Origin of the sequence: Treponema ruminis, assembly GCF_014201975.1 — a bacterium.
In the GTDB taxonomy this organism is placed as follows: domain Bacteria; phylum Spirochaetota; class Spirochaetia; order Treponematales; family Treponemataceae; genus Treponema_D; species Treponema_D ruminis.
Genome location: NZ_JACHFQ010000006.1, coordinates 1 through 223635, shown reverse-complemented (window position 1 = coordinate 223635; position 223635 = coordinate 1). Strand labels below are relative to the sequence as shown.

Sequence of the window (223635 nt, the reverse complement as noted above, 5' to 3'; positions counted from 1 at the left end):
AGTGGCTTAATATCAATGTCGATGTAATCCTGAATCCATTTCAAGCCAGCCTTATATTCAGAATGAGTAAAATGACGGGTGCTTATGTGAGGTGCCGAAATTGAAAAATCTCCCGTTTCCCGTTCAATGCCGATATAAATCGGATACGGAATCAACGAGACATAAAAATGCTCTTTGTGAGAAAATGCGGTGCATTTAAGTTTGTTTTCTTTTGCAAGAAGTTTGAGCTCTTTCCTCAACTCACAAACAGCTTGATGAGCAGGAATATCTGGTTCAGGCTCGTATGTCTTCTGTTTTACCAGAAGACAATAGTAAGCCTGCTTCCAAAATTCCCCGGTTATGTGATAAATAATTTCATTCAGTTCCAGACATGGTTCATCAATCTCATTCATAGCTACAATATAACCATGTGAAAATATCATTTAGTGATAGTTGGATTATTTTTCTATCATTTTTGATATTTTTAACTGTTATTGCTCAAATAGAACCGATGCCAGTTTTTCATCAGACTTCGGATATTATCTTTACCAACCACATTTGAGCTCTGAATATCATACTGAGGAATATCAAGATTATGCTGCTGACAATAATTTACCAGATAACGAGCGCAATCAAGCCCTGACTTTTCAGTTCCCAAGTCATGGTCAAAGCAGACAATATCCGGTAAACCATTGTTTTCAAGATGAGAACAAAAATCCTCGTATGATTTTACCCAGATGACCTCATACTCTTCCGTCAGATAATCTTTCGGATTTCTAAAATCATCCAGCCACAACAACTTCTTCATAGTTACTCCGCAGCCTTAAAATTGAAAATCGGTTTGATGATGTTTTCAATCTCTGCACTTGGTTCAATATTTGCAACAATCTCGCTCATATCCTTATAAGCCATAGGAGCTTCATCAATCGTATCTTTGCAGACAGTTGAAGACCATACCCCCTTCATGGAATCTTCGAAGTCTTCCATCTTTAGCTTATAGCGTGCTTCCTTACGGCCCATAACACGTCCGGCATCTGCATGAACGTCAGGCATCATACGAATTTTACTGTCGGCTGCATAAGGCTGGTCGCAAAGACGTTCAATCTGAGCACGTCCGCTTTCTTCAAGGTTGTCAGTAAAAACCTTTGCAGTGTTGTACTTTCCCTTTACTTCTAACATATAATATTTTTCCTTTCCCCGTCGTGTAACAGCTTCAATCTAATCATAATGAACTATCATTTTATGATACTGTTCCATTTTTTCTTTCGTCTGGACTCGGACCAAAACTAAAAGCACCAAAAGCTTCTGTGCTACCAATTACACTACGAAAGATGGGTAAATGTGGACTTGAACCACAGACCTTTCGGATATGAGCCGAATGCTCTAACCAGCTAAGCTATTTACCCGAGATTGCGCGGAAGGATGGACTCGAACCATCTAAACTGGATTTTCATTCCAGTGCTTTACCTGTTAGGCTACTTCCACATTTTAAGTAGTGAACGGGACTTGAACCCGCACCAACCATCTTCGGCTTATAAGACCGCTGCTCTTACTAACTGAGCTAAAGGGCAATAATTACTTTTTAATTCAGGCTGATTTAACCTCTTGAATATCGCATTCAACTTCAATAACATCACGGACAATGAAATCATCCACAGTGACACCGTATACATCAGCAATAACAATCATGTTATCGATAGTTGGGAGATACTTACCTTTCTCCCAAGCGTATACAGCTTCTGGACTTGAGAAATTGAAAATATTTTGGATTTCACGAACCGAATAACCTGCACGGATTCGGTATTCTTTGATTCTTGCAGCCGTAGCTGCTACGTTGATTACTGGCTTATTAATTTTACACATCCGTTTCTCCTTAGTTCTGGGAGCCAACGCATGTGTAAAAAAGTTTTAAGCGTTGGTCTTCCCTTCAAAATCTTCAAAAGTAGCCTGGCACATAAAGCCAAACCCGTTAAACATTTCCTGTATCTGTCCCTGAAGCATAAAGAGCCCCTGAGGGAGTCCGAGCGGAAGCTGAGGCAGTTGTAATGTTTGCAATTTGAATGTATTAGAAACTGCTTTCATCTCAGTTCCTCCTTCTTAAAATACGTCTGGTCAAGGCACGCTACGCTCAAGGCCTTGACTCAGCCGTTTCTCAGGGTGATAAAAATTATCACCCATTCGATACAAGGTGCTCAACGAGCACTACTTCTAAGTTTTACGTAAAAGAAACGCTTTGCTTGAAGTGATAATTAAAATATACAGCTAAAAAATAGCTTTGTCATTCAAGTATTTCTTGAATTTGATTCATACCTGAATGACTGTAGTCTATCAAAGTCAAATGCAATAATCACGGAAATTTTAGTGCGAAAATTATTCACTGTCATTAAAGCGCTGGTTGAATTAAACTATGGTCCTTCGAAAGTAATGAAATCCCAATCTGGTTGTCGTTTAATCATTAAAAGAAGACGATCGGCTTCCACAGATAAATAAATTCATTTGTTCCTCCATACTTTATGATAGACTTTGATATATTAGTATAATCAACATCCGCAAAACCCAATCGCTTTTTTATTTTCCCAGCTTCGTTTTTTACCTTTCACAAGTTTTATCAGCTCGTTACAGATAAGCTCTGGATTGACTTCATCCGGATCCGTGAAACGCATGCGCCCGAAAAGCGAACCGAAATCTCCGGGCGTAACATCTCCTGCATCGTAAATTTTATTTATTTGCCGCTCAGTAAATTCAAACTTCTCAAAATAGCTTTTGCATAAGAGAGAAATGCCTTCCTTATCCAAAGGCTCAAAACCAATCTTCATATGGAATCTACGGTCTGTTGCAGAATCAAGATTGTCAGGAAGATTTGTATTGCAGAATAAAATTCCCGGGAAACGTTCCATCTGCACAAGAAATTCATTCACCTTTGAATCATTATGCCGGTTTATATTATCGCCCCTTGAATGTAGGAAAGAATCGGCTTCATCAATTAAAAGAATTGAGTTGCTTTCTGCAGCTTCTTCAAATGCCTGCTTTATATTCTTTTCTGTTTCACCGACATACATTCCCAAAATATCAGAAGCCCGAACAATCTTTAACGGTTTATCCAGTAGTTTTGCGGTGTTTTCTACAAAGGCAGTTTTTCCAGTTCCTGAGGCGCCGTAATTTAATATGCGGATGCCGGATTCACTGTTATACTCATCAGACTGCCATTTTTCTGCATTCTGCAGGGCCTTTACGATATTTTCTACAGGTTCCGTTGTTTTTAGTGCATCAAGGGAATAATGAGAATTCTTCCGGATATTCTTTTTGTTATCTGAAGACTGAAATTTCGCTTCAATCAATTGCTTTACTTCATACTCAGAAGAATCCTTGAGAATGGAAACAAGGTTAGCGATATCATTCCATTTTTCTGGTGAGATCTGCAGGTGCTTACATTCCTTCGCTGTTGATTCAATGAGGTTTTGATCAAATTTTTTGCTGGTTAGGAATTGTTTTAACTGTTCTTCATATTCTTTTTGAGACGGATTTTTCAAATCCCAGTTGTAGACGATTTTCAATTCTTTATTTAGAGATTTTGACTCATCAGAATCTAAAGAATCAGTAAGTAAGAATACCGGTGTATGAATATATTGGAATAACTCATATGGAATTTTACCGGCGGACTCTTTTTCCTTTTTAGAAGACGATGTATATATTTTTATTGTATTGTGATTGTCTGTGTTTTCCTGAAGAAAGTTCGAAAGAATGCTTTTTCCCAATAACAAGACTCCATTATTATCCTGAAGTTGACTTGAAACTGCAATCAGAAAGAAAACCAGATCATTTTTATCGAAACCTGTCGTTTCACTGAATATTTCGAGGGTAAAGATATTGTTACAGTGATTACTGTAACTTAGAAAATTTTTTGAACGGAATTCATCAGCATTTGAAACGGTAATATAACATCCTTTTTTAGTTCTTTTGCATTTTGAAATGATTTTATCAGTTATATGAATGTGCTCAAAGTTTTCCGTAGCAATCGAATCCATTGAGTAACAGTCAGAATACTCTTGTGAGTAAAGAAAACTTAATTTGAACGGATATGCATTCCCTGAAAAATAAGAATAAACATAATCGGACACATCCCAGTCATCTGAAAAAAGACCGAGATTTATAAGGCGCTTGTTCATTTGATTGACAATGGATTCGCTTAGAGTTTCTATATCTGGAAAGAATCTGGAGCAGATTTTAATTTTGTTTTCGACAGGCAAAGGCTCCGGCAAAAACCAGATATTCTTATGACCAAAAAGATTAAGAAGCAAAAATGTGGTCTCATACTCATTTAAATTGAAGGTATTTGTAAAGTTTACCATAAAGGAAGAGTTTTTTATGGTAATAAGAGGATTTTCATGATTAAAGATGTTTTCCAGCTTCTTGTTACAAGCATAATATAAAAGCCCAAAGTAAAGAGCCGGTCTGTTTTTCTGGCTGCTGCAAAAAGAGCGAACAATTTCCTCAAACTCATAACTGTTATCTCTCCTGGTAAATTTTTCAAATTTTCTTGGTTCTTTCTCTTTTACAACATCAATATACAGTGAACCAACTCTTTTGAATTCTTCTTCGGTAAAAACCTGTTTCATAAGCCTTTCATCATATTCATGCCCGCCAAGATTCAACTGCTGACAAACCATACAATACATATAGGAAACTAATGAGTTATCTGCAAAATCAAATTCAGGTACAATCTTCCCGGTAACGGAATCTGAATTGTTTGTAGTTATGTTTTTCAGGATATTCATATCAGCTCCTTGTAAAAAAACAAGTGTGATTACAAAAAGAACGCAATCACACTGTTTTCGTCAGAAATTATGCTTATTTTTCAGTGATAATTAGTTCTGAAACCTTATAGTCGTTACCAAAATCAGAGAACTTCACAGAACGTATGGTTCCGACTACTTCAACTTTGGTATCTTCTTTTAACTCGATGTAAGAATCATTATTGCTCAGAACAGAGAAGAAATGTGCATTAAGGTTGTTATCAAAGAAAGAAAATTTAAGCTCATAGGCAAAACCTGGAACCTTGCTTTCATCTATGCCCCAGAAATTATAACTTCCTGAAATTGGGAGACCTTCGATAGAATGCTCGTTATACCATTTTTTTGCCTTTAATTTATTTCCAGCTGTTTTGGATACATCATAGTAACAAGGCAGTAGCGTAAGCAATTCAGCATCAGCTTTTGAAAAGTCTTCATCAGAAGTTTTTTTACAAAGAGATATGATCTCATCGGTATACCATTTTGCAATTTCATCAAAATATTTTGCGCTCATGTCATGGATCTCGCCAGTTGCCGAACCATTAACATCACTACCATAGGAAGTCAGTTCTTCGACTTTTGAAATAAATCCATTATCAGTTTTTGCAATTGTGACAGTCGAATCCTGACAAGAGAATCCAATCGCGATTTTAGAAATGGCTTTCATTCTAAGAGAATAGGAATCATTAAGCAGATCAATTGACTTTATTTCTACAATGACGTTCTTAACTTTTTTATCAAGATCTTCCGGCTGTACTTGGGTAAGCAGATAAAATCCGCCGCGAAGAGTTTTCCCTTCCGGGATTGTCCCCTCTACTCCGTTGACTGCAGATTTATCCATTTTTTTAGAAACTTTATTAATGCCACTAAACAAGCTGGATGAAGGATTTGATTTTGCAAAAAGACTGCTTGCAAATACAGCCAAACTAAGGGAAATGAGAACGATTTTTTTCATATTTTTCTCCTGAAAAGAAATGTGTACAGCCGTTGCTGTGATAAGTACCAATTTAAGGTGAAAAATGAAAATTGTAATTAAAGTGATAGTTGAATAAATAAAAGCATGGTACAATAAGAATATGAGTTTTGCAGATAAAGCAGTTAAAGTAGTATTAGAGCAGCTGAAAAAAGAAGGAAAAGAATATGTATTCAATGTAAGTGCCTGCAATACAGGAAAATATAAAAGTACTGTTGCAGACTATGAAATGATGGAGAAAAACAGTGCTTTTCCTATTCCAGAAGAGATATTAGATCTGAATACAGTTCCTGGTATAATTGGTGCATTAAAAAATTATTATATTGAACACTATTATAGCTTAGATAACACTTTTAATCTTTTAGTTGCAGAAAACGACCGACACTACGGGTATAGAGATGATTTAGAAGAAGAAGATGCATACCAGGACGAAGATGAAGAAGAGGAAGATGAAAGTGATCCCTTCTTGCTTTATGGTATGTGTGCAGATTTACCAGGTTCATTTCTCACTGAAAAAAAATCAAAAGAAGAGATAATAAAAACATTTGATGAAGATTTGCAGAATTATTTAAAAGCCCCCGAAAAAACAGTAAGTGATTTTGTAATAAAAAAGAAAAATGAGTTGAAGCTAAAAGCGGCAGAGATTTATAAGCCAGCTTTGATGACCAGGCAAAACTATTCTAAAATAGTAACAAATTTTACAAAACATCCAAAATTTGAGGCTTGTATTCAATTAGCATTTGGCTTGAAGCTAGACTTGGCCGATACTACAGAATTATTACGTCGTGCAGGAAAGGCTTTCTCAGATAAATCATATGATAGAATTATTATGTATTTTATAGAAAACGGACGATATGATATGTTCGAACTAAATAAGGCTCTTGATAAAATGGGAGAAGAACCTATCGGAAGTTTCTAAATACATAAAATGTCTCCACAGAAGATACCTTTAAACTCACACTAGATTCTACACTTACCTCATAAACTAAGAAAACGGAGGTAAGTACTATGAACCGCTACATTGAAGAAAACAAGATTGTTATTCACCCCATTATTAATCTGGTTAAAACAGGCCAAAACATTAAAAACATGCGGGAAGAAAAAGGCATGTCTGTACAAAAACTGGCAAACTTTATGGAGCTTGAAGCAGTTCAGGCTGTTTATAACTGGCAAACCGGCAAAACCCTACCTTCAATTGAAAATCTCAAAATTCTAAGTGAACTGTTCAACAAACCAATGGATGAGATTTTGATTTTCGAATAAGAATCGGTTAGTGGAGGAAAATAATAATGGAACATTCATCAAAGAAATCAAAAAAAATTGCAGAAAACGAAAAAAGCCTTATTACTGGTGTAAGTGAAACAGAATCCAACGAAGACAGCTTGCTTGATGAGAGCTTAATTGAGTCATACTTGGATATGTATAATGATGATTTACGAAAACAAATACAAAAAGTATTCACTAAACTGACAGGCTCACCTAAATATATACTTGCTGATCAAGAAAAAATTGAAAAGATTAAAGCGCTTGAAAAGATTTATCCAAACATGAAGGATGTAATCGACTATATAGTGTTAAACTGTAAAGCTTCAGCGCTAAGATGCAATCAGGATATTTCCTTTCGGCCAATTATTCTTGTAGGTGGTCCAGGCTGTGGTAAAACCGCTTTCTGCTCTGATTTAAGCCAGATAGTAATGGGAAAACCTCCGATTAAAATTGACCTTGGAAACAATGTTGCAAATTTCTCGCTTTCAGGAAGCGCACCTGAATTTAAACAGGCCAGACACGGATTAATTATCGAATCAATGTTTTCAAATGGGGACCACCATCCTTTGAAAAATCCTATCATTCAATTTGATGAGCTGGATAAAATCAAGAAAGAAGACACATTCAGTATAGAAAGCATTTTTTATTCCATTTTGGAAAAATGCAATTCCAAAAGATTCTTTGATAATTACATAGGAATGAACATTGATGCTTCTGGTATCAACTATATCTTTACTGCAAATTCTCTTGATAATATTTCAGGTCCGATAATAAACAGACTTAAAATTTTCAAAATTGCTGATTATACACATGAACAATTAAAAGACTGTGTCATCAACAATTTTTACGAAAACTGGCTTGAAAATAACAAAATGAAAAGAGAATATCTACCGGCTTCTCTTTCTGATGAAATCAAGGAAAGGATTCTACGTTACAGTAACGATGACCCGCGAAGCATTGAAGACTCGATCATTAGAGTCCTTAATGAAACGCTTTCTTTCGAGACAGATTCAGATCATCCTGTAGCACTCTTTTCTCCGGAAGAACTAGAAATGGGATGGGAAAAATTTTGCGGTAAAAGGAAAGAGCTCCCTAAGAAAAAACAAGAATTCTATGACCCTGTGGTTTTTCTAGAACAATATGAAGCATCCTAGTCGTTTTTTTCTGGAGCAGATTTTCACTCATCTTGATTAATCTTCATCCTCAAAGTTTCGGTAATCCAGCTTTTTTCGGTCAGTACGTTTTTTTACCGGCTTGCCACCAGAACTTTTTCCGCGTAAATCACCGTTAGTCAGAACAGAAATAGATTTCTCGCTGGACTGACGGCGCTTTTTGGCATCACTTTCCAGAAGTTTCCATGATTCTTCCCTCTTTATGAGGATATCATTTGCGCTGTTAAGATGAAGTGCGAATTTGAGCTGATTATTTTCTGCTAAATATTCAATGCAGACTTCCAGGTCTTTGAGGCAGATTCCGGCCTTGTTCTTTCCCTGGATTTTTGCATTTTCACGAACTTTCTTTGCGAGTAAAGCTTCTGTTATCAGAGACTTTTCTTTGAGCTGCTCAAGAGCTGTAGCTATTTCTTTCTGTATTGGTGTTAGAACATTCATCTAAAAGAGTTCTCCATAAAAAATCTACGTTATTTGCTAGTTATGGGGGTATATTTTTACATTTTGACAAATTTAACCCCGTTAAATAACTTTTAACACTTCTTTTCAGATATTACACTTTGTCAATTTTCTTTATTTTTGGCTAGTGGCTAAAATTTTCTAACCACTTGACAAATCGCCTTGTTCTGGTATATTTAAAGAGCCTTGAATGGTCATTTGATTCGGCAAGAAGAGCCGTCTAGTATTTGCCCATTCAAGGCTTTTTCTTTTATTCTGGTAAACGATATTGTATAAATCCCCGGTTTTGTAGCAGACAAGAAGCTTTGCTTTCATAGTTAAAAAACATTAAATTTTTACTTTAATGAAATTGATTTAATACCATGATACAGTTTTTATATTGGGCGTAGAGATGGCACGAGTTGTATCCTGCCCATTTGGGGCTAAGAAGGCAGCTCCCACCTGAGCGTATATTTCGAGAAACTCAGGCGTGTAGCCATAAAGGGCGTTCACCGCCTTTATGGTTTCTGTTTTCTTCCCCTTTTTTTCGAGGTAAAAATGATTAAACAAATCACAAAGGAAGATTTCTTTTCAGGTTATTCTCTTGAGCAGACATTTCTGACAAGCGATTTGCATCTTTATCATACGAACATAATTAAATACTGCAGCCGTCCTTTTGAGTTTTCGCCCAAAGGCTGCGCTGAAATGAACGAGTTTTTTCTCAAGAAGTTTGATGAGCTTCCGGAAGACTGTCTGATTTGGAATTTCGGGGATGTATTCTTGAATTTACATCTTGAGAACTCAAGGATAATGAATGATATAATGCGCATGAAAAAGAACAGAAAGATGTGCCTGATTCTCGGAAACCATGATTTTATGGCGCGTAAGAAGCCGTTTCCGAATTATATCGAATACTTCAGGTTCCTCGGTTTTGATGAAGTCTACAAAGGTCCGCTTCAGTTTGGAAATTACATTCTCTCGCACGAGCCAGTGTTTATCAAAAAGGAAAGCAGTTTGATTAACATTCACGGCCATACTCATGAAAAAACTGTGACCGAAGATTATTTTCTGAGCGAATACAACAAATCTTATCCAAAGAAGAAAGTAAATTCTGCCCGGTACATCAATATTTGCATGGACGCAAATAACTTTCAGCTTCTTGAAGCAAAAAAAGTTTTTAATCAGGAAGGATAGCGGTTATGACACTTTACCTGACAAGCGACCTGCATGTTGATCACTACGCAGAAAACAGAACGGAAATCTCTTATTTTATCGAACGCTACCTTCCCTCTTCCGACGTGCTTTGCGTGGCCGGAGACACCGCCGATAATCCCAAGATTTTTGTTGATTTTTATAGGCTTGCCTCGCAAAAATACAGGCAGATATTCGTCACATTCGGAAATCATGATTTGACCGTCAGGCACGATGATTATTTTATGCAGAATCCTTTTACCGAAACAGACAAAAAACTTTCCTGGATAAAGGAAAAACTGTCTGAGCTTCCGAATGTCACCCTGCTTGACGGCACGACGGCAAAAATCGGAAAGCTCACAATCGGCGGCTGCATGGGATTCAATGATTTTTCAGTCGGTTCAAGAACATGGCCGCATCCAAAGGAATGGCTTCTGAATCAATGGCAGCACTGGTACGACAATGTTCACTGGCGGTATATGGACAATAATCCCGGAGCAATCCTGAAAGATGAGTTGCGTAAACTTCGGAATGTGATTTCTCAAAAGCCTGACATCGTTATGACCCATTTTATTCCGACGGCATTTGGAATTCCACGAAAATACGAGGATGAGTATTCAAACGCGTTTTTCTATTTCAATGCTGATGAATATCTGGCAAAAATGAAGAACAAATCAGTCTGGCTTGCAGGTCATACTCATGACACAGGGAAAAAAGTTCTTTCTGCCGGAAGAAATAAAATCACCCTGCTGCTGAATCCTGTCGGTTACCCCATGGAAACAAAAGGCAGGTATTCCCTGAAAGACAGGGCGACAGCTGCAATGATAAAACTGTAAATTGAACTTGATACGCAAAAAGGAGGTATTGATATGATAATTGGATTAATTTGTCTGCTTTTAGTAATCGCAGCGAAGGTTCTTTTTCTGGCAATATTATTCGCCCTTTTCGGGAAAATTATAATTATAGCACTTGGCGTATTATTTACGGCAGTAATCGTTGTCACACTTATCTATGACAGCCAGCTTACTAAACAATGGGAAAATGGAGACCATAAATGAAGTGTGGAAGCAAAAATGTAAACTAACCGAATCATATTATTAAGAAGGAAATAACCATGGCAAAAATTCTTTCCGTACCTGATATCCATGGAACCCACTTCTGGGAATCCGTAAAGTCTCATTCTTCCGAAGAATACGATTACATCGTCTTTCACGGTGACTATTTTGATGCCGAGGAAAACGAATGGCCTGACCAGGGCGACAATTTCAAGTCAATCTGCGATTTCGTCCGCGAGGACACTGAACACAGGAAGCTGCTGATTGGAAACCACGACTGGTCGTATCTTTCACAGTCACGGGAAGGTCAGAACTGCTCCGGTCATCAGACCGGCAGAATCGGCAGAGAAGGAAAAATCACCACGATAAGGGAACTGCTGCTCGGAGCAAAGGACATTCTTCAGCTTGCTTTTGAATGTGACGGCTGGGTGTTCAGTCACGCGGGATTTTCCGAGACGGCCGTTCGTTACATGAAAAGTGTCATGCGTGATATTTATGGAAGCGATGACTACTCCATTGATTTACTGAACTCAACTTTCAGTAAGCGGATGGAAGAATATGACATTCCTGACAATACAAAGTGGATTCCATTTGACGAAAAGCTCGACTGGGACGGCTGCTTCAGCGGAAGCGGCAACGAACCATCTCAGTTCTGCCTGTGGATTCGCCCGGAAGCCCTGCTTGATGATTTGTATTACGAAAAGCAGGTTGTCGGTCACAGCGAAATCTGCCTCTATGACAAAATATACCTGCGCCAGAAGGATAAGAAAGTCATTTTCATAGATTCTCCCCAGCACGAGCTTTACGGAATCTTTGACACAAGAAAGGAAAATCCGTTTATGACATTGCAGGAATACTTCAAGGCACGGAAGAAGACGATGAAAATCATCAACGACATCAGCAGCCAGCTGATTTACCACAGGGACATGGAAGGATTCATCAGAAAGTCACTTAGCGAGCATTTTCCTGAGGATGTCGCCGCCAAGATTCTGAGAATCAGATTCAAGGAATATTTAAATCCAGATTACATTTCAGCAATGAACAACTTATGGGAAATGCAGAAAGCAGCGCACCAAAGCGGAGCTGACAAAATGACTCTGGAAGAAATCAACGCCGAGATTGCTGCATACAGGCGCGGAGTATAAAGGCCAGAACAACATTTCCTATATCTAATTTATATTGCGAAATATTATGTTCCGTTGTCGTAGATGCCCTCAAAGCAGTAGAAGAGGCTCTTGTTCTAAGGGGCCTTTTTGTACGCTAAATGCTGTCCTCTAATTTTGCGGTCTTTTGCTCTTGTCTTTTTTCTGCTTCGAGTCTTGCCTTTTCTATCAGCTCTTCATAGCCTCTGAGTGCGGCAAACGGCATGAAAATTTTGGCACGACTTGACAATGGCATTTTTGCTCTGGTCGTTGAACCTTTGTATTCGTAGTCAATTATGTCATCATAATTCTTTTTTATCGTCATGCCCTGTGCCCTCCAATCTGTTCATTCCGCTGTCGCAGGGTAGCACCTTCCTCATAATCACTGGCTTTTAAAATCGCATTCTTTCCAAACTTGCTCTGGATTTTGAGCATCGTATCTTGAAGAGACATTTCTCGTTTCTGTGCATTTACATCCGTGAACAAATCAATCTGTTCTTCTTTTTGTGAAATTACATTATCAGCACTTATGTTAATCCGTCGTATAAAAAGATTTTTGTCGGTCACACGGTCAAAAACTGAAAGCATGCCTTCGCTTATTTTCTGCAAAGATGCGGTCGCTGGGGTAATTCTAATTGAACCGTGAGTGGCTTTTGGTGCAGGGCGTCCGTAAAAATCCATCTCAACTGCACCATGATAATCATCAGTTATTGAAATACGGTCGTATGAAATGTAAAGTCCAAAAAGGTCAGAAGCCAGTTGTTCTGATTTTAAGTTTTGAGCCAAGACCTCAGCCATTTCACGCACGACAATCCGAGCTTTTTCATTGGTGTACGGTTCTTGCAGGACTTGTCCTTCGCTTATGCTTTTATTAGAAGTCTTGTAGTCCTTTATATGTTTTATGGTGCAAGGCTCTAATCCCCATGCGTGGTCAATTAAAATCTCCGCATCAATGCCGAACATTTTATAGAGAACGTCTTCATTCCGTAAAGATTGACGGACAATATCCCCCATTGTGTAAAGTCCGAGCTTTGAAAGTCGGTTCGCAGTTCCGTTTCCTATTCTCCAGAAGTCTGTTATCGGAGTATGATTCCAGAGCTGCTGTCTGTACTCTTTTACAGAGAGACTTGCAATTCGAACTCCATCCTCGTCAGCTTCAACGTGCTTTGCAACAATGTCCATAGCAATTTTACATAAAAAAAGATTTGGTGCGATTCCAGCTGTAGCAGTTATTCCAGTCTGGCTCAAAATGTCTTTTATTACTTTCCGGACTAAGGATTGTGCATCAATACTATAAAGTGTGAGGTATGAAGTCGCATCAATAAAAACCTCATCAATGCTGTATACATGAATGTCGTCTGGACTGAAGTATTTGAGGTAAATGCCGTAAATGCGGGCTGAGTATTCAAGATACAGAGCCATGCGGGGCTTAGCAATAATGTAATCAAGCTCTTTTCCTGTGCGAGCTTTTACTTCCTTTGCTTTCTGGACGACTTCAAACAGTCGGCTTCTACCAGAAAGTCCGTAAGCCTTCAAAGCAGGTGTTACGGCCAGACAAATTGTCTTTTCTGTTCTGGACTCATCAGCAACGACAAGTTTTGTGGTCAAAGGGTCGAGTCCTCGCTCAACGCACTCAACGGAGGCGTAGAAAGATTTGAGGTCGATTGCGAGGTATGTCTTCTCCATTTATTTTATTTTAGCATAAAAGCAGTAATTTGACGACACGGTTCCAGCCAGGACAAAGAGTTTTCAAGCCAATGTTTAGGCTTTTACATAATCACACTGGCAGCCTTTTGTATCAAGCTTGCAGGTAAAGAGACAGCCGTCATGTTCGCCGGTCTGTCCCTGGCCGGAAGTCGTGATAAAAAGAGTGTCCAGATTGTCGCCCATAAAGCAGCAGGATGTAACGTTCTGTGCATCTACATTGACTCTTGCCAGCAGGCTTCCGTCCTTTGAGCTCCTGCATTCAATTCTTCTTCCGCCCCAGATTGCAACCCAGAGATTATCTTCGGAGTCGATGCACATTCCGTCAGAAACGCCGTTTTCCACCTTGAATAAAACTTTTCGGTTTGAAATTTCACCGGTGGCCAGGTCGTAATCATATGAGAAAACTGCGTATTGCAGGGAATCTGAAAAATAAAACTTTTTGCGGTCGCTGCTCCAGGCCATTCCGTTAGAGATTTTTGTATCAGCCTGCTTGCAGCTTACTTTTCCCTTGTCCAGACAGAAAAGATTTCCGCTTGCCTGATGATTATCGTCATTTACAGAAGAACCGAACCAGAGCCGGCCAGCAGGATCTGCCTTTGCATCATTTGAACGCTGGTAGGCCTCATAATATTCAGAAAGATTTTTTATGAGCGAAGCTTTTTCGCCGTCAAGAAGATAAATGCCGTCACTTCCTGCAACAAGATAGCTTCCTTCTTTTTCAGAAGGAACTGCTGCCCCAATCGGCTTGTCAAAAGTAAAAGACTTCTTTACACCATCAGGCCCCTGTGTAAAAAGTCTGCCTTTTGAAATATCAACCCAGGAAAGAGTCTTCGTGCGTGAATCATAAAAGGGCGACTCTCCAAGCTGGTATTTTTCTGTGGAATAAACTTCTGCAGTGTAGGTTTTCATAAATCCTCCTAAATTGTTACACTTTCATTTTCCATTTTGCAATGCTCCCCTGCTCCAATTTTCCTTTATTCTTTTACCTCTATTCCCATATTTTGCAGGTATCTTCTGGTTGTATTAAGAGTCGTATGTTTTAAAAGCTTTTGAATTTTTTTCAAATCATGAGTTTTTTCATATATTTTTCGAATGGCGAGCCAGCGGAAATTTTTTAAAGCATAGTGGGCTGAAATTTTCTTTTCATTGTAGAGGGCCTTTATTTTTTTTACGATGGCATTATCGATTGAATGTAAATTTATCTCGTGGTTTGAATAATACAATTCTCCATAGCCAGGACCGTCGGCAGCATTCTCCGGGGCTTCTGATATAATATCATTCAGCCAGAAGTCAAATAATAAATCGTTATACCAGGCCGGATGGGTTAAATATTCATAATACCCGGCTCGTCCATAATGAGATGTGTCAGGAATTTCAGAATCAGAAACTATTACCCTTGAGTCTTCGTGTTCAGGTACATTAGACCATAAATCTTCCTTTGTATAACAGAAAGCGGCTGTAATCGGATTTGCAGAATTCTCGTTTTCAATTACATATTCCGTGTAGCCAAAACTTAAATCATAAAGATCGGTCAGGTTATAGCCTTTTTCGACTGTAATTGCAAAAACTACGGCCTGGTTTCGGGGTAATGCGGAAAGAATTGTCTGGATGTCTTCTTCACTTGGAAGTATGTCCTCTGACTTAGAATTATAATCGATTTTTCCAAGTTCTATTTTTTCAAAGGGGTTCTTAACAACTTTCAGCTGATTTTCTTGCTTGAGGAATTTATAAAACTGATTGATTCTTGATAATTCAACCCTGACAGAACTGAAGGATTTTCCGGCTCCATATTCGGCACTGATGAAATCTCTTATGTCTTTTTGTGTAATTGAAAAAAAGTCGAAATTTTTCTCCCTGCCGTATTCAATGAACTGTCGGATTGCCGTCTCCGTAACCTTTTTATAAGTGTCTTTTACTGAATCTAAAAAGAGCAGGACAAGTTGGTCTGTTGAAAGAGACTTTTTCTCAACCGAAAGGGTGTTTTTCAGGATAAGCCAAAAATCATCTTTTTCACTATCTGACAATTCGAGCAGGGCCGGAAAGTTTTTACGGATTTCCTGTGAGATTTGAAAAAAATCAATCATGCCTAAAGAATATATTAATTATAAAACAAAATCAATATACCACGTTAATTTAAAAAGCCTTGACAAATGAAAAATGTGCCCCTATACTAAATCAAAATAACGCTGAATATCGTATCACAAAATAAAGAAGGAGGCCTTTTATGCTTGATACTGTTGAGGTTAAGGAATTTCAGGATGATTACTGTTTGATAACAATTAAATATAATACCGGAGCTTATATTGATTATAAAATTGACATTGAGACTTTAAAAAATGAAGATGAAGATGCTCCAGGCCGCGCTATTCATGCAGCAATATCTCTGGGAAAGCAAGTTTTTGATTTTCACAGAGAGGATGGATTTACTGAAGAACTGGATTATCGCTCTCTTATTATGACACTTGCAAAAGTCCTGGATAATTACAGTGAATTATATATGCAGGAAGAAGCAGAAGAAGAGGAAGCGTCATCTGATTTGGACGAGTCTGATGAATTTGACAATTTGGAATACCTGAATCACCTGGGAGAACTTACAAAAGAGCAGAATAAAGAGCCTCCTTTGTTTGATGAAGAAAAGTTCAGGCGTTTATATCCCTCTCTGGATGAGAAAAAAGAAAATGATTTAAAAATACAGAAAATTCATGATGCACTTTCCGGCTCCCCTGAATATAAGGAATATACTGAGGAATATATTGACGGGATGCAGAAAATCTTTGACATGTACCCGAATTTTAAGGAATATTCAGACATCTTCATTCCGCCAAAAGAACTTCTAGGCATCAGGACTGACAGGGTAATACGAATGGATAATATCCTTATCGTCGGAAAACCTTCCTGCGGAAAATCGTCCTTTGTTAACAGAATTTGCGAAATATATAAAAATTTCTACCGGATAAGTCTTGGAAATGGATCCGTAAATTTTACTTTGATGGGCGATGATAAAGGTTATGATAAAAGTGATTGCGGTGATATCTTGCGCTCAATGTTTAAAAAGGATGATGCTCCGATTGCAAATCCTCTGGTTATTCTGGATGAAATTGACAAGGTCAGCTATTCGAGCGGACTGGCTTCTGATTTTTCAGGAACATTTTCGATCTTGCTTGAAAAGAATAATGCCAAATACTTTTCTGACAATTTTTTTAAGGTCGAGGTAGATGCTTCCAACATAAATTATATTGCCATTGCCAATGATATTTCCGGGATTCCAGAGCATGTATTGAGCCGCTTCCCGATAAAGATTTTTGTCCGTGATTATACAGAGGAAGAAATAGAAACTATAGTATTGGACAATCAATACAGGGAATGGATTGATAAAAATAAGATTTGCGTCAATGCCGTGCCCCCTGTGATACCTAAGAAAACCAGAAAACTGATTTTCGAGTGCAGTCATGGGCATCCCAGGGAAGTTCCTGCCGTGTTAACAAGAATCGCAGTAAAATCCATAAAAAATTCCTTTGCTTCTTTCAGACTGCCGGAAAAAGCAGCGAATGAAATGCGCCGTTTGTTTGATTCCGGAAATCAGTCTAAAAGCAGGAAAATCGGATTTTAATATGCGGCTATGAGGATTGTAATCGTCTCGCCCCTTACTTCCAGCCTTCCCAGGTTTTCTGGGCGAGACCGACTGTTGCCGCATTCTTTCCGTTCCGGCAGACCGGCTGCTTCATCAGTTTGAGCTGATTTTCAAAGAGTTTATCGGCTTTTTCGCTGTCATCAAGATAAGCAATGCTCGCGTAATCCTTTGATTTTTTGTCAGTCATTTCTTCGATGGCGTCGGCCCTGCTTCCGAGCGTGCGGGCAAGCGAATCCAAAACGCTGTCGAACTCACCCCGGCTCATTTCCTTTTCTTTTAAGTCCACAAACTGAACCGGAATCCGGCGCTCTGCAAACCATCTCTGAGCTGTCTTTACATCAAAGCTTTTCAAAGTTCCAAAAATCTGAATCATCATTCTGCCCTATCAATAAAAATTTTACTTTCTTCTATTTTAACATGATACCCGCTTCAAATAAACTCCCCCGTTCTCTTTCAGCCACTTGTCGCATCTTTTGTAATCAGGAAAGACACGTTCGATTTCAGCGTAAAATTCTTTCGAGTGATTCATGTGACGGCGGTGACAGAGTTCATGAACGACGACACTGTCCAGAATTTCTTCCGGCATAATGACAAGCAGGCAGTTAAAATTCAGATTTCCCTTTGACGAGCAGCTTCCCCAGCGGGAACTTTGCAGCCTTATGGCAATTTTTCCGTAAGTGACTCCAATCTTTTTCGCCCAGAAGTCTACCCTCTCAGGAATTATCTTCCGTGCCTTTTTTCTAATTTCCTTTATTTCATCAGCAGAAAGAAGACCTAGAGAGGCCGCTTTTTCCTCTTCCTGATTCTGTTTTTCCAGATGCTTTTTAATCCAGTCCTTTTTTGAAAGAAGAAATTCCTGCACCTTGCCTTCACTGATTCCATATGGAGCCTTAACGAGAACCCGGTTTTCACCAAGAAGACTGACTGAAATTGACCGCCGCCTGGATTTTTGAATGATGTAAGTAATTTCCATGCTTGCCCCTAAAACAAATCCAGCATTGAATCCAGATAAATCGCCTCGCGGACTTCAAGCTGATGATCCGGCTTCGTCATATAATATAGAAGAAACTCTAACACTATGGCAGAACCAAGCCCGCGACCTTCAATCTTGAAGTTGGAAAATCCCATCGGAAGATATGTCTTTTGAATATCCTGAATGCCGATAAAGCCCGGATTTTTCATGGCAAGGGAAAATCGGTAGCCTCCGGCCGCATCCGCTGAAGCGCACTTGTGGTCCGCAACATCCTGACCGAGATTTTTTCGGCTGACATTTTCATAGCAGGCCTTTCGTTCCTTGCAGCCGAAATTACAGCACTCGTTACAGAGGAATTCTACCTTATCTTTTTGACTCTGGTTGAGAGCAGAAAGCCTTTCAAAAGATTTATTGAGGCGGAAATCAGGCACTACATATTCGAATTCCGGCCGATTCAGTTCCCTTTCAAAGTCGTCGAAATTTGTAAGCACCTTAGTCGTAGAAGAAACAAGATAAAATTCCGGGAATTTCGCTTTTAAATAAGTGAGCAGCAAATCTGAATGAAGGATTACCCCGCTCTTTTCCTTGGCTCCCGAAAAAAGCCGGCAAAGTTCATTGCACTTTTTGTCTGCCAGATGCTCTTCCTGCAAAAGAGAATTGCTGAAGGTCAGCCGGGCGGAAATTCCGTATTCATTCATAAGAGAAAGGACGTTCTTTGCATCAGCTTCTCCAAATCCTGCCCTGCCCCCGCCCCACAGACAGTCCATGGGCGCTCCATAAATCGAGGCGATGTCACACCATTCGTAAAACCAGTCGCGGTGATTGCGCCACAAAGGAAGAAAGACCTTGTAGAGTTCGTAAAATTCAAAGAGACCGGGAAGATGATAGCGTGCGCCAGGAACCTGAGTCGGACTTTTACTTTTCATTGCTGCCATGCCCGCCTAACGACAGAATTTCAAGAATTCTTCATCGCTGATTTTTGAGTTTACAATGGCATTTTCTATTGCCTGAGCCATTACTTCTGCCGCAAGACTTCCGACGGCATTTATATCAGCCTTGATCGTACCTGTGCTTGCCGCGTAAATCGTGTCACCGTCCGCCATTGTTGCGACCGGACGGATGCAGCGTGAATAGGCAGTTCGCGTCATCGAAGCAATTTTTGTCAGCTCAGCCTTTGAAAATTCAGCATTTGTGATTACGGCTCCGATTGTCGTGTTTCCAGTAAACATGTCGCGCGGAGTCAGATTTTCACAGAGGGCTTCAAGGCAGTCCTCATAATTTTTCCGGTCAAGCGAATGTAAGCCGGCGATTTTCTTTCCCTGTGGCGAATAAATATCTCCCAAAGCATTTACGCAGACCGCCACCGCAATAAAAAGCCCGCCAGTCTTTATCGCATGAATTCCAAATCCTGATTTGTCGCCCCTGGCCGTTCCCCGGATTTTTCCTACCGTAGCCCCGATTCCACAGCCGACATTCCCCTGCAAGTCGCTCGTTTCCTTAAGCGCTGAAAGGCAGGCCTCATAGCCCATTTTTGCATCCGGCCGGACATCAGGTTTTCCGTAATTCAAGTCAAAAATATCAGACTGGCAGACAAGAGGCACAAGAGAAAATCCTGTATCATAGCCGATTTTCTTTTCTTCAAGGCATTTCATTACACCATCGGAAGCCGCAAGTCCATACGCAGAACCGCCGCCCAGCACAATAGCATTGATTCGATTTTCCGCCGTCAAAGGAAGGGTAAGCGGAGTTTCCCGGGAAGCAGGTCCTCCCCCGCTGATGTCACAGCCGGCAAGAGCTCCCTTTGGAAAATAAATCACAGTAAGACCAGTTTTAGCGTCAAAGTCACTCTGGTGGCCAATATTGAAGTCAGAGATTTCTTTTATCGAGCAAGAATTTTTATTAACAAAACTTTCCATATTATATGCCCCATTATCACTCGAATCATGACAAAATACAAGGTTTATCCGGTACATGGTCTTCCGGCTCGGAAAGGAAAGGGGCGTATTAGTTAGCAGCCTATTGACATATACCCCCAGAGGGTATATACTCCTGTCAATTGATACCCCCAAGGGGTATGCTACGGAGGAATTATGGCTCACGATTGCTGCAACACAGAAATAAATGAAGAATCAACCGGCGAATGCCCGTACTGTTCAGGCAAACATAAAGACCGCGAAGACAGCGAAAAAAAGGACCTGATGAACCGGCTCAAGCGGATTGAAGGTCAGGTGCGCGGTGTTGAAGGAATGCTCGAAAGCGGCGCTTACTGCACTGACATTCTCATGCAGGTTTCGGCAATTTCATGCGCCCTCAACAGCTTCAACAAGGTTCTTCTCGGAAACCACGTCAAAACCTGCGTTGCCGAAAACATCCGCTCAGGAAACGATGAAGTTATCGATGAACTCGTAACGACTCTGCAAAAACTGATGAAGTAAGGAGCTGGAATGGAACAATTTAATGTAACTGGAATGAGCTGTGCCGCCTGCCAGACCCGCGTTGAAAAGGCCGTGAGCGCAGTTGAAGGCGTAAAAAGCTGTGCTGTAAGCCTTCTCACAAATTCAATGGGAGTGGAAGGCTCTGCATCTTCCGAAGAAATTATAAAGGCAGTCGAGGCGGCGGGCTACGGTGCAAGCCTTAAGCAGAACGGCAAAAAATCTGCACAGCCCGACTATTCTGATTCGCTCAAAGACACCGAAACTCCCAAGATGAAAAGGCGGCTCATTGCATCGGTGATTCTTTTAGTTCCGCTCATGTATGTTTCGATGGGGCACATGCTGTGGAACTGGCCTCTCCCGCCTTTCCTGGACGGAAATCATGTTGCGATGGGATTGTATGAGCTTTTGATTTCAGCCCTCGTCATGGTTATAAATCAGAAATTCTTCGTCAGCGGATTTAAGGGACTTGTTCACCGCTCTCCCAACATGGACAGCCTCATTGCCCTTGGAGCCACGGCGGCTTTCGGATACAGCGTCTTTGCCCTTTTTGCAATGACAGGAGCAGTCGTCCGTTCTGATGAAAAGCAGATCATGTACTACATGAATCAGTTCTATTTTGAGTCCGCCGCAACGATTCTCACTTTGATTACCGTGGGAAAGATGCTTGAGGCAAAGTCCAAGGGAAAAACGACAAACGCCCTTAAAGCCCTGATGAAGCTTGCACCAGAAACTGCGGTTATTCTTGTCGACGGCAAAGAAAAGACAGTTTCCATTGAAGAAGTCAAAGCCGGCGATTTGTTCGTCGTGCGCCCAGGCGATAAGATTCCTGTAGACGGAATTGTAAGCGAAGGTCAGAGCGCGGTAAACGAAGCTGCCCTCACAGGCGAAAGTATTCCTGTTGAAAAGGTCCCCGGAGACAAGGTGACTTCTGCTACAATCAACACATCAGGCTACATGGTCTGCCGTGCGACCCGTGTTGGTGAAGACACTACCCTTTCTGAAATCATCCGCATGGTAAGCGATGCGGCCGCAACCAAGGCTCCGATTGCAAAAATAGCCGACAAAGTTTCGGGCGTATTCGTCCCGGTGGTGATTGCGATTGCCGTCGTGACTTTTGCGGCATGGCTTTTGGCAGGACAGTCTTTCGGCTATGCAATTGCCCGCGCGGTTTCAGTTCTTGTAATCAGCTGCCCGTGCGCGCTCGGTCTTGCAACCCCGGTCGCAATCATGGTCGGAAACGGAATCGGCGCCAAGTCAGGAATCCTTTTCAAAACCTCGGCTTCACTTGAAGAAGCTGGCCGAATCCAGATTGTTGCCCTCGATAAAACAGGAACAATCACAAGCGGCGCCATGAAAGTAACGGACATTCTTCCGGCTAAAGGCGTTGAAGAAGCGGAATTGATTTCCCTTGCATCTTCCCTCGAAGCAAAAAGCGAGCATCCGATTTCAAAGGCGATTGTTGAGTACGGAAAAGAAAAATCTGCAAGCCTTTCTGACACAAGTGATTTTGAAATAGTTTCCGGTCGTGGACTGAAAGCCCGAATCAATGGCGAAGAAATTTACGGTGGAAATGCCATATATATAGAAGAAAATGCACAAGCCGACATTTCTTCTATGAAAAAGAATCTTGACGAACTTTCCTCACAGGGAAAAACGCCGGTTCTTTTTGCAAAAGAAAACAAGTTTCTCGGAATCATCGCGGTGGCAGACACAATCAAGGAAGATTCCCCGACTGCCATCGCCCAGCTTAAAAAAATGGGGCTCCATGTCGTAATGCTCACTGGCGACAACGAAACGACCGCCCGCACAATCGGAAGGCAGGCAGGAGTAGATGAAGTAATCGCTTCGGTAAAGCCTGACGGAAAGGAAGAAGTAATCCGCCGCCTCAAAAAGAGCGGAAAAGTAATGATGGTCGGAGACGGAATCAACGACGCCCCTGCCCTCACATCCGCAGATTTAGGAATTGCAATCGGAGCCGGAACAGACGTTGCAATCGACGCGGCAGATGTAGTCCTAATGAAAAACAGCCTGCTCGATGTAGCCGCCGCAATCAGAATCAGCCGGGCAACACTGCGCAACATCCACGAAAACCTCTTCTGGGCATTCTTCTACAATGTAATCGGAATCCCTCTGGCGGCAGGATGTTATGTTGCGGCATTCGGCTGGAGCTTAAACCCCATGTTCGGAGCGGCCGCAATGGGACTTTCAAGCTTCTGCGTTGTGACAAACGCATTGAGGCTCAACTTCGTAAAGCCATTCGAAGCCAAGAAAGATAAATCAGTGAAAAATCCCGTAAAGGGAAATCTTATAAAAAACGAGGCGGTTGCGGAACTTGCAGAAGAGTCCGAAAACACACTCGAGGAGAACAAATCTATGAAAATTTCTGTAAAAGGCATGATGTGCGGTCATTGCGAAATGCACGTTAAAAAGGCTCTTGAAGCAATCGACGGAATTACAGGCGCAACAGCTTCACACGAAAGCAGCACCGTAATAATCGAAACTTCAAAAGAAGTCAGCGAAGAGGCAATCAAGGCCGCCGTAACTGAAGCCGGCTACGAATACTGCGGAAAGTGCTAAATAAAACAGAAGAAAGACGCATGAACAAGACTTACTATGCAAAGATTGAAGGAATTTACTGCGACCACTGCAGAAGGACAATTTCTTCTTTCATAAAAAAGGCAGACTCAGACGCCGCCGTAAAAATTTCGGGCAATATTGCAAAAATAAAATCTTCGGTGCTGAATGAATCTGCCATAGTTCAGGCTGTTGAAAAAGCCGGCTACCAAACAAAGGAAGCATGGATTTTTCAAAACTTCAACAAGTGGAAGGCTTTTCAAATTCTTGAAATCCTGTCCATCGCATTTGTAATTCTTGCACTTCGCTTTCTTCTCAAAAAACTCATAGGCTACGACATTCTGAACGTAATTCCTGTGATAGACAGTAAAGCATCGCTCCCGGCACTTTTTATTGCAGGGTTTCTGACAAGCTTTCACTGCATTGGAATGTGCGGAGCAATAAACATCGCCGTGTCAAAAAGCGGAAGGACTTCCCTTTTATACAACACAGGCCGTTTGCTCTGCTACACTCTTGTCGGAGGAATTGCAGGTGCCCTGGGAAAAACTCTTGCCGTAAACCAGACCGTTTTGGGCTTTCTGGTGCTTTTACTCAGCTTCTTCATGCTTGCATTCGGTCTTTCAATGGCAGGAATATTTTCTATACCGCTCAAGCACTTGCCGCACGGATTCCAAAAACTCAGGACATCAAGCGCATTTGCTGCGGGATTTCTGAACGGCTTTATGCCTTGCACTCCGCTTGTCACAATGCAGCTCTATGCGGTCTCTACGGCAAGCTTTGTGCAGGGGGCGCTTTCAATGCTGATGTTCGGTTTTGGAACTCTTCCCATGATGGCAGGTCTTGCAATGTTCCAGAATCTTTTTGCAAGAAAACGGATTTTCTTTCAAAAGATTCTTGCCGCATTCGTAATTCTTTTGGGCTTTGCAATGACTTTGAGGGGGCTTACCGGACTTGGCTTTGTGTCTCAAAGTTCAGCTCACCAGCTTAAAAACTGGAAAGTCGCAGAGATAAGCGAAGACGGCAAATCGCAGAAAATAGAGATTCAGCTTTCCTATGACGGATATGAAAACTTTGCCGTAAAAAAGGGCATTCCTGTTGAGTTTGTGATAAACGCGGAAGAAGACTATATCACAGGCTGCAACAACCGCGTCATCAGCAGGGATTTCAATTTTGACACGACATTAACCGCGGGAAGAAATAATATCAATTTCCTTCCGCAAAAAAAGGGCACCTACATTTACAGCTGCTGGATGTATATGCTCAAAAATAAAATCTATGTTTACGAGGATTAATAATTAATATGAAAAGATTTTTTTCAACTGTATTTGCAGTATTTGTTCTCTCGACCGCTTTGGCAAGTGCAAAAACACCTCTCTTCCTGAATCCACAAGCCGAAAACGGAATGATTTCAATTAAAAAATCAGACCTTTCAAAAGATGCCGCTTTTGTAAATTACAAGGCTGGCGGCATCACCGTTCAGCTGATTGCTGTAATTGCCGATGACGGAAACTACCGTCTTTCTTTCAACACATGCCAGAGCTGCAATCCTTCTCCAAAGGCATTTTTCGTACAGCAGGGAAGAAAACTCGTCTGCCAGAACTGCGGGAATCAGTTTACCATGAACGATGTTGGCAAAAGTTCTTACGGCTGCAACCCGGCACAAATTCCTTTTACGCAAACAGACAATGAATTTTTGGTTTCAACTGCGGTATTGGAAAAAGCAGCTCCGGCATTCAAACGCTGGCAGGGCAGAACCAATTAATGCTTTGGGCGTGCCGGCTACGAATACTGCGGAAAGTGCTAAACTGTATACATTTAAAATGCAAGGAGTAAAATATGAACGAAATCATTAAAGCAATGAAGGAAAGAAGAAGTATCCGCAAATTCAAGAGCGAACTTCCATCAAAAGCAGACCTCGAGCAGATTGTTGAGGCCGGAATCTATGCTGCAAGCGGCATGGGGAAACAGGCTGCAAAAATCCTCGTCGTAACAAACAAGGAACTTCGCGACAAACTCAGCGAAATGAACCGAAAAATTGGCGGCTGGAACGAAGGCTTTGATCCCTTCTACGGAGCTCCGGCCGTTCTTATCGTACTCGCCGAAAAAGATTGCCGTACATATGTCTATGACGGCTCTCTCGTAATGGGAAACCTCATGCTGGCTGCTCACTCACTCGGACTCGGAAGCATCTGGATTCACCGCGCAAAAGAAGAATTCGAAAGCGATGAAGGAAAAGAAATCCTGAAATCACTTGGAATCGAAGGCGAACTGGAAGGAATCGCCAACATGGCAATCGGCTACATTGACGGCGAGCTTCCAAAACCAGCCCCACGCAAAGACGGACGCGTAATCTGGGCTGAATAGACTCTATTCCTTAAACAAATCCGTCACATGGAACTGAGTAAGGTCTTTTACAACCTCTGCCGCAATAATCATTCCTGCAGCAGAAGGAACAAAGGCATTGCTGCCGGGAACCTGATTTCTGACAGTACAGGTGCGTTTTGTTCCCGGTGGACAAATACAGTTCACCTTACAACTTACATCAAGATCTTCATCATGTGGCGGAATAACTTTTTCAGTTGAGAACACAACCTTCAGTCTTTTGATACGTCGTTTCTTCAATTCATTGCGCATAACGCGGGCAAGAGGACAAACAGAAGTGCGCGTGATGTCAGCAACCTTGAGCTTAGTCGGGTCAACCTTATTTCCCGCCCCCATGCAGCTGATAACCGGCTTTTTAAGTGCCTTTGCACGAGTGATGATTTCAAGCTTACCGGTCACAGTATCAATGCAATCGACAATATAATCGTACTGAGAAAAATCAAAGAGGTCGGCCGTGTCGGGCATGAAAAAAGTCTTCCATTTAGTGACCTTGCAGTCCGGATTGATGTCGTGAATGCGCTCCTCGGCAACATCAACCTTGTCCTTTCCGATTGTCGAGCGCAACGCATAAAGCTGGCGGTTAAGATTCGTCAGACAGATTTTATCGTCATCAACAATATCAATCGCGCCAATCCCAGAACGCACCAGAGCCTCAACAACATAGCTGCCCACTCCGCCAATGCCAAAAACGATGACCCGCGCATTGTAGAGTTTTTCCATATTCTCTTTTCCAAAAGTAAGCCGGGTCCGTGCAAACTGATATTTGTTCATAACACTTCCTGTTCTAAAAGTCTGCCTATTGTGCAAGTATGTTATTATAAAGAGATGTGGGGATGTTTACAAGGCAGAGGGAAGTTTTCCCATCCTTAAAAAACTATCGGCAAAATATAATACAGTTTTCACGGACAGTTTTCCTTTATATTTTGCCGATAATGTGATATAATCTTTCCAATGAGTAAGATTATGTATATCTCTGTAGAAGATGCTGCTCAAAACTGGCAAATTAGCGAACGCAGTGTCCGAAACTATTGTTCTCAAGGCAGGGTTGAAGGAGCTCTTCTGGAAGGTAAAACCTGGAAGATTCCAGCTACTGCACAAAAACCTAAACGAAAGCCCCGTCATTCTACAGTAGAAGAAACACTATTGGATTGCCTCCGCCGTGAAAAAGATTCCGCATTAAAAGGAGGAATTTATCACAAAATTCAAATTGACCTTACATATAATTCCAATCATATTGAAGGCTCCAAACTTACTCATGATCAGACCCGCTATATTTTCGAAACAAAAACTCTTGGTGTTACAGACAAAGCCGTAAAGGTTGATGACATTATTGAAACTGTAAATCACTTCCGCTGCATTGACCTTATAATTGAAGGTGCTCACACAAAACTTTCTGAAAGCTTTATCAAGCAGCTGCATTTTATCTTGAAGTCCGGAACAAGCGACAGTCAGAAATCCTGGTTTAAGGTCGGGGAATATAAACAACTTGAAAATGAAGTAGGTGGAAGTGAAACTACAAAACCTGCAGAAGTTGCCGCCGCAATTAAAGCTCTTCTGAAAGAATACAATTCAAAATCAAATATTACCTTTGATGATATTCTTGATTTTCATGTACGCTTTGAATCCATTCATCCCTTTCAGGACGGCAATGGACGTGTTGGTCGCCTAATCATGTTTAAGGAATGTCTAAAGCATAATATTGTTCCATTCATAATTACAGAAGAACTCAAAATATATTATTATCGCGGCATTAAGAACTGGAAAGACGAACGGGGCTATTTGCGGGATACCTGTCTTACCGATCAGGATGCAATGAAAGCCAATTTGAACTATTTTGGGATTAAGTATAAATAGAACCACAGAACGCAAGGAAGATAAAGAGTTTCACCTGCAGCTCCCAATTTCATAGCTCAGAAGTAAATTTTATTGTACAAATTTTGCTAATTTTTTCTACTTCACAGGTAAATCGATACCATAGTACGGAGTATCTTCATGAAGTTCTAAGATGCCTGTTAATGGCTTATCAGAATACTTTATTATCTTTTCTCGATACTCAAAGCGTATTTTTATATTATTTATTTCTTCCCTACGTTTTCTTGATAATTCCAAAAATGCTTCTTCCTGATCTAAACCCAAGAAACGACGGTTTAACAAACTTGCAGCAATTCCTGTTGTACTGCTACCAGTGAATGGATCTAAAATCCAATCGTTTTCTTTTGTAGAGGCAAGAATAATTCGGGCAAGTAATGGAAGTGGTTTTTGAGTCGGGTGTTTTCCACAAGATTTTTCCCATTTAGCGATTGCCGGAAGCGACCATAAATCGCGCATTTGAGTTCCACCATTAATTTCTTTCATTAACTGATAGTTATAATAATGAGTAACTTTTTTATTCTTTCTTGCCCATAAGATAAACTCAGTAGAGTGAGTAAAAAACTTACAAGAAAGATTTGGCGGTGGATTTGTTTTCGCCCAAGTTATACAATTTAAAATACGAAATCCTAATTCATTGAGCTTTTGAGCAATTGAGAAAATATTGTGATATGTTCCAGAAATCCAAATAGTACCATTTTCAGTGAGCTTTTCTCGACAAAGACTTAGCCAGTGACGATTGAATTCGTTATCTTTTTCAAAGCCTTGAGATTTATCCCAATCGCCTTTATTTACGCTGACCTGTTTACCGCTCTGAACAGAGATTCCTCCATTTGAAAGAAAATACGGTGGATCTGCAAAAATCATATTAAACTGATGATTTACGTTTGGAAGAAGTTCCAGACAATTTCCTTTTGCTAGAGTAAAATCTTTATTTTCAGAACGATAGTAAGCTAATATAGAAATTTTTAAGACCTCAAGGAAAGTAATTCGTGTTTAATTATATCTTCCAAACCATTATGAAGCAGCATAGAATAGTTAATAATATTGTTAATTTCGGAAAAACCTCTTTCAATTTGTGGCTTTGCATTATTCCAGCAAGAAGCGCCATCTGTTATTAATGTAAAAGCATTTCCTGAATTTCTAAATGAATTAGCCCGGTGAATATATGCATCTATAATCTCTTCTGGTTTTGATCCTGTTCCATTATAGAAATTTACTTCAATATTCATAGCCTTAGATATAGACTCATTAATTACAATGAAATCTGCTTTCTTTCTTCCGTATCCTTCAGGAACAATGCATCCATATTTTTTAATAATGCTAATACTTTTTTGTTTAACGAAACGCAAACCATATTTGTTACATATCTCTATAATTGGTCCCTCACATAATTGTTCAAAAAAAGTTCCGCCACGATTCTTTCTTCCATTTGAATCCAGTCCAACAAGAACTCCAATTATATAATCATGTGTACTATTCTTTATGCTTTTTTGAAATAGTGTTTTTAATCCCATTTGACAGAAGAATGCATAATATTTTTCTTTAGATTTTTTAACATCCTCATAGTGTTTTTCATCAAAATAAAAAGAATCTGTTTCTTCAATCTTTTTTTTATCTTTTATTATTTCTAATGGTTCCCCTTTCTTTAATAAACCATCACGTTCATTTTTCGAAAGTGCAATTAAATAAGGGAAAACTGATATAACGCTCGGGGTTTTATCAAGTAATTTATCAAATGTATTTCTGAAAAGAGCATCGTCTTTTATATTTATTAGTGAATTTATTGAGCATAGTTCAATATCAAATTCTTGGAGAAAAACATTATTCCAACAAACAAAATAATCATAGGTTCGATTTGTTGGTAATAAACTATCTAAGAATACATTAACTTTATCTTGAATATCCATATTGAAAAAGAAGAAAAACATTACTTAAATATTTCTCCCATAACTCCATTTTGCATATCATTAATGCTGTAAATATCATCAAGTACATCGAATGTTTCTTCCAGGTTTCTTGCGGCTGATTTCCAGCCAGCTCCATCTGTAAACCATACAAACTTTGCACCTTTTACGTTTTTCATTTCTGTAGCAATTGTTTTATAGCTGCGGGCTGTTTCATTAAGTTTTGAACCACCGCTTCCGTAAAAATTAGTTTCAATGAGATAAATGCAATTGTCAGTTTTTACAACGAAATCCCATCGTTTTTCCATCTTTCCCTGATTTGAAACTGCTGATAAATCGATATTCCATTTTTTAGAAACTTCAGAAACATACATTTCTTTGAAGTAATTTACATCTCGCTTAAATCCTGCTTTTTGAATATAGCTTTCAACTAAATCTTCCATCTGATGACCGCCACGATTCTTGCGACCATTTGAATCAAGACCTGTTTCAACTCCAGTTACATAGTCATATAAATTGTTGATTATGTGATTTGAAAGAAGGTCAAAAAGTCCTGTTTTTTTCATAAAAAGTTTGTAATCTTCAATAGTGTTTATCTGCTTGTTGAAGGTATAAAGTTTTACATCACCATTTTCACCTGCAAAAATTTCATATTCGCGTACAGCAAGCAAAATTGGGATACATTTCAAAATCTCTGGATATTTAGAAATCAAGTTTTCAAAATCTCTTTCAATATTCTTTGAACCAATTAACGAATTCAAAATATTCAATTCGATCTTTATCGAGTCAACGTTATTATAGACTTTATTGAAATCAATGTAATAATTAAAGTCAGCTATACTATATCTAAAATTTGATAGCCAGGTATGGAACTCTCTTTTTGACATAAAGACCTCTAGAAAATGCTTGCAATATTTGAAATTAAAAGTTCTTTAATTGCGCCACGCTTCTTAGCATTAGAATTAATCATTCGAGCAGCTGAGACACGTTCAATTTTGAACTTTGAATAAAGATTATCAAAGAACTCATCATTTATATCTGAGTTCTTTGGATCTGAATTGCTAGCTACTACAAAAGCACCTTTATTTGATATTTCTGTAATAAAGTTACCAAGTTCAATCTGTTCCTTGTCTGTAAAGCCATTTTCTGAATAAGATGTAAAATCAGCTGTTCGAGTTAGAGGACGATATGGAGGATCAATATATACGAATGTTGTAGAATCTATAAAATCTTTACATTCTTTATAATCTCCAACCCTCATTTCTACATTTTGGAGAAGTTCAGAACATATTTTAAGATTTCTCTCATCGCATAAAAGAGGATTCTTTGCATTATTAAAAGGAACATTAAACAAACCTTTTGAATTAACACGGTAAAGACCATTAAAGCATGTTTTATTTAAGAAAATAAAAAGAACTGCCTTTTCAAGATTGTCTGCATCATTTCCATTTACTTTGAGTTCATTATAACGCTGGCGTTTTTCATAAAAGAAGGTTTTATTTTCTTCAGGTGAATGCAATTTATAAATTGCTTGTATTTCTGATAATTGAGAAATCATGCCATCACAACTGTTCTTTATCTGTGAGTATGTATTAATCAATTCTTTATTAATGTCATTTATTAGGATTGTTTTTGGCTGCTTAGTACTTAGAATATCAAAAAGTACAGCACCACCGCCAACAAAGGGTTCACAATATTTTTCAATTTTATGAGGATATTTTTCTCTAATTTCTTCAAGTAATTGGCTTTTCCCACCAACCCATTTAATAAAAGGTTTTGCCAACATAGTATCTATATTCTACTATTTTTTAACAAAATTTTCTATATTTTTCCTCACCATTTAAACTTTGACCATAATATAATCTCCTACCCCACTTTATCATTTTCAGGAAATTCATTCTATAATCACACTCCCGCGTTAGGGATTGTAACCCCTGCGAAGCAGTTCTGGAATGAGCGCAGCGAATGGAAGAATGGAGCGCGGTTAGCGCGGAAGGGTGAAAAGCCCGACCGACCGCGTAAGCGGGCGGGAACGCCGGTATTCTGCTATTGGCAGGGGGCAGTTTGTTACGCGGGAATAAAAATCCCAGAATTACATTGATTTATTTTAAAGTTAGATTTATAGTAATTTTAAGAATATCTGTTTGTTCAACGACCGTCAATTCTTCGTGGGCGGGAAATTAAAATCACTGTATAGGGAATATTTTTATGGAGAAACGAAAACTCAGCACAAGCCTTATTTTTGCGATTGTTATTTTTACTATCGCGCTTTCCTTTTGTCTTGGTCTTATTGGATATAAGACTTTCTATGGCGGAATGATTAAAAAATACAAGACTTATGAGGAAACTGTCCTTAACCTTGTAATCTCTGATTTTGACTGGGATGCAGTTGCCGTAAGCATTCAAAATCAGGAAGAAGATGAAGCAATACAGGCTTTGAGGGCCCGGCTAAACTATATTAAGTCAAATTCTGAAATTTCATATCTTTATATGCTCGAACCGCTTAATACGAACGAAACTGACAACATGCGCTATATTTGTGAGGGCTATACTCCTGCTGAAGTTGAAAGGGGTGAAGATGTTGTCAAGTTTGGAAAAATGAGCGGAAGCGAATACCCTGTTGAGGTCGCCGCAGACTATCTTAATTTCTTTAACAACAGCAAAAAAGATGAATTCTGGTACTATCCCAACAAAACTGAATGGGGCTATGTTTTCACGACTTCAAGGGTTGTGCGCTCTTCGTCAGGCAAGCCGCTCGGAGTTCTCAGCGTAGACATCTATATGAGTGACATCGGACGAACTCTCCGTATCTTTCCCCTCGTGATTTTTACGGCCAGTTTGATTTTTTCTGTGATTTTTATTTTGATTCTCACTCTCTGGCTGGAAAAGCGTGTCGTTATCCCTCTTTCAAAACTGCAAAAATCTGCTGAGCAATTCCTTAAAAGCAGCCATGACAAAAGTGACCCGGCATCCCTTACTTTTACTGCTCCTGATATTAAGACAAAAGATGAAATTGAGGCTCTTTCTACTGCCCTTCTGACAATGGCTTCCGATTTAAAATCTTACATGAAGAATTTAATGCACGAAACCGCAGAAAAAGAGCGCATCGGGGCCGAACTTAATGTTGCGACCCATATTCAGTCGAGCATGCTCCCGATTATTTTCCCTCCTTTCCCAAGCAAAGAGGAAGTCGATATTTTTGCCTCAATGACTCCTGCAAAAGAAGTCGGCGGTGATTTTTATGATTTTTTCATGGTTGATGACAGGCATATTGCAATTGTTGTTGCCGATGTTTCCGGAAAGGGTGTTCCTGCCGCATTATTCATGGTCATCGGAAAAACGCTCATAAAAGATCATACAACTCCTGGCATGGATCCTGCCGAAGTCTTCATGAAAGTAAATAATCTTCTTTGCGAATCAAATGGCGCAGAACTTTTCATAACCGCCTTTGAAGGAGTCCTGGACATTGTAACGGGTGAATTCAGATTCGTAGATGCAGGTCATGAGCCTCCATATATTTGGCACGACGGAAAATTCACAGCCCACCGGGTAAAGCCTGATTTCGTTCTTGCCGGTTTTGAAGGCACGAAATATGCTTCCGGAAGCATTTTCCTTGAGCCTGGAGATAAAATTCTCGAATATACCGACGGTGTTAATGAAGCTACAAACGCCAATAACGAACTTTACGGAGATGAAAGACTCAATGCCGTTCTAAACAGGGATAATTGTGGTGCAAAAAGCTGCAAAGACATTATTTCTACCGTAAAAGCCGATATTGACAGATTTGTTGCCGACGCTCCTCAGTTTGATGATATCACAATGCTCTGCCTTGAATTTAAAAAGCGGCTGGAAATCTAATAGTAGTATAAAACAAGATTTGTCTCAGGCAATCGCCTCTTTTAACAAATGAGCATACTTGCGGCTTACAAGGACTTCTTCTCCGTTCAGCATTTTGACATAGAGGCGGCTGTTGAGGGCCGGGCGGACGACTTCAATCTTCCTCAAATTTATCAGATGGGACTTTGAAACCCTGATAATGCCAGCCGAGTGAGCAATTTCCTCAACCTGATACAAACGAAGCTTTACATTGTAAATTTCGTCTTTCGTGTAGGCAAAAACCTGTTCCGCATCAGCTTCAAAATACAATATTTCAGAAAGAGGAAGTTTTATTCGTGTATCACAATCACCAAAAGCTTCGATTTTTGGCCTTACAGTCTGATTTTCAGGATCAGGCTGGGCATCTTTTTCACTTTCGACGGCTGCTTCATTAAAGACAACCGCTTCGGTCATGTTCTTTGTATCAAGAATATCAAAACAGAAAATTCCGATATAAAAGACCGCCGCTCCGACCGTAAATCCAAAAGCAGTCGTATCATAACCTGGAACCAGGCGCAAAACATTGATAATCCAGAAAGCAACTATCGCAGTAATCGCAATCGAAGTGATGATAAACTGACGGCGCTTGCAGGAGTCCTTTTCCTTAATCGCGCTGCTAATCATCAGTTTTAAGACAATGACGGCATAGCAGAAACACATGACATCGTAAACAAAATGCACAGGTCCCCGCTCAAGTACAAGATGAGGGAAAAGCCCGTCTTCTACAAACTGATACGATCTGTAGTAAAAGGGATTAAAGGGCATTGTCAAAACCATCAGATATATGATCACGTGAACATGAGACAAAAAGGTCGTGACTTTGGGATAGCGCTTGCCAGTGCACAAAAAGAGAGCGAATTTCAAAAGTGTAAATGGAATCCAGGCGCGGCAGATATAAGTGAACTGCCAGATAAGAAAGGCCTCGCGTTCAGTCTGGGCGTTCATCAAGGCAAGGTAGCCGGCATTATTTACAAGAGTCGTAATACAATAGAAGAAAAACCATCCGTGGGCCGGTTTTGACCATTTTTTGATGATATAGGCACACAGAAAAATCATGAGAATAATGCTGAAATATTGTATACAAAGAAGAACAGAAAAGATTGACATATATTTACTTTTTTCTTTTATTATCCATTTAATCGATTTTTTTGTCTATTAGTTCTATATAATACTTCCTCCCAGCTGGATTGTGATATAATAAATCATGGACTTCAGCTACATTTTTCGTTCTGCAAAAATCAAAAGGGATTCTCTGAAAGAGGCAGGATTTACAAAAATTGACGGCGGCAATTATAAAATGTGCCTTCCGATTTCAAACGGCAGCTTCAAGGCTGAAATTTCGCTGTCACTTTCGGACGAAAGCCTGACGGTTCACCTCTTTGATTCTGCTACCAGCGAAAAATATGCCCTTTTTGACAGGACTTCTTCTAACGGAGCCTTTGTCACATCCCTCAGAGAAGAAGTCCAGAAGATTATCGATGACATTAAAACGCGCTGTTTTGCCACCAATGATTTGAAAGATGATTTCATCGCCTGGATTAACACAAAATTTGGAGCTGTCCCAGACTATCCCTGGCCGGATGACGCCCCCTACTCTTTTGTTTTCCGCTGTCCGAACGGAAAATGGTTCGCCCTGGTTATGAAAATCAAATACCGCCAGCTGGGACTCACAGGCGACGAGGAACTTTGGGTAGTAAACATGAAAGCCGAACAGGAGTCCATCCCTGCCCTGGTTGACCGAAAATCAATCTTCCCCGCCTGGCACATGAACAAAAAACACTGGATTACAGTCCTTCTCACCGCCACAACCGATTTTGGGAAGCTGTGTGAGCTGACGGAAAAAAGCTATGAGCTGGTGGGTGGGAAACGAGGATGAGGGGGATCCCATGCAAGAACTGTAGCTTATTTAGTCCTGCATGTTATATAATTAACAATTAACCGCCATCAGTCACACAGGAGTTTACGATGTTCAGACCAATGAGAAGGTTCAAGCAGCAGATTACGGATGCTGAATGCAAAGAGATTTTGAAAAACGAAAAGCACGGAGTCCTTTCGCTGCTCGGAGATGACGGCTATCCATACGGTCTGCCGCTTTCGCACCTTTACAGCGAGGAAGACAATAAGATTTACTTCCACGGCGCAAAAGAAGGCCACAAAATCGACGCAATCAAGAACTACGACAAGGCAAGTTTCTGCGTAATGGATAAAGGCTTTTGCAAAGAGGGCGAATGGGCACTGAACATCAACAGCGTAATCGTCTTCGGAAAAATCCGCCTTGTGACCGACCAGGAGCTCACCCGCAGAATCTGCACAAAACTCGTACAAAAGTTCACGGACGACCAGGAATATCTTGAAAAAGAGCTGACAAACGCCCTGCCTCGAGTTCAGTGCCTTGAGCTGGAGATTGAGCACATGACAGGCAAGCTGGTGAACGAGGCGTAAAAACAAATTACAGTGCAATGTATCAGGTCATTATTCTAACTAAACTCTACAAATCTTTGATCAGAAGAAACTTTTTATTTCCATCAGGAATGTCATTCAGCTCCCCAATGATTTTGTAGCCGTGCTTTTTGTAAAAGTCTGGTGCCTGCCAGGACATTGTATCAACATGAACAGAATGGCAGCCCCGCTTTTTTGCTTCTGATTCTGCCGCTTCAAGCAGTTTGGAACCAAGTCCATGCTTACGATATTTTTCATCAACCCAAAGAATATCGATATGCATCCAGCCCCAGTATGTACCGCCTAAGATTCCGGCAATAACTTTTTTGTTCTCATCATATTCAACAATATTCAAAAGAACATGATTATCAGGTCCGACCTTTTCATCATTGAACTTTCTCAGCGCATCATTTACGAAATTGATTTCGTTTTCTCTTGGATTAAAATTCATTTCCAATTCCATTTCCCTTATTATATCAGACATTTCTGCTCAAAACACTGAAACAACTCTCGTTTTGTGATAAAATATTAAAAATTGATTTTTTCAGCCAGGCAAAGGTCTGTTTGTAAGCAAAAATTACCGGCGTAACAAAAGCCGAAGTCAAAATAAAACGAGGTTTATATGTTCTGGGATAAAATATCTGGCTTATATGATTTATTTGAAAATATTTACAACAGGAAGGTCTACACCGGCACTGGGCGCAAAGTTGCTGAATACATCGAATCCGGTGACGAAGTTTTGGAATGTGCCTGCGGAACCGGCGCTATCAGCATTTATATCGCTCCGAAGTGCAATAAGCTGATTGCCACAGACTTTTCTGACGGAATGCTCAAACAAGCCTCTAAAAAATGCCGTCATTTCAATACAGTCACTGTCCAGAAAGCTGATATCACACATCTTGATTTTGCAGATGCCAGCTTTGACAAGGTCGTGGCAGGAAATGTAATTCACCTTCTTCCAGAACCGGAAAAGGCACTTGCTGAACTTCAGCGCGTCACAAAACCGGGCGGAACCATCATCATTCCGACATACATCAACAAGTCAAAACGGAGCGGCACTTTGGCGGTAAAATTCATCGAACTGCTGGGCGCAAGCTTCAAGCGTCAGTTCGATTTTGAGTCATACAAACTCTTTTTTGCCGACATGGGCTATTCCAACATCGATTACGCAGTTGTTGACGGAAGGATGCCGTGCGCACTTGCGATTATTAAAAACTGATTATGCCCATCCCTTCCCCACCGAACTCAAGCCTAACTTTGCCGCATTGAATTATTGATTACACGCTTTTATTGCACCGGCGGCGTGAATCCTTACAACCCGTTCTGTGTCTTTTTCTGTAAGCTCCTGAAGTTTTGAAAGATATGGTTTTACATATTCAGGCTTACGTTTTCCAAGAACTCTTAAAATTTCGGGAGCTTCAATTCTTACCCGGTTTGATTCATCATCTAAAAGTGAACGAAAAATATTCATCTTAGATTCAAATGCTCCCGGAAAATTTGTTGCAATATTTTCACATGCCCAGATAAATGCAATTCTTACTTTTTCCGAACTGTCTGCTGCATAAAGAAAGAGATTCTCAAAATGAGGCTTAATTAATTCAATATCATTTCTCCCAATTCTTCCAATTGCATTGATAGCTCTTTCTCTTAGAAGTGCATTTTCTGATTCCAAAAAAGCAGCAATGGTCGGTATATACGGCTCAACGGCCGATCCATGTATAAGACCTGTTTCACCTAAAATCCAGATAGCTTTTGCCTGAACTTTTTCGTTTTCATTTTTAAGACAGAGTGCAACAAAGTCTAACTGTTCCAACCATGCTGATTTATTTTTATAAATTTCTGAAAGTTGTTTGTATGTCTCGTTTGTCATAGTTTGCTCAAAGTTTCCTTTTCCATTTCAACAATTCGAATCATGCGTTCTATCGCACAGATAGCTGAATAAGGAACTTTATGCTGGAGCATAATATCACGATTTTGTTTTGTTCCTTTTTCATATTCATCAAGCAGGGCTGCTCTCTTTTGTTTTGCAGTATTTAATTCTTCTTTATTCAAAATATCTGAATACATTACTGCAAGACAGAACCAGACTGTATCGTAATCAACCTGATTAAACAGTGCGATTACCGTATTCTTCAGTTCCTGTTTACCTTTATCTGTAATGCGATAAATAGCTTTTGCTTGAGATTCTCCGGAATCTTCGATGAAGGCTTTTTTTTGAAGACGAAGGCAAGTTTCATATAAGGTTGTTGCACCAATCGGAAGCCAGTATTTCATATTCATACTGTCTATCATCTTTAGCATATCATATGCATTTTTTTTGCCTTTACATAAAAGACCTAAAATGACAATTGAAGTTTTCGACAACATCAACGGCTCCTTCTTATTTTTCTAAAAACAATCCATAAGATTGAGAAGGTCAACACTATTAAAGCAAATATGAATGACTGGATATTTTTAATTCCTTCACCAGCTTCTGAAGAAACAATTACATCCCATAAAGCACCAACTCCCCAGAAGAAAGGAAAGACAATTAAAAGATTCTGAGTAATGTAATAAACAGAACAATACATTACACCAACAAAAAAGAGATGCAAAAATTCCGGCTGAAAACCAGCATGGTGAAATGAATAAAATACCGAGGTCAAAAGAATTGCAGGAATAATACCGAATGCTTTTTCAAAACTCATCCGAAGAAAGCCGTAAATAAAGGTCATTTCAAAAATACCTGCAACCAGGATATAAACGGCAGCATATAAATTTGAAAGAGTTAATATATTTTGAGGAATCTGCTCTTTAAGAAAGATGCCGGCAAGACATGCGGCAAAAACAAGATTCAGAATGATACTGAGTTTTATTTTTCGATTTGTAAATCCTATTGCCTGTCTGACATCATTGTTTTTTTCGATGTATAAAGAAACGAACACAACTCCTAACCCGAAAATCATTAAGACATCACGCAATATAAATGAAATGATTGTATCAAAAGTTGAATTACTTCCAAACGGAAGCATCAAAAGACTAAGGGCAATCATCATAAAACCTGCAAATAAAGCTATTACAGTTTGTTTTGTAAAATTGAATCTGAATAATTTATGCATTTGAATCTCCTGTCTTCTCTTATACTACGTATACGTAGTAGTGTCAAGCAGAGAGTTTACATCAGAAGAAATAATTCAACCTTACCCTTCAACAACCCGCTTCATCTCTTCCAAAAATACATCTGCAGCCTTGGTAAACTGCCGACCTTTTCGCCATACAACATACATTGCTGTTGTAAGCTCCGGCATTAGAGGTTTAAAACAGAGAGGACTTTCTGCTAATAGGTTTAAGCCTGTATGCAAAAGCTTAAGCAAGTGTACACCAACTGACAAAAATCCATTTTTCGTATATACTCCACTTATCTGCCACCGGGTAGGAATGTGCCGGGATTTTTATATCCCTATAATATTCAGCCACATCAGTAGGTCCGCCAATAAGTTGGCATGAAAATGGGCAATCTTTCTCTAAGGAGAAGTTGGCAGTGGTAAAGCTAAAAATTGCTTTCGCAATAATGCACATAGTGTCCGCAATTCAGATTGATAAGTTTCGCGTTACATTGCTCTGTAAATTCCCGCTCGTGTTCAAGCCAGCTCATTATCTTTATAGCGTTCAACTGTGTTTTTTTTTGTTATATTTAAATAAAAGGGGTTATATGACAGTCAGAAAATACGAAGAAAAAGATCTTACAGCAATGATTCAAATCTGGAATGAAGTTGTAGAAGATGGAATTGCGTTTCCGCAGGAAGAGCTGCTGACTCCAGAAAGCGGCAAGGCTTTTTTTGCAGGACAAACCTTATCTTGTGTTGCAGAAGAAGAAGGCAAAATCTATGGACTTTACATCCTTCATCCAAACAATGTTGGACGCTGCGGTCACATCTGTAATGCAAGCTATGCCGTCGCTTCCTATGCCCGCGGAAAACATATTGGTGAACAGCTTGTAAAAGACTGCCTGCTTCAGGCAAAAAAATGCGGCTATGGAGTTCTTCAGTTCAATGCTGTTGTAGAAAGCAATGTTCACGCCCGCCATTTGTATGAGCGACTGGGCTTTGTCCAGCTGGGCACAATTCCAAAGGGATTTAGAATGAAGGACGGACATTTTGAAAACATCTGTCCTTATTATCATGAATTGTAAACGACGTTCCGCCCTAAAATAAAAGCCCCTGATAAATCTCCAGATCCTTATTTCCAAATACATTGAAGACAACCTTCTTCACGCTGGAATCTGGATTTTCTGTCAGCCACTTTTCTACTGTCTCCACTGCAATCTGAGCAGCAAGGTCAGCAGGGAATCTGAATACTCCGGTTGAAATACAGCAGAAAGCGACCGATTCAAGCTGATTTTGTGACGCAGTTTCAAGGCAGTTTTTATTGCGAGAGGAACATCCTTTTTATTTTCCAAGCAGTTACTAACAAATCTTTCTCCCATGAGCATTTTTACTGTAAGATTTTTGCTGGCTTTTTTAGTTCTAGCTTTAATCTTTAACAAGAAAATCAGTAACTTTTAGATGTATTCAATTGGCAGGGCAACTACATCATCTCTTAAATATAAAGATTTATCACACTGACATATAATACATCCCTGTCCTACGGAAAGGCCGGCAATTTTCGATAGAACTGAAAAATGCTTTGCCATTTCGATTCCTGGTCGAGCCGATTTCTTTATCTCAATAGGGTAAAGAATATTATCTTTTTCAATGATTAAATCTATTTCTCTTTTGTCTTTGTCGCGGTAAAAATATATTTTTTCAGTTTCATGTCCGGCATTGTAATATGATTTGATTATCTCGCTGACAACGAAGTTTTCAAAAAGTCCACCTGCCATAGCTCCATTCATTGCGACTTGTGCTGAAGTCCATCCAACAAGGAAGCAAACCAAGCCTGTATCCATGAAGTATATTTTTGGAGTTTTTACGGCTCTATTTGAAACATTCTTTTCATAAGGCTGTAAAAGTCTTATTACACCGGAAGATTCCAATATGCTTGTCCATTCAGCGATAGTTTTACTTGTAACACCTACATCTCGCGCAAGGCTTTCTGCATTAAATAATTCCCCAACACGAGCTGCTATGCATTGCATGAAATTATGGAATTTAACAAGATTTTTTGCGGTAATAATGTCAGCTACATCCCGGTCAAGATAAGTTCTGATATATGACCTGTAAAATGGTTCCCATTCAATTGAATCATCAGCTAATTCAGGCATACTACCTCGCCAAATATGATTCCACAAGTTATCGTATGTTATTAATGATTTCTTTCGCCTTTCAATATAATCTACAGTAGGAAGGAATTCTGTATTAAAATCTATACTGAATTTTTCCCGAAGGGAAAGAGCGGCCATATTGATAATGCAGACACGCCCAGCCAGCGTATCAGCAGCTTTGCTCAGTAACCTGTAACTTTGCGAGCCTGTAAGAATAATTTGCCCTCTTTCTTTTGAATTGTCGGCAAGAAGTTTTATTTGAAGAAATAAATCAGGAGCTCGTTGAACTTCATCAATTATGACAGGGAGAGGATGATTCTTAAAAAATAGAGCAGGGTCATTTTGAGCTAAGGAAAGCTCTGTAAAATCATCGAGGGTCACATATTCATACTCTGGAAGAAGTTTTTCTTTTATGAATGTTGATTTTCCGACCTGACGAGAACCGGTAATTAGAAGTACTCGGAATTGATTCTTCATTCTGCTCACATATGGCAATATATGACGATTGATATACATATGGTCCCCCTAAATATGTTCGACTAATTTGGAGTATAACTCCAAATTAGTCGAAAGTCAACAATTCTAAAACCCAAATGGTAATTAGATTTTAGAATGACTGCCTATTTCAGGCAAAAAACAGACTGCACCAATCTCTTCCCGCTTTCAGATTTCATAATTCTTTTAATAAAATTTTTAATATTTTCCTTGCTGTACCCGTTTTCAGTTGCATTAGCAATGTAATCCGCTTCTATAAGAATCTGCCAATCTAAACCGTCTATTCCTAAAAAAGTATGATGGTGCCCCACCAGAAAAGCTACTCGATTAATCTGTGCCTGTGTCATTCCTGAATCCGAGAGAAAGTCTTTTACCAGCAGAAAACCTTCCTCCTCCTGGTGCTTTCCGTTTGTGTTTCCATATTTTTCACGGCAAAGAGGACATGCAATGTCGTGAGTAATTGCTGCCACTTCTAGAATATATTGAGTATCAGGATTAATACCTTCCAGTTCGGCGATTGTTTTTGCATAATTCCAAACCCGGACAAAATGATCAATATCATGAATATTGCCCTCAGAGAAAGCAATCATTTTTTCCATAATCTGAGAAATTGACAACATCTTCATTTTACCAACACCTCTTTATAAATCTCCAGATCCTTATTTCCAAAGACATTGAAGACAACCTTCTTCACGCTGGAATCTGGATTTTCTGCCAGCCACATTTCAACCGTCTCAACTGCAATCTGAGCAGCAAGATCAGCAGGAAATCTGAATACTCCGGTTGAAATACAGCAGAAAGCAACCGATTCAAGCTGATTTTGAGACGCAGTTTCAAGGCAGTTTTTGTAGCAGTTTGCAAGAAGGAGCTTTTCGCGGGGACCCACACTTGTGTAAATAATGGGGCCGACAGTGTGCAAAACATAGCGGCTTGGAAGATTAAAGGCCGGAGTGATTTTGCAAAGTCCGGTTCCTTCTTCGTGCCCCTGCTTCTGCATGAGCTCGTTACAGGCAAGCCTGAGTTGAATGCCCGCAAAGGTGTGGATACAGTTATCGATGCAGATGTGAAGCGGCGCAAAGCATCCAAGCAAAGCAGAGTTTGCAGCATTAACAATTGCATCAACTTTTAGCGTAGTGATATCGCCCTGCCAGAGGTAAAGTTTTGGGTTTCGTTCGGTCGAACTTAAATCCGCAATATCCGTAATCCCCCGCTCTTTATTAACCTGCTGCAGGTACTCATCCTGTATTCTCAAAAAGTCTTCGCTAATGGAATATGGACCACGAATATTCATCAAAGCCCTCAGTATATCTCGCTGGCTCTTTTCATCATCAGGAATCACAAAACCGCCTTCATTTCCGGGCACAAGACCCAGCTTAAAGCCTGCACTACCCTTATCTTCTTTGAGGAGTTCTGTTATCAAATATAATCTGCGTTCTTTTTGTGTCATTTCCTTTTCCTCTTCATTTGGGCGTTCGTCGTTCGCTGCGCTCACTTCACGAGTTTTCTTTTGCTCACCAAAGGGTGAGTAAAAGAAAACTCGCGCCGCCGGGCTTTCCGCACTTCCGCGCTAACCGCGCTCCATACCGCAGGCGGTACTGCTTCGCAGGTGCTCCAATCCCTAACGCAAATCTGCCAAGGTCTCATAAATATCATTATTCACACAAATACTCTGATTTTCAATCTCGCCGGGAACCTCTGCCTCACCCTTGTTTATGCAGACATAAACAGCTTTTGGATTTGCATAAGTCATTTTCCAGAAAGGATACTTGATGATTCCCGGAGTATTACCACCAACACCAAGCTCCAGAAAAACAATACGGTCATCTTTATTCTTATTCAGAAAATCTTCATAACGGCCAGCTGCCTTATTCCAGCCTTCATCTTCCACAAAAGTATCATCCGCCCTTAGGTTCATGCTCATAGGCTTTCCGCAAGCCTTACAGCGGGGAACCAGTTCAGAAGGAACAGTCATTTTGATTCCTCCAAATCCATTTTCCGGAAGTTCCAGACCACCATCATCATGAATTACAAAGCCCTGTTCCCTGACCATTTTTTCAACAAAAAGCTGATTATCGTAAGTTTTCTTGTGACAAGGCTCCGAGCACTGCCAGAGACCGTAATCCCCCTGAGTATAAAACAGTCGTGACTTATCAAAACCCGCTTTCTGAAAGCAGTGGTCAACATTAGTCGTAAGAACAAAATAATTTTTATTCTTCACAAGTTCAAAAAGTTTTTCATAGACAGGCAAAGGGGCTTTTACAAAACGATTCAAATAAATCTGCCGGCTCCAGTAAGCCCAGTTTTCTTCCAGAGTTTTGTAAGGATAAAAGCCACCGGAATACATATCATGAAAGCCGTACTTCTTTTCAAAATCAGCAAAATATTTTTGGAAGCGAGACCCGCTGTAGGTAAAGCCTGCAGAAGTCGAAAGCCCGGCTCCTGCACCGATGAGAACTGAGTCTGCATTTTGTAAGAGTGATTTGATGTTTTCCATTCTCCACCTCTATAGATTAAAAACAACAGGCTTAGAAAAAGCTTTATTCTCTTCAAGTCCCTTAACATGACCAAGATTGTTCAGACTGCCGGAAATCTCAGAAAGATAGAAAACCTTGAACAAGGAATGATTTGCATCATTTTTGTACAGCTGGCGAACTATGGAAGATTTTTCCATAATCATTTTCTTAACTGTAAGATTTTCTTCGAAGACAACCCTTGCACTCATGCGAATCCAGGCTGTATCAATTTCATTCTCCATAAGACGGGAGCCACAAAGGTCAATATAAGGATTCACAGAAAGCTCCTTGAACATATCCTTCTGGCTGTTTGTGCAGAACCACAGCTTTTCATCATGGACTACCATGTACTGAACAGGCCTCACCTTTGGCTTCCCATCCAAGCCGATTGTTGCCAGATACTGTAAGCCTACTTTATCAAGATATTCTGCAATTTCTGTAACTGTCATTCGTGGCTCCTTTTAAATTATTTTCCAGGGAAAAACATTCCAGCCGACATATCAAGATAGTTCAGACCTGAATATTTTGGATATGCTGACTGCACTGCCGCCTTAAAGCCAGCAGCATCAACATTTTTGATTGCGATGTTTTTAAGCCCTTTAAGGTATTCTATCTTCATTTTAACATCATCCAGATTTTCCACAACATAATGACTTGTCAAAACGAGGCCGATTTTTTTCTGAATATAAGATTCCAGTACGGAAATGAGTGCGTCGGCATGAGCTTTTCCTGCGACGATTGAATGAACATCGTGTCCCAGCATGTGAGTATAAACCACATTGATTTCAGGAATGAAGATGTCGAAGGCTTCCTGAGTGCGGGTGATTTTCATTTCTACACCGCAAAGGGTCAGGCTGTCACCTTCAATAAAATCCGTAGTCGTATAAATTGATTTATCGAAAGCTTCCCCAAATGCTCCCGCGAAGTTTGAAACAAGCCCTGCCCCGCCACCATTGTGATTGTAGTCATCGGCATTTTTTGTCGAATAGACCTTGCTTCCCTTCATAAAAGAAGCACCCGCTCCGTGATAGGCGATTACAGCACCTTCATATTTCAAGCCTGTGTCGGAAATGTATTTTTCCAGCTCCTTGATGTTGTCAAAAAAGCATGGGGATTCAATCATAAAGCAACGGCCGTCTTTTTCAACAAGAAAACATTCGTCCGAAATCAAGTCATTAGTCTTGAATGCGTGAAGCTTGATTGAACCAAAATCATAGATTTCCATTAACCCCTTTGAAAGCTGAACCGATGTGAACTGTGTCTTTTCCATAAAATTACCTCGTTAAGTATTTATCTTAAAAGCAGGTGATCAGGCTGATTAAAAGATTTTTATCTAGTTGTAATTTATCTTTTACAACTATGAATAATATAGCGTTGTAATTTATAAATGTCAAGTGATGTTATTTATTTTTTACAACAAATCTGATATACTGAAACAAGGACAGGATTATGAAACTAAACACAAACCTTACCGTTGCCATTCACACTATTCTCTGCATCTCTTATTTTGAAAAAGACTACAAAGTCACTTCCGACTTCATTGCGGGAAGTACCGGAATGAACCCTGTAATTATCAGAAAGATTTTAGGAAAACTCCAGGCAGCTGGAATGGTAGAAACAAAAGCCGGGGTCGGAGGCTCTACCCTTTCAAAGAAAGCCGAAGAAATTACCCTTTTGGATGTTTACAAAGCCGTAAGCGAAGAAAAGGAGGGCGAACGGTCCGTTTTTAATTATCACGCAAATCCAAATCCCAAATGTCCCGTTGGCAGCAAAATCCATGCAGTTCTAGACCAGCCATTAGATAATGCCCAAAAGGCTTTGGAAGAGGAACTGAAAAAAACTACAATTAAGGATTTGATGGGAAAGCTATAATCTAGTGCCCTATCATCGTATTTGCCCGGTATTCTGCATTCAGCTGGGCAATTTCTTTCTTACCGTCTATGTACTGCTGATAGTCAATTTCCATGCCGCCACAGGCACAGCACATGGAGCAATCGCTTCCGCAGCCAAGAGCATCGGCAACGATTTTTTCTCGTTCTTCCTTTGTTGTGTCTTTTATCAAAATACTTTTCATTGACTGCCTGTACTCTTATTTGTATTATATCCCTATCTGATTAATAGGTAAACAAGGAATATTTAGATATATGATAAATGAAAAAGTTTTAGACTTCCTCAAAGCTAAGGGATATGCAGACAGACTCACCGAACACAAAGAAACAATCGACACCGTAGAACACGCAGCACAGCAGATTGGCTGTTCGGAGGCAGAGATTGCAAAGACGCTCTCATTTATTGTGGATGAAAAACCTGTTATCGTGGTAATGGCAGGAGACGGACGGGTAAACTACTCAAAGTTCAAGGCACAGTTTCACGTAAAGCCCAGCATGATTCAGCGCGACCAGGTTGAAGCAATTATCGGCTTTGCTCCCGGCGGAGTCTGCCCTTTCAATGTTCCAAAAGAAATCCCCGTATGGCTCGATGTTTCAATGAAAAGATTTGAATACGTTCACCCAGCAGGGGGAAACTCATTTACTTCGGTAAAACTAACTCCCTCTGAACTGGAAGAAGTATCAGGCGCCACCGGCTGGTGTGATGTCTGTAAGGGCTGGGAAGAAAAAAAACAGTCAGATTTTACAACTCCGCAATCTTTCGCAATGTATTTGCAGTACGGATTGTAATCATTTCCCCGATTCCAGAAGCCGCAGTCTTTTTCCACCAGTTGGCTTTTGCATAGAGTTTGCGGTCAAATGACCAGAAGGCCGCATTTCCGCAAATTTGGACTTTTTCTATTTTCTCGGTCGGCTCCCCGATTTTTTCGGCTACAGTTTCAATACTGTGTGGAGCAATGGCAAAAATCAGATTGTCATAAATATCTTTGCTGTCACCTCCCCACCAGGACGGTGCTTTTGAAAGAAGACATTTCAATTCATCCTGGGAAATCACAAAAACGGGAATCTCAAGGTTGAAAGTCTCAAAGATGATTGCATGAATTCTTTCTGCAAGTTTTACAGCATCTGTCTCATCATCAGAAAAAATCACATTCCCGCTGTTCAGATATGTTTTTACATCTGCAAAACCTTTTTCGCTAAGGGCTGTTTTCAGTTCAGGCATGGAGATTTTATTTTTCCCACTGATATTTATTCCGCGAAGTAAAGCAATGTATCTGGCCATTTTAATATCCTACTTCCTTTTCTTCAGCTCTCGTCTCACCATTTCCAAATCACTACTTGTCAGAATTGGAATCAGCTTATTGATTTCCTCAATTGACTTATCCCACCAGCAGAACTTTTCAAGAAGTTCTATCATTTTGTCATCAAAACGTTTTTTTATTGTGCGGCAAGGATTTCCGACATTGATTGTGTATGGCGCAATGTTACTTGCCACTACGGCATTCGCTCCGATTATGACACCGTCGCCAATATGAACGCCCGGCATGATTACGGCATTCTGCCCAATCCAAACATCGTTACCGATGACAGTATCTCCCTTGAGCGGCAAATCTTTTTTCAACGGGGCATCCATGTCCCAGCCCTCCAGCGTGTAGAAAGGAAAAGTTGAAACTGCATTCATCTGATGATTCGCTCCATTCATAACGAATTCCACACCCGCTGCAATCTGACAAAACTTCCCGATAATCAGCTTGTCACCGTTCCATTCATAAAGATGAATCACATGACTTTCAAAATCGGAATCTGCAATATAAGTAAAATCACCAACGATAATGTTTGGATTCTTAAGAGTGGGTTTTACATAAATCTCTTTGTCATAACCAGCTATAGGATGAATTGTCATTGGATTTGGAATCTTGCCGTCTTTCATTCTGAAACCTCAATTCAATTATAGAAGAAAAGCCTACTCAAAGCACTGAATAAATCTCAGATTAGTGCTAAAATGCTCACATAGGAACTTTTATGGAAATCAGCAAAAAAGATATGAATGTCCTGCTCAAAGCCCAGCAGGGAGAACTGGATGCCGTACTCATGTACAACGCTCTGGCCAAAGTTGCAAAGGACCAAAAGGATAAAGACACCTTCCGTCAACTTGCAAAGGAAGAAGGCCACCACGCCTCAGTTTTTCATAAATTGACTCAAACAGAACTTACTCCAAAGCACACAAAAGAACTCCTCCTTCCAATTCTTTATAAGATTTTTCCAAGATGGATTTTATATTCTGCAATCGCACAAGGCGAATATGATGCCGTAAAAACTTATGCTCCAGTAGCCGAAAAGTTCCCGGAAGTTGAAAGCGTAAAGAATGACGAAAAACGTCACGGAGATACGGTAAAAGGATTATTAGACAAAGAACAGGACTAGAACATGGTAGAACTTCGCCCTCTTGAAGCCTCTGACAAAGAGCAGTTTATAAAAGATAATCAGGAAGCCTTTAACTACGGCGCGCTAGAAGAATTCGGAATGCGCGATAATCATTTTGAAGAAGACGAGCAGATTATCTCCAGAGAAACAATAGAAAACTCAATTGCAGAGGGCGAAGCCTACCGCATAGTTGTTGACGGTAAAAATGCAGGCGGCCTTGTTCTCAGAGCAGAAGGAACAAAGGGTGATTTAGACCTACTCTTTGTTTCTCCAAAAGCCCACAGTAAAGGCATCGGCTACGCTGCCTGGTGCGAAGTTGAAAAGCTTCACCCGGAAGTAACTCTCTGGGAAACCGTCACTCCGTATTTTGAAAAACGCAACATCCACTTCTACGTAAACCGCTGCGGCTTTCACATCGTGGAGTTTTTTAACAGCCATCACCCGGACCCAAACGACCCGGACAGCAGTGCAACTTTAGACGAGCAGGACGGACAGTTCCCAGAAGGCATGTTCAGATTTGAGAAGCGAATCGAAAATCAGTAACAGTTAAATCTTCTCAAATGCAAGGCGGGGATAATTATCCTCTTCAACATAAATTGTTCCGCAGTGATTGAATCTAAGCTTCTTCAAAAGATTCTGCATGACTATATTGTCGCCATGGGTGTCTATGCGAAGATTGCCGCATTTTTCAAATGCCCAGTTAATGCAGAAGGCGCCTATACCTTTTTCTGAACCATCACCTGCAACCCGATGGACAACGCCATAAGTATCACTGCCAGTCCATGCACCTTCGGAAATATTTCTGTAAGTTGGTTCAATATTCTTTCCCTGGATGAAATAAAAAACTCCGATAACTTTTTCAAAATCATTAAGGCAGACATACGAATTGCCCTCTTTTATATCATTGTGAATCAGTTCCTCTGGAGGCCAGTTTGTCGGCCCCCACTGATTCGGGTTTCCATGTGTTTCTTATTATATCAGATATTTCCGCTCAAAACTTTGCATATTAGCAGATTTTTTTGTATATTTAATTAAATAAGATTAGCGAGGTATCATATGAAAATTGCAGTAACTTACGAAAAAGAAACAGGAAATGTTTTCCAGCATTTTGGAAAAACTCAGTATTTTAAGATTTATCAGATTGAAAATGGAAAGATTCTTTCATCAGAAGTAATTGATAACGGCGGAAACGGACATCACGCTCTTCCTCCATATCTTAAGAGTCTTGGAGTAGAAACTTTGATTCTTGGAAACCGCGGACAGGGTGCAATTGATGCTATTGCAGCTGCCGGCTTAAAAGAACTTCCTGGAATCACTGGCTCTGCCGATGAAGCCGCAGCTCTTTTTGCAAAGGGTGAACTTAAGCCTAACTTTGCAGCTAAGTGTGACCATCACGGAGAGCATCACCACCACGACTGACATAAATCTTTTCTGCTACTAATCGTAGCATTATGGAAGAACTATATCCAATACAGCGAATAATTATTCAACAAGCATTCAACCTCACCCGTTGATTCTGTATCCTATTCCGCGCACGGTTTCAATCAGCTTTTGATTATTCAATTTCTGCCGCAAAAGCCTGATGTGAACATCCAGCGTTCTTGTCTCGATTTCCTTTTCATAATTCCATACGGATTCAAGCAGTTTTTCCCTGGGAACAATTTCCCCTTTCTTTTCCATAAGGAGCAGGAGCAAATCATATTCTTTTGCCGCCAGCTGAACTTCATTTCCAGAGACAAAGACTTTTCTGGTTTTTGTATTGATTATTAAATTCTGCGCGCTAATCAGGTTGCTTTCAGAGCCGTCAGTTAAAACTGGGTCAATCAAACTCGGCTGGATTGCCCGGATTACACCAAACACACAGTCGCCGGCTTTTTCAATTTTTCGGACAAGATCCATGTAGTTAAGCTCTGCCTTAACGTTGCTGCCGTTTTCAATCCTCTTCCGGCTAATCTTTTTGAGTTCTTTTTTAGTTTTATCAATCTGATCTTCAACATCAGAAAGCAAAACTTTGTCAATTTCAGAAAGTCCAAAAACAATGTATGTGCAGGCCTGCTCATAAAAAATATGAACCTGTTCAAAATAGGCTGCCAGTTCCCTGCCCTGATTGTCATAGAATGAAGGTGTTTCTTCATTTTTAACCTTGCAGACAGTGTGCATCATGGAACAGCATTCATCACTTAAGTCTTCAAGATTCTGAACGATAGAAATCATACGGGCAAAGTTATTGCGGTCGTTATGATTGGCAGTCGGGAGCCGCGAGCATTTTTGCAGAAATCTTGTGATTTCATGATTCATTTCATCGATATATTCTTCCTGCGCGTTTATTTTTTCAACAAGTTCCGTAAGATTATCGTTTTTCTGACCAAGACTCTCGCCAAGACAATCAAGCATTTCCATTACGCGGGCAGACATCTTCGATATTTCTTTTTGAATCTGAATTGTATACAAATCCGCACTGACATGATTGAGTGGCAGGATAACAGTCATTTTGTAATGTGCATCAAGTTCCTTCTGACTTTCCGGCACAAGCTTCTTTGCAAGCTTAGCAATCTGGTTTACAAAAGGCAGGAAAATCAAGGTAGCAGATATATTGAAAACTGTATGAAGCATTGCAATGTGATTCGTGATGTTTTCGACAGGAGCTTTCGGAACGATATAATCTATAAGTTCCAGAAAAGGATGGAAAAAGAGCAGCGCAAGAAGTGTTCCGAAAACATTAAATCCAACATGCACGGCTGCGGTCCGCTTTGCATTTACGCTTGCTCCAAATGCGGACATAACCGCATCAACCGTAGAACCGATATTGCTTCCCAAAACCATGGCGGCTCCTGTCTCCCACGGAAGGCTGCCGTTTGCCGACATGGTTAAAACAATTGCGGTCGTAGCAGATGAAGAATGAATCAAGGCAGTAAAGGCAATGCCGATTATTACGCCGATGAAAATTCCCATCGCCCCGAGATTCTTAAAATTCTGCAAAAACGCAACGGATTCAGGCTGTAAATTAATGGAAGATTTTAGAAGCCCCAGTCCCATAAAAAGCAGGGCAAAACCCATGAAGCAGTCAGAAAAATTATGAATCTTGAACTTCTTAAAGTATTTGAGGATAAAACCAAAGCCGAAAAGCGGAATGGCAGCCGCTTCAATACTGAATGAAAATCCAAACAGCGAAACAATCCAGGCAGTAACAGTAGTTCCAATATTGGCACCGAAAATAATTCCGATTGCCTGTGTCAGCGTGATGATTTCGGCATTTACAAAGCAGACGGTCATTACGGTTGTCGCTCCGGAAGACTGAATGATTGCCGTAACAGCAATTCCCGTTAAAACCGCCGTAAACCTGTTTCCTGAAATCTTGTGCAGCAAAGACTGAAGGCTGTTCCCCGCTCCTTTCTGGATTCCGTTTGAAAGCATTTCCATTCCAAAAAGCAGCAGACAGAGAGACCCGACAAACCCAAATAACTGACCGATTACATTTAACATATGCTTAACTATAACCTTGAAGAAAAGAAAAAAGAAGTTTATTTATGTTAATTATTTGTAAATTTGGCAGCCTTAGGAATTGCAGAGATTGCTTCACAGATGCAAAAATCTTTTCATTGACTATAGCTCTCCGGCTTGCTATCATATTCCTACTCTATATATAGGTAAAAAAGGAGCTCATATGAAAACTATCGAAACAAAATCAGCACCGGCTGCAATCGGACCATATTCTCAGGGCATTCTTGCAAACGGTTTTCTTTATACTTCCGGACAAATTCCGCTCAATCCTGAAAGCGGGGCAATCGAAGGATCTGGCATCGAGGCTCAGGCTGAACAGGCAATTAAAAACCTCGGCGAAATCCTTAAAGCTGCTGGTAGTGACTTTTCTAAAGTCGTAAAGACCACTTGCTTCCTCGCCCACATTTCTGATTTTGCTGCTTTCAATGCGGTTTACGAAAAATACTTCGTTTCAAAGCCTGCCCGCAGCTGTTTTGAGGTTGCAGCCCTGCCAAAAGGTGCGCTTGTTGAAATCGAAGCCGTAGCCCTTGTAGAATAAGTCATCTTTTCAAAAAGCGGCGATTTATAAGGAGACTCTATGAAAAATCTGCTTTCTCTCACTCTTTTAATGGGGGCATTAATCATGACAGGCTGTTCGTCGGCGGATTTCAGGGAAGAGTATAAATCGCGCGCAGGAAATTTTGACGGAAAGAAATTTCACAACGAAAATGACTTCAAGATGATGGTGAAAGTTCCCAAAGATGCGGAAAACGGCGTGCTTTCCAAAAAAGAAACCAGACCAAAGGGAAAAATTCCTGTCGCCAGCCCGGATTTCGCGCAAGTCTCGAACGATGCTTTTTTTACCTGGTTCGGCCATTCAAGCCTCTTAATGCAGATTAATGGGAAAAACATCCTTTTCGACCCGGTTTTTTCAAAAAGAACTTCGCCCGTAAGTTTTGCCGGCCCCAAGCGCTTCAGCGACATTCCCTGCAAGCCGGAAGATTTGCCTGAAATCGACATTCTGATTGTCTCGCACGACCATTACGACCATCTCGACAAGGCAAGCATCAAAAAGCTGGATTCAAAGGTCAAAAAATATGTCGTTCCGCTCGGAGTTGAACGGCGGCTTGTAAAATTCGGTGTCAAAAAAGAAAAAATCACTGACATGGCATGGTGGGAAGAAATCAACTTGGACGGATTTACAATCGCCTGTCTTCCTTCACGACATTTTTCCGGCCGCAAGCTGATTGACAACTTTACGACCCTCTGGGCTTCATGGGCGATTATCAGCGACAACCTCAAGATTTTTGAATGTGCGGACTCAGGCTGGGACTCTCATTTTGAAAGAATTCACGAAAAATACGGAAATTTTGACCTTGCCTTCATGGAGTGCGGTCAATACGACCTTCGCTGGCCTTCAGTCCACATGACGCCGGAACAGTCAGTTGACGCGGCGAAAACTTTGGGCACAAAAAGAGCCTTCCCGATTCACTGGGGCGCATTTGTTCTGGCAAGACATCCCTGGGACGACAGCGTAAGCCGCTTTGTAGGCAAGGCAGAAAGTCTGGGAGAAGATTTTAAAGTCATCACGCCGCTCATCGGGCAGACGGTTTCGCTTTCAAATATCACGGATTTCCAGAACCGCTGGTACGAGGGCGTAGAATAAGCCAGAAGGGCAAGTTAGAGCACCACGACATCAAAGCCCTATTCCCAATCTTATATATTGACTGTGTACTGTATTTTTTCTTTATGTTCCTGACAATGCTGACATGGATGCGTTCTATCGTTGCATATCTGGACGCAAAAGGCCGGCGAAATGAAGGAAAAAGAGATTTATGATCACATCGCAACAAGTCTTGCGGAAGATTATGAGGCAATATATTACATCAATCTGGAAAACAGAAAATCATTTTCATATAAATACAGGATAATGGTTAACGGAGAGCCAAGGCACTTTCAATTCTCAATGCTGAAAGCCTCTGACAACAAGCACATTATTCTTTGTGAAAAGGATATAGAAGATGAAATCACCGCCGAGAACCTGCAAAGAAATGTATAAAAACAAGCGGAACATTAAAAAAGAAAAAAATCAGCTTGGGTGAAAAGAAGACTGACCAAACTGCTGATTTAAATTTCGTTTCGTGATAAGATAAATTCACAAATTATTTTAAGGAGGCTGGATGCTTACATCTGGCAAAACTTGGTTCATTGTTTAAACGCCTTGAAAGATTTGATAAAACATTTAAAAACTTCAGTTTTTAAATGTTTCTCTGAAAATGCGATGTTTTAACTCTTGCAATTTCAAGAGTTAAAACTCGTCAGGAACTTCTTGAAGTTCCTAAAATCTTTTGGGCGGTCTTTCAAGGTGTTGTTTTAGCTCATAAAACATATTCTTGGAGATAAACATGAACTCAAATTTTACAATCCGCGTGGAAGAGCCGCGCGACTACAGAACAGTTGAAAATCTTACCAGAGATTCTTTCTGGAACGTTTACAGACCTGGCTGCACAGAGCATTATGTTCTGCACTGCTACCGAAGCAACCCCGATTTTATTCCCGAACTTTCACTAGTAATGGAAAAGGACGGACAGATTATCGGTCATGTGATGTTTTCAAAAGCAGAGTTGAGCATTGAGGAAAGCGGAAAGCCGACTGGCGAAAAGCTTCCAATCTGGACATTCGGCCCAATCAGCATTCATCCCGATTTCAAGCGGCAGGGCTACGGCCTCAAGCTTTTGAACTTCGCGCTTGAAAAAGCTAAAGCCTTGGGTTTTGGTTTTATCTGCATGGAAGGCAACATCAATTTTTACCGCCATGCCGGATTCGACCTTGCAAGTAAGCTGCACATCCATTATCACGCAGAGCCAAAGAATTCAGAAGTCCCCTATTTTCTGGCACAAGAACTGATTCCTGGCTACCTGAATGGAATTGAAGCGACCTACACACCCCCAAAAGGCTATTTCGTCGCCGAAGAAAATCCGGATGCCTTTGCTCAGTACGAATCAGCCTTCCCGTTTAAGGAAAAACTGGTTCTCCCTGGTCAGTTAGGTTAACCTTTCTTTCATAAGGGCGTCCCCAGCCGCCTTTCAGGCGGCTGGTCGGGCTTTCCGCACTTCCGTGCCTACGCACTCCATTCCTCCGCTTCGCTCCGGAACTGCTTCATCGCAGGTGCTACAATCCCTAACGCGGAGACAGTTCTTTTTTTCTTATTGAAGAAGCTCCAAAATATGATAAAATATATAAACACTTATTAAGTATTAGGAGCGCTATATGGGCTTTTATATTAGAAAAAGTATGAAAGTTGGTCCTTTTAGATTTAATCTATCAAAATCAGGAGTAGGTGTTTCTGCTGGTGTAAAAGGTTTTAGGCTTGGAAAAGGTCCTAGAGGTAATTATATTCATGCTGGAATGAAAGGTTTCTATTATCAAAAAACAATCAATAATAGCAAAAATAAACTACCTGATAATAACAATAATACAAATGACAAACCTGTTGTTGAAAATCCTATCACCGAGTATGATTTTAAAGAGATTGAAAGTGGTAATGTTGCTTTCATGGTTGATAATGATTTTAATGATATATTAACTGAATTAAATAAAAAATCTAAAATAATTTCATTCGTTCCTATTGCTATCATTATTTCAGTGGCATTAGCCTATTTCATTGATTCAATTCTCATATATAGCGCAGCTATTTTAATTCCAATCGCTGTATTAATTAATAAACGATTAAAAACAACTTATATTATTTATGATATTGATGATGACAAAGAAACAGAACTTCAAGGATTTTATGATGTATTGAATAATTTGAATAACTCAAAAAAACTTTGGCACATTACATCTGCGGCAAAATTAACATCCATGCATGATAGAAAAAGAAATTCTGGTGCTAGTAATTTAATAAAAAGAGAACCTATATCTATAAAATATAAAATACCTAAGTATGTGAAAACAAATATAAAAGTACCTAGTATACCTGTCGGCAAACAAATTTTATATTTCTTCCCAGAACGTCTGCTCATAAAGGATGGAAAAAAATTCGGAACTGTTAATTATTCTGATTTAAAAATAGACTATGATAATTCAAATTTTATTGAAACAGAAAAAATTCCAAAAGATGCTGAAATTATAGGTTATAGATGGTTATATGTTAATAAAAATGGGATGCCGGATAAAAGATTTAAGGATAACAAGCAAATACCGCTTTTGAATTATTCAGAGATTCTTTTTAAAAGCGATACAGGATTAAATGAAATGATTATGGCTTCTAAACCAAATATTGGAAAAGAAATATCAGATGTAATAAAAATGTTGGCGGAACAAAAATGACATTAAAACAAAGAATTTTCGATATAATTCAAGTTGCAGAACCAGATGATAAAATTAGTAAAATTTTTGATATTGCTCTTATCAGTCTTATACTACTAAATGTTTGCGTTGTAATCGCTGATACTTTTGATGTAAGTGAAAAGACAAAAATAGTTTTCAATTTCATAGAGTATGTTTCTGTTATTATTTTTACTTTTGAATATATATTAAGGGTATGGACTGCGGATTTATTATATCCAAATAAGAGGAAAGTGATAGCAAAAATCAAATATATTTTTTCTTTTTTAGCGATTATCGATTTACTTGCCATCATGCCGTTTTATTTGCCATTTATCATATCAATCGACTTGCGCATTTTAAGGATGCTAAGAATTATTCGGTTATTTAGAATTTTTAAGATTAATAGGTATACAGATGCATTAACAAAGATTTTCACTGTTTTTAAAATAAAAAAACATGAATTATTATCTTCTATTTTTGTCGTTCTTTTACTTATGATTGTTGCTGCTGTATTAATGTTTAATATTGAAAATTCAGCGCAGCCTCAAGTATTTAAAAATGCATTTGATGCATTATGGTGGGCGTTAGCTACTTTAACAACTGTCGGTTATGGTGATATTTATCCAATCACAACTCTTGGAAAAATTCTAAGTGCTATAATCGCACTTTTAGGAATTGGACTTGTAGCAGTACCGACCGGTATTATTTCTGCAGGTTTTGTAGAATCAATCACAAATGAAAAAGAGGAAAAACATTTTAAATATTGCCCCTATTGTGGTGAAAAATTAGATTAAGATATATATACTTCTGTTTTGCAAATATCAGAACTTAAATAAAAAATCAATCTGCATCCTACATACAATAAATTTGACAGAATGTTCGCATATATGCTAACATTTGATTATGTACAGGAAAGTTACATTCTATAAAACTCTTGATGGAAAATGCCCCGTTGCAGAGTTTATAGATTCCCAACCAGCAAAAGTTGCACAGAAAATTGCATGGGTTCTTAAAGCAGTTCAGGAGCTTGAAAAGATTCCAAAAACTTATTTTAAGAAGATAACAGATACGGATATCTACGAAGTCAGAATCGAGATTAGTGGAAACATCTATCGACTTTTGGGATTTTTCCATAACGGAAACCTCGTAATTCTTACAAATGGTTTTCAAAAGAAAACTCAGAAAACACCTACGAATGAAATCGAAATCTGTAAGGAACGCATGAAGGAATACTTAACTAGAGGTAACAAAAATGAGAAATGAAACTTTTGATTTAGATGACTATATTACTCAGCGAAAAGAAAAAGATTCCGACTTTGCAGCTGGATTTGACACTGGATATGAAGAATTCAAAATCGGAACGATGATAAAAGAACTGCGTCTTGAAAATGGCATGACACAGGAACAACTTGCTGAAAAACTTGATACAAAGAAAAGTGTAATTTCCAGAATGGAAAATCATTCAGAAGATATAAGACTTTCAACATTGCAAAAAGTCGCCGCTGTATTCGGAAAACAACTTAGACTTGCAATGTTATAATCCCCCCTCTTAAACGGCAGACAGGCTTACCCGCCCACCGTTTAAGAGCTTGGTTATCCTCTCTCACCCTTTGCTTTCATCATCGCCCCAAAAATACCCCGCACAACCGGACCTGCGACAAGCAGCTGCCAGAAAGCGGCCATCGGATAATTGAAAACTGTTGTCTGAAGCCAGATGGAAATCATTTCTTTCTGAAAACCGCCCTTGAAAAGAATTGTTGCGGCAAGACTCATAAGCGGGCACATCAGCCAAACAGAGCAGATTGAGATTGAAAGGATGATAAACACCGGATTCGCCTCTCCCAGATTGAACTTTGAAAAAGTGATTTTCTTGGCAATCGGTCCGACAATCAAAAAATCAAGCACAAAAGCTACCGGCATCATAATTGGAAGTTCATGGAAGGCAAGCAGAAAAACAGAATTAGAAAGTCCTCCCATCGCAAGTGCAATGTTGTAGCAAATCATTGCACAAACCATAACAAATACCATCAGAATGGTAAAAAGAATTTCCTGTCCCAAAGATTTTGGCATGTGAAACTCCAGAATGTAAATGTGATTGCATTAAGACTACGCGAAGACCTCGCGCATGAGCATAGAAAGGTGCGGAACTGCAAGGAGCGGTTCGCTCTTAATAAGATTAGGCAATCTTTGAAAAGTGTATGATTATTCAGAAGTGAATAACCTGAATGTTTCGTATCATATCAGATATAAAAATTTTGTGTAATACCCTGTGCTAATGTTCTTTATCGAAAATTCGTGCTAAAATATTAAAAATCAGGAGCACAAATGGTAAAGCACATAATCTTATGGACATTGAAAGAAATGAGCGATTCTGAAAAAGAATCGGTAAAAGCCGGAATCAAGGAAGGACTCGAGGGCCTCAAGGGCAAAATTCCGGGTCTTGTAGAAATCAAGGTAATCACAAGCGGCCGCCTCGCCTCTTCAAACGCTGACTTGATGCTGGACTCAACTTTCGAATCCGAAGAAGCACTCAAAGGCTATGCAAAACACCCGGATCATGTGGCTGTAGCAGACGGAAAAGTCCGCCCCTTCACAGTAAGCCGCTCATGCCTTGACTTCGAAATATAATTTTTTTCAGTTTAAATCAATATTTTTCTCGCCAACTCGTCTAAGTCGATATATAATAGTCGTATGGATGATTTATTTGAACGAACGATTCTTATTGTAGACGACGAAGCTGTAAACCGCGAGATTCTCGGCAACATAATTCTGTCTGAGTATAAGGTCATATACGCAGAAAACGGAAAAGATGCCCTGGAAAAAATTCATTCAAATGCCTCTTCAATTTCTCTTGTCCTGCTGGATTTGCTCATGCCGGTTATGGACGGAAATGAAGTTCTAAAGTCAATGAACGAAGAAGGGATTATTAGCGACATTCCTGTAATCGTTTTGACTGCTGATAAATCCAGCGAAATCCAAAGCCTTAGGTTAGGTGCCGCAGACTTTCTTACCAAGCCTTACGATTCTCCGGAAGTAATTCTTGCCCGAGTCCGCCATTCAATTCAGCTGTTTGAAAATTCAAAAATCATTCATGCGACTGAATTTGATAAGCTGACCCGCCTTTACAGTCCAGACTTTTTCTTTGAATACGCTTCCCAGTTCGACCAGCGTTTCCCGGACAAGGTCATGGATGCTCTCGCCTTGAATTTTACCCGCTTCCATCTTTTGAATCAGCTTAAGGGGCGTTCTTTTGGAGACGAGATTTTAAAGCAAATAGCCGACGGAATCCGAAAAGCCCTTCTTAAAACCGGTGGAATCGCAGGCCAAAACGAAGCCGACTCTTTTTATCTTTATGTTCCACATCAGGACGACTACGGAATTATCCTTCAGAAAATAAATGAATCACTTTCTTCTATTTTAAAACCTTCGGAAATAAGATTGCGGCTTGGCGTTTATTCTGATTCTGACCGCAGGTTCCCTATGATTCAGCGCTTTGACCACGCGGTTCAGGCATGTAATTCCCTTCGAGGCAAAACTTCCGCCACCAGCGATATCTGTGTTTATGACGACAAAATGGCGGAAAAAGAAGTTTTTGATGCACATCTTTTACAGGATTTTGAGGCCGCCATCGAACAGAAGCAGTTCAAGGTAAACTATCAGCCAAAATTCAACATCAAAGGGGACAAGCCTGTTTTGTGCAGTGCCGAAGCCCTTGTAAGCTGGATTCACCCGGAGCTTGGCCGTGTACGCCCGGATCTTTTCATTCCGCTGTTTGAAGAGAACGGACTTGTAACAAAGCTCGACCGCTATGTCTGGGAAGAAAGCGCAAGGCAAATCCGCCGCTGGAAAGACGAGCTTGGAGTTACGATTCCGGTTTCCGTAAACGTTTCGCGCGTAGACATTGCCGCTCCTGACATGACTGATTTCATCACAAAAATCGTAAAGGAAAACGGTCTTGCTACATCAGAATACATGCTGGAAATTACTGAATCAGCCTACACTTCTGATCAAAAGCACATCATCGAAGTCGTGGAAAATCTCCGCTCGCTGGGTCATAAAGTCGAAATGGACGACTTTGGTTCGGGCTATTCTTCCCTCAACATGCTCACTTCCATGCCGATTGACGTCCTCAAAATGGACAAGGCCTTTATCCGAAACATTCAGCCGGGCAATAAAGAAATGAAGCTGGTTGAGCTGGTTCTTGATATTGCAAAAAATCTTGGAGTGCCGGTCGTTGCGGAGGGCGTTGAAACAGACGAAGAGTACAAAATGCTCAAAGCTGCCGGCTGCGACATAATTCAGGGCTATTATTTTTCAAAGCCGATTCCGCCGTCAGAATTTTCGAGGTTTGTATGATTACAATAGAAGAATTAAAGAAAAATGGCGCGGACCTTGAAACAGGACTTTCCCGCTGTCTTGGAAAAGAAGATTTATATCTCAAACTCGTAAAGATGGGTCTTGGGGATGCGAAATTTGAAGAGCTAGGAGATGCCCTGAGTGCCAATGACTTACAGAAAGCCTTCGAGCTTTGTCACGCCCTCAAAGGTGTAATCGGGAATCTTGCCCTCACGCCTTTATTTGAAGCCCTCTCGTCGCTGACGGAAAAACTTCGCAACAAGGAAGAAGCTGATTATCCTGCCATGTATTCAGAAATTCTTGAAATCCGCTCAAAACTTTCGGGTAGTTAGCCTATGAAAAAAGGTCTGATAATCATCACCAACTTCCTGATTGTAATTTTTTCGATTTTCTTTGTAGTGCTCTACGCCAGAAAACAGAGTGCCTCAATGAAAGCCTACAACACCGAGAACTTTATGACCATGTCGATTGGTATGGAGCAGGTGACAACAAATTATATGGAAGGAGAACAGAGACTTTGCGATTCATGGGCAGCCTGTATAAACAGCCGCAAAATGAACATGACCGAAGCCATGTCCTACCTCAAAGTCGCCCAGCGAATTCAGAATGTTTCCGCCCACATCATCAGGCTCGATTCTTTTACCGGCTATTCCAACAAGCCCAAAATCGACAATCCCAATGAATTCACGGTCTCTTATCAGGAAATAGACATTTTTTCTTCACTGAATGAACTTCTCGGCCAGCAGGATCAGGTTCGCGTTACCCGCTCCTACACAAATCCCATGAACGGCATTCAGTCCATCGCCTTTTGTGACCTTCTGGAACTGCGGGTTGATGAATCAGAAAGCGGCAATAGAAACACGGCCGCAAGCGAAACAAGCACAAGCAAAAGCAAGTCCTCAAAATTTGAAAAAGCCGTCCTCATGCGAGTAATTCCAGTTGAAATGCTTGCAAGCAAATGGGTCTTTCCTTCCGAAAAATACAGCGACGCCCAGATTTCAATGATTGATTCCGAGGGAAACTATATACTGAAGGGAAAATCATTTAAAAACTCGAACTTCTTTGAATTCTATAAGTCCTATAATCAGATTAATAAGGAAGCCTTTGAAAATCTCAGGTCGAAAATCCATGAAACCGGAATGTTTACGATGCAGAACTCAAAAAAGATAAACTGTCTCATAGTTCATATCCCGGTAAACACTTCTTTTGACTGGACCCTTCTCACCTACATTCCGATGGAAGACATCACGAAGAATAATATTGACTGGCCTCTGGTTATCGTGGTTTCCGTCTCCCTCATAATTCTTCTTATCTTCGATATTCTTGTCATCATGCGGTTCAACCTGAATCTTGCCGCCGCCGCAAAGGAAGCAGACCTTGCAAACAAGGCAAAAACCGTTTTCCTTTCAACAATGTCTCACGATATCCGCACCCCGATGAATGCGATAATCGGACTTACAACGATTGCAGAAAAAAAAGTCAGCGATGCAGAAGCCGTTTCGGATTATCTTCACAAAATCAAACTCGCAAGCAATCACCTTCTCACGCTCATAAATGACATTCTGGACATCTCAAAAGTTGAGCACGGAAACATTTCTCTTTCACCAGTGCGATTTTCGATTCTTGACCTGGCAGAAAATCTTGAAAACATGGCCCTTCCTATGGTTCGGCAGAAAAACATTGTTTTCATCTTCCAGAAAAACAACATCACCCAAAAATATCTATTTGCGGACCAGCTTCGTATAAATCAGATTTTTATAAACATCCTTTCCAATGCAATCAAATACACTCCAGACAACAAAGAGGTCTTCGTTGAACTGAGCGAAGAACCCTGCGACAAAGAAAAGTTCATAAAGCTTGTCTATAAGGTTTCGGATAAGGGAATCGGAATGCCGGAAAGTTTTATGGAAATTATGTATGAGCCTTTCATGCGCCAGACGGACAGCCGGATTAATACGATTCAGGGAACAGGACTTGGACTTGCCATCACAAAAAAGATGGTTGACATGATGGGCGGTAAAATTGAATGCCAGAGCAAGGAAGGAGAAGGAACGACCTTTACGGTAACGCTTGAACTTGAAGTTTCTGAAAGTGAAAGGAACGCCGCGACTCAGGAAGAAAACGATGCTGATTTAACTGATGTGAAGGTTCTTGTCGTCGAGGACATGGATGTAAACTGGGAAATTATTTCTACCCTTCTTGAAATGTACGGAATTAAATGCTCTCGTGCTGAAAACGGAAAGGTCGCCGTCGATACCCTTCGTGACATGAAGCCCGGTCAATTTGATGTCGTTTTTATGGATATTCAGATGCCGGTCATGAACGGACTTGAAGCAAGCCGCCAAATCAGAAAGCTGGAAAATCCCCATGCGGCAGGGATTCCGATTATTGCAATGACAGCCGATGCCTTTTCTGAAAATGTAGCGGAATGTTTTGCAGCCGGAATGAACGGACACATCGCAAAGCCGATTGACATCAACAATGTCGTCCGGGAACTGAGAAAAATCCGCCAGTCATAAAGAATTTTTAGAGGGAGAGAATTATGAAAAAGAAGATGAGATTGATAAAAAAGTGCGCCATATTGATTTTATGCGCGCTTGTGATTCTTGAACTTGCTTCCTGCAATAAACAGAAAAAAGAAAAAGCCTTTGTTCCCCGGCTCGATACTCAGACAAAGTGCAAAATTGAAATTGCCGGCCGCTACCAGAATTTTGAAGCCCTTGAAGCCGAGTTTGACCGCTTTAATGAATTTTACCCCAATGTCGAGCTCGCCTACACCTATCTGGATAATTACAAAAAGTCAATTTCCACGGCACTGGCAAGTCAGAACGCCCCTGATATATTCACGACTTTTCCCTGGATGCTGGACAAGACAAATTACAATCCCCTTCTTGAAAATGCCGAAAACTTAGCCGACTCAAAAAGCACAGGATTTGAACTGTCAGCGGTAAATCAAAAGCTTCTCTTTCCCATGGCAGACGGCTCGATTCCAATGGTGCCGGTCTTGTGCGCCGCAAACGGAATGCTTGTAAACGAAGACCTTTTCAAAAAAGAAAAAATCCAGATTCCGCAAACCTGGTCTCAGCTGATTGAAGCCTGCCAGAAATTTAAGGACGCAGGCTACAAAAGCCCGATTCTTTCAGAAAATTCCGCAGTTTCAATCATGTCTTCACTGATTTATCCATACTTCACAAAAGAAGTCATGAACAAGCCCGAGGCAATTTCAAAGCTGAACAAACTTGAACCCGAAGCCGGGGGGTACATGCGGACAACCCTGGAATGGGTCCAAGAGTTTAAGAAATACGACTTTATGGATTTGGAAGAGTGCAGCAAGATTAAAGACAATTATTCAGCAGTAATCATGCGATTTTTTGAAGGTGACATCCCTATGATGCTTGCCTCCGCCGATGTAGTTTCCGGCACAAAAAAACGCGAGTCCCTGTCAGAAGCCTTTACCAAAAATCCCTTCAAATACAGTTTTTACTCCGTGCCCGTTATGGAAAAAGGCGGTGCCGTCCTTCAGGTACCGTCCGTAGAATTTTCCGTAAACAAAAACGGCAAGAACCTTGAAATGACAAATGAGTTCATGCGCTTCCTGCTCCGAACAGAAGAACTGAACAATCTTGCTAAAATCAAACGCCTCATAACCTGCTCAACAGTCTATTCCTTCGACGATGTATACGCCCCCCTCGAAAACGCCGAACACCTTTATCAGATGGAAATCGGCATATTGGACAACACTTATTCCCAGCTCAGAAAGGCCGCCTATCAGGTGCTTTTGGGAAAGCAGAGTGTAGACGAAGCAATCGCCTGGTACGGGAAGTATTAATTTTTCATTGACGATTGGACAGTCAGCGGAATAAAATAAATTCCAGGGCAGTAAAAGTATAAAAAAGGAGGCTGACCATGCTGAAGACGGATTACGCTAAGGTTTCAAAAGTGTATGACAAAAACAAGGGCAGGATAGACTTTCCCAGGGATGAAGAAATTGAGAAACTTTTGGAAACAAAGGAAAGTATTACTGTTTTGGACCTGGCATGTGGAACCGGAAATTATTTATTGGGTCAGCAGCAGCATTATGAAGGCAAAAATATAAGATGGATTGGAATCGATTTGTCCCCGGAAATGCTGGATATTGCAAAAAGTAAAAATCTTTCAGCCGAATTCATAAACGCAAATGCAGAATCTTTCAATCTGGAAGAAGAATCCGTAGATTTAATCGTCTGTAATTTTGCATTTCACCATTTTGAAAACAAGCAGAAGTGTCTGGAAAAGATTTATGCGACTCTAAAAAAGGGCGGAGTCTTAAGATTCAGAAATGTTGAGCCGGAATGCATGAAGGAATGGTGGGTTTATAAATACTGCCCGGAAACGTTTTTTGAAGATAAGTTTCGTTTCTGGCCAAAGGATTTGATGATATACGAACTGAAGAAAAATCATTTTGCAAATATATCTGCCAAACTGGAATATTATGAAAAATACAAACCGATAAATGAGCTTGTAGAAAATTACAAAAGAAGGGATTCGTCACAGCTGGCAATGATAGACGACGAATCCTACAACAAAGGTCTGCAGCGGGTAATACAGGAAGTCAGTCAAGGCGAGACCGAATACAAGGATGTTGTCGCCTTGCTGGAAATACGCTGTGAGAAGAGGTAGCAGTCCTTTCTAATCATCAAGCTCGAAATAATCCATCTTCTTCCTGTCCGTGCGCTTTTTCGCTGGCTTGCCTCCGGAGTTTTTTTGCCGTAAATCGCCGCTGGTCATAACCGTGATGGATTTTTCGCTGGACTGGCGGCGCTTTCTTGCATCACCTTCCAGAATTTTACAAGCATCTTCCTTTTTTATGAGGATATCATTTGCACTGTTAAGGTGAAGCGCGAACGTCAGCGAGGAATTTTCCGCAAGATATTCAATGCATGGCTCCAAATCCTTCAGGCAGATTCCGGCCTTGTTCTTTCCCTGGATTTTTGCGTTTTCACGAATCTTTTTGGCAAGAACAGCTTCCGTAATCAGGGATTTTTCTTTCATCTGCTCAAGCGCTTTGACTATTTCTTTTTGAATCGGTGTTAAATCGCTCATTCTTATAATCCTTTTATTTTACTTTCCTACAATCATCTGCCTTGCAAACAATTCAGCATAGCAAAATCCTCAAGTTACTACACTTTGCCGATTTTTCGTACTTTTGCCAATATGTAGAACAATCAATTCAAATCATCTAAAATCAAAATATGAGTTTCACCCCCACCCTAACCACATACGCCATTTCTCTTCATTTTCCGCCGGAGGTGAATGAAATCATCACTTCGGCCGTAAAATCAATTTCTGAGCTGACTGGCAACACGTTCATTCTCGAAAAGAAGATTCCTCCACATGTGACAATTGGTGCTTTTCATGCGGCTAAGAAAGATGAGGCAAAACTGATTCAGATGGTTGAGGATTTTTCAAAAAATCAGGCGGCGGGGCTTGTTCAATTCTCAGGAATCGGGGACTTCAACAAAAAGGTTCTGTTCTTGAAGCCCGAAAAAAACGAATTCCTCTCAAAGATTAATTCCGAGCTTCACGCGATTCTTCTTCCGCAATTTGAAAAAGCTGAAAACGGCTACTATCTGCCGGAAATATGGTTCCCCCACACTACCCTTGCCACAAGACTGAATCAGAGCCACTTTTCCAAGGCTCAGGAAATTGCTAAGCAAATCCCGCTGCCACTAGAAGCGGTCGTCAGTGAAATTGCAGTCTATCAGTGTTCGCCGTTTGCAGAGTTAAAAAGATTTCATTTCTCCCAGTAAATCAGAATTACTTATACGAAGCGGCAAATTCTGCGGCGGCGCGGAGATCTTCGTTGTCCGGCTTGCCAACCTTATCTTTTGAAAGAGAAGCTATGAATGTGCGGACTTCCGGGTCGATGGTAAATGCATAGTATGAGTTTCCGAGGAAGAGGATGTCCACCGGCTCTGTTATCGGAGATGTGAGCGGCAGGGCCTCTACTCCAAGTTCCTTTGCCATGGCTTCTGCAAGGCGCTTTGTGTTTCCTGTACTATGTTTTAAACGCAAAAAAGGGAGGGTTTCCCCTCCCCCATAATTTGGAAGCTGACTTATGCTACTGTGAAGACGTCGATTTTTTCGCCGATTGCAAGGATTGAATCGTTAACGCTGATTGATGTTGTGCGGAGTGATTCTCCGGCTTCCTGGATTCGGTCTGTTCCGATTGAAACTTCTTCCATGTTTGAACTGATGTTGTGTGTACTCTGCTGCAGGGTCTTGATTTCGTTGAGGATCAAAGTATTTCCTTCAGTCATTTCCTTTGAAGCGTTTCTTACTTCGCTTGTGCTGTCGTTCATGTATTTGAGGGCTTCGCTGATCTGTTTTGAGCCTTCGTTCTGCTCGTTCATAGCGATCTTAATCTGATATACGAGTGAGTCTGTGTCCTTGATTCTGTTGCTTACAGACATAAGGGCTGCGCTTGTATCGCCAGATGCCGCAACAACTTCCTTGATTGATTCCTGGATTTTTGCCAGCTGTTCGCCGATTGTTCGTGACTGGGCAGAAGATGTCTCTGAGAGTTTTCGGATTTCACCAGATACAACTGCAAAACCTTTTCCTGCTTCACCTGCGTGAGCGGCTTCGATTGCAGCGTTCATTGCAAGAAGGTTTGTTTCTTCTGCGATGTTTGAAATGATTTTGTTTGCTTCCTGGAGCATCTGTGACTGAATTTCGATTACGCGGATTCGCTCGTTAACGTCCTTCTGTTTTGAAGTACCGCGCTCTGCGTCAAGCTGAAGGTCTTTGAAAGAAAGTGCGAGCATGTCCATAGATTTGTTGACGGCTGCGATGTTTCCGATCATCTCTTCTACTGCTGCTGAAGCTTCTGCAACGCCTGATGACTGGTTTTCGATCATAGATTCAAGTGTTGTGATGCTTGTAGAAATCTGCTGAACTGCACCTACAGTCTGTGAAACGCTTGATGTCTGGTTGAAAATCTGCTGTTTGATTGAGTCGATGCTTGATGCAATCTGTGTAATTGCGCTTGCTGTGTTTTCTGTGCTGCCGTTCATGATGTCGCCGGAACTTCTGAGGTTGTCCCTTGCGCGCTTAACGTCAGAAATAGTCTTGTTGATTTCATTTGAGAATGAATTGAATTCCCTTACGAGAAGACCAAGTTCGTCTTTAGAGTCTGATTCGATTCGGTCAGTCAAGTCACCCTTTGCCATTTTTCCGAAAGAAAGCTGGAGCGCATACATCGGACGAAGAATTTTTCTGATAAAGATTGTTGCCAGAACAAATACAATCATTACGATTACGGCAAGAATCGGAATAAGAATTGAAAGGGCTTTTTTCTGAATTGCAGTGATGATTGAAATATCGTCTGCAACGAAAATCATACCCTTAAACTCGCCGTGCAAGCCCTTCAATGGAGCGTAAGCTGCGAGATATTTTTTCTGATAAATTGTTGTGTCGCCATAGTAATTTTTCTTAAGATCGATAACCTGCTTGCGGATTGCCGGATTCTGAAGGTGGGTTCCAGTCAAAGCTCTTCCGCTTGTATCTGAAAGTGTTGTGTTTACGCGGAGGTCATTTTCAAAAATAGTACATTCTGAGCCATAGCGGTGTTTAATGGAATTTGCCATTGATCTTGCAACAAGGTCGTAACCTGCGACAAGAGCACCGATTACGCGTCCATATTCAGGTTCAGTAACAGGACAAGCTGCCATGATAGAGAAGTTTTTTGTGTTTGCAGGAGTTTCGTAGTTAACTGATGTGTTTCCATTGAGTGCGCTGCTGATAATTGAAAGAGAACCGAGGTTGCTGTCTGCATGATTTGTATTTCCGCCTACAATAACATTGCCGCGCATGTCTACCAAAGAAAGATAGTCAAAATCGAAGTTTTTGATTTCAAATTTAAGGACGCTTGCGATTTCTGAATAATCGTCTAATTCTGCGCTCTGTCTTAAAGTTCCGTTATTTGCAACAGTGTGAGCTGCGGCCTTCAAAAACGTTTCCATCTGAGCAATTTCTGAATTCCATCCGGCGATTGTGTTTTTCAAGCCATTTTGTGTAGAAGTTCTGATGGCCTTTGAGAAAAGAAACATTGCAACTGAAAGTGTCGTGACTGAACAAAGAAGAATTGAAAGGGCCAGTGCAATCCTGATTTTGCGTCTTAATGGGAATTTCACATTCGACTTCATAATGATAAAAGCTCCTATTGAATCATGGATTTTTGTAAGTTGTTGGAGTATAATGAATTACAATCGAAGAAATCTTAATTTCAACTGACATTAATCTTTATGATTTGGAGAAAAAAAAGAGTTTTTAAAATTACCAAATGTCGGAAATAGTGAGAAAAATGGAGATTTTGGAGATATTTGACTTTTTTTTAGAGAAAGATTCTAATACTTTTTACATTTTCTTCTATTATATTGAAGTCATCTCAGTATTTCAAGCCGATTTCTCAGGCAGGACAAAACTTAGCACTATGAGTGGATCAACTTAACTAAAAAAAGCACATGGTGAGATTCTCGGCGACAGGGAAATCACGATTCCACTGATAAAATTTTAAAAATATGGTAAACTATCCTGAAGAAAAAAAGGCTGAGGTAAAAATGAAACTTACAATCGTTGTTGACAATATTTCGGATTCAGGAATCAAGGGTGAATGGGGATTTTCCGGACTAGTAGAATTTAACGGCAAGAAAGTCCTTATTGATGCAGGCTCGTCAAGGCTTTTTCTGCGGAACATGAAGCGCCTCAATCTCGATGTTGGCGAAATCGACTATGCCGTCCTCAGCCACGCTCATTACGACCACGCCAACGGACTTCCCGCCTTTTTAAAGAAAAATCAGAAGGCAAAGCTTTACCTGCGTGAAGGATGCAAGGCTGACTGCTACCACAAAAAACACGGAATCCGCTTTTACATCGGAATTCCAAAATCTCTTCCAAAAAAATATTCAGAGCGGATTGAAAACATTTCAGGCGACTACATGCTGACCGAGGGAGTCTACGTCATTCCCCACAAGACAGAAGGCCTTTCCAGCATCGGCCGGCGCGAAAACATGTACCGCCGCACACCGCTCGGCTGGATTCCCGACGATTTTTCTCATGAACAGTGCGTTGTCTTTGACACGGAAAAAGGCCTCGTAATCATAAGCCCCTGCTCCCACGGCGGAGTTCCGAACATCATCAACGAAGTCAAATCAAGCTTCCCGGGCAAAAAAGTCTACGGAATCATCGGCGGCTTCCATCTCTTCAACAAGCCGGACGAAGAAATCCGCGCGCTCGCAGGTCAGATTCAGGAAACAGGAATCGAATATGTCCTGACCGGTCACTGCACGAAAGACAGGGCATATCACATTTTAAAAGAAGAACTCGGCGATAAAATTCAGCAGATGAAAGCCGGATTCTGCGTTGAGTTTTAATTTTCTGTAAAAAGCTTGCATTTCATCTTGAAAAAATGCATCTTGTCTGAAAAACAATCCCTTTCTCCCCTTCCCGCACTATAATTGAGTCAAAAAGAAAGGGGTACTATTATGAAAAAACTTATTGCTTACTGCGGCTTAGACTGCGAAAAATGCGACGCTTACATCGCCACACAAAACAACGACCAGGCTTTGCGTGAAAAAACTGCGAAATACTGGAGCGAACTGAACGGCGTTGAAATCACACCGGAAATGATAAACTGCGACGGCTGCCGCATGGACGGACGTAAAACGCCATATTGTGACTGCATGTGCCAGATAAAAATCTGCGCCCAGTCAAAAAAGATAGAAACATGTTCTTCCTGCCCTCAGGTCAAAAACTGCAAGACCGTCGGAATGGTCACCATAAACAATGACGAAGCAAGAAAAAACCTCGGGATATAAAGAAAATGCTGGATAAAACCATAGAATTTCATTCAATCATCATGAAAAATCCGAACGACAGGCTGCGCGAGACCGTGGCCGTGCCGGAAGGTTTTTCAGTCAGGCTCTATCAGAAAGGTGATGAAAAATCATGGGCTCAAATCCAGACCGCCGTTCTTGAGTTTAATTCGGCAGACGATGCGCTCGCCTGCTTCAATCACTATCTTGAACACGAGGACGAACTGAAAAAACGCCAGCTCTATGTAATTGAAGAAAAAAGCGGGAAAGCTGTTGCAACGGCGACTGCCTGGTATTCTGACTTAAACGGAAAGCCAATTGGCGTCGTTCATGCCCTGAGCTGCCTCCAGGACTATCAGTCGCTTGGGCTGGGAAAAGTTGCCGCCTCTTATATGATGAAATGCTTTTATCAGGTCATGCCGGGAAAGGAAGTCTGGCTCGACACACAGACCTGGAGCTACAAGGCGCTTGGGCTTTATCTGGATCTGGGCTTCATTCCAATGAAAAAAGCCGTATACAACGAAGTTCCGAACGAGTTTGACGCTGCCCTTTCCGTCTTGAAAGGCAAAATGCGCGAAGACAAGTATCAGCTTTTCATCGAAAGGGCAGAATAAAGGAAGGCTTGCGTGAAAAATATGATTCGTCTGGCTATCTGCATTCTTTCGGCAATCATACTGCTTTTTATTTGCTTTATGATTCTGCTTCCTCCGGGTGGCGGGAAAGTGCCTGCCTCAAAAAATCCGCGCTCTATTTCCGAACGGACAAGTCTTGAAGTGGACGGAGCAAGGCTTGGACTGATTCTTTTATCAGAAGATACTGACAATCCCCTGCTTCTGGTTTGCGGCGGCGGGCCTGGAATTCCCCAGTATCTTCTGGAGTCTTTTTATCCGTCTGCACTTTCTAAAGAATTTACAGTCTGCTATTTCGATTACCGGGGCACGGGAACTTCTTTCGATAAAAATACTGTAGCGCAGGATATGACCGGGGAACGCTATGTAAGAGACATTCTTGCCGTTACTGATTACCTTTGCGAGCGATTTTCACAGGAAAAGATTTTCATAATGGGGCACTCCTTTGGAACTTACGTCGCCTTGAATGCAGCCTTTCAGCATCCCCAGAAATTCAAGGCTTACATCGCCATGTCTCAGATTACAAATCAGCGTGAGTCAGAATACCTTGCCTTTGACTACATGAAATCCCTTTATGAAAAATCCGGCGACAAGAAGATGATTAAGGCCTTTAGCAAATACAATATCCGCGAATCAGGCAAAGACTACAATGAATACTTCTTTTCGGGGTTGCGCGACAAGGCCATGCACGAACTGGGACTTGGAACGGCAAGGAAGATGCATTCCGTAATCACGCAGATTTTCTTTCCCAGCCTGCGCTGCCTAGCATACACGCAAAAAGAGCGGATTAATATCTGGCGCGGGAAAATCGCCTCTCAGAACTTTCCGGTTGCTCAGGATGCGATTTCAAGATTCAACGCGTTCGAGCAGGTGAAGGCACTGGAAATCCCGGTTTATTTTGTTGCAGGAAAATATGATTACACCTGCTGCACGGAACTTCAGAAAAAATACTATGATTCTTTGAAAGCACCGGAAAAAGCCTTCTATCTCTTTGAAAATTCAGCCCACAGTCCGCTTTACGAGGAATACGAAAGGGCGGAAGAGGTGTTGAGGGAAATAAAGATGAATAAGGAATGGTCAGAAAAAAACAAAAAATGCAAACGCTGGAAGAGAACAGGTAGATTTGTGCGCGACGAGATTCCCCACAGCTGGGACGCAAGGCTCACCGTGGTCTCAAAAAAGGCAAGCGACGGCTAGGAAGCCGCTTTACGCCTATGAAGTACTCAGAATAGTTACAAAATCTTTTGTCAGGGGGTAAAAAATGAAGAGATGTGAAACTTCTTCTCCATGCAGGGCTTGAGGAATCTGTATGGAGGAAGATTAAAATTCAATTCCTCAGGCTTTGCTTCTTCACGAATCACAAACTTATTAAAAGAGGCAAGGAAAATGAAAAATAAATTACGCGACTATTATATTCTCTGGAGCACACAAGGGCTTTCACAACTTGGAAGCAGCATCACGGCTTTTGCACTTACACTCTGGTTGTACGAAAAAACTGGTTCCGCTTTAAGCACAGCGGCCCTTACAATCTGTTCCTATGTGCCTTATGTTCTCATGAGCATTTTTGCCGGAGCATTGACCGACCGATGGAAAAAAAAGCCGACCATGCTTGTCTGTGACACTTTGGCGGCTCTTTCGACTCTGGTAGTTTTTCTTCTATATAAAACTAATACTCTTGCAGTATGGCATCTTTATGTAATCAATGCTGTTTCAGGTCTCATGAATACCGTCCAGCAGCCGGCTTCAGAAGTGACCATGACGCTGATTGTTCCAAAGGAATGTTACCAGAAAACAAGCGGTCTCAATTCACTTTTGCGCTCCGTCAATTCAATTTTGAATCCTCTGCTTGCAACGGCTTTGTATGCAGCGTTCGGACTTGATATTGTCATTGCAGTGGATCTTCTTACTTTTGTTGTGGCATTTACCGCACTGGCAGGATTTATCAAAATTCCAGAAACTCAATCAGTAAAAAAGGAAGGAACGCTGAAACTGGCAGGGGAAGGCCTTTCTTTCCTCAAAAAATCACCAATAATTCTGACTCTGCTTCTTTTCATGTCTGGAATAAATCTGATTGCCTTTGCTTCCAGCGCAACTCTTCCGGCCTATGTAATTCCGAATCCAAGAGGAGGCAGCAATGTCCTTGGATTAGTGACATCTTGTGCAGGGGCAGCGATGGTCGTGGGAAGTTTTTTGGTTTCTTACATGCCAAAGCCAAAAGACCGCGTGAAAGTCGTATTCATCACAATGCTTATTTCTATGGGAAGCGAGAATTTTATTCTTGCTTTTTCACGGGAACCGATTCTCTGGTGCATAAGTCAGGTCATCGGGTGGATTCTGGTTCCTGTAATGGGTGCAAATCTGGAAGTTATCCTGAGGAGCTCAATTCCAGTGGAACTTCAGGGACGCGTTTACGCATGCAGGAATACACTCCAGTTTTTTACAAGACCAATAGGACTTTTCCTCGGCGGCTTTATAGTTGACAGCCTGTGCGAGCCTTTTATGGAAGCTCATTCAAATTCTGCCATGCTGACTTCTCTCTTCGGAAGCGGTAAAGGCTCAGGAGCTGCCATGATGATGCTCATTCTTGGCCTTGCCGGAAGTGCCTGGTGCCTTTTGAACGCAAGGTTCATGAAAAAATATCATTTCAGCGAGAAATAAAATCGTAATTTCAAGATGCATTTCATCGGCAATGGAGTGCATCTTGTCTAAAAAACAATGCTTTTTATTTTTCTTCTATATATCTTTGCTTCTTTCTGAAACAAAAGGCGCTCTTAAATCATAATCTGAAATCTCAGAAATGGGGACTGGCAGTTTAAGACCGATTCTTGAATCCTTATAATTTATTTGTTTTGAATGAGCGTCATTGCCGCTTCTGTCCACAGAATATAACTGTATCGTATCATTTTGCAATGAAATAAAGGCGTGACCAAAACCTGCGGGAATCAGCACCGCCAAGGCATTTTCTTCTGACAGTTCAAATGACTCCCATTGTAGATAGGTCGGCGATTTTTTTCTTAGATCAATAACGTAATCCAACCCTCTGCCTTTTATGACTGTCACAAACTTCGTCATCGGGCTGCTCTCATCTCTGTAGTGTATTCCAAAGAAAGTTCCTTCTTTGGGCATGCTGTAAACTCTTGTCTCCATGGCCTTGAAATCATCAATCTTTTCATCAAAAACATATGCCAGAGAGCCACGGTTATCAAGGCGCGTATGGAGCTGATATAATTTAACCCTTCCAAATAATTCTTTTATAACCATATATCCACCCTTGATTCAATCGCAACAAGAATCTCTCGAAAGATGTATTAATAGTTTTTACTCTTATAAAGTAGCTGATGAATATGAAAAAAACAAGAAAATGGGACTGCATTTCATCGGCTTAAGTCTGCATCTTGTCTGAAAAGCATTGTTTGTCCTTATATCTTCATATATCATTGAAAAGCAGGAGCAAAAAATGAAAAAAGAAATCATCGAATTTTACAAAAAAACAAGTCCTTTTACAGAACTGGGACTTTACCGGGATTTTGCCAGAAATCTTCCTGATGACATCAATGAGCTTTGCATTTTACAGAGAAAGCAGACAATTCATCCTGTAGGACTTTTGAATTCTGCGACAAGGATGGAAAAAGATGGTTTCTGGGGAGATTTGAGCCAGGTTCCTTTGACCCGCCTTAATTTTGAGGAAGACTGGTTTCCAAATGCCCTGAGCATGTTTGCTGAACTTTTGCGCCTGAACCCTGAATATTCGGTAAATCGAAGCGCAAAGGACAAGATTCATATCACATGCCGCTGTCAGGCAATCATGCTGGCTGCAACTTTAAAAGCAAAAGGAATTCCAGCCCGTGTTCGAAGCGGATTTGCGCCTTACATCAAGGAAGATGGTGAAAATCGTGACCACTGGATTACGGAATGGTACGATCAAAAATCTGATTGCTGGATTTTGACCGATGCAGACATTCACCTTGATCCCAACATCAATTTTGATCCAAACAATATTCCTCGAGAACGATATCTCACAGGCGGACAGGCATATTTAAATCTCCGCCGGGGAGAACTTTCTGAAAAACAGGTGTCCTTTGCCTCCTGGCCGGTTACTTACGGACTTGCGGCTGCAATCCGTGCTCTTTTTTATGACTTTCACTGCCTTATGAACGAGGAAATAATTTTTCTTCATCAGCCGGAATATGTTGTCTTTAAGGATTTTAAATTGGGCGAAGAAGAACTCGATGAGCTGGACAAACTTGCAGAACTAATGCTGGATCCGGACAAAAATTTTTCTGCGCTCTGTCAAATCTGGGAAAATCAGACAAAGTTCAGGATTTTGCGCGGTGGTTTAAATTAAATTTTCATTGAAACTGGGGAGATGAGAAAAGTCATGGAAGCTTATTTGTTCGGACAAGTGCTTGGAACTCATTCATTCTTGCTGAAAGACGGCTTTTTGCAGCCTGACGAATATTCTGAAATCAAAGAGCAGTATTTTCTTCCGGGCGGTGAGACTGGAACTGCTGCAATAGTGCTTGATTCTCTTGGCGTTTCGGTTCGCATGGACGGTACATGGATTGGTACAGAAGTCGCGCCCATGCTCAAAGCTTTTTATGAAAAAAAGAACGTTGACCTGTCGCTTCTCAATTTTGTAGAGGATGACAAGGGCGTTATGGATTATGTTGTGATCGCAGGGCTTGTTCGCTCACCGATGGGAAGATTCCAGACACTTTTTTCGAGCGGGAAAAGATGGTGGAGCGTTCCCAAAAAAGAAGACATCGCCGGCTGTAAGGTCGCTGCAATCGACCCCTTCTTTGGTTCTGAAACATTGCTAGCGGCAGAACTCTGCCAAAAACTTGGCGTGCCTTATGTCACAATCGACAGCCCTCATGATTCGCCTTTGCACAAGAATTCGGCAATCAACGTCGTTTCCAAAGAATGCGCTTCCCAGCACTACAAGGGAATGTCTGCCGAAGAAATCATGAAACTCATGCAGGCAGAGAGCGAAGGTCTCACGATTATCACTCAGGGTGACGGTGAAATGCTTTATGGGCGAAAAGGCGGCAAAATCCACCGTATGAAGCCTTTTTCTGTTGAAGTCAGAAGCACTTTGGGAGCCGGAGATACATTTAAGGCTGGATGTGTGTACGGCTTGCTTCACAAAATGAGCGATGAGAAACTTGTTCGGTTTGCAAGCGCATGTTCTGGCATTGCAATTTCAAGGTTCCCGCTTCCGCTCAATCCGCCTAAGCTTGAAGAAGTACAAAATCTGATTAAAACTCTTGAAGTTAGAAACTGAAAACATTCTTGAAGTTCGCGCGGAATGGTGAAACGACATTGAATAGGATGAGGTAATAAAAATGATTTCACTTCAATTTTTAATTACAGCATTGATTATCACGCTGATTCCTGGAACCGGCGTTGTATACACGATGAGCACGGGACTTACCCAAAAGTCGCGGGCGAGCATTTTTGATGAAGAAAATTGAGCGGAGCTTTGCGCTTGTCTTTGCGGGACTTGCGGTAAAGCTTGCGATTCCGGAAAAATAAAGGCTCTTGGCAACAGTAACAAAGGAGTAGATTATGAAAATTGCAGTGTTTACAGATATTCACGGAAACCTTAAAGCATTGAAGTCCGTTCTTGAACAAATCAATAATAAAAAGGTGGACAAAGTTATCTTTGTGGGAGACATTTTTCAGCGCGGCAATGAAGAAATTGAATGTCTTGAACTCCTTAAAAACAGCGGCGCAATTTGCCTTAAGGGAAATTGCGAGCTTTACCTTGAGCATGGAGTTGACATCGACCCGGACGTTGAATATCTGAGAGAATATTATGACGGAATGAGAAAGAAGATTTCTGATGGTCAAATGGAATTCATCAGGCAAATGCCGCTCTTTTACGAAGAAGAAGCTTTTGGCCACAAAATGCGTTTCTCACATTTTTTATTTTCAGACGTTGATGCGCCGTATCCATTCTTGCAATTATCAAGCTTAAAAAACGGAATCTTTGACACCGCATGCAAAAGCAAGGAAGTGACCAAATATGACCTTGTTGTAGTCGGCCATTCGCATCAGAATTTTGAAAACGGAAACGTAGTATCGGTTTCAGCGGCAGGCTTGGAAGGCGCGTCATTTCTTTTGATTGAAGCGACAGAAGGCGGGCTTAACTTTGAACGCGTTTTCATCAATTAAAATTCACGGAGAAAAAAATGAAACAATTCATTGTTGATAATATGCTGATAAAAAAATGTTCGCTTTCGGACGTTGAAGAATTGGCTCAGTTAAACAAGCTGCTCATCAAAGATGAAAAAAGCGACAATACGATGAATATTGAAGAATTGAAAGCTCGGATGCATGGTTTTCTTGAAAATGATTACGCTGCCTATTTCTTTATGGAAGAAAACAAAATAATAGGCTATGCGCTTGTGCGACACACTTCAAATCCAATGTATCTTAGGCAGTTTTACATCGACAGAAATTTCAGAAGGCAGGGCAAAGGTCGCGCAGCCCTAAAAGTTTTGCTAAAAGAGCTAAAAACAGATAAGATTGACATCGAAGTTCTGTCATGGAACGAGGCTGCAATTAAATTTTGGGAAAGCTGCGGTTTTATCGAACGAAGCCGCTATATGAGACTGGAAAAATAAGAAAAAATTATGGTGAGTGCATGTCTCTTGGGGCAAAAATGCAAATACAATGGCGGTGACAATTACAGTGAAAAAGTCATCGACTATGTGAAAGGCCATGAAGTAATTCCTGTCTGCCCGGAACTTGGCTTAATGGAAGACCCGGTTACAGGAAGCAGCCACTGCATGAAGGAAATATTCTGGAATAGATGGGAGGAATGATAAAAATGACAATCAATTTTCTTTTCTTTGAGAATTATGAGACTCTTGATATTTTTGGACCGATTGAGATTCTTGCCAGGATTGACGGCGTAAAAACCAATTACGTTTCTATGCAGGGCGGGCTTGTAAAAAGCAGGCAGGGCTTCGCAATTCAGACTTCGGCAATTTCAGACGCTGAAGAAAATGCGGTTCTTGTGATTCCGGGCGGTCAGGGCACTAGAGTTTTTGTAAACGACGAGCATTTTATTTCCGAGCTTAAAAATTATTGTGAGAGCGCGGAATATGTGCTTTCAATCTGCACCGGTTCGGCACTTCTTGCAAAAACAGGCCTTTTGTACGGACGCAAAGCCACTTCCAACAAAAAAGCCTTTGATTGGGTAAAAACAACGTCGCAAAACGTAAGCTGGCAGAAAGAACCACGCTGGGTAAAAGACGGAAAGTTTTATACCTCGTCAGGCGTTTCTGCAGGAATGGACATGGCACTAGGCTTTGTAAAGGATTTGTTCGGCGAACATAAAGCTGCACAAATTGCAGACGACATTGAATATTTTATATAGAAAAAAGTTGGAATAAAAATATGTTTGAAAGTGATTTTGCAAAAATCGAATACATCGAAAAGAATTTCCGCGTGATTCGCTCAACATCTTATGAAGAAGTTCTGTCACAAGTATAGCGGAGTGCTGAAGGCTCTGCATCAGCGCAAAGAAATGTTCTGCTTTGCCAAAAGCGGCTTGCATTTCATCGGGGAAATCCTGCATCTTGTCTGAAAGTCATTTCATATAAATCCTCTTTGAAGTATGCTTTAATCACTCGTAAAACGGAGGAGTAAAACACAATTGGAAAGATTTATCATAAAAGATTTTGAGCCTGCTTTTATTTCGGATGCAGAAAAAATTCTTAAAGAAGAATATTCTGCAGAAAAGAAAAAAGTTCCTTCGCTGCCGGAGGAATCCCCTGCCGGATTGTTGAACTGGCTTTCGACAAAAAAATATAAAAAAGCTGCCTTTTGTGCAGGGCGCCTTGTGGGCTACATGATGTTCGCAGATGTCTGGGACGGATTCTTTGGACTTTGCAAAGGAAGCTTTAGCCCTTTGGGAGGAAGCGCGGTTTCTTTTGAACTGGGGGCCGAAAGAGAAAAGGTTATGTCACTTTTGTTTGAAGGAATTTCAAATGAAATGGTTCGTGACGGTATTTATTCTTTAGCCCTGGCACGATTTGCACACGACACGGAAGCCAACAATTCTTTGATTCTGAACGGCTTTGGAATCCGCTGCAGCGATGCAATGACAAAAATAAAGTCAATCCTGGAATTCAGCATGCCGGCAAAATTTGAATTCAAGGAAGTTCCTTTTGGATCTTTCGGGATTTTCAAAAATCTGAAAATGAAGCTTGTGCATCACCTGGAAAACGGGCCAGTTTTTTTTCCGTCAGATTTGAGTGATTTTGACCAGTGGTTTGAAGACGACAGTAAGAGATGGTTCGGCGCATTTTGCAAAGAAGAGCCTGTCGGATTCATTTCCTGCAAAAAAGGCGACGGAGAAAACTACCTTTGTGGCAATATACACAACATCTGCGGCATGTATGTAAATGAAGAATACAGAAAAGACGGCGTAGGAAGAGCACTGGTGTCCTGCCTTTCAAAAATCTTGGAAAAAGAGGGTGCGGAATTCCTTGGGGTGGATTATGAAACACTAAATCCAACAGCCCTGCGCTTCTGGACAAAATTCTTCTCGCCATACACCTACAGCTTCCACAGAAGAATAGATGAAAGAATCGTTCATTTTTTGAAATAGCAAATCTTTATAAGAGAAAAAAAGGGAAAAGTTTTATGCGGAACAAAATAATTTTACTTATTTTTTTACTTTCATCTGCCTTTTTTGATGGATGCACAACGACAGCCTGGCGTGCCTTTGTTCGGCGTGACGCAAGCGTAAAGGATTATTTGTATTTTCCGGACCGGGAGATTGCGGCCAGTGAGAGTCCCAAGCCTTTTACGCGAGAAATTGATATCAATATAGAAGAAATGCTCAAAAAAGAGTTTGGAACTGATGATTTAGATAAGTTTATTGCTAAAACTAAAACTCAGGCTATCCTGGTTATCAAAGGAAATTCGATTCTTTTTGAAAAATACGGCAAGGGCTATGACGAGTTTTCAACCGTAACATCTTTTTCGGTGGCAAAAAGCTTTGACTCTGCGATGATTGGCACTTTGATTGACTCGGGGAAAATCTCTGGAGTTGACGAGCCAATCACCACTTATCTCCCTGAGCTTCTGGAGCGTGATGAGAGGTTTTCAAAAATCACAATCAGACACCTTATCACAATGTCATCAGGCATTTTGTATTCCGAAGGTTTCTTCCGCCACGATGATACAAAAACTTATTTCAATCCGGACTTGCGAAAGCTTGCTCTTACAGGTACTTTGATTGATGAAGAGCCGGCCCTTCATTTTCTTTACAACAATTACAACCCGATTCTTCTTGGACTGATTATCGAGCGGGCCAGCGGCCAGTCTGTAAGCTCTTATCTGAGCCGGTCAATCTGGTCAAAAATCGGAACGGAGTCAGACGCAAGCTGGAGCCTTGACAGCGACGAGGATGCCTTTGAGAAAATGGAAAGTGGAATCAACGCGCGGGCTCTAGACTTTGCCAAATTCGGCTGTCTTTACCGTGACGGAGGTCTTTTTGACGGCAAGGTCGTTATCAGTAAAAAATGGATTGAAGAATCTCTTTCGCCTGGCAACGGCAAAAATGACAGCGAATATTACAAGGATCCTTTTGGACAGAAAATCTTTGGCGGAGCCTGCAATAAGGGCGGTTTCTACGGCTTTCACTGGTATGTGATGAAGCGGCCGGACGCAGAAAGCGACTTTTTTGCCTACGGAAACAAAGGTCAGTTTATCTATATTTCGCCGCTGGCAAACACTGTTATCGTGCGCTTTGGTGAAAAGTATGGCATAGAGGGCTGGAATTATATAGAAGCATTTTACAATTTGAACACAAATATTGGAGCTGAAAAATGAAAAAAATACCAAGTCTTGCATTTTTGATTCTTGCAGCAATGGTAAATCTTCTTAGCGGTCAGGAAGCCAGAAAAGAGAAGACTTCACCACTTTCAGTTTATTTGACGACAGACCTTCTTTATTATCCAGAGTCCAAAACTCAGCCTGGAAGCAGCGACACGCATTTTGCCGGGCTTACAGGGGCATACAGCGGATTTGAGTGCCGTTCCCAGCTTTTTGTGGATTATATGATTAAAACACCATTGGGAGACCACTGGCTTTTAAAAGATGCAAACGTGGTTTTGACTGGAGCTTTTGAACTTACGCCGCTCTCTGTCCGTCCTCAGCTTGCACTTGGTTTTCAGCCTTTCCCATTCCTTGTGCTTAAGGGTGGCGGATCTTTTGGCTTCGGCTGGAATATGTTGGGATTTGAAGGACTCTGCGCCCTTGACGAAAAATCAAAAAGATACGAGGCGCTTTCAACATTTTCTCATCCTTTTTATGAAGTCTGGGCACAGGGAACTTTAATGTTTGACACGGGCGCTTTAATTCCCGGCGACTGGAATCACCTTATTATGCTTGCTTCTTACAAGACCTTCTATTCCGGGCTTGCAGGCTTAGAGAAGCACCGGCCTTTTGAATGGCAGGGCGACAAAAACAGGGTAGAAGGACTTCAGTACGAGTTCTGCGGAATCCTGGCATATCAGATGCCTCTTGTGCTTTACCGGGCGGGCTTTATGTACACGGCCTATGGTCATTATGACGGCGGTGATTACGGGGATTTTGATGCTTCTTATGACGGAGCCTTTACACAGCATTCACTTGCGGGACTTTGTCAGTTTAAGTTTGCCGAAAAAGATGAGCTTACCTGTATAGCGCAGTTTACGACACGCCGATCTTTTGATAAAGAGCTTGATGAGGCAGAAGACGCGCTTTTTGCACAGAAAATCGGAACTGAATGGTTCTTCCAGAGAATGATTTTCAGCTGGACTCATAAATTTTAAATAAAAAAGGAGCAATCACTCTGATTGCTCCCGTGTAAATCTAAATTATCATAGAAGCTTCCTATTTACAGAAAATATTTCAAACCCTCAAAAAAGCTGCTTCTCTTTTTTGAAGCAGCCCTCTTTTTTAATAATCCTTGAGCTTCATGATGAATGCTTTTTTGGCATCACCGTCAAAGCCCAGGTTTCTGTAGAACTGATGGGCTTCTTTCCTGAAGCTTGCGCTTTCCAGAATTACTTTGTAGCAGTCTCGCTCGCGGGCAAAGGCAATCGCCCTTTCCATAACTTTTCTGCCCAGTCCCTGGCCCCTGTAATCCTTGTCGGTGACGACGTTCTCAACAAAGCAGGCCGAACTTCCAATCCGCGTAAGATTTGGAATTATTATGCAGAAACAGGTCGAAATGACTTTTCCGCCTTCGACCACGCCAAAGTATTTTATGTTTTTGTTGCCTTCAATTTCGCTTTTCCAAAGCGCGCGCGCCTTTTCCACCGTAAAGTCGCCGTTTGCTCCGTCAAGCTGCTCGTACAGTTTTATCAGCGAATCCAAATCGTTTTCGTTTAATTCTCGAATTTCCATGGGTTCCTCCTTATAACGTTATTTCAGATTTCAAAAGTTGAACAGCCTGTTCAACGGTAATTATCTTTGCGTAACGCTTTGGCCACATAAATTCATTGTAATATTTGTAGGCTGTTTCCTTATCAAAATAGGGATTGTCATAAGTTGAATTTGCGTATGCCGGAACAATCATGTTGAAGCCTTTTTCGAATCCGCTCTTAACAGTTGCGTCCATGCAATAGTCTGTTGACACTCCGACAGTTACAATATCTTTTTCGCCCTTGGATTGAAGGTATTCTGTCAGACCCGTCATAGGATGAAAAGCGCTGTTCACGTTCTTTTCAAACCGCCTTTCATTGTTTTTCGGCGCAAACTCATCATATATTTCATACCTGTCCGTAGCCTTATCCAGATCTTTGCCAGGCCCGTCATCATGCTGAACATACATGACTTCAATATTGTTTTCTCTTGCTGCGGCAATCAGATCTTTTATATTCTTTTTTACCGTTTCAAACGAATATAAATTTTCGTTAAAGCAGCCCTTTTGCGTATCTACAACTAATAAAACCACTTATTTTACCTCCTTTGCCTTAAGCTCCAATGCCCTTTCTAATGCCCAATTCTGCATTTCAAGATACATCTTGCCGCTAAGCTCGTCATAGTCAATCCACATAAATTTGTGGTCGCTTTCCGTCGGCTCTGAAATTTTCTCAGCCAGACTTCCCGCATAATATGTTTGAATCGGATGGAAATAGCCGATTGTCTCATGCAGGAAATAGGTCTCGGCAGAACAGATTTTTTCTCCGACCGCCGCTTCAAAACCAGCTTCTTCCAGACACTCGCGTTTTATGCATTCGTTGTGGCTTTCTCCTTTTTCGATTCCGCCTCCAAGAAAGAAAAATCCCTTGGGAGTTTTTACTATTCCCACCTTGCCGTCTTTTACAGGAATCAAATAGGCACCTTTCCTGTCAACATATTCCGCATTTTCCTTTGCGCCGAACACTTTATGCAAAGACATGTTTTTAAAATCTAGGCTCATGTGCTTTTCGTAGTCGTCAAGTTTTATTTCTTCCCACGGATTCGCCATTTTTATTCCACCTTCACTTTATGCATTATCCTCAGCCTTTGCGCCTCGTTCGCCGCAAAGCCGAACTTTTCATAGAAAGGAATCTTGTCAGGCATTGCGCAAAGTTCGACGGCAATTTCCGTTCCCTCCGCGCCGTTGGCGTTAATGTATTCAAGAATTTCGCCAATCAAAATTCTTCCCAAACCCCTTCCCTGATAGCCGGGATGGACAACGACATCTTTAATGTAATAGCACAAACCTTTGTCGCCAATCGCCCTTGCCATCGCCACAATTTTTTCGCCGTCGAAAATCGACACCTTGAAGAGCGTGTTTTTCATCGCAAGCTCCGTCTGCTCCAACGAAGGCGGCTCGCCCCACACGGATTCCCACAGAAAAATGAATTCCTTTGCGTTAAGCTCGTTGTATTTTATTGTAAAGCCATTCTCTGTTTTCTTGGTTGTCATTTTTCACCTCACTTCAATTTTTTTTCATACACGCGGGCGCTTTCGCCGTAAATGCTTTGCGCCTCTTCGCGGAAGGCAAAGTCGCATTTTTGGATTTGCGAAAGCCAATGTTCCTTTTTGTCGCTTTCAAAATAATTTATCACTTGCATATTTTTTCTTTCGCGTTCCTCTTTTTATCATTTACAAAAACAGATTTTTTCCTTTTTCGTATGCCGCGGCCAGATTCTTTTCAAAATTCTGCTCGCGGGAATCAAGCTCTCTACTCATGCCGGGGAAGACCACAAAGTCAGATTCCTTTGCGCGGCCAAAAAACCTGTCGCCAATCATGACTTTTTTCATGCTGTCCAAAAGTCCAAAGTTTACAAGCCGCTCCATTGTGTTCCCGGCCGTCACAAGGAACAAAGCCTTGTCCAGAACTTTCATAGTCCTATTCTCGCCGTAAGCAAAACCGTGCGACCATACGCGGTCAAACCAGCCGACTAATTTTGCAGGGGCCTCAGTCCAGAACACAGGATAGATAAAGACAATCGCATCGCATGAATTGATTTTTTTGTGCTCGGCAAGGACATCCTCCGCCAAATCCGGCGTGTTCTTATAAAAGGCATCGCGCAGATATTCTTTTTCTGACAAATCAGTTTTAAAATTCATCTTGTACAAATCAGAAATCTCATATTCGTTGCCCGAATCAACAATTCCCTTGATAAAGGAATCGCGGACGTTCCGCGTAAATGAATCATCCGACGGATGACAGTAAACGACAAACGCTTTCATTTTTTATTCCACCCTATTCCTATTGAACCAGCGCATAATTGCATGAGCGAATCTTAGGTTTATCATCATCACAGCAATGCCAACAGCAATGCACAGTACGCTTACAAAATCAAACTTAACAAAAGCGGCGCATTTTATCAATATGAGAATGCTTATGGGAAGGCATATAACGCTTGTGGCAAATGACGGAATGTATTTTCTGATGAACACGCTCTGTCCAATATGAATGACAAAATGCAAGGTCAAAGCCAGCATCAAAGAAAACCAGAGCGCGCAAAGAATTTTTCCCGGAAAAAAATAGGCTAAAAGGCTTATCCCAAAGAAGGGAATAAACTCCTCGTATACCGCAAGCGCGAATCCGTCAGTTTTAAAATCTCTGTAGACAGCCGTTATTTTAGGAAAACGCTCAAACAGCTCCTGATTGTTTTTAAAGAACCGTTCAAAGCCTATTATCTCTTCCATGTCATGAAAAATAAAAATAATCGGCAAAAACAAAATATAATCTTTCAAATTTTATTCTCCGTCGGCTTTCCGCCTATCGCAATACGCATTCCAACTCATTGCGAAATTCAATTAACGAATGGTTTTCATCGTGCCCATCCGAATTGCTCTTGAACAAATCATGTATATAAACTTTTGCCGCTTCAATTATTTCTTCATTCATATTTTCTCTATTCTTTTTCCAAAACAAATCTAAACACTTTTACATCGCCATCCATCTCAGAGCCCTGAATTTTAAAGCCGCATTTTTCTGTGTAAAACTTTACATTCTGACTTTTATCAGCAGGCGTGACCAGGGTGAATTTCTTCCAATCCTTGTAATATGATTTTGCAAATTCCATGGCAGCAGTCCCAATTCCTCTGCCCTGAAACTCTGGAATCACACATAAACATCCAACTTCAAAATTTCCCTTCTCAATCTCTTTGCAGGAAATGCAGCCGACCGCTTTGCCGTCATTCATAATCAGAAATTTAGGATAATCAATTATCGACTTCTCCATCATCTCTTTGCTTCTTCCATACGCAGGACACTCGCCGTATTTAATGAAGTCCGCGTAAAACGAGGAATTGTAAATTTTTACGAGCCGTTCAGCGTCTGAAATCTCTGCTTTTCGAAAATCTATATTCATATTTTATTCTCCGTAGGCTTTCCGTGACCGTAATAGATTGTCCGCTGCCCCAAGTCTTTGATTTTTTGCGCGCTGTCTTTAATCGCGTCAAAATCATAATACAAGTGACCGAGAGCCGGTCTTACCCAGTTGTCAAGCTCATCTCCGACAAAAAGATGCTTCTGTTCAACGTCAACGCCGATTGAACCGAGCGTGTGACCCGGAAGCCCGATGATTTTTGCCTTGATTCCGTAGGAAGACAGGTCATCGCCTTCCTTAACGAAAATCAGATTCTCCGGCTTCTCGACTTTTGTGTTCCGCAAAACCTTAAGCGAAAGTCCGAGGACAAGCTTTCCGACAAGGCCGTAAGAACTCAGAGGCTGTCTGTCAAAGTCTTCAAAAAGTTCTTCGTCCGTCTTGCTTACAGCCACCGGAATATTGTACCGCTTTGAAAGCTCCGCCGCGTTTTCGGCGTGGTCAAAGTGAACGTGGGTCAGAACGATAAGCTTCATTTCGTACTTGTCGCATTCGGCGATTACCTTGTCCAGATGCGGCCTGCTTGCCGTGTCTATCAAAATCGCCTTTCCGTCGTCAGCGACAATATAGCAGTTGTCGGTTCCGCCTTTAATTTGTGTAATTGTTGTCATATTAAATCGCTCCTACCATTATGCGCTGTTTCTTTCAATCGCGTAACAGACTTCACCGTCCGGCGTTTCTCCTGCACGAATGAAGCGTTCGACAGTCTCCGTCCGGTGCATGACAGATTTTTCCAGTACCCGCCCCGATTTCGGATTCGTGGCGCGGTGATAAGCTTCCAGCCTCTGAAACCCCGTTTGCGCAAAAGTCCAGTCGATGACGGCGGCAAGCGCCTCTCCGGCATAGCCATGCCCCCAGAAATCTGCGCCGATACAGTATTCGATCTCTGCCGTTTCGCAGTCTTCCCAGACCTTGCAGAACGCAATCATGCCGATATTCTGCCCGCTTTCACGCTCTATGACCGCCCAGCGGTAAAAATCCGGCTGTGCATAGCCCGCGAGATATTTCTGCAATAAGAGCTCAGCGGCTTCGGGCGTTTCATAGGTCGGCTCGCCGTACTCATGCTGTACATTCGGAGCGGATGCCCAGTTTTTCAGCATATCTGCGCCGTCTTCCGGCAAAAAGCGCCGCAAAGTCAGCCGCGCTGTTTCGATTTTCTGTGTCCCTGCGTGCTTCATTCCGGTATCCACTTGTCACATTCGGCAATAACTTTGTCCAGATGCGGTCCGCTTGCGGTGTCTATCAAAATCGCCTTTCCGTCGTCAGCGACAATATAGCAGTTGTCGGTTCCGCCTTTAATTTGTGTAATTGTTGTCATATTAGATTAACCATTCCACCTATTTTTTCATCACAAAAGACTAGAAAGAAGAGACGGAAGTTCCCTTATGTCGTTCAGAACGGCGTCAGGAGAGGTGGCCTTTCCGAATCCGTATTTTGCCCAGACGAAAGGAATGCCTGCAAATCTTGTCGCTTTTTCGTCGCCTTCAGTGTCGCCGATATAAACCGCGTCCGCTTTTGATATTCCGTTTCTTTCCATAATCAGGCAGATGTTTCTTCCTTTATCCATGCCTGTGCGGCCCGACATTTCGATGTCCTTAAAAAACGCTTCCATTTTGTGAGCCGTCATGAATGCGGGAACATAGCCGTCTTGGCAATTGCTTACGATATACAAATCGTAATCATTGGAAAGTTTTTGAATCGTTTCCTTCATGCCGTCAAACAAAACCGCGCCCTTTTCCTTAAGGTATGCAACTTCTTCATCTCCGAACTCATCAACTATTTGACGGCGTTTTTCTTGAGAAAGGTCAGGGAACAATGCGTCACCGATTTCTTCCATTGTCTTTCCCATCAAAGATGCGGCCAGCTCCTGTGTCATGCGAAAATTCACTTCGCTATGTTTGTCAAAAATCCGGTTCCAGATAGCGGGCGCGCAACCTGTAGCATCCCACAAAGTTCCGTCCAGATCAAAAATAAGCGATTTTCTACTTGATTTCATTTTTTTCTCCCTCAATTTTAATTTTTTTCATAAAAGACTATGTCCATACGGTCGTTGATTTTTTCGATTCTTCCGGTCTGACGGTAGCCTAGCTTTTCATACAGGTGAAGGTTGCCCTTTTCCTGCAAGATTGTGTCCAGACACCATGAGCCGCCGCCGTGAATCCGCTCCGCCTCTTTGATTGCTTCCTGCGCATAGCCTTTGTTTCGGAATTCTGCCATTATCCAGACAGGAGAAATCCGCTTCGGGCTTCCGTCCTTTTTGTCAATCACGCGGATGACACCGACTTTTTTTCCTCCGGCAAGGATGAAATAATACGTCGTCCAGCTCTCGTTGAACCTGCGGATGATTTTTTCGAGAGTTTCTGCTGCGGGACTTGTCTCAAAATCCTGGTATTTTTCCAGCAGGGGCGAAAAGGCTTCGACCTGCATTTTCCAGATTTCTTCCAAATCTTCCTTCCGTGCAGTTTTTAAAGTCACATTCATCTTTACACACCCAAGTTTTTTTCCATCAGGATGAATTTTCCCTTGCGCCAGTCAGCAGTTCCGGTCTTGCGGTAGCCTGTTTTTTCGTACAGTCGGAGCGCAAAAGGATTCTGGGTAAACACGTCCAGCCGGATTGATTCAATTCCTTCGCCGGACAATTTTTCTTCTATATAATTCAGCGTTTTCTTTGCTATTCCCTGATTTTGAAATTCCGGGTTTACGCAAAGTCGGTGAATCACGCAGAAATTTTCGCCGCGGTAAGTCCAGTCAGCGGCAAAATAAGCCTCGTCCTGGCATTTGTTCAGGGCAAAGATGACCGCAATTTTTCCGTCAATAATTCCCGCATAGAGACTTTCGGCCTTTATGTCGTTAAAAAAATCTTCCCTTGCAGGATAAACTTCATCCCACTGAGGAATGCCGTTCTTTTCCATCACGTCGATTGCGCCCTTTACCAGCCGGCAGATTTCTTCGATGTCATTTTCGCTTGCTTTTCTAAATTCCATATTTACACCTAAAATCACGGCAGGCACCACACGGAGCTGCGCCTTCAATAAGTCCGTCAGAGTTACCCTTGAATATTTCCTGGATATATTGCTTTGTCGCTTCGATTATTTGTTTGTCCATAATATCATTTCTTTGCAACGATTGCAGGCGTCTTCAAAACCGAGTTTTTTATACAACGGATATCCCATAGGTGCTGCCTTGAGTTCGATAAAATCAAGATTCTGTGTTTTGCCAAAATCCATGATCTGTTTGATGATATTGCCCGCAATTCCTTGACGTCGTTTTTCCGGAACAGTATAGACGTTCATAATATTACCGACACGGCCATGAGGAAATCCCGAATTCGCAGGTTTTTCCTGAATCAGCAAAAAAGCAACTGAAATGATACGACCATCTTCCACCGCTGCAAAAACATAGCAATCGCGATTCAGATGATTAGTCAGATATTCCTGAAGCTGGGCTTGGATTGTTGCTTCCATTTCCGAAGTTTGAGGCCCCATATCTTCACGGATAAATTCCATGCGGCATCTTATAATTTCATCAATTTCATTCAAATCAGTTTTTTTGTAATTAATCATATTTGCCTCCTGTTATTTGATGATACTATTTATGCTTACTCCCCGAAAGACTCAATTGCCTTTTCCGTCGTGACCTTGCGTTTTGCCAGTGTCTTTTCAAAAATTTCTGCTGCGACAGGCGGGAATTTTTCCTCAATTACCTTTGTTCCTTCCTGAGTGATTCCGCCTTTCGTTGCCACGCGCTCAATTACGTCCGCAAAAGACATGTTCTTTTCTGCAATCAGGCGGCCTGTTCCGACCATCGTGTTTGCAAGCATTTCGATTATTTTTTCTTCGCTGATTTTTGTGTGCGGCCGGGCAGCTTTTTTAAGCTCGTTGAAAAGGGCGGCGATAAATCCCGGCATGCAGCTTACAAGCTCAGAGCCCATTCCCATTTCATTTTCCGGCAGCTCAATCACGTTTCCAAGCGTGTGAAGGATTCTTTCGAGCACGATTTTGTCCTTTTCGCTCACGCATTCGTTATGGCAGACAAGGGTCTGAGACTCATTGACTTCGGCAGTAACGCTTGGAATAACTTTTGAGATTTTTATCTGTCCGAGGACTTTTTCAAGCTGGCTGAACTGTATGCTTCCGTTCAGGGAAATAATGTGGCTGTCTGCTGAGACCGGCTGAATTTCTTCAAGGACGGCTTTTATGTCACCGGGTCGCAGGCAGACAAAAATGATGTCAGCATTTGAGGCGGCTTCCTTATTCGTTTTGCAGACATTGACGCCGCACTCTTCCTTGAGGGCAGTGATTTTTTCAAAGGTACGGTTGGCAAGGTAAATGTTTTCCGGCTCAACAAGACTTGAAGCAAGAAGCTTTTCAAAAATCATCCTTCCCATGCTTCCGTAACCGATTATCGCGATTTTTGCATCCATAAAAATTCTCCCATATTTTTTAAACTTGCGGCTAAATCACGCTGATTTAGATTATAGAATAAAAAATGAAAATAGAGTTGAACTTTCACACAAGATGCATATTTTTGCCGATGAAATGCAGTGAATTTTGCTTAAAGATCTATGTATTCCTTTGGCTTGAAATTGTCAGTCATGGACCAGGTGCAGGCTTTTCCGTTTTTCATTTTGAAAATCTTCAAGAAGCCCTTAACTTCTTCCTTTGATTTTCCCCACTGCTTTATGAACGCGCGCGACGGATGATTGTAGATTTCCTCAAAAAGCTCGTCGCTTTCATCAAGTTCAAATTTTCCGGAAACACGAACCTGAGTTCCCTTGCACTGGAAGCAAAGTTCTGCATTCGGATTTGCCATAAGCTGCTTGTAAAGGTCCTTAAAGGTTCCGGTGTGAAAAATAATTCCTTCGTCACAGGCTTTGAACATAAGGATTCCGCGGACATGAGGGAAGCCCTTTTCATCAACCGTAGCAAGGTGCATTACGGGACTTCCATTCATCATCTGAAATAATTCTTCTTTTGTCATAATCAACTCCTATAAAACTCCGCGTTAGCGGTGATATAGCTTGTTAAAAATGATAGTCAAATTCAGAATCAATGCTTTTAAAAATCGCTTAAAAGTTTGTAAAATTTATTTATCAGACCTGATATTTTTCCCTGTATTCGGTCGGGCTTATTTCATACGCTTTTTTAAAAACGGCGGAAAAATGTGAAAGTGAATAAAAACCGCATTGTTCGGCTATTTCAGATACGGAAAGGTCGTTTCTCCGCAAAAGCTTTACGGACTTATTCAGGCGGACATCAGTAAGGTAATTTTTTGGAGACATGCCGACTTCTTTTGTAAAAAGCCTGTTGAAATTGGAAACGGACATATTGGCGCTTTTGGCAAAGTCTGAAACGGAAAGGTTCTCGCCGCAATGAAGTTCAATGTAGGTCTGGATTCTGCCTATCCTTTCATTTGTGGAAATAGAGCGCGTGTCATAATTTTCTCCAAGAAGACTGCGGATAATCCAGTGGGTTAAAAGCTTTGTCTGGCACTCAAGGGTAATTTCTCCGTTCTTCATGTTCTTTGAGGATTCAAAAGCGTACAGATGAAGCATTTTTAAAAAATCGTGGCAAATCAAAAACTGCTGTCCTGCATATCTTGGAATTTCATTTTGATACAGCAAAAACTGGCTTTCAAAATATTCCTTATCAATCATGATTGTGTAATAATTCGGGAACTCAACAGCCTTGTCTTCGTGGGGGATGTTGGGAGAGACAATAGAGGCAAGATAATAATTTTTCTTCAGTTCGATTCTTGGGGGAATCAAAAAACCGTCGCTTCCAAATTCAATTATTATCATATAGGACGGATGAACATGCTGTTCTTTTACGGCAAATTCGCAAAAGCCCATCGACTGAATGAAGAGGGCAAAATTTTCATAGACATAGCAGTCAACATTCTTTAAGTTTGACTCTGTAATGGAATCTCCGACTAATTTTTTAATGACTTCCATGTTTTTCATTTCGCTTTTTTCCGTCCGTCGTCAGATTTTTCTCTTGTTTTTCTTAGCTTTCTTTTCCGGAAGTTCGGCATACATAACAATTGATGCACAGATTATTCATCTTTATTTCTATAGGCTATGGCATCAATCTGAAATTTGATTCCACTCCTTATGAAATCAGAAGTATAGGCCTTTCTTGTAGGATATTTGCCGGCAAATCTGTCTTTTAAAATCTTTGGCAAATAATTCAAGTCCTCTATATCCTTAAAGAGACAATCCATTTTCACAACAGATTCCAATGTTAATCCCACCATTTTTAGGCGATTCTCCAGTACATCAATGGCTCCATGAATCTGCTCTTCAATAGACTTACCTTCATTTCCCATGCAGTATCCCACAAAGACAAAATCGCCTGCCTCAATAATTGTGGAATCTGCCCAAAACTCATCTACTTCAATTCTATTTATCTCTTTCATTTTCATAATAACTTATTCCTCCAGAACTATTAACAATTTATATCAGTACGAAAGATTTGAGAAACTTTTTCAAACCATGCCCTGTGTGACAGTATTAAAAAAAGAGAGGACACCGTAAGGCATACCCTCCTTCTCTACCATCTTCTTTTCATCATCAGATAGCAGTTAGTCCCCTTTTTATAAAAATCAGTTAGTTCTCCAACACACTTATAGCCCAGATTTTCATATAATTTCTTTGCTCTCGGGTTAAAATCATCTACAGTTAAAAAATATTTTGCTGAAGGAGAATCGGAAGCATTATCCTCAAAAAACTTCATTAGCTGCCTGCCGATACCATAATTTCTGTATTCTTCCTTTACTGCAATAATATGAAGATAAGGGTAGCTTCCAAAAACACCATTTGTCATGTAGTAAATAAAACCCAGACATTTCTCATTTTCATCCAATGCAACATATACGTTTTCTTGACCCACTGCATATGTAAGCATATTCGCTGCCTTTTCATGATCACTGAAATAGGCTTTTCCTAGGTCAGAATTTTGCAGGATTTCTTTGCAGCTATCAATATATCTCATATCTGCAAGTTGAATATGTATATCCATTAATCTTTACCTCCAGCTCTTTCGTCTCTTTATAAGTTATATCCATATTAAAAGCCTCCTTGTAGATATTCATAAGTTTATTCTCCTTCCATTTCCATGTCGATACAGGTCCATGTTCCTATGGGCATCTCAAATTCCCTGCGGTTGCATTCCTTGAAGCCTACTGATTCATAACATTTCCTTGCGGACTCATTATTCTCAAATACACCAAGGTCAATTTTTTTAACAGTAAAATTATCTTTTACATACTTTATTCCGAGCCGGAGCATCTCTTTTCCGTAGCCCTTTCCTCTGAGTCTGGGATCTACAATAACAAAGCCAAAACGAAGCGTACTGTTGTCATCATCTCTAGGATATCTGATAATGAAATGTCCGATAACAATCCCATTATCATCAATCGCCGTAATGGGGAAGAATCTTCCGCCTTCAAGCTGAGGCAGATAATTATTTTCGATATCTTTTTCGGAAAGCGGAAATTTATTATATCTGTCAGCAGACCATCTGTATAATTCTTCTTCTGTCCTTATCCATCTGCATATAAGGGCCGCATCTTCTTTTTTATACGCTCTCAATTTCATGCTATGCCTCCAGATTTATTCTCTTTATTATAGAATAAAAAAATCCGATGAGGATAACTTTTCCGACAAGATGCATTTTTTGGCGATGAAATGCAGGTCGGGCTAGACCTTCTTCCTTGAAAAATACACCGTAATTCCCAGCGTCAAAAGTTCCGTCGGTCAGAGTAATAAAAGTTGAAAGCACCATTCCGATTGTGCTTGGGATTGCGAACTTCAGCAGGTTCGCGATTTTCTGATTCCGTATACGCGGCCGAGTCTTTCGATTCTCTTTTTTAGCTCTTCACGGACATGCGGCGGTTCCATGCATTCACATTTGTCACCGAAACTCAAAAGCATGTCGTAGTAATAATCACGCTCAATGAAAGGATATTCGGCAAGATAGTATTCTGCGCCGTCAGCTTTTATGCAGTCAAAGTCACAGAATTCAAGCAGGCGGTCGAGGATTGATTTATGAACCCGGAGTTTTATGAAGGTCTGCAATTTTTTGGCGGTCTCTTCAAAATCCAGGACAGGCTTCTGGTATTTTCGCGGAAGGAATTTTTCATCAAGAAGAGTGAGCTCTGCCATACGGGAAAGCCTGAAGAGGCGGAAATCATTTTTGGTGAGGCAAAAAGTCTGAACATACCAGTCACGGCCTTTTAGGACAAGCTGGTAAACTTCCGCTTTTCTTTCTGATTTTGTGCTGTGGCCGTCGATATATGTGAATGAAATCAGCCTGCTTTCCTCAAGAGCCGCCTTTATGATTTCCAGATTGTGATTTACGTTTCTTTCACCAAACCAGGGACTTAAATCAATTAAAACATGACTGGTTCTTATTTCAATATCTTCGGCCTGATCTTCAGGAACGAGGCTCTTTAATTTTGCAAGTGTGTGTTCAACTTCACTGCTGCGGAGCGTTTTCGGCAGGCTGTTCAATCCAAGCAAAAGGGCAGAAAGGTCATCCCTGGAAAAAACTTTTTTATCAATCTTGTACTGACTCATAATCTCAATTCCGCCGCTGGGGCCCGGAGTTGCAGAAACCGGAATCCCTGCCATGCTGATTGCCTCAAGGTCGCGGTAAATCGTCCGCCTTGAAACTTCAAACATGTCAGCAAGTTTCTGCGCGCTTATCCGCTTTTTTTCGAGAAGAATCATGATTATGCTTACAAGCCTGTCGATTTTCATTTTTTTCTGAATAATTTTAAATTGTTGACATAATGCTGTCAACTTTGAGGAAGTAAAATAGCAGCAAGATTACCGCAGACGCGGATATTATTTGGAGGAAATCATGATAACAGTTTACATTTATTTACTTGCCACTCTTGCTGACTGGGAAATCGGGCCTGTTTCGGCGGAACTCAATTCAAGACGCTTTTTCAAAAACAATGCACCGGAACTTATCGTTAAAACCGTCGCCCGTTCAAAAGAGCCTGTAAAAACAATGGGCGGACTCACGCTCATTCCCGACTGCACGATTGATGAAATCAAAGTGAGCGAAAAAACAGTCCTCATTCTACCGGGTGCAAATACATGGAGTGAAGCAGAAAATGCTCAGATAATTCAGAAGGCATCAGACTTGCTTTCAAGAGGCGGAACTGTATGCGCAATCTGCGGAGCTACAGTTGCTCTGGCAAACGCCGGCCTTTTAAATGACCGTCCTCACACGAGCAACGGAAAGGGCTTTCTTGAAATGTTCTGCCCGGATTATAAAGGTCAGAAGTTTTATGTCAATCAGCCTGCTGTAAAAGACGGAAACCTGATAACCGGCAGCGCGACAGGCTCCCTCTTGTGGGCAAAACTGATTATAGAAAAACTCGATGTTTTTAAGCCGGAAACTCTCGAAGCCTGGTACGCATATTTTTCAACAGGAAAGCAGGAGCACTTTTTTGCAATGATGCGGAGCGTGAATTAAATGGCACGACTTCAGATGTCTTTTCCTCACACAATCGGGATGCAGATGTCAAGTTCCATGTAGAACGTGTCCTTGTCGATGCGGCGGTAGATGTCAAAGCCCATGCGGCTGTCTACGTGGTTGCCGGTTTCTGCAAGCCAGTTGCAGAAAAAACTCTGGTAGGCGCTGTAAATCTGCTGGGGGTAGCCTTCGTAGCGGTAAATCGCAAACTTTCCGCCATTGATTGTCATGGTGTTTGGCACTGTCGGTATTCCTGCCCGGCTTGTAATTCCGGCTGCGGCAGTTTTCTGAACCGCATTTTTTAGCCGTGGGTCTTCCGGGTCTACCGTCATGCAGATGTCATAAATGCAATCGTCCGGATTTGTGATTGAAGGATCATTTTTTGTGCATTCAATAAAAAGACTTTTTTCGGTGTAAAAACCTTCATAGCGCTTCATAAAATTGCACCAGTCATCTTCCAGCGTTTTGTAGTTTCCCTTGTGGCGTTCGTAAAGCACAAAATAGTCCGGCAGGGTTTCAATGCGTATCTTCTTGCAACATTCTTCATAAGTTTCAATCTCGTTATCTTTTATATGAAAAAAGGGATGGTAAAAAGAAGTTTCATCGATGTCTTTTCTGAACTGAGCAGGTGTTTTGTTAAAATGATTTCGGAAGAGCACCGCGTAATTTGAAGGCGAATATCCGTAATCGCCGCCAATTTCCGTGATGCTCCTGTCTTTTTCCACCTTAAGCCTGAAAGCGCTCAGTTCAACCTTGCAGCGTTTTATAAAGCCATAGATGCTTTCTCCAGTCTCCGCCTTAAAAAGCCGCTCCAGGTAAAACTTTGAGTATCCGCAAAAATCCGAAATCTTTTCAACAGACAGCTCTTCGCCCGCATGAGAGAAAATATAATCAATTGCCTTGTTTATAATCTGATTTTCAAGCATAAGCTGATTTTAAACACATTCTCCACAACTTACGATTTCACCCGCGATTCTTAGAATAATAAATGAATTCGTTATCCCGTTTTACTTCCACATACCCAAGCTTAAGATAAAAAGCATTTGTCCTTACATTCCAAATGGGCGTATCCAACGCAATTTCCTTTACATCTGAAAAGGCCGCTTCAATTTCCCGCATAATGCAGCTTCCATAGCCTTTGCGATGGAACTCCGGGCTTACAAAAATCCTTCCGACGTATAGCTTGTCTTTATCCAAAAACAGCACCGCCCCGCCAACAATCAGCCCATCATCTGTTAACTTATACAAATGATTTTCTCTTGCCATCTGGGTATGAAAAGGAAGTGACATATAGTCTGGAGGCCCGCCCGCAGAAGGCGCTCCTACCTGAACGTCACTGTCAAAAGCTTTCTTAGATATTTCAGTTAGTGTCAAAGCGTCTAAAGCGCTTGCTTTTACAAATTGCATGCTCATAGTTTTACCTCACGATTTCAAAAAAATAATCAATCGGGAATCCCGTAATTTTTTAAATTACAATATAGATAAAAAAGGCTATAAACAATATTTTTCCGACAAGATGCAGAATTCGGCCGATGAAATGCAATCAGTTTAAGGGCGCCGATTCCGCAAAGCTCGTCTTCCGACATCTTTCCTCAAACGGCAAGGTAATTTTTGCGCTGATAAATTCTTGAAAGTCCTTTATAATAAAAGAATGTTTTTACCAATAACCGCAACGCCGTTTTCTCATTCAGGTTACAGCGAACTTTTGCCGTGCAAAAATCTTGCTCCGTTTGTACGCTGCTTCTGGACAACATGGAATGACGGTTCAAATGTAAATGATTTTTCCTCTGTGATTATTCCAGACGCGTGCGCAGATATAATCATTTCCGTAGATGAAAATGAAAGCAATTCAGACGAGCGGGAAATTTCTGGCATGGGATTTTGCGGTACTACAGACAAAATGTTTCGCTCAAAAAACTCTGACATTGTTCACAGGAGGCTTTTTGGAATCAGATTTTACGCGTGGCAGGCTTTCAATTTTTGCGACGAACCGCTGGCAGAAACTGCAAACAGATTTTTTGATCTGGAAGAACATTTTGCGACAGCCAAAAAAATGCTTTGCAGAAAAATTCATGAGGACATGACTCTTTCAGAATTCAAAAACATAAGCGAAGAAGTTTTGCTTGATTTACTCAATATGCCTTCAAGAAAAATTACAAAACAGGATTCACTTGTACTTGATGCCGTAGTTCAGATGATCCGCACGCGGGGTTCACTTCCGCTTTCGTCGTTATTAAAAGACATTCATGCAGGCGAGCGGCAGCTGGAAAGGCTTTTTAAAAACACCGTTTCGCTTTCTCCTAAAAAGTTTTCTTCGCTTGTCCGTTATCAAAGCTTGTGGCAGGATGTATGCCGTTCAGAAAATTTTGATATTCAGGATGCAGTTTTTAAATATGGATATTTTGACCAGCCGCACCTTCTTAATGATTTCAAGAAATTTCACGGCATGAGTTTTTCTTATGCAGTAAATGCAGCCCTGTCGGATTTTTACAATACAAAAAAGCAAAGCGGCGTTATGCTTTTCTAAAGCAACATTATTGGAGGTTTAAGATGAAACTTGATGGATTTGGAATTTTTGTAAAAGATATGGCTCAGATGATTCGTTTTTATCGTGATGTACTTGGATTTGAAATAAAAGAAGATGAAAATACATCAAACGTTTTTCTCGAAAAAGACGGAACCCTCTTTCTTTTTTACGGCAGAAACGATTTTGAAAAGATGACGAATTCCCGCTTTAATTATGCTGACAAAATTCACGGACATTTTGAAACGGCACTGAGCGTTGAAAACTATGCCGCCGTAGACAAGACTTTTGCAGAAGTAACTTCCAAAGGAGCCGGTGCCGTAATGCCGCCAACAACAGAACCCTGGGGCCAGCGCACCTGCTACATTGCAGACCCGGAAGGCAATCTTATTGAAATCGGTTCTTTTGTAAAAGAGTAAGTGGATAATGGATTTCGACAGTATTTTCAAAGATTTAGGTAAAGAGTGCTTTGCCTTTAGCATAATAGATTCTGCTTATATTCCGATGATTTTGGCGAATTTATAAATGGCACGAATTCAGAAGTCTTTTCTGCCGGCATCTGCCACAATCACGGCATGAATGACAAAATAATTATCAAGGGATTAAGACAGAACAACCTCAAGAACATCAGTCTTGAAATTCCGAAAAACAAGATTGTTGTATTTACAGGAGTTTCAGGCAGCGGAAAATCAAGCATCGTCTTTGACACGATTGCAGCGGAAAGCCAGCGACAGATGAACGAAACTTATCCGGCATATGTGCGCACGCGGCTTCCAAAGCACGAAAAGCCTCACGCGGATTTTATAGATAACCTTACGGCAAGCGTTGTAATAGATCAGGCTCGGCTTGGCGGAAACATGCGCTCAACAGTCGGAACAATCACCGACATGTATTCTGCCCTCCGCCTGCTTTTCAGCAGAATCGGCCTGCCTAAAGTCGGGGCGGCTTCGTGCTTTTCTTTCAACGGAAAAGGCAAGTGCCCTGCCTGCAAGGGACGCGGCGTAATCGTAACCGAGCTTGTCTTTATGGATCCGGTTGTAACAGTCTGTGAGGAATGTGAGGGAAAACGCTACAGCAAAAAATCGCTGGACAAACTCTACAAGGGAAAAAACATCGTGCAGATTCTTGATATGAGCGTGGAAGATGCTCTGGAATTTTTTGAATCCGCCCTGGAAAAAGACCGCGAAAACAAATCCATCAAAAAAATCATCGAACACCTGCTTGCTTTAATGGAAACAGGTCTCCCATATCTTTCGCTCGGTCAGCCACTTTCAACTTTGAGCGGCGGCGAACGACAGCGGGTAAAGCTTGCAAAAGACCTTCATAAAAAGGGAAGCATCTTCATTCTTGACGAACCGACCACAGGACTTCACGCAAGCGACATCAAGCCGATAATGGAGCTCCTGGAAAACTTCGTAGTACGCGGAAACACCGTAATCGTAATCGAGCACAACACCGACGTAATGAAAATGTCAGACTACATAATCGACGTAGGCCCGGACGGAGGAAAAGCAGGCGGTGAAATTGTCTTTACCGGCACGCCAGCGCAGATGCTTGATAGTGGCAAAACGATAACAGCGGAGTATTTGAGGAAATAAAACAAGGAGGGGGAAGCGAGTTTTGCAAACTTTCGATATCAATCGAATGCAAAACTCGTTAGCGGAGCGTCGCTCCCCCTGCGCCCGCACTTCGTTGCGTGCTACCCTTTCTGCGGGGTACCCCCGCAACGCCTTGTTCACACAATCGGGATGCAGATGTCAAGTTCCATGTAGAGCGTGTCGTTGTCGATGCGGTGGTAAATGTCGGTCTTTATGCAAATGGCTGACTATTCCCAGCTTCACTACGAGTTCGACCGCTTTCCCTTCCACAAACTTTTCTATTTCAGAAACAATCTCTTTTTCAAATTTGCCCTCTTCAAAGGGAACCTCTGCATAAAGAATTATCTGTATCCTGCTACCGGAACGATTGAATGTAGTTTCTTCAGCCATTTTCACTGAATAAGGAAGCCTGTTAAGGTATTGCTCAAGCTCTCTGCGCATGTTGCTTTCAGTCTGCCGATCAACAGGAACCATCGGCTGAATCGTGGCAATATATCCGAATTCACGGAAAATGCCGCTTCTTAAACCCGTTATATCATCAAGTACCTCTTCATCCGTTCTGCCCTGCTTCGGAACAACATTAACCAAAGCTCCGAATCGCTCATATCCGTAATCCATAATCTGAACGTCAACGCATTTTTCTATCACGCCCTCGTTATATGACAGGATATACTTCTTCAGTCTGTTTATGGCATCTTCATCTGGCTCCTCTCCCATTATGCGTTTCGATGTATCTGCAAAAGACTTGAATCCGTTATAAATAATGAACAGTGACACAAGAAGTCCACAGTATCCGTCCAAATGAAGTCCTGTAATTGTCTGCATGATGAAAGAAAAGAGAACTACTGACGTGGATACAGCATCAGAAATACAATCAAGTGCCGCAGCCTTATAGACTTGTGAATTGTGTTCTTTCGATTTTGATATATTGAAAAAATAGAGGAAGATTTTTGTGGCTACGGAAATCACAAGTATTATCAGAGCCACTATACTGAATGAAGCTTCGGAAGGATTTCTTATTCCTTCCACAGACTGCATTAACAGCTCCCATCCCACCACTACGATTGAGCAGGACACGGCAATAGCCACCAGCCATTCGATTCTGCCATGGCCGTTCTTATGCTTTCTTCCTCCCGGTATAGCGGAGAACTTCGCACCAAGTTCAGTGATTGCAGAAGTAACGGCATCCATGAGATTATTGGTGGCGTCTGTCATTACGGATGTCAATCCGCAGATGCTTCCAGCAAAAAACTTGAGTCCTGCAAGGCATAAATTAATCAATATCGGTATCATAAGGCACGCTCCAATCCATTTTCATACCTTTAATTTTTCAATTTCATTCTGCAAGTTCGCAAGGAATTTTCCTGCGTGGGCTCCGTCCATCTGCGTGTGGTGGAACTGGAAGGAAAGCGAAAGCTTATAACGGAACCAGAGCTTTTTGTATTTTCCCCAGATGATGAAAGGGTTGTTGAAGATTCCAGAGTTCATTCCGACAGCTCCGTCAATTTCGGTGTCGATAATCGCCGAAGTTCCAATCACCATGCAGCTGTCTGACAAATCCCTGTCCGTACATTTTTCTGCCAAGTTTGCCGTGTGCTTTAAATAGTAGCGGTTGAAGACTTTGAGATTATCCGAAAAAAGCAGGTCGCAGGAATTTACTTCGCCGTCCTTGTTTTTTACAATCGTATTGACCGCAAGATTTTTGTACTGAAGCAGCCTGTCGCCCACAGGAAGCGTGTAAAATTCCTTTATGGAACTTGCTGCTTTTCCAATGCACCAGTCAAGCAGCATGTTGAATTTCAAATGCTTTTTGCGGCTGATTTTAACAAGGTTCGTTACATCCAAAGTCTTGAAAAAAGTCACCATCGGGTTGGGAGCTTTCATCCAAAGTTTGTATGCCATCGCGCGGGTTGTATCCTCAGGATTAACTTCCACAGGCTTGTTTTCTGAAACATCTTTTTCAAGATTCATGCCAGTTACAATCCTAATTCATACAAATAAAAATCAGTCCAGCCGGTGTTGTCAGCAAACAAACGCTGCTTTCCGCAATAAACAAATCCAAGTCCTTCATAGAGTTTCTGAGCAGGAAGATTTGAATAAAGCGCATCAAATCGGCAGACTTTCATTTTATTTGACCGTCCAAGTTCAAGAGCGGCATGAATCATTTTCTTTCCGATTCCTTTTCCCTGAAAATCCGGCATGATTCCAAGAATGTGAAGCACCATCACCTCGTCATCATTTACCTCAAACTGCCATTTTACAGGATAATATTCTTTGTCCTGAGAGAATGTGATTGCAGTTACACCGGCAAGATTTTCACCTTCCATAAACAGATACATGTTCCCGCTGTCGATGTATTTTTGAATCATTTCATCGCTCGGATGCTTTCCGTATTCCCAGCGGACATATTCCTTCATGCCCGGAGTTCGCCTGATTATTTCGATATAGGCTGACCTTACTTTTTCAAAATCAGCGGCGGTCGCTTTTACAAGATTATTCATGCGCTCCCCCGACAGCCCAGTTTTTTCATTTTTGTTTTCTCTCCATACCGCATGGAAACACAGATTTCAGCAAAACCCATACTTTTCCAAAAGGCCATGCCACTTTTATTCCAAGGCAGAACATCGATGTCGATTGTGTCCGCTTTTAAGTAATCCAACAAAAGCTTAAAAGCTTCACTGCCCAAATGTTTCCGGCGGTATTCCTTTTTTATATAGAACTGCCTTAAATATAACGGAGACGCTGTATTCCTTACAAGCGCATAACCGACTATTTTATCTGATGCTTCGAGGGTATCATCTGCAAAGAAATACGCATCATATTCGCCTGAAAGAAAGACTGACATTCTCTTTTCAAGTTCCTTAAGATTCATCGTGTTTGAGCTTTGTTCGTCTTCAATAAGACATTTGTTCATACCCGCCAAAAGCGTAATATCTTTTGTGGAACATTTTACTATTTGCATTTTTAATCCTCCAATTCTTCGGATTTTTTTACAGGAATCCAGATTGCTGTGATTGTCGCGGTAATCCTTTTCACCGAAGTCTGACCGTGCGGGAAAGGCAAGGAATTCTTTTTCGAGGCTGAACTGAGCGTTTACCCCGGCCTTGTTTCCGCGTGCGTCAAGGCGAATCCATTTTTTGAGCGGGCTGATGTAAACCGTGCTCATCGTGTATACAACGCCGGTTCCTGGAATCAGCGTGACAATCAATGCCGTAATTAAAAATTGAAGTGAAATCATTTTTACCTCATTCTATTCAAAATAAACTCATACGAAAATTCAATTCCGCGGCAAGTAAGGCTCTCGCACAATTCAAATCTTCATTCCAATACAATTCGTGTACACGTTTTTTGATATAAGTAAGTTCTGCTTCTCTTATCATAGTAAAAACATCCGCCTTATCAGTCCCAATTAAAATTTTTTTTCATGCAAAGCGAGTCGTCCATGGAAACATAAGGCCCGTAATTCTTTATGATTTCAAATCCGAGCTTTTTATACACATGGCAGGATTCTTGCAGCAATTCGCCGGTCTCAAGGATTATATTCTTAAAACCAAGCTCCTTTGCCCAGTTAATCAACTCCTGAACGAGCCTTGTTCCGATTCCATGCCCCTGAAATTTTTCTCGCACAAAGATTCTTTTGAGTTCTACGGCATTTTCTATATCATCGTAAGTATATTCTCGCAAAGCTCCCGCCCCCGCAACTTCATCGCCCGAATAAACGACAACAGCTTCTTTTATATCATCAAGCAGATTGTATTGGTGATATTGCTTACGCTCGACAACCCTTCCAAGCCGCCTGTCTAAATCCAAATCCAAAAGGTAGCAATTTTCTATAAAATCACTATCGTTGCCGGAACATCTTTTCATTCGACAGTTCATTTTTATTTCTCGCTGCCAAGAGTTTTTAGAGTATCGCCTGCGATGCGGTACACTGTCCAGTCCTTCATTGGCTCTGCTCCGAGCGAAAGATAAAAATCAATGCTTGGCTTGTTCCAGTCCAGGCACCACCATTCAAGGCGGCCACATCCTCGCTCAACGGCAATTTTTGCAAGCGTCTGAATCAAAGCCTTTCCGTATCCCTTTCCGCGGTATTCCGGTTTTACGTACAAATCTTCAAGATAAATGCCGGCACGCCCCAAAAACGTAGAGAAATTATGAAAGAACAAGGCAAAGCCCACTTCTTTTCCATCTTCAAGCGCAAAAATCACTTCGGCCTTCTGCTTTTCAAAAATCCATTCCTTCAAAGTCGCCTCGTCAGCCACAACTTCGGAAAGCATTTTTTCATACGATGCAAGTTCTTTTATAAACTGAAGGATAAGAGCCGTGTCCTTTTCTGTCACAAATCTGTATTCCATAGAATTTATCTCCTTATTTCCTGGCCTTGCCGCCGATTCCCCAGTTTATGTCAGGCTGCTCAATAATCTGAATGAAAATATCCGCAGGAGCAACGCCGAGTTTTCCGACATTTTGGCAAATTTCGCGGTAAACGGCTTCTTTCTGCTCGTCCGTACGGCCGGGGAAAAGATGAAGCTCGATTATCATGAAATTTTCGCTCTTAAAATCAGGAAAGACAAAATCTTCTTTGGAAAACTTGTAAACCCGATGAAAGAAATCCCTGTCCTCGATTTTGAGCGCGCTAACAAGACCTTCGTGCACGACCTTGTTCAATTCTTTGATTCTCTCGCTTGTCCAACTGTCACGAACGCTGATCTTTACTAATGGCATAGGTTACTCCTTTGATTGAGGAATATACTTCATAGGCGTAAAGCGGATTCCGTCGATTGTTTTTTCTTCATCCGTTGCCACAAAGCCAACAGCCTTGTAAAAAGGCAATCCATACGGAGAAGAATTGAGCGTGACCGACTCGCCCTTGTATTCGTTCAGTACATGGCGAATCAAGCGGCTTCCTAGCCCCCGCCTGTGATAGCTTCCGTCCACAAACATAAAGCAGATGTGGCGTTTTTCTACCCTTATGGTGCAGAGTGCGACAAGTTTGCTTCCATCAAAAGTTCCGTAATAGTCAAGGCCGCTTAAATATACAGGGTCGTTAAGGCTTTTTCGGAATGACTCGGTTCCTTCGGCAGAATAATCCGGCGATTCGTATTCGCAAAAAACCTTCCAAGCAAGAGAATGTGCTTCTGGAATCTCTGTTTTAGTAAGTTTTCGTATGCAAAATGATGATTCTGAATTGTCACCTTTCATTTTATTACCCTCTATTCGTAAAAATAAGTATAAAAATCATACTCACCTGTTTTCCAGCTATTTTTTTCGTAAAAGGCTTTTGCCCTACTGTTGCTTTTTTCCGTAACTAGAATAAAGCCTTTAGCCTTATCAGCAAAATAATTTTTAACAAAGGCCATAAGCTCTTGTCCAATTCCCAGATTTCTGTAATTCTCATCAACGAAGAAATCATTCAGAATCCACTGAGCTTTTAACGAGACAGTTGAATAAGACGGATACAATTGAATAAAGCCGGCAATTTTTTTATTCCGATTCTCGTAGATGAAAATTTTTGACTGATTATTCGTCATCCGCATTTCTATAAAATCATGAACTTCTTTTTCAGTTTGATTTTCAACTTCATAAAATGCCCTGTAATTCATCACGACTTTCACAATTCTGTTTATATCCGAAAATTCAGCTTCTCTTACCATAACACACCCCATTATATATTTCTTCCGTACCCAATACTTTTATTCCATTATCGGATCTCTTTTTTACATTTTTCCTCATATAAACAAAGGAAAGACCTGACTTGCCCTGTTCTTCTTTGAAGATTCTGTAGCCAGCCTTTTGATAAAGCTGAATGTTCGGAAGACTTTTTGTGCAGGTAAAAAGCTCGTAAACTTCGTTAGAAAACAATTTTTCTACTTCAAGAAGAAGTTTAGTTCCCAGCCCACGCTTACGGTATGACTGCAAGACCATAAGCCTTCCGATCTCAACACATTCCAAAGTTTTTTTGCAGCGAACGGACGCGATGATTTTATTGCCATCTGTGATTTTAAGAACTTTCCAGTTTGGAAAGTCACCTTCCGCATCTGAAAGGGTTTCGAGCAAAGGCGGAATATCGTGGGTTCCAACCAGCTCGGCTTCTGATTCAAAAGCCACACGCTGAAGTTCAAATAGTTCTTTTATGTCTGATTCTGTTGCAAAGGTACATTCCATTTTTATTACCTCATCCTATTCAATGTCGTTTCACCATTCCGCGCGAACTTCAAGAATGTTGCCGCTCGTATTTAGAATTTCTTTAAGCCGCGCGTCCAAATCAGTGTGGTTGTCGCGGTAATCCTTTTCGCCAAAGTCTGACCGTGCTGGAAAGGCAAGGAATTCTTTTTCGAGGCTGAACTGAGCGTTTACCCCGGCCTTGTTTCCGCGTGCGTCAAGGCGAATCCATTTTTTGAGCGGGCTGATGTAAACCGTGTTCATCGCGTGGATTATGTAGCCGTCGCTTGCGTCATCGGCGCGTGTCAGATACTGGTAGCTTATTCCGCTAGGTATTTTATTTGCGCGAAGCAGGGCTGCGAGCAGGCAGGATTTTGTCCAGCAGATGCCGGTTCCGTTTTTGAGCACGTCGCTTGCCTTTTTTGAGACCACGGTGAGCCTTGCGTCCCAGCTGTGGGGAATCTCGTCGCGCACAAATCTGTATGCCCTTTGGATGTAGTCCACCTCATCAGAAGAAGCGGCTTTCAGTTCGTCCGCTTTCTGCACAATCAGCGGATTTGAAAAATCAATGCAGTCCGTTTCCCTTAAGAATTCAGATAAATCTTCCATTAAGCTTTTTCTCCCTACCTGATCTCTTCAAGAATCCTCAGGCCGTCTTCGATTTCCTCGCCAAGGACTTCCTGAATTTTCTGGAAATCCTTTTTCTTGTGGAGAGTTTCGAGGACTTTCAGCAATTCCTTTTTGCCGTGTTTTTGTATGAAAAGAGCCATCGCCCTTATGGCGTTTGTATCTTTGCCCAATGAGTAAAAGCCTTTTTTGCAATCATAAAGCTCGTCGCATTCATAGCAGCCGTCAAGGCCTTTTTCTTTGCAGCAGGCTGTGTTGGGGCATACACCGTCTGGGGAACAGGTCGCGAACGAACAGGTGTTGTAAATTGTCCTGCAAGAACCGCACCAGGCCGTAAGAAAACAGTGATTGCAGGAAAGCCCGCAGCAGGCAATCTGGTCTACGCCTTTTTTTGCCTCCTGACACAACTTGTTTTTGATTCGCCGCATTGCTTCCACGTGCATAATCCAGTGGCGGGAAAATGGCATCTGTATCAAGCCTTTTACATTTTTACCGCACCAGAAATCAATCAGCCAGGAAGCAGAATCGCTGTCACTGACGCACTTGCCTGCAATAAGTCTTTCTTTGTCCGCGCACGAAAACTTCCGCTTTAAGTCTGAAAATCGCAGGCTCTTCAAAAGCTCATTTGTGGAATCCATCACCGCCTTGCAATAGTCATAAAGGGCTTTTACGTTGAGCTTTTTTGAAAACTCAACCATCACCTCACCATAAAGCTCATTTCCTGTCGTGATAAGCGGGCTCTTTATTTTCTCCTGCCAGTCCTCTTCAAAAATCTGACTGTCATGCAAAATCAGCGTATGACAAACAATATCTTCAATACGAAAAAGATGCCAGAGCGACCATGCAAGAGTGGCGTTATGATTTGACTCACCGTCTCCAAAAGGCAGCTGATAAAAAGCCACTGGAGGAAAAGTCTTTATAATAGAAGAAATCTGCTCAAACAAGTTGCCGCGTAATTCAAGAAGAAGATTTATGCCTTCAGAGAAGGTCGATTCCTTAGAAATGAGAGTTTGCATTTTTTTATTTTTTTCTGACCATTCTTTATCCATCTTTATTTTCCTCCGCTTTTATGCGACATCCTCAGGATTGCACAGGAATCCGGCGTAGTCAAATTTGTAGAAAGTGACGTTGTTTCCGAAGATGCTTACCTTCGTTGCGCGGGCAAGGGCTTTCCCATCCTTGATTTCCTGCGCTCCTTCAATCAGCTTTGAAATCAAATCCTTCTGTACCGGGAAGGAACCGTGCATGGGATAAATCTGGTCGTATAAACTGTCGAACTGAGCAAGATGCCTGAGACTTTTGATATACTGGTCCAGATTCCGCCTTTCTCCGTACATAAAAATATGGCTGTTCTGGACTGAATCCCCGCTTATTAAAACCCGGTATTTTTTGTCGAGGATTGCGATGCTTCCAGGAGTGTGACCCGGCATGTCGATAATCATAAGCTCCCTTTCGCCCAGATCGATGACATCACCTTCATGAACCGGGAGGATTTTGCCCGTTCCCTTGTGCGCGCGATAGTTTTTTTCTTCTTTCGGACTCATATAAAATTCTTTGAAGGCTCCGTTCCCCGAAATATGGTCAGGATCTGCATGAGTATTTATCAGAATGAGCGGAAGGGATGTAATGCTTTCCGCAAGATTTTTTGCCTCCGGATAGTTCATTCCCGTATCAATCAAAGCCGCCTTCTGGCTTCCGCAAAGCAAATAGAACCTGACAGAACCGTCCTCAATGCGCCATGTGTTTTCATCAATCTTAATACAATTTTTCATATCATTGTAATACGCTAAAACTCACACAATTGGAATACATTTCCGACAAGATGCATGGTTTTGCCGATGAAATGCAGTCCTTCCCATATTGCCCTGCTCTATTATTTGGAATAATGTTTTAAAAGCGATGAAAATTATTACAAACGAAGATGCAAGAAACTTTCTCATCAATTATCAGAATCTGAACGGTGATGAAAAACTACAGGGCTATGACGGCGCGAAAGAATACTTAAACAAAGTGCGCTGTGTGCAGTTTGACCCTCTGAATGTTGTCGGAAGAAATCCTGATTTGGTGCTGCAGTCGCGTGTTACAAATTACAAGCCGGAAATTCTTGCTGATCTGCTTTACAAAGAGCGCTGCCTGATTGATGAAATAAAGGCCTTCATTCGTGAAAACGGTCCTCTTCCTGCAAACAAAATTAATATCGGCGGAAATGCCAGACCCGGCAGATGGGGGCACAAAAAGCTTTCAAGTGCAGCGCTTGATTATCTTTACAACAATGGCGAACTTGGAATCAGCTGCAAGCGGAAGACTCACAAAATCTATGATTTAAGCGAAAGGCTCTTTCCAAAAGAGATTCTTACGGCAGGAGATTCTTTTTCAAGCGAACATGATTTTTATAAGTGGTACATAAAACGCAGGATTGCAGCCATCGGTCTTTTATGGAATAAGAACGGCGGTGCCTGACTCGGTCATTTTCTCGCAGACCAGAAGCTTAGGACTGAAATTATCGGGGAACTGGTTGATGAAGGAGAGCTGCTTTCCGTTCAGGTTGAAGGCTCAGTTGAATCTTAAAATCGCATCCTGAGCAACCGGAAAGTTTTGAGAGGCGATTTTCCCGCGCCAGATATTAATCCGCTCTTTTTGCGTGTATGCCCGGCAGCGCAGGCTAGGAAAGAAAATCTGCGTGATTACGGAATGCATCTTCCTTTTTCAGATAAGATGCATATTTGTACAGATGAAATACAGTCGGCAAAAAGTAAAAAACTATAACCCGTCTGCCTTATGACAGACGGGAACTTTCATTACTCTATCGGAAGCTGAATTTCTGTAAGCCAGTCGTCAACAGAATCCTTATTCCAGATTCCGTCGATGTAACATTCGCGGCTGAAACCTGCGATTTTATAACCGTTTTCTTCGGCATATTTCATAATGAAAGCGTATGCTTCGCCAATTTGGTCGTAAGCTCCTTTATGGAAAATGCTTAAGACTTTTACGGCAGGAAGTTTTTTGAACTTGATATTCTCGCTCTCCTGTCCAAAGTCGGTAACGGCTTCCACATGGCGGATAAGAACGTTGTTTTCCCGATATTCGCCATCCGGGTATTCACAGAATTCGTAAGGCGGTTCCGCACATTTAAGGTTTGGATTGAGCTTTTTGAATTCTTCGCCAATTGCAGGAATTACATGCATCATATCTGAATATTTTGCGAGTCTTTTTTCCGCAATGTAGACAATCTGCTCCGGGATATTTTTTACTGTAACCTGATACTTCATAGTAGTTTTCTCCAAAATATGTTTGATGATTGAAAGACGGACGTCAATTTCTTTCTGCTGAACTTGGAGTTGCAGGGCTTTTTCTTCAAGGATTTTGCGCGCATTATTTCCTTTAAAAATTGCCTTGATTTCTTCAATCGACAAGTCAAGCTGGCGGTAAGATTTGATTTTTGCCGCCCGCCTCAGCTGGTCTGTCGTGTAAAAGCGGTATCCCGTCCATTCGTCAACGGAAGCAGGAATCAGAAGGCCTTCCTTTTCGTAGAATCTGAGTGCCTTTACAGTCATCTGACACAGCTTTGAAAACTCACCGATTTTCAGCATAAGATTTCGTCCTCCAACTAATATGAAGTCTAAGTTATCCCCTAAGGGGAGAGTCAAGAAAGATTCTAAACTATTTTGAGAATTTTTTTGTGCATTTCATCGCTCAATCCATGCATCTTGTCTGAAATGGATTTTTTTTCATAGAGAAATGTCATAAAATGACTTCATCTAACTAATGAGGAAAAAAATGATAATTCGAGACTTTGAACCAAAACATGCAGAGGAAGCGACAGAAATTGCCCTTGGAGCATACAATCATGAGAGGGCTTTTACACAGGAGCTTCCAGAAATATCAAGCATTCCAATGATGAAATATTTATCTGAAAATGGTTTTGGTGTTGCAGCATTTGAAGGCGAAAAAATGGTCGGCTTTCTTTGCAGTGTGGAACCATTTGAAAATGCCTTTCGTTCCACTGATGCGAGAGGTGTTTTTTCCCCAATGGGCGCGAATGGCACAGTTAAGGAAAACCACGGCAAGATTTATGCGGCAATGTATCAGGCGGCTGCAAAAAAGTGGGTAAAAGCCGGAGCTGTATCACATGCCATTTGTTTGTATGAACACGACGAGGAAGCAAAACAGCAGCTTTTTCGCTATGGATTTGGCATGAGGTGCTTAGATGCCATTCGTCCGATGGAAGCAATCGATTGCGCCACATGCAACGGATATGAGTTTTTGGAATTGCCCAAGGAAGATTATGCATCTGTTTATCCGTTGAATCTGGCACTTAATGAGCATTACTGCTCCACCCCATTTTTTGTGAATCGAAAAGCTAATACACAGGAAGAGTTTTTGGATTTTACGAGAAGAGAAAATGTACGTTACTTTGCAGCGAAGACAGGCGGAGAATTATGCGCCTATATGGAAGTGTCAGAAGAGGGTGAAACCTTAGCTGCATCAGGAGAAATTTATCGTCATATCACAGGTGCATATTGTATTCCAGAACACAGGGGCAAGGGTGTATACCAAAACCTGCTGAATTATGTTATCAATACCCTGAAAACAGAGGGATATACCAGACTCGGCGTAGATTTTGAAAGCATCAATCCAGCAGGAAGCGGCTTTTGGCTTAAGTATTTCCATGCCTATACCAACAGCCTTGTTCGCAGGATAGATGAGCGGATTATACAGAGAATTTCTCTGATATAATCTCATAGAATTTAAGACAGTTGGGAGAAGCGGGATGCATATTGTCAAAGCGGAAGAAAATCAGGTAGAAAAAAAGGAGTAAGAACGAATTGAAGAAAGCGTAAAGATAATTGAAAAACAGCTGGTTGAACTGACAAAAGACGATGAGATGGTAAATCGGCTTCTGACAATCCGTGGATGTGGAAAAATCACAGCATGGACAATCAGGGCCTACACAGAAGACATTTCTAGATTTGCGACAGCAAAGAAATATGCTGCTTTCTGTGGACTTGTTCCCTGGGTACAGGATTCGAATGAGACCATTCATCATGGAAAGATTACAAAACGCGGACCTCAGGAACTGAGAACTTGTTTTGTGCAGTTAGTGTTGGGAATTCGTCGCTGCAAAGATACTTCAGACTGGAGAATGATGCAGCGTTATGAATATATGAAAACAAATAAAGGCAGTGGTAAATCAATTGTCGCTGCTGCAAGAAAGATGGCAGAAATCGTTTGGGCAATGCTCAGCGACAAAAAAGATTTTGATGCACAAAAGATGATTGGAAAATACAAACCAATGTCTCTTGCAGAAGAAACTTTAACTGCCATGAATTAAGTATTTTAAAAAGTCGACTTGTTCGTTGACTTTTTATGGGAGACAAAAATGAAAATTGCTTTTTTTGACACTCGTTCTTACGACAAGGCTTCATTCACAAAGGCAAATGTGGATGGTGGATTCAATTACGAAATAGATTTTCGTGACTATAAGTTGAATGAAAATACAGCAACCACAGCCGCAGGTTTTGATGTAGTTTGTGTTTTTGTAAATGATGTCGTGAATGCAGATGTTATTGCTGAACTTAAACGTGTAGGCGTAAAGCTGATTGCCCTGCGATGTGCCGGTTTTAATAATGTTGATTTGAAGGCGGCCGCAGCAGCTGGAATTAAAGTTGTGCGTGTTCCGGCTTATTCCCCGTATGCGGTTGCGGAACATGGAGCGGCCCTGCTCATGTCGCTTACCCGTCATATTCCGCAGGCTTATCTTAGAACAAAAACTGCGAACTTTAATATAGAAGGACTTACGGGCCGCGACCTTCACGGCCTTACAGCAGGTATTCTTGGTACCGGAAAAATCGGCCAGATAATGGCAGGTATCTTGAAAGGCTTTGGAATGAAGATTATCGCCTACGATCCGTACCCGAACGAAAAGTGGGCAAGCGAGACTGGCGCACAGTACGTGAGCAAGGAAGAAATCTTCCGCCAGAGCGATGTTTTGAGTCTGCATTGTCCGCTTACCGAAGAAACAAAGCACATTGTAAATCACGACACAATGAAAATGATGAAGCAGGATGCAGTGATTATCAACACAGGCCGCGGTGCTCTTATAGATTCAAAGGCCCTTGTTCACGCCCTCAAGCACGGTCACATCGGCGGAATCGGCATGGACGTTTACGAAGAGGAAAGCAAATACTTCTTCAGCGACTGGTCTACAGATATTATGACTGATGATACCCTGGCCCGTCTGCTTACCTTCCCGAATGTTATTATCACCGGTCACCAGGCCTTCCTTACAACAAATGCACTTAAGAATCTGGCAGATACAACGCTGGAAAATGTTAAGGCTTTTGCCAGCGGGGAAGAGCTGGTGAATGAGGTGAAATAAAACTTATCAGGCCATTTTGCCATCGTCGGCAAAATGGTTGAAATTCATAGCGATTGAATTATAATAATCTTAATGGATACTGCGATTTTAAGTAGTTTTGATAAATATACAACCTTCTCATTTGGCGGAAAGACCCTGACCTTTCGTACTTGTAACGGATTAGAAAGATATACAAAAATCCTGTTATGGGATTCTGGTTATATAGAGGTTATGGCAAAATATAAACATAAAGATGAAGAAATCGAAGAATATATAGACCTTATTCCAGTGTTAGAAGTTTTATATATGGATAAAGAAAAATTCCTTGCACCTATCAAAGAGGTAAAAATCGAATATGCCTGAAAAAGAACTTCAAAAAACAATAAAGGTGTTCGCAAATTCCAAAAGGACTTCACAGTCTCGAGCACCTCTATTTCATTTATACACCGAAGCTTACTGACATCACTGATTCAAAGTCCATTCGTCAAGGAACTTCATCTGTTCTTCTGTATGAAACCAGTGTTCACCGTTTTCCATAACGGTAAGCCGGGCATTATGCTTTTTTGCAAAATTGCTCATAGATTCAAATGAAGTAAGATTGTCGTTACTGCCGTAAAGAATTTTTGTAGGAACATTCCAGCTAAGAGGATGCTCGCGGACGTAGCACAGATAATCCCATGACAAATCCTCGCCAAAGCTGGTTGGAATTCTACATGCGTTGCATTTCCAAACGGAATACCTCATGGATTTATAACAGGACTTACACATGCAATGAAAGAATGTAACAACGGAATCGGATTTGAGCCGGACGAGAATTATGAAAAATGGTTCGGCACCCAAACTAAATAATATGCAGATTAGACTAAACGACCTTCCGTTTTCGGAAGGTGATACAACATAAATCAACATACCACCTCCGTGAGCATCGTTAGATGCGAACAAATCCGCTTGTAAACAACATCTTACAGCTTAATCTCATATCCCATATCTTTGAACACGGCGAGAAGTTCTTTTTTGCTTTTGCCAATTTTCAATTCCTTACAGTCCATTATACCACGACTTCCACAGAATTTGCACTCACCTACACCACATGTCAAATCCCTGCTTAGTTTCACATGCAAAACCTGTAAAGAATCGCCCCTGTAATACTGTAAGGTTTCGCTCATGAAAGCTGTAAGGATTCATACCTGCGATACTGTAAGGATTCGCACACGAAACCTGTAAAGATTCATAGTGTAAACCTCGCAAGAAACATGGCTCAATTTTTTAAAGGATTGCGACAAAATGCTTTACGGAATACCGGATAAAACCTGTAAGGAATCATGGCAAAATGTTGTAAGCAGGCATAACCAAAAGCTTTAAGTAACTGCGGGTAAAAGCTACAAGCTTCCGGCGGCAAAAGCATACAGAAGTTGACTGTCAAAAATATAAAATAAATGACTTTCTATATATCCTGTGCTATACTTAACTAAACGACCTTCCGTTTTCGGAAGGTGATACAACCCCAAAGCAAGCGATGAATTTCTATAACAAACACATGGGGAAAAAATGATATGACTTGTATAGACGACTGCACTTTTTGTAAAAATAGCACTCCTGATAAAATGATTGACGGCTGGATTCCAACATGCAAAGCATTCCCAAATGGAAAATCTCACGGTTTTGCAACAGGACTTGCCCATGAAATGAAAGAATGTAACAACGGAATCGGATTTGAGCCGGACGAGAATTATGAAAAATGGTTCGGCACCCAAACTAAATAATATGCAGATTAGAAATACAGCCCCGTAAATCGCGGGGCTTTTTACTAAACGACCTTCCGTTTTCGGAAGGTGATACAACCAATATTTCTTGCCCCTCAGACTAATACGGTGTATTCTGAAAGTGTGTTTGATGATGTTCGCAAAACTTACACAAAGTATTTCAAAACTGATAATCTTGATTTTAATGATAACATCATAGATTGCTGTCTGAACCGAAAGGAGGCTAGAAAATGACAAAAGAAGAAGCTCTTGAACTTGCAAAAATAGATGTCTCCAAAATTATCCATGATGAAAAAGAAGAATGCAATGATTGCGTTGTATTCGGCACATACAATAACGAACAAATTGATATGTATGATAACGGTGATAGTTTTGTTGTAGGGCTGGGGAGCGGCCGAAAAAACTATAGAATTGATAAAGGCACTCGTAAGATTGAGCAAAAAATCAGAAAGTAAAACAAAATAACAACTCGTTATTAACGAGTATTTCATCGCTCAATCCATGCATCTTGTCTGAAATGGATTTTTCTTCGTGTAGAAATGGCATAAACAAATGGCCAGTGAAGATACCCCAACCTGGAATGGGCGGACAAATGCTTTTTACAAAAAATTAGGCTATCAGCTCATAAAGGTTGAGGATGGCTTTAACTTTTATCGGAAAAGAAAAGATGGCTGACGGCTGCATGCGGGAGACGCCCGCATTAACAGCGCGAGGGATTGTACCGTTGCCGGATTACACCTGTGGCATGATGGATTCAACTCGTTCTTGATTCCTGCTGGTTTCACTGCATTTCATCTGCAAAAATATGTATCTTGTCAAAAATACATTCTCAATCCGATTTTTCTTTTGTAAAATTGCCATACTTTGTTATGAAAAACCAGATAAACATGACTGAGGGCGCAATTTTCCCAAAGCTGGTGAAATTTTCCGTTCCTCTGATTCTCAGTTCTATTCTCCAGCTTCTGTTTACTGCAGCGGATATTGTCGTCTTGGGGCGTTACGCTGGCGATAATTCTTTGGCTGCTGTCGGGTCCACAAGCTCCATGGTTAATTTGCTGGTCAATTTCTTTATTAGGGCAAGTGTGGGGTGTAGTGTTGTGGCTGCAAATTCTTTGGGGGCGGGCAATAAAGAGGAACTTAACCGCTCGATTCATACAACGATGGTTCTGAGCGTGATTGCAGGACTCATTCTCACTGTGGTTGGAATCAGCCTTTCTCGTCGGATTTTGATTTTGATGGACTCCCCTGAGGATGTGCTTCCGCTCTCGGCTCTTTATCTCAAAATTTATTTCAGCGGAATCACGGCGACTATTATCTATAATTTCGGTGCGGCTATGCTCAAGGCGAAGGGTGATGCCAAGCGGCCTTTGTACATCTTGCTCGTAGCGGGTATAATCAATGTGATTCTCAATTTGATTTTCGTAGTTTTCTTTAAGATGGATGTTGCAGGCGTCGCCTTTGCAACTGTTCTGGGGCAGACTTTTGCGGCTTTTTGCATTGTCTGGATCTTGCTGCACGAAGATGAAGAATTTCGTCTTGATTTGCGCAAATTCCGGCTCGACCTGCCGATTCTCAAGCGGATCATAAAGATTGGAATCCCTGCGGGCTTACAAAGTATGCTTTTCAACTTCTCGAATGTAATGATTCAGTCAGCGGTAAATTCTTTTGGTTCGGTAATGGTAGCTGGAACTTCTGCGGCTCAGAGCATTGAGGAATTTGTTGGCATTTCAATGGGAAGTTTGGGCTATGCAACCCTCACTTTTGCAGGGCAGAATATGGGCGCTCAAAAATTCCAGAGAATCAAGAGACTTGTCGTAATTAGTGAGGCGAGCGTTGTTGTCGTGGGACTCGTGCTTGGATTGGGGGCTTTGGCTTTTGGTAGAACACTTTTGGGAATCTATTCTGAGAATCCGGCGGTCATCGATGCGGGAATGTTAAGCCTCTCGGTGATTCTTGTTACTTGCTTCATGTCCGGCATGATGGACACGATGACAGCTGCGATGCGCGGTATCGGGCATTCTGTCCTTCCTATGGTCATTACGTTGATTGGAGCTTGCGTTTTTCGCGTCGTCTACCTCACGACATTCTTCCAGATTCCCCGCTTTCACACGTATCAGTGCATTTTCTATTCTTATCCGCTGAGCTGGGGGCTTACGTTCGCATTTTTGACCGTGAGCTTCGTGCTGATTATGCGAAAGATAGAAAGAAGGTAGGTTCCAGGCTCACTGCCAAAAGAAATGAGTTTGAGAATGTACATTCTTAAAGATGAGATCTTTCTGAATTCCATTATTAATTCTCTTTTTGTCGTTTTTAATTCAGAGTCTGACATTCAATAGTCTTCATCATTTCGCAAAATCCGTTGCGCTCGTAAAAACGCATGCCGTCTACATTGCCCGGAAAAACCTGAGTGCGGATAAAATCTGCGCCGTGGGCTTTGCCGTATGCCTTGGCTTCTTTTACAAGCCGGGTGCCGATTCCGCCGTTTCGTTTGTTGGGACTAACACATAAATCCTGCATATAAACTGTAGTCTGAGGCTTGAGGCAGCTGACTTTTTTCTGAGGGATAATCATTACATGAACAAAGCCTGTGACCTGGCCGTTGTCGTCGGCAACAAGAATATCCTGGGTTGGGCTGTCAAAAATGTTTTGGAAAAAATCATCCGTTCTGCTACCGATTACAAAATGCTCCGGCTGGTAACGTACGCCGTCTTTTTCGAGTTCAAGATAAAGCTCGCGCAGGGCAGGTATGTCTTTTGGCCTTGCGGTTCTGATTATAATTTTTAAAGCCTGCTTTTCGATGAAGTCTTTATTTAAACCATCGCATCTTTGATATTTGATTTCGCTCATTTTTCCCATCTATCCTTCTCTTCCAATTATTAAAACCACATTTCTGGTTTGCTCAGTAAATATTGAAAATGGTAAGAATTTCCGTTCACCACATTATTCATTATTTTTGAAAGCAAAAAAAGATAACAGGCAGAAAACTTCACACCTTTAATTTTTGCAAGATCGTAAGTTTTAGTAATATCTAAATCAAGGCAAGTATTAAAGCCCGTCGGCATTACTTTTGTATAAAAATTAAAGTTCCCGGCATACTTCCAGGAATCCATATCATATTCAGTAAAAAAAGAGTTCATTTGTTACCTCACGTAAAAATACAACATACTGCTTCAAAAAATAGTTTTATGAACGTTCACAATATAACAATAACGCAGTCTTCTACTCAAAGCTACCTACTCTTCGTAGATTACAAATTCTACACAGGAAAGTGCAGACATAGTCTGGAACTGAAAGGACATCTGCGCTTTCCTCTACATGTGCCTTATCCTGTTCACACTCTCTACAATTATTTCGGGTTCCGTTAAATGAATATAATGAGAACCCTTTTTGGCATGAATCCATAGTGATCTTTTCGAATACCCCAGATAATCTTTCATGATTTCCTTCCATAATTCTTCAATTTTTACTTTTATCTGCTCCGGATCCCTCAAGCCTTTTTGCTGCATCCGAAAGGATTCTTGCGTTTCCGTCCCAGTAGCCATCAGACCAAAGTTATTTTAAAGACATCACATAGATCTGACAGGGATTTGCTTCATCCCAAAGGAGCGGAAATACCTCTAACTCTTTGAAACCACAGCTAATGTAAAAGAGATTCGTTCTGTCATAATCCTCATATATTCCCATCTTCACAGTCTTGACCTGCATGAACTCATATCCTTGTAATCTGGCAGTTTCTATTGCCTTTTCTACCAGCCGCCTGCCAACACCGCTCCTGTGATGCTCCATTAAAACACCCATAACAGCCAGTTCAACTGTAGACTTCCCTGTTTCTTTTAAACAGAGGAATCCTATAGGTCCCTCCGTTCCCTTAGCTGCAAAGAATGTCCAACCGGCACTTCCGGAAATGTATTCTTCCCTGCTCTCTTCTATACCAAACCAATCAGTAAGAGCCTCAAGTATTTCTCTTGCAATAGCCTGCTTTTCATTAGAATCCGTAATCTCAACAATCAACATTCTCTCTCCTATTCACCACTTTGTATCTGTGTTTCGTCTGGATAATCCCAGAAACCGCCTGTATGGAAGTTTTCATTACCCAAAGGTTTTGCAGTCAGTAGGTACATTTATATACATCACCGATTTCTTCACCATTACGACAATACCTTTCTGTATGATCTCCATGCAAAAAGCCCGTTACTTCTACGGTAAATTCATATTCTTCGTCATACCACTTTTTCATATTCCCCCCTATTATTGGTCAGTTATATTAAAAGATTATGATCTCTACAAACTTGAATTTTCATGATAGCTGTTATGGCATCACTAATTTTTCTCGTAGAAAACAATATCCATACGTTCGTTAATATGCTCTACCTCACCAGTGCGCTTGTATCCCATTTTCTCATACAGATAAAGATTACCTTTTTCCTGCAAAATAGTATCCAGGCACCAATGATCTGCTCCGTAGATTCGTTCCAGCTCCGCTATCGCCTTTTGCGCATATAGTCTGCATATCATCTCTATTTGCTTTTATCAATGAAACTTCTGACATGTTTCCCCCATGCACCGGCTAGATATAAAAAAAATAGCCTTTTTCCGACTCATTAGCTCTTCCTAGCTCTCACTTCTACTTATTATTTATCACTGACTTTGCAAACCTGATGACCTGCTTATCCGCATCGATAGTCGCATCAACACCGAAAGGAATGATACATCTTGGTGTGGCATGACCGATGTTTACATTAAACAGGATTGGTAGATTCGGGTTATCTATAACGCTCACCAGGAGCTCCTTGTATTCTTTTGCATAGCATTCATCCATAGGCTTTCCTACCAGCACACCGGATACTGCATCAAATACGCCACGAGCCTTAATGAACTCAAGAGCTTGTCTGTATTTCTCCGGAGTCGGTTTCTCTTCACTCGTCTCCAGAAGAATGATACGGCCTTCCCAATCCTTTGCATCAGGAAAAAGATGATACTTTTCGCAGAGCACAGGCATATCTTCATAGCGCTCACCATCGAAGAAATCATACATAGAATCGACACAGCCACCTAGAATCTTTCCGGAAAATACAGAAGGTCCCTGTAAAAGCTCAAAGCCCTGGTTGGGATGTGAGGCTGTCATAGTTCCAACCTTTTCAGGCGCAAACTCTGTTCTTTCCTCGTACCACACATCACTTGGAGTAATCTCCCTGATGGTTCCAGTGGTTATTAGCTCCTCAAAATATTTCTTTGTATAGGGCAGCATATCCGGACCAATCTCACATAGATCGCATAAAAATGCCTGCCCGTAGAATGTGGGAAGTCCCACTTTATGAAGCATAAAATGATTTATTGTAGTATCTGAGAACCCAAGAAAAACCTTGTTAGTAACAGCTTTCTTAAGCTCGTTATTTTCAAAAAGATATGGAAGCAGACGATAGGTATCATCTCCACCAATGGCGCAAAGGATCATATCGATTTCAGGATCGCGAAAAGCCTCAAGAAGATCCTGCGCCCTTTTTTCCGGATGTTTTTCCACATAGTCAAGTCCTGAAAGAGCATGGGGCATGAATTTCACATTAAGCCCAAACTCCTTAAGTCTTTTAATGCCAATATCTGTCTCAAACTTTACGAATGATTCTCCGATAATTCCTCGGGATAAACTCACAATAGCAACGTTTTTTATCATAATAGCCTCACAAAATTCAAATTGACCGAGCTCTTTAGAGCGAGGGATGCTTCTTGACCGCCAGGTCAAGAAGATGTACTCAGCTCCATAAACCTCGATTTGTCATACTCATTTATATTAAAAGTTATTTCTTTTTCTTCGGTGCCGGTAGTTCATCATACATAGCCTCAAGCAAAGTCCTAAGGAACTCCCTGTTGTCGATATCATCTATCAACAACATTTCCTTTGCCCCCTCATACGGGAGTTCCAAGTCTGCTTCTGGCATTAAAGTTTTTGCTGACTGTGTATGCTTGACAAGGAAACGATCATCATAGATTCCACCAACAATTTTGTCGCGATAGTAGATGATGTATTCTCCCATCATCGCCTTATATGTTATATCATCCAGCCCTGAAAGCTGTTCTAAAACAAAAGCAAGATATTCTTTGCTTGACGCCATTATCTTCACCGCCTTTAGTACGTTATGTTCAAAGAGAAATCTTTTATACGGTTACGCTGGTTTCTTCGTCAGATACAGCACATATGTATCCCAAAACTCGACTTTATCTCCACCCGCAATCGCCGCACTCCGAAGTTCATCGAAAAATTTCGTTTTATAAGGCTCCGGAATTAAAATGTGATCGCTGTGCGTCCCACAATACATCACATATTCATCCGCAGAAAAAACGCGTTTCCCATAGAAATCATGGCGAGTCAGATCTACATAGCCATAGTCGGTCGCATGAAGATAGTCAAATGGCTCCTTCATGTTCTTGTATTCCGTCACTGGCTTATAATATAAGTCGTAAACCTTCTGGATATTGCTGTACAGCTCCTCATTTGGTGTCTTATAATCCCCGATCAGAAACATCATCGCCAACGTTCCACCTAACTTTAACAGTTCAAACGTCTTGGAAAAAGCGACTTTCTCCGGAATCCACTGGATCGTCGCAGCAGAATATATCACATCAAACCGCTGTCCCCCGAAATCGTGCGTAATAAAGTCATCGTTCACGATATGGAAATTCGGTCTTGTGCCGTATTTTTCTTTCATCTTCTCATAGAGATGCTCTCCGAGCTCGATAGCATTATAATCGCAGCCTGTACCCAGAATGGGATCCGTCGCCTGGCCGGTTCCCGGGCCTATTTCCAGCACCTTCGTTTGAGCTACGATGCCGGCTTCCTTGATGAAATATTCAAAAAGTTCTGGGCTATAACGAGGTCTGAACTTATCAAACTGCTCCGGAATTGTGTCAAACACCTTACGATATTCCATTGGCTTCTTCCTCATATCGCTATATTTTTCATTCTGTCCCAAAATCGAATCTCCGTAGTCATTTATCTTAAAATATAAAAAGCTTAAAGTTCCTTTTTCATATAACCGCATGTAAATGGAAAAAAGTCAAATTTATGCGTTCCTACATGAACCGCTCCGTTATCTTCATACCACTTTTTAAGCTTTACGTTTTCTTCTACGATTCCGATATTCATAAGCTTACAGCCATTCTCCCGGGCTGTAGAATATGCGTGTTCCAACAGTTGTTTCCCAATTCCTTTATGACGATATTCCGGCAAAACTGCCAGGTTATTCAATTCGCACTCCTTATTATCCTGAATGAGCAAAGAATAATATCCATACAAAACACCGGCATCTTCATATACATACATGAGTCGGTGTTCACCATCCATCTGCCAAAGAAGCCTCTCCTCATTGGTTGCAAATGCAGTAAATCTCGGTGCATTCTCTTCCGTAAATCCAAATTCATCTGCCACGGTCAAAAATGCCTTCTTTATAAGGCTTACACAGTCCGGCATTTCTTCCCTTTTTACTTCTCTGATCATTTGTTTCCTACTCCACTATTTACAGAAAATATTTCAAACCCTCGGTTGAAGTTCTTTTAGGTAATTGATGTTCTTCCTGATTATTTTTATTAACCATTGCTCTTCATTAGGAACATTGTCAGCTAAGCGTGAGGCGGCAATGATTGAATACCATTTCCTAAGTTCTTTTTTCTTCAGTTTGGTAAGTTTCAAATACTCTTTCATATAAATATGACCAAGTATATTTTTATAAATCCTGAACAATATTCTTATGATTCTTCCGGCGGGAAAAGGAATATATGGCGAAACTAGCATCAAATAACTTCGTATCAAATCGCCCTCTTTATTTCCTGCATAACAATTCATCCAGTCTATCGCTATATAACCTGAGCTGTTTACTATTATGTTTCCCGCATGTAAATCACCATGACAAATACAATTATCCTGTTTTATTGATTTTAAGCCCTCAATCAGGACATCTTTGTATGATTCTATGCCAGTTGATTTATTAATCAGATAGGAAAAACGGTCAATTTGGCTTGTAATATTGTTATTTCTTTTTTGATTAATGCTGATTTGGGTTTGTGCTAGTTTTTTTATCAGCTTTATGCCTTGCGGCAAGGAAGATTTTAACAGCAGGGAAAACAGTAATTCACCTTCAACAAATTCATAGACTATACCATTTTGCCCGTTGATTATAATTGTCTGATAAAATTTCGGCGCAGTGATGCATGAGTCATTAATCTCTTGTGCGATTTTAGCTTCATAATTGACGGTGTCAATGTCATAATCATTGTTGAATAATTTAATGATCTTGTTATTGTCATATAAATAGACATTTGCCGTTGCACCGGAGCCTATAAGCTGTAAATCATCTATCTTAATCATATTTTCTTGTATAATTATAAAGTAAAATCGGATAAAAAAAACTGCATTTCATCGGCAAAAACATGCATCTTATGTGAAAATCCAAGTTTATTATTATTATTTATTTTATAATCTGAATCAGGAGAATAAAAAGTGAACATTGATTTTATCGACAAAGGCAAATCTTTTGACTGGGGAAAGACTTCCGAAGATTATGCCAAGAAACATGTACAAGTACGGTGCCAAGTGGACGGGCACTGACATTTCCCCGGAGCAGATTGAACAGGCAAAAAAACTTGCCCTTGAGGCCGGAATGAAGATTGACTTTCTTGCAAGGCGAGCGGAAGATATTGATTTTGCTGACGGCACTTTTGATGTGATTACTGCCTGCCAGTGCATCTGGTATTTTGCACACGAAAAGACAGCTCCTCTTTTTGCCCGGCTTTTGAAAACTGGCGGAAAGTTTTACAATCAAGCATTACGTTTCAATTGCGGAGCTGAGGAAGAAATAAAAATGATAAAATCTGTAGATGAAAAGAATATCGATATAGCCTCGCGCATTCACAGCGAGTCCTGGCAGGAATCTCACAAATCATTCTGTAATCCTGACTTCGTGGCAAAACATACGCCGGAACATCAGAAAGAATATCTGGTGGAGAAAATCAGGAAGGGTACTGCCTTGTATATGCTGTTCGACGAAACTTCAAGAAAAGATGTGGGAATTGTTTCAATAACAGAAAATCTGATTGAAGATTTATATATCCTTCCATCAGAGCAAAACAAAGGCTACGGTACGGTGCTCTTGCGGTTTGCCTGTAGTAAATGTAAAGATACGCCTACACTCTGGATTTTGGAAAATAATTTAAATGCGGCCCGCTTGTATCGAAGGGAAGGTTTTTCTGAAACAGGAAGACGCAATCAAATCGATAAAGGACTGGATGAAATTGAATTCATAAAGACCGCGGGGTAAAAAATCGGGGGAGTGAGGAAGTTTTTATCGTAAAATTGAGGATGCAAAAATATCAGAAACATGAAAAAAATACAGCTGAAAAATGATGACTTTCTTGGCTATGTGAAACATTTGCGCCATGCGTGTCGCGGAATCGTTGTGAAGGACGGAAAAGTTCTTTTGGGCTACGAGAGTAAAAATGACAAATATATAATTTCTGGCGGCGGTGTTGAAGAAGGTGAAACTCTCGCTCACTGCTGCGAGCGTGAACTGCTTGAAGAAACCGGAATGCAGGTTCGGGTAAAAGAAGAATATCTGGAAATTGAAGAGCTTTTCTGCGACTGGCGGCATGTGAATCATTATTTTGTCTGCGAGCTTGTAAAAGATACTGGAAACGTAAATCTTACGGAAGCAGAAGCCCGTGCTGGCTGCACTTTCAAGTGGTTGCCGATGGCACAGGCTCTGGACATTTTTGGAAGCTACGAAGAATATCACAAAACAAATATTGCGGATTATGGTTTGTATCGGCGCGAATTTACGGCGTTGAAAGAGTTTTGTGATTTGCAGTAAAAATTGAAATGAGGTAATTATGAAATGCAAAAATCAGGGAGAAATAGAAAATGAAACAGTACATTGTAGACGCTTTTACGGACAAAATTTTTTGCGGAAACCAGGCGGCTGTCTGCGTTATGGACAGCTGGATTTCAGACCCGCTCATGCAGAACATCGCAAAGGAAAATAATTTTTCTGAAACTGCATTTGCGGTAAAGGAAGCAGACCTTTACCACCTGCGCTGGTTCACTCCTGCGGCAGAGATTGATTTTTGCGGACATGCAACGCTTGGAACATCTTTCGTCCTCTTCAATTTTTACGAAAAGGACGCGGACAAAATCACTTTTAAGACTCAGGTCGGAACCCTTACTGTTGAAAAGCAGGGCGACTTGTACAGGATGGACTTTCCTGCCTACCGCTTGAAGAAAATTGAAGTGACGGACAAGATGGAAGAAGCCCTCGGAGTGCGGCCTTTGGAAGCCTATATTGACAGGGACCTTCTGCTTGTTTTGAAAAGTGCGGACGAGGTAAGAAATCTTTCTCCGAGCCAGAACAAACTGAAGGAGCTTGAAGGCCTTTGCATCGTCGTAACAGCTCCGTCCGACAGCCCGGAATATGACAGCGTAAGCCGCGTTTTCTGTCCGGAGCTTGGATTGATGGAAGACCCGGTCACAGGAAGCAGCCACTGCATGATTGCCCCCTACTGGTGCGACCGGCTTGGAAAGGAAAAGCTGGTCTGCTATCAGGCATCCGAAAGAAGCGGCGTCCTCTACGCGGAACAAAAGGGCGGGCGAATAATTATTTCAGGAAAAGCAGTCCTCTTTTCCGAAGCAGAGATTTTTATAGGAAAATAAAAATGAAAGCGTTTATAGTTTACTGCCATTCCTCAGAAGATTCATTGCTATCTGCCGTGTCGTTCTGAGAGAACTTTTCAATGCCTTGTGAAATCTGCTGCAGGGTGTTGAAAATTTTTCCGCCGGAAGAAGCCACCTGCCCTACTTTATCCTTGATTTCTTGCGAAGCGCTGTTGTCACCTGATGAAGCCATGATGTTTCCGAAGCCCTTTTCAAGCGACTTGGCGTTCTCCCAGCTGGAGTTTATCTGCTTTGTTCCGTTCTCGCTGGCTGAAATGAGTTTTTCTGATGCCCGCTGTATATCCCCGATAATAGTCTTGATTTCCTTGATGCTGTCAAGGATTGTATCGGAAAGGCGGCGGATTTCAGTTGCAACTATATGGAAGTTTTTGCCTGCCTCGCCGGAACTTGCAGCTTCAAGCTCAGCGTTAAAGGCAATGATTTTAGTCTGGTCTGCAACATTATTGATGATGCCCACGATGTCCCAAATGCCGTTCATTTTTGTGTTCAGCTCTTTGATTCCATCGGTTGTGAGCATGTTCATACTCTTGATTTCCTGCAAATCCCGAACATTGCTTTGAAGTGCCTCAGTGCCGGAACTTACGGCTTCCGTAATTCTGTTTAAAGCCTCACGAATTTCCTTTTCATGATCTTGATTTGCAAGCTTCATGACGTAGTGATGGCAGTTTTCCCTGCGGTTGAGTCCGTTGAAAATCGCAACGGCCATCTGTTCACAGCTGTTATAGCCGCAGGCCCCGCAGTTGTAGATGTCGGATTTGCTGTGCTTGCCCATACTGATGTAAATTTCTTCCAATTCTTCAGGTGAAGGAACTCTGATGAACTTTCTCATAGCCGCACTTCTATCCTGATAGTGACGGTCATAAATGCCGGGCTTCCAGTATGCATTTACCGTTCTTTCAAGTTTTTTAAGGGCGAATTTGCTTGGTTTACGTCCATTTGTCTTCCATTTTTCCTGTCTTGCCAAGGCCCTGCTTTCAACCAGATTTTCCAATTCATCAAGAGGCAGTTTGCTGCTTATAGTTCCGCCTCCCCTATTGCAGCCCTTTTCGCAGTTCAAACAGTCAACCAGCTGATAAAAAGGTTTTTTGCCGGATTCAAGACTGTGGTCCAAACCTGAAAGATATTCAAATACCATCGGCTGACCTTCAATCTTTCTTGTCTTTGAGGAAATGCCTGGAACAAAACGCTCGGCCGTACGCATAAGTCCGCCCGGTGTCGAATACAATACGGCGCGTTCTGCAAGAGGATTGTCGTAATCGGTCTTCGGGAAATTTGTCAGATCCACACCATGATTTTTGAACCAGATGTCAAGATTCTTCATCGTGACGTTGTAATCACCCCGTCCGTTTTCATCGAATTCCCTTCGTTTTGCAAAGCACGGAGAAATTACGGCAATCTTGCAGTCCCGGTAGGCAGGATAGAAATTGCGGATGCATTCAACGGTGTGAGCCATGGGACTGTCAGGTTTTGCAAGATAGGGAATCAGGTTCGGCTTGTAGACTTCGATATAACTTACCAGCGCAGGACAAGGTTGTGAAATTACAATATCCGGCTTTTCGTTTTTTATCTGCTCGACGTAACTTTTTGTCGTCAATTCTGCACCAAAAGCAACATCAAAGACAGCCTTAACTCCGATCGATTTAAGCCAGCCGTTCAGATGCAGGTCTTTGTCCACGAAATTTACGGCAACAGCAGGAGCAACGATGGCAACAATAGAAACTCCATTCTTGAGGTCGCTGAAAAATTCTTCTGTATCGTCTATGCCGGTCCTTGCTCCGTGTACGCAGGCTTCAATGCAGGTACCGCAGCCAATACAAAGATCGTGATTAATAGACACGTGGTCACCTGAACCGTTGTTGCACATCTTAACAGGGCAAACGCTTATGCAACGGTGGCAGTTACAGCATTTTTCTGGATCCACTTTTATCACGGGGCGAAGATGCTCCGAACTTAAAAATTCATTCATAAGCTAACCTGAAACAAAAAAATTGAAGGGAAAACTTAAAAAAACGAAAACCCTTATTACAACTATAGCATAGTTTTACAAAAAAGCAAAAAATATTAAAAAAAACTTAAAATTTAATACATCAATTTTTGCATTTCATCGGCAAAAACATGCATCTTGTCTGAAAAAGATTGTTTATTCCCTATCTTCATGTATCATGAAAAATATGGAAAACATTATTTTTAGTGCAATGAGGTCATTCGTAAAAGGAGAAAAATATGAATCAGAAAGAAAGAATGTTAGCAAACCTTCCCTACCGCTCATGGCTGGACGGTCTTGAAGAAGAACGTTTTGAAAACAAAAAGAAGATTTTCAAATACAACAACCTTCCGCCTGAGGCAAAGGAAGAAAAAGACCGCCTCATCAGGGAAATCCTGGGAAAAACAGGCGACTGGATTAACATTGAGGCTCCCTTCCACTGCGATTACGGCTACAACATTGAAGTCGGACAGTGGTTCTTTGCAAATTACAACTTCATTGTTCTGGACGTAGGCAAAGTTAAAATCGGCGACCGCGTTCAGATTGCACCGAACGTTGCCATTTACACAGCCGGTCACCCGGTTCACCCGGATTCTCGCAACTCTGGCTATGAATATGGAATTGACGTCACAATCGGAAACAACGTCTGGATTGGCGGAAGCTCATGCATCATGCCGGGCGTTACAATCGGCGACAATGTAGTAATCGGAGCTGGCAGCGTAGTCACAAAGGACATTCCTGCAAACGTGATTGCCGTTGGAAATCCATGCCGGGTTCTCCGCGAAATCACCGAAGCCGACCGAGACTATTATTTCCGCGACAGGAAATTCGACGTTGATGATTACAAATAATTGAGGAATTTGCGGAAATGAATATTTACGTTGATTATGATGACTGTCTTTGCGAGACCGCACGTTATTTTTCTGAGCTTATAAAGGAACTTTTCAGTCTGGATATTCCCTACGAGAAAATAAGATATTTCAACCTTCAGAAATCTTTCTCACTTTCCGACGAAGACTACGAAAAAATGATGATTCAGGCTCACAAAGCAGAATCCCTTCTGTCCTACAAGGAAACGCCGGGCGCAGTCCAGACAATCAACGGCTGGATTGACAAAGGCCACGACGTAAAAATAATCACAGGCCGCCCATTCAGTGCATACGAGGCTTCCCGGGAATGGCTCAACCAGCACGGACTTGAGCGCGTCGAGATGTTCTGCCTCAACAAATACGGCCGAGACAACTTCATAAAGGGCAGCACCTTCAGCCTTGAGCTTGAAGACTATTACAAAATGCACTTTGACTACGCCGTAGAAGATTCACCCCACGCCTTCAAATTTTTTGAGCATCTCCCGGATTTAAAGGTTCTTGTCTTTGACCGCCCCTGGAATCAGGAATGCAACTTCCCGACCCAGAATTATAAACGCTGCGCAGGGTGGGAAGCAATCAGCTCTCTTGTAAAGTAAATTCAAAAGGGGGAGCCCCTCCTCCACTCCCCCACCCTGCATTTCATCGACTAAAGACTGCATCTCATCTAAAAAATCTTCTCTCTTGCTTCAACATGCCTTATAATTTAATCCATGACACAAAGGAAAAAGCATGTACTGTATCTGATATATTCTCTTTCAATTTATTTGACACTTTCTAGAGGTAAAAAATGACTATTGAGACAGAACGTTTGATTTTACGAAATTACACTATGGATGATTTTGATGCATTGTTTGAAATCATGTCGGATGCAGAAACCATGAAGCATTATCCGGCTCCATTTGACGAGGAACGTACCCGGGGCTGGATTCAGTGGAATCTGGAAAACTACGAAAAATACGGCTGGGGACTCTGGGCTGTCGTGCTCAAGGAAACAGGCGAGTTCATCGGTGACTGCGGAATCACCTTGCAGAACATCGACGGAGAGCAGCTTCCGGAAATCGGCTATCACATCCACAAAAAATACTGGAGGCGGGGTTTTGCAAAAGAAGCTGCCCGAGCCGTCCGGGACTGGGTTTTCCAGAACACAAAATACGACGCGATTTACTCCTACATGAAATACACAAACGTCGCTTCATATTCAACGGCCCTTGCAAACGGCATGAAGAAGGTCAAGGAATATCCAGATCCGAAAAACGAAGTCTCCTACGCCTACGCAATCACGCGAAAGGAATGGGAAGAGCTTAAAAAATAATTTTGCAAAAATCGACAAACTATAGGAAAATAAAAAAAAATGATAACAAAAGAAGAATTAAAAAAATCACTTACTGACCTTGGAATCACAAAAGGAATGACTCTTGAAGTTCACAGCTCGCTTTCATCATTCGGAGAACTTGAGGGCGGCGCAATGACTGTCATCGATACACTGAAGGAACTTGTTACTGAAGAAGGAAGCATCTTCATGCCAGCCCTTCGCCTGAGCAAGGAACTTCCGCTTACAGACGAAGACAAAAAGATGGGAATTACGGTCAAAATCAAAGTCCTTCCGCGAGATGAAGAGCGAACCGCAATGGGACTTGTTGCCGACACATTCCGAAAACTGCCTGACACCTACACGGGAACTGACGTCATAAGCACATCGGGCTGGGGGAAGCACGGAAAGGAAGCTTTGACAGGCGGTCTTGATTACGCGATTCACAACGGCGGAAAGGCGTTGCTACTTGGAGTTGATATTTACAAACTGACTGCCATGCACTATATGGAAGGCGCCACTCCCAAAGACATAAACGACCGCTTTGCTCCAACCGAAGAAATCAACAAACTTTATCCGCCTGACCAGTGGTTCATGGAAGCCGGACATCCGCCTGTAAAGGCATGGTACACAATCCAGAAAATGGCTTACGAAAGGGGTCTCATCAAGGAAGTCCAGATCGGCAGCTGCAAGGCGATGTTCCTCGATATCTGGAGCGTAGTTTCAATCTATGAAAACGAATTAAAAACAAATCCTTATAAATTGTGGGGATTAGAATAATAGGGGTCTTATGAAAACAATCATCGTTTATTATTCACTCGAAGGAAACACTGATTTCGTGGCTCAGAAAATTGCTTCAGAGCTGAACGCTGACATTCTGCGCCTTTCTCCAAAAAAACTTTATCCGAGCAAGGGATTTTCAAAATTCTTCTGGGGCGGAAAGAGTGCCGTCATGGGCGAGGCTCCTGAACTTGAGCCGTATTCTTTCAGCGCCCGGGACTACGACCTGATAATTTTCGGAACTCCTGTCTGGGCAGGAACTTTTGCCCCGCCGCTCCGAACATTTATCAATGAAAATGATATGACCGGCAAAAAATTTGCAGCCTTTGCCTGTCAGGGCGGTGAAGGAAATCAGAAGAAATTCAAAAAACTCAAGGATGCTCTGAGCATTGAAAATTTCGAAGCAGAACTCGCCCTTCTTGACCCGAAAAAACGTCAGTCCGAGTCAAATGAGCAGAAAATCAAAGAATTCTGCCAGAAACTTAGGAGAAACGAATAAATGCCTTCAAAAGTGACCACCGTTTGAAGAAGTTTTCCATATCCACAAGGAATTTAAAGGCTGAAAAAACTGACCTTAAACTCTACAAAGCGTAGGTTGCTTTACCATGCGTCAGAATGTATTGTGTTAATGTAGCTACGAAAAACACGGGCTTTACGGCCCGCTTACACAAGAGGCAATTATTATGATTAACCAGTACATTACCGGCGCAATGATTAAGCGCCTTCGTGAAGAAAAAGGGCTGACTCAGACTGAGCTGGCAGAAAAGATTTTTGTGACCGACAAGGCTGTTTCCAAGTGGGAGACCGGCCGCGGTTATCCTGACATTTCGCTTGTTGAAAGTCTTGCAAAGGCTCTAGGAGTCTCTGTGATTGAGCTTCTTTCAGGCGAAAACATCACGAATAAAAACAAAGCCGCAAACATGAGCAAGGCAGAGTTTTATGTCTGCCCGGTCTGCGGTAACGTGATTCAAAGTTCAGGGGAAGCTGTCGTAAGCTGCTGTGGCATTACCCTGCCCCCTCTGGAAGCCGAAGATGCTGACGAAAATCATGCTGTAAAAATCGAGCGCGTCGAAGACGAATATTTTGTCTTCATTGACCACGAAATGACCAAGCAGCATTACATTTCCTTTATTGCGGCAATCCGTTCCGATGGTATTGAAATCAAAAAGCTTTACCCCGAGCAGAATGCGCAAGTCAGGTTTAAAATCAGTGGTACAAAACAGATTTATTTTTACTGTAACCGCCACGGTCTCTTCAAAAAAAGGTAACAACTTTGTTGTATTTTTGAAATAAAGACCTTTCCAAGGTAACACTCTTGTTGAATCAGGGAAAAAGCTCTCCCCCTGCTCTTTTCATCAAGATTGTTACCTGTTTTCTTTTTATCAGCCCTTTTTTTGTATTTTATTCCTCGAAAGCAAAAAAATTTTCACTTTAAAGGTAACAGTTTTGTTGAATCTCATGATTTCTACCCTCTAAAAGGTAACAAGATTGTTGAATTATGCGATTTTTCCGGCAGCTCTTTCTCAAAAAGTCAAATTTTTGAATTAAAAGGTAACAGTTCTGATGAAAATCTATAGAAATCAGGTAACAGAATTGATGTATTTCCAGATCATTTCGTAAAATTCTATTTTCTTATATGACAAAAATTTATTTATAGATTACAATGAATTTGGTAAAGCAAAATAAAAAGGTAACAGGATTGTTGAATTAAAAGGTACCAACTTTGTTGACTTTATCCACAAATTCGCGTGGAAAAGGCTTTTTGAAGGTAACAATCTTGCTGAAATTTGCCGAATTCCATTCTTCATGCATCATATAGAAGAAAGTTGCACAAAAATGAAGCAAGGTAACACTATTGATGAAAAAGGTAACAACTTTGTAGTTTCTTCTATTATATCTAATAAATTCTAATATAAATTTAGACTAATAATAGAAACTGTGGAAATGTTAATAACCACAGTATTCTTCAACAAAACTGTTACCTCTCTTTTTTACAACAATCTTGTTACCTTAGATATTTGATGTAATCAAAGCATATCTTGTATCATCTTTAAGAATTGGTGTTGGACTTTTATACAAAGTTATTCCTGCAGAAGATGTGATATCAACTTTTAATTCTGGATAATACTTTTCTTTAATGTTTTTAATTTCATCAATAATTCGGCTGTAATAAACGCTGAGAAGCTTTCTGTCGTTCTCATCGCTTAACGGCATAAACTGCTCGACAAGCTTATCTCTTGGAATGAAAACCTTATCTTTCAAACCGTTGTTTCGATAAACCAGCCAGGCATAAATATCTTTTCCGGCAGCACTGGAAATCTCTTTGTAAACAGTATAATTAATTGGTACTGCGTGTTCCTGGCAAAAAGCCGCAAATTCACCAGACAGTAAAATCTTGAAATTTCCAACCCAGGAACCGTTCTTTTCGCTGGTATCCGTTACCTTTTGATATTGAACACCAGTTGTAAATCGAATGTTGCCTGTGGTTACTGTTTCTACCCTTACGTCGCCTTTTGGATAAGGTTTTTCCATTATGTCTTCAAAAAGATAGCCTGCCTGAAGTGTTTCAATTCGCTGCTCAAAGCAGAAAGCCGCATTCTTAAAACATTCAAGCTGTTCCTTTACTTCCTTGCCCCTCTGCTTTGGAAGCTGCAATTCTTTCAGCAAATCTGCTAGTGACTTGTATTCAATCATCACCGGCGCGTTTTTTTCTTTTGAAAGAACCGCATGAGTCGTAAGAACACTGAGAAGAAGCCGTCCAAACTTTCCGAAGGGAACATTTGTAGGCGATGTAAGAGTCAGCGTAACGCCCTGGCTTCCCTTTCTTGTAAAAGTTGTTTTATTTACGTTTTTGAAAGGTAACGAAGCTGTTGTAAAAAAACTCGGAATATAGCTCATGTAAAGAGCTGGTGCTGGCTTAAAGGACTTAAACAATTCTGTTGTTGAATTGTCCAAAGGGATTAAGCTTGTTGTCTCACTTTCTATTCTTTTTCGTCCCATTTTTAAGCCTCTTTCTTAATGGTTCGAATACCGCTCTTAGAAACCGTACACTTGCCTTCTTCTACTTCATCAATCAGATGTTCGATTGCAAAAAGAATGAATGTGTTGATTGGAACTTCATGAGCCGCACAGAAAGTCTTTAAGCGGGCCTTATCGCCTGTTCCCATGTGAACATTGAATATATTTTTGTAATTGGGCTTTTTAGCAGCTTTTTTGGGTTCTTCTGTTGATTCAGCTGGAACTTCATTTTCTACAACACTTGTTGAAGCAAAATTATTCTGAAACTGACTCATGAGTTCTGGTGAAAGTGATGATTTAGTTGTTTCAGTTTCGACCGGTGCAGACTTTTTTAATGCCATAATTTCCTCCCTTTATTATTGGCTTATTCAGCTTCAACAATCTTTGCAAGTTCTGAGATTGCATCAAGAGTTGCTTTCTTTTCACGGTTTGTCTTCTGTGAATAGAACTGCTGTATTGTCTTTTTTTCCATCTGTGCTTTTCTGAAATTCTGATCAGTTGGGACCGTAACGATTTTGTAGGCGTTCTGTGTACCCAGGAGCTTAAGCAAGTCGTTGGTCATTTTGTGAGAGCGGTTTACGTCGTTCATTACAACGGTGTTGAGGACCGGCTTTATCTGCTTTTTCATCTTGCGGCGATAAAAACTGTTCAGGTTGTTTTTGAAGGTTTCCAGTCCGTCCTGTGAATACTGATCCGGTTTTATTACGGCAATGATTTCATCGGTTGCCTGATAGATGTTTTCTTCAAATGCGGCGAAGGCCGGGCTTGTATCGAAAATGCAGTAATCAAAGCCCATGTTTTTGAACTCTTCGCAAAGTTCTTCAAAGACGTTTGGTTCGCGGGCTGCATTCCTGTCCCTGTAATCGCGCAAGCCTGATTCAACATCCGTAAGGCCTGCTGTCGGAAGAATAAAAAGATTTTCTACGGAAGTCTGTAATATTGCTTCTTTTGGATAGCATTTGCCTGTGAGGACGTCTGCGAGCTCGTACTGAAGGGTACTGATAAGAGTTGATGAAGAGTTACCCTGAGGGTCGGCATCAACTAAAATGACTTTGTATTTCTTTGCAAGTTCTGCGGCCAATGACATAGAAATTGTTGTTTTGCCATTTCCGCCTTTTTCGATAGAGACTGCAATTGTTTTCATTTTTCCCACCTTTTACAACTTTTATTGTACTTCCAATATAATCTACAATAATAAATATTGCAAGTATTGTTTTTTTTATTGTGGATATTGTAAAAAGTACAATATAAAAGATTGTGGAAAATATTGTTAATAATACTATAGAATATACAATATATACAATTAAAAATATTGTAAATATTGTAATTACAACTAAAAAATTGCTCAAAATCGATTTGTTTTTGAAATTTGATAAATTACATGTCCGCGTCTTTTTGAAGCGATTCTGGGGCTTTTTTTAAAATTTAAAAACCAGGCGATTTTGATGAAAAACCGCCTGGTTTTACGGGGGTTGAAGTAGGGGAGGGGAGCCTCATGAAAGCGGAAGGGGAGTGTGAGGCTCTTCTGCCATGTTTCCAATCTGCTTGACATACCAGACGATTCCACGCCATGCACCGAGCTTGAAGCCAGCATTTTCAAAGTGACCGACTTCCTTAAATCCAAGTGCCTTGTGGAGGGCGATGCTCGCTTCGTTTGTATCGACCAGAACGCCGTAAATGTAGCGGTAGCCCTGATCGGTAAGAATCCGGGCAAACTCATTGTAAAGGGCTGTCGCGATTCCGGCTCTTTTTGGAGCTTCAGGGGAAAGAACGATTGTCCATTCAACATTCCACTGATATGCGTCGTGCGGGCGGAGCGGAGAACCGCAGGCATAGCCCAAGATTTTTCCGTCAGAATCCTCTGCGATCAGGAAAGGATATTTTTCCAGCGTGTGAATGATTTTCTGGCGGTAAGATTCGACATCCGGGTTTTCAACGGTGAAAGTCACATAATCAAGCGGAACATAAGCTCCGTAAATGTCGTGAACTGCCTTTGCGTCCTTTTCATTTGCCATTCGGATATTGTATTTCATAATTAAACCTCACTTATTCGCACTGGATTCTTGCCGCTTCTGCTGCGTGAATCAAAGTTGTGTCGTAAACCGGCAGAACGCTGTCTTTCTGGCTGATGAGCATTCCGATTTCCGTGCAGCCGAGGATTACGCCTTCTGCCCCCTGCTCCTTCATTTTTTTGATTATGCTCTTGTATTTTTCGCGTGATGAATCGAGTACGTTTCCAAGGCAAAGCTCGTTGAAGATGATTTCGTTTACAGTTTTGATGTCTTCTTCATCAGAAATGATGACTTCAAGACCTGAGTCGATGAGGCGCTGCTTTATAAAGTCCTGAGTCATTGTGAATTTTGTTCCGAGAAGGGCGATTTTTTTGTGACCGTCTTTTTTGATTGCCCTTGCGGTTGCATCTGCAATATGAAGAATCGGAATATTGATTTCCTTTTCAATCTGAGGAACAAGCTTATGCATCGTGTTTGTTGCGATTACGATGAAATCGGCACCAGCTTTTTCAAGTCTTTTGGAAGCTTCCGCAAGAATTTTTGCGTTGCCGTCCCAGTTTCCTTCGGACATGTTTTTTTCGAGTTCCGCAAAATCAACGCTGTACATCATGATTTTTGAAGAATGAAATCCGCCGAGGGTATTTTTGACACTTTCGTTGATGACCTGATAGTAAGTGACTGTGCTTTCCCAGCTCATTCCGCCGATTAATCCGATTGTTTTCATTTTTTTAACTCCTTAAAGAAGCTGACGTGATCCGTCAGTTCCTCAAATCCACGTTTTTTGTAAAACTCGTATGCCGGCACATTCCGCTCGGTCTGAAGGAAAATCTGCTTAAGTCCTCTCGCCTTCACATAATCTTCAATCATAGTCATAAATTTTGAGCCAAGACCTTTGCCCTGCATGTCAGTTTTGATGCAAAGTTCCTGTATGTAATATTCAGTTCCGCCCCACCAGTGGTGAATTTCGCCAATTGAAATTCCGACAAGCTCGCCGTTCTCATAAAGTCCGAGCCGGATTGGATTGCGAACCTTTGTTAAATCCAGAAGGTATTCGGTAAGCTGATTGTCATCGCTCCAGTCGTCATTCCACGGCGGCCCCATAAAAACCGACTTGAACAAAGCCTTCATCTCGTCAAAGTTTGAATCATCAAGTTCCCGTAATTCTGTCATTTTTTCCCCTATTATATTGTCTTCCTTAAATAAACCATGTCGACAAGCTGAACCCCAGCCTCAAAAATCAGATGGTCGTAGTTCTTTGTAAAAAAATCTTTCTCCACATGATGCCTTGTAAATCCGCACTTTTCATAGAAGGGAACCGTCAAAGGGCTGTCTCCCGTTCCAACCTGCAAAACGGAAAATTTACAGGAAAAAGCATTTTCCACATATTGAATCAAGGCTTTTCCGTAGCCCTTACCGTGAACTTCCGGGGATGTCGCAATGTTTTTGATTTCAAGTACGCCGTCCCCTTCATCAGTCACGACGCACTCACCGAAAACTTTTCCGCTTTCGTCTTCAAGAACGAACATTCTGCCGTGCTCAAGATAGCGGTCAATCATATCTTCCTGCTCGTCAGCAAGCAAAAGCAAATCGAGAAAGGCTTTTTTATTTTCCGTTACTTCCCGGATTTTTGTTTTGGTATTCATAGCCTAATTATAAAGATTAAATACAATTTTGTGCGGGCTTTTCATACAAGATGCATATTTTTTCAGATGAAATGCAGGGCGCACCGGCTGCCTTTCGGCAGCCGGCCGGGCTTTTCGCCCTTCGCTCACGCTCATTGCCAGCAAGCTGGCAACTTCGGGGCTACAATCCCTTGCGCGTTTTCAGTTAAAAGACGGATTTTATCCACTCATCCAAAAACTTCATCTGCTCCGGGGTGTGGAACCAGTGCTCGCCTTCTTCCATGACGGTGAGTTTTGCTCCAGTCTTTCTGGCAAAGTCGGTCATCGTTTCAAGCGAAGTGATGTTGTCCTTTGCGCCGTAAAGAATCTCGGTCGGAACTTTCCAGCTTACAGGATGATTCCTTACATAGCAGAGGTAATCCCAGGACAGGTCTTCGCCGAAATCAGTCGGAATGATTTTCTTTTCTTCGAGTTCGGCTTCCGTTACCTTTGCCCAGCCCATCATGTCACAAATCAGCTTTTCCATATTCACGACAGGTGAAATGAAACAGGCTTTTTGAATCAGGCCTTCAAGATTTGCGTTCATGCTGAAAAATGCCCCTATGCTGTTTGCAATCAGAATTATATTTTCATATTCCGATTTTAAGCTTGCGACAGCCTCATGGATTTCTTTTCCAGTTTCCCATGGCGTAAAAGTCTTGTAATCCAGTCCGATTACCTTGCAGTCCGGGAAGAGTTTTTCGTAGTGACTGCTTTCAGACGCGCTTCCGCCTTTTCCGTGAATGTATAATACCAAGTTCATAATTAGCTCCTGATGTTCCGTGTTAACGGCGTTCTTTTTTCTTCTTTTGTTTTGAAAGATATTTTTCCTTTTCTTCAAGCTTTTTCTGCTTACGGTTTTGCTTTTTGCGTTCTTCGGCGTATTCTTTTTGTGCTTCTGAAAATGCCTTCAGGGACTTTGGAATTCCGCTGGAGTTTTTTTCTGCCTTTGCAAGTTTCTTGAAGCGGATTTTTGTTCGTCCTTCCACCGGCAAGAGAGGAACTTTTGCAAAGTGATAAATCATCCAGTTTAAGATTTCAGGATTTGAAGGCTCTGCTCCAAAGACAAAACGACCGGCAAAGTTTTTTCCGTTTCGGCACTGTTCGATTAAAGCACACCAGAACTGACCGTCAAAATAGATTGTCGTAACCGTAAAATTGTTTTCCGTGATTTTCATACATCTTCCATGTGCCCGATTCCGAAAGTTCCGCAGGCATTGGATTCCGCACGAACTCACGCAGGCTTAAAGAGAGGATTAAGAAAAAAATTACATCCTTGTAATTTTTTTCTTAGCAGTTTCCGACTTCGGCATAAACTGCAATTTCGCACATCCTGTGCGCCCACTACCGTGGAGGTTTAGAGGAAAAAAGTTGTGAAGCCAGAAAATTATGCGCCACATCACCGGCAACCTCTGACTTCGGAAAGTAAGACCCAATCAGTCCTGACAAGACCGGCTGAATCTCTCGAAAGATGTATATAAAGTTTTTACGTTTTTATCCTAGCCAAAATGAGGAAGGAATGCAAGAACTTTCAGACAAGATGCAGATTTTAGCGATGAAATGCAGTCATTATAAAGTCAAGCAAAGTGCTTCTGAACAAATCTTCCCGCCTTTTATAGTCTTCCAGACTGGTAACATTCTGATTTTTCAGCTCGGTTATGACCGATTCGTAATTCTCAGGTAGATTTTCAAGCGTCAAAGAATAGTAGAGCTGACGGTCTTCTGCCGGGGCATAAGAATTATTCTTGTAATAAAGAGCGCAGACTCCGATTCTGATTGCCGTATTAAGGTTTTCATTCAGCTGGAGCAGGGCAGCCCGCCTTTCCCATCGGTCTTTTTTGTAGTCAGAAAGCAAATAGTGAATATAACCGATGTTGTCCGAAAGCTTTTTCTCGCATTCTTCAGTCTTTATTTGATTAATCTTTTTGAGTTCAGCCTCATACATTTTGGTTTTGTCATAAAGAATTTCGGCTTCGAGGATGGAAAATTTTCTTGCTTCTTCAAAATGCACAAAATCATCTGCAGAAATAAAATCCGTAAACCAGATTGCAAACCACAAATCGCCAGACTTAATGCAGTGATATGGAATTGCCGGCTCCTGATTCGGACCAAAAATCTTTTCCGCAGTTGCAGAACTTCCTTTTTTCTTCATGACAATCAAATCTATCATGCCGACATAGCCGCCCTTTTCATCCTGTCGTGGAAAATAATCCCCGCGGGCAACGCTGCCGGAAAGAAGAATCGTTTCAATTTCTGATTTATCTGTTGAAGCGATAAAGTTTTGTGCAGCGGCTTTCATTTTGCTGATAAAATCTTTCTGCTGGGCAATAATCACGTTTTTGTTTTTCATAGTCACTTGAGATTAAGTATAACCCATAAATGAAGAATTTTGTCACTCCGTCGTGACATTTTTGCCGTCAAAAAGCGGTGTGAATAAATCTTCGTCTGTGTTAGATTATAGTCAGTGAGGACAATATGATTTTAGGTGAAAAACTTGCACTGCTCAGAAAACAGAACGGATATTCTCAGGAAGAACTTGCGGAAAAACTCAAGCTTGCCCGTCAGACTGTAAGTAAGTGGGAAAACGGACTTGCCGTGCCGGAACTGGACGGGCTGATCGCACTGAGCAATCTTTATCATATTCCGATTGACCGCATCGTAAAAAATGACGACGACTGCAACATTCCTTTGACGGAAGCAGCCGATAAAAGCGACCGTGCAGAATTAATCACATTTTTGCAAAAGGCAAAACAAAAGACTTACGCAGGCCACGGAGCAGAAACAGCCCCATGCCGCCCGGCATCGCACGACTTGCGTTACGAAGAAAAAACGGAAGCCGGTGTGCTCCTTTACATCGACACCTATCTAGGCGGAAAGAATTTTTCCGGCGAAGAAGCCTTGTGGCGCGACGGCGTGCCACTGTGGTCAATGAACTATTACGGCCGCGTTACAGCCGAACCTTTTTCCGGCGATTTTTTGAAGGCAGCCCTCTACGAAGTCCCGGCAGACAAACCCTTTCGTGGCCCGGACATTTTCCGCCAGGGAGACTACACCTACCATTGCCAGACCAGCGGCGACTTTGAATGGTTCCAGGGCTACGAAGACATTTTCTATCTGGACAAGAAGATTTACGAGTTGCACTTCCACGGGGGCGTGATTGTGTAGGGAAGGGGGATATTTATCTTAATGGACTTATTTTTTCAAAATGCTCGCCACTTACCGCAAGATTCCAGGCAGCGTAAGCTTCTTCTTCATGAAGTGCCAGCCATCCTGTAACCATTTTTAACTGACGTGCTGGCAATTTTCCTGCCAACAATTCTCCGTCAATTCCGATAGCAGCTTTATATTCTCCATAATATACATGTACATGAGGCTTGTTATGTTCTTTGTTATCACGGAACAATAAATAAATTACCATTCCTTCGAAACGGCTTAGCTCTGGCATTATTCTCTCCTATGCGTAAACTTCTTTTGAATACTTATAACTTTCTGCATACAAAGTTTCTGGCGCAATATCAATATCTCCATCAAGCCATGAAACAAAACCATGAGTTACTTTTGCCGTGCGCTGATTTTTTTCATCTGCAAGAGGTGCAAAAGCGCTACCTTTATCAAGCAACGACGTAACATCAAACAATCTGGTTTCACCCGTTGAAAAATCAACAAGCATCATACCGCTATCAAGAAGCTTTATAGACGAAACTTCAATGTTAGGAACAAGTTCGCCTGCGTAGCAGACACCATCTTTGATATACATTTTGTCACCTCTCATAAGAATTATAGCAGAGGACATGCAAAGTTTGAAGAGATATTTTACGGACGTTCCCGCCAGCCAACACCGCGTCACGCTGACTGCCAAGTCTGCGGACTTTGGTGTTGTTACACAATAAAATTCACAATCACCACGTAGCTGATTGTTCCGGTGAGGATGCTCAGGATTGTGTTTTTTTTCCACCAGTGAATTAGGACGATTAGAAGAATTGAAATGATTTCCGGGAGTCCGTGAACGCCCCCCTTAAAGTCTACGGATTTCAGGCAGAAAACTACAAGCATTCCAATTATGGCAAAGGGCAGGGCTTTTCCGAGGTATGAAATGAAATCGGGAGTCTTTTTGCTGCCGCGGAAAATCATGAAGGGGAGAAAACGGAGCAGGGCAGTGACAGTCGCCATCACGATGATTGAAATAATTGTGTCAGTCATTTGAAACCTCATGAGTTGAATCTTTTGCCAGGATGGAATTTTTTCCTTTGACTAATCTTGCAATTGAAAGAAGTGCAAGAATCAGAATCATCGTTGGAATCAAAAAGCGGTCTGCGCCAAAAACAAAAAGGCATAAAACAGAAACAAGCACGCCGGAAACTGCCGCAAAATGGGAGTCAGAATGAAGCCACTGGTCACAGAAAACCGTAACAAAGAGGGCAGTGAGGGCAAAATCAATTCCGACGATTTTAAATGGAAGAAGTTCGCCCAAAACCGAACCGATTGCGCTTCCTGTAACCCACCAGCAATGATTCAAAAGGGAGACAAAAAAATAATAGTCATGCTCGCGGCCTGAATCGTCCCGGACACCGTTACAGACAAGAGAGTAGGTCTCATCAGTAAGGGCAAAAATCAGATAGGGCTTTTTCTTTCCGGCACCTTTATATCGCTCAAGCATGGAAATTCCGTAGAAAATATGTCTCGCATTCACCATGACGGTCGTAAGAGCCACGGTTAGAAGAGATGTGGGCACTCCGCTGATTAAATCAACGGCGACAAACTGCATGGAACCGGCGTAAATAAAAATGCTCATGGCAAGAACCAGGGGAAGACCGAATCCATGCGAATTCATCAGAAGGCCGAAGGCAATTCCAAGAAAAATGTAGCCCGCAAGAACAGGAATCGTAGCAACAAAAGCTTTTTTCAGTGTGGGCATCATTTTACCTCCAGAAAAATTATGCTACCTATGATAACAGATAAATTTGAAAAACTGTTGAAAAAAAATTTAAAATAAGTCATATTTGTTTATGGAAAACATATCTTTAATCCTTTCAGATTTAGACGGAACTTTATTCCACGACGACAAATCAATTTCTGACTTCACCAAAGAGACAATTGCAAAAGCACAGAAAAAGGGAATCCTTTTCGGGATTTCAACTTCCCGGGCCCTTGTAAACGCAGAAAAATTCCTTGAAGGAATTGCACCCGATGTCATGATTACAAACGGCGGCGGAATGGCGTTTTACAAGGGAAAAAAAATCTACAACTGCGAATTTTCACCGGCTGAAACCCAGGCTCTCATAAAAGCCGCATTCGACCTGCTTGGAAAAGATGCCGTAATTTCAATCGATAACGAAAAGGGACTCTATTCAAATTCAAAAGAAGAGCTCGGTGACAAATTCTGGACATTCAATGATTTTTCTGATTTCAGGGAGCCTGCCATGAAGCTTTGCATCAAGACGCTCGATAAGGAAGCCGTCACAAAAATCGCTTCAAGCATCGGAATTGAAAAAGTTGACATGCTTCCATTTTCAGATATTCCCTGGTACAAGCTCAGCAGCCACAAGGCAACAAAGGAAAATGCAATCAAGGCTCTGTGCGCTCACCTGAATCTTCCGGCTCAAAAAATCGCCGCATTCGGAGACGACTTTAACGACATCGGCATGCTTAAGCTCTGCGGAAAGGGAATTGCCATGCAGAACGCCATCGCCGAAGTAAAGGCCGCGGCCGACGAAACCTGCCTTTCAAATCAGGAAGACGGCGTTGCAAAATGGATTGAAGGGCTGCTTTAGCTTCTCCTGCGCCTTGCCAGACATATTCCCGCGATGACTGCAAGGTAAACTGCGGACAATATTATATAGAAGAAAATGTCAACCTCCAAAAAACAGTAGAGGAAGTTAAAGCAGAAGTGAATGACAATTCCGTAAAGAAGGTTGTCGTGCTTTTCCATAAAGAAGTTCATGATGAAGCAGAGTCCGGTCATGACAATCACGTTGGAAAGAACGTAGTGAATCATCTGTAAGCCCATAAAATCTGAATCGACGAACCAGAGGATTGTGTGCCAGAAAGCCCAGATCAGCCCCTGAATGACGGATGCCGCAAAAAATCCGTGGCGGGAATTGAGGTAAGGACGTACATATCCGCGCCAGCCGGATTCTTCACCGGTCGGGCCGGTCGTTACGGAAAAGAGGAAGGAAGCCCAGAAAGGATAAGACCCGAGATTCCAGTAAGAGGCGAAAGGCCTTCCCTGCACGGCTGACAAAAGAGCCACGGTCACAAGGGTTGCGCCCAAAGTGAGCAGGGCTGCGGTCAGGATGGAAGGAAATGTGACCTTCCCGGCAAAGGCATTCCTGTAAAATTCCCTTATGCTTTTCCCCGGTACAAAATATCTGAAGCCTACAAGAAGTACGATTGTCGGAGCCCACGCGCACACATTTGAAAGGATGCGCATCACGAGCGGCGGACAGTGAAAGACCATGCTTGCACTTCCGCAGATTCCCATAACCATCGCCCAGAAAACAAGATACGAGGCGACCACAAATTTGAGCATTATTTTCTTTTCCATAAGCAAATCCTGACTTCAGTATAAAAGATAAAATCAGCTCTGGAAATGAATTTCAGACAAGATGCAGGTTTTGCAGATGAAATGCAGGAGTTTTTCATGACTTTGTGCTAGTATATGGCAGGAGATTTAAAAATGAATGTGTTTTTTGATTTGGACAGGACGCTGATGAATTTTGAGGGCGGCGAGGACATGGGAATCAAGGCCGTGTATGACACCTACAGGAATCAGATGAAGATGGATTATCAGGAATTCCGCTCGACCTGGAAAGTTGTTGCGCAAAAGATTTTTGACGAATATTCGGCAGGGCTTCACACTTTTGACGAGCAGCGGCACATCCGTGTAAAGAAAATGTTTGAGTTGAACGGCACAGAACTTGATGACAAGGGCGTGGAAGAACGATTCCAGCTTTACTGGTCAAATTATGAAAACGGAGTCAGCCTCTTCCCTGATGCCCGCCCCATTTTGGAAAACCTGAAAAGCCGCAAAATCCCCATGGGACTTATTTCAAACGGCGACACATCAAACCAGCGGTGGAAACTAGACAAGGAAAACCTGAATCAATATTTTGACCCGGTCATAATTTCCGGCGAAGTCGGAGTAAGCAAGCCGGACTTGCGCATCTTTGAGATTGCCTTGGAAAAAGCGGGCGCCAAAAAGGAAACTTCCTGGTACATAGGCGACAGCCCTGTTCACGACATTGAGCCTGCACTGAAATTCGGACTAAACGTAATCTTCCTGAACCGAAAGCTCGAAGCCGGAACAGTAATTTGTCATCAGCAAAAGCCCGCCTACGTTGAGGTCGCCTCACTGACTCAGGCATGGGACTGGCTGGAAAGCCTTTGACATGCGTTTCTCCCGCCCGCTTACTGCTGCACATTGCTCCTTTTTTGACATGCCTTACATTTTATATTATATTCAATAATTGAATATTATGAAAAGTGATGTAGCAACCTTACAAAACATTGCAGATACCCTCAAAGAAGAACCAATGGCAAGCCAGCGGGTACTTGCGGAAAATGCCGGAATCTCAATCGGCCTCATGAATGCAATCCTTAAGCGCTTTGTAGAACGCGGATGGATTATGCTTACAAATGTGAACCTTCGTAAGCTCTCGTATGCAATCACCCCGGCCGGAATCGCGGAACTTTCTGCCCGCAGCCAGAAATTCGCAAAGCGCACATTCGAAATTGCAAACAAGTACAACGAAACCCTCTGTAAAGTCGTTTCTGATGCAAATAAAGAAGGTAAAAACACGCTGGTTCTTTACGGCAAGAGCTACATCAAATTCCTGTTAATTTATGCCTGCCAGACTTATAACGTCACTTTTCTTGAAAAGACGGTGGATGAGCCGATAGAAGAAGACGCTTTCTGTGTGGTTGGCGAGCAGTGTGAAGAAAAGGACATTGCCCGGCTGACGGAACAGGGCGGAGTGAGCCTGCTGGATTTGATGGAAGAGTAGGGGCGGTTTGTCGTGACGGAAAATCAATCATCAAAAAAGAATTTTATTGTCTCTATATAAAGACAGGCTGTGAATGGGATTATGTAAAGGAAATCCAGCCTCTTTTGGATTCTCCGGAAACTCCATGTACAGGAAAGCTCTATTGCCTGGGCAAGCAGATGCGGCTCAAAAACGGCATGGAATACATAGACACACTTTTTCAGAGCTATGTTTTTTGGGAAACTGATTCCTTGGACGGAGTTTCCATTTTGCAGAAAGGAAAGGGTTTTGTAAGGCTTCTTCCACAGAGCAGCGAGCCCCAGCAGCTTAATGACAAAGATATTGAACTCATACAGTCATTACTGAAATATGGCAGCGTAATGCCGATTGTCCACGTAACCTTTGACGTGAATGACAAAATCCAGATACTCGACGGCTTGTTCAAAGGACGGGAAGCCCTTGTAAAAGCCGTGAACCGCCGCAACAAGCGTGTGAACTTTGAAGTAGAGCTTATGAACGGCACCAGGCTTATCGGCCTGACTTACGAAGTTGCGAAGAAGGTAGGGGATTAACACTTGACTTCAGGCTGTTTATGCCATATATTATAAGTAATTGGGAGCGTTCCTGCCCTTAAAGTGGAAGATATAATTCTAGGTGCACTTCTACCTTTAAAATGAAGGATATAATCCTAGGCGCACTTCCGCCTTTAAAGTGAAGGATATAACGGGCGGCTGTATCAGCCGCCTTAATTTTTTAAGGACAGCCTTGCTAGAGTTCTTATGCAGAGTGGATATTTTTTTATCAATTCTAATAAAGAGAGACTTGAAAAATGTGTGATGAATACGGCAATAACAAATGAAAATTCGAAGTCCTTATACGGAAATTCTTACACAATGGAAAAATCAGCAGATTGTCAAAACTTTCCAAATTTTAAAGACTACTCCTTGTAAAAATTATATTAGTATTTATGTAACTATTCAGCACCTAAAATCCAAAGCAAAGAGCCGGAGTCCCTGAGAAGGCTAGCTTTACTGCTTCAAACGCATTGACACCGTGCTTTCTTGCAGAATCAATGTAAGAGTGGATTTTAAGATACCATCTGGCTCCGTCATCCGAGCGGAAATTGCCTGCGACTTTTGATTTTGACTTCAGGTTGCGGATGTTCTGCTCGGCAGAATTGTTCGTAAAAGGAACTGCGAAATTCCTTGCGAAGAGAAGCATCGAGTCTTTCAGGCTTGAAAGCCGTTCAATCAGGGAGAGAACCTTTCCTTTTTTCTTTTTGCCGCGTTTTACTACGGTGGAAACCGGCGGCGGATTTTCCTTTCTCGCTATCCCGATTATTTCGTCATATTTCAGGTCATAATAATCAAGATAGCACTCATCCAGCTTTGTTCGCCCGAATCCGGCATAGGATTTTTTGAGACTATGAGCAATTATTACTGTATTTGGGTAAAAACCGGTTTTGAGAATAAATTTATAGAAAAAATACAACCTCTCTTTGATTCCGCCCCAGACGAGCACAACGGCAAGCTTCATTGTATTGAAAAGCAGATGCGCTTAAAAGCGGCAAAGAGTATATTGATCCGTTGATTCCCGGTTATATTTTCTGGGAGACGGACAACCTTTCAAGAATCCAGAATATAAAAGATGAAGAGGGCTTTATAGGTTTTCTTCCCAATGATAAAGACATAAAACCTTTGTCCGCAAGGGATACCGAGCTTGTGACCTCGTTCCTGAGATACGGAAGCGTTATTCCTATCCTGAATGTCCGGTTTGATGTAAACGACAGGATTGTGATTGTTGACGGCTTGTTTAAGGGGATGGAAGGATTTATTTCGGATGTGAACAGATCGAATAAGCGTATAAATTTTGAAGTTACGCTTGTCGATGGAAAGCGGATTTTGAGCTTGTCGTACCAGGAACTGCAAAAAAAAGAAGAAAAATAAGAGTATCTCCAAAGGCTAAGGATTAATTTAATTTTGAGAAAGTAACAACGAGAACCCGATTAAAAATCAGGAATAACGCATAGGGCGTTGTCCTTACGTTACTTCAACCAAAATATAAAAACTTGACAGCTATAGGATTTTGTCTTATATTAATTAATGTAGGTAGCAGGTCTTACCTATGAAGCCGAAAAAGCCGAAAGAAATCTGATAGTCGTGGGTTTCCTGGGCAATGTGGCTTAGTCTAAGGGTTTATAGTTATATCCAAAAGACTATCTAAGGCATGGTGCATATCAGAATTAGGTCTGGTAGTTCTATGTTGAAAGAAAAAACTATTTCTTGAGGAAGCTCTTGCCAGTCGCAAGGGCTTTTTGTTTTTATGACAAATAAGATAAAAGTAATAAAAAATTCAGACAAACTTAGTGCTGCTTTCTCCGCCTATAATAGCTTACTTAATATTGAATATGAGATAATTATAAAAAATGGGGGCTGTATTGAATCTTTTGCAGAAAAGAAATTTTCTGCACCTACGGCCTGCAATCTTGAAAAAGAAATTCTGATAAGCTTTTTCAAAGAGAATTTTTATCATCTTACAGGTTTGCATCATTCAAATCTTACGAAACTTACACAGTATAATCGTAACGGAAAAACACAAGCTAATTTTTATGATGATGTGAAAAATGGAAAAGTTACTGATGAAGATTTGCAAAATTCAGAGCGAAAAGATTACATTTTGCAAAGGCTTGAGATTCTTTCAAGCCTTGAGACAATAATTGATAGGGCTTCAAATTTAAGAGATTATGATGGCTTTCTTTATGTTGAGAATAAGAAAAATGGTGTGGTGAAGGGAAAAGAAAAAATAGGAGCGGCTAACTGTTTTATATACAACAATGAAAATGATTTAATTTTTCCAGAAGCTGATAATATTTTTATTTTCTTTTCTCTGAACGGAGTAAAAACATATCCGACCAAGCAACCGAGGTACCTCAGTTACTGTACAAATCCATGTTCGATTGTTTTTAAGGAGAATGTTGAGGAAGAGGATTACAATCGCGGTCATAACAGGCTAACAGTTCTTGTTCGTAAGAAAGATTATGCAAATAATAAAAGAGAAACGCTTTATATTGCCCCTGGCTATGTTGTAAACAGAATGAACATCATAAAAAAGGAACTGGAATATTATAAGGCTGATAAAAACAGGTTTGAGGCAGTTCTTAGACATCCTAAAGCAACGGAAGAGTTTAAAAAAGAACTATTGTCTTTTATGGAAAGTTTATGAAAACACCTGTAAAACTCAAGTGCATTACCTGCGCCCGGTAAAAACTCCAGATGTCCGCTGAAACTTCGTAAAAGATTTTCCTGCCAGGCGGCGAAAGCGATTTATTAACAAAATGGGTATTGTATGATACAGTGTATTTAAATCATGGAAAAGAAATATCAATTCTTCATTTCTTCCACCTATGAAGATTTAAAAGAAGAAAGGGCTAAATCAATACAGACAATTCTTTCAATGGAACAGTTTCCCATTGGAATGGAATTGTTTTCAGCGGCAGATGAAGACCAGTGGACTATAATTAGTCAAACGATTGATACTTCTGACTATTATGTGCTTATTATTGGCAGGCGTTATGGCTCGATAATACCAGAAGGTAATGTTGATGCTGGAATAAGTTATACGGAAAAAGAATTTAACTATGCCTTGAGTAAAAATATCCCGATTCTTGCTTTTATTCTTTCGGATGAAGCGGAAAAATCGAATCTCACAAATGAGACACCTGATAAAATTGCAAAATTAGATGCTTTTAAAGAAAAAGTAAAAACATCACGCTATGTAAAATTTTTTAAGAATCCAGATGAATTAGCTTCCTTGCTTTCTCAATCAATATACAAAGCTCTGCAGCGGAAAAATAGACCTGGTTGGATTAGAACAACAGAATTTAGCATTGAAGAAAGTCATGCAAGGATTCTGCAGCTTACTGAACGAATTCATACGCTTGAAGCCTTAAATGCTGATTTGAGACTTGAAAATGATAGAAAACCGAATCTAATTTTGAGTTGTCATAGAGACCCAGAAAACGAAGATGAAGACGGAAACCCGATTGGAAATGAACCTGATATAAAAGACGGTGTTGTTCATTATTTGGTAAAGCCTGTATATATGGATGACGTGGCAGAAAAAATAACTTATTCTGATTCCTTTAATCGTGAGAAAAGTTTTAGTAAAGCAGATGTTTTGCTATTAAGGACATTTTTCCAAAATGGTTTCTCATTATTATTCAGAATTGTTAATAAAGGTACTTTAAGGGCAACTGGCGTGCGTTGTAAAATGAAAATTCCAAAAGGTTTGATAGTTGTGTCAAATGCGGATATTGAAGAGTATGTGACATATGGAATGATTGGCTTGTCAGATAAAGATATCGAAGAAAGACAAAGAACTATGTTTGCTCCAGAAGGCTGTAAAGCTTCTGATGAAAAAGTTTCCTTTTTGAGCGTTACTGAGCTAGAATCAAATGTTGAGTTTGCAAATTTATTAGATCCCGTGGATGTCAATATTTCATCACAAGAAATTTATTTTGAATTTGCAGAAATAAGACACAAAGATTTTCAGTTTTACAGAGGTGCATATTTTTATCCAACAGCTGTCGGAACTTTTGAAATAAAATGCAGTATTTTATGCAACGAGATTGTTGAACCTGTAGAACAGATAATCAAAATTGTTGTGGAGTGATATCTTTTCCGATTTTGAGGAGAGAATCTTGTAAGGGGTAATAATGAGTATACTATTTTTAATTGGAAATGGATTTGATCTTAGTTGTGGAATGAAAACTCGCTACGAGAATGTTTATGATTCTTACTGTAAGATTGGTGAATCGGATTCTGAAATAATAAGGAAATTTAAGAAAGAAATCTCTTCAGATTACAAAAACTGGAGTGATTTTGAAGAAGGCATGGCAAGATATGCTGCAGATTTGGATTCAGAAGTTGATTTTATTAAATGTATAAAAGACTTCCGAAATTACTTACAAAAATATTTAAAACAAGAAGAGAATAAATTTATCGAATATGTATCTAATAATGAAGATATTAAACCTTTATTAATTGAAGAAATGCGAAAATCAGTCTTGGATTATTATTCGAAAATGACACCGCGAATTTCAAATATTATAAAAGATATACATACACGAAGTTCAAATAATATTAATTTTATCTCGTTTAATTATACAAATACTTTTGATTATTTAATAAATCTGGTATTTGGCACAGAAAAGGTTTTTCATATTCATGGAAAATTAGATAAATACCTGATTATGGGTATGGATAATGAAAAGCAAGTTAATTCAAGTTATACATTGACAGCACGTGGAAAACAAGCTTTTGTAAAAACATATTTTAATAATGAATTTGATCCGAATAAAATGAGAATTGCTAAAGACAGAATAGAAAGGGCAGATGTAATATGTGCATTTGGATTATCTCTAGGAGAGTCAGATTTAACATGGAGAAATGCGATATTAAATTCCTTGAATAATTTTGGAAATCATCATCTTTTTTTATTTGATTATCAATTAGCATGTGAGCAAGTTTTATTGGAAAATGATAAACTTGATTCTGAATTGTTAAAGCGTGATTCTATTCTAAAATCCTGGGGAATACAAAACACGGAAGCTTATATAAATAAAATACATATTCCTTGTGGACAGAAATTCTTTAATATTGAAGAAATTATTAAAGAAAGCAAGAGACAGAAGGGAACGACTGTCTGATGATAATTGAAAATATTGTTACCGGGAAAAGTGATTTGGTTTTTGACAGAATTGCAGATTTGCTAAGGGGAGAGGAAATTGCCAGCCTTCTAAGGCGGTATTGGATAAAAGACGTTTCTGCAGAATATGTTTTGGAAAAAATCAAATGGGGGAGCCAAAATGACCAGTGATGTTTCAAAACTTCTAAAGCTCTTTCTGTTTTGAGGCTGAAGTCTGTTTTGCATTCGTATATAGGCTAATGCACCAGATATTCTTTTTGATCAGCCTACGGCTAATTTTAAGGAACTGGTAATAGAATTAGAAAACAATAATGTAAAGCATATTAATTTTTCTAAAAATACTAATAAGCGACTTATAAATGCGTATAAAAAATTGTGCGAAAGCTGCTCTTTTTTATTCTGTTCCGGTGACATTTCCTGCTGCTGATGAAAACACTAAGAAAAATCAGCAGGCACTTCTAGTTAAGGGGAAAAATACAATAAATCATACTTTAGTGGAAAATGGAAGCGTTATTCCTATCCTGAATGTTCGGTTTGATGTAAACGACAGGATTGTGATTGTTGACGGCTTGTTTAAGGGAATGGAGGGCTTTATTTCGGATGTGAACAGGTCAAATAGGCGTATAAATTTTGAAGTTACGCTTATGGACGGAAAGCGGATTTTAAGCCTGTCGTACCAGGAACTGCAAAAGAAAGAAGAAAAGTGAAGTTACGTCAGATGACATGGACTACTACTGTATAATGTTTTTTTACAGTCGAGGCGAAAATCTCAATATATACGATTAAAATACCACAAAAATTACGATTAAAATACAGCAAAAACTACGATTGATATTGCGCAAAAACTACGAACGATTATAATAGAAATCGGAGTTCGACATGGAATATAGACAGAGATTGCAGGATGAGGAACTTGCTTTTCGTTTGGAATGTAGTGGAGCTGTTTTGATAGAAGGCCCAAAATGGTGCGGAAAAACTACGCTTGCAGAACATCATTCAAAAAGTGTCATAAAAATGCAGGATCCTGATAAACGGCAGGGGTATCTTCAGACGGCTGCGACAAAACCTTCTCTGTTGCTTTCTGGTGAGAATCCAAGATTGATTGACGAATGGCAGGATGCTCCTGTTCTTTGGGATGCGGTGAGACTTTCTGTTGATGCCAGGAATGAAACAGGCTTATATATTTTAACAGGTTCGAATTCCGTTGATAAATCAAAGATAAATCATTCTGGGACTGGACGCATCGCAAGGATGCGCCTTGAGACAATGAGCCTTTTTGAGACAGGGGAGTCAAACGGAACTGTTTCACTTTCTGCTTTATTTGTAAATCCGCAGATGGAGATAGAAGCAAAGTCAGATTTGGAAATAGAACAGATAATTTTCGCTGCCTGTCGTGGTGGGTGGCCTGGATTTCTTGCAAGAAAATCTGACCGTGCACAACTGCAGATTGCGCGCGATTACATAGACAGTGTGTGTGAGACAGATATTTCTACCGTTGATGGTGTAAAACGAAATTCAGTATGGGCTGCGCAGATTTTAAGGTCTTATGCCCGGAACATTTCTACACTGGCAAAAGAAAGCAATATTTTAAAGGATGTTGTATCGGCATCTGAATCAATTTCTCATGATACTTTGTCATCTTATATTCAGGCTTTTGAAAAACTCTTTATCATTCAGGATATAGATGCCTGGTGTCCTTCTATCCGGTCTGCTTCTGCTATTCGTTCCGGTAAAAAGAGAGGATTTTGCGACCCTTCGATAGCCGTTGCAGCTTCAGGCTTGAATCCCGAATATTACATGACGGATTTGCAGTCATTCGGATTTATATTTGAAAGCCTGTGCATGAGGGATTTGCGTGCGTACAGTGCCAAATCTGACGGAAAGATTTCGTATTACCACGACAGATACAATCTGGAAGCTGATTGTGTTCTTCATCTTCGTGACGGGAAATATGCTCTCATTGAATTCAAATTGGGAAGTAATGAGATTGAAGAGGCAAGTTCGCATCTTCTGGAAATAAAACGTCTTGTATGCGAATATAACGAAAAAGGAAGTGCACCACTTCTTCGGGAACCTGATTTGCTTATTATAATTACGGGTACAGAATATGCATACCGAAGACCAGATGGAGTTTATGTGATTCCGATTGGATGTTTACGGGATTAAAATTTTTCCTTCATTCGTAATCAGGGCACGGCAAGCACTTATCTTGCACAGATTCACTGACTTAATCATAAAAATGTGTTAGTATTTCAAATCGTATTGAGTAAGCGAAGAGTTAGACTATGAGCAATTATTACTGTATTTGGGTAAAAACCGGTTTTGAGAATAAATTTATAGAAAAAATACAACCTCTCTTTGATTCCGTTCCAGATGAGCATAACGGAAAGCTTCATTGCATCGGAAAGCAGATGCGGTTAAAAAGCGGCAAAGAATATATAGATCCGTTGATTCCGGGCTATGTTTTCTGGGAGACGGACAACCTTTCAAGAATCCAGGATATAAAAGATGAAGAGGGCTTTATAGGTTTTCTTCCCAATGATAAAGACATAAAACCTTTGTCCGCAAGAGATACCGAACTTGTGACCTCGTTCCTGAGATACGGAAGCGTTATTCCTATCCTGAATGTCCGGTTTGATGTAAACGACAGGATTGTGATTGTTGACGGCTTGTTTAAGGGGATGGAAGGCTTTATTTCGGATGTGAACAGATCGAATAAGCGTATAAATTTTGAAGTTACGCTTATGGACGGGAAGCGAATTTTAAGCCTGTCGTACCAGGAACTCCAGAAAAAAGAAGAAAAATAAGATTGTTCATAATTTGAATATATTGACAACCTAAAATAAAAAATCGTACTATAGTAGAATTAAAGGCAACCATTATTTGACGCGGAGTTTGGTTGAAGCACGTATGTCAAATGGTGAACAGATCCATTGTTGGTGACGGCTGAAATAACGACCGCTTGCCAATGGAGAAGGTGTCTTTAAAACTTTTTATCCTTGACGGAATGGTAACCTTATTATAAATTTATTTATATGAATACAGACAAACTGATGCAAGTTGTTGCTTTTATATTAAAGCGCAATAACGGTTCAATGGATTATTACAATCTCATAAAAGAATGTTATATTGCAGACAGGCGTTCTATTGATGCTATAGGAAATGCGATAACAGGAGATTCGTATGTATCCATGAACAGAGGTCCTGTATTAAAAGGTTTGTATACATTCATAAAAGACAAGAATGAAAATGTGAATGATCAAAAAAAATGGAATTCTTGTTTTTCTGTCAAAGATCATAAGATTTCACTTTTAGATACTGCTATTTCAGATGCCTACCTTTCTGATTTTGAAGAAAATATTTTGGGATCTGTATCAGACCAGTTCTATGGATATTCTTATGAGGATATGAAAAAGTATGCTCATGCAGATAGCCGCTTTCCAGAGTGGACTCCTGTTGAAAAAGGTGAGGAAATACCGCTTCCTTTAGAGAATGTCATGAAAGCCGTCGGTATCTCTGATAAAGAGATTGAGCTTCTTATTGCAGAAAAGAAAGTATTTGAAGAAGAGGCCTCTCTATTTCATACACATTAGAAGAAGGTCTTGCCTTCAGGGGAATCTCTGATATTGCCCCTGATGGTAAGTTGCATAAGCATTTAAGAATTGTTATTTCTCATGTTTCTGAAGATGATAGGGCGCTCGTGATTCCGATTTCGACAGTGCATGAAGGAATGACAAGGTATGATAGAACTTGCGTTCTTGCACAAGGTGAGCACTCTTTCCTGACAGAGCCATTTTCGTATGCGTATTATGCAAAAGCCGAAGCATTGACTCAAAAAGATTTAGACGAGTTAGATTCTCGTGGATTACTAATAAGATATGAGAATGCTACACCTGAGCTCATTACAAAACTTCAGGAAGGTGCGAAAAAGACACCACAGTTACAGAAAGTTTTTAAGAAATATTTCGAAGATTTTTAGTAACAATAAACATAATGAGTTTGTGTTTTCTGAAGGCTGTACAAAATTTTTCGTGAAAAATACAACTCAATAAAAATCAGTAAAAAAAGAGCTATGGGTGACGTCTGAAATAACGCTTGCCTGCCAATGAAGAAGATGCTTCTAATTTTTTTAATAAATAATTAATGAGGGATAAATTATGATAAATTTTAATGTACCACCATTTTCTGGAAAAGAAAATGAATATATTGCCGAGGCTATCTCAAATCATAAGATTTGTGGAGATGGTTCATTTACAAAAAAATGTAATGAATGGCTTGAAAAACGCTTCAATGCTAAAAAGGTGTTATTAACTACAAGTGGTACTTCTGCATTGGAAATGGCGGCATTGCTTTGCGATGTAAAGCCTGGTGATGAAGTAATCATGCCAAGTTATACATTCTGTTCTACTGCAGATGCCTTTGTACAGCGTGGCTGCAAAATTGTATTTGTAGATGTAAGACCAGATACAATGAATATTGATGAAGAGCTTATTGAGCAAGCCATCACAGATAAAACAAAGGTAATTTGTGTTGTTCATTATGCAGGTGTTGCCTGTGAAATGGATACAATTATGGACATTGCTCATCGACATAATCTTAAAGTGGTAGAAGATGCTGCACAGGCTGTTATGTCTTCATATAAAGGAAAAGCTCTTGGTACTATAGGTGACTATGGTTGTTATTCATTCCACGAAACAAAGAATTACAGTATGGGAGAAGGCGGTGCAATCGTAATCAATACAAATATAGAAGATATTGAAAAAGCAGAGATTATTCGTGAAAAAGGTACAAACCGTTCAAAATTTTGGCGCGGACAGATTGATAAGTATACTTGGGTAGACTACGGTTCAAGTTATCTTCCAAGTGAATTGAATGCAGCATACCTATGGGCACAGCTTGAAGTTGCAGATAAAATAAATGATTCACGACTTTCAGTATGGAACAAATATTATGAATCATTCAAATCGCTTTCAGATTCTGGCAAAATTGAATTACCTGTAATTCCAGAAGGTTGTGTTCATAACGCACATATGTTCTATATAAAATGTAATGATCTGGAAGAAAGAACAAGATTTATTAGTTTTATGAAAGAGCATGAAATTGGTTGTGTATTCCATTACATTCCACTTCATTCTGCTCCTGCAGGCATACAGTTTGGACGTTTTGACGGTGAAGATAAATTTACCACATCTGAAAGTGATAAACTTGTACGACTTCCTCTTTGGTATGGTATGAAAGATAATGAAGTTGAATCTGTTATTAAGACTGTAAAACAGTTTTTTGGAATGTAAAAATGGAAGTATCAAAGAGATTTCATTCGCTTGATTTCTTAAAATTTATTCTTGCTGTAATAATTATTTTCCATCATTTTCAGCAAATTACTGGTGTTCAGTTTTCTGGAATTAACTTTTATGGTGGACTAATCTCTTTTGGGTATGTAGTAGAATGTTTTTTTATTATTTCAGGATTTGTTACAGCGTTAGGAGTAGAATCAAAGTTATTTGTAAATTTTAGAAAATGGATTACAGGAAAATGTATAAGACTTTATCCTATGGCGATCTTGAGCGTACTTGTTACAGCTATAGTCTACTTATTGTATCGAATCTGTCTTGGAAAATTTCCTGAAGGTATTACAATTGGTTTATGGCAATTGTTGAATAGTGTTACCCTTACATTTGTGGGGGGGGGTATAGGTAATATAAGTTTAGGAATAAATAATCCTCTTTGGTATTTATGTGTTCTACTTATCTGTTATATCATTGTATATACATTAAACTGGATAAGTTTAAGGCTGACTATTAATGTAAAATATTTGTACTTTACAATGATGGTAGCAGGTGTAAGTGCGGTAACTTATAAATTGAATATACCTTTCTTAAATCTTGCTACAGGACGTGGATATTCAGCATTCTTTTTAGGGATGGTGTTTCACTATATTTATAAGAATGTACCAAAAAAAATTTTAGTTGCATATTCGATTTTATGTCTGGCACTTTGTGGAGTATGTTCTGTTTTGAAAAATGGAATTGATGATCAGTGGGGAATCTTTACTTTTATGATTTGGCCATCTGTTCTGATAATATTATTATCATGTGAAAAGCTTTTTAGTTGGAATGTTTTTTTTATGCTTGGGGCTATTTCATTTGAGATGTATTTATGGCATGTACCTGGACTTTATTTATTTATAATTTTCAAAAATATGCTTAAATTAAATACTACAAGTTTCTTAGAGATGGTTCTTTATACAATTTTAATGATAATTATATCTTTTGGAATGTTACAAATAGAAAAGAAACTTACGACTTTATTGAAGACAAAAATAGTTATTAGATAGAATAGATTAAGGATTTTATATAATGAAAAAAATAGCAATTATAGGAGCAAATGATTTCCAGCGACAACTCATTCTTAAAGCAAAAGAAATGGGTTTAGAAACTCATGTTTTCGCATGGGAGGATGGAGCTGTAGGAAAGGCTGATGCAGATTATTTTTACCCTATTAGCATTATTGAAAAAGAGCTAATTTTAGAAAAATGTAAGGAAATAGGAATTGATGGTATCTGTTCTATTGCTTCTGATTTAGCAGTTCTTACAGTTGATTATGTTGCTGAAAAAATGGGGCTTAATGCAAACTCTATTGAATGTTCAGAAATTGCAACTAATAAATTTTTAATGCGAAAAGCATTTAAGAAAAATGGTGATCCAATTCCAAAGTTTATTGAAGTTGGAGAAAATGAAAAGTTTGATATTTCTGATTTTTCTTATCCTCTTATTGTAAAACCAACAGATAGAAGTGGAAGTCGCGGTATTACAAAAATCACTGATAAATCGCAATTATCGGCAGCTATAAAATCTGCGTGCAATGAATCTTTTGAACACAAGGCAATGATTGAAGAGTTTGCAGAAGGAAAAGAATACAGTGTAGAATGTGTTTCATTTCATGGTAAGCCAACTCTTCTTGCAGTAACAGAAAAGATAACAACCGGAGCCCCTCATTTTATTGAAACTGGACATAATGAACCTGCCCCTATTAGTGCAGAAATGGTAGAGAAAATTAAATCTGTTGTTTACCACGCATTAAACAGTCTTAAGATAACAGAAGGTGCAAGTCATTCTGAAATTAAAATCGATGATGATGGAAATATAAAGATTATTGAAATTGGTTCACGAATGGGTGGAGACTGTATTGGTTCTGATCTTGTTAGGATTTCAACAGGTTATGATTTTACTAAAATGGTAATTGATGTTGCACTTGGAAATGAACCTGATTTCAAAAAAGTTGTAGAACCAAGAAACGCCGCTGTTCGATTTATTTTTACTGAAAAAGATATGGCTGATTGTGAAGAAATGCTCAATGATGGATGGCAGCTTGAACGAAAATTTATTGAACATGAGTTTGATGGGCATACGATTACTGATAGTTCTAATCGTTATGGATATTATATTATGAAGGGTAATATGCTATGCTCATAAAATATGGATGTGTAACGCTTCGAGCTATAGAGGCAAAGGATTGCGACTTGCTTCTTGAAATGATGAATAACCCTGATATTGATAGATGGGTTGGGAATTTACATCTTCCAGTCAGTAAATCAATGCAGGATAATTGGATAAATAATTATACTAATACTAATTCAACTATTCGACTTATGATTGAATTAGAAAATGGCCATACCTTAGGTATGGTTATGTTGCAAAATATTGATTATAAGAATTCAAATGCAGAAATTGGTATAAAAATTAATATTTCCGATAAAAGTAAAAGGATGAAAAATGATACAGATGATGCTTATAAAGCTTTACTAACTTTTGCTTTTAAAGAGTTAAATTTAAATTGTATTTATGCATATGTAATAAAAGGAAATGAACATTCATATAATTTTAATTTAAGGAATGGTTTTAAAGAATCTGGTCTATTACCTTCAAAAATTTATACGGAAGGTGAATATAAAGATATGATTGTTTTTTCAATATTAAGAAATGACTTTTATTCATATATAAGTGATTAAAAATTCAAATAATTTTATACAATAAAACTAACAAAGATGCAAACTAAAAGTATAAAAATAAATGCAGTTTTAAATGTTATAAGAACATGCTCAACTATTTTTTTTCCGTTAATAACTTATCCTTATGTTCTTCGGATTTTAATGCCTGAAAATATTGGAAAGGTAAATTTTGCTAATTCATTTATAAGTTATTTTTCTTTAATTGCTGGTTTAGGTATCGGGACTTATGCGATAAGAGAATGTGCAAAAGTAAGGGATAATAAAGAGATGTTAGATAATATTTCTTCTCAAATTTTTTCTATGAATCTTTTGACAACATTTATTGCTTATATACTTCTTTTTTTGTCTTTATTTTTTTTTCGAAAGTTAGATAATTATCGCGTATTAATCATTGTTTATGGAAGTAGTATTATATTTACAACACTAGGGGCTGATTGGATTAATACTGCTATGGAAGATTTTTTTTATATAGCGATTAGAACGATTCTTTTTCAGATACTTCATGTTATTTTGATATTTGTTTTTGTTAGAACTTCAAATGATTATTATAAATATGCAGTAATATCTATAATGTCTGCGAGTGGAGCAAATATTGCAAATATTTTTTACAGACGAAAGTATTGTAAAATGAAGTTGATATTTAAAATTGAATGGAAGAAACATTTAGCACCAATTATTTATTTATTTGTTATGATTCTTTCTCAGACCATTTTTAATACGGCTGATGTAACAATGTTGGGGCTAATGAAAGATGATTATGCAGTTGGAATTTATTCTACAGCTGTAAAAATCAATAATTTGATAAGTCAGTTAATTGCTTCTGTTTTATTTGTACTTTTGCCAAAGTTATCAAATATTTTTGCGAATGAAGATTATGAACGTATTAATTCAGTTTTACGTAAAATTTTAGGATATATTCTTTTGTTGGGCATTCCTTGTTATGCAGGTGCCACTGTTCTTTCAGATGAAATTATATTATTGATAGGTGGAAGTCAATATATTGAATCGCCTTTAGTTTTAAAAATTTTACTTATTGCTTTTTTATTCAGTCTTGTTGGAGGCAGTTTTTTGGGAAATATAGTTCTTTTGCCTTCAGGTAATGAAAAGAAGTTTATGTTTATTTGTTGTATAACAGCTGCTTTTAATGTAATTACTAATTATTTTTTTATTCCTTTTTTTGGAGTTTATGCTGCAGCTATGACAACAGCAGTCAGTTCTTTATTAATTTTAATACTTTTGATAATTACAGTTGATAAAAGAATTAAGATAAATAAAAAATCAAAGATTTTTTTAGAACCAGTATTTGGTAGTATAATAATTACAATTATATGTTTATTACTAAAGAAATGTGTTGGAAATCTTATAATAAGAACTGTTGTGTGTATGATTTTTAGTGCATTTGTATACACTGTTATTTTATTGCTTTTTAGAAATGAATTTTTACTTGAGATTATTAATTCTATAAAACAAAAAGTTATGGGACTTAAAAATGGACTGTAATAAAAATATTTTAATAGTTTCTTCTGCCAACCCATTTATAGCATCTGGGGTTTTAGCCGTTGATTTTTATAATGCACTTAAAAAATCTGGTGCAGATGTTGATTTTCTTACTAAGGAAAAGTCTTTAGAGTATCCAGATTTTTTATATATAAAAGATAATATAATAGAAAAAGAATTAATAAGGCTAAAAAGAATTATTCATCGTATCGATTTTAAACTTTTCAGAATTATTACACGACGTAATTATGAAAAATATTTTCAACGATGTTTCTTTTATAAATATGAATGTAAACCTCCTGTTTCAAATAGAAAATTACTAAAATCGCTTCCTAATAATAAAAGATATGATTTTGTTTTAATTCTTTTTTGGCAAGAAATGCTCAGTGCTGTATCATTAGAAACGCTGTATGATAAATATAAATGCCCTATTTTTATTGTGTGTGTGGATTATTCACCAATGACTGGTGGTTGTCATTTTATTTCAGATTGTTCTACATTTGAAAATGGTTGTGGTGCATGTGAAATATGGTATTCTAAAAATAAAAAAGATTTTACTTATAAGAATGCTCTTGAAAAAAAAAGAATTTATGAAAAAATACATCCTGTAATGTTGGTTAACAAATACATGGATGAAAATTATGCATCAAAAAGTCCAATATTAGAGAATATTAGGAAAGAATATATTTTTCCAGTAATTAATGAAGATAAGTTTTGTCCTGTTGATAAAAGTCTTGCAAAAAAAGAATTAAATATAGATGAGAATAAAAAAGTAATTTTCTTTGCTTGTCAAAATTTGAATGATAAAAAAAAAGGTGGAAAATATGTTCTGGATGCAATGAATATTTTCTATAATAATCTTTCAAATAATGAGAGAGAGAATATATTAGTAATTCTTGCTGGTCATGCGGGGAAAGAGATTGGTTCAATTGTAAAATTTAATTGTAAGACATACGGTTATGTTGATTCAAAAATGTTAATAAAACTTTATCAGGCTTCAGATGTGTATCTATCCGGTTCAGTTATAGATGCAGGACCAATGATGGTTAATCAAGCTATATCTTGCGGTGTTCCTGTTGTCGCATTTAATATAGGAACGGCTATTGATGTCATTAATGGAAAAAACACAGGTTTTGTTGCAAAAGAGATTTCTTCACAGGCGTTTGCAGATGGAATTAAATGGTGGTATTTATTATCCCCTGGAGAATATAAAATAGTTGTAGATAATTGTAGAAATATGGCATTATCAACAACTTCATATAAAGCTTGTGCTGATTTTTTTTCACAACTATATGACAATTATTTAATAAAATAAGATTGAAATTATAAATTGGAAATAATAGTAATATGATAGTTAGTTATTATATAAACTTATATTTATTTAGAAAAAAATACAGAAAGCAAAATAAACATAATGAAACAACAATTATGAATTTTTGTGACTTAAAAAAAGTTGTAGTTGGTAAAAAGTCCTATGGCATTATTGATGTATTTGATGGTAGTCCGTCAAATAATAAGTTAGTTATAGGAAATTATTGCTCGATTGCGAATGGAGTAAAGTTTTTATTAGGTGGGGAACACAAGATAAATTGTATTTCTACATTTCCGTTTAAAGTAAAATGTTTTGGATATGAAAAAGAAGCTGATTCAAAAGGAAATATAATAATTTCAGATGATGTATGGATTTGTACTAATGCTATTATCTGCAGTGGGGTTAGTATAGGACAGGGGGCTGTAATAGCGGCCGGTGCAGTTGTTACACGAGATGTTGAACCATATTCAATCGTTGGAGGTAATCCTGCTCATTTTATACGCTGGAGATTTGATGAAAATTTAAGAAAAAGATTGTTATCAATTGATATAGTAAAATTATTTGATTCTTTTACTGAAAAAAAGACTTTAATATATGAGCCCCTCTCAGAAGATATTCTTGATAAAATTCTTATACAAAATTAAAAGGATATAAATACTAATGGATGTTTCTATCATTATAGTAAATTATAATAACTTTGCAGAAACTATTGAATGTGTCAAAAGTTTACAAAAATTAAAGAATAATGTTTTGTATAATATTGTTATTGTAGATAATTGTTCTCCCAATACTGACTTTAATAACTTGCTTGAACTATATAATTCAAATGAAAATATATATGTAATTAAAACAGACATTAATAAAGGTTATTGTGCCGGAAACAATTATGGAATTAAATATGCTCTAGAACAATTTAATTCACGTTTTATTTGGATATTGAATCCTGATACTCTTATTGAAGAGAATTGTTTAACTGAATTGTTTAGTTTTGCCAATTCACATTTGGATTGTGGTATTCTTGGTGCAAAATTAGTTCACTATCCAGATACTGATACTTTGCAGGCTTTAGGAGGATGTTTGTTTAAGCCGAATAAAATTGGCAGACTAACTCCTGGAAAATGTTTTTATGCCGGTGAGCCTTCGGATTGTGAGCTTCCTGAATTTGTTACTTGTGATTGTATCATAGGTGCATCTATGTTTATACGAAAAGAAGTTTTTAAGGACTGCGGATTTATGAACGAAAGCTTCTTCTTATATAGTGATGAAACTGAATTTTGTTTACGAGTAAGAAACTCCACCTGGAAAATTTATGCAATCTCAAAAGCGGTAGTTTATCATGCAGAATGTGCAAGAGTAAATCCTCAAAGAAAACTTATATATTATTACTATAATACTCGAAATGAATTATTAATGATAAAAGAATTATTTCCAAAACACGTGTATTTTCAGATTTTAACTTATTTTATATATATTTTATTTTATTTGACTAAAGGTAAATTGAAATATGCAAAATATATGTTTTTAGGTATGACAGCTTTCTTTAAAGGTGAAACTGGAAAAACAACTCGAGTAATAAAATAAAAAGGTGGTTATATAATGCTAGAAGAAAGTATTACATTTTGTTTATTAGCACGTAATTGTTATAATAATTTAAGCAAAAATTTAGAGAAAATAGAATATATTAGAAATTATTTCTTAAACTCCTATGTTATAGTTATTGAGAATGATAGTAAAGATGGAACTAAAGATTTACTTATTGATTGGCAGAAAAATCATAAAAATTATTTTATAGATTGTAAAGATTATAATCAATCTACATTTCCTGTTGGACAAACAAAAAAATCAAATGCTGGTGCTTCCAAATACAGAATTGAGAAAATGGCTTTTTTCAGAAATAAATATTTAGAAATAATAAGGAAAAAAAACATTCATACTGATTACATAACTATTTTTGATTCTGATTTAGATGATTTTGCTTATAAAAATTTTGTTTCAGTAATAAAAAATGCGCCTAAAGACTGGTCTTGTATTTTTGCTAATGGATGTTTTTATTCATCTTTTCTCAAATATAGAAAACTTCTGAAACCATATGATATATTTGCATATATTCCATATAATGCAGAGCATGATGAGTTAACCTATAAGGAAATGTTTATAAATATAGATGAGCTGGAGAGACAACTAAAAAAGGAATCCTATGTAAGATGTACCTCTGCATTTGGTGGAATTGGAATTTATCATTATGATAATATAATAAATACTTTATACACTACCAAAAATAATGAAAGAAGCAGTACTTTAGAAGTAATTTGTGAACATATTTCTGTTAATGAATATTGCAAAAAATTTGGAGTTAATTATATAGCGAAAGATTTATATGCACTTTATCAGAGGAGACGTTTTTTATCTCCTTTTATGCTTTTTACAAATAAACAAATCGTAAAACTATATGAAATGATAAAAAGAAAATCTTATCCGGAGTAATAGCAAAAAATGATTCAATTTCCTTATTTAGCTATTTTTTTTATCTTATTTTTATTATCATTTCCAAGCACAATTTCAGCCGGAAAGATAAAATTAAGAAATAATATTAATGCATTTAACTTTCAAAATAGTTATTATGCATTTTTAATGATTTATATAATAATTTTCTTTATTGGTGGACGCTGGTATGTTGGATCTGATTGTATAAATTATGAGAATGCTTTTTTAAATGCACCCAAAATATTTGGTTTAACCACAAAAGAATTGGAATTATTTTTCAAGAAATGTGGAATGGAAAAAGGTTTTTGCGTTTTTATGATTTTATTTAAATCATTCTTTAATAATTATTGGGTGTTTTCTTTTTTTAATTCTGCTTTTGATTATATTATATTCTATTTATGTTTACGAGATTATCTTCCAAAATATAAAGGTATTGCTATTTTAATTTTTTATGTGTTTATAGCCGATTCACATTTAGGAATAAACATGGTAAGAAATTTAAAATCAGTAATGATTTTCTTGTATAGTATCCGATATATCGTTAATAAGAAGTTCTATAAGTATGTTTTATTAAATTTATTTGGATGTTTATTTCATTTAAGTTCACTTTTTTATTTGCCACTCTATTTCTTGTTAAACAAAAAGATACGAAAGTATATATTTGTAATTATATATGGTATAGGATTGCTGTTTTTTTTCTTAAAGATAAAATGGGTTGGGGTTGTTTTAACACCTTTTGCTAATACAAATTTTGGAAGAATATCGCATTTAGTTTTGGCATATACTGATAAAGTGAATCCATTATCAGTTTCTGGGAGAATTACAATTGGATTTCTGGAACGTTTCTTTTCCTTTATTTTACTCTTGAAATATAAAAAAATAATAGAAGAAAAATTCAAATTTGGTGTTGTCTTTGTTAATATGGCTTTTATCTATTTTATTATTTTCTTCTTCTTTAATGAAATCTATATTTTTGTTCAACGGTTGCCACCGTTATTTTTGATTTCTTATTGTTTTATTTTTCCAATGATATATTCCTTGCTGACAAAAGAGCAGAAATGTTACTTTTACATAATTATTTTCCTTTATGGATTCTTACGAGTTTATAAAGGTAATTCGAATGCACATTATATTTACAATAATATCTTTAATCCTTTTAAGCCAGATAGCTTTTATCGTATTAAGGAAATAATATCTACGGAATCCAAAGTCATATGAAAAAAATATTATTTACTATAGGTTTACAGTTTAATGACCAAAATCGAACGGGTGTAGGAGAAGTTTATTATAATCTCCTTTCTGCAATTGATTTTGATGTTTGGGTAATCTCAAACAAAAAGACATTCGAAAATAAGATAAATATCCATTGTATTTATATGTCGGATTTTAAGTATCGACTTTTCAGATATTTAAGATATTTTTTGCCTATCACTTTTTTTGTTAAACAAAAATTTGATGTATATGTTTCAGATGGGTTTATTCCCATTGTTCCCAAAAAGGCAAAACAATATGCATTTGTGCACGATTTGATGCATGCTATATATCCGGAAAATTACAAGAAATCAGTCCTATGGAATTATACAAAGTTTTATAAAGATGTTGTAAAAAGAAGTGTTTTTCTGATTTCTGTTTCTGAAACGACAAAAAATGATTTAATTAAGTATAAACATATTTCAGCAGAGAAAATCTCCGTACTACCATTGACTACAACTTTAAGCATAGATAAAAAAGCTTCAGAACCATTTTTTATATGTATTGGGGCAATGAGAAAAAACAAGAATTTGTTAAATACAATAAAAGGGTTTGAGGATTTTAAAAAGAATAACAGAAACTCTGTTCATACATTGTTTATTGCAGGTTCAAAATCCGGAGAATATGAAACTTTGAAAGCATATGTTGAATCTCATTCCCTTTCGGATTGTATTCAGTTTCTTGGTTATATAACTGATGAACAAAAGATAGATTTATTAAGTAAATGTACTGCACTTGTAATGCTTTCTTCTTATGAGGGGTTTGGAATTCCTATTCTGGAGGCTGGATTAAATAAGATTCCTGTTATTGCAAGTCGTATTCCTGCATTTGAAGAATTCACGAAAAATAATGTAATTTTTGCAGAATCAGACAATATTCAAAGTATTTCTTCTGCCTTTGTAACAGCAATGGATGAAGAAGTTTTACAAAATAACAGTTTAAATTTTTACGAAGAAATACACCGTTATACTCCAAAGCAATTTAAACAGAATGTTTATAGTTTGTTATATCTATAAACAAAATCATAAAAATCAATTATATTTGGAAAAACAATAATGAATATTTTATATGTTTCAGATGAGAATTATGCGATGTTGACAGGTATTTCAATGTTATCATTGCTTGATAATAATAGGGAAGAATCTGTTTCTATTTATATTTTTTCTTTGGGAATAACAAAAGATAATAAACAAAAATTACAAAGTATTTGTGATTCATATGAAAAGAAGATTTTTTTTATTGATGCAGATTCATATATTGAAAAACTTCGTAACTCAAATCTAAATACATACCGAGGTTCATACTCAGCGGCAGTCCGATTTGGTATTTCAGAGCTTTTACCAGAAAGCTTAGATAAAGTGCTTTATTTAGATTGTGATACTCTTGTTGTTGGAAATATAAGCACTTTATACAATTATAACTTAGAAGAAAAGACTATTGGTATGTGTTATGATTGTATTAGAAACGAAAGAAAAAAACGATTGCAGTTTTCATTTAATGAACCATACTTTAATTCTGGTATTCTGCTAATTGATATAAATAAATGGAAATCAAATCAGTATGAGAAAATTTTTCTTACTAAATTTGATTCTATAAAAGATATCTGTTATTTACCGGACCAAGATGGAATAAACATTCTCTTTAAAGATGGTATATATCCACTGCCTTTTGCTGCGAATATTCTTTCACAGACTCTATTTTATAACTACGATGGCAATTGTTTAGTTTATAAACAAAAAACAGATTATTGGTATTCTAAAGTCGAGTTTGAGCAAGGTTTGGAAAATCCTATGATATATCATTTTTGTGGGCATAGTTTTATTCGTCCTTGGTATAAAAATTCTAAACATCCAATGAAAGAAAAATATGATTATTACTACTATACTTCTCCGTGGAAAGATAGTGTGCAAAAAAAGTTTAAATGGAATATAACTCGCTATTTGCAGTACATCACAAGGGGAAATTTTTTACCATTTTTGTATCTAAATGCTTTTATGCAAAGAATGTTTATTTTGGGAAAATATCATGTTTAATATTTCTGCTAGTCCTAGAAAGGCAAGAACAAGCAATTTTGAATTATTAAGAATTATTAGTATGGCTTTTATTGTCATAGGTCATTTTATAACTCAAACGGATGCCTTAACCGTATTATCTGGACGTAATCTTTTATTTGCACAATTTTCTGGATTGTTTTTAAGATGTGCCACTAGTTTATTTCTTATGATAGGCACTTGGTTTTTAATCCCGGTGGATAATAAAATAAATTGTTTACTATACAAACAAGGGGGGGTATTAAAGCTTTATAGTCAGTATTGGTTTTATTCTGTTTTTATATTTTTATCTGTCTTTATATTCAATGTTCCATATTCTAAGACAAGTGTTATTCAATCATTTTTTCCGTTTCTTACTAGGAATTGTTGGTTTGTAAGTCAATGGATTTGCTTACTTCTAGTTGCTCCTTATATAAATTCATTGTTTTGTCTTAGTCAAAAGTATATAAAATCCATTATTTTGATTTTATTTATCATATTTAGTTTTTATTCGACTGTTTACCCAAAGAGTATGGATACTGCAATGTGTAATTTCTCATGGTTTCTTTTTATTTATCTTTTTATGGGGTATTATAAATTATATGTACATGAGAATTTTTACTTTAATAAATATCTAGCTCTGCTAATAGGAATTACTTTATATGTAGGATTAGTCACTGTTTATGCATTTACACAAGGTTTTTTGCAGAAGCAAGCTCTTCGTTTTCTATTTGATTTTAAAACAATTCCTAATTTTCTAATTTGCCTTTGTGTTTTTTATTTCTTTTCACATATAGATATTGGTTCATTATCTTGGTTAAATTCAATTGCTAAAGGAACTCTTGCTGTTTATTTGATACATCAACATTGTGCATTTAAGGATTATTTGTGGCATAATATTTTTCATTGCGATTTGTGGATAAAATCAGATAATGAATTTTTCCCATTACAGACTTTATTATTAGTCATAAGTTTGTTTTTTATAGCCTGTATTATTGATTTTATAAGAAGATTTTTCATAGAACCAAATTGGATAAAATCGAAATTATTCACTTTTTTAGAAATGCAAATAGAAAAGTTATATAAATAAGATATTACTTATTACTGAAATATATATTTTAGGGGAAAAAATGAAAATTTTACAAATTGCGACTTATTATCTTCCTAATTTTGGTGGAATTGAGCAAGTTGCTTATGACTTTAGTCGTATTCTTATAGAACAAGGAAATGAGGTAAAAGTTATATGTTTCAATCATTCCCAAGAGACGGTTACAGATTTTTATGATGGAGTTGAAATAACGCGTGTAGGATATAAACACAAAATCGCTTCTCAAGCATTAAGCCTTAATTATTTCTTTGTGTTAAAACGAATGATAAGAGATTTCTCTCCAGATGTTATACACATACATTTACCGAATCCTTTAATTGCGACTTATCTACTATATGCAAAACCAAAATGTAAAATAACTTTGCACTGGCATTCTGATATAGTCAAACAAAAGAGATTAAAACAATTATATGCCCCTTTTGAAAAGGCTTTGTTAAAACGTGCTGATAAAATTATTGCAACTAGCCAAATTTATGCTGAGAAATCAGATACAATTAGTAAGTTTCTAAATAAGGTTACAATAATTCCAAATATTGTTGAAACAAAGGCTTTAGATAATCTAACAGATGAAGATAAAAAGCAGATACAAGGAATAAAAGAGAAATATTCTGGCAAAAAAATTATATTTTCTATTGGTGTACATCGCGAATATAAAGGATTAAAATATTTAGTTGAGGCTGCACAGTATTTATCAAATGAATATGAAGTTGTAATAGCTGGTAGTGGTCCACTTACAGATACATTAAAACAGCATGCCTCTGAGCTAAATCTTGCTAATATTCACTTTATCGGAAGAATCAGTGACGAAGAAAAAAAATTATATTTATGGGCATCTGATATTTATGCATTCCCTTCGATTACAAAGAATGAAGCATTTGGCATAGCTTTGGCTGAAGCCTTATATTGCGGACTTCCGGCTGTCACCTTCACAATTGATGGCTCTGGGGTAAATTGGGTAAATCAAAATGGTAATACAGGAATTGAAGTTTTTGAATTAGATGCAAAAAAATATGCAAATGCTCTGATGTCAATTTCAAAAGAGAAATATGGAGCAAATGCTCGAAAATGGGTAGAAGATAACTTTACGGATAAGGCAATTTATAATAGCGTTATGAGTTTTTTTAAGATGTGAGGATCTATTATGACAATTATTCCAATTATTTTAAGTGGCGGTGCCGGAACACGACTCTGGCCTCTTTCCTGGGGCGACCATCCAAAACAGTTCTTATCATTAATCAGTGATAAAACAATGATTCAGGAAACTCTGCTTCGTCTTGATGGGCTTGAAACAGGGAATCCTATTATTTCTTGCGGTGAAGGCCACAGATTCCTTGTTGCTCAGCAGATTGGAGAAATCACAAACAAAAAGCCTGTAATTCTTCTTGAGCCAATGGCAAAAAATACAGCTCCTGCAATTGCTGCTGCCTGCTGTGCCGCTATGAAACAGGATAAAGATGCAGTAGTGGTTGTCCTTCCAAGTGATCATGTTATTGCAGATGTAAAGGTTTTTCAGAATGCCGTAATGACAGCCGCAAAAGAAGCAGAGAAGGGGAGCCTTGTAACATTCGGTATTGTTCCGACATTCCCTTCTACTGGTTATGGATATGTAAAAGCTTCTGGAGACGAAGTTGATGGAGCTTATATTCTCGAAAAATTCGTAGAAAAACCTTGCCTCGAAAAAGCAGAAGAATATCTTGCAAGCGGCGAATACTCATGGAACAGCGGAATGTTTGTATTCAAGGCTTCTACTTTTATTGATGAATTAAAGAAATATAAGCCGGAAATGGCTGCTCTTTCTATTGAAGCTTTTGAAAAAGCAAGTGATGATAATGATTTTATCCGCCTGAACAAAGATGCTTTTGCAAAGATTGAAGGTGATTCTATTGACTATGCCATAATGGAAAAAACTTCAAAAGGAAAGATTGTAAAACTCAATGCCGGCTGGAATGATGTCGGTTCATGGACAGCCCTTTGGGAAATCCAGAACAAAGACAGCAACAAGAATGTAATCAAAGGTGATGTAATTGCCCTTGATACAACTTCAAGCTATATCCGGGGCGGTCAGCGTACAATTGCGACAATCGGCCTTGATAATATTGTAGTTGTCGATAGCGATGATTCACTTTTGATTGCTTCAAAAGATAAAATCCAAGATGTAAAGAAAATCGCAGAAGAAATGAAAAAAAGAGAAGCAAGATGAATGGAACCGATATTATTAAATCCGACAGTAAAGACTCTTATCTGGGGTTCGGAACAGTGGGGAATCAGCGGTCATCCAAATGGTGATGACGAAATCTTAAACGAAGAATTCAAGGGAAATACTTTGTCTTCTTTGTTTAAGACTCGGCCAGATTTGTTTGGAAATGCATCTCTTTCTCAGTTTCCTTTGCTCACAAAGATTATTACTGCAAATACAGACCTGAGCATTCAGGTGCACCCGGATGATGAATACGCCGCAAAAAATGAGAACGGCTCACTGGGTAAAACCGAGTGCTGGTACATCATGGACGCAAAGCCTGGAGCAACAATTGTCATTGGCCACAATGCTAAAAACAAAGAAGAAGTTAAGTCGATGATAGAAAAAGGGGAGTGGGACGATTTCATTCGTGTCATTCCTGTTCACAAAGGAGACTTCTTCTTTATTGAACCAGGCACTGTGCATGCTATTAAAGGTGGTACTGTTATTCTGGAAACTCAGCAGTCCAGTGACATCACCTACCGGGTTTACGACTACGGCAGATTGCAGGACGGAAAGCCTCGTCCATTGCATGTGAAGCAGAGTATAGATGTGATAACGGCTCCGTTTGTTCAGGAAGAGCCGCCATTGAACAGCGATAAAGCAATCGGCGATGTAAAGCAGCTTGTAAGCTGTAATTTATTTACAGTCTGGCATGGAGTTGTGGACGGTAGTCTTGAAATCAATCAGAACCGGCCTTTCCTGCTTTGTTCCGTAATCGAAGGCGAGTGCAAGCTTGAAGAAAAGTCATTCAGTAAAGGCGAGCATTTTATTCTGCCGCACGGATTCGGCAAAGCGAACTTTACTGGAAAAGCCGAGATGATTTTTTCGAGTATATAAGTATTTCACTAAGAAGTAAATATGCTAAAACGCTCCATCAATTCTGGTGGAGCGTTTTTTTATGCCCTAGGCTAATGAAATTACATACATTAAAAACTGAAGAAATTATATTTGCAAGAGGTAATCGTTACATAGCCATTCTTAGAACATGATATACATATAATTCTAGACTTTCATAATGGTATAGTGTACTATAAATTAAATAAAATAATAGGTGATATATGTTCTTTTTTTTTGAAAACGAATCTGAGTTAGATAAAGATGAAACTGAGTATGAAACTGATCAAGAACCTCAGATAAATGAACCTTACGATCCATTAAAAGTTGATATTATATCGCAAACACTTTCTATGCAATCAATTCTTGATAGACTTGAAAATCGTGAAATAGATTTAACTCCAGAATTTCAAAGGAAAGAAAATCTTTGGAAACCTAGAGAACAGAGTAGGCTTATTGAATCAATTTTAATTAGAGTTCCGCTTCCTGCTTTTTATTTTGATTGTCGAAATGATGATTGTTGGACTATTGTTGATGGATTGCAGCGTATTTCTACTCTGAATAATTTTGTAACTCGAAAAACTGGTGACGAATTAAAACTGAGGCTTACAGATTTGGAATATTTGCGAGAATATAATGGGTTATCTTATGAGGAATTACCTCGGCAAATGCAACGGCGGATTCGCGAATGTCAGATTTTTGCATATTGTATACGACCGGGAACTCCAGATGATATAACAATAAGCATTTTTAAAAGAATTAATACAGGGGGAATGCCTCTTACTTTACCTGAAATTAGAAATGCGGTTTATCATGGAAAAGCTTCGGATTTGGTAAAAGAAATGGCATATTCTGATGATTTCAAACTAGCAACTAGAGGCAAAATCTCTCCTGTTAGAATGCAGGATAGAGATCTTGTAACTAGATTTTTATCTTTTTTTATTTTAGGTTATAATTCTTATAATGGTGATTTAAATGGATTTCTTGATAAAGGGTTGGAAACAGTAAAAACAAAATTTAGTATAGAGAAATGCCAGATTTTATTAAATATTTTTATTAATTCAATGAAAGTTTGCAGGGAACTGTTTGGTGATTTTGCATTTAGAAAATTAATTAAAAATAATAATACCTTTGGTCCGCTTAATAAATCATTGTTTGAGTGTACTTCTGTTTGTGTTGCTAATTTGGATGAAAATGAGCAAAAAATATTAATAGAACATAAAGAGCAGGTTTTTCTAGATTATAAGCAATTATTTTCGACATCTTTTTTTGATGCCATCAATAGTGCAACAGGAACTGTTGAGCATGTTGTTGAAAGATACACAAAATTAATAGCTTTCTTTGAAAAGCAGGTGAGGAAGTTTTCATGATAAAAAAGCTAGGGATAAAGAATTTTAAATCGCTAAGAAATGTATCTTTAAGAACATCAAATTTAAATTTATTAATTGGCTTGAACAGTATGGGTAAGTCTTCAATTATTCAGTCATTGCTGATGTTGAGACAAAGTTATTCAAATTTTTCATTACTTAATAAATTATATATTAATGATTATTTGATTTCTTTAGGAAACAGCAATGATGTTTTTTTTCAAAATGCAGGTGAGCAAGAATTGCTTTCATTTTCTCTTGTTGAAGAACATGATTCTATAAAAGCTGATTACAAATACAGTTTGACTCCGGTAGATGCTCTTGAGGCAGATAATATACAGTTATCAAAAGATAATGTGCTAAATAAATTATCTTTATTCACAGAACATTTTCATTATTTGGATGCAAATCATATTTCACCATCAAAAACTTATAAGTATCTTGGATCAGAAAAATCACGATTGAATATTTTAGGTAATTCAGGAGAAAATGCACCATATTACTTGGCAAAATTTGGCGCAAAGGAGTTAAAGAATAAGTCTCTTCATCATCCTAATGCAAAATCTTATTCATTAGCAAATGAACTAGATGCATGGATGGGGGAAATTTCACCTGGAACGAGAATTATAAGTAAAGAATTAGCAGATGTTGATTTAGTAAAAATGGGAATTCAGTTTGAATCTACAGTTTCAGAAAATGAGAATATAAGACATGAAATGTCAAATGAGTTTTCTCCTATCAATGTCGGTTTTGGAATAACCTATGTATTGCCTCTTATTCTAACAATACTTATTTCAGAGCCGGGAGATTTAGTACTTATTGAAAATCCTGAATCTCACTTGCATCCTAGAGGTCAATCTGAATTGGGAAAATTGGTTGCTTTGGCTGCCGAATCTGGTGTTCAAATATTCTGTGAAACTCACAGTGATCACGTAATTAATGGAACTAGGGTTGCGGTTAAAAATAAAATAATAGAAGAGAATAAAGTTAAACTCTTTTATTTCGAAAAAGAACAAAATTCTTCTTTGGAAACTAAAATAATATCAATTTCAGTAGATTCAAATGGAGAACTAGACAAATATCCTCAAGGGCTCTTAGATGAATGGGGTAATTTGATGGCGCAATTGTTTTAAGGGATTTATGAATCAAGACTTATTTTTTAATGAACTTTCTATCGAAAATAAAACTTATTCGTTCTCTGTTGTTCAAAATTTAAAAGAGTGTTATTTAAAACTGAAAGAAAATAATTTTTCAGTATGCCGTGTTTCTCACGAATTGAAACAAGAGATAATGGATTACTTGATTAATATTCCCGGTATTCCAAAACGGACTATAACAAGTTTTCTTTATTCTTTTTTAGCAAGTCCATTTGAAAAAGATTCAATTTCTGAAGAAGATTTTGGTAAATTCATAAATCATGATTTGTATTTTGAGAATAAAAAAGCTATAGGACTTTTATGGGCATATACTTATGAAACAGCTGTTTTAAGCCTTTTCACTGATGAAAAATGGAATATTGATAGTTTAATTGCGTTTGATAAAACTTCCGATTCAAATGTTCAAGTACATAATGTATGTACAATTCAGAATATCACTTCGCAAAAACAGTGGATTGATTCATTAAAGGAATTGGAATTAATAAAAACAACTGTATTGCCAGAAAATAAATTATTTCATCCTCGTGAAGATCATGGAAAAGATATCTTGCTTAATTTCTGGAATAAACTTAAAAAGAATGACTATATAATATCTGGTATTAATTCTTTACCGTTTAATCCAAAATGCAGGACTTTTATTAAAGAAATTAATAACGATGGAAAAATAGAAATTGTTTTACATTGGACAGATCAAGGATTAGGACTTGTAATACAAACGACAGGAAGAAATTACAGAGAAACAAAGGCTATAGCAGAATTATTAGAGCAAGAATATGACTGTTGATTTTAAGTTCTCGCCTTCTAGTTTTTTATGAGAAGTGAAAGAATTATACAGAGCAGGGTAGATAAAACGGGGCGTTGCGGGGTGTCCCCGCTGGAAGGGGTAGCGAGCAACGTAGTGCGAGCGAGGGGGAGACTTCCCCCCTTCTAAATCAGTAGAATTATATTGAAAGTTTTTATTCTGCTTCGATATTCTGGATGCAAATAAATTCCTTACCTGGGGCCAATTCAACCAGTCCGATTTTATCAGTCCAGATGTGATTTGTATTTTCTGCGTCTGGTAAACCGTGCCATGGTTCAATACAAACGAACTGGGGACTTCCGCTTTTGTTTTGCCAGATCATGCAATATGGGAAGCCTTTTGTCTGAATCTTAACAATTGAATTGTCTTTGAGGTTTCTTAATCCTACCCAATCTGATGTTATATTTGTAAAAAGGTGTCCGTTTCCAAATCCGGAACTTGTTACAGGTATGATGCCGGATTCCTTTTCACCATAAGCCTGAGTTATAAGCTTTCCTTCATTATCTGTTTTGAGATAACCTTCCGGGCTGCATGATACGGCTGTAAGGGCGTCTTTCTTTTCAAACTCAATTAAAAAATCTTCTGCTTTATTTCCATTCAGACTGAATGCGGCGTGTGTTCCTGTACTGAATTTGAATGCTTTATTGTCTGTGTTTTTTACAGTAATTTTCCAGTTTATTCCTTTTTCTGTTAACTGATATTCCGTTTTTAAGCTGAATGAGTAAGGAAATCTGTATATGGTTTCTTCGCTTTGTGTAAGCTCAAAGTCGGCAGATTCTTTTTCCTGCCTTATGCAATTCCATTCCAAATCTCGTCCAAAGCCATGATTTCGACTGTATTCACATTTTTTTCCTTCTATTATAAAGTAACCGCTTAAGCAGCGTGCAATAAAAGGAAATAGAATCGGGGCGTGATTTCCCCAAACGGACTTATCACCGCGCCAGATGATATCTTTCCCCCTTTTCTTGTCTATGAGATTCTGAAGTTCTCCGCCTTTTGTTGATATGTCGGCCTTAAAAAAATCATTTTCAATTGTAATAATCATGTTTTATCTTCCTTATTCTTGTATTATAGCATATTTTTTGTGCTATAATGAATAAAAAGGAGAAAAATCTATGCCAATGATTGAAGCAAAGGTCAGTGTTCAGCTGTCTGTAGAAAAAAGAGATGTTTTGAAGGCTGAGTTTGGAAAGGCTATCAGTATAATTGGAAAACCGGAATCTTATCTGATGATTAATCTGGTTGACGGTCAGGATTTGTATTTTGGCGGAAAGAAGCTGGAGAAGGGTGGCTACGTTGAAGTAAAAGTCCTTGGAAGCGTTGATGCTGGTGCAAGTGACAAGATGACGGCCCGGCTGTGCGAGATTCTGGAAAGAGAGCTTGGAATCCCAGGGAACGCGGTTTATGTTTCCTACTGGGGCACGGGCAACTGGGGCTGGAACGGCGGAAATTTCTAAAGTGGTATAATAAAATTATGGCAGAAAGAGAAGATAGGTTCAGGACACACCGTATTATTCAGATTGATGAAGACATCCGTTCCGGGATTTATCCGGGCATTCAGTTTTTAATGGACAAGCATGGCGTAAGCCGTCGTACTATTCTCCGAGACATTGAGTTTTTGCGCGACAGATACCAGGCTCCAATTGAATGTGACAGAACACGCAAAGGTTACTATTATACAGACCCGACTTTTGCGATTAAAAACGTTTTGCTTACAGAAGGCGATCTTTTTACCGTAAGCACGGTAATGCACTTAATGGAGCAGTATAAAAATACTCCGCTTGAAAATCAGTTCCGTCATATGATGGGCAAAATCAGCGAACTTTTGCCTAATCAGGTAAGCGTGGATTCAGGCTTTCTGAATAAGGACATAAGTTTTATTAGTGATCCGCTTCCTTCTATTGAAGAAGGGGTTTTTGATAACATCTTTGAGGCAATCAAGACCCGCCGTGTTTTGAACTTCGATTACCGTTCTGTAGGAAGTCAGGAATACAAGGCCCGTACATTCGATCCGTATCATGTTTTGTGCCAGAAAGGAAACTGGTACGTATTCGGCTACGACCATGGGGCAGGGGAGAACCGAATTTTCGCACTTTCCCGCTTTACTCATACAAAGATTACAGCAGAAAAATACACAGTACCGGAAGGCTTTGATATCAGCAAAGAAGTTGATTTGAGCTTTGGAATCTGGCACAACAACGAAGCACCGGAAGATTACGAACTTCTTTTTGATTCAAATCTTGCCAACTACATTCTTGAACGCGAATGGCACAAGAATCAGATAATGGAACAGAAGGAAGACGGCTCTGTATATCTGAAGTTTTCTTCTAACCAGAGACAGCAGATTTTGAGCTGGGTACTGGGCTTTGGTCCGTCGGTTATTGTGCTTGCACCGGAGGGATTGAGGCAGGATGTTTTGAAGAGTGTACAGTCAGTGATGGAGAAATATAAATAAATGTCCTTTCGAATTGAACGCAATGACATTACTAAGGTTCGCGCAGATGCAATTGTGAATACAGCAAATCCCATTCCTGTAATTGGACGTGGGACGGATTCTACAATTTATGAGGCTGCAGGACGTGAACAGTTGCTGGCTGAAAGGCAAAAGATTGGTGCTATAGAACGCGGACAGTCTGCATGGACACCGGCGTTTAACCTTAAAAAGCATGGCGTAAAATATGTCATTCATACTGTGGGCATTTTTTACAGGGACGGAAATCACGGTGAAAAAGAAATACTCCGAAGCTGCTATCAGTCTGCGCTTAAAACTGCGGCAGAACTGAACTGTAAATCTGTTGCCATTCCACTTTTAGCTACTGGAAACTATAGATTCCCAAAAGACTTAGCTCTTCAAATTGCGGTAGATGAAATCAGCCGTTTTCTTTTGGAACATGAAGTTAATGTTCTTCTTGTTGTTTATGACAAAGAATCTTATAAAATCTCGGAAAAACTCTTTGATGATGTAGAAGACTTCCTTTTTGATAACCTGGACGGATATGAAGGCGAGGAAGACAGGGATTTTGGATTATTTACTTCTACAGCAATAACTGGTGCTCCGCCGGAGAGGTTATTTGAGGGAACTAAACTTAACAGACCTCTGAAAGCAGCACGAGTTGTAAACCTGGAACCAAGTTTTGATGAAGAAAAACTGATAACTCCAATTGATGTAGACGCCTTCATCAAGATTTCAAATGAAAAACTCAATTTTCAGAATACACTTATGCAGCTGATAGCAGACCGTAAGGTTGATAATTCAGTTATTTACAAGAAAGCCTGTATCGACAAAAAGTTCTTTTCGAAGATTATCAGTAACAAAGACTATGTTCCAAAAAAACATACTGTAATGGCACTCGGACTTGCACTTGAGCTTCCTTTAGTTGAATATGAAGCTTTTCTTGCCAGTGCGGGCTACGCTTTTATGCCTTCTAGCAAGTTTGATCAGATAGTAAAATACTGTGTAATCAATCATATCTATAATCTTATTAATGTAGACGTAATTCTGGATGACCACGGTGAAGAGTGTTTTGCGCCATCCTAAAAAATAAAACTTTCGCCAAAAAGGCGACCTGCTGCCACCTGATTTTCCTTATCATAAAGCCATAAACCAAGAACAGGAGGAAATGGCTTATGAAGAAGGGATTAACAGAAATCGTATTTATTCTGGACAAAAGCGGTTCAATGTCAGGACTGGAGAAGGACACAATCGGTGGATACAATTCGTTTTTGAAACGTCAGAAAGAAGTTGAAGGTGAGGCATATGTTTCTACAGTGCTTTTCAGTCATTACAGTCAGGTAATCCACGACAGAGTTCCGCTTGAAAAGATTGAACCGCTGACAGAAGCTCAGTATCAGACAGACGGCAGCACGGCGCTTTTGGATGCAATCGGCGGTGCAATTCATCATATTGGAAATGTTCACAAATATGCCCGCGATGAAGCCCGCCCTGAAAAGACAATCATAGTAATAACAACAGACGGCGAAGAAAATTCCAGCAATAAATACACCTATCCAAAAATTAAAAAGATGATTGAACGACAGCAGGAAAAATACGGCTGGGAGTTTGTATTCCTTGGGGCCAATATTGATGCCATTGGAGAAGCAAGCAAGATTGGAATCAGAGCAGACAGAGCAGTGCGCTATGAATGCGACGGGGTAGGTACAGTTCTCAATTTTGAATGTATGAGCCGTTCTATTTCCGATGTTCGTATGGGTAAGGCCATGGCAGCAAATTGGAAAGATGACATTGAAGAACATTACAAATCAAAGAATAAATAAGGGGGAATTATGTACGGAGCAATTATAGGAGATATAATCGGGCAGCCATATGAGTTTGACAGGAGCCCAAAGACAAAGAAGTTTCCGTTGTTCAGCAAAAAACCGCGTTTTACAGATGACAGTGTAATGACAATTGCGGTATGTGGCGGAATTTTAAAAGCCGGTCTTGAGGCTGATGAAAACATAATGAAAACCGCAATCATAACCAGTATGCAGCTTTGGGGGCATAAGTATCCTCATGCGGGATATGGGCGAAAGTTTTATATGTGGCTTGCCCGTGAAGACACAAAACCTTACAACAGCTGGGGAAACGGTTCAGCAATGCGTGTAAGTTCTGTGGGCTGGCTGTTTGATAGCTTGGAGCGTACCCGTGAGGTTGCAAGATGGAGTGCAGAGGTAACTCATAACCATCCGGAAGGAGTGAAGGGAGCGGAATCTATTGCATCGGTTATCTGGATGGCAAGGAATGGTAAAACAAAGGATGAAATAAAAGACTATGTTGTAAAAGAGTTTGGTTATGATTTAAGTCGTACTTGCGATGAAATCCGCCCGAATTATCGTCATATAGAAAGCTGCCAGGAAACCTGCCCGGAAGCAATTACAGCCTTTTTGGAAGCTGAAGATTTTGAAGATGTAATCAGGACAGCGGTAAGTCTTGGCGGCGACTGTGATACTCTAACAGACATTGCAACTGCTATGGCAGAAGGATTCTATGGGCTGCCGGAAGAATTAAAAACAAAATGCATCGAATATACAAAGCCTGATATGCATGAAGTGATGAAGGAGTTTGATAAGTATCAGATTACGGCAAAAAGACTGGAGGCGTAATGGCAATTTTGATGTATTTGAGTCAAAATTTGCGGAAAAAAGGTAAAAATCTGCAAATTTTCGCACAAAAAAAATTACGGTGTCTCTCTATGACATCTTGCCCTTTTATAATGGAGTTATAAAGCTGAAAAAGGGGGCTGTTTATGAAAAGAGTTGATGATGTTATGGATACTTCAAATGTTTATTCTTATGGAATTGATTTGAGTAAAATTAAACTGGATTTTTCAAAAGAACCGAAGAAGCACAAGGCTCCGGCTAAACGATATGTGTGCATTGACCTTGAAATGACGGAGTTTACTGCTTCCCAGAGAGGCTTTGTTCCTGGAGCAAACGGCGAAGTAATTCAGTTTGGTGCCGTAATGCTGGACGAAAACTACAACATGCTCAGTGAATTCAGTTCTTATGTAAAGCCTGTGTACAGTTCAGTTACCCCTATAATCAATCAGCTTACAGGAATTGAAAATAAGAACCTGGAAAAGGCAGATGACTTTCTGACAGTGTTTGATAAGTTCTGTTACTGGCGTGGAGAAGGTGATATTACAACTTTCTGCTGGAGTAAGGCAGACTTTAATCAGCTTTGGGCAGAACTTGAAGCAAAAGGAAAGCACCGTTACGACCTTTTTGGTATTTTGCATGATTTTGTAGATTTGCAGAATATCTTTGGAAAACTTGTTTCATCTAAAACTTCTGTAGGACTTGAATCTGCAATGAGACTCCTTCAGATGGATTACAAGGGTCAGGTTCATACAGCCTTGAGCGATTCCTACAATACAGCACGCATCCTTCATAAGCTTTTCTGCACAGAAAGTTTGGAACTTGATTTTGAATACATCAATCCATCGAAAGAAATACCGGTAAACAAGAAGAAGGAAGATGCAGAATATAACTGCTCTTTTGCAAGCTTTCTTTCTCCGAAACTTCTTGCTCAGTTTGGTTATTCAAATACCATAGAAGAGACAGAATCTGATGATTATTCATTTGAAAATGCAGCAGAAGACTTACAGGCTCTGGAAGAATCTCCCTTATATGGAATGGTCGATAACGAAGAAATCGCAGGACTTTGTTCAAAGTACAAGATTGAGGTTCAGAGCTGGCTGAAACTGGCAACTGAAGTCATGGATACACAGGAAATGCAGGTAGCATAAGGGGGTATCATGATTACTCTTGGAATTCTTCTTTATATTATAGGATGTCTTATATCGTCCTATGAAGACGACGTTTACGAAACACAGCGAAGAGAAGAAAAAAGACATAAAGAACTTATGCGCACGTTAAGTGAAACACGTAATTCAGCTACACCTGCATCAAGGAGGATAAAACGAGTTCGCCGCCGTTTTGTAAAAGACAAAGACGGTAAGATACTGGGTGAAGAAATTATTGAAGAATGGGAAGAGTGATATGGGATTTTTTGTTTTACTTCTTTTAATAATCGGTGTAATTGTAATTATCAGTGCAAGCAGCGGAAAGGGTAGTGCTGGTAGTTATCATGGAGCTTATGTCCGTGATTATGATGAAGATTACGAGACCAGAGCTGCAATGGGAGAGCGGGATTATTTTACAGATGATCCTGCCCGGGATTATGACTCATATTATGCTCAGGTTGCAGACGATGCAATGATGGGAGATGAGAGCGTCATGGAAGAGATGCGCGGTGAGTTTGGAGATAGCGTTTGGTGATGAAAGAAAAGATTAGAAATACATTATATGGAGCGATTGTAGCCGATGCGCTAGGAGTTCCGGTTGAATTTAAAGACAGGGGTTATCTCAAAAAGAATCCTATAACAGATATGATTGGTTACGAAACCTATAATCTTCCAAAAGGCAGTTGGTCAGATGATTCAAGCATGACGCTTTGTCTTGCAGAGAGTATTGGACGGTTGAAAGGGATAGATTACGAAGACGTGATGAAGAACTTTGTTTCATGGTTTGATAAAGGAAAATTTACTCCAGATGGGAAACTGTTCGATATAGGAATGGCCTGTAGAAAATCAATTGTAAATTTCATGGATAAAACTCCAGCATTAGAATGTGGTCAGAAATCCGAATGGGATAACGGTAATGGTTCCCTTATGCGAATTTCTCCTCTTCCATTGTATCTGTATCAGAAGTTCGGTTCCGATGCTATGAGCAAGGAAGAAGCTTTTGAACTGATTCATAATGTTTCACGTCTTACTCATGGTCATAAAATCTCTCTTATTGGTTGTGATATCTACTGTGCGGTGATGATTGAAATACTTAATGGAGCAAAAAAAGAAGAATTGTTACAAAAAGCGCTTCCTAAAATTGGAGACTATGTTCGACATAATCCTCTTTATACGCCTGCTCTTGCTAAATACGACAGAATTACACATATGAGCTTTGCCAGATTAAGCGAAGATAAAATCAAAAGTTCCGGTTATGTAGTTGATACTCTGGAAGCAGCACTCTGGTGCTTTTTGACTACCGAGAATTATCGTGATTGTGTTCTGAAAGCTGTAAATCTTGGAAGTGATACTGATACAGTTGCTTGTGTGGCAGGTAGTATTTCGGGATTGTATTACGGAGGGATTCCAACAGATTGGATTGAGGCAATTCGCAATAGGAAACTTGTGAATAAGGTGATTGATAAGTTCACAAATGTGATTTTTGAAGAAAAATAGTAAATTTTACCCCCTGTGCTATTATTTGCGACAGGGGGTGGAGTAAGAATTTTTTAATGGGACAAAACGCTAAAGAGTTGCATGATGGAAAGAAACTTTAAAAAATCTGCCAATGAAATGTATCAAGAATACATAAAGAATAATGAATGGGCTATAAAAGGAATCAATACAAGAAAAATATGTGCAGAAGATATTGCCTACATAAAATATTCCGAGAGTGTTGGTTCGTCTATAAGGATAATGAAAGGTTTATCATCCACTATTAATGAGAGGAAAACTTTTTTTATCCAGATGGAAGATGTATTAGATATCAATTAGTAGAAAACACTGAGAATGTAAATAGAAAAACAGAAAAACAATGTGACGCTTTTGAAATAAAAAAAATGTTTGAGGATATAGCTTCATTTCTTTCTGAAAGACATCTTGAGTTACGTATATTTATTGATGATGCTGTCGGGACTTTGACTATTTATTTCAAAGATGGCCATAAAGAAGAATATGACAGGGGAATGGGATATGAAGGAGACTATTTATCCAGATATATCAAGGATTTGTTTTGAACAAGGTAAAGCTGTAAACATAAACAAATTTAATACATGGAGAAGAGAAGTATGACAATAGATGAAGCAAAGCAATACATCAAAACTGTCCGATGGCAATATGCTAAAACTTATGTACCAGCTCCTCATGAATATACAGTTCTGGATTGGAAACCAGAAACCAAGCAGCAGATGATTGAATTTGCAGATTTCATCTTAGCTAATGGCTATAAAGAGCAGTTCTATAGCAAGACTTTTACAGTTCTTCGAATCGATGAGTATAAATATTGGTCTATGAATTTTCTGACAGAGAATACTAATTTAATAAATCGAACATTCATTGATGATGAACGAAAGTCAAAAATAGTGAGATTTGTTCAATCAACAGCATTTAAGCATGTGTATAAGATGTCGCTGAAAGATGTGGAAGAACAAATGTTGATTAAAGACTATGATTTAGAAATGACACATAAAGTTTCTTTTTAGTGGGGAAGCAATGATAGATTTTTCAAAAAACATTAGCTGGTTTAAAGAGTTCGGTTTAGATATTGATACAGGTAGTATCCAAGACTGTCTTGTAAATAAAGTTTCATACTCCAAAGAAAAAGTTATCTCTTATCTTAAAAAAGGCAAACGTATCGCAAGTTGTCCCAGAGAACTCTATGACCCAATAACCAAAGAATTTCTAGAAAATAGTTTCAGTGTTTATACAGATGGTGAATATTACTGGATTGATGTTCTTCCAAAGATTATTGAAAAGTATAATATTCAATTAACAAATGTATTTGTAAAGAAAATAGAGGAATTAAAGTGAGTAAAATTTGGGATAGTGTGCAATAAAGTTAGTGAAGTAATTGGAACTTTGCCAGAAGATTATTCTAAGTCATCAAAAGAAGAACTGGATTGTTTTCGCGCATATATTTCACATTTTCAATGGACAAAAGCAAAGTTTTTTGAAGATTTTGCACTACATAAGTACATTCTGAACGTTTCTTGTTGGAAAATGAAGAAAGATGGAAAGTGTAAAGGAGAATGTGAACCTTGCAAGCAGAGAGAAATAGGCTCTTTTTATTCGTAAATATGGTAAACGATGTAAAATGCTGAAAACTACTTATACAGTTCTATGTGTAGATGACAGGCAGTATTGGACAATGGTAGACCCAATGAATACAACCTGGGTTCTGACCTGTTCATTGATAGATGAGCCAAGAAGGGTGCCTTTATTGGAATGGTTAGACCGAATTAAGTCCACGAATAATTAAAGTCGTGTTATAATAATAGAGAGTAGGTATTAAAAATGAAATGGTTATATGAAGATTTTGATTCAGGATTGACTCAAGAGCAATGGAATACTCTTGTACAAGATAAAGCAATTTTTACAGAAGACTGTTTGGAAGCTTTTTACAGAATGTTGGATTTTGGAGAAAGTGCAACTTGTACACAGCTTGCCTATGAATATGGAAATAATGCGCAACATTATTCGGGAATAATGACCAAGCTCGGTGAACGAATCTTAAAAAAAACGAATTGTAAAGAGCCACCAGCGATAAAAGATAGAGAAAACAGTTTTTGGCCAATTATTTTTGTTGGAAAAGATGTTGATCCAAGTTTGGTGACAATAGAGGGAAAATTTTCTTGGAAAATCAGAGATGAATTAAAGCAAGCTTTGAAGAGTATTGATTTTTCAAAATATAAATTGAGAGAAAAAGAGATATTAGCTAATGAATGGGTTTTCTCATGTAATCCAAAGAAATATGATGTATTCTCTGCATTCAAAGAACAACCTACAGTAAAATGGAAACAATATGAATCAAAAGTGAAAGTTGGAGATATTGTTTATATCTATATTAGTAAAAAAGATGCCAAGATTCCTGCTGGATTAAAATATAAATGCGAAGTCATTGCTACTGGCATAAAAAGCGATCCTGAAGATTTAAAATACTATGCAAAAACTGATGATAAACATTCAGATGCTATAAGAATGGAATTAAAGCTTCTTGAAACATTTGAATCGGTAAAATATTCCTATGACAATTTAACAACGAAAGGTTTTATTGCTCCACAAGGTTATTGTCATTTAAAACCTGAAGTAAAAGAATTTATTGAAAATGGAAGAATTCTGATAACTGAGAATGAAATTCGCGAAACCTATAAGACTGAACTTCAAAAAAAGAATCCTGGCTGGAGCCGACAAACATTAGCAACTCATATGTCAGATTCTTTCTTTATGAAAAATAATAATCTTGTATCGGATTTCTGGGGATTATTTGACTCTGATAATAATTTAGAAAAAGCGAAAACAATTCTCAAGACTTATTTGGAATCAATCAAACCTTCAACAGCTCTAAAGAGAACAACCGGATATTACAATGAAATAAAAACCCTTAAATCATTTATTGATAAATATTATGGCGGAATAAAGAATCTTTCAATTACAGATGAATCAAAGCTCATAAAAGAAAAATTATTACACATAATAAACTGGTATAAAGATTTCTTGAAAGATAACCGGGAAGTAGCTTTTGATAACGAGAAATATAAATGGAAAGAGCTGACTGAGTGCCAAAATTTAACTGGAATCGAGATTGCAAAATATTTAGTAAAAGATAAAACCAATTTATTGGAAAATCTTTCAAGAGTAGTTTTAGGGGAATTATGTGAAAGCAATCCAGATGATATTTCAGTGATATTAGATAAATTATTTGATAGCAACGAAGACTTACATAAACGTGTAAATAATTTCGAAGTAGATATAGAACGATTGAAAACAGCAAGTCGAATACCTAATGATGAAAGGTCGGCTTCTGTTCTTCTCGCTTGTTATCGACCTGATGAATATCCAATTTTTAAGGCAACTTTTTATGAAGAATTGTGCAAATATATTGGAATAAAAATGTGTGCAAAAGGTGATAAATATATTCATTACATTGAAATCATGAAGATTTTTGTGGACTTAATAAAACAAGATAAAATCTTAATTGAAAAAATGAATGAATTAACAATAGGTTTTATTAATCCAGTGAATCTTATAGCACAAAATATTTTATACGTGCGTTTTGAGAGCTCAGGGGTAAATGGAGATGAAATTATGGAAACAAATGCAGAATATGAAAAATATAAAAAACTTTTAGAGTCGTCAAAGAATCTCGTCCTTACTGGAGCACCAGGAACAGGTAAATCTTTTATGGCTACAAAAATTGCAAAAGAAATGCAAGCTGAATACGAGTTTGTTCAATTTCATCCTTCTTATGATTATACAGATTTTGTTGAAGGATTACGGCCAACGGCTCCTGACCAAAATGGAAATATAGGATTTAAGAAAGTAAATGGAGTTTTTAAGGATTTTTGTATTAGAGCTTTACAGAACTTGATTGAAAGCAGCAAATCAGAGGAACAGCTTGCAAAGGATAAAAGTATAAAAGAAAGTGCTGCTGATTTTATTAATACAGCACTTACAACAGAACAGAATAAATTTACAACTAAAACAGGAAATGAGTTTTCAATTGTAAATTTAAATGAAGATACAAATGAAGTTGAAATATCTATCCCGTCAAATGCAAAAACTCCAGAGTTGACTTTGAAATTGGATGTTATTTATGAACTTCTGGAAAAAGACCTTTGTAAAGAAAATGTCTCTGAAATAAAGAATTATTATGGAAGAATACATAATAGGCAGGAAGATTCATATTATTTTGCAATCTGTAGTGAAATAGGTAAGAAACTTAAGAAAGTTAATGCACCTGTTACTAAAGTTGAACAAAAGAAATATGTATTCATTATAGATGAAATAAACAGAGGTGAAGCTTCAAAAATCTTTGGAGAACTTTTTTATTCAATTGATCCGGGATATAGAGGCCGAAAAGGAAAAGTATTTACACAATATGCAAATATGGAAACTATGCCAAATCTTTTTGATACATATTTGGGGGAGAAACAAAAGTTTGGGCATTTCTTTGTTCCAGAAAATGTTTATATTATTGGAACTATGAATGATATAGACAGAAGTGTAGAAAGTATGGATTTTGCTTTTAGACGTCGTTTCAGATGGGAAGAGATTTCAGCTACGCAAAATATTAAGATGCTTAAAGAATTGGAAGATCCAACACTTCAAGCTGAAGCAGAACGAAGGATGACAAACCTAAATAATGAAATTTCAAATACACCAGAATTATCATCAGCATACAATATTGGTCCTGCATACTTCTTGAAACTAAAAGAAACGCAAGGAGATTTGAACGAACGTTTTAAAGCACTTTGGGACGGACACCTTGTATCATTGCTCCGAGAATATCTTCGTGGTAGAAGTGATATACAATCACGACTAGAAACTTTAGAAGCTGCTTATTACAAGGAAGACTCAGTAGATTAATATGCGTATAGAAACTACTGATAATAATTTAGGCAAGTTAACAATTACAGAAGACTCATATAAAGACTTAAAAGATTTCGCAGACATTCCCTTGGAAGTGATAATTAAGAAACAACCGTCATTATTAGTGTTTCCTCTTGATCTGGCAAATTCAAGCGATAGGATTGGTGAAGAATCGATATTTAATATCGAACCTAATAAAGATGAAGATACGGCTTCAGTAGCACCGTATAGGCTTAAGACAGGAAATCTTATGGGTTTCATTGGTGTTGGAGAAACTCAAGTAAATATTACTTCTAGGTTTACTGAGATTGGTAAAGAAGATTTCTTTTTACATTATATGCTTGGAAAAGTCTTAAGCGTGGACTTTAATGTTTTAAATCTAAGTGCTACGGGAACAAATAATGATGTACTTAATTTACTAATGTTCATGTTTCCAAATCTCTTGAAGCAAGCTGTTGCACAAGGAATATTTCGAGCCTATAGAACTTATGAAAGGAATAATTCTTCTGTAAAAGGGTCTATAGATATCAATCGACATATTAGAAAAAATATACCTTTTTTGGGAAAAGTCGCATATCGATCTAGAGAGTTTAGTTATGATAACTATTTACTAGAATTGATACGACATACAATAGAATATATAAAAGAAAGCGGATTAAGTTCTCTTCTCTCAAAGGATGAAGATATAAGAGCTGCAGTTCATCAAGTATATGATGCAACTAGCGAATATCGGAAATCTGATAGAAGTAGAATAATAGGACTGAATGTAAGACCTGTAGCTCATCCTTTATACACCAAGTATACAGAATTGCAAAAACTTTGCATGTTAATCCTCAGACATGAAAATATGAAATATCTTAAGAATGAGGATAAAGTTTATGGAATCCTGTTTGATGGTGCATGGCTATGGGAAGAATATTTAGCAACTATTTTGAAAAAAGAAGGATTTGAACATCCAGAGAACAAGAACCATTCAGGTGGTATCCAAATGTTCAGGAATAAGGATTTGGATGAAAACATAGATAAGAATTTTAGACGTATTTATCCAGATTTCTATAAGAAAGGACAATGTATTCTTGATGCTAAATATAAGCAACTTGATAAAGGTTTAGTAAGGGAAGATTTGTATCAGGTAGTAACTTATATGCATACAATGTCCGTAAGACAAGGTGGATTTATTTTTCCTTCAAAAAATTTAGATGATAATGATAAAAATGTATTTTGCTATGAATTAGCAGGAGATGGTGGTTTCATACGTTCTATAAAAGTAAAAATTCCACAAAACATTAATTCTCAAACAGACTTTAATAATAATATGAAATCAGAAGAATTAAAATTGCAGGGTTTAATAAATTTTATTTGAACTCATTCTCCAAGGTCATTCAGTGACACCACAGCATGTTATAATATCCAAAAATGGGAGTTATAGATATGAAATTGTTTTATAGTCCTTCATATTCAGGTTTTGTTTATACGGATAAGTCGCAGCTTCTGTTTAATCAGAAGATTGTTGATACTGCGGCTCTGGTGGAAGAGATAAAGCTCTATGCTGGGTTAAGTACTGAGCGTAAAGAAGATATTGAACGTACTGTTGATTATTACAAGGCTATGAAAACTTACATGGAAAAGCATCCTGGTAATGTTCTGAAGGCTTCTTTTGATGTTGATGGCCTGAGTGTAGCTAAGGAGTGCCTCACCTGGCGTGATACACTTACATTTGCGGGCTGGAATAAAACGACAAAGGCTCCAAGTAAAAGAATGGAAGTTCTTTCTGGAGTAGAAGCCTATTTTGAAGATATCTCTTTAGGAGAAGACTTAGAGGCAATTACTGAAGCTGTCAAAAATGGCTGTCTTCTTCCTGAAAATCTTGAAATTGAAACTCTCATTGACTGGAAACTATTTTCACCGCTTGAATCAGAACTTATAGAAGCACTCAAAACTCGAGGTGTTACTGTCTATATCAGAGAACTTCCTTCTAAAGCAGATACGTCGCTTTCTTCTATAATAAATGTATTAGAATCTGCTTCGGACAAAGAAGAGAAAATTAAAAAGGATGACACATTTAATATTCTGCATTTTGAAGAACAGGATGAGGCCCTTAAGTATTTAAGCCTTCAGAAACCTGATTCTTATGATGTATGGATTAATTCTGATAATAAGGCTTTTGATGACTGGCTTTATTTGGAAGGAAAGGCTACTAGTGGTTCCAGAATAAAAGTTGGTCTTCCACAGATTACACAGCTTCTACCTATTGGTCTTGGTACACTTGCAAGCCCGATGAGTCTTAAGAACATGGTTGAATGGCTGAATGTTCCACTAAGTCCGCTCAATTCGGCTTTGAGAAATAAACTTGAAGCAAGAATCGCCCGTGAAGGCGGCTACTACAATGATGAGGTAAAGAAAATCATTGAGTCCTTCATTAACTGTGATAATGACTTTACCGAGCTTTCTGAAGAAGAACGTGCAACAAAGGTAAAAGAAGAATCAAAGAAAAGGGCAGAAAAGATAGAAAAGTTCTTGCCAGATATCAATAACGCAGAAAGCAATACTGACGGTTCAGTCAGCAGAAATAAGGCTTACAGTTTTACAAAGGCTCTATATGACTGGTGTGGAACTGAACTGGCATTATTAAGCGACGATATGCAGAAAGCTCAGCTTGCACTTGTAAAAAATGAATGTGCCGCTGTTCTTAATATGCTTGAAACAGAGACAGAAGAAAGGATGCCATTTACAAAACTCATGGCATTTGTTTCTGACTTAAAAGCCGGTGTAGATATGCTCCAGTATGAAGCAGAAGAAGGCTGCAGAACAGTAATTTCAAATCCTGGACAGCTTGCAGCAAGGGCAAAATCACTTATCTGGTGTGATTTTTATAATGATGCAAAAGAGACTCTAAAATATGATTTTCTTCTTCCTGGTGAGAAGGCTGAATTCCGTAAGTCACTTTCCTTGTGGGATGAAGATACAGAACGTGAATATAATCATCAGATAAAAATGCTGCCATTCTATCTGGCAGATAAAGTGACTCTTGTTGTAATTGATAAGAAGGTGACAGAAGATGTTGAAACTCATCCTCTTTATATACAAATTAAGCAGAGAATAAAGAACCTGAATGATTTCGTTCTGTCACCAGATGTAAATTCGGACTTCAAGACAGTTTTGCAGAATCCTGTAAGCATTGATAATGAAATAGAAGGGGATGCAGAAGGCATAACAATAAAGAACGCAAATCTTATTCAATGGCCGGATCACGAAACATATTCTTCCTTTGAACAGATTGTTTATAATCCGTTTGATTATGCTTTTGGCTATCTTGCTGGAATCAGTGCCCTTGGAAACTCTTCATTGCCTAAAGTTTACCAGGCTTATGGAACTTGTGCCCATGCTGTAATAGAAAGACTTTTCAATAAAAAAGAAGGTATTGAAGGCAGCGGAACCGTTCCATACATCAAAGAAAACATCAAAAACAACTTTGATAAAGTCTTTACTGATATGGTAAATGGATGCGGAGCAGTACTTTTGCTCAAGGAAAATCTTCTGAATCTTCCAAATTATAAGGCAAAAGTCTTTGACTGTGTTAATGCACTGGTAAAAGTGCTGGAAGATAATAAGCTCCATGTTCTTGCCTGTGAACCAAAACTTATTAGAAGTGATATGAATTTTGGGAATGAAATACGAATTGAAGGTTATGCAGATATGATTCTTGCTGATGAAAAGAATAATCCTGTTGTATTTGATTTTAAGTGGTATCTGGGAAAAGTTGATAAGTTTAAGAAGACGATTGAAGAGAATAAATCAATTCAGCTTGAACTCTATAAATATCTTACGAAAAAACTTGCTGGAAGCGAGGCAAAAGCTGTTGCCTATGTTGTTATTCCGGAAGTAACTCTCGTTTCTGCACAATCCTTTGCCGGAAACAATACGGTAAAAGTGACTATAAAAGATGCAGATGAACAGCTGCTTCCGAAACTGAAAAACTCTTATAAATACCGCCGTGCTCAGATAGAAAAAGGATTCATTGAAGAAGCGACAGGTTTTGCACCTGACCAGATTACCTATCAGAATGATTGCGAAGATAAAAATCTTATCCCTCTTGAGTTTGATGGAATAAGGGAACCTAAAAAACAGCCTAAGCCATATCCACAGTATGAGTTTTTTAAGGGAAGAAAGTAGGAGAAGAGCAGAATGAAAAATATTACATATATCAGCGCCAGTGCCGGAAGCGGAAAAACATACGAATTAACAGAACGTCTCAAAGGTGCAATTCTGGAAGGAAAATGTAAACCTGAAGAAGTAATTCTTACCACATTTACAAAGGCTGCTGCATCAGAATTCAAAGAGAAAGCAAAAGCAAAATTCTATGAAGCAGGAAAAACAAAAGAATCCAATCGTCTGGATCAGGCACTAATTGGAACTGTAGATAGTGTTGCAAATGTATTTGTACAACGTTACTGGTATCTTTTGGGAATCAGTCCTAAGCTTAATATAATCAGTGAAGAAGATGAAAGCGTTTATGTTTCAGAAAGCCTTTCCAGCCTGCCAACTGAAGAGCAGAATAAGTTCTTTCATAAGTTCGCGGAAGTATTTAAGATTCGCGAATCAATGTCTTATTCTATAAATTATGATTTCTGGAAGAACGATTTAAAAGCGATTTTTAATGCCAGCAGAAGCTATTCAATAAAAGACTTTTCAGAAAGTCTGGAAGCAAGCAAAAAACTAATTCAAAGCCTTTCTTTAAGCTGCTCAAAACTCAATTTTGACAGAGAAGAGCTTTTAGGAAAACTTGAAGCTCTGGACATGATTTCAAAAGCAGATAAACCGTCTGGAGCACGTGATAATAGAATCGATGAAACTGAAAGATTCCGACGTATTATTCAGAATCCAAAAGCAACACAGTTAGAAATCGGATTTGGTCTTGCGGAAATGATTTCTAAGGGAAAGTTTACCACAAAAGCATATCAGGCAAGTGATGATTATCTTTCTTTAGAAGCTGAATCTGACAAAATCTGGACCTGTGAAGAAGTTCGTGATTTACAGATTACTTATGTAGAACATCTTTTTGAAATTGCAGGACGCTGGCAGGAAAAATACATCGAATATAAGAAAGAGCAGCATATTCTTGATTACACAGATATGGAAGAATATCTGCTTGAACTGATTACTAAGGAAGAATATAAATCCGTTCAGGAAGATATAAAAGCAAGCTACAAATATCTTTTTGTAGATGAATTCCAGGACTGTTCTCCAACTCAGATCAAGATTTTTGACAAATTGTCTGACCTTGTAGAACAGACAATCTGGGTAGGTGACTATAAACAGGCAATTTACGGTTTCCGTGGATCAGATACGGCACTTGTAAAGGCTGTTACAGACAGAATTGAAAAAATCAATGGTCATTCTAACGAAACACTTGGTACCAGCCACCGTTCATGGCCTCCAATAGTCGATGTAACAAACGCAGTCTTTGTACCGGCTTTCAGTGATATTCTTAAAGAAGATGAAGTAAAACTTGATCCATGGGATAGACTTGAAAAAGAATACAACGCAAGCAAACGTACGGATTTACTAAAATGCTGGGTATTAACAGAGAAGGTAAAAGCAAAGAAAGCAGCCCAGATTGCCGGAAACATTGCAAAAATGATTCAGGCCGGCGAAAAGCCAAAGGATATTGCAGTTCTTGCCCGTACTAATTCAGAATTAACAGCAGTAGCTACAGCATTAAAAGATTACAATATTCCGGCTCTTGTAGGAGACAGCGAGTTCCAGACCAGCCGCGAAATCACACTTCTTAATGCGCTTTTGAGTCTTGTAGTTAATTCAAATGATACTATGGCTCGTGCAACTATTGCATATCTTACAGAAGATGGATATACAGCTGCTGCAATCCTTGATAAACGTTTTGAAGACAAGTCAAATAAAGTGTCTGATGGTAAATACCTTGAAGATGTATCTCTCATAAAGATGCTTATGGCAAAACGGGAAGCATACAAATCAATGAGCGTATGTGCCCTTGTAGAAAGCCTGATTATCGAAATGGATTTATATAATGTAGTAAAAAGCTGGACTGATTCTGATAACAGCGTAAATACATTCCATACAGCAATCAGCATTGCACAGGCTTATGAAGACCACTGTATTCAGATGAGTCTTCCATGCACTATTTATGGATTCATTGACTATATAACCACAGTAAAAGCAAAAGCTGCCGGAATGAGTGACGGAGTTCAGTTGTTTACTTACCACGGTTCTAAAGGTTTGCAGTGGAAGACGGTAATTCTTATGAGCCTTGAAGATGATATTCTGGATGAAAACAATCTGGTAGGACGCGGAATTTATGGAGTTCATACCTTCCATGAAGATGCACCAAATGCAGAAAATCCATATCCGCCTATGACTGTTACAGTTCTTCCGTGGATTTTTGGTTCAGCAAAAGGAGTTCCTCAAAGTATTAAGGACATTATTCTTGAAAGCGAACGATTTACACAGACCAGAAACGAAGTTATTCAGGAAGAAAAACGCCTGATGTATGTAGCAATGACACGTCCGGAACAGAGCCTGATTCTTGTTTCACTTCAGGATAACGGATTGTTGCGACTGAAGGAAATGGGCGTAAATACAGTAGATTCGATTCCCGCTCTGGAAAAATCAGATATTCTTGGAACCGGACAGAGTTTTATCATTGAAAATCCAAGTGATATGGAAGGCTGGAAATTCAAGACACCGGAAAACAAAGTGCTGAAGCTATATTCACCAAAAGAAGAATTGCGAAAACGCGACCAGCAGCCAAGTTCCTGCAAATCGGATAAAAATGTAAAGGCAGAAACAGTCTTTGACAGTGGCAAACGAATTACGCTCAGAGCTTCCAACGAAGAAATGAATGAAGTCGGAACATGCATCCATAATATCTTCTGTGTATTGGAGCAGAATCCGACTGTCGAGCAGGCAGAATCTATTATCCGTAATCATCAAATGGAAAAGGAAATTCCAAATGCGGCAGAAATAGTGGATGCCTGGGAGTTCTTTGAGGAATTCCTTACAGAGAAATATGGAGAAAAGACTGCAACATATCATGAACTTCCGTTTAAACAGTTCTACAATGGGCAGTTCTTTACAGGCAGCATAGACTTTATCTGGGAAACAAAAGACGGTGTTATACTGGTAGACTTTAAGTCTTACCCGGGAAGTAAAGATGATGTTGTTAATCCAAAACATAAACACTTTGTAGGTATCTATGCAGGTCAGTTTGAATGCTATGAACGGGCTTTGAAAGAAGCAGGAAAAAAAGTGCTGGTGAAGCTTGTGTATTATCATGTGCTTGGAGTAGGGGTGGAGCTTAAATAAATACTTAAAAAAAATATTGATAATATAAAAGTGTCTCTCAGTGTTAATTTTCTGTGATATAATTAATAGAAATGAAGAATTTATTCTCTGTTTTGCCTGATGATTTCTTTAAGCCTCTTAATAGTAAATATAAGGATCAGTATGCAGACTGTCTTTTGGCTATTTACAATTCATACAAAACAGAAATTTCATATGGTGTTGAACGAGAATCGGTTGTATCAACACTAACTGATTATTTTAATACAAGAACTGATGACATTAGTTTTGATGATGATAATAGTTTTGAAAAAGACTCCAGAAGCAAAGCTCAGAAAACAATTAATTATTTAAGGAATTGTGGATGGCTAGATTTTGAGGAAGAAAAAAATTATCAGCAAAATGTTGTACTAACAGAACAAGCGGTTCCATTCATTCGAACGATGAATGATGTCATCAAGAATGAAGAAACAGAATACCAGGGACTTATTTCTCAGATTCATGCGGTTCTTCAAAATGAGGATTTATATTCAAAACCATATCAGTTTATTCTTAAAAACGTTGTAAATAGTACAGAGCAGTTAGTATCAAGTCTTAAAAAATTAAATATTTCAATAAAAAAACATATTGATAAACAGACTAAGAATAAAGAATTATCAGAAATATTTTCATTATTTTCAGTATATAATGAAGAAATTGTCTCAAAATCGCTTTATCGTCTAAAAACAAGTGAAAATATTGGAAAATTTCGTCAATCCATAAAAATTAATCTGGATAAAATGCTTTCTGAACCAAAAATTTTAAAAGATTTGGTCGAAGGTTATATGGAAATTGAACAGGAAACTGATTCAGAACTTGCGAAAGATAAAATCATAGAAATGATTATTGATGTAAAATCGGCCTTCGAAAATCTTGATAAAATTATTGAAGACATTGATCGTAAAAATAATCATTACATGAAGAATGCTGCATCCAGAGCAAAATTTGAGCTTGCTTCCGGCACAAATCAAGAAGGTAAAATTAATGCAATATTACGGTATCTGACAGAATATTCTGATGAGGACGAAAGCATACCAGAGAATTTCTTCAATGTATATGTTCAAAAATTTGTTTCAGAAGAATCTATCAAGAAAATTCCAGAAAAGAAAACCTATGAAGAAGTTGCAACCATTAATGAAACTGAAATATTAACTGCTGAAGAACGAGCTCTAAAAAAACAACTTCTCTTAGATAAACAAATGGCACGCATATACAGAAAAAAAATAGAAGATTTTGTATCGGAATGTTTAGGTGAGAAAGATTTAATATTAGCTTCTGATATTCCAATTAACAATCGTAAAGATTTTGAAACATTAATTTATATAAGACTTTTTGCTATTGAATCATATGTATATAGGGTAAAGAAGACAGAACAAAGAATACGAACTAAAAACTGCGAATTTACTGATTTTGAAATTATAAAAAGGAAACAGGAGGAAAAAAAGCATGTTTGAAAAACTTGAGTTAATTGGTAATTCCAGCTCACAAAAAGAAAAGTTTTCTAAAGCAGCAAATAATCTCTTAAACCACTGTTTTATTCTCAAGAAAAAAGAAGACACAAGGCTCGATTATATTTGTATAAAAGATAATAAAGAACAATTTTGCTTAGTTTTTGATTTACTTGGATATGATTTGAGAATAGATGAAGATATTGGTCTTATCTCCATATCCAATAGAAATGGTACTGGTCGTCTTCAATTTACAAAGTTTGAAAGTATTATGTTTTTAATTCTCAGACTCTTGTATTTGGAAAAACGAAATGATCTTTCTACAAATGGTGACAATGTTACGGTAACTATTCAGGAGATTCGTGATAAATACAATGTATTGAAGGTAAAAAACAAACAAAAGCTAGACAAGAATTCTGAAAGACAGATTATTGCTTTATTTAAGCGTTATAACCTGATCCGTAATTTGACTTCAGATATTACACAGGGAGAGACCAGAATAGAGATTTATCCTTCTATTATGATAGCCATTCCAAATGAAGGTATTACACATCTATATGAGAATGTAAAAGAAAGACTTACTGAATATGAAGAAGGAGATGACGATGCAGATACAGACGAAGAAGCTGAATAGAGTAAGATTAGTAAACTGGATGTATTTTGGTTATGAAACATTTCCTTTTAACCAAGGTTCTGTTTTAATTAGCGGTGAAAATGCAGCCGGAAAATCTACTGTATTAGATGCCATACAAATGGTTTTGACAGGAAATTCTACAAAATTTAATAAAGCTGCCAATGAAAACTCAGATCGTGACCTTAAGAGCTATGTACGTTGCAAAATTGATACAACTGAAAAAACATATCTTAGAGAAGGAAATGTAATCAGTAATATTGCCTTAGAATTCTATGAGGAGAAAGAAAACCGCTGGTTTGTAATAGGTGTTCACATAACTTCAGGAAATGAAAATGAATCTCCTACAAAGAGATGGTATATAGAAAATGGAAAGTTAGAAGATTTCTCATTCATAACTCCAGAAAATAAACCCTCAATGTATGATGAATTTAGAAATAGGGAAGAAAAAGTTAGGTTCATCAAAAGTGTAAATGAATACAAGGAAAATCTCCGTCACCGACTTGGAAGTCTAGAAGAAAAGTTTTTTGAGGTATTGCTAAAGGCACTCGCATTTAGGCCTGTTGATAATGTAAAAGATTTTATCAATAAGTATGTTTTGACTGAAAAACCAATTGATGTGCAATCCTTGAGACAAAGTATTGATGTTCTGAATGAATTTGAACAAACCTTAAAAAAAGCAAAACAAGAAAGGGATACACTTTCAGAAATATTAGAGCGCTATTCAGAAATTGAAGAAAATACACACAATCAGAATGTAAATGATATGCTGGTTAAAATTGTTGATAAAGATGTTATCGAGCAATCAAAAAATAGAGGACTTAGTGAGATTCGTATTAATAAACAGAAACTGACAAATATTTCTTCTGAACGAACTAATATTGAAAATCAACTACGAAGCATTCAAATAAAACTAATGCAATTAAAACAAACATTTGAAAACTCTGATTACAGGCGTCTTACAGAAAAACTTCAAGCCTCAATTGATAAATTGACTGATGAGATGAAAAAAGAAGAGACTCGTAATAAGCAATTATCAGATTATTTAAGATTTCTTAATAATTATCTGGGATTAATTGTAAAACTTAAAGATGTACCTGTAAGCCCTGACGATGTAAGAAATATAGGTTTAAATACAGATAAAAATACAAAAATCGAAACTGTTGAAAAACTCGAATCCTTCTTAAGGAAAGAAATAGAAGAAATCCGTATGCAAAAGTTTGCGGCCGGCCAAGAAAAAGAGAAGATTTCGTTACAAATATCTCAATTGGAATCAGAAATTAATTCTTTGGAGACTCAGACAATCAAATACCCAGATGAAACAGTTCAACTTCGGGATTGTATACAAAAAGAATTTGAAAATGCTGGGATAGATTCTCCTGTATATATATTTTCTGAGCTTCTTTCAATTACCGATAAGCAATGGACAAATGCAATTGAAGGATATCTGAATACTCAGAGATTTTATCTGATTGTAGAACCAGAATATTATATCCAGGCCTTGCAGATTTATAATGCGAACAAAAAAAGTTATAACCAAGGTATTATCAATTTCAGGAAATTACCGGCAGAAATTGAAATTGAGCCGAATTCTTTAGCGTCATATGTAGAAACTGAGAATCGTTTCGCAAGACGATACGCAAATTATATTTTAGGAAAAGTAATTTGTTGCGAAAAATTGGAAGACTTAGAGAATTATCCTTCTGCGATTACAAAAGAATGCATGGTGTACAAAAACTATGTTTCCAGAAAAATTGATCCCAAAATTTATTCAAAACCATATATTGGAAAAGATGCTATAGAAGTTCAACTCAAGAACGCAAAACAGCAGCGAAAAACGTTATTAGAAAAGCTTCCAGCATTACGAAGCAAGATTGAAAATCTTACAGAAATGGATAATGCCTATATACATGTAAATTTTGATATGGTAAAAGCAAATCTGGATGCTCCTAATAATCTTGAGACTATAAATGAACAACTTTCAAATGAAAAGAAAGAATTTGATAAAATCAGTAAAAATCAAGATATCATTGAGCTTCAGAATCAAATTTCAGATTATGAAAAAAGGGAGCATGAATTAACAAACAAAAACAATACATTGATAGGAGATGAACGATCTTTGTTCAATGATATTAAAGACAAAGAAAAACTGGTTACTGAACTTGAAGAACAACTTGAGAATAAAATAACTGAATTGACAGGATATCAGGACTATAAAGCTGCCATTTATAATGAAGCATTCAATAAATATTTGGAAGCAATGAAACGAGAATCTCTAGAGGAAATTCAGATAAATTATAGCAGACAAAAAAGTGTCTATGATAATAAAGCTAATAAATTGCTTAATGGTGAGAAGAATTTCATTGGTCTCTATCAAATGCAGAGTAATTATAATTCAACCTTTACTAAAGATTTTTATCTTGGAATTGAAGGTTTTGAACAATATAAAGGACGTTTTGATAAATTAAACAATGTCGAAATAGTAAGAACAGAAGAAACGATTCGCGTTTCAAGAGAAACATGTGAGGAAATTTTTAAGAATGAATTCTTGTCTAAAATGAAAGAATCCATTGAAAGTGCAAAATATGAATTTGACAATTTGAAAAAAGCTCTGAAAGATATCAATTACGGAGAAGATACGTATAAATTTATTCTGTCGCCTAATAATCAGAAACGTAATTTATACAATATGATTATGGCAGATGATAATCTTGGAACATCAAATCTTTTTTCTGGTAATTTTGAAAGCCAGTATAAAGATGAAATTGATGAACTATTTACAAAGATTAAAGCAGGAGATTCGAGTGATCAAGCTGTCCGTGAATATACTGATTACAGAACCTATCTTGATTATGATATTGAGATTACAAAGAAAAATGGAACTGTTCAAAAACTCTCTGCAAAAGCAAAAAGTAATAGTGGAGGAGAATCACAGGTTCCTTTTTACGTTATTATGGCTGCTTCATTAAACAATATTTATCAGAATAAGAATTCAGTTCGTTTATTAATGCTAGATGAAGCCTTTAATAATATGGATGAGCAGCGAATTGCAAGTGTAATGAAGTTCTTTAATCAGCTCCAATTTCAGACTATTCTTGTCGCTCCTTCTCCAAAGATTCAGGATATAGAAGAAAATGTAGATTCTGTTTTAACTGTAATGCGAGAAGATACAATCAGTTTTGTAGAGGACTTCAGATATTATGGTGAATAAAATTGAATCAAAAATCTTAAATGCTCTTTTGGACTCATATGAAAAAAGCAAAACTTTTACAGGTGATAATGTACATGAACAAAGCTTCAGAATAACTACATCAAAACTTTTTTCAAAATATGATGACGATTCTGAATATACCCTATATAAGGAAATAAACTCGACTTTATCTTTACTTAAGGCGAAAGGCTTTATTGATTATAAATCAGACCGAAGCGGACGAATAAAATCTTTTTCCCTTATAAAAACAGCAATGCCTGATATTTATACATTCTTAAATAGGCAGCCAAAAGCAGATATTAATAATCAGTTAATTGAAATATGGCAGGAGTATGAAAGTCTAAATGAATCAGATTATAAACCACTGCTAAACTATATTTTTGAACAGAAAATACATATAAAAGAAAACAAAAAGATTCAGTATTTTGAAGGTGATATACAAGAATACAAGAATGTGCTCTCTGCTTGTAAGGCAATCTTAATTAATCAAGACGAAATATTCATAAGAGAACTTTCAGTAAAAATATTTAACAATTCAAAAAGACTTGAGTCTCTTGAGTCTACCATCAGGGGGCTTCTATATAAATATGGTGAATATGATGAAAAGGACACTGTTTTTGAAGAACACAATATAATTAAAACGCCTACTTATGTAATGGTAAAGGGCAAAGGAATATTAAATTGTGGGCAGAAAATTGACCTGTCAAAAATCAATGGAGATATTGGGCTATCAACACAAACATTACGAGCTCTCATTTCTGTTGAGTTAAATGGAGCAACTGTTATTACGATTGAAAATTTAACTAATTTTCACAAATATCAATCCCAAAATGAACTTGTAATTTACCTTGGGGGATTTCATAATTCTATAAAGAGAGATTTTATTCAACTTGTTTCAAAATGCAATCCTAACTGTGTTTTCAAGCATTATGGGGATATTGATGCTGGTGGATTTTATATTTTGGAGCACTTAAAGTCTAAAACAGGAATAAATTTCATACCATTTAATATGGATATTGAAACATTGAGATTAAATCGAAGTAATTGGATTCTATTGACTGAAAATGATAGGCAAAGATTAAAGAAGCTGTCAGAGAAGAAAACGTATTATTCAGATGTAATAGATTTCATGTTGACCAATAATTGTAAGTTAGAGCAGGAAGCAGAAATAATCAACGAATAACACATTGTGTTCTATTAGCATATTGGCAACTAGCACTAGATTAGATTGGACTGATTTGAGTACAAGTATTGTTTTATGTTCTATCGAGGAAAATATACTTCGAAAGAGGGGTATCAAGATAAAGATTTACTTTTCCGATAATATATTCGAAAAATTGTTTTTAAATAAGATAGGGGTAGAAATATGATAGTTCCTAATAGTGGTCTTACACCTAATGGTTTACGAATTAGAATTGAGGATTTATTAAAAACTGACAAACGTTTAGTAACAGAATCTGGCGATATTAATTATACAAAAGTTCATAAACTAGTTGATGATTTAGATTCAAGTTTTATAGAATTGTTATTAAAAAATGAAGTAGCAAAAGATAATTTCTTTAAACCTATATTAAAAAGTTTTATTTTCGAACAAAAGAAATTTCTTGAGTTTTTAGATTATAGTAGTTCAAATAATTCATATTCAAAATATCTCGGTAAAGAAATTGGTCTGTATTTTGGGGATGAGTTACTAAAAGATAGAGGGGATGTTGTACTTAACTTTCCATATAAGGATTGCGTTCTTGAAGGTGGCCAATCAACAGAAGAGGGCTTGAGTGTAGATTATACTTATGATGAAAAAACAAAAGAATATAAAGAAGGCCCAATAGATAAGAATAAAGTTAAGAAGGTAAAGAGGAGAGAAATTTTTTATAATGAAGTTTTAGCACGTGATGAAATAGATCAAGTCTTCTCTCCAAAGGCTTTTAAAAATGTAGTTCGTTATGTTAAGGATGGAAAAGAAGAAGTATTAAATTTCACAAGAGATAAAGATGGCGTGATTAGAGATAACTTGATTATAAAGGGAAATAATCTTATCGCTCTACATTGCTTACATAAAAATTTTGAGAATCAGGTAAAAGCTATATATATTGATCCGCCCTATAATACGGGAAGTGATGAATTTCAATATAATGATAATTTCAATCATTCTGCATGGCTTACATTTATGAAGAATCGTTTTGAAATTGCAAGAGAATTGCTTAAAGATGAAGGATGTATCTTTGTTCAGATTGATCATCATGAGTTAGGCTATATCATGGTATTGATGGATCAGATATTTAAGCCAGAAAATAAAGTCCAGGTAATTTCTGTAAAAGCGGCCTCTGTTTCTGGCTTTAAGGCCGTTAATCCAGGCCCGATTGATGTAACAGAATATATTCTTTTTTATACAAAGAATAAATCGAAGTTCGATTTTAAACGAAATTTTGTACCAACAGAATACAATAAAAATTACAATAAATATCTTGAAACTCATAATTCGGAAGATACATCAAAATGGGAGTTTATCCCAATTAAAGATAAAGTCTTAAAAGAAGCCGGAAAGACAGAAAAGGAAATGAAGGCACAATTTGGTTCTTCAACAAAAGTTGTGTTGGAACATATGATAGCAGAATATGCTTTTGAGCATGCATCAAGCATTGTTAGTATTCGAGACTTACATAAACCAACTGATAAGATGAAAGAATTGCAAGAGCAATCGCGTATTACACGAGATACCATTTTTACATATGAAAAAACAAATGGAGAAAAAACATATTTAATTAATGGTGGTGCATTGGCTTTTTATGATAGTAAGATTCATGAAATAGATGGTGAAAAATGTGTAACAGAATTGTTATCGGATTTCTGGGATCATATCTCTTGGGCGGGTATAGCAAAGGAAGGTGCCGTTAAATTAAAGAATGCAAAAAAGCCTGAAAAACTCATAAAGCAAATTTTAGAGATGGCTACTAACAAAGGTGATATAGTTCTTGATTATCATTTAGGGTCTGGAACTACATGTGCAGTAGCTCATAAGATGGGAAGACAATATATCGGTATTGAGCAGTTAAACTATGGTGATAATGATAGCATCATAAGAATACAGAATGTAATTAATGGTGATCAATCTGGTATTTCAAAAGCTGTAAAATGGAAGTCGAAGAGTAAAGAAGAAGCTGGTTCTTGTATTTATATGGAATTGGCAAAATATAATGAAGAAGCTATTGAAGAAATTGGGGAATGTGAATCTTATGATGAACTGTGTACCCTCTTTAAGGATTTTTCATCGAAATATTTCTTGCATTATAATGTACATATAAACAAATTTATAAATGAAACTATTGTTGATGAAAAGTTTGTTGCATTGCCTTTGGAAAAACAAAAAGAAATGTTTATTCGAATGTTAGATTTGAACCAATTGTATATAAATAAATGTGATATGGAAGATTCTAAATTTGAATTAACTGAAAATGATATTGCCGTAACGAAAGCATTCTATGAGGTCAAATAAATGGAACTAGAAGAACAAAAGTCTCTTTATGAACAGTATGAGAATGTAAAGAAATCTGGTCTTATACCGATTCCTGATGTTCCTGACTATATAAAGAATAATCTTAAATATGAGTTCTTTGAATGGCAGAAAGAAGCCTTTGAGAACTTTATTTTAAATGAAAAAGCTAGAGAAGCAAAAAAAATTAACACTCCAAATCATTTGATGTTTAATATGGCTACGGGAACGGGAAAAACATTATTAATGGCCGCTCTTATTCTGTATTATTATCATGAGAAGGGTATAAACAAATTTATTTTTTTTGTTAATCAAAATGCAATTGTCGGTAAGACACAAAGTAATTTTTTGGAAGTAAACCATAATAAATATTTGTTTGCTGAAAATATAGAAATTGATGGTATTCCTATAAAAATAAAAGAGGTTGAGCAGTTTTCTAATTTTTCTGATGATATTCAAATTAAATTTACAACAATTCATAAGCTTCATAATTCAGTCTACAACGAGAAAGAAAATGAAGTCTTATTAAGTGACTTAATGAAAAAAGATATTGTATTGATTGCTGATGAAGCGCATCATTTAAACTCATCTACTTCAAAAGGAAATGATTTCGAAGATTTATCATTTATTGGAGAATTAAAAGATGGTGCAAAAGATGAGGATGTTGAAAAATCATGGGAAAAAACTGTTATTTATCATCTTCTGGATAAAGAATACAAAGTTGAAAATAATCAAAACGTTTTATTAGAATTTACTGCCACAATTCCTAAAGAAGAAGCTATACAAGCAAAATATAAACCATTAACGATTTATAAATTTGATCTTCCTGACTTTGTACGTGCTGGCTACACAAAAGAGATAGGTTTGATTCCTTCGGATGGAAATAAAAAGCAAAGAATATTACAAGCGCTTTTATTTAATTGGTATAGAAGTCAAATTGCATTGGATTATAATATTCCAAATTTTAAACCCGTAATACTTTTCCGAAGTAAACTTATTGATGCTTCTAAAAAGGACTTTGAGGAGTTTAATCAATTAATAAAGAATTTAAAACCAGAAGATTTTTCTTTCTTAAATAATCTAAAAGTTGATGAATCTCAGAGTCAAAGTTATCAAAATAAATTGATTCATATCACTAAGATAAATAAATATATTCATGATAAAAGCATTTCATTCATTGATATAATTGCTTTCTTACAAAGAGAATTTGATGAAAGAAATTGCTTGATTACTAACTCAAAAACAAATACTACTCAGAAAGAAAAAACAGATTCGGAAACAGATAGGTTATTAAATAGCTTGGAAGATCCTAGAAATCATATAAGGGCAATATTTACTGTCCAAAGATTGACAGAGGGATGGGATGTTCTAAACCTATATGATATTGTTCGTCTATATGAAGGTCGTGATGAAGGACATGATAAGAAATCCGGAAAAAGAATTTCCGGTTCTTCAACAACTTCAGAGGTTCAGTTAATAGGTCGAGGTATTCGTTATTATCCTTTTGATTATAATAATTTACAAAAAAATAAGAGAAAGTTTGATAATAATACAGAGCATGAATTGCACTGTCTTGAAGAATTTAATTTCCATAGTGATGCAGATGAACGTTACATTGATGAATTAAAGCGTGAATTAAGAAATAAAGGTCTGGTAAATGATAAGAGAATCGAAAAAAAATTCTCATTCAAGAAAGAGTTTGAGCAATATGTCAATGGAATGATGTTATTTGCTAATGAACAAATAGAAAATCCAGAAAGAAAACTTACAACATTGGATGATATATTAAACTCTTCAAAAGCTTTTGTATATGAAGTAAAAGATTCGGGTTTATATAGCAAGTTAATTCAACTTCATTTTGAGAAAAATGTTGATGATGAAGTTCTTAGTGTTGCTGAGACACCAGAAAAACATACTTTATATAAAAAGTTTGCTGATTTCCTAGAAGAAAAGCATATTGTTTTTAAAGCTCTACATATTTTGAATTTAAGAACCAATTCATATTTCAGATTTGAGACTCTTAAAGAAAAACAAGACGTAAAATCAATTGATGAATTCTTACAAAAAATAAAAGAAAAAGAAATTCAAATAGTATGCGATTCGCGGGTGACCTTTGAGAGTGGTTTATCCAATGAAGAGAAACTGAATTGTTTGGTTGGCTTCTTTGAGTGGTTGGGTGCAGAACTAGAAACATATGATGTTCCATATAAAGGTTCAGAATTTACTCTAAAGCCTTTAATAGAATGTTTTCCAGAAGAAAAAAGAAATCAATCTCGAATGATAAATATGGATAATGAGGATGATAAAAATAAAAATCTTGCACTTGAAGAAAAATTACAAAAATTGGATTGGTATGCAAATGAAGGTTTCTGGGGAACATCTGAGGAACGAGCTTTAATTTCATACATAGAAAACAATTTAGGAAATTTAAATCAAAATTATTCAGAAATTAAGCTTCTGAGAAATGAGGAAATATTTAAAATCTATGACTTTGATCATGGACAAGGATTTGAGCCAGATTTTATATTGTTCCTAAAATCAAAAGAGACTGCTCATTTCTTACAAGTATTTATTGAACCTAAGGGTGAACAATTATTTGAAAAGGATGCATGGAAAAATACATTCTTAAATCAGATTGCAGAGAAATATGGTGTTGAAAAAATTGTAATCTCTGAATTTGAACAATATAGGCTTGTTGCATTACCATTTTTTAATTCAAATCATATTGCAACGAAAAACCAATTTGAAGCAAAATTTCAGAAATTGTTGTAATTCTTTGAAGCCTATAAACGTCTTTCTGTTTATAGGCTTTATTTTCGATAGGTAGAAGTCCAGAAGGCTGGCCGTCTGGCAGATAATCCAAAAAAACAGCCTCTTGTTGGTGGCTATAGAGTGGAGAAAAAATCGGACAATTTCAATTGACACAACCTTTAGTTTCTGGTCGTAGATTCTTTCTTTATACGCTTCATTACTTTAAATTATATAATAAAGTAAAGGCTCTCATTAATTCTAAATATTCAGCATAAGATTTACTTATGTATGGAACCGGAAACAGTTATGTAAGGAAACTTTTTATAAATGTAGTTTTATTTTTCATGGAATGAAAACTTTTCTGCAGCAAAACAACAAATAGCTGAATATGGAAAAATTCCTCGCTTAATTAACGGTAAAACAAATACTATATATACAAAGTCAAAATGCTCATCTTAATCTCACTAAATGATATTCTCCCATGTTACACTGTATCACGGTTAAAGGGGAATAAAATGCTTCAGAGAAATTTCAATACATTTTATTGGCCAAAAACAATCTCATTCTGTCAGACAAAAGACGAAATAATTAGCCGCATGAAAGATTCTGATTTTTTCGTTATTGATAAGAAAGGAAACCGGCGAATGATTGGGATGAAATATGAGGGTAAAACAATGGATTCCCCGAAAGTCACTTTTGTCGCGATGCGTCAGGAATTGCCTTTCGCGAAACAAATAGCATTTTCTTTAGGTAAAGAGGTCATTTACGATGATTGCGCATGCCGGGCACTTTTCGACTATTTCAGAGGCGAGTATATTGCAGGAAGAGATTTTCGTATTTGTGCTGAATTGTACTCTAAGGTCTGGTATTGGAGAGATTGATAAATAGGGGAGAAATGCTTATGGGATCATATTTTGGAACAACCGGAATGTGGTACAAAAATGGTACATTCTATGAATTAAAAACCACACATGTTGAATTCTTTCTGCAAAATCCTGAGAAATTGGGATTCACGCAGGAAGAAAAAGAAAGACTATGCATTGAGCACGGTTTTCCGGCTGATGCCAAAACATGTTCCGAACAGTCTCCGCAGAGGACTGATTTTCTTCTTGAAGTAATGAAACGCGGAGCTGTCAGGATTCGTTTTTACGGCGAAAAGACTTCGGTTCAATGCTATGACAAGGATAATTCCCACTGTTTCGAAGAACTTAAAAACTGTGTCATAGACGGTCTCGGAAAATGCTTCGGAGAATCAATTACCGTCATGGACACTAGAGGCTGGGGCGACAATATCAACAGTTATGGCTTTGGAACACAGATTAAAGATTTTATAGCTTTCTCTAATCACAAAGCGAATTGGAATTATATTCCTGAATAATCAGTTTTGGAAGAAACCTAAAGATATTCCGCCATGTGTCGGACTTTTTCTTTCCATGATTGTACGAAATCTTCCGGTTCAAGAGGAATTATGTCTGCACCGTAAGAAAAGAAATCCCGCATGATTGCATGGGGCTGATTGCTTGAAAAGGAAACGAGAATGGCTCCTTCTTTGTGAGGAAGTTCACCGGTGTAGGCTTCAATTTTCTGGTCTTCTGAGAATGGCGCGTGTGAAAAATACAATGCCGAGCCCTGGAAAATGAATTTATAAGTTTCCGGCTCTTTTAATGTATCTACCAGAGCGCCAAAACGGCCTACAGTGTATTTGCTCAGCTGCCATTCTTTTTCTGAGGGAAGCGTAAAATGATTTTTGGTAAGGCGGATGTTTTTCATCTTCGGAATGACTATTGTGCGCCTTTCTTTTTTGTCCGGATTGTCCTTTGTCGTCATGTTTCCGGTTAGATACCACTGCTCGCGGTCAAAAATCAGCTGCCAGGGTTCGATGATTCTTCCGAAAGATTTTTTGTTTGTGGAAACGGTCTCATAGTCGAATTCAAGTGCAAGATTTTCTTTGAGAGCCTTTAAGATTATGTCCCAGTCCTGTTCATCAACAAAGTCAACGTCCCTTCGTGCCATGATGATTCGAGTTTCAAACCACGGCTTTTCCTCAAGATGTGAATTTTTGAAATTCATCTGGTTCACATCAACGACTTCAGATTTTACAGGAGATTCAAAAGTCTCGCAGATATTCAAGAGCGGACGGTAAAGCGGAGTGTTTTGGAACATCTCGAAAAGTTTCTGCACCATTGAATAGGCGGGCATTTCCTCTTCGGGGACGAAAACGGAAGCCAGTTTGTAAAGGCGGCTTGTGTAGTGATAGCCCCCGTTTTCCCGTGAAAACTCAAGGGGCGCACGGTAACTGTCACGAAGATGGCGTAAATCCCTGTTCAGAGTGGCGGAAGAAACTTCAAGCCGCTTGCAAAGTTCTTCTATATTATAATACTTTTCTTCCTGAAAAAGCGCGTCCAGCTGAAAGAGCCGGAAAATCTCTTTCCCTGACTGACGGGTGTCGTCCTGATTCTTCATGAGGAAAGTATAACATGAGAATTTGGAATTTGCTATTGTTTTGATAGAGTATCTTCAGCATCTTCAAAGACAACAATCTCCCCGCTCGCTTCCAGTCTGCGTACGGTCTTTTCCATAAGTTTGCCCCCTTTAATCTTGAGGTAAGTGTAGCAGGGGAGAATATCATTTAGTGAGAATGGAAGAAATTTCTTTCATAGCTGGCGAATTTAATATTTTTGTCTTTACTGTATCTGACAAATAATTTGAATTCAGTTTTTTCTTTGCGTATTTTAAATGCGTTGCTGAAGATTTTTCAATCAGAACAGAGGTGAAAAACTGTTCCCAGCTGAAAAAATTCTTGCTTTCGATAAAATCAGACGGATTTCCTAAGATTTTTGCAATTTCAGAATCCTTAAAAAGTTCTGCCTGTAAAATAAGGTATTCAAAAGATTCTGGCAAAAACAAAATGCAGTTTTTCTTCCGTTGAACAAGCTGCATGACCATATTTATTTGGGAGCCAAAAGCCGCTCCATCTGCAATCACCAGAACCGTATCTGATGTTTCATTTAGTTTTTGGAAAATATTTGATTTTCCGCCTGCTGACTCACACTCAATTTTTCCTCGTGATACTTCCGAAAAGAATTCAAAACCCGCGTTCGAGTCTTCTGTTAAAATCTTTTGAACATTTTTTGCAGAATAATCATTCGGAACTGAGTAAATATGATAAAACTCGTGATAAACCTGCTTTAGTCCTGCGTATTTCCCCGAGGTATGAATTCCGTAGATTTCTTCCACGCTATACGGAAGATTTTCAAGTCCCTCGCGGGTTACGAGTACATAATAATTGTTTGAACCTTTTATCTGCCTTGCGAAATCAGTAGAAGCGATAAAGCGGTTCCCCTCATCAACAAAGACAATACATTCATCATACAGGGAAAGGGTTTTTTCCCAGTCATTACCTTCAAGAACGACACATTTTTTTTCGCAGGAAAGATTTATACCGCTATCGGCTCCGTTCTGCTGAAATTCACGGATTAAATCAATTAGCGTTGTTTTTCCAGTCGCGCTGTTTCCCTGAATAATCGTGATGTTTCGGCGAATCGTGAATTCATATTTTACACGGTTATTTTGGACTGAAAGTGTGAATGAACCTTTCATAAACAGCCCCCGACTTCGGAAAGCAGTTCCGTCATTGAATGCACGATTTTGTCTTTGTTCAGGATTTTAATTTCAAATTCACCGTCACCAAAGTCCATTACATGCCTGAGATTCACAGTTACATCTTTTTTTGCCGCAATCTTCAAGAGCCACGAAGCACAATTATCGCCGCAATTTGATGCATTGAAGATTTTGTCGCTGATATGGTCAATCAGAATCAAAGTCTTCACACCGCCGGAAAGCGATGTCGGAGGAATTATACCGAGAACAGGACTCTCAATTGCTCCCTCAGAAATGACTTTGGAATTGTCGATGTCAAGAATCATTTGCTTTGTCTGCTCTTCCAAAAGCCATTCACCTTCATAGACATTCTTGAAAAAGACTGAGGTATTGTAAATTGTGTTTTCGTATTCACCGAAGATTATGTTTAGCATGAAGAAACCTCTAAGTGTGGCTTATAGCTTTTCTTTTATTGCATTTCGTATCAAATCTTTACGTTTTTCAATAAACTCTTTAAAATTAGTGATTGCTAGTCCGCAATCAGGAATATAATTCCTCTGCATGTACAATTTTCTGTCAGATTCATTTGGATAAGTCTCCATTATCCATTCATCAAGAATAGCCGTTATTGATTTTTCCCCAATAAGATTTGCCTTTTCATTATGGCGATTATTTTTTTCATGAAAGTTCCGAATGAATTCGTAAAACTGAAATTTAGGAATATTGTTTTCATTTACTTCCCAAAAGAGGAAAGAACTTATTGGATAACCACGCATTATTGAATCAAACAATAACTCTATCTTCTCTGTTGTCCAGACAAATTCTCGCTGGATGGCTGGTAAAAAATAGTCTTTATTTATTTTCTCTACAGCAGTCCTTATTGAAATCGGTTGTGCAAAACCCATAGTTGGCCTCCTAAATTCTACCTGATGCTATTATAAAATTCATTTTACAATTATGACAAGATAGATTTTTTTTATTCTCGCAATTCGTTTTATGCCCTTTTTCCTTACGCACAGAATCCCATATGGCGCTCTTCGACTTTTTCCAGTCGTTCAGTTTCGCATAGTTCGACAAGTTCTTCGTATGACGGCATTTTTCCCTTTATGATTTCGTTCATCTCACATTTTCGCACTATGTTGTCGATTTCACCGCCTGAAAAATCATATTTCCCGGCAAGTTTTTCTGCGTCTTCTTCGGATAAAGCCTTCATTTTGCTTTTCCAGATCTTCGTTCTGGCTTCAAGGCTCGGCTTCTCGTACTTCACTTTGAAAAGAAAGCGGCGCTCGAAAGCCTTGTCCATGTTCTCACACAGGTTTGTCGTTGCAATCATGATTCCCTCAAGCTTTTCCATTTCTTCAAGGAGGATGTTCTGCATGGCATTTTCAGTCTGGGCGACACTCCCGCTTGAGACATCACGGCGTTTTGAAATGAGGGCATCGGCCTCGTTAAAGAGCAGAATCGGAGTATTCTCGCGATGTCTCCTGCAGCTTTTGCAGAGCATTCTGTAATCCGTGAAAATCTTCTTGATTTTCTTTTCGCTTTCGCCGAACCACATTGATTTTGAGTCGGCAATATCAACATGTAAGATTTTTCGCTTGGTCTGGCGGGCAAGCTGGTATGCGGTTTCTGTCTTTCCTGTTCCCGGCGCACCGTACAAGATTACGGCTATTCCTTTTGGAAGTCCTTTTTCTTCAAGACGGCTTTGCATTGCTTCAAGATTTTTCTGAACCAGACTTTCAGAGAGCATGTCTATCTGCTTTTGAACCGGCTCAGAATAGAAGAGATGCTTTTCATTGATTTTTCTGCTGTCAATCACATTCTTTGCGCTGCCTGTTTTCATGTAGATATCAGCATTCTTGCCGTAAAGGAGTTCGACTGTCTTATCGGAAACCGTGACTCGTGAGTTTTCAATGACTTCATTCTTTTCGATTTCAATGAAATTCTTTTTAACAAGAGGGTGTGTTTCATCAAGCAGCGAGCGCATTTCTGTGAAATATTGTTCACTGTGGCCATACAAATCATTGAGAGTTGAAGCAATTGAAGATTTTCCGCCCAAAAGAAAATCTTTCGTACAGTCATAAAGGAAAAACCGGTTGTCTTCATCATGAACGGCTTTCGTTATCCTTTTGAAAAACGGAAGATTCTGATGCTTCTGCTCAATTTTTCTGAGATTACTTCTTTTTTTATATTTAGAAATATCCTCATCCTCATACACATAGCCGAATTCATGAAGAGCATTCAATGTTTTATCTGTCTCATTTAGAAGCATGTCTTCCTTAATGTAAAGTTCCGCCTCGCTTCCGAAAATCTGTCTTATTCCGTCGGCAGTAAGTTTAAGCGTGATTTTTAGTCTAGGTTTTCCTCTGAAATATTCATCACTTGTCTCATAAATCAGCTCTGACAGTTTGTTTTTAATTAAAATATCTGAATCTTCAAACAGACTTGCACGACGCACATATTTTTTTTGAGGATTGATTATTCGAAGAATTGCGTAGTCGAGCCGATTTCTCCTGTCGTCATCATTATCTGGATCATTTTCGCTGATCACGGTGTCAAAACAAAGACTGTAAAGAATCGAACGGCTGTCAAAATCATCTGGAAAAAGCTTATTGATATTTTTTAAGAATTCTTTTTCAGCGTATTTCCGCTCAAGATTGCAAATCTGTCGCTTAAATTCAGTAAAACTCATTTTTCGTTCACAAAAACCTTGCTGAACATCATGCAGTTCACTCAAAACGCTTTCAGTTGTCTCCTCGTTTTCCTCAAAAAAGACAATCGGCTCGCCGTCAATAACATTGTTCATAACCGTTCCGGTGATTTTGTACCCGTTATTTTCAGGATGATGACTGATATTGCGGAGGTCGTCCATGTAAATCAGATTTTTCTTTTCAAGCACATCGATTTCTTTTCGAAATTCAAGGATATGCAGAAACGAATAATCCAAAAATCCCGCGATGGCATGTAAATTCACCGAGGTCTGCCGCTGATTCTGCAGAACAAAAATAACAACAAAAAAGATTGCGGCAAGTTCATCACAATCAAGATATGAAGCGATATCCTGAATCTCCGGGCGGACTTCATCCATCACGGACTTATCAAGTTTTGAGGCTTCAAGTTTTTCTGAAACCGCGATAATCGTAGATAAAATAGATGAATTTTCGTGTAAAGTCATAATTTTCTCCATGTTTATAAGCTAAGTGTACAATGGGAAGATATCATTTAGTGATAGTTAAGTAAGAAACTCACAGTTCCTTTTTCCAGTTCTCATAGTACTTATTTCTGAAGCCATCTTCCACTTCCCAGGGTTGTGGGTGATGATACATTCGGGCCCTGTAAAGCCAGCGTTCCCGGCCGGTGTGATTTGTGCCATTTCTTGTGTAGACTTTTATTTCGGACATTTTCATTTCCGGGTGTCTGTACGGATATCTTTTGAAGAAATTTTCAGAAAGCTTAGCGATTGAAAGCGGAAACTCGTTTTTGAGATTCTTTGACATCAGAAAATCATCAAGTTCTTTCTGGCGTTCTTCGTCGGAAAGTTTTTCCTGATAAGCCCGATAGCTGTAGACATTATGAAAATGTCCGGCCATTTCTTCTGAATCTTCTTTTGTGATATTCGGAAGAAAATAGATGCACTTTGTATGGTCGCTCTTTCCTGGAATCTTCTCAAAATCAAAATGACCGTGGCGGAGTTCATCTTCAAATTTTTCCTGCTCTTTGGTGTAAAAATCATCACTGTCGGGAACATAAATCTTCCAGGCGTAAAGAACTGGGGTGTCGCAATTTTCCCATAAGCTCTCAAGGTATTCTATAATAATCGTTCTTGCATCTTCATTTATAACAGTTATATCATCTGCGATTGATTTGCAAATATGATAATACTCCAAAGTTTCTTTCTTTGTGATTGCAAACTTTGCTTTTGCTGCCTCAAAGAAAACTGACTGATTGGAAATGATTTCTCCGGCTTCCTTAAAACTTGCGTACAGCCCTTTTTTCTCAAAATCATTTCTCAACCATTCTTCACTGTATTTCTTCGGACACATTGCCATAATGTGCAGACCGTAGCGCAAGGTAATATTGCCCACCTTGTATTTTGCCGTAAAATCATGCGACCACCAGGTTACTTCAAGTTTTACTCCATCTTTTTCTGTTGTGAATGTTTTCCATGGGATATTGCTCATAACTGGCCTCCTGTTTCGTCGGTAGATTTATTTTATTTTACGTTCTGAGTGTGTCATTTAGTGATAGTGGGGAGATTTTTCAGGAAAGTATTTTGATAAATCCGTTGCACTCGAAATCAGCAACAAATACGGTTACAGCATTATGGAAGCCCTTAGAAAATTTCTATTTTCAAAAACTTACCAGATGCTTTGCAATCCTGAACTTGAAATGTGGGAATTCAGCCCTCTGGGGATTTTTGATATGTGGGAATCCGAGCAAATCACAGGAAATCCACGGAATTCCCTCTATATAAGGAGAGATTAAATGTCAAAAGAAATTGAATTTTTCACCTTTCTCCTTGAACAGTACGCTGCCTACAAAAATACTACCGCCGATAAAATCTTAAAGCAACTCGATGACTTAAAACTTACGGATTATGTCATAAGCATGTATGAGATGTACCATTCGGAAGCCATCGAAAATGCTTTTGCAGATTTAGACAGACTGATTGCGGAAAAAGAATAAAAAAATTCCGATTATTGAGGTCTTGCTATCTCAAGGCTTGTCAGCTCATAAGAAGTATCATGAAAATTGTTTTCGACAGATTCATCTCCTGCTTGAAGATTCGCGTTCAATTCATCCATAGTTTCTTTATGAAGTTTTACTGCTTCTTCAAAACTCATGTTGTTCATATCAACAAATAACTTCCCAGACGGAATCTTTTCTGAGTCCTGATAAATATTGCAGGTATAAGCGATGCGGTATGTCGACTTTTGTTGTTCAGAACTGTTCTTAAAGTTCAAGGCAGCAAACAAATCTCCCGAATCAAGAACGATATAGTCCAGGCTGTGAAGAATCAGGATTTCTTTGTTTTTTATGACAAAGATTTTCAGAACATCAAGCTGCTCGTCGGTGAGATTGCATTTTTCGCGTTTTTCCAAGAGGCGCGGCTTGTCACTGATTGTTAAGCAAATGTATTTCCCGTCGCCTGGATTTTTAAAACGAATCACATTTTCATAAGCTACTTTGCCGTCTTCTGTAAGATATGGTTCTCTCGACCAGAAAGTTGCGCAGCCGCAGGAAACAGAGCAGGGAAGGGGAAATCCGGGCAGGCTTTTGGGAAGTATAGTCGTGGAAAAGAAACCAAAATATTCATAATGATACAGGTCTTCCATGACTTCATACATCTGCTCCAAAAGCGTTTTGAACTCAACGGCAAGTTTTGAGGTTTTGTCAGCAAAGCTCTCCCACTTCATCAGACTGATTTTGATTTCAAAGTAACAGTCGATAATAAGGATGCTGGTAAATTTGTTGATGATTGCAAAGGAATCAAACAGTTTCTTAAGCGATTTTACCTCTTCCATCAGCGATTCGTCTGGTTTATGGCTCAAAATGTCGTCCGCTAGAGAAGAAAGTCTTTTGATGAAGATATTCGCTTTTTTGTCGTATTCGTCATCTTTGTATTTCATGTTCCTGTCTCCGTAACTTTCAAGATACACAGATGATAGCAGACAGAAATATCATTTAGTGATAACAAAATTTTTTTTTCAATCTCACTAAATGATATTTTCCCCAGGTAAACTTCTTTCATGGAAATTGAACCAATATCTTCTGTCGGAAGTGATTTCTATGTTTCCCAGATATATCTGCAAAAATCACTTCGTAGAAAAAAAAGAAAAGATTCTTCTATTATAGTACGTCCGTTTCCTGAATTGCTTGCAGAGGCAATCGAGAAGTGCAGGGCTGAGGAAGAATTTGAAGCATACATACATTCTGCTCCAAAAATAGAATCAATGGAAAACTTCATTTCAGAGCAGATAGAACTGTGCCGAACTCAATTTTTGCGGTTGAACTGTCTGCTTTGTAAGAGAGATTAAAATTATAATAAAATTTCTTTTATAGGAAGTCTATTTAATAATTCATTCAGAATATCTTTGTTTTTCTTTTTTAATTGATTGTATTCTTCTTTAGTTATTTTTATTAGAGAAATGTTTGCCATATTATAGATTTTTATTAAATCATGTGGCTCAAAGTTTTCCGGTTTTTGATGTGTTTTTGCCTGCTTGTTTTCTTCCGACGTTACGAAGCATAATTTACAGAATTTCTCTTTATATAATGAGAACACTTTATTTCCATTGATTTCTTTTTCTTTTAATAATTCTCTAGCTGATATTTTTCGTGGAAATAAGTGTTCTTCACTTATTTTAGGTTTCCCGTCTTTAAAAGTCTTTAAGCAATTTATAGATATATATCCGGTGAAAGAATTTTCTAATTCTGGTAGATACCATAAAGCTGCACCAATAGTCGTTTCAATAAATGCTTTTTGATTATCTGTAGCATTTTTATATTTATCTTTTACACCTAAGACTAATTCTGCCAAAGCTTCACAGCGCTCTAAAGCCTTTTGCTCCTGATTTTCTTTTTTTGATTGATTATTCATATTTTTCCCTTAATCTCCTGCTGCCAAAATCAAGCATATAAACATCACCACGTGTCATTCTTTACACTCTCCCATACAGTTGCAAGGCTTGATTCTCTAAGTTTTTGTAAAGATTCTTCTTCAGAATACTCATTACTTAAAATAGAAGTTTTTTTTATTAATATTATTTGCTACAAAATTGAGCAAATGAATTTGTTCTGCTAAAGAGAATGTTCTAACCTGTTCTTCTACATATGCAAGGGCATCAGACATATCAAACCTTCAAATCAATTATATCATACTTAATCAGATTTTAACATAAATTTAGACTCCATTTTTTTCTCTGCAATCTCACTAAATGATATTCTCCCATGCTACACTTTCCATAATATACTGAAACAGAAAGGAGGCAGATTTATGGATTTTGATATTTTTTTGAGTCTTAGTGCACGGTCGGTTCAGAAAGTTCTGCGCAATATTGACAGTGAAACGGTTGAGCTTGCGCTGCAGAATACAGACGGAATAATGAAAGGAAAGTTTTTCGGAGTTATGTCCAGCCGCGCCGCCCAGTTAATGCAGGATCAGATGAGTAAGCTGGAAGCAGTTGATGAAAAAGCGATTGAATCTGCCCGTCAGAAGATGCTTCAGGAACTACACGCTTTAATTGAAAACGGTGAGATTACCGAAATGGACACCAACGATTATGAAGACAATATCAACAGTAATGGCGATATAAAACAGTTTAGCGATTCTTCGGAGAAAACAATGCTTACATTTGAAAACATTCCCTCATTCAGATTTTTGACCCGCGCCCAGAAACACCGTATTTTCAGGATTCCGCCGCTTTTGTGTATTCTTGCAAGAAAATCCCGCAGGGAAGGAATTCTTGCGCTTGAAGAAGGTATTGATGATTTGGTCGGTGAAGTTGATAAGCGTGACGAATGGTTTTTGATGAATTTTATGCGGATGGTTTTGGATTTCACAGAGGAGGATAAGGCTGACTTGTCTGTGACTTTTAAAAACCTTGTAACAGCAAGTGGCGGTTCAAAACTTTCCATCCTCTGCCACCAGATGATTGCAGCAGGTTGTACTGGCATTTTGGAAGGCTGTCACGAAAAGACGATTTTATATCACCTTGCAAGTTTTCTCGGAAATAAATGGCAGGATGAATTTTTTACAAGTCCTGAAATGCATTACATTCTCACACAAATAAACTGCCCGCACAGCATTATCATAAACGATGGAAATGATTTTCTTTATCCAGAAGCTGATGCAGATTGCAGCAGTCATCCGCTTGCTTTGATTTTTGAATATTCAGACAGTGCCATTCAAAAAATTTTGCGCGAAGTCAGTACGGAAGATCTTTGTCTTGCCTTTAAAGATGCACGCGCAAAAATAAGGAATGCATTTCTCAAGAATATGTCTGAACGAGCTAGATATTTTTTAAAAATGAAATTAGATGATGAGACTGAACCGTATAACAGACAGAAAATTCTGGAAGCGCAGCAAAGGCTGGGACATGTAATCAAAAGGCTTGAAGATGCCGGGGAGATTAAAAGGAAGCATGAATAAAACAATCAATGCACAGTGATAGAATGTTTGGGAAATGAAAAATCAGCCCGATACATCACTGACGATGCAAAGGAACCTGAATACATTGAAAGCCCTCGCACGTGAACTGAAGCTGCCGGTTGTTATGGTAACGGACTTCTCGAGAAATCCCGACGGAATATCAGATACTGAACTAAAGGCCGAAATAGGATCCATACCGGATATTATTTTATATGGTGGCGCCAGCAAAAATTCCAGATAGAAACAACATGGAAAAATCATTATGACAAAGAAAACGGAAAAACAGAAACATCTTCGCCTTATGAAATATGAGACAGGCTTACCTGTGAATATTGTGAATGTTCAGTATTATGTTACGGCTGAATTCGGGCTGATGCAGTACATAGAAGTCCAGTGTAATACGAATGATGAATTGAATGAAGAACAGCCCGAATGGATTTTTTTCAGCGAAGAAGCAGAAGTTTTATCGGTCGATATTTTTGGAGGGACGTCAGATCTTCCAGATGATGTTTTGAATGTTATGAAAGAATATGTGAAAAAATCATACAAAGATAAAAATTCTTTGTTATATAAATATTTTGAACAACGCAGGCGGGAAGGGGAAAAAGTTCAGCCCCTCAATTAAAGAATTCCCGCCAGTTTTTGCCTAACGCTTCTGCCAAAGCACAGATTCCCCGTATTGATAGATGTTCGCCTGCTTTGAGCCGGTTAATTGTGGCAATCGAAAGATTTGTACGGTAACAAAGTTCCTGTGCTGTTAATCCTGATTCGGCAACACATCGTTTTACATTTGCAGAAACTACATCTTGTAAATCAAATTCCATGAACTCTGAATAAGTGTTTCTAACCGCTTTCATTTCCATAACATCCTCCTTAAACTGCCGGGGTAGGGCAGTATTTTTCTGAAGAGACGACGACTCTCCCAGCCCTGCCGTATGCCAGTGCAAAAAACATTGAGAGAAAAATCGACGTTTTTTTGATTTTTACAGATTAAAAGAGAGAAGCTAAAACTTCACCTTTTTCCCTTGCCAGAGCTGCGAGCCGTTGTCTTAAAATCTCGCTCTCATCCTCTATTTTCTGATACCTTTGAACCAGCTCTTTCTGAAGTTCAAGAGGGGGTAGTGGAATCTGAAGTTTGTTCAGAAAATCTACACTGATTGCCCTGAGTGGTCCGCCTCCACCAAACGCATTGAAAAGTTGTGTGGCCTGAGATGTTTCCAAAAGCATTTTGAAATACAGAGGCAGGATTTTCTCTTTGTTCAGACGGATTATGTAGATATTGCTCGCAGGAATAATTTTTCGTCCTTCGAGTTTATCAACACAAGCAGCTTTGAGCGTTTCGGTCATAGCCATTACAAGAAGGATATCGTTGTTTTTTAGTGTGATTGCCTCAAGTTTTGCCTCAAGTTTTTTAAGAGGTTTTAATCCGCTGACCAGACGATTATCTTTTATATCTTTTGCAAATGCGTAATAAATTCCCGTGTCCTCGTCACTCCCGAGTTCTTCAAGTTCAGAAGCCTTTATCTGAGCTCCGCGCATGATTTTTGTCTCTACAAGATCTGAAAGTTTTTCATATTGCTCAACACCGCTCAAGATGATTTTTTCTTCGAGAAAATATGTTCGCGAGGCAAGATTATAGTCTTTCTCTTTGATTGCCTCATTTTTGATGACGCGTGATTTTTTACTCTCTTCGGTCAGCATTTTATAAATTGACTTTGCAGATTCAACAGTCAGCGTACTTGTTCCTCGTCTTGTGTTTTCATAAAAGTCAGATGCATCGACAATTCTAGATTTATCATTACCCTTTGACAAAACTAGCAGAACAGTATTTATACTGGTGTATGGCTGCAAAACTCCGGAAGGAAGTTCTATAACAGATTCAACAAATCCACCTTCAATAAGATTCTTTCTTTCTTCTTTAAAACCAAGCCCCTCATTGACCAAAAAACCCTGTGTCAGAAAAACAACTGCGCGACCATTGTCCGAAAGAAGCTTCAAAATCTTTTCGACAAAAGAAATTGTCATATTAGAAGCAAGTTCCGGGAAAGCAAGAATCTTGTCATATTTTTTTGTTTCATCGAGGGTAAGGACATCTCCAAGTTTAATCTCCGGTGCCACACTTTCAAGATATGAGAGCATATTTCCGTAAAGCCAGGTTTTTCTGCTGATTTCAATTCCCACAAGATTTTTGCATGGATAATTTTTTGCGACATGAATAAGGAAAGAAGCGAATCCTGCCCCAAGATCAATCACTGAATCATCTTTTTTAATATCAAGAATGTTTGCACACAAATCGTTGAGGGAAGAAGGAATTGTGAGAACAAAATCCTTATGTCCGAATTTGTTATTTTCAGTTTCGATTGTATCAATTATGTAAGACTTTATGTCTTCTGCAGAGACTTTTTCGAATGTTGAAAGGCTGCTGTTTTTCCATTTGGCTCCTTCATTTTTGATGAATTCCTTTATTGCGGCAGGAATGCCGTTCCCTAAAAGAGCTTCTGTAACGGTAACTGAAGAGGCAAGTTTGTTTTTCTTGGCCGCAAAAGCTGCAAAAGAAATGATGAGGTTTGCAATTGTTCCTTCTGTTAAAGAAAAATTTTGTAAAGCACGTTCAACATAAAAATGCTTTGTATATGACATATAATTCCTCCGTAAAGGTAAGTGCCTGAATTGTCAAAATTGGATATATTACGTTATTCAAGCACTTCTTGAATTATAATATACAAGCAAGCGATGTAGTTGTCAAGTAAATTTTGTATGAATTGAGTTATACAAGAAAAAAAATAAGTTTTGCCAATTACATAACTTCAATTGACAGCGATAGATTGAAAATTATTTTTGTGGGAGGGCAGCCTTAGCCGCCATCACTATGTCCGGCGTGTAGCTGGTCATCCTTGTCAGCTCAATATAATTGCTCCGTTGGAATACTGTTCGTCAGGATTTTCTGCGTAGTAATTGCAGGTAGAAATATAAATGGAAACAGCCCCGCATTCACTTTTCTGTGAACGAAGTCGTTCTACAGCAAGTTCCGTGTACTGAACCAGAGCACATTCCAGCGTCTTCATGTCATAAACCTTTTTGGAGAACTGGCGGCTGGATGTTATCACATCCTTCTTCTCACGGATAACTTTATCAATGCAGGAAATCCCGTTCAGCTCCTGGACCGTCGCAAATCCTTGAATCGTGAGAAGTTTTTTGGCATCGAATAAGGGCATATCCTTTAACTGCAATGCGTTTTTGATACCATGTGAAAGAAGCGTACGGGCTCGGGCAGGGCCGATTCCCCAGATTGTGCCGCAGTCAGTTTGAGCCAAAAATTCATCTACCTTCGATGGCTCATAGACGAAAACTCCGCCGTGTTCCTTGGCCTTTTTGTTATAGAGTTTTGCAAGAGTTTTTGTTGGAGTTGCTCCCACACAGATGGGCATTCCGATTTCTTTATAAATCCGTTGCTTCAAGTCATGTCCTATTTCATACCAATCCTGAACAGAGAAATTGCATCGGTTGAAAAAAAGAAAAGATTCATCAATAGAATACTCTTCAATATCCGGAGCATATTCCATATATATAGAAGTAATTCGCCTTGAAATATCCGCGTATAGCGTGTAGTTACTGGAAAAGACAGTGATATTATTTGATTCACAGATATGCCTTACTTTGAAAAAGGGATCTCCGCGCTTAATACCTAAAGCCTTAGCTTCCTTGGTAAGGGCAATAATGATTCCGTCATTGTTCGATAAAACTGCAACAGGCTTTTCGCGTAAATCAGGTCGAAAAATCTGTTCACAGGAAGCATAAAAGCTATTGCTGTCACAATGAAGAATCATATTTCCTTTACCGTGTGAATGACATTTATTATTGCTCCCGTCACATGTACCTCTTTTTTAATGCCATTCAGCCGTCCGATAACGAATTCTCCGTTCAAATCTGTTGTCTTCATAGCCCTGGGCAGGACTTGGGAATCCTGTTATCATAATTTAGATATTACATTCGGAATAGTTTAAAGTCAATAAAAATAATCTTTCGGAATACTCTTTATATAATCTTTTTTGTGTGGTATACTTTTGGAAGAGGGTAGAAATGGAAGCTACGGACTTTTGGAACAGCATTAAAGCAAAACTGGCAGAGAAGGGGAAGACCCAGGAATGGCTCTGTAAGGAAACCGGCATGGATTTACAGTCTATGCGAAACAGAATCTATAAATCCCGTTTTCCGTCCATCGAAGAAGCCCTCAGAATCCTTTCTGTTTTTAGTACCACAGCTGAAGAATTCTTCGGTATTTCAAATGAAGGTCTTAAAACTACTATATCAGAAGATGTAATGCTGATTCCTGTTGTAGAGCAGGCCTTTTCTGCAGGTCACGGCCAGTTCGTGCCGGATTCAGATACCGTTACAGATTACATAGCAGTTCCTAAAGAATTAAGAAAATACGGTGATAAATTCGCAGCATCAAGAGTGAAGGGGGACTCCATGGAGCCAACCCTGTTCAGCGGAGATATTATCATCTGTGATATGAACGGCTATGATGGTGAAGACGGTATATATACGATTATCTACAAAGGAAAAGGATTCGTAAAACGACTGCAGCGCACAAGTGAAGGCGTAAAAATCATTTCTGACAACAAGCACTATGATCCAATGTACGAATCATCCGAAACAGAAGATTTCCGTGTAATCGGCAAAGTACGTTCTGTAATTCATAATATTGAATAGTTGGTTCACAGAATATGGAATCGATTGAAACCGAAGGCAAAAACATATCAATTTTTGGCTCTGAAAATATAGGTTCTCCACTTGTAATACTGAATACTTACGGCAATGAAGGTGAATCCGTATGGAATGAATGCCGAAATCTTAACTGTACGCCATTTACACTTGCTGCAATCGGTAATCTGGACTGGAATAACGATATGTCTCCATGGGAAAATCCTGCTCTATACAAGAATGACAATGCATTTTCCGGTGGCGCTGATGTTTATCTTTCACTTCTTTCATACAATATTATTCCTGCTATATGCAGTTCTATAGGCACAAAACCTTCGTATATTGCACTTTCCGGCTATTCTCTTGCAGGTCTCTTTGCCCTATATTCAGCTTATAAAACTGATATTTTTGCTAAAATTGCCAGCGCTTCCGGTTCCCTATGGTTTCCAGGCTTTGCAGAATACGCTGAATCCCACGATTTTATTCAAAAACCGGACTGCATTTACCTTTCTCTTGGAGATACTGAAGCAAAAGCCAAAAATAAGGTATTATGTACCGTACAGGACAATACAGAACACCTCTTTGAACTTTATAAAGCGAAGAATATCCCGGTTACTTTTGAATTAAACAAAGGAAACCACTTTACAGATGCCACAGGTCGTATGGCACGTGGAATTAAATGGATTTTGGAGCATTAAAATGGATGAAGAAAAACGCGAAGTAAAGATTCATGGAATCTACCGCCACTTTAAGAATAAATACTACATCGTAGAAGATGTTGCATATCACTCTGAAACTAAAGAAGAATACGTTGTATATCGCCGTCTCTATGATGATAATTCACTCTGGATTCGTGAGAAATCTATGTTTTTGAGCCCTGTAGATAAAAATAAGTACCCATCTGTACTTCAGAAATGGCGTTTTGAATTGGTAGATGAAGTCGGAAAGTAAAAAAGGGTGTTCTACTGAGCGAATTTTGAAGAATTCACGGATCTACAGGTAGACAGAATCCTTATTATAATTAGTAATATGTATACCTTGTATTTAGTATTTTGGTCTGACCCCCATTTACGTTACGCTTTTTAAGGGATGAACCCCATATAAGGTTACACCTTATAAAGTACTGAACCCAATTATAGGTTACAAAT

The 223635-nt window shown here is 38.9% G+C and carries 260 protein-coding genes, 2 tRNA genes and 1 pseudogene (1 of these 263 only partly in view); 142 read left to right on the top strand and 121 right to left on the bottom strand.

What is annotated here, in order from left to right:
• The 9 genes from HNP76_RS10830 to HNP76_RS10790 form a co-directional block, all read right to left on the bottom strand.
• On the bottom strand, positions 1 to 392 hold the 5' portion of the coding sequence (locus HNP76_RS10830; RefSeq protein ID WP_184660372.1) for a hypothetical protein. It extends 364 nt beyond the left edge of the window; 392 of the gene's 756 nt are visible here — the first part of the coding sequence; the start codon lies at positions 390 to 392; its stop codon lies beyond the left edge, outside the window.
• 71 nt (positions 393 to 463) lie between these two features.
• Complete coding sequence (locus HNP76_RS10825) at positions 464 to 787, bottom strand: cyclic-phosphate processing receiver domain-containing protein (RefSeq protein ID WP_184660370.1); 324 nt, start codon at positions 785 to 787, stop codon at positions 464 to 466.
• Positions 788 to 789: 2 nt separating this feature from the next.
• Complete coding sequence (locus HNP76_RS14380) at positions 790 to 1158, bottom strand: RtcB family protein (RefSeq protein ID WP_184660368.1); 369 nt, start codon at positions 1156 to 1158, stop codon at positions 790 to 792.
• 153 nt (positions 1159 to 1311) lie between these two features.
• A tRNA-Met gene (locus tag HNP76_RS10815) sits at positions 1312 to 1385 on the bottom strand.
• A 7-nt stretch (positions 1386 to 1392) separates the two neighbouring features.
• Positions 1393 to 1464, bottom strand: a tRNA-Phe gene (locus tag HNP76_RS10810).
• A 102-nt stretch (positions 1465 to 1566) separates the two neighbouring features.
• Positions 1567 to 1842: a helix-turn-helix transcriptional regulator gene (locus tag HNP76_RS10805; protein ID WP_184660366.1), complete on the bottom strand. Its 276-nt coding sequence runs from the start codon at positions 1840 to 1842 to the stop codon at positions 1567 to 1569.
• A gap of 45 nt (positions 1843 to 1887) precedes the next feature.
• On the bottom strand, positions 1888 to 2061 hold the full coding sequence (locus tag HNP76_RS10800) for a hypothetical protein (protein WP_184660364.1): 174 nt from the start codon (positions 2059 to 2061) through the stop codon (positions 1888 to 1890).
• Positions 2062 to 2519: 458 nt separating this feature from the next.
• Positions 2520 to 4754 carry an ATP-binding protein gene (locus tag HNP76_RS10795; protein ID WP_184660361.1) on the bottom strand — a complete coding sequence of 745 codons (2235 nt, stop codon included), beginning with the start codon at positions 4752 to 4754 and terminating at the stop codon, positions 2520 to 2522.
• Between the two features lie 73 nt (positions 4755 to 4827).
• On the bottom strand, positions 4828 to 5724 hold the full coding sequence (locus HNP76_RS10790; RefSeq protein WP_184660359.1) for a hypothetical protein: 897 nt from the start codon (positions 5722 to 5724) through the stop codon (positions 4828 to 4830).
• 121 nt (positions 5725 to 5845) lie between these two features.
• On the opposite strand from HNP76_RS10790, the gene HNP76_RS10785 reads away from it, so the two are divergent.
• From HNP76_RS10785 to HNP76_RS10775, 3 genes are all read left to right on the top strand, one after another.
• Positions 5846 to 6661 carry a hypothetical protein gene (locus HNP76_RS10785; RefSeq protein WP_184660357.1) on the top strand — a complete coding sequence of 272 codons (816 nt, stop codon included), beginning with the start codon at positions 5846 to 5848 and terminating at the stop codon, positions 6659 to 6661.
• Between the two features lie 89 nt (positions 6662 to 6750).
• On the top strand, positions 6751 to 7005 hold the full coding sequence (locus HNP76_RS10780) for a helix-turn-helix transcriptional regulator (protein ID WP_184660355.1): 255 nt from the start codon (positions 6751 to 6753) through the stop codon (positions 7003 to 7005).
• 26 nt (positions 7006 to 7031) lie between these two features.
• Positions 7032 to 8162: an AAA family ATPase gene (locus HNP76_RS10775; protein ID WP_184660353.1), complete on the top strand. Its 1131-nt coding sequence runs from the start codon at positions 7032 to 7034 to the stop codon at positions 8160 to 8162.
• Between the two features lie 36 nt (positions 8163 to 8198).
• Here the strand turns inward: HNP76_RS10775 and HNP76_RS10770 are convergent, their stop codons facing one another.
• Entirely contained in the window at positions 8199 to 8618 is a 420-nt protein-coding gene (locus HNP76_RS10770) for a hypothetical protein (protein WP_184660350.1), read from the bottom strand.
• A 555-nt stretch (positions 8619 to 9173) separates the two neighbouring features.
• Between HNP76_RS10770 and HNP76_RS10765 the strand changes: the two genes are divergently transcribed.
• Genes HNP76_RS10765 through HNP76_RS10750 form a run of 4 tightly spaced genes read left to right on the top strand, consistent with a single transcriptional unit; the run spans position 9174 to position 12006 of the window.
• A complete protein-coding gene (locus tag HNP76_RS10765; protein WP_184660348.1) occupies positions 9174 to 9809 on the top strand; it encodes a metallophosphoesterase in 636 nt (211 codons plus the stop codon).
• A gap of 5 nt (positions 9810 to 9814) precedes the next feature.
• Positions 9815 to 10642, top strand: a complete 828-nt coding sequence (locus HNP76_RS10760) for a metallophosphoesterase (RefSeq protein ID WP_184660346.1) — start codon at positions 9815 to 9817, stop codon at positions 10640 to 10642.
• 33 nt (positions 10643 to 10675) lie between these two features.
• A complete protein-coding gene (locus HNP76_RS10755) occupies positions 10676 to 10864 on the top strand; it encodes a hypothetical protein (RefSeq protein WP_184660344.1) in 189 nt (62 codons plus the stop codon).
• Between the two features lie 56 nt (positions 10865 to 10920).
• Complete coding sequence (locus HNP76_RS10750) at positions 10921 to 12006, top strand: hypothetical protein (protein WP_184660342.1); 1086 nt, start codon at positions 10921 to 10923, stop codon at positions 12004 to 12006.
• 115 nt (positions 12007 to 12121) lie between these two features.
• Here the strand turns inward: HNP76_RS10750 and HNP76_RS10745 are convergent, their stop codons facing one another.
• The 4 genes from HNP76_RS10745 to HNP76_RS10730 form a co-directional block, all read right to left on the bottom strand.
• Entirely contained in the window at positions 12122 to 12328 is a 207-nt protein-coding gene (locus HNP76_RS10745; RefSeq protein ID WP_184660340.1) for a hypothetical protein, read from the bottom strand.
• Complete coding sequence (locus HNP76_RS10740; RefSeq protein WP_184660338.1) at positions 12325 to 13689, bottom strand: Y-family DNA polymerase; 1365 nt, start codon at positions 13687 to 13689, stop codon at positions 12325 to 12327. The genes HNP76_RS10745 and HNP76_RS10740 overlap by 4 nt, the downstream gene beginning before the upstream one ends.
• A 75-nt stretch (positions 13690 to 13764) precedes the next feature.
• Positions 13765 to 14619, bottom strand: a complete 855-nt coding sequence (locus tag HNP76_RS10735) for an SMP-30/gluconolactonase/LRE family protein (RefSeq protein WP_184660336.1) — start codon at positions 14617 to 14619, stop codon at positions 13765 to 13767.
• A gap of 65 nt (positions 14620 to 14684) precedes the next feature.
• Complete coding sequence (locus tag HNP76_RS10730; protein WP_184660334.1) at positions 14685 to 15794, bottom strand: site-specific integrase; 1110 nt, start codon at positions 15792 to 15794, stop codon at positions 14685 to 14687.
• Positions 15795 to 15934: 140 nt separating this feature from the next.
• Here HNP76_RS10730 and HNP76_RS10725 point away from each other — a divergent pair, with 140 nt between their 5' ends.
• A complete protein-coding gene (locus HNP76_RS10725; RefSeq protein WP_184660332.1) occupies positions 15935 to 17320 on the top strand; it encodes an AAA family ATPase in 1386 nt (461 codons plus the stop codon).
• Between the two features lie 34 nt (positions 17321 to 17354).
• Here HNP76_RS10725 and HNP76_RS10720 read toward each other — a convergent pair whose 3' ends face one another.
• Genes HNP76_RS10720 through HNP76_RS10705 form a run of 4 tightly spaced genes read right to left on the bottom strand, consistent with a single transcriptional unit; the run spans position 17355 to position 20230 of the window.
• Positions 17355 to 17714 (bottom strand): arsenate reductase family protein, encoded by a 360-nt coding sequence (locus HNP76_RS10720; protein ID WP_206173291.1) that lies wholly within the window; start codon positions 17712 to 17714, stop codon positions 17355 to 17357.
• A gap of 39 nt (positions 17715 to 17753) precedes the next feature.
• On the bottom strand, positions 17754 to 18314 hold the full coding sequence (locus HNP76_RS10715; RefSeq protein ID WP_184660328.1) for a M48 family metallopeptidase: 561 nt from the start codon (positions 18312 to 18314) through the stop codon (positions 17754 to 17756).
• Positions 18315 to 18322: 8 nt separating this feature from the next.
• On the bottom strand, positions 18323 to 19249 hold the full coding sequence (locus tag HNP76_RS10710; RefSeq protein WP_246462722.1) for a hypothetical protein: 927 nt from the start codon (positions 19247 to 19249) through the stop codon (positions 18323 to 18325).
• Positions 19250 to 19255: 6 nt separating this feature from the next.
• A complete protein-coding gene (locus HNP76_RS10705) occupies positions 19256 to 20230 on the bottom strand; it encodes a P1 family peptidase (RefSeq protein ID WP_184660327.1) in 975 nt (324 codons plus the stop codon).
• Between the two features lie 174 nt (positions 20231 to 20404).
• On the opposite strand from HNP76_RS10705, the gene HNP76_RS10700 reads away from it, so the two are divergent.
• The 5 genes from HNP76_RS10700 (at position 20405) to HNP76_RS10680 (ending at position 25687) form a co-directional block, all read left to right on the top strand.
• Positions 20405 to 20749: a metal-sensing transcriptional repressor gene (locus HNP76_RS10700; RefSeq protein WP_184660325.1), complete on the top strand. Its 345-nt coding sequence runs from the start codon at positions 20405 to 20407 to the stop codon at positions 20747 to 20749.
• 9 nt (positions 20750 to 20758) lie between these two features.
• Entirely contained in the window at positions 20759 to 23326 is a 2568-nt protein-coding gene (locus tag HNP76_RS10695) for a heavy metal translocating P-type ATPase (RefSeq protein ID WP_184660323.1), read from the top strand.
• Between the two features lie 20 nt (positions 23327 to 23346).
• Complete coding sequence (locus HNP76_RS10690) at positions 23347 to 24615, top strand: urease accessory protein UreH domain-containing protein (protein WP_184660321.1); 1269 nt, start codon at positions 23347 to 23349, stop codon at positions 24613 to 24615.
• Positions 24616 to 24623: 8 nt separating this feature from the next.
• A complete protein-coding gene (locus HNP76_RS10685; protein WP_184660320.1) occupies positions 24624 to 25085 on the top strand; it encodes a Fe-S-containing protein in 462 nt (153 codons plus the stop codon).
• Between the two features lie 74 nt (positions 25086 to 25159).
• Positions 25160 to 25687, top strand: a complete 528-nt coding sequence (locus HNP76_RS10680; protein WP_184660318.1) for a nitroreductase family protein — start codon at positions 25160 to 25162, stop codon at positions 25685 to 25687.
• 3 nt (positions 25688 to 25690) lie between these two features.
• On the opposite strand, the gene HNP76_RS10675 is transcribed toward HNP76_RS10680, so the two are convergent.
• Complete coding sequence (locus tag HNP76_RS10675) at positions 25691 to 26476, bottom strand: tRNA threonylcarbamoyladenosine dehydratase (RefSeq protein ID WP_184660316.1); 786 nt, start codon at positions 26474 to 26476, stop codon at positions 25691 to 25693.
• A 180-nt stretch (positions 26477 to 26656) separates the two neighbouring features.
• On the opposite strand from HNP76_RS10675, the gene HNP76_RS10670 reads away from it, so the two are divergent.
• On the top strand, positions 26657 to 27559 hold the full coding sequence (locus tag HNP76_RS10670; RefSeq protein WP_206173272.1) for a Fic family protein: 903 nt from the start codon (positions 26657 to 26659) through the stop codon (positions 27557 to 27559).
• A 96-nt stretch (positions 27560 to 27655) separates the two neighbouring features.
• Here the strand turns inward: HNP76_RS10670 and HNP76_RS10665 are convergent, their stop codons facing one another.
• The 4 genes from HNP76_RS10665 to HNP76_RS10650 form a co-directional block, all read right to left on the bottom strand.
• Positions 27656 to 28441, bottom strand: coding sequence for a DNA-methyltransferase (locus tag HNP76_RS10665; RefSeq protein ID WP_246462723.1), 786 nt, complete (start codon positions 28439 to 28441; stop codon positions 27656 to 27658).
• Positions 28442 to 28542: 101 nt separating this feature from the next.
• Positions 28543 to 29484 carry a DpnII family type II restriction endonuclease gene (locus tag HNP76_RS10660; RefSeq protein ID WP_184660313.1) on the bottom strand — a complete coding sequence of 314 codons (942 nt, stop codon included), beginning with the start codon at positions 29482 to 29484 and terminating at the stop codon, positions 28543 to 28545.
• 20 nt (positions 29485 to 29504) lie between these two features.
• A complete protein-coding gene (locus tag HNP76_RS10655; protein WP_184660311.1) occupies positions 29505 to 30368 on the bottom strand; it encodes a type II restriction endonuclease in 864 nt (287 codons plus the stop codon).
• 8 nt (positions 30369 to 30376) lie between these two features.
• Complete coding sequence (locus tag HNP76_RS10650) at positions 30377 to 31267, bottom strand: DNA adenine methylase (RefSeq protein ID WP_184660309.1); 891 nt, start codon at positions 31265 to 31267, stop codon at positions 30377 to 30379.
• 422 nt (positions 31268 to 31689) lie between these two features.
• Between HNP76_RS10650 and HNP76_RS10645 the strand changes: the two genes are divergently transcribed.
• Positions 31690 to 33339, top strand: coding sequence for a PP2C family protein-serine/threonine phosphatase (locus tag HNP76_RS10645; protein WP_184660307.1), 1650 nt, complete (start codon positions 31690 to 31692; stop codon positions 33337 to 33339).
• A 24-nt stretch (positions 33340 to 33363) separates the two neighbouring features.
• Here HNP76_RS10645 and HNP76_RS10640 read toward each other — a convergent pair whose 3' ends face one another.
• Positions 33364 to 34464, bottom strand: a complete 1101-nt coding sequence (locus HNP76_RS10640; RefSeq protein WP_260309224.1) for a histidine kinase N-terminal 7TM domain-containing protein — start codon at positions 34462 to 34464, stop codon at positions 33364 to 33366.
• Positions 34465 to 34561: 97 nt separating this feature from the next.
• On the opposite strand from HNP76_RS10640, the gene HNP76_RS10635 reads away from it, so the two are divergent.
• Complete coding sequence (locus tag HNP76_RS10635; protein WP_184660303.1) at positions 34562 to 35233, top strand: MmcQ/YjbR family DNA-binding protein; 672 nt, start codon at positions 34562 to 34564, stop codon at positions 35231 to 35233.
• A gap of 89 nt (positions 35234 to 35322) precedes the next feature.
• A complete protein-coding gene (locus HNP76_RS10630) occupies positions 35323 to 35799 on the top strand; it encodes a pyridoxamine 5'-phosphate oxidase family protein (RefSeq protein WP_184660300.1) in 477 nt (158 codons plus the stop codon).
• Positions 35800 to 35845: 46 nt separating this feature from the next.
• Here HNP76_RS10630 and HNP76_RS10625 read toward each other — a convergent pair whose 3' ends face one another.
• Entirely contained in the window at positions 35846 to 36259 is a 414-nt protein-coding gene (locus HNP76_RS10625; RefSeq protein ID WP_184660298.1) for a GNAT family N-acetyltransferase, read from the bottom strand.
• A gap of 159 nt (positions 36260 to 36418) precedes the next feature.
• Here HNP76_RS10625 and HNP76_RS10620 point away from each other — a divergent pair, with 159 nt between their 5' ends.
• Positions 36419 to 37015 (top strand): class I SAM-dependent methyltransferase, encoded by a 597-nt coding sequence (locus HNP76_RS10620; protein ID WP_184660296.1) that lies wholly within the window; start codon positions 36419 to 36421, stop codon positions 37013 to 37015.
• Between the two features lie 51 nt (positions 37016 to 37066).
• Here the strand turns inward: HNP76_RS10620 and HNP76_RS10615 are convergent, their stop codons facing one another.
• Genes HNP76_RS10615 through HNP76_RS10605 form a run of 3 tightly spaced genes read right to left on the bottom strand, consistent with a single transcriptional unit; the run spans position 37067 to position 38894 of the window.
• Positions 37067 to 37666, bottom strand: a complete 600-nt coding sequence (locus tag HNP76_RS10615; RefSeq protein WP_184660294.1) for a sister chromatid cohesion protein PDS5 — start codon at positions 37664 to 37666, stop codon at positions 37067 to 37069.
• The gene (locus tag HNP76_RS10610) at positions 37663 to 38163 is read right to left on the bottom strand and encodes a PadR family transcriptional regulator (RefSeq protein WP_184660292.1); all 501 of its coding nucleotides are present in this window, start codon (positions 38161 to 38163) and stop codon (positions 37663 to 37665) included. The genes HNP76_RS10615 and HNP76_RS10610 overlap by 4 nt, the downstream gene beginning before the upstream one ends.
• Complete coding sequence (locus HNP76_RS10605; RefSeq protein WP_184660290.1) at positions 38163 to 38894, bottom strand: CPBP family glutamic-type intramembrane protease; 732 nt, start codon at positions 38892 to 38894, stop codon at positions 38163 to 38165. Before HNP76_RS10605 ends, HNP76_RS10610 begins: the two co-directional genes overlap by 1 nt.
• Before the next feature lie 593 nt (positions 38895 to 39487).
• Between HNP76_RS10605 and HNP76_RS10600 the strand changes: the two genes are divergently transcribed.
• Positions 39488 to 39967 (top strand): GNAT family N-acetyltransferase, encoded by a 480-nt coding sequence (locus tag HNP76_RS10600; protein ID WP_184660288.1) that lies wholly within the window; start codon positions 39488 to 39490, stop codon positions 39965 to 39967.
• Between the two features lie 13 nt (positions 39968 to 39980).
• Here HNP76_RS10600 and HNP76_RS10595 read toward each other — a convergent pair.
• The 7 genes and pseudogenes from HNP76_RS10595 to HNP76_RS10565 form a co-directional block, all read right to left on the bottom strand.
• Positions 39981 to 40190 (bottom strand): annotated as a pseudogene (locus tag HNP76_RS10595) (macro domain-containing protein); the annotation flags it as partial.
• Positions 40191 to 40336: 146 nt separating this feature from the next.
• Positions 40337 to 41554, bottom strand: coding sequence for an ATP-binding protein (locus tag HNP76_RS10590; RefSeq protein WP_184660286.1), 1218 nt, complete (start codon positions 41552 to 41554; stop codon positions 40337 to 40339).
• Positions 41555 to 41658: 104 nt separating this feature from the next.
• Positions 41659 to 42159: an HD domain-containing protein gene (locus tag HNP76_RS10585; RefSeq protein WP_206173273.1), complete on the bottom strand. Its 501-nt coding sequence runs from the start codon at positions 42157 to 42159 to the stop codon at positions 41659 to 41661.
• Positions 42156 to 42980 (bottom strand): protein-ADP-ribose hydrolase, encoded by an 825-nt coding sequence (locus tag HNP76_RS10580; RefSeq protein ID WP_184660284.1) that lies wholly within the window; start codon positions 42978 to 42980, stop codon positions 42156 to 42158. Before HNP76_RS10580 ends, HNP76_RS10585 begins: the two co-directional genes overlap by 4 nt.
• A 171-nt stretch (positions 42981 to 43151) precedes the next feature.
• The gene (locus HNP76_RS10575; protein ID WP_184660282.1) at positions 43152 to 44027 is read right to left on the bottom strand and encodes an SIR2 family NAD-dependent protein deacylase; all 876 of its coding nucleotides are present in this window, start codon (positions 44025 to 44027) and stop codon (positions 43152 to 43154) included.
• A gap of 9 nt (positions 44028 to 44036) precedes the next feature.
• Positions 44037 to 44495: a pyridoxamine 5'-phosphate oxidase family protein gene (locus HNP76_RS10570; protein ID WP_184660280.1), complete on the bottom strand. Its 459-nt coding sequence runs from the start codon at positions 44493 to 44495 to the stop codon at positions 44037 to 44039.
• A 17-nt stretch (positions 44496 to 44512) separates the two neighbouring features.
• Complete coding sequence (locus tag HNP76_RS10565) at positions 44513 to 45316, bottom strand: hypothetical protein (protein WP_184660278.1); 804 nt, start codon at positions 45314 to 45316, stop codon at positions 44513 to 44515.
• Positions 45317 to 45495: 179 nt separating this feature from the next.
• Between HNP76_RS10565 and HNP76_RS10560 the strand changes: the two genes are divergently transcribed.
• Positions 45496 to 45918, top strand: coding sequence for an Rrf2 family transcriptional regulator (locus HNP76_RS10560; RefSeq protein ID WP_184660275.1), 423 nt, complete (start codon positions 45496 to 45498; stop codon positions 45916 to 45918).
• Between the two features lies 1 nt (position 45919).
• Here the strand turns inward: HNP76_RS10560 and HNP76_RS10555 are convergent, their stop codons facing one another.
• A complete protein-coding gene (locus HNP76_RS10555) occupies positions 45920 to 46120 on the bottom strand; it encodes a hypothetical protein (protein ID WP_027729057.1) in 201 nt (66 codons plus the stop codon).
• A 70-nt stretch (positions 46121 to 46190) separates the two neighbouring features.
• Between HNP76_RS10555 and HNP76_RS10550 the strand changes: the two genes are divergently transcribed.
• On the top strand, positions 46191 to 46724 hold the full coding sequence (locus HNP76_RS10550) for a YbaK/EbsC family protein (protein ID WP_184660273.1): 534 nt from the start codon (positions 46191 to 46193) through the stop codon (positions 46722 to 46724).
• On the opposite strand, the gene HNP76_RS10545 is transcribed toward HNP76_RS10550, so the two are convergent.
• Together HNP76_RS10545 and HNP76_RS10540 are read right to left on the bottom strand one after the other, a co-directional pair.
• Positions 46678 to 47217, bottom strand: coding sequence for a DUF1697 domain-containing protein (locus HNP76_RS10545; RefSeq protein WP_184660271.1), 540 nt, complete (start codon positions 47215 to 47217; stop codon positions 46678 to 46680). The genes HNP76_RS10550 and HNP76_RS10545 overlap by 47 nt on opposite strands.
• Positions 47218 to 47226: 9 nt before the next feature.
• A complete protein-coding gene (locus tag HNP76_RS10540) occupies positions 47227 to 47865 on the bottom strand; it encodes a CatB-related O-acetyltransferase (protein WP_184660269.1) in 639 nt (212 codons plus the stop codon).
• Positions 47866 to 47957: 92 nt separating this feature from the next.
• Here HNP76_RS10540 and HNP76_RS10535 point away from each other — a divergent pair, with 92 nt between their 5' ends.
• The 3 genes from HNP76_RS10535 (at position 47958) to HNP76_RS10520 (ending at position 49778) form a co-directional block, all read left to right on the top strand.
• Complete coding sequence (locus HNP76_RS10535) at positions 47958 to 48359, top strand: ferritin family protein (protein ID WP_184660267.1); 402 nt, start codon at positions 47958 to 47960, stop codon at positions 48357 to 48359.
• 3 nt (positions 48360 to 48362) lie between these two features.
• Positions 48363 to 48902 carry a GNAT family N-acetyltransferase gene (locus tag HNP76_RS10530; RefSeq protein ID WP_184660266.1) on the top strand — a complete coding sequence of 180 codons (540 nt, stop codon included), beginning with the start codon at positions 48363 to 48365 and terminating at the stop codon, positions 48900 to 48902.
• A 513-nt stretch (positions 48903 to 49415) separates the two neighbouring features.
• The gene (locus HNP76_RS10520) at positions 49416 to 49778 is read left to right on the top strand and encodes a NifB/NifX family molybdenum-iron cluster-binding protein (RefSeq protein WP_184660264.1); all 363 of its coding nucleotides are present in this window, start codon (positions 49416 to 49418) and stop codon (positions 49776 to 49778) included.
• Between the two features lie 84 nt (positions 49779 to 49862).
• On the opposite strand, the gene HNP76_RS10515 is transcribed toward HNP76_RS10520, so the two are convergent.
• Positions 49863 to 51842 (bottom strand): Na/Pi symporter, encoded by a 1980-nt coding sequence (locus HNP76_RS10515; RefSeq protein WP_184660262.1) that lies wholly within the window; start codon positions 51840 to 51842, stop codon positions 49863 to 49865.
• Positions 51843 to 52023: 181 nt separating this feature from the next.
• On the opposite strand from HNP76_RS10515, the gene HNP76_RS10510 reads away from it, so the two are divergent.
• The 8 genes from HNP76_RS10510 to HNP76_RS10475 all read left to right on the top strand — a co-directional run bounded on the left by HNP76_RS10510 (position 52024) and on the right by HNP76_RS10475 (position 57711).
• Positions 52024 to 52398, top strand: coding sequence for a RidA family protein (locus HNP76_RS10510; protein ID WP_184660260.1), 375 nt, complete (start codon positions 52024 to 52026; stop codon positions 52396 to 52398).
• Between the two features lie 39 nt (positions 52399 to 52437).
• Entirely contained in the window at positions 52438 to 53505 is a 1068-nt protein-coding gene (locus HNP76_RS10505; protein WP_184660258.1) for an MBL fold metallo-hydrolase, read from the top strand.
• Positions 53506 to 53655: 150 nt separating this feature from the next.
• Positions 53656 to 53898 carry a hypothetical protein gene (locus HNP76_RS10500; protein ID WP_184660256.1) on the top strand — a complete coding sequence of 81 codons (243 nt, stop codon included), beginning with the start codon at positions 53656 to 53658 and terminating at the stop codon, positions 53896 to 53898.
• Positions 53899 to 54244: 346 nt separating this feature from the next.
• Positions 54245 to 54892 carry a GNAT family N-acetyltransferase gene (locus tag HNP76_RS10495; protein ID WP_184660254.1) on the top strand — a complete coding sequence of 216 codons (648 nt, stop codon included), beginning with the start codon at positions 54245 to 54247 and terminating at the stop codon, positions 54890 to 54892.
• Positions 54893 to 55109: 217 nt separating this feature from the next.
• A complete protein-coding gene (locus HNP76_RS10490) occupies positions 55110 to 56171 on the top strand; it encodes a DUF4236 domain-containing protein (protein ID WP_184660252.1) in 1062 nt (353 codons plus the stop codon).
• Positions 56168 to 56965, top strand: a complete 798-nt coding sequence (locus HNP76_RS10485; RefSeq protein ID WP_184660250.1) for an ion transporter — start codon at positions 56168 to 56170, stop codon at positions 56963 to 56965. Before HNP76_RS10490 ends, HNP76_RS10485 begins: the two co-directional genes overlap by 4 nt.
• A gap of 109 nt (positions 56966 to 57074) precedes the next feature.
• A complete protein-coding gene (locus HNP76_RS10480; RefSeq protein WP_184660248.1) occupies positions 57075 to 57434 on the top strand; it encodes a type II toxin-antitoxin system RelE/ParE family toxin in 360 nt (119 codons plus the stop codon).
• Complete coding sequence (locus HNP76_RS10475) at positions 57424 to 57711, top strand: helix-turn-helix domain-containing protein (protein ID WP_184660246.1); 288 nt, start codon at positions 57424 to 57426, stop codon at positions 57709 to 57711. The genes HNP76_RS10480 and HNP76_RS10475 overlap by 11 nt, the downstream gene beginning before the upstream one ends.
• Positions 57712 to 57764: 53 nt before the next feature.
• Here the strand turns inward: HNP76_RS10475 and HNP76_RS10470 are convergent, their stop codons facing one another.
• On the bottom strand, positions 57765 to 58241 hold the full coding sequence (locus HNP76_RS10470; protein ID WP_184660244.1) for a DUF2798 domain-containing protein: 477 nt from the start codon (positions 58239 to 58241) through the stop codon (positions 57765 to 57767).
• A 255-nt stretch (positions 58242 to 58496) separates the two neighbouring features.
• Between HNP76_RS10470 and HNP76_RS10465 the strand changes: the two genes are divergently transcribed.
• From HNP76_RS10465 to HNP76_RS10440, 6 genes are all read left to right on the top strand, one after another.
• Positions 58497 to 58799 carry a Dabb family protein gene (locus tag HNP76_RS10465; protein ID WP_184660242.1) on the top strand — a complete coding sequence of 101 codons (303 nt, stop codon included), beginning with the start codon at positions 58497 to 58499 and terminating at the stop codon, positions 58797 to 58799.
• Between the two features lie 63 nt (positions 58800 to 58862).
• Positions 58863 to 60527: a two-component system response regulator gene (locus HNP76_RS10460; RefSeq protein WP_184660240.1), complete on the top strand. Its 1665-nt coding sequence runs from the start codon at positions 58863 to 58865 to the stop codon at positions 60525 to 60527.
• Complete coding sequence (locus HNP76_RS10455) at positions 60524 to 60859, top strand: Hpt domain-containing protein (RefSeq protein ID WP_184660238.1); 336 nt, start codon at positions 60524 to 60526, stop codon at positions 60857 to 60859. The genes HNP76_RS10460 and HNP76_RS10455 overlap by 4 nt, the downstream gene beginning before the upstream one ends.
• A 3-nt stretch (positions 60860 to 60862) precedes the next feature.
• A complete protein-coding gene (locus tag HNP76_RS10450) occupies positions 60863 to 63046 on the top strand; it encodes an ATP-binding protein (RefSeq protein WP_184660235.1) in 2184 nt (727 codons plus the stop codon).
• Positions 63047 to 63069: 23 nt separating this feature from the next.
• Complete coding sequence (locus tag HNP76_RS10445) at positions 63070 to 64356, top strand: ABC transporter substrate-binding protein (RefSeq protein WP_184660233.1); 1287 nt, start codon at positions 63070 to 63072, stop codon at positions 64354 to 64356.
• Positions 64357 to 64433: 77 nt separating this feature from the next.
• On the top strand, positions 64434 to 65186 hold the full coding sequence (locus tag HNP76_RS10440; protein WP_184660231.1) for a class I SAM-dependent methyltransferase: 753 nt from the start codon (positions 64434 to 64436) through the stop codon (positions 65184 to 65186).
• A gap of 9 nt (positions 65187 to 65195) precedes the next feature.
• Here the strand turns inward: HNP76_RS10440 and HNP76_RS10435 are convergent, their stop codons facing one another.
• Entirely contained in the window at positions 65196 to 65609 is a 414-nt protein-coding gene (locus HNP76_RS10435) for a hypothetical protein (protein WP_184660228.1), read from the bottom strand.
• Between the two features lie 149 nt (positions 65610 to 65758).
• Between HNP76_RS10435 and HNP76_RS10430 the strand changes: the two genes are divergently transcribed.
• On the top strand, positions 65759 to 66316 hold the full coding sequence (locus tag HNP76_RS10430) for a 2'-5' RNA ligase family protein (RefSeq protein WP_184660227.1): 558 nt from the start codon (positions 65759 to 65761) through the stop codon (positions 66314 to 66316).
• Positions 66317 to 66323: 7 nt separating this feature from the next.
• Here the strand turns inward: HNP76_RS10430 and HNP76_RS10425 are convergent, their stop codons facing one another.
• Both HNP76_RS10425 and HNP76_RS10420 read right to left on the bottom strand, forming a co-directional pair.
• Positions 66324 to 66581 (bottom strand): flavodoxin family protein, encoded by a 258-nt coding sequence (locus HNP76_RS10425; RefSeq protein ID WP_246462727.1) that lies wholly within the window; start codon positions 66579 to 66581, stop codon positions 66324 to 66326.
• Positions 66582 to 66622: 41 nt separating this feature from the next.
• Positions 66623 to 68713: a methyl-accepting chemotaxis protein gene (locus HNP76_RS10420; protein WP_184660225.1), complete on the bottom strand. Its 2091-nt coding sequence runs from the start codon at positions 68711 to 68713 to the stop codon at positions 66623 to 66625.
• A 375-nt stretch (positions 68714 to 69088) separates the two neighbouring features.
• Here HNP76_RS10420 and HNP76_RS10415 point away from each other — a divergent pair, with 375 nt between their 5' ends.
• The 5 genes from HNP76_RS10415 to HNP76_RS10395 all read left to right on the top strand — a co-directional run bounded on the left by HNP76_RS10415 (position 69089) and on the right by HNP76_RS10395 (position 73668).
• Positions 69089 to 69940, top strand: a complete 852-nt coding sequence (locus HNP76_RS10415; RefSeq protein ID WP_206173275.1) for an MBL fold metallo-hydrolase — start codon at positions 69089 to 69091, stop codon at positions 69938 to 69940.
• A gap of 111 nt (positions 69941 to 70051) precedes the next feature.
• Entirely contained in the window at positions 70052 to 70384 is a 333-nt protein-coding gene (locus HNP76_RS10410; protein ID WP_184660223.1) for a DUF3795 domain-containing protein, read from the top strand.
• 5 nt (positions 70385 to 70389) lie between these two features.
• Entirely contained in the window at positions 70390 to 70995 is a 606-nt protein-coding gene (locus tag HNP76_RS10405; protein WP_184660221.1) for a GNAT family N-acetyltransferase, read from the top strand.
• A 21-nt stretch (positions 70996 to 71016) separates the two neighbouring features.
• Positions 71017 to 72207, top strand: a complete 1191-nt coding sequence (locus tag HNP76_RS10400) for an alpha/beta hydrolase (protein ID WP_184660433.1) — start codon at positions 71017 to 71019, stop codon at positions 72205 to 72207.
• A 189-nt stretch (positions 72208 to 72396) separates the two neighbouring features.
• Entirely contained in the window at positions 72397 to 73668 is a 1272-nt protein-coding gene (locus HNP76_RS10395; protein ID WP_184660219.1) for an MFS transporter, read from the top strand.
• A 75-nt stretch (positions 73669 to 73743) separates the two neighbouring features.
• Here HNP76_RS10395 and HNP76_RS10390 read toward each other — a convergent pair whose 3' ends face one another.
• A complete protein-coding gene (locus HNP76_RS10390) occupies positions 73744 to 74271 on the bottom strand; it encodes a dTDP-4-dehydrorhamnose 3,5-epimerase family protein (RefSeq protein WP_184660217.1) in 528 nt (175 codons plus the stop codon).
• Between the two features lie 196 nt (positions 74272 to 74467).
• On the opposite strand from HNP76_RS10390, the gene HNP76_RS10385 reads away from it, so the two are divergent.
• The 10 genes from HNP76_RS10385 to HNP76_RS10345 all read left to right on the top strand — a co-directional run bounded on the left by HNP76_RS10385 (position 74468) and on the right by HNP76_RS10345 (position 81845).
• Positions 74468 to 75355 carry a transglutaminase-like domain-containing protein gene (locus tag HNP76_RS10385; protein WP_184660215.1) on the top strand — a complete coding sequence of 296 codons (888 nt, stop codon included), beginning with the start codon at positions 74468 to 74470 and terminating at the stop codon, positions 75353 to 75355.
• A gap of 33 nt (positions 75356 to 75388) precedes the next feature.
• On the top strand, positions 75389 to 76294 hold the full coding sequence (locus tag HNP76_RS10380; RefSeq protein ID WP_184660213.1) for a carbohydrate kinase family protein: 906 nt from the start codon (positions 75389 to 75391) through the stop codon (positions 76292 to 76294).
• 61 nt (positions 76295 to 76355) lie between these two features.
• Entirely contained in the window at positions 76356 to 76484 is a 129-nt protein-coding gene (locus HNP76_RS14375) for a hypothetical protein (protein WP_260309223.1), read from the top strand.
• Positions 76485 to 76578: 94 nt separating this feature from the next.
• Positions 76579 to 77187 (top strand): metallophosphoesterase family protein, encoded by a 609-nt coding sequence (locus tag HNP76_RS10375; RefSeq protein WP_184660211.1) that lies wholly within the window; start codon positions 76579 to 76581, stop codon positions 77185 to 77187.
• Between the two features lie 17 nt (positions 77188 to 77204).
• Complete coding sequence (locus HNP76_RS10370; protein WP_184660209.1) at positions 77205 to 77639, top strand: GNAT family N-acetyltransferase; 435 nt, start codon at positions 77205 to 77207, stop codon at positions 77637 to 77639.
• 9 nt (positions 77640 to 77648) lie between these two features.
• On the top strand, positions 77649 to 77840 hold the full coding sequence (locus HNP76_RS14265; RefSeq protein WP_206173277.1) for a 2-thiouracil desulfurase family protein: 192 nt from the start codon (positions 77649 to 77651) through the stop codon (positions 77838 to 77840).
• Positions 77841 to 77845: 5 nt separating this feature from the next.
• Positions 77846 to 78397 (top strand): DJ-1/PfpI family protein, encoded by a 552-nt coding sequence (locus HNP76_RS10360; protein WP_184660207.1) that lies wholly within the window; start codon positions 77846 to 77848, stop codon positions 78395 to 78397.
• Between the two features lie 279 nt (positions 78398 to 78676).
• Positions 78677 to 79633, top strand: coding sequence for a GNAT family N-acetyltransferase (locus tag HNP76_RS10355; RefSeq protein ID WP_184660205.1), 957 nt, complete (start codon positions 78677 to 78679; stop codon positions 79631 to 79633).
• 35 nt (positions 79634 to 79668) lie between these two features.
• A complete protein-coding gene (locus tag HNP76_RS10350; RefSeq protein WP_184660203.1) occupies positions 79669 to 80862 on the top strand; it encodes a serine hydrolase domain-containing protein in 1194 nt (397 codons plus the stop codon).
• Complete coding sequence (locus HNP76_RS10345) at positions 80859 to 81845, top strand: hypothetical protein (protein WP_184660201.1); 987 nt, start codon at positions 80859 to 80861, stop codon at positions 81843 to 81845. The genes HNP76_RS10350 and HNP76_RS10345 overlap by 4 nt, the downstream gene beginning before the upstream one ends.
• A gap of 127 nt (positions 81846 to 81972) precedes the next feature.
• On the opposite strand, the gene HNP76_RS10340 is transcribed toward HNP76_RS10345, so the two are convergent.
• The 22 genes from HNP76_RS10340 to HNP76_RS10240 all read right to left on the bottom strand — a co-directional run bounded on the left by HNP76_RS10340 (position 81973) and on the right by HNP76_RS10240 (position 94608).
• Positions 81973 to 82422, bottom strand: coding sequence for a GNAT family N-acetyltransferase (locus HNP76_RS10340; protein ID WP_184660199.1), 450 nt, complete (start codon positions 82420 to 82422; stop codon positions 81973 to 81975).
• A gap of 10 nt (positions 82423 to 82432) precedes the next feature.
• A complete protein-coding gene (locus tag HNP76_RS10335; RefSeq protein WP_184660197.1) occupies positions 82433 to 82972 on the bottom strand; it encodes a cysteine hydrolase family protein in 540 nt (179 codons plus the stop codon).
• The gene (locus HNP76_RS10330; protein WP_184660195.1) at positions 82973 to 83488 is read right to left on the bottom strand and encodes an NUDIX hydrolase; all 516 of its coding nucleotides are present in this window, start codon (positions 83486 to 83488) and stop codon (positions 82973 to 82975) included.
• Between the two features lie 2 nt (positions 83489 to 83490).
• Entirely contained in the window at positions 83491 to 83931 is a 441-nt protein-coding gene (locus tag HNP76_RS10325) for a GNAT family N-acetyltransferase (protein ID WP_009105923.1), read from the bottom strand.
• 180 nt (positions 83932 to 84111) lie between these two features.
• On the bottom strand, positions 84112 to 84702 hold the full coding sequence (locus tag HNP76_RS10320; RefSeq protein ID WP_184660193.1) for an NAD(P)H-dependent oxidoreductase: 591 nt from the start codon (positions 84700 to 84702) through the stop codon (positions 84112 to 84114).
• A 3-nt stretch (positions 84703 to 84705) separates the two neighbouring features.
• Positions 84706 to 85212, bottom strand: a complete 507-nt coding sequence (locus tag HNP76_RS10315; RefSeq protein WP_184660190.1) for an HXXEE domain-containing protein — start codon at positions 85210 to 85212, stop codon at positions 84706 to 84708.
• A 161-nt stretch (positions 85213 to 85373) separates the two neighbouring features.
• Positions 85374 to 85832, bottom strand: coding sequence for a GNAT family N-acetyltransferase (locus tag HNP76_RS10310; protein ID WP_184660188.1), 459 nt, complete (start codon positions 85830 to 85832; stop codon positions 85374 to 85376).
• Positions 85829 to 86458 carry an MBL fold metallo-hydrolase gene (locus HNP76_RS10305; RefSeq protein ID WP_184660186.1) on the bottom strand — a complete coding sequence of 210 codons (630 nt, stop codon included), beginning with the start codon at positions 86456 to 86458 and terminating at the stop codon, positions 85829 to 85831. Before HNP76_RS10305 ends, HNP76_RS10310 begins: the two co-directional genes overlap by 4 nt.
• A gap of 18 nt (positions 86459 to 86476) precedes the next feature.
• Positions 86477 to 87025: a GNAT family N-acetyltransferase gene (locus HNP76_RS10300; protein WP_184660184.1), complete on the bottom strand. Its 549-nt coding sequence runs from the start codon at positions 87023 to 87025 to the stop codon at positions 86477 to 86479.
• On the bottom strand, positions 87022 to 87165 hold the full coding sequence (locus tag HNP76_RS10295) for a hypothetical protein (protein WP_184660183.1): 144 nt from the start codon (positions 87163 to 87165) through the stop codon (positions 87022 to 87024). Before HNP76_RS10295 ends, HNP76_RS10300 begins: the two co-directional genes overlap by 4 nt.
• Positions 87166 to 87195: 30 nt before the next feature.
• Positions 87196 to 87843, bottom strand: a complete 648-nt coding sequence (locus HNP76_RS10290) for an HAD family hydrolase (RefSeq protein ID WP_184660181.1) — start codon at positions 87841 to 87843, stop codon at positions 87196 to 87198.
• Positions 87844 to 87860: 17 nt separating this feature from the next.
• Positions 87861 to 88328 (bottom strand): GNAT family N-acetyltransferase, encoded by a 468-nt coding sequence (locus HNP76_RS10285; protein ID WP_184660179.1) that lies wholly within the window; start codon positions 88326 to 88328, stop codon positions 87861 to 87863.
• A 2-nt stretch (positions 88329 to 88330) separates the two neighbouring features.
• On the bottom strand, positions 88331 to 88831 hold the full coding sequence (locus HNP76_RS10280; protein WP_184660177.1) for a GNAT family N-acetyltransferase: 501 nt from the start codon (positions 88829 to 88831) through the stop codon (positions 88331 to 88333).
• Positions 88821 to 88952, bottom strand: a complete 132-nt coding sequence (locus tag HNP76_RS14370; RefSeq protein WP_260309221.1) for a hypothetical protein — start codon at positions 88950 to 88952, stop codon at positions 88821 to 88823. The genes HNP76_RS10280 and HNP76_RS14370 overlap by 11 nt, the downstream gene beginning before the upstream one ends.
• A complete protein-coding gene (locus tag HNP76_RS10275) occupies positions 88937 to 89410 on the bottom strand; it encodes a GNAT family N-acetyltransferase (RefSeq protein ID WP_184660175.1) in 474 nt (157 codons plus the stop codon). The genes HNP76_RS14370 and HNP76_RS10275 overlap by 16 nt, the downstream gene beginning before the upstream one ends.
• Positions 89411 to 89445: 35 nt before the next feature.
• Positions 89446 to 90270 carry an NAD(P)-binding domain-containing protein gene (locus HNP76_RS10270; RefSeq protein ID WP_184660174.1) on the bottom strand — a complete coding sequence of 275 codons (825 nt, stop codon included), beginning with the start codon at positions 90268 to 90270 and terminating at the stop codon, positions 89446 to 89448.
• Between the two features lie 131 nt (positions 90271 to 90401).
• Positions 90402 to 90827 carry a pyridoxamine 5'-phosphate oxidase family protein gene (locus HNP76_RS10265; protein ID WP_184660171.1) on the bottom strand — a complete coding sequence of 142 codons (426 nt, stop codon included), beginning with the start codon at positions 90825 to 90827 and terminating at the stop codon, positions 90402 to 90404.
• Between the two features lie 112 nt (positions 90828 to 90939).
• On the bottom strand, positions 90940 to 91809 hold the full coding sequence (locus HNP76_RS10260) for a helix-turn-helix transcriptional regulator (protein WP_184660169.1): 870 nt from the start codon (positions 91807 to 91809) through the stop codon (positions 90940 to 90942).
• 92 nt (positions 91810 to 91901) lie between these two features.
• Positions 91902 to 92270 carry a RidA family protein gene (locus HNP76_RS10255; protein ID WP_246462730.1) on the bottom strand — a complete coding sequence of 123 codons (369 nt, stop codon included), beginning with the start codon at positions 92268 to 92270 and terminating at the stop codon, positions 91902 to 91904.
• A 128-nt stretch (positions 92271 to 92398) separates the two neighbouring features.
• Positions 92399 to 92866: a GNAT family N-acetyltransferase gene (locus tag HNP76_RS10250; RefSeq protein WP_184660167.1), complete on the bottom strand. Its 468-nt coding sequence runs from the start codon at positions 92864 to 92866 to the stop codon at positions 92399 to 92401.
• A gap of 77 nt (positions 92867 to 92943) precedes the next feature.
• The gene (locus tag HNP76_RS10245) at positions 92944 to 93444 is read right to left on the bottom strand and encodes a GNAT family N-acetyltransferase (protein WP_184660165.1); all 501 of its coding nucleotides are present in this window, start codon (positions 93442 to 93444) and stop codon (positions 92944 to 92946) included.
• Between the two features lie 213 nt (positions 93445 to 93657).
• Positions 93658 to 94608 carry a helix-turn-helix transcriptional regulator gene (locus HNP76_RS10240; protein ID WP_184660163.1) on the bottom strand — a complete coding sequence of 317 codons (951 nt, stop codon included), beginning with the start codon at positions 94606 to 94608 and terminating at the stop codon, positions 93658 to 93660.
• 103 nt (positions 94609 to 94711) lie between these two features.
• Here HNP76_RS10240 and HNP76_RS10235 point away from each other — a divergent pair, with 103 nt between their 5' ends.
• Positions 94712 to 95335 carry a type 1 glutamine amidotransferase family protein gene (locus tag HNP76_RS10235; RefSeq protein ID WP_184660161.1) on the top strand — a complete coding sequence of 208 codons (624 nt, stop codon included), beginning with the start codon at positions 94712 to 94714 and terminating at the stop codon, positions 95333 to 95335.
• A gap of 26 nt (positions 95336 to 95361) precedes the next feature.
• Here the strand turns inward: HNP76_RS10235 and HNP76_RS10230 are convergent, their stop codons facing one another.
• Together HNP76_RS10230 and HNP76_RS10225 are read right to left on the bottom strand one after the other, a co-directional pair.
• Positions 95362 to 96261: an AraC family transcriptional regulator gene (locus HNP76_RS10230; RefSeq protein WP_184660159.1), complete on the bottom strand. Its 900-nt coding sequence runs from the start codon at positions 96259 to 96261 to the stop codon at positions 95362 to 95364.
• A gap of 37 nt (positions 96262 to 96298) precedes the next feature.
• Positions 96299 to 96742, bottom strand: a complete 444-nt coding sequence (locus tag HNP76_RS10225) for a GNAT family N-acetyltransferase (RefSeq protein ID WP_206173278.1) — start codon at positions 96740 to 96742, stop codon at positions 96299 to 96301.
• 244 nt (positions 96743 to 96986) lie between these two features.
• Between HNP76_RS10225 and HNP76_RS10220 the strand changes: the two genes are divergently transcribed.
• The 3 genes from HNP76_RS10220 (at position 96987) to HNP76_RS10210 (ending at position 99457) form a co-directional block, all read left to right on the top strand.
• Complete coding sequence (locus tag HNP76_RS10220; protein ID WP_184660155.1) at positions 96987 to 97862, top strand: helix-turn-helix domain-containing protein; 876 nt, start codon at positions 96987 to 96989, stop codon at positions 97860 to 97862.
• 23 nt (positions 97863 to 97885) lie between these two features.
• Positions 97886 to 98278, top strand: a complete 393-nt coding sequence (locus tag HNP76_RS10215; protein WP_184660153.1) for a VOC family protein — start codon at positions 97886 to 97888, stop codon at positions 98276 to 98278.
• A gap of 156 nt (positions 98279 to 98434) precedes the next feature.
• Positions 98435 to 99457 carry an ATP-binding cassette domain-containing protein gene (locus tag HNP76_RS10210; protein WP_184660151.1) on the top strand — a complete coding sequence of 341 codons (1023 nt, stop codon included), beginning with the start codon at positions 98435 to 98437 and terminating at the stop codon, positions 99455 to 99457.
• A 159-nt stretch (positions 99458 to 99616) separates the two neighbouring features.
• Here the strand turns inward: HNP76_RS10210 and HNP76_RS10205 are convergent, their stop codons facing one another.
• The 13 genes from HNP76_RS10205 to HNP76_RS10145 all read right to left on the bottom strand — a co-directional run bounded on the left by HNP76_RS10205 (position 99617) and on the right by HNP76_RS10145 (position 108018).
• Positions 99617 to 100750 (bottom strand): cation diffusion facilitator family transporter, encoded by a 1134-nt coding sequence (locus HNP76_RS10205; RefSeq protein ID WP_184660149.1) that lies wholly within the window; start codon positions 100748 to 100750, stop codon positions 99617 to 99619.
• Positions 100751 to 100771: 21 nt separating this feature from the next.
• Positions 100772 to 101428, bottom strand: a complete 657-nt coding sequence (locus tag HNP76_RS10200; RefSeq protein WP_184660147.1) for a CatA-like O-acetyltransferase, family 2 — start codon at positions 101426 to 101428, stop codon at positions 100772 to 100774.
• Between the two features lie 5 nt (positions 101429 to 101433).
• Positions 101434 to 101958 (bottom strand): GNAT family N-acetyltransferase, encoded by a 525-nt coding sequence (locus HNP76_RS10195; RefSeq protein WP_184660145.1) that lies wholly within the window; start codon positions 101956 to 101958, stop codon positions 101434 to 101436.
• Positions 101955 to 102695: a GNAT family N-acetyltransferase gene (locus HNP76_RS10190; RefSeq protein ID WP_184660143.1), complete on the bottom strand. Its 741-nt coding sequence runs from the start codon at positions 102693 to 102695 to the stop codon at positions 101955 to 101957. Before HNP76_RS10190 ends, HNP76_RS10195 begins: the two co-directional genes overlap by 4 nt.
• Positions 102696 to 102856: 161 nt before the next feature.
• Positions 102857 to 103336 (bottom strand): GNAT family N-acetyltransferase, encoded by a 480-nt coding sequence (locus tag HNP76_RS10185; RefSeq protein ID WP_184660141.1) that lies wholly within the window; start codon positions 103334 to 103336, stop codon positions 102857 to 102859.
• A gap of 2 nt (positions 103337 to 103338) precedes the next feature.
• A complete protein-coding gene (locus HNP76_RS10180; RefSeq protein WP_184660139.1) occupies positions 103339 to 103812 on the bottom strand; it encodes a GNAT family N-acetyltransferase in 474 nt (157 codons plus the stop codon).
• 13 nt (positions 103813 to 103825) lie between these two features.
• Entirely contained in the window at positions 103826 to 104182 is a 357-nt protein-coding gene (locus HNP76_RS10175) for a tautomerase family protein (protein WP_184660137.1), read from the bottom strand.
• 3 nt (positions 104183 to 104185) lie between these two features.
• Entirely contained in the window at positions 104186 to 104659 is a 474-nt protein-coding gene (locus HNP76_RS10170; protein WP_184660136.1) for a GNAT family N-acetyltransferase, read from the bottom strand.
• A gap of 11 nt (positions 104660 to 104670) precedes the next feature.
• Entirely contained in the window at positions 104671 to 105111 is a 441-nt protein-coding gene (locus HNP76_RS10165; protein ID WP_184660134.1) for a GNAT family N-acetyltransferase, read from the bottom strand.
• Entirely contained in the window at positions 105095 to 105622 is a 528-nt protein-coding gene (locus tag HNP76_RS10160) for a GNAT family N-acetyltransferase (RefSeq protein WP_184660132.1), read from the bottom strand. Before HNP76_RS10160 ends, HNP76_RS10165 begins: the two co-directional genes overlap by 17 nt.
• Before the next feature lie 30 nt (positions 105623 to 105652).
• Positions 105653 to 106228: a transglutaminase-like domain-containing protein gene (locus HNP76_RS10155; protein WP_184660130.1), complete on the bottom strand. Its 576-nt coding sequence runs from the start codon at positions 106226 to 106228 to the stop codon at positions 105653 to 105655.
• A 14-nt stretch (positions 106229 to 106242) separates the two neighbouring features.
• The gene (locus tag HNP76_RS10150; protein ID WP_246462732.1) at positions 106243 to 107262 is read right to left on the bottom strand and encodes a DUF3795 domain-containing protein; all 1020 of its coding nucleotides are present in this window, start codon (positions 107260 to 107262) and stop codon (positions 106243 to 106245) included.
• Positions 107263 to 107313: 51 nt separating this feature from the next.
• Entirely contained in the window at positions 107314 to 108018 is a 705-nt protein-coding gene (locus HNP76_RS10145; RefSeq protein ID WP_184660126.1) for an MBL fold metallo-hydrolase, read from the bottom strand.
• A gap of 127 nt (positions 108019 to 108145) precedes the next feature.
• Between HNP76_RS10145 and HNP76_RS10140 the strand changes: the two genes are divergently transcribed.
• On the top strand, positions 108146 to 108706 hold the full coding sequence (locus HNP76_RS10140; RefSeq protein WP_184660123.1) for a DNA glycosylase AlkZ-like family protein: 561 nt from the start codon (positions 108146 to 108148) through the stop codon (positions 108704 to 108706).
• Between the two features lie 338 nt (positions 108707 to 109044).
• Here the strand turns inward: HNP76_RS10140 and HNP76_RS10135 are convergent, their stop codons facing one another.
• A complete protein-coding gene (locus tag HNP76_RS10135; RefSeq protein WP_184660121.1) occupies positions 109045 to 109836 on the bottom strand; it encodes a MerR family transcriptional regulator in 792 nt (263 codons plus the stop codon).
• A gap of 187 nt (positions 109837 to 110023) precedes the next feature.
• Here HNP76_RS10135 and HNP76_RS10130 point away from each other — a divergent pair, with 187 nt between their 5' ends.
• The 4 genes from HNP76_RS10130 to HNP76_RS10115 all read left to right on the top strand — a co-directional run bounded on the left by HNP76_RS10130 (position 110024) and on the right by HNP76_RS10115 (position 112967).
• A complete protein-coding gene (locus HNP76_RS10130) occupies positions 110024 to 110983 on the top strand; it encodes a GNAT family N-acetyltransferase (RefSeq protein ID WP_184660119.1) in 960 nt (319 codons plus the stop codon).
• Positions 110984 to 111131: 148 nt separating this feature from the next.
• Positions 111132 to 111578 carry a transposase gene (locus HNP76_RS10125; protein ID WP_184660117.1) on the top strand — a complete coding sequence of 149 codons (447 nt, stop codon included), beginning with the start codon at positions 111132 to 111134 and terminating at the stop codon, positions 111576 to 111578.
• Positions 111579 to 111626: 48 nt separating this feature from the next.
• Positions 111627 to 112625 (top strand): 2-hydroxyacid dehydrogenase, encoded by a 999-nt coding sequence (locus HNP76_RS10120; protein ID WP_184660115.1) that lies wholly within the window; start codon positions 111627 to 111629, stop codon positions 112623 to 112625.
• A gap of 72 nt (positions 112626 to 112697) precedes the next feature.
• Positions 112698 to 112967, top strand: coding sequence for a DUF7724 family protein (locus HNP76_RS10115; RefSeq protein ID WP_184660114.1), 270 nt, complete (start codon positions 112698 to 112700; stop codon positions 112965 to 112967).
• 99 nt (positions 112968 to 113066) lie between these two features.
• Here the strand turns inward: HNP76_RS10115 and HNP76_RS10110 are convergent, their stop codons facing one another.
• Positions 113067 to 113348: an alpha/beta fold hydrolase gene (locus HNP76_RS10110; protein WP_184660112.1), complete on the bottom strand. Its 282-nt coding sequence runs from the start codon at positions 113346 to 113348 to the stop codon at positions 113067 to 113069.
• A gap of 809 nt (positions 113349 to 114157) precedes the next feature.
• Between HNP76_RS10110 and HNP76_RS10105 the strand changes: the two genes are divergently transcribed.
• From HNP76_RS10105 to HNP76_RS10095, 3 genes are all read left to right on the top strand, one after another.
• Positions 114158 to 114367: a glutamyl-tRNA amidotransferase gene (locus HNP76_RS10105; protein WP_184660110.1), complete on the top strand. Its 210-nt coding sequence runs from the start codon at positions 114158 to 114160 to the stop codon at positions 114365 to 114367.
• A 230-nt stretch (positions 114368 to 114597) separates the two neighbouring features.
• On the top strand, positions 114598 to 114822 hold the full coding sequence (locus HNP76_RS10100) for a hypothetical protein (protein WP_184660108.1): 225 nt from the start codon (positions 114598 to 114600) through the stop codon (positions 114820 to 114822).
• Between the two features lie 414 nt (positions 114823 to 115236).
• Positions 115237 to 116580 (top strand): MATE family efflux transporter, encoded by a 1344-nt coding sequence (locus HNP76_RS10095; protein ID WP_184660105.1) that lies wholly within the window; start codon positions 115237 to 115239, stop codon positions 116578 to 116580.
• 97 nt (positions 116581 to 116677) lie between these two features.
• On the opposite strand, the gene HNP76_RS10090 is transcribed toward HNP76_RS10095, so the two are convergent.
• The 9 genes from HNP76_RS10090 to HNP76_RS10050 form a co-directional block, all read right to left on the bottom strand.
• Complete coding sequence (locus HNP76_RS10090; RefSeq protein WP_184660103.1) at positions 116678 to 117223, bottom strand: GNAT family N-acetyltransferase; 546 nt, start codon at positions 117221 to 117223, stop codon at positions 116678 to 116680.
• A gap of 20 nt (positions 117224 to 117243) precedes the next feature.
• Entirely contained in the window at positions 117244 to 117504 is a 261-nt protein-coding gene (locus HNP76_RS10085) for a CatA-like O-acetyltransferase (RefSeq protein WP_184660101.1), read from the bottom strand.
• A 415-nt stretch (positions 117505 to 117919) separates the two neighbouring features.
• Complete coding sequence (locus HNP76_RS10080) at positions 117920 to 118381, bottom strand: GNAT family N-acetyltransferase (protein WP_184660099.1); 462 nt, start codon at positions 118379 to 118381, stop codon at positions 117920 to 117922.
• A 94-nt stretch (positions 118382 to 118475) separates the two neighbouring features.
• The gene (locus HNP76_RS14260) at positions 118476 to 118604 is read right to left on the bottom strand and encodes a hypothetical protein (RefSeq protein WP_260309219.1); all 129 of its coding nucleotides are present in this window, start codon (positions 118602 to 118604) and stop codon (positions 118476 to 118478) included.
• Positions 118605 to 118991: 387 nt separating this feature from the next.
• The gene (locus HNP76_RS10070; RefSeq protein ID WP_184660097.1) at positions 118992 to 120038 is read right to left on the bottom strand and encodes a S66 family peptidase; all 1047 of its coding nucleotides are present in this window, start codon (positions 120036 to 120038) and stop codon (positions 118992 to 118994) included.
• A gap of 124 nt (positions 120039 to 120162) precedes the next feature.
• The gene (locus tag HNP76_RS10065; protein ID WP_184660095.1) at positions 120163 to 120477 is read right to left on the bottom strand and encodes a TfoX/Sxy family protein; all 315 of its coding nucleotides are present in this window, start codon (positions 120475 to 120477) and stop codon (positions 120163 to 120165) included.
• A gap of 51 nt (positions 120478 to 120528) precedes the next feature.
• Positions 120529 to 121335 (bottom strand): methyltransferase domain-containing protein, encoded by an 807-nt coding sequence (locus HNP76_RS10060; RefSeq protein ID WP_221301073.1) that lies wholly within the window; start codon positions 121333 to 121335, stop codon positions 120529 to 120531.
• Between the two features lie 41 nt (positions 121336 to 121376).
• Positions 121377 to 121859, bottom strand: a complete 483-nt coding sequence (locus tag HNP76_RS10055; protein ID WP_184660093.1) for a GNAT family N-acetyltransferase — start codon at positions 121857 to 121859, stop codon at positions 121377 to 121379.
• 33 nt (positions 121860 to 121892) lie between these two features.
• On the bottom strand, positions 121893 to 122726 hold the full coding sequence (locus HNP76_RS10050) for a phosphotransferase (protein WP_184660091.1): 834 nt from the start codon (positions 122724 to 122726) through the stop codon (positions 121893 to 121895).
• Positions 122727 to 122865: 139 nt separating this feature from the next.
• Here HNP76_RS10050 and HNP76_RS10045 point away from each other — a divergent pair, with 139 nt between their 5' ends.
• The 3 genes from HNP76_RS10045 to HNP76_RS10035 are packed head-to-tail and all read left to right on the top strand — an operon-like array spanning position 122866 to position 125060.
• Positions 122866 to 123675, top strand: coding sequence for a GNAT family N-acetyltransferase (locus tag HNP76_RS10045; RefSeq protein WP_206173279.1), 810 nt, complete (start codon positions 122866 to 122868; stop codon positions 123673 to 123675).
• Positions 123676 to 123735: 60 nt separating this feature from the next.
• Entirely contained in the window at positions 123736 to 124224 is a 489-nt protein-coding gene (locus tag HNP76_RS10040; RefSeq protein ID WP_184660089.1) for an NUDIX hydrolase, read from the top strand.
• Positions 124225 to 124274: 50 nt separating this feature from the next.
• Positions 124275 to 125060 (top strand): PhzF family protein, encoded by a 786-nt coding sequence (locus tag HNP76_RS10035; protein WP_184660087.1) that lies wholly within the window; start codon positions 124275 to 124277, stop codon positions 125058 to 125060.
• A 19-nt stretch (positions 125061 to 125079) separates the two neighbouring features.
• On the opposite strand, the gene HNP76_RS10030 is transcribed toward HNP76_RS10035, so the two are convergent.
• Entirely contained in the window at positions 125080 to 127047 is a 1968-nt protein-coding gene (locus HNP76_RS10030) for a [Fe-Fe] hydrogenase large subunit C-terminal domain-containing protein (RefSeq protein WP_375781885.1), read from the bottom strand.
• A gap of 257 nt (positions 127048 to 127304) precedes the next feature.
• Between HNP76_RS10030 and HNP76_RS10025 the strand changes: the two genes are divergently transcribed.
• The 6 genes from HNP76_RS10025 to HNP76_RS10000 all read left to right on the top strand — a co-directional run bounded on the left by HNP76_RS10025 (position 127305) and on the right by HNP76_RS10000 (position 131291).
• Positions 127305 to 127916, top strand: coding sequence for a sugar O-acetyltransferase (locus HNP76_RS10025; protein ID WP_184660082.1), 612 nt, complete (start codon positions 127305 to 127307; stop codon positions 127914 to 127916).
• A 17-nt stretch (positions 127917 to 127933) separates the two neighbouring features.
• Complete coding sequence (locus tag HNP76_RS10020; protein ID WP_184660080.1) at positions 127934 to 128530, top strand: 2-dehydropantoate 2-reductase; 597 nt, start codon at positions 127934 to 127936, stop codon at positions 128528 to 128530.
• 191 nt (positions 128531 to 128721) lie between these two features.
• Complete coding sequence (locus HNP76_RS10015; RefSeq protein WP_184660078.1) at positions 128722 to 129246, top strand: GNAT family N-acetyltransferase; 525 nt, start codon at positions 128722 to 128724, stop codon at positions 129244 to 129246.
• Between the two features lie 39 nt (positions 129247 to 129285).
• Positions 129286 to 130023: an AAC(3) family N-acetyltransferase gene (locus HNP76_RS10010; protein WP_184660076.1), complete on the top strand. Its 738-nt coding sequence runs from the start codon at positions 129286 to 129288 to the stop codon at positions 130021 to 130023.
• Positions 130024 to 130033: 10 nt separating this feature from the next.
• On the top strand, positions 130034 to 130522 hold the full coding sequence (locus tag HNP76_RS10005) for a flavodoxin family protein (RefSeq protein ID WP_184660074.1): 489 nt from the start codon (positions 130034 to 130036) through the stop codon (positions 130520 to 130522).
• Positions 130523 to 130706: 184 nt separating this feature from the next.
• Positions 130707 to 131291 (top strand): helix-turn-helix domain-containing protein, encoded by a 585-nt coding sequence (locus HNP76_RS10000; RefSeq protein ID WP_206173280.1) that lies wholly within the window; start codon positions 130707 to 130709, stop codon positions 131289 to 131291.
• Positions 131292 to 132033: 742 nt separating this feature from the next.
• Here HNP76_RS10000 and HNP76_RS09995 read toward each other — a convergent pair.
• The 10 genes from HNP76_RS09995 to HNP76_RS09950 form a co-directional block, all read right to left on the bottom strand.
• Positions 132034 to 133023: a replication initiation protein gene (locus HNP76_RS09995; RefSeq protein WP_184660072.1), complete on the bottom strand. Its 990-nt coding sequence runs from the start codon at positions 133021 to 133023 to the stop codon at positions 132034 to 132036.
• Between the two features lie 2 nt (positions 133024 to 133025).
• A complete protein-coding gene (locus HNP76_RS09990; protein WP_184660070.1) occupies positions 133026 to 133382 on the bottom strand; it encodes a hypothetical protein in 357 nt (118 codons plus the stop codon).
• Between the two features lie 23 nt (positions 133383 to 133405).
• The gene (locus HNP76_RS09985; protein WP_184660068.1) at positions 133406 to 134185 is read right to left on the bottom strand and encodes a ParA family protein; all 780 of its coding nucleotides are present in this window, start codon (positions 134183 to 134185) and stop codon (positions 133406 to 133408) included.
• Positions 134186 to 134534: 349 nt separating this feature from the next.
• Positions 134535 to 135074: a GNAT family N-acetyltransferase gene (locus HNP76_RS09980; RefSeq protein WP_184660066.1), complete on the bottom strand. Its 540-nt coding sequence runs from the start codon at positions 135072 to 135074 to the stop codon at positions 134535 to 134537.
• A gap of 13 nt (positions 135075 to 135087) precedes the next feature.
• Positions 135088 to 135777 carry an aspartate/glutamate racemase family protein gene (locus HNP76_RS09975; RefSeq protein WP_184660064.1) on the bottom strand — a complete coding sequence of 230 codons (690 nt, stop codon included), beginning with the start codon at positions 135775 to 135777 and terminating at the stop codon, positions 135088 to 135090.
• Entirely contained in the window at positions 135774 to 136223 is a 450-nt protein-coding gene (locus HNP76_RS09970) for a GNAT family N-acetyltransferase (protein WP_184660062.1), read from the bottom strand. The genes HNP76_RS09975 and HNP76_RS09970 overlap by 4 nt, the downstream gene beginning before the upstream one ends.
• An 11-nt stretch (positions 136224 to 136234) precedes the next feature.
• Positions 136235 to 136696, bottom strand: a complete 462-nt coding sequence (locus tag HNP76_RS09965) for a GNAT family N-acetyltransferase (RefSeq protein ID WP_184660060.1) — start codon at positions 136694 to 136696, stop codon at positions 136235 to 136237.
• 184 nt (positions 136697 to 136880) lie between these two features.
• Complete coding sequence (locus HNP76_RS09960) at positions 136881 to 137480, bottom strand: alpha/beta hydrolase (protein WP_206173297.1); 600 nt, start codon at positions 137478 to 137480, stop codon at positions 136881 to 136883.
• Positions 137481 to 137499: 19 nt separating this feature from the next.
• Positions 137500 to 137892, bottom strand: coding sequence for a DUF2992 family protein (locus tag HNP76_RS09955; RefSeq protein ID WP_184660056.1), 393 nt, complete (start codon positions 137890 to 137892; stop codon positions 137500 to 137502).
• 371 nt (positions 137893 to 138263) lie between these two features.
• Positions 138264 to 139064, bottom strand: a complete 801-nt coding sequence (locus tag HNP76_RS09950; RefSeq protein ID WP_184660054.1) for a hypothetical protein — start codon at positions 139062 to 139064, stop codon at positions 138264 to 138266.
• A 125-nt stretch (positions 139065 to 139189) separates the two neighbouring features.
• On the opposite strand from HNP76_RS09950, the gene HNP76_RS09945 reads away from it, so the two are divergent.
• The gene (locus tag HNP76_RS09945; RefSeq protein ID WP_184660052.1) at positions 139190 to 139879 is read left to right on the top strand and encodes a DUF5680 domain-containing protein; all 690 of its coding nucleotides are present in this window, start codon (positions 139190 to 139192) and stop codon (positions 139877 to 139879) included.
• 13 nt (positions 139880 to 139892) lie between these two features.
• Here HNP76_RS09945 and HNP76_RS09940 read toward each other — a convergent pair whose 3' ends face one another.
• The 4 genes from HNP76_RS09940 to HNP76_RS09925 all read right to left on the bottom strand — a co-directional run bounded on the left by HNP76_RS09940 (position 139893) and on the right by HNP76_RS09925 (position 141632).
• A complete protein-coding gene (locus HNP76_RS09940) occupies positions 139893 to 140159 on the bottom strand; it encodes a DUF4160 domain-containing protein (RefSeq protein WP_184660050.1) in 267 nt (88 codons plus the stop codon).
• A gap of 9 nt (positions 140160 to 140168) precedes the next feature.
• Entirely contained in the window at positions 140169 to 140486 is a 318-nt protein-coding gene (locus tag HNP76_RS09935) for a DUF2442 domain-containing protein (protein ID WP_246462735.1), read from the bottom strand.
• Between the two features lie 107 nt (positions 140487 to 140593).
• The gene (locus HNP76_RS09930) at positions 140594 to 140914 is read right to left on the bottom strand and encodes a branched-chain amino acid transport AzlD family protein (protein WP_246462737.1); all 321 of its coding nucleotides are present in this window, start codon (positions 140912 to 140914) and stop codon (positions 140594 to 140596) included.
• Positions 140907 to 141632: an AzlC family ABC transporter permease gene (locus HNP76_RS09925; protein WP_184660046.1), complete on the bottom strand. Its 726-nt coding sequence runs from the start codon at positions 141630 to 141632 to the stop codon at positions 140907 to 140909. The genes HNP76_RS09930 and HNP76_RS09925 overlap by 8 nt, the downstream gene beginning before the upstream one ends.
• Before the next feature lie 88 nt (positions 141633 to 141720).
• On the opposite strand from HNP76_RS09925, the gene HNP76_RS09920 reads away from it, so the two are divergent.
• Complete coding sequence (locus tag HNP76_RS09920; RefSeq protein WP_184660044.1) at positions 141721 to 142485, top strand: HAD family hydrolase; 765 nt, start codon at positions 141721 to 141723, stop codon at positions 142483 to 142485.
• On the opposite strand, the gene HNP76_RS09915 is transcribed toward HNP76_RS09920, so the two are convergent.
• Positions 142482 to 143258 carry a CPBP family intramembrane glutamic endopeptidase gene (locus HNP76_RS09915; RefSeq protein ID WP_184660042.1) on the bottom strand — a complete coding sequence of 259 codons (777 nt, stop codon included), beginning with the start codon at positions 143256 to 143258 and terminating at the stop codon, positions 142482 to 142484. The two genes, HNP76_RS09920 and HNP76_RS09915, sit on opposite strands and share 4 nt — an antisense overlap.
• Before the next feature lie 132 nt (positions 143259 to 143390).
• Between HNP76_RS09915 and HNP76_RS09910 the strand changes: the two genes are divergently transcribed.
• From HNP76_RS09910 to HNP76_RS09900, 3 genes are all read left to right on the top strand, one after another.
• On the top strand, positions 143391 to 144101 hold the full coding sequence (locus HNP76_RS09910) for an HAD family hydrolase (RefSeq protein WP_184660039.1): 711 nt from the start codon (positions 143391 to 143393) through the stop codon (positions 144099 to 144101).
• A gap of 88 nt (positions 144102 to 144189) precedes the next feature.
• Positions 144190 to 144717 (top strand): winged helix-turn-helix transcriptional regulator, encoded by a 528-nt coding sequence (locus HNP76_RS09905; RefSeq protein WP_184660037.1) that lies wholly within the window; start codon positions 144190 to 144192, stop codon positions 144715 to 144717.
• A gap of 104 nt (positions 144718 to 144821) precedes the next feature.
• On the top strand, positions 144822 to 145268 hold the full coding sequence (locus HNP76_RS09900; protein WP_184660035.1) for a hypothetical protein: 447 nt from the start codon (positions 144822 to 144824) through the stop codon (positions 145266 to 145268).
• A 412-nt stretch (positions 145269 to 145680) separates the two neighbouring features.
• Here HNP76_RS09900 and HNP76_RS09895 read toward each other — a convergent pair whose 3' ends face one another.
• Positions 145681 to 146232, bottom strand: a complete 552-nt coding sequence (locus HNP76_RS09895) for an IS66 family transposase (protein WP_184660033.1) — start codon at positions 146230 to 146232, stop codon at positions 145681 to 145683.
• A gap of 50 nt (positions 146233 to 146282) precedes the next feature.
• On the opposite strand from HNP76_RS09895, the gene nusG (HNP76_RS09890) reads away from it, so the two are divergent.
• From nusG (HNP76_RS09890) to HNP76_RS09750, 29 genes are all read left to right on the top strand, one after another.
• On the top strand, positions 146283 to 146642 hold the full coding sequence (gene nusG, locus HNP76_RS09890) for a transcription termination/antitermination protein NusG (RefSeq protein ID WP_184660031.1): 360 nt from the start codon (positions 146283 to 146285) through the stop codon (positions 146640 to 146642).
• 376 nt (positions 146643 to 147018) lie between these two features.
• Positions 147019 to 147918 (top strand): PBECR4 domain-containing protein, encoded by a 900-nt coding sequence (locus HNP76_RS09885; RefSeq protein WP_184660029.1) that lies wholly within the window; start codon positions 147019 to 147021, stop codon positions 147916 to 147918.
• Between the two features lie 144 nt (positions 147919 to 148062).
• The gene (locus tag HNP76_RS09880; protein WP_184660027.1) at positions 148063 to 149367 is read left to right on the top strand and encodes a DUF4062 domain-containing protein; all 1305 of its coding nucleotides are present in this window, start codon (positions 148063 to 148065) and stop codon (positions 149365 to 149367) included.
• 43 nt (positions 149368 to 149410) lie between these two features.
• Complete coding sequence (locus tag HNP76_RS09875) at positions 149411 to 150403, top strand: AbiH family protein (RefSeq protein WP_184660025.1); 993 nt, start codon at positions 149411 to 149413, stop codon at positions 150401 to 150403.
• Positions 150403 to 150573, top strand: coding sequence for a hypothetical protein (locus HNP76_RS09870; RefSeq protein WP_184660023.1), 171 nt, complete (start codon positions 150403 to 150405; stop codon positions 150571 to 150573). The genes HNP76_RS09875 and HNP76_RS09870 overlap by 1 nt, the downstream gene beginning before the upstream one ends.
• Positions 150574 to 150809: 236 nt before the next feature.
• Entirely contained in the window at positions 150810 to 151109 is a 300-nt protein-coding gene (gene nusG / locus HNP76_RS09865; RefSeq protein WP_184660021.1) for a transcription termination/antitermination protein NusG, read from the top strand.
• Positions 151110 to 151281: 172 nt separating this feature from the next.
• A complete protein-coding gene (locus HNP76_RS09860; protein ID WP_184660019.1) occupies positions 151282 to 152568 on the top strand; it encodes an ATP-binding protein in 1287 nt (428 codons plus the stop codon).
• Positions 152569 to 152687: 119 nt separating this feature from the next.
• A complete protein-coding gene (nusG, locus tag HNP76_RS09855; RefSeq protein ID WP_184660017.1) occupies positions 152688 to 153209 on the top strand; it encodes a transcription termination/antitermination protein NusG in 522 nt (173 codons plus the stop codon).
• A gap of 228 nt (positions 153210 to 153437) precedes the next feature.
• Entirely contained in the window at positions 153438 to 153995 is a 558-nt protein-coding gene (locus HNP76_RS09850; RefSeq protein ID WP_184660015.1) for a Panacea domain-containing protein, read from the top strand.
• A 137-nt stretch (positions 153996 to 154132) separates the two neighbouring features.
• Complete coding sequence (locus tag HNP76_RS09845) at positions 154133 to 154381, top strand: hypothetical protein (protein ID WP_184660013.1); 249 nt, start codon at positions 154133 to 154135, stop codon at positions 154379 to 154381.
• A 178-nt stretch (positions 154382 to 154559) separates the two neighbouring features.
• Positions 154560 to 155693 (top strand): dTDP-4-amino-4,6-dideoxygalactose transaminase, encoded by a 1134-nt coding sequence (gene rffA, locus HNP76_RS09840; protein ID WP_184660011.1) that lies wholly within the window; start codon positions 154560 to 154562, stop codon positions 155691 to 155693.
• 2 nt (positions 155694 to 155695) lie between these two features.
• Positions 155696 to 156736, top strand: coding sequence for an acyltransferase family protein (locus HNP76_RS09835; protein ID WP_184660009.1), 1041 nt, complete (start codon positions 155696 to 155698; stop codon positions 156734 to 156736).
• Positions 156737 to 156758: 22 nt separating this feature from the next.
• A complete protein-coding gene (locus HNP76_RS09830) occupies positions 156759 to 157874 on the top strand; it encodes an ATP-grasp domain-containing protein (protein ID WP_184660007.1) in 1116 nt (371 codons plus the stop codon).
• Positions 157865 to 158410 (top strand): GNAT family N-acetyltransferase, encoded by a 546-nt coding sequence (locus HNP76_RS09825; RefSeq protein WP_184660005.1) that lies wholly within the window; start codon positions 157865 to 157867, stop codon positions 158408 to 158410. The genes HNP76_RS09830 and HNP76_RS09825 overlap by 10 nt, the downstream gene beginning before the upstream one ends.
• Before the next feature lie 36 nt (positions 158411 to 158446).
• A complete protein-coding gene (locus tag HNP76_RS09820) occupies positions 158447 to 159910 on the top strand; it encodes an oligosaccharide flippase family protein (RefSeq protein ID WP_184660003.1) in 1464 nt (487 codons plus the stop codon).
• Positions 159900 to 161222, top strand: a complete 1323-nt coding sequence (locus HNP76_RS09815) for a glycosyltransferase (RefSeq protein ID WP_184660001.1) — start codon at positions 159900 to 159902, stop codon at positions 161220 to 161222. The genes HNP76_RS09820 and HNP76_RS09815 overlap by 11 nt, the downstream gene beginning before the upstream one ends.
• A gap of 32 nt (positions 161223 to 161254) precedes the next feature.
• The gene (locus tag HNP76_RS09810) at positions 161255 to 161863 is read left to right on the top strand and encodes a CatB-related O-acetyltransferase (RefSeq protein ID WP_184659999.1); all 609 of its coding nucleotides are present in this window, start codon (positions 161255 to 161257) and stop codon (positions 161861 to 161863) included.
• A gap of 16 nt (positions 161864 to 161879) precedes the next feature.
• A complete protein-coding gene (locus HNP76_RS09805) occupies positions 161880 to 162800 on the top strand; it encodes a glycosyltransferase family 2 protein (protein ID WP_184659997.1) in 921 nt (306 codons plus the stop codon).
• 15 nt (positions 162801 to 162815) lie between these two features.
• A complete protein-coding gene (locus HNP76_RS09800; RefSeq protein WP_184659995.1) occupies positions 162816 to 163703 on the top strand; it encodes a glycosyltransferase family A protein in 888 nt (295 codons plus the stop codon).
• A gap of 9 nt (positions 163704 to 163712) precedes the next feature.
• A complete protein-coding gene (locus HNP76_RS09795; protein WP_184659993.1) occupies positions 163713 to 164921 on the top strand; it encodes an EpsG family protein in 1209 nt (402 codons plus the stop codon).
• A complete protein-coding gene (locus HNP76_RS09790) occupies positions 164918 to 165970 on the top strand; it encodes a glycosyltransferase family 4 protein (protein WP_184659992.1) in 1053 nt (350 codons plus the stop codon). Before HNP76_RS09795 ends, HNP76_RS09790 begins: the two co-directional genes overlap by 4 nt.
• Before the next feature lie 39 nt (positions 165971 to 166009).
• The gene (locus HNP76_RS09785; RefSeq protein WP_184659990.1) at positions 166010 to 166987 is read left to right on the top strand and encodes a glycosyltransferase family 8 protein; all 978 of its coding nucleotides are present in this window, start codon (positions 166010 to 166012) and stop codon (positions 166985 to 166987) included.
• Positions 166980 to 168074 (top strand): acyltransferase family protein, encoded by a 1095-nt coding sequence (locus tag HNP76_RS09780; RefSeq protein ID WP_184659988.1) that lies wholly within the window; start codon positions 166980 to 166982, stop codon positions 168072 to 168074. The genes HNP76_RS09785 and HNP76_RS09780 overlap by 8 nt, the downstream gene beginning before the upstream one ends.
• 40 nt (positions 168075 to 168114) lie before the next feature.
• The gene (locus HNP76_RS09775; protein WP_184659986.1) at positions 168115 to 169224 is read left to right on the top strand and encodes a glycosyltransferase; all 1110 of its coding nucleotides are present in this window, start codon (positions 168115 to 168117) and stop codon (positions 169222 to 169224) included.
• 9 nt (positions 169225 to 169233) lie between these two features.
• Entirely contained in the window at positions 169234 to 170292 is a 1059-nt protein-coding gene (locus tag HNP76_RS09770) for a mannose-1-phosphate guanylyltransferase/mannose-6-phosphate isomerase (protein WP_184659984.1), read from the top strand.
• Complete coding sequence (locus tag HNP76_RS09765) at positions 170293 to 171168, top strand: type I phosphomannose isomerase catalytic subunit (RefSeq protein WP_184659982.1); 876 nt, start codon at positions 170293 to 170295, stop codon at positions 171166 to 171168. It begins immediately after the preceding gene.
• Between the two features lie 221 nt (positions 171169 to 171389).
• Entirely contained in the window at positions 171390 to 172535 is a 1146-nt protein-coding gene (locus HNP76_RS09760) for a DUF262 domain-containing protein (RefSeq protein ID WP_184659980.1), read from the top strand.
• On the top strand, positions 172532 to 173665 hold the full coding sequence (locus tag HNP76_RS09755; protein WP_184659978.1) for an AAA family ATPase: 1134 nt from the start codon (positions 172532 to 172534) through the stop codon (positions 173663 to 173665). Before HNP76_RS09760 ends, HNP76_RS09755 begins: the two co-directional genes overlap by 4 nt.
• Positions 173666 to 173672: 7 nt before the next feature.
• The gene (locus HNP76_RS09750; RefSeq protein ID WP_184659976.1) at positions 173673 to 174473 is read left to right on the top strand and encodes a hypothetical protein; all 801 of its coding nucleotides are present in this window, start codon (positions 173673 to 173675) and stop codon (positions 174471 to 174473) included.
• Between the two features lie 172 nt (positions 174474 to 174645).
• Here the strand turns inward: HNP76_RS09750 and HNP76_RS09745 are convergent, their stop codons facing one another.
• A complete protein-coding gene (locus HNP76_RS09745) occupies positions 174646 to 175536 on the bottom strand; it encodes an aldose epimerase family protein (protein WP_184659974.1) in 891 nt (296 codons plus the stop codon).
• Between the two features lie 70 nt (positions 175537 to 175606).
• Between HNP76_RS09745 and HNP76_RS09740 the strand changes: the two genes are divergently transcribed.
• From HNP76_RS09740 to HNP76_RS09625, 25 genes are all read left to right on the top strand, one after another.
• Entirely contained in the window at positions 175607 to 175948 is a 342-nt protein-coding gene (locus HNP76_RS09740; RefSeq protein WP_184659972.1) for a phenylpyruvate tautomerase MIF-related protein, read from the top strand.
• Positions 175949 to 175965: 17 nt separating this feature from the next.
• Positions 175966 to 176946: a helix-turn-helix transcriptional regulator gene (locus tag HNP76_RS09735; RefSeq protein ID WP_184659970.1), complete on the top strand. Its 981-nt coding sequence runs from the start codon at positions 175966 to 175968 to the stop codon at positions 176944 to 176946.
• On the top strand, positions 176947 to 178029 hold the full coding sequence (locus HNP76_RS09730; protein WP_184659968.1) for a macro domain-containing protein: 1083 nt from the start codon (positions 176947 to 176949) through the stop codon (positions 178027 to 178029). It begins immediately after the preceding gene.
• 89 nt (positions 178030 to 178118) lie between these two features.
• On the top strand, positions 178119 to 178766 hold the full coding sequence (locus tag HNP76_RS09725; protein WP_184659966.1) for a vWA domain-containing protein: 648 nt from the start codon (positions 178119 to 178121) through the stop codon (positions 178764 to 178766).
• Positions 178767 to 178775: 9 nt separating this feature from the next.
• A complete protein-coding gene (locus tag HNP76_RS09720) occupies positions 178776 to 179594 on the top strand; it encodes an ADP-ribosylglycohydrolase family protein (protein WP_184659964.1) in 819 nt (272 codons plus the stop codon).
• Between the two features lie 143 nt (positions 179595 to 179737).
• Positions 179738 to 180739 (top strand): 3'-5' exonuclease, encoded by a 1002-nt coding sequence (locus tag HNP76_RS09715; protein WP_184659962.1) that lies wholly within the window; start codon positions 179738 to 179740, stop codon positions 180737 to 180739.
• A 9-nt stretch (positions 180740 to 180748) separates the two neighbouring features.
• Positions 180749 to 180991, top strand: a complete 243-nt coding sequence (locus HNP76_RS09710; RefSeq protein ID WP_184659960.1) for a hypothetical protein — start codon at positions 180749 to 180751, stop codon at positions 180989 to 180991.
• Between the two features lies 1 nt (position 180992).
• Positions 180993 to 181271, top strand: a complete 279-nt coding sequence (locus tag HNP76_RS09705) for a hypothetical protein (protein ID WP_184659959.1) — start codon at positions 180993 to 180995, stop codon at positions 181269 to 181271.
• Positions 181271 to 182233: an ADP-ribosylglycohydrolase family protein gene (locus HNP76_RS09700; protein ID WP_206173282.1), complete on the top strand. Its 963-nt coding sequence runs from the start codon at positions 181271 to 181273 to the stop codon at positions 182231 to 182233. The genes HNP76_RS09705 and HNP76_RS09700 overlap by 1 nt, the downstream gene beginning before the upstream one ends.
• Positions 182234 to 182317: 84 nt before the next feature.
• Entirely contained in the window at positions 182318 to 182551 is a 234-nt protein-coding gene (locus HNP76_RS09695; protein WP_184659954.1) for a hypothetical protein, read from the top strand.
• A 293-nt stretch (positions 182552 to 182844) separates the two neighbouring features.
• Positions 182845 to 183258 (top strand): hypothetical protein, encoded by a 414-nt coding sequence (locus HNP76_RS09690; protein ID WP_184659952.1) that lies wholly within the window; start codon positions 182845 to 182847, stop codon positions 183256 to 183258.
• A gap of 10 nt (positions 183259 to 183268) precedes the next feature.
• A complete protein-coding gene (locus tag HNP76_RS09685) occupies positions 183269 to 183586 on the top strand; it encodes a hypothetical protein (protein WP_184659950.1) in 318 nt (105 codons plus the stop codon).
• A gap of 483 nt (positions 183587 to 184069) precedes the next feature.
• On the top strand, positions 184070 to 187141 hold the full coding sequence (locus HNP76_RS14255; RefSeq protein ID WP_206173285.1) for an AAA family ATPase: 3072 nt from the start codon (positions 184070 to 184072) through the stop codon (positions 187139 to 187141).
• Position 187142: 1 nt separating this feature from the next.
• Positions 187143 to 188507, top strand: coding sequence for a 5-methylcytosine restriction system specificity protein McrC (locus HNP76_RS09675; protein ID WP_184659949.1), 1365 nt, complete (start codon positions 187143 to 187145; stop codon positions 188505 to 188507).
• 68 nt (positions 188508 to 188575) lie between these two features.
• Positions 188576 to 191317: a PD-(D/E)XK nuclease family protein gene (locus HNP76_RS09670; protein ID WP_184659947.1), complete on the top strand. Its 2742-nt coding sequence runs from the start codon at positions 188576 to 188578 to the stop codon at positions 191315 to 191317.
• A 12-nt stretch (positions 191318 to 191329) separates the two neighbouring features.
• Positions 191330 to 194485, top strand: coding sequence for a UvrD-helicase domain-containing protein (locus tag HNP76_RS09665; protein ID WP_184659945.1), 3156 nt, complete (start codon positions 191330 to 191332; stop codon positions 194483 to 194485).
• A gap of 71 nt (positions 194486 to 194556) precedes the next feature.
• Positions 194557 to 195954: a Wadjet anti-phage system protein JetA family protein gene (locus tag HNP76_RS09660; protein WP_184659942.1), complete on the top strand. Its 1398-nt coding sequence runs from the start codon at positions 194557 to 194559 to the stop codon at positions 195952 to 195954.
• Positions 195947 to 196582, top strand: a complete 636-nt coding sequence (locus tag HNP76_RS09655) for a DUF4194 domain-containing protein (RefSeq protein ID WP_184659940.1) — start codon at positions 195947 to 195949, stop codon at positions 196580 to 196582. The genes HNP76_RS09660 and HNP76_RS09655 overlap by 8 nt, the downstream gene beginning before the upstream one ends.
• The gene (locus HNP76_RS09650) at positions 196554 to 199790 is read left to right on the top strand and encodes an ATP-binding protein (RefSeq protein ID WP_184659938.1); all 3237 of its coding nucleotides are present in this window, start codon (positions 196554 to 196556) and stop codon (positions 199788 to 199790) included. Before HNP76_RS09655 ends, HNP76_RS09650 begins: the two co-directional genes overlap by 29 nt.
• The gene (locus HNP76_RS09645; RefSeq protein WP_184659936.1) at positions 199780 to 200973 is read left to right on the top strand and encodes a Wadjet anti-phage system protein JetD domain-containing protein; all 1194 of its coding nucleotides are present in this window, start codon (positions 199780 to 199782) and stop codon (positions 200971 to 200973) included. The genes HNP76_RS09650 and HNP76_RS09645 overlap by 11 nt, the downstream gene beginning before the upstream one ends.
• Positions 200974 to 201156: 183 nt before the next feature.
• Positions 201157 to 203283, top strand: coding sequence for a site-specific DNA-methyltransferase (locus HNP76_RS09640; protein ID WP_184659934.1), 2127 nt, complete (start codon positions 201157 to 201159; stop codon positions 203281 to 203283).
• Positions 203284 to 206052 carry a DEAD/DEAH box helicase family protein gene (locus HNP76_RS09635; RefSeq protein WP_184659932.1) on the top strand — a complete coding sequence of 923 codons (2769 nt, stop codon included), beginning with the start codon at positions 203284 to 203286 and terminating at the stop codon, positions 206050 to 206052.
• 146 nt (positions 206053 to 206198) lie between these two features.
• Positions 206199 to 206306, top strand: a complete 108-nt coding sequence (locus tag HNP76_RS14545; RefSeq protein WP_442806529.1) for a DUF7834 domain-containing protein — start codon at positions 206199 to 206201, stop codon at positions 206304 to 206306.
• 321 nt (positions 206307 to 206627) lie between these two features.
• Positions 206628 to 206912, top strand: a complete 285-nt coding sequence (locus tag HNP76_RS09630; RefSeq protein ID WP_184659930.1) for a hypothetical protein — start codon at positions 206628 to 206630, stop codon at positions 206910 to 206912.
• 20 nt (positions 206913 to 206932) lie between these two features.
• A complete protein-coding gene (locus tag HNP76_RS09625; RefSeq protein WP_184659928.1) occupies positions 206933 to 207409 on the top strand; it encodes a hypothetical protein in 477 nt (158 codons plus the stop codon).
• A gap of 17 nt (positions 207410 to 207426) precedes the next feature.
• On the opposite strand, the gene HNP76_RS09620 is transcribed toward HNP76_RS09625, so the two are convergent.
• The 6 genes from HNP76_RS09620 to HNP76_RS09595 all read right to left on the bottom strand — a co-directional run bounded on the left by HNP76_RS09620 (position 207427) and on the right by HNP76_RS09595 (position 213812).
• A complete protein-coding gene (locus tag HNP76_RS09620; RefSeq protein ID WP_184659926.1) occupies positions 207427 to 208494 on the bottom strand; it encodes a helix-turn-helix transcriptional regulator in 1068 nt (355 codons plus the stop codon).
• A gap of 162 nt (positions 208495 to 208656) precedes the next feature.
• Positions 208657 to 209631 carry a translation initiation factor 2 gene (locus HNP76_RS09615; protein WP_184659924.1) on the bottom strand — a complete coding sequence of 325 codons (975 nt, stop codon included), beginning with the start codon at positions 209629 to 209631 and terminating at the stop codon, positions 208657 to 208659.
• The gene (locus HNP76_RS09610; RefSeq protein WP_184659922.1) at positions 209628 to 210065 is read right to left on the bottom strand and encodes a DUF4869 domain-containing protein; all 438 of its coding nucleotides are present in this window, start codon (positions 210063 to 210065) and stop codon (positions 209628 to 209630) included. Before HNP76_RS09610 ends, HNP76_RS09615 begins: the two co-directional genes overlap by 4 nt.
• Positions 210066 to 210086: 21 nt before the next feature.
• Positions 210087 to 210536, bottom strand: coding sequence for a DUF262 domain-containing protein (locus tag HNP76_RS09605; RefSeq protein WP_184659920.1), 450 nt, complete (start codon positions 210534 to 210536; stop codon positions 210087 to 210089).
• 104 nt (positions 210537 to 210640) lie between these two features.
• Complete coding sequence (locus tag HNP76_RS14250) at positions 210641 to 212806, bottom strand: AAA family ATPase (protein ID WP_206173286.1); 2166 nt, start codon at positions 212804 to 212806, stop codon at positions 210641 to 210643.
• A gap of 70 nt (positions 212807 to 212876) precedes the next feature.
• A complete protein-coding gene (locus tag HNP76_RS09595) occupies positions 212877 to 213812 on the bottom strand; it encodes a hypothetical protein (protein ID WP_184659918.1) in 936 nt (311 codons plus the stop codon).
• 304 nt (positions 213813 to 214116) lie between these two features.
• Here HNP76_RS09595 and HNP76_RS09590 point away from each other — a divergent pair, with 304 nt between their 5' ends.
• A complete protein-coding gene (locus tag HNP76_RS09590; protein WP_184659916.1) occupies positions 214117 to 214317 on the top strand; it encodes a DUF3791 domain-containing protein in 201 nt (66 codons plus the stop codon).
• An 11-nt stretch (positions 214318 to 214328) separates the two neighbouring features.
• On the opposite strand, the gene HNP76_RS09585 is transcribed toward HNP76_RS09590, so the two are convergent.
• Complete coding sequence (locus HNP76_RS09585) at positions 214329 to 215261, bottom strand: hypothetical protein (protein ID WP_184659914.1); 933 nt, start codon at positions 215259 to 215261, stop codon at positions 214329 to 214331.
• A gap of 120 nt (positions 215262 to 215381) precedes the next feature.
• Here HNP76_RS09585 and HNP76_RS09580 point away from each other — a divergent pair, with 120 nt between their 5' ends.
• A complete protein-coding gene (locus tag HNP76_RS09580) occupies positions 215382 to 215669 on the top strand; it encodes a hypothetical protein (protein WP_184659912.1) in 288 nt (95 codons plus the stop codon).
• Between the two features lie 2 nt (positions 215670 to 215671).
• Here HNP76_RS09580 and HNP76_RS09575 read toward each other — a convergent pair whose 3' ends face one another.
• On the bottom strand, positions 215672 to 216232 hold the full coding sequence (locus HNP76_RS09575) for a hypothetical protein (RefSeq protein ID WP_184659910.1): 561 nt from the start codon (positions 216230 to 216232) through the stop codon (positions 215672 to 215674).
• Between the two features lie 396 nt (positions 216233 to 216628).
• Between HNP76_RS09575 and HNP76_RS09570 the strand changes: the two genes are divergently transcribed.
• From HNP76_RS09570 to HNP76_RS09560, 3 genes are read left to right on the top strand one after another with little or no spacing between them, the layout of a single operon-like run.
• Positions 216629 to 217783 (top strand): FliG C-terminal domain-containing protein, encoded by a 1155-nt coding sequence (locus HNP76_RS09570; RefSeq protein WP_184659908.1) that lies wholly within the window; start codon positions 216629 to 216631, stop codon positions 217781 to 217783.
• Between the two features lie 34 nt (positions 217784 to 217817).
• On the top strand, positions 217818 to 218024 hold the full coding sequence (locus tag HNP76_RS09565) for a hypothetical protein (RefSeq protein WP_184659906.1): 207 nt from the start codon (positions 217818 to 217820) through the stop codon (positions 218022 to 218024).
• A gap of 21 nt (positions 218025 to 218045) precedes the next feature.
• Positions 218046 to 218408: a hypothetical protein gene (locus HNP76_RS09560; protein ID WP_184659904.1), complete on the top strand. Its 363-nt coding sequence runs from the start codon at positions 218046 to 218048 to the stop codon at positions 218406 to 218408.
• Here the strand turns inward: HNP76_RS09560 and HNP76_RS09555 are convergent.
• The 3 genes from HNP76_RS09555 to HNP76_RS09545 all read right to left on the bottom strand — a co-directional run bounded on the left by HNP76_RS09555 (position 218401) and on the right by HNP76_RS09545 (position 221610).
• Positions 218401 to 218646 carry a helix-turn-helix domain-containing protein gene (locus tag HNP76_RS09555; RefSeq protein ID WP_184659902.1) on the bottom strand — a complete coding sequence of 82 codons (246 nt, stop codon included), beginning with the start codon at positions 218644 to 218646 and terminating at the stop codon, positions 218401 to 218403. The two genes, HNP76_RS09560 and HNP76_RS09555, sit on opposite strands and share 8 nt — an antisense overlap.
• 127 nt (positions 218647 to 218773) lie before the next feature.
• Positions 218774 to 220423, bottom strand: coding sequence for an N-6 DNA methylase (locus HNP76_RS09550; protein ID WP_184659900.1), 1650 nt, complete (start codon positions 220421 to 220423; stop codon positions 218774 to 218776).
• 257 nt (positions 220424 to 220680) lie between these two features.
• Entirely contained in the window at positions 220681 to 221610 is a 930-nt protein-coding gene (locus HNP76_RS09545) for a Y-family DNA polymerase (protein ID WP_184659898.1), read from the bottom strand.
• 253 nt (positions 221611 to 221863) lie between these two features.
• Between HNP76_RS09545 and HNP76_RS09540 the strand changes: the two genes are divergently transcribed.
• Genes HNP76_RS09540 through HNP76_RS09530 form a run of 3 tightly spaced genes read left to right on the top strand, consistent with a single transcriptional unit; the run spans position 221864 to position 223438 of the window.
• Positions 221864 to 222496 (top strand): S24 family peptidase, encoded by a 633-nt coding sequence (locus tag HNP76_RS09540; RefSeq protein WP_184659896.1) that lies wholly within the window; start codon positions 221864 to 221866, stop codon positions 222494 to 222496.
• 14 nt (positions 222497 to 222510) lie between these two features.
• A complete protein-coding gene (locus HNP76_RS09535) occupies positions 222511 to 223185 on the top strand; it encodes an alpha/beta hydrolase (RefSeq protein WP_184659894.1) in 675 nt (224 codons plus the stop codon).
• Position 223186: 1 nt separating this feature from the next.
• The gene (locus tag HNP76_RS09530) at positions 223187 to 223438 is read left to right on the top strand and encodes a DUF1653 domain-containing protein (RefSeq protein WP_184659893.1); all 252 of its coding nucleotides are present in this window, start codon (positions 223187 to 223189) and stop codon (positions 223436 to 223438) included.
• Positions 223439 to 223635: the final 197 nt, after the last annotated feature.

What these genes read in the sequence shown, in the direction of transcription:
- HNP76_RS10290 (WP_184660181.1), bottom strand. Translation starts at nt 87,843, where the DNA reads ATGAAATCAAGTAGAAAATCGCTTATTTTTGATCTGGACGGAACTTTG.
- HNP76_RS10220 (WP_184660155.1), top strand. Translation starts at nt 96,987, where the DNA reads ATGTTTTTACCAATAACCGCAACGCCGTTTTCTCATTCAGGTTACAGC.
- HNP76_RS10165 (WP_184660134.1), bottom strand. Translation starts at nt 105,111, where the DNA reads ATGGTAAGAGAAGCTGAATTTTCGGATATAAACAGAATTGTGAAAGTC.
- HNP76_RS10250 (WP_184660167.1), bottom strand. Translation starts at nt 92,866, where the DNA reads ATGGATATACATATTCAACTTGCAGATATGAGATATATTGATAGCTGC.
- HNP76_RS09590 (WP_184659916.1), top strand. Translation starts at nt 214,117, where the DNA reads ATGTCAAAAGAAATTGAATTTTTCACCTTTCTCCTTGAACAGTACGCT.
- HNP76_RS09820 (WP_184660003.1), top strand. Translation starts at nt 158,447, where the DNA reads ATGCAAACTAAAAGTATAAAAATAAATGCAGTTTTAAATGTTATAAGA.
- HNP76_RS10175 (WP_184660137.1), bottom strand. Translation starts at nt 104,182, where the DNA reads ATGCCATTAGTAAAGATCAGCGTTCGTGACAGTTGGACAAGCGAGAGA.
- HNP76_RS09730 (WP_184659968.1), top strand. Translation starts at nt 176,947, where the DNA reads ATGTCCTTTCGAATTGAACGCAATGACATTACTAAGGTTCGCGCAGAT.
- HNP76_RS10145 (WP_184660126.1), bottom strand. Translation starts at nt 108,018, where the DNA reads ATGAAAAATTGTATTAAGATTGATGAAAACACATGGCGCATTGAGGAC.
- HNP76_RS09990 (WP_184660070.1), bottom strand. Translation starts at nt 133,382, where the DNA reads ATGGCATTAAAAAAGTCTGCACCGGTCGAAACTGAAACAACTAAATCA.
- HNP76_RS09815 (WP_184660001.1), top strand. Translation starts at nt 159,900, where the DNA reads ATGGACTGTAATAAAAATATTTTAATAGTTTCTTCTGCCAACCCATTT.
- HNP76_RS09540 (WP_184659896.1), top strand. Translation starts at nt 221,864, where the DNA reads ATGGAAGCTACGGACTTTTGGAACAGCATTAAAGCAAAACTGGCAGAG.
- HNP76_RS10395 (WP_184660219.1), top strand. Translation starts at nt 72,397, where the DNA reads ATGAAAAATAAATTACGCGACTATTATATTCTCTGGAGCACACAAGGG.
- HNP76_RS09920 (WP_184660044.1), top strand. Translation starts at nt 141,721, where the DNA reads ATGGAAAACATATCTTTAATCCTTTCAGATTTAGACGGAACTTTATTC.
- HNP76_RS09755 (WP_184659978.1), top strand. Translation starts at nt 172,532, where the DNA reads ATGATAAAAAAGCTAGGGATAAAGAATTTTAAATCGCTAAGAAATGTA.
- HNP76_RS10750 (WP_184660342.1), top strand. Translation starts at nt 10,921, where the DNA reads ATGGCAAAAATTCTTTCCGTACCTGATATCCATGGAACCCACTTCTGG.
- HNP76_RS10225 (WP_206173278.1), bottom strand. Translation starts at nt 96,742, where the DNA reads ATGCAATTTGTAAAAGCAAGCGCTTTAGACGCTTTGACACTAACTGAA.
- HNP76_RS10505 (WP_184660258.1), top strand. Translation starts at nt 52,438, where the DNA reads ATGAAAAATCTGCTTTCTCTCACTCTTTTAATGGGGGCATTAATCATG.
- HNP76_RS10310 (WP_184660188.1), bottom strand. Translation starts at nt 85,832, where the DNA reads ATGAATATAGATTTTCGAAAAGCAGAGATTTCAGACGCTGAACGGCTC.
- HNP76_RS10765 (WP_184660348.1), top strand. Translation starts at nt 9,174, where the DNA reads ATGATTAAACAAATCACAAAGGAAGATTTCTTTTCAGGTTATTCTCTT.
- HNP76_RS10600 (WP_184660288.1), top strand. Translation starts at nt 39,488, where the DNA reads ATGACAGTCAGAAAATACGAAGAAAAAGATCTTACAGCAATGATTCAA.
- HNP76_RS10690 (WP_184660321.1), top strand. Translation starts at nt 23,347, where the DNA reads ATGAACAAGACTTACTATGCAAAGATTGAAGGAATTTACTGCGACCAC.
- HNP76_RS09735 (WP_184659970.1), top strand. Translation starts at nt 175,966, where the DNA reads ATGGCAGAAAGAGAAGATAGGTTCAGGACACACCGTATTATTCAGATT.
- HNP76_RS09675 (WP_184659949.1), top strand. Translation starts at nt 187,143, where the DNA reads ATGCGTATAGAAACTACTGATAATAATTTAGGCAAGTTAACAATTACA.
- HNP76_RS09795 (WP_184659993.1), top strand. Translation starts at nt 163,713, where the DNA reads ATGATTCAATTTCCTTATTTAGCTATTTTTTTTATCTTATTTTTATTA.
- HNP76_RS09790 (WP_184659992.1), top strand. Translation starts at nt 164,918, where the DNA reads ATGAAAAAAATATTATTTACTATAGGTTTACAGTTTAATGACCAAAAT.
- HNP76_RS10530 (WP_184660266.1), top strand. Translation starts at nt 48,363, where the DNA reads ATGGTAGAACTTCGCCCTCTTGAAGCCTCTGACAAAGAGCAGTTTATA.
- HNP76_RS09740 (WP_184659972.1), top strand. Translation starts at nt 175,607, where the DNA reads ATGCCAATGATTGAAGCAAAGGTCAGTGTTCAGCTGTCTGTAGAAAAA.
- HNP76_RS09880 (WP_184660027.1), top strand. Translation starts at nt 148,063, where the DNA reads ATGGAAAAGAAATATCAATTCTTCATTTCTTCCACCTATGAAGATTTA.
- HNP76_RS10650 (WP_184660309.1), bottom strand. Translation starts at nt 31,267, where the DNA reads ATGTTGGCAAAACCTTTTATTAAATGGGTTGGTGGGAAAAGCCAATTA.
- HNP76_RS09950 (WP_184660054.1), bottom strand. Translation starts at nt 139,064, where the DNA reads ATGAAAAACAAAAACGTGATTATTGCCCAGCAGAAAGATTTTATCAGC.
- HNP76_RS10195 (WP_184660145.1), bottom strand. Translation starts at nt 101,958, where the DNA reads ATGAATAATCTTGTAAAAGCGACCGCCGCTGATTTTGAAAAAGTAAGG.
- HNP76_RS10170 (WP_184660136.1), bottom strand. Translation starts at nt 104,659, where the DNA reads ATGAAAGGTGACAATTCAGAATCATCATTTTGCATACGAAAACTTACT.
- HNP76_RS10005 (WP_184660074.1), top strand. Translation starts at nt 130,034, where the DNA reads ATGAAAACAATCATCGTTTATTATTCACTCGAAGGAAACACTGATTTC.
- HNP76_RS10330 (WP_184660195.1), bottom strand. Translation starts at nt 83,488, where the DNA reads ATGGCGAATCCGTGGGAAGAAATAAAACTTGACGACTACGAAAAGCAC.
- HNP76_RS10300 (WP_184660184.1), bottom strand. Translation starts at nt 87,025, where the DNA reads ATGAAGCACGCAGGGACACAGAAAATCGAAACAGCGCGGCTGACTTTG.
- HNP76_RS10280 (WP_184660177.1), bottom strand. Translation starts at nt 88,831, where the DNA reads ATGGAATTTAGAAAAGCAAGCGAAAATGACATCGAAGAAATCTGCCGG.
- HNP76_RS10555 (WP_027729057.1), bottom strand. Translation starts at nt 46,120, where the DNA reads ATGAAAAGTATTTTGATAAAAGACACAACAAAGGAAGAACGAGAAAAA.
- HNP76_RS09980 (WP_184660066.1), bottom strand. Translation starts at nt 135,074, where the DNA reads ATGAAATACAATATCCGAATGGCAAATGAAAAGGACGCAAAGGCAGTT.
- HNP76_RS09565 (WP_184659906.1), top strand. Translation starts at nt 217,818, where the DNA reads ATGAAAAATCAGCCCGATACATCACTGACGATGCAAAGGAACCTGAAT.
- HNP76_RS10610 (WP_184660292.1), bottom strand. Translation starts at nt 38,163, where the DNA reads ATGTTGTCGAAAACTTCAATTGTCATTTTAGGTCTTTTATGTAAAGGC.
- HNP76_RS09780 (WP_184659988.1), top strand. Translation starts at nt 166,980, where the DNA reads ATGTTTAATATTTCTGCTAGTCCTAGAAAGGCAAGAACAAGCAATTTT.
- HNP76_RS09800 (WP_184659995.1), top strand. Translation starts at nt 162,816, where the DNA reads ATGCTAGAAGAAAGTATTACATTTTGTTTATTAGCACGTAATTGTTAT.
- HNP76_RS09705 (WP_184659959.1), top strand. Translation starts at nt 180,993, where the DNA reads ATGGGATTTTTTGTTTTACTTCTTTTAATAATCGGTGTAATTGTAATT.
- HNP76_RS10565 (WP_184660278.1), bottom strand. Translation starts at nt 45,316, where the DNA reads ATGGAAAAGACACAGTTCACATCGGTTCAGCTTTCAAAGGGGTTAATG.
- HNP76_RS09805 (WP_184659997.1), top strand. Translation starts at nt 161,880, where the DNA reads ATGGATGTTTCTATCATTATAGTAAATTATAATAACTTTGCAGAAACT.
- HNP76_RS10235 (WP_184660161.1), top strand. Translation starts at nt 94,712, where the DNA reads ATGATAACAGTTTACATTTATTTACTTGCCACTCTTGCTGACTGGGAA.
- HNP76_RS09660 (WP_184659942.1), top strand. Translation starts at nt 194,557, where the DNA reads ATGAAGAATTTATTCTCTGTTTTGCCTGATGATTTCTTTAAGCCTCTT.
- HNP76_RS14260 (WP_260309219.1), bottom strand. Translation starts at nt 118,604, where the DNA reads ATGAAAAAGTGGTATGACGAAGAATATGAATTTACCGTAGAAGTAACG.
- HNP76_RS10215 (WP_184660153.1), top strand. Translation starts at nt 97,886, where the DNA reads ATGAAACTTGATGGATTTGGAATTTTTGTAAAAGATATGGCTCAGATG.
- HNP76_RS09545 (WP_184659898.1), bottom strand. Translation starts at nt 221,610, where the DNA reads ATGATTCTTCATTGTGACAGCAATAGCTTTTATGCTTCCTGTGAACAG.
- HNP76_RS10715 (WP_184660328.1), bottom strand. Translation starts at nt 18,314, where the DNA reads ATGGAAATTACTTACATCATTCAAAAATCCAGGCGGCGGTCAATTTCA.
- HNP76_RS10255 (WP_246462730.1), bottom strand. Translation starts at nt 92,270, where the DNA reads ATGAAAATGAAAGAGATAAATAGAATTGAAGTAGATGAGTTTTGGGCA.
- HNP76_RS10785 (WP_184660357.1), top strand. Translation starts at nt 5,846, where the DNA reads ATGAGTTTTGCAGATAAAGCAGTTAAAGTAGTATTAGAGCAGCTGAAA.
- HNP76_RS09615 (WP_184659924.1), bottom strand. Translation starts at nt 209,631, where the DNA reads ATGAAAGGTTCATTCACACTTTCAGTCCAAAATAACCGTGTAAAATAT.
- HNP76_RS10700 (WP_184660325.1), top strand. Translation starts at nt 20,405, where the DNA reads ATGGCTCACGATTGCTGCAACACAGAAATAAATGAAGAATCAACCGGC.
- HNP76_RS10245 (WP_184660165.1), bottom strand. Translation starts at nt 93,444, where the DNA reads ATGAAATTGAGAGCGTATAAAAAAGAAGATGCGGCCCTTATATGCAGA.
- HNP76_RS10095 (WP_184660105.1), top strand. Translation starts at nt 115,237, where the DNA reads ATGAAAAACCAGATAAACATGACTGAGGGCGCAATTTTCCCAAAGCTG.
- HNP76_RS09605 (WP_184659920.1), bottom strand. Translation starts at nt 210,536, where the DNA reads ATGGGTTTTGCACAACCGATTTCAATAAGGACTGCTGTAGAGAAAATA.
- HNP76_RS14250 (WP_206173286.1), bottom strand. Translation starts at nt 212,806, where the DNA reads ATGACTTTACACGAAAATTCATCTATTTTATCTACGATTATCGCGGTT.
- HNP76_RS10680 (WP_184660318.1), top strand. Translation starts at nt 25,160, where the DNA reads ATGAACGAAATCATTAAAGCAATGAAGGAAAGAAGAAGTATCCGCAAA.
- HNP76_RS10440 (WP_184660231.1), top strand. Translation starts at nt 64,434, where the DNA reads ATGCTGAAGACGGATTACGCTAAGGTTTCAAAAGTGTATGACAAAAAC.
- HNP76_RS09850 (WP_184660015.1), top strand. Translation starts at nt 153,438, where the DNA reads ATGAATACAGACAAACTGATGCAAGTTGTTGCTTTTATATTAAAGCGC.
- HNP76_RS10340 (WP_184660199.1), bottom strand. Translation starts at nt 82,422, where the DNA reads ATGGAAATTCGAGAATTAAACGAAAACGATTTGGATTCGCTGATAAAA.
- HNP76_RS10470 (WP_184660244.1), bottom strand. Translation starts at nt 58,241, where the DNA reads ATGCCAAAATCTTTGGGACAGGAAATTCTTTTTACCATTCTGATGGTA.
- HNP76_RS14380 (WP_184660368.1), bottom strand. Translation starts at nt 1,158, where the DNA reads ATGTTAGAAGTAAAGGGAAAGTACAACACTGCAAAGGTTTTTACTGAC.
- HNP76_RS10020 (WP_184660080.1), top strand. Translation starts at nt 127,934, where the DNA reads ATGAATATTTACGTTGATTATGATGACTGTCTTTGCGAGACCGCACGT.
- HNP76_RS09745 (WP_184659974.1), bottom strand. Translation starts at nt 175,536, where the DNA reads ATGATTATTACAATTGAAAATGATTTTTTTAAGGCCGACATATCAACA.
- HNP76_RS10100 (WP_184660108.1), top strand. Translation starts at nt 114,598, where the DNA reads ATGACAAAAGAAGAAGCTCTTGAACTTGCAAAAATAGATGTCTCCAAA.
- HNP76_RS09845 (WP_184660013.1), top strand. Translation starts at nt 154,133, where the DNA reads ATGACAAGGTATGATAGAACTTGCGTTCTTGCACAAGGTGAGCACTCT.
- HNP76_RS14375 (WP_260309223.1), top strand. Translation starts at nt 76,356, where the DNA reads ATGATTTCACTTCAATTTTTAATTACAGCATTGATTATCACGCTGATT.
- HNP76_RS10390 (WP_184660217.1), bottom strand. Translation starts at nt 74,271, where the DNA reads ATGGTTATAAAAGAATTATTTGGAAGGGTTAAATTATATCAGCTCCAT.
- HNP76_RS10495 (WP_184660254.1), top strand. Translation starts at nt 54,245, where the DNA reads ATGAACTCAAATTTTACAATCCGCGTGGAAGAGCCGCGCGACTACAGA.
- HNP76_RS09530 (WP_184659893.1), top strand. Translation starts at nt 223,187, where the DNA reads ATGGATGAAGAAAAACGCGAAGTAAAGATTCATGGAATCTACCGCCAC.
- HNP76_RS10400 (WP_184660433.1), top strand. Translation starts at nt 71,017, where the DNA reads ATGATTCGTCTGGCTATCTGCATTCTTTCGGCAATCATACTGCTTTTT.
- HNP76_RS10015 (WP_184660078.1), top strand. Translation starts at nt 128,722, where the DNA reads ATGACTATTGAGACAGAACGTTTGATTTTACGAAATTACACTATGGAT.
- HNP76_RS10010 (WP_184660076.1), top strand. Translation starts at nt 129,286, where the DNA reads ATGATAACAAAAGAAGAATTAAAAAAATCACTTACTGACCTTGGAATC.
- HNP76_RS09935 (WP_246462735.1), bottom strand. Translation starts at nt 140,486, where the DNA reads ATGAGAGGTGACAAAATGTATATCAAAGATGGTGTCTGCTACGCAGGC.
- HNP76_RS10025 (WP_184660082.1), top strand. Translation starts at nt 127,305, where the DNA reads ATGAATCAGAAAGAAAGAATGTTAGCAAACCTTCCCTACCGCTCATGG.
- HNP76_RS09555 (WP_184659902.1), bottom strand. Translation starts at nt 218,646, where the DNA reads ATGGAAATGAAAGCGGTTAGAAACACTTATTCAGAGTTCATGGAATTT.
- HNP76_RS10575 (WP_184660282.1), bottom strand. Translation starts at nt 44,027, where the DNA reads ATGGAAAACATCAAATCACTCTTACAAAATGCAGACTCAGTTCTCATC.
- HNP76_RS10325 (WP_009105923.1), bottom strand. Translation starts at nt 83,931, where the DNA reads ATGACAACCAAGAAAACAGAGAATGGCTTTACAATAAAATACAACGAG.
- HNP76_RS10770 (WP_184660350.1), bottom strand. Translation starts at nt 8,618, where the DNA reads ATGAATGTTCTAACACCAATACAGAAAGAAATAGCTACAGCTCTTGAG.
- HNP76_RS10640 (WP_260309224.1), bottom strand. Translation starts at nt 34,464, where the DNA reads ATGTCAATCTTTTCTGTTCTTCTTTGTATACAATATTTCAGCATTATT.
- HNP76_RS10475 (WP_184660246.1), top strand. Translation starts at nt 57,424, where the DNA reads ATGAGAAATGAAACTTTTGATTTAGATGACTATATTACTCAGCGAAAA.
- HNP76_RS10740 (WP_184660338.1), bottom strand. Translation starts at nt 13,689, where the DNA reads ATGGAGAAGACATACCTCGCAATCGACCTCAAATCTTTCTACGCCTCC.
- HNP76_RS09810 (WP_184659999.1), top strand. Translation starts at nt 161,255, where the DNA reads ATGATAGTTAGTTATTATATAAACTTATATTTATTTAGAAAAAAATAC.
- HNP76_RS10630 (WP_184660300.1), top strand. Translation starts at nt 35,323, where the DNA reads ATGTTCAGACCAATGAGAAGGTTCAAGCAGCAGATTACGGATGCTGAA.
- HNP76_RS09885 (WP_184660029.1), top strand. Translation starts at nt 147,019, where the DNA reads ATGACAAATAAGATAAAAGTAATAAAAAATTCAGACAAACTTAGTGCT.
- HNP76_RS10385 (WP_184660215.1), top strand. Translation starts at nt 74,468, where the DNA reads ATGAAAAAAGAAATCATCGAATTTTACAAAAAAACAAGTCCTTTTACA.
- HNP76_RS09775 (WP_184659986.1), top strand. Translation starts at nt 168,115, where the DNA reads ATGAAAATTTTACAAATTGCGACTTATTATCTTCCTAATTTTGGTGGA.
- HNP76_RS10620 (WP_184660296.1), top strand. Translation starts at nt 36,419, where the DNA reads ATGTTCTGGGATAAAATATCTGGCTTATATGATTTATTTGAAAATATT.
- HNP76_RS10070 (WP_184660097.1), bottom strand. Translation starts at nt 120,038, where the DNA reads ATGATAAAAAACGTTGCTATTGTGAGTTTATCCCGAGGAATTATCGGA.
- HNP76_RS10415 (WP_206173275.1), top strand. Translation starts at nt 69,089, where the DNA reads ATGGTAAACTATCCTGAAGAAAAAAAGGCTGAGGTAAAAATGAAACTT.
- HNP76_RS09830 (WP_184660007.1), top strand. Translation starts at nt 156,759, where the DNA reads ATGAAAAAAATAGCAATTATAGGAGCAAATGATTTCCAGCGACAACTC.
- HNP76_RS09685 (WP_184659950.1), top strand. Translation starts at nt 183,269, where the DNA reads ATGATAGATTTTTCAAAAAACATTAGCTGGTTTAAAGAGTTCGGTTTA.
- HNP76_RS10795 (WP_184660361.1), bottom strand. Translation starts at nt 4,754, where the DNA reads ATGAATATCCTGAAAAACATAACTACAAACAATTCAGATTCCGTTACC.
- HNP76_RS09925 (WP_184660046.1), bottom strand. Translation starts at nt 141,632, where the DNA reads ATGATGCCCACACTGAAAAAAGCTTTTGTTGCTACGATTCCTGTTCTT.
- HNP76_RS09905 (WP_184660037.1), top strand. Translation starts at nt 144,190, where the DNA reads ATGAAAAGTGATGTAGCAACCTTACAAAACATTGCAGATACCCTCAAA.
- HNP76_RS10090 (WP_184660103.1), bottom strand. Translation starts at nt 117,223, where the DNA reads ATGGGAAAAATGAGCGAAATCAAATATCAAAGATGCGATGGTTTAAAT.
- HNP76_RS09910 (WP_184660039.1), top strand. Translation starts at nt 143,391, where the DNA reads ATGAATGTGTTTTTTGATTTGGACAGGACGCTGATGAATTTTGAGGGC.
- HNP76_RS10405 (WP_184660221.1), top strand. Translation starts at nt 70,390, where the DNA reads ATGCTGGATAAAACCATAGAATTTCATTCAATCATCATGAAAAATCCG.
- HNP76_RS10185 (WP_184660141.1), bottom strand. Translation starts at nt 103,336, where the DNA reads ATGAACTGTCGAATGAAAAGATGTTCCGGCAACGATAGTGATTTTATA.
- HNP76_RS10055 (WP_184660093.1), bottom strand. Translation starts at nt 121,859, where the DNA reads ATGATCAGAGAAGTAAAAAGGGAAGAAATGCCGGACTGTGTAAGCCTT.
- HNP76_RS10755 (WP_184660344.1), top strand. Translation starts at nt 10,676, where the DNA reads ATGATAATTGGATTAATTTGTCTGCTTTTAGTAATCGCAGCGAAGGTT.
- HNP76_RS10370 (WP_184660209.1), top strand. Translation starts at nt 77,205, where the DNA reads ATGAAACAATTCATTGTTGATAATATGCTGATAAAAAAATGTTCGCTT.
- HNP76_RS10050 (WP_184660091.1), bottom strand. Translation starts at nt 122,726, where the DNA reads ATGATTAAGATAGATGATTTACAGCTTATAGGCTCCGGTGCAACGGCA.
- HNP76_RS10825 (WP_184660370.1), bottom strand. Translation starts at nt 787, where the DNA reads ATGAAGAAGTTGTTGTGGCTGGATGATTTTAGAAATCCGAAAGATTAT.
- HNP76_RS09725 (WP_184659966.1), top strand. Translation starts at nt 178,119, where the DNA reads ATGAAGAAGGGATTAACAGAAATCGTATTTATTCTGGACAAAAGCGGT.
- HNP76_RS09610 (WP_184659922.1), bottom strand. Translation starts at nt 210,065, where the DNA reads ATGCTAAACATAATCTTCGGTGAATACGAAAACACAATTTACAATACC.
- HNP76_RS10350 (WP_184660203.1), top strand. Translation starts at nt 79,669, where the DNA reads ATGCGGAACAAAATAATTTTACTTATTTTTTTACTTTCATCTGCCTTT.
- HNP76_RS10590 (WP_184660286.1), bottom strand. Translation starts at nt 41,554, where the DNA reads ATGTATATCAATCGTCATATATTGCCATATGTGAGCAGAATGAAGAAT.
- HNP76_RS10790 (WP_184660359.1), bottom strand. Translation starts at nt 5,724, where the DNA reads ATGAAAAAAATCGTTCTCATTTCCCTTAGTTTGGCTGTATTTGCAAGC.
- HNP76_RS10285 (WP_184660179.1), bottom strand. Translation starts at nt 88,328, where the DNA reads ATGAATGTGACTTTAAAAACTGCACGGAAGGAAGATTTGGAAGAAATC.
- HNP76_RS10500 (WP_184660256.1), top strand. Translation starts at nt 53,656, where the DNA reads ATGAAGGAAAAAGAGATTTATGATCACATCGCAACAAGTCTTGCGGAA.
- HNP76_RS10585 (WP_206173273.1), bottom strand. Translation starts at nt 42,159, where the DNA reads ATGAAGATGTTGTCAATTTCTCAGATTATGGAAAAAATGATTGCTTTC.
- HNP76_RS09720 (WP_184659964.1), top strand. Translation starts at nt 178,776, where the DNA reads ATGTACGGAGCAATTATAGGAGATATAATCGGGCAGCCATATGAGTTT.
- HNP76_RS10430 (WP_184660227.1), top strand. Translation starts at nt 65,759, where the DNA reads ATGAGTTTCACCCCCACCCTAACCACATACGCCATTTCTCTTCATTTT.
- HNP76_RS10035 (WP_184660087.1), top strand. Translation starts at nt 124,275, where the DNA reads ATGAAACAGTACATTGTAGACGCTTTTACGGACAAAATTTTTTGCGGA.
- HNP76_RS10805 (WP_184660366.1), bottom strand. Translation starts at nt 1,842, where the DNA reads ATGTGTAAAATTAATAAGCCAGTAATCAACGTAGCAGCTACGGCTGCA.
- HNP76_RS10230 (WP_184660159.1), bottom strand. Translation starts at nt 96,261, where the DNA reads ATGCTTGAAAATCAGATTATAAACAAGGCAATTGATTATATTTTCTCT.
- HNP76_RS09560 (WP_184659904.1), top strand. Translation starts at nt 218,046, where the DNA reads ATGACAAAGAAAACGGAAAAACAGAAACATCTTCGCCTTATGAAATAT.
- HNP76_RS10635 (WP_184660303.1), top strand. Translation starts at nt 34,562, where the DNA reads ATGGACTTCAGCTACATTTTTCGTTCTGCAAAAATCAAAAGGGATTCT.
- HNP76_RS09635 (WP_184659932.1), top strand. Translation starts at nt 203,284, where the DNA reads ATGGAACTAGAAGAACAAAAGTCTCTTTATGAACAGTATGAGAATGTA.
- HNP76_RS10380 (WP_184660213.1), top strand. Translation starts at nt 75,389, where the DNA reads ATGGAAGCTTATTTGTTCGGACAAGTGCTTGGAACTCATTCATTCTTG.
- HNP76_RS09970 (WP_184660062.1), bottom strand. Translation starts at nt 136,223, where the DNA reads ATGACAGAATTACGGGAACTTGATGATTCAAACTTTGACGAGATGAAG.
- HNP76_RS10645 (WP_184660307.1), top strand. Translation starts at nt 31,690, where the DNA reads ATGGAGAAACGAAAACTCAGCACAAGCCTTATTTTTGCGATTGTTATT.
- HNP76_RS09785 (WP_184659990.1), top strand. Translation starts at nt 166,010, where the DNA reads ATGAATATTTTATATGTTTCAGATGAGAATTATGCGATGTTGACAGGT.
- HNP76_RS10550 (WP_184660273.1), top strand. Translation starts at nt 46,191, where the DNA reads ATGATAAATGAAAAAGTTTTAGACTTCCTCAAAGCTAAGGGATATGCA.
- HNP76_RS09915 (WP_184660042.1), bottom strand. Translation starts at nt 143,258, where the DNA reads ATGGAAAAGAAAATAATGCTCAAATTTGTGGTCGCCTCGTATCTTGTT.
- HNP76_RS09580 (WP_184659912.1), top strand. Translation starts at nt 215,382, where the DNA reads ATGGAAATTGAACCAATATCTTCTGTCGGAAGTGATTTCTATGTTTCC.
- HNP76_RS09695 (WP_184659954.1), top strand. Translation starts at nt 182,318, where the DNA reads ATGGAAAGAAACTTTAAAAAATCTGCCAATGAAATGTATCAAGAATAC.
- HNP76_RS10660 (WP_184660313.1), bottom strand. Translation starts at nt 29,484, where the DNA reads ATGGATATTCAAGATAAAGTTAATGTATTCTTAGATAGTTTATTACCA.
- HNP76_RS09995 (WP_184660072.1), bottom strand. Translation starts at nt 133,023, where the DNA reads ATGGGACGAAAAAGAATAGAAAGTGAGACAACAAGCTTAATCCCTTTG.
- HNP76_RS14255 (WP_206173285.1), top strand. Translation starts at nt 184,070, where the DNA reads ATGAAATGGTTATATGAAGATTTTGATTCAGGATTGACTCAAGAGCAA.
- HNP76_RS09595 (WP_184659918.1), bottom strand. Translation starts at nt 213,812, where the DNA reads ATGAGCAATATCCCATGGAAAACATTCACAACAGAAAAAGATGGAGTA.
- HNP76_RS10720 (WP_206173291.1), bottom strand. Translation starts at nt 17,714, where the DNA reads ATGATTCAGATTTTTGGAACTTTGAAAAGCTTTGATGTAAAGACAGCT.
- HNP76_RS10190 (WP_184660143.1), bottom strand. Translation starts at nt 102,695, where the DNA reads ATGATTTCACTTCAATTTTTAATTACGGCATTGATTGTCACGCTGATT.
- HNP76_RS10675 (WP_184660316.1), bottom strand. Translation starts at nt 26,476, where the DNA reads ATGAACAAATATCAGTTTGCACGGACCCGGCTTACTTTTGGAAAAGAG.
- HNP76_RS09715 (WP_184659962.1), top strand. Translation starts at nt 179,738, where the DNA reads ATGAAAAGAGTTGATGATGTTATGGATACTTCAAATGTTTATTCTTAT.
- HNP76_RS09940 (WP_184660050.1), bottom strand. Translation starts at nt 140,159, where the DNA reads ATGCCAGAGCTAAGCCGTTTCGAAGGAATGGTAATTTATTTATTGTTC.
- HNP76_RS10735 (WP_184660336.1), bottom strand. Translation starts at nt 14,619, where the DNA reads ATGAAAACCTACACTGCAGAAGTTTATTCCACAGAAAAATACCAGCTT.
- HNP76_RS09870 (WP_184660023.1), top strand. Translation starts at nt 150,403, where the DNA reads ATGATAATTGAAAATATTGTTACCGGGAAAAGTGATTTGGTTTTTGAC.
- HNP76_RS10140 (WP_184660123.1), top strand. Translation starts at nt 108,146, where the DNA reads ATGAAAATTATTACAAACGAAGATGCAAGAAACTTTCTCATCAATTAT.
- HNP76_RS10080 (WP_184660099.1), bottom strand. Translation starts at nt 118,381, where the DNA reads ATGTTGATTGTTGAGATTACGGATTCTAATGAAAAGCAGGCTATTGCA.
- HNP76_RS09535 (WP_184659894.1), top strand. Translation starts at nt 222,511, where the DNA reads ATGGAATCGATTGAAACCGAAGGCAAAAACATATCAATTTTTGGCTCT.
- HNP76_RS10305 (WP_184660186.1), bottom strand. Translation starts at nt 86,458, where the DNA reads ATGACAACAATTACACAAATTAAAGGCGGAACCGACAACTGCTATATT.
- HNP76_RS10120 (WP_184660115.1), top strand. Translation starts at nt 111,627, where the DNA reads ATGAAAATTGCTTTTTTTGACACTCGTTCTTACGACAAGGCTTCATTC.
- HNP76_RS09670 (WP_184659947.1), top strand. Translation starts at nt 188,576, where the DNA reads ATGAAATTGTTTTATAGTCCTTCATATTCAGGTTTTGTTTATACGGAT.
- HNP76_RS10320 (WP_184660193.1), bottom strand. Translation starts at nt 84,702, where the DNA reads ATGAAAGCGTTTGTCGTTTACTGTCATCCGTCGGATGATTCATTTACG.
- HNP76_RS10155 (WP_184660130.1), bottom strand. Translation starts at nt 106,228, where the DNA reads ATGGAAGATTTATCTGAATTCTTAAGGGAAACGGACTGCATTGATTTT.
- HNP76_RS10725 (WP_184660332.1), top strand. Translation starts at nt 15,935, where the DNA reads ATGCTTGATACTGTTGAGGTTAAGGAATTTCAGGATGATTACTGTTTG.
- HNP76_RS10515 (WP_184660262.1), bottom strand. Translation starts at nt 51,842, where the DNA reads ATGTTAAATGTAATCGGTCAGTTATTTGGGTTTGTCGGGTCTCTCTGT.
- HNP76_RS09965 (WP_184660060.1), bottom strand. Translation starts at nt 136,696, where the DNA reads ATGAATACCAAAACAAAAATCCGGGAAGTAACGGAAAATAAAAAAGCC.
- HNP76_RS10460 (WP_184660240.1), top strand. Translation starts at nt 58,863, where the DNA reads ATGGATGATTTATTTGAACGAACGATTCTTATTGTAGACGACGAAGCT.
- HNP76_RS10760 (WP_184660346.1), top strand. Translation starts at nt 9,815, where the DNA reads ATGACACTTTACCTGACAAGCGACCTGCATGTTGATCACTACGCAGAA.
- HNP76_RS10445 (WP_184660233.1), top strand. Translation starts at nt 63,070, where the DNA reads ATGAAAAAGAAGATGAGATTGATAAAAAAGTGCGCCATATTGATTTTA.
- HNP76_RS09930 (WP_246462737.1), bottom strand. Translation starts at nt 140,914, where the DNA reads ATGACTGACACAATTATTTCAATCATCGTGATGGCGACTGTCACTGCC.
- HNP76_RS10210 (WP_184660151.1), top strand. Translation starts at nt 98,435, where the DNA reads ATGAATGACAAAATAATTATCAAGGGATTAAGACAGAACAACCTCAAG.
- HNP76_RS10745 (WP_184660340.1), bottom strand. Translation starts at nt 12,328, where the DNA reads ATGACGATAAAAAAGAATTATGATGACATAATTGACTACGAATACAAA.
- HNP76_RS09585 (WP_184659914.1), bottom strand. Translation starts at nt 215,261, where the DNA reads ATGAAATACAAAGATGACGAATACGACAAAAAAGCGAATATCTTCATC.
- HNP76_RS10160 (WP_184660132.1), bottom strand. Translation starts at nt 105,622, where the DNA reads ATGGAATGTACCTTTGCAACAGAATCAGACATAAAAGAACTATTTGAA.
- HNP76_RS10275 (WP_184660175.1), bottom strand. Translation starts at nt 89,410, where the DNA reads ATGATTAATTACAAAAAAACTGATTTGAATGAAATTGATGAAATTATA.
- HNP76_RS10455 (WP_184660238.1), top strand. Translation starts at nt 60,524, where the DNA reads ATGATTACAATAGAAGAATTAAAGAAAAATGGCGCGGACCTTGAAACA.
- HNP76_RS09760 (WP_184659980.1), top strand. Translation starts at nt 171,390, where the DNA reads ATGTTCTTTTTTTTTGAAAACGAATCTGAGTTAGATAAAGATGAAACT.
- HNP76_RS10110 (WP_184660112.1), bottom strand. Translation starts at nt 113,348, where the DNA reads ATGAGGTATTCCGTTTGGAAATGCAACGCATGTAGAATTCCAACCAGC.
- HNP76_RS10670 (WP_206173272.1), top strand. Translation starts at nt 26,657, where the DNA reads ATGAGTAAGATTATGTATATCTCTGTAGAAGATGCTGCTCAAAACTGG.
- HNP76_RS09945 (WP_184660052.1), top strand. Translation starts at nt 139,190, where the DNA reads ATGATTTTAGGTGAAAAACTTGCACTGCTCAGAAAACAGAACGGATAT.
- HNP76_RS10085 (WP_184660101.1), bottom strand. Translation starts at nt 117,504, where the DNA reads ATGAACTCTTTTTTTACTGAATATGATATGGATTCCTGGAAGTATGCC.
- HNP76_RS10490 (WP_184660252.1), top strand. Translation starts at nt 55,110, where the DNA reads ATGGGCTTTTATATTAGAAAAAGTATGAAAGTTGGTCCTTTTAGATTT.
- HNP76_RS09650 (WP_184659938.1), top strand. Translation starts at nt 196,554, where the DNA reads ATGCAGATACAGACGAAGAAGCTGAATAGAGTAAGATTAGTAAACTGG.
- HNP76_RS10410 (WP_184660223.1), top strand. Translation starts at nt 70,052, where the DNA reads ATGAAAAAACTTATTGCTTACTGCGGCTTAGACTGCGAAAAATGCGAC.
- HNP76_RS09645 (WP_184659936.1), top strand. Translation starts at nt 199,780, where the DNA reads ATGGTGAATAAAATTGAATCAAAAATCTTAAATGCTCTTTTGGACTCA.
- HNP76_RS10130 (WP_184660119.1), top strand. Translation starts at nt 110,024, where the DNA reads ATGATAATTCGAGACTTTGAACCAAAACATGCAGAGGAAGCGACAGAA.
- HNP76_RS10780 (WP_184660355.1), top strand. Translation starts at nt 6,751, where the DNA reads ATGAACCGCTACATTGAAGAAAACAAGATTGTTATTCACCCCATTATT.
- HNP76_RS09955 (WP_184660056.1), bottom strand. Translation starts at nt 137,892, where the DNA reads ATGAAAATCACGGAAAACAATTTTACGGTTACGACAATCTATTTTGAC.
- HNP76_RS10480 (WP_184660248.1), top strand. Translation starts at nt 57,075, where the DNA reads ATGTACAGGAAAGTTACATTCTATAAAACTCTTGATGGAAAATGCCCC.
- HNP76_RS10580 (WP_184660284.1), bottom strand. Translation starts at nt 42,980, where the DNA reads ATGACACAAAAAGAACGCAGATTATATTTGATAACAGAACTCCTCAAA.
- HNP76_RS10560 (WP_184660275.1), top strand. Translation starts at nt 45,496, where the DNA reads ATGAAACTAAACACAAACCTTACCGTTGCCATTCACACTATTCTCTGC.
- HNP76_RS10435 (WP_184660228.1), bottom strand. Translation starts at nt 65,609, where the DNA reads ATGAGCGATTTAACACCGATTCAAAAAGAAATAGTCAAAGCGCTTGAG.
- HNP76_RS09770 (WP_184659984.1), top strand. Translation starts at nt 169,234, where the DNA reads ATGACAATTATTCCAATTATTTTAAGTGGCGGTGCCGGAACACGACTC.
- HNP76_RS09985 (WP_184660068.1), bottom strand. Translation starts at nt 134,185, where the DNA reads ATGAAAACAATTGCAGTCTCTATCGAAAAAGGCGGAAATGGCAAAACA.
- HNP76_RS10450 (WP_184660235.1), top strand. Translation starts at nt 60,863, where the DNA reads ATGAAAAAAGGTCTGATAATCATCACCAACTTCCTGATTGTAATTTTT.
- HNP76_RS09835 (WP_184660009.1), top strand. Translation starts at nt 155,696, where the DNA reads ATGGAAGTATCAAAGAGATTTCATTCGCTTGATTTCTTAAAATTTATT.
- HNP76_RS10615 (WP_184660294.1), bottom strand. Translation starts at nt 37,666, where the DNA reads ATGACAAACGAGACATACAAACAACTTTCAGAAATTTATAAAAATAAA.
- HNP76_RS09875 (WP_184660025.1), top strand. Translation starts at nt 149,411, where the DNA reads ATGAGTATACTATTTTTAATTGGAAATGGATTTGATCTTAGTTGTGGA.
- HNP76_RS09550 (WP_184659900.1), bottom strand. Translation starts at nt 220,423, where the DNA reads ATGTCATATACAAAGCATTTTTATGTTGAACGTGCTTTACAAAATTTT.
- HNP76_RS10800 (WP_184660364.1), bottom strand. Translation starts at nt 2,061, where the DNA reads ATGAAAGCAGTTTCTAATACATTCAAATTGCAAACATTACAACTGCCT.
- HNP76_RS10420 (WP_184660225.1), bottom strand. Translation starts at nt 68,713, where the DNA reads ATGAAGTCGAATGTGAAATTCCCATTAAGACGCAAAATCAGGATTGCA.
- HNP76_RS10260 (WP_184660169.1), bottom strand. Translation starts at nt 91,809, where the DNA reads ATGAAAAACATGGAAGTCATTAAAAAATTAGTCGGAGATTCCATTACA.
- HNP76_RS10295 (WP_184660183.1), bottom strand. Translation starts at nt 87,165, where the DNA reads ATGACAACAATTACACAAATTAAAGGCGGAACCGACAACTGCTATATT.
- HNP76_RS09690 (WP_184659952.1), top strand. Translation starts at nt 182,845, where the DNA reads ATGACAATAGATGAAGCAAAGCAATACATCAAAACTGTCCGATGGCAA.
- HNP76_RS10375 (WP_184660211.1), top strand. Translation starts at nt 76,579, where the DNA reads ATGAAAATTGCAGTGTTTACAGATATTCACGGAAACCTTAAAGCATTG.
- HNP76_RS14265 (WP_206173277.1), top strand. Translation starts at nt 77,649, where the DNA reads ATGGTGAGTGCATGTCTCTTGGGGCAAAAATGCAAATACAATGGCGGT.
- HNP76_RS10685 (WP_184660320.1), top strand. Translation starts at nt 24,624, where the DNA reads ATGAAAAGATTTTTTTCAACTGTATTTGCAGTATTTGTTCTCTCGACC.
- HNP76_RS09975 (WP_184660064.1), bottom strand. Translation starts at nt 135,777, where the DNA reads ATGAAAACAATCGGATTAATCGGCGGAATGAGCTGGGAAAGCACAGTC.
- HNP76_RS10730 (WP_184660334.1), bottom strand. Translation starts at nt 15,794, where the DNA reads ATGATTGATTTTTTTCAAATCTCACAGGAAATCCGTAAAAACTTTCCG.
- HNP76_RS09750 (WP_184659976.1), top strand. Translation starts at nt 173,673, where the DNA reads ATGAATCAAGACTTATTTTTTAATGAACTTTCTATCGAAAATAAAACT.
- HNP76_RS10695 (WP_184660323.1), top strand. Translation starts at nt 20,759, where the DNA reads ATGGAACAATTTAATGTAACTGGAATGAGCTGTGCCGCCTGCCAGACC.
- HNP76_RS10115 (WP_184660114.1), top strand. Translation starts at nt 112,698, where the DNA reads ATGGATACTGCGATTTTAAGTAGTTTTGATAAATATACAACCTTCTCA.
- HNP76_RS10710 (WP_246462722.1), bottom strand. Translation starts at nt 19,249, where the DNA reads ATGGCAGCAATGAAAAGTAAAAGTCCGACTCAGGTTCCTGGCGCACGC.
- HNP76_RS10535 (WP_184660267.1), top strand. Translation starts at nt 47,958, where the DNA reads ATGGAAATCAGCAAAAAAGATATGAATGTCCTGCTCAAAGCCCAGCAG.
- rffA (WP_184660011.1), top strand. Translation starts at nt 154,560, where the DNA reads ATGATAAATTTTAATGTACCACCATTTTCTGGAAAAGAAAATGAATAT.
- HNP76_RS10240 (WP_184660163.1), bottom strand. Translation starts at nt 94,608, where the DNA reads ATGAAAATCGACAGGCTTGTAAGCATAATCATGATTCTTCTCGAAAAA.
- HNP76_RS14370 (WP_260309221.1), bottom strand. Translation starts at nt 88,952, where the DNA reads ATGGACAAACAAATAATCGAAGCGACAAAGCAATATATCCAGGAAATA.
- HNP76_RS09575 (WP_184659910.1), bottom strand. Translation starts at nt 216,232, where the DNA reads ATGAATAATCAATCAAAAAAAGAAAATCAGGAGCAAAAGGCTTTAGAG.
- HNP76_RS09640 (WP_184659934.1), top strand. Translation starts at nt 201,157, where the DNA reads ATGATAGTTCCTAATAGTGGTCTTACACCTAATGGTTTACGAATTAGA.
- HNP76_RS10200 (WP_184660147.1), bottom strand. Translation starts at nt 101,428, where the DNA reads ATGAATCTTGAAAAAGATGTTTCAGAAAACAAGCCTGTGGAAGTTAAT.
- HNP76_RS10655 (WP_184660311.1), bottom strand. Translation starts at nt 30,368, where the DNA reads ATGTCAAAAAGAGAGTTCCATACCTGGCTATCAAATTTTAGATATAGT.
- HNP76_RS09655 (WP_184659940.1), top strand. Translation starts at nt 195,947, where the DNA reads ATGTTTGAAAAACTTGAGTTAATTGGTAATTCCAGCTCACAAAAAGAA.
- HNP76_RS10570 (WP_184660280.1), bottom strand. Translation starts at nt 44,495, where the DNA reads ATGACAGTTACAGAAATTGCAGAATATCTTGATAAAGTAGGCTTACAG.
- HNP76_RS10605 (WP_184660290.1), bottom strand. Translation starts at nt 38,894, where the DNA reads ATGCATAAATTATTCAGATTCAATTTTACAAAACAAACTGTAATAGCT.
- HNP76_RS10180 (WP_184660139.1), bottom strand. Translation starts at nt 103,812, where the DNA reads ATGGAATACAGATTTGTGACAGAAAAGGACACGGCTCTTATCCTTCAG.
- HNP76_RS10665 (WP_246462723.1), bottom strand. Translation starts at nt 28,441, where the DNA reads ATGATTTTTGCAGATCCACCGTATTTTCTTTCAAATGGAGGAATCTCT.
- HNP76_RS09630 (WP_184659930.1), top strand. Translation starts at nt 206,628, where the DNA reads ATGAAAGATTCTGATTTTTTCGTTATTGATAAGAAAGGAAACCGGCGA.
- HNP76_RS10065 (WP_184660095.1), bottom strand. Translation starts at nt 120,477, where the DNA reads ATGGCGTCAAGCAAAGAATATCTTGCTTTTGTTTTAGAACAGCTTTCA.
- HNP76_RS10265 (WP_184660171.1), bottom strand. Translation starts at nt 90,827, where the DNA reads ATGACAAAAGAAGAATTATTTCAGATGATGAATGGAAGTCCCGTAATG.
- HNP76_RS10125 (WP_184660117.1), top strand. Translation starts at nt 111,132, where the DNA reads ATGGTAAATCGGCTTCTGACAATCCGTGGATGTGGAAAAATCACAGCA.
- HNP76_RS10775 (WP_184660353.1), top strand. Translation starts at nt 7,032, where the DNA reads ATGGAACATTCATCAAAGAAATCAAAAAAAATTGCAGAAAACGAAAAA.
- HNP76_RS10545 (WP_184660271.1), bottom strand. Translation starts at nt 47,217, where the DNA reads ATGGCCAGATACATTGCTTTACTTCGCGGAATAAATATCAGTGGGAAA.
- HNP76_RS10150 (WP_246462732.1), bottom strand. Translation starts at nt 107,262, where the DNA reads ATGCAAACTCTCATTTCTAAGGAATCGACCTTCTCTGAAGGCATAAAT.
- HNP76_RS10105 (WP_184660110.1), top strand. Translation starts at nt 114,158, where the DNA reads ATGACTTGTATAGACGACTGCACTTTTTGTAAAAATAGCACTCCTGAT.
- HNP76_RS10625 (WP_184660298.1), bottom strand. Translation starts at nt 36,259, where the DNA reads ATGGAATTGGAAATGAATTTTAATCCAAGAGAAAACGAAATCAATTTC.
- HNP76_RS09570 (WP_184659908.1), top strand. Translation starts at nt 216,629, where the DNA reads ATGGATTTTGATATTTTTTTGAGTCTTAGTGCACGGTCGGTTCAGAAA.
- HNP76_RS10465 (WP_184660242.1), top strand. Translation starts at nt 58,497, where the DNA reads ATGGTAAAGCACATAATCTTATGGACATTGAAAGAAATGAGCGATTCT.
- HNP76_RS10270 (WP_184660174.1), bottom strand. Translation starts at nt 90,270, where the DNA reads ATGGATGCAAAAATCGCGATAATCGGTTACGGAAGCATGGGAAGGATG.
- HNP76_RS09665 (WP_184659945.1), top strand. Translation starts at nt 191,330, where the DNA reads ATGAAAAATATTACATATATCAGCGCCAGTGCCGGAAGCGGAAAAACA.
- HNP76_RS09860 (WP_184660019.1), top strand. Translation starts at nt 151,282, where the DNA reads ATGGAATATAGACAGAGATTGCAGGATGAGGAACTTGCTTTTCGTTTG.
- HNP76_RS09710 (WP_184659960.1), top strand. Translation starts at nt 180,749, where the DNA reads ATGATTACTCTTGGAATTCTTCTTTATATTATAGGATGTCTTATATCG.
- HNP76_RS10360 (WP_184660207.1), top strand. Translation starts at nt 77,846, where the DNA reads ATGACAATCAATTTTCTTTTCTTTGAGAATTATGAGACTCTTGATATT.
- nusG (WP_184660017.1), top strand. Translation starts at nt 152,688, where the DNA reads ATGAGCAATTATTACTGTATTTGGGTAAAAACCGGTTTTGAGAATAAA.
- HNP76_RS10000 (WP_206173280.1), top strand. Translation starts at nt 130,707, where the DNA reads ATGATTAACCAGTACATTACCGGCGCAATGATTAAGCGCCTTCGTGAA.
- HNP76_RS10345 (WP_184660201.1), top strand. Translation starts at nt 80,859, where the DNA reads ATGAAAAAAATACCAAGTCTTGCATTTTTGATTCTTGCAGCAATGGTA.
- HNP76_RS09765 (WP_184659982.1), top strand. Translation starts at nt 170,293, where the DNA reads ATGGAACCGATATTATTAAATCCGACAGTAAAGACTCTTATCTGGGGT.
- HNP76_RS09620 (WP_184659926.1), bottom strand. Translation starts at nt 208,494, where the DNA reads ATGAAGAATCAGGACGACACCCGTCAGTCAGGGAAAGAGATTTTCCGG.
- HNP76_RS10485 (WP_184660250.1), top strand. Translation starts at nt 56,168, where the DNA reads ATGACATTAAAACAAAGAATTTTCGATATAATTCAAGTTGCAGAACCA.
- HNP76_RS09700 (WP_206173282.1), top strand. Translation starts at nt 181,271, where the DNA reads ATGAAAGAAAAGATTAGAAATACATTATATGGAGCGATTGTAGCCGAT.
- HNP76_RS10540 (WP_184660269.1), bottom strand. Translation starts at nt 47,865, where the DNA reads ATGAAAGACGGCAAGATTCCAAATCCAATGACAATTCATCCTATAGCT.
- HNP76_RS10510 (WP_184660260.1), top strand. Translation starts at nt 52,024, where the DNA reads ATGAAAACTATCGAAACAAAATCAGCACCGGCTGCAATCGGACCATAT.
- HNP76_RS10040 (WP_184660089.1), top strand. Translation starts at nt 123,736, where the DNA reads ATGAAAAAAATACAGCTGAAAAATGATGACTTTCTTGGCTATGTGAAA.
- HNP76_RS10135 (WP_184660121.1), bottom strand. Translation starts at nt 109,836, where the DNA reads ATGCTGAAAATCGGTGAGTTTTCAAAGCTGTGTCAGATGACTGTAAAG.
- HNP76_RS09625 (WP_184659928.1), top strand. Translation starts at nt 206,933, where the DNA reads ATGGGATCATATTTTGGAACAACCGGAATGTGGTACAAAAATGGTACA.
- HNP76_RS10705 (WP_184660327.1), bottom strand. Translation starts at nt 20,230, where the DNA reads ATGGAAAGTTTTGTTAATAAAAATTCTTGCTCGATAAAAGAAATCTCT.
- HNP76_RS09825 (WP_184660005.1), top strand. Translation starts at nt 157,865, where the DNA reads ATGCTCATAAAATATGGATGTGTAACGCTTCGAGCTATAGAGGCAAAG.
- HNP76_RS09895 (WP_184660033.1), bottom strand. Translation starts at nt 146,232, where the DNA reads ATGAAGCTTGCCGTTGTGCTCGTCTGGGGCGGAATCAAAGAGAGGTTG.
- HNP76_RS10205 (WP_184660149.1), bottom strand. Translation starts at nt 100,750, where the DNA reads ATGATACCGATATTGATTAATTTATGCCTTGCAGGACTCAAGTTTTTT.
- HNP76_RS10030 (WP_375781885.1), bottom strand. Translation starts at nt 127,047, where the DNA reads ATGAATGAATTTTTAAGTTCGGAGCATCTTCGCCCCGTGATAAAAGTG.
- HNP76_RS10520 (WP_184660264.1), top strand. Translation starts at nt 49,416, where the DNA reads ATGAAAATTGCAGTAACTTACGAAAAAGAAACAGGAAATGTTTTCCAG.